General features: G+C 57.4%; 198 protein-coding genes, 2 pseudogenes and 2 riboswitches (2 of these 202 only partly in view). Of the genes and pseudogenes, 88 read left to right on the forward strand and 112 right to left on the reverse strand.

Translation table 11 applies throughout. The annotated features are described in order from the left end of the window. The 5 genes from J8Z22_RS17210 to J8Z22_RS17230 form a co-directional block, all read left to right on the forward strand. Positions 1-1,227 carry the 3' portion of an FMN-binding glutamate synthase family protein gene (locus J8Z22_RS17210; protein WP_252007208.1) on the forward strand. The gene continues 258 nt to the left of window position 1, outside the view, so only the last 1,227 of its 1,485 coding nucleotides appear in the window; the start codon falls outside the window, past its left edge; its stop codon occupies positions 1,225-1,227. A gap of 589 nt (positions 1,228-1,816) precedes the next feature. Next, positions 1,817-4,633 (forward strand): TonB-dependent siderophore receptor, encoded by a 2,817-nt coding sequence (locus J8Z22_RS17215; RefSeq protein ID WP_028112020.1) that lies wholly within the window; start codon positions 1,817-1,819, stop codon positions 4,631-4,633. Between the two features lie 345 nt (positions 4,634-4,978). After that, entirely contained in the window at positions 4,979-5,305 is a 327-nt protein-coding gene (locus J8Z22_RS17220; RefSeq protein WP_252007210.1) for a c-type cytochrome, read from the forward strand. A 34-nt stretch (positions 5,306-5,339) separates the two neighbouring features. Beyond that, positions 5,340-6,920, forward strand: a complete 1,581-nt coding sequence (locus J8Z22_RS17225) for a DUF3373 domain-containing protein (RefSeq protein ID WP_028112022.1) — start codon at positions 5,340-5,342, stop codon at positions 6,918-6,920. Positions 6,921-6,985: 65 nt separating this feature from the next. Beyond that, on the forward strand, positions 6,986-8,368 hold the full coding sequence (locus tag J8Z22_RS17230; protein WP_252007212.1) for a tetrathionate reductase family octaheme c-type cytochrome: 1,383 nt from the start codon (positions 6,986-6,988) through the stop codon (positions 8,366-8,368). Between the two features lie 57 nt (positions 8,369-8,425). On the opposite strand, the gene J8Z22_RS17235 is transcribed toward J8Z22_RS17230, so the two are convergent. Together J8Z22_RS17235 and J8Z22_RS17240 are read right to left on the reverse strand one after the other, a co-directional pair. Then, positions 8,426-9,370, reverse strand: a complete 945-nt coding sequence (locus J8Z22_RS17235) for a GlxA family transcriptional regulator (RefSeq protein WP_028112024.1) — start codon at positions 9,368-9,370, stop codon at positions 8,426-8,428. Continuing rightward, on the reverse strand, positions 9,367-10,254 hold the full coding sequence (locus tag J8Z22_RS17240) for a LysR family transcriptional regulator (RefSeq protein ID WP_028112025.1): 888 nt from the start codon (positions 10,252-10,254) through the stop codon (positions 9,367-9,369). Before J8Z22_RS17240 ends, J8Z22_RS17235 begins: the two co-directional genes overlap by 4 nt. Before the next feature lie 175 nt (positions 10,255-10,429). Here J8Z22_RS17240 and J8Z22_RS17245 point away from each other — a divergent pair, with 175 nt between their 5' ends. Continuing rightward, complete coding sequence (locus J8Z22_RS17245; protein WP_252007214.1) at positions 10,430-10,975, forward strand: NADPH-dependent FMN reductase; 546 nt, start codon at positions 10,430-10,432, stop codon at positions 10,973-10,975. 49 nt (positions 10,976-11,024) lie between these two features. On the opposite strand, the gene J8Z22_RS17250 is transcribed toward J8Z22_RS17245, so the two are convergent. Then, positions 11,025-12,569 (reverse strand): PAS domain-containing methyl-accepting chemotaxis protein, encoded by a 1,545-nt coding sequence (locus tag J8Z22_RS17250; RefSeq protein WP_252007216.1) that lies wholly within the window; start codon positions 12,567-12,569, stop codon positions 11,025-11,027. Positions 12,570-12,705: 136 nt separating this feature from the next. Continuing rightward, entirely contained in the window at positions 12,706-13,635 is a 930-nt protein-coding gene (gene metA, locus J8Z22_RS17255; RefSeq protein ID WP_252007218.1) for a homoserine O-succinyltransferase, read from the reverse strand. A 165-nt stretch (positions 13,636-13,800) separates the two neighbouring features. Here metA and J8Z22_RS17260 point away from each other — a divergent pair, with 165 nt between their 5' ends. Further along, entirely contained in the window at positions 13,801-14,526 is a 726-nt protein-coding gene (locus J8Z22_RS17260; RefSeq protein WP_028112029.1) for an SDR family oxidoreductase, read from the forward strand. Positions 14,527-14,585: 59 nt separating this feature from the next. On the opposite strand, the gene ompW is transcribed toward J8Z22_RS17260, so the two are convergent. The 5 genes from ompW to J8Z22_RS17285 form a co-directional block, all read right to left on the reverse strand. Beyond that, complete coding sequence (gene ompW, locus J8Z22_RS17265; RefSeq protein ID WP_028112030.1) at positions 14,586-15,215, reverse strand: outer membrane protein OmpW; 630 nt, start codon at positions 15,213-15,215, stop codon at positions 14,586-14,588. Between the two features lie 244 nt (positions 15,216-15,459). Beyond that, the gene (locus tag J8Z22_RS17270) at positions 15,460-15,858 is read right to left on the reverse strand and encodes a YbaY family lipoprotein (RefSeq protein ID WP_028112031.1); all 399 of its coding nucleotides are present in this window, start codon (positions 15,856-15,858) and stop codon (positions 15,460-15,462) included. 77 nt (positions 15,859-15,935) lie between these two features. Beyond that, positions 15,936-17,297 carry a sodium:alanine symporter family protein gene (locus J8Z22_RS17275; protein ID WP_252007220.1) on the reverse strand — a complete coding sequence of 454 codons (1,362 nt, stop codon included), beginning with the start codon at positions 17,295-17,297 and terminating at the stop codon, positions 15,936-15,938. Between the two features lie 99 nt (positions 17,298-17,396). After that, a riboswitch (glycine riboswitch) is annotated at positions 17,397-17,505 on the reverse strand. A gap of 175 nt (positions 17,506-17,680) precedes the next feature. Beyond that, a complete protein-coding gene (locus J8Z22_RS17280) occupies positions 17,681-18,550 on the reverse strand; it encodes an acyl-CoA thioesterase domain-containing protein (RefSeq protein ID WP_028112033.1) in 870 nt (289 codons plus the stop codon). Positions 18,551-18,636: 86 nt separating this feature from the next. Further along, entirely contained in the window at positions 18,637-19,524 is an 888-nt protein-coding gene (locus tag J8Z22_RS17285) for an SDR family NAD(P)-dependent oxidoreductase (RefSeq protein WP_051252434.1), read from the reverse strand. 233 nt (positions 19,525-19,757) lie between these two features. Between J8Z22_RS17285 and J8Z22_RS17290 the strand changes: the two genes are divergently transcribed. Next, positions 19,758-20,639: a 1,4-dihydroxy-2-naphthoate polyprenyltransferase gene (locus J8Z22_RS17290; RefSeq protein WP_035415435.1), complete on the forward strand. Its 882-nt coding sequence runs from the start codon at positions 19,758-19,760 to the stop codon at positions 20,637-20,639. A 132-nt stretch (positions 20,640-20,771) separates the two neighbouring features. Continuing rightward, positions 20,772-22,460 (forward strand): NAD-dependent malic enzyme, encoded by a 1,689-nt coding sequence (locus J8Z22_RS17295; RefSeq protein ID WP_028112035.1) that lies wholly within the window; start codon positions 20,772-20,774, stop codon positions 22,458-22,460. Positions 22,461-22,515: 55 nt separating this feature from the next. Here the strand turns inward: J8Z22_RS17295 and J8Z22_RS17300 are convergent, their stop codons facing one another. Next, on the reverse strand, positions 22,516-24,441 hold the full coding sequence (locus tag J8Z22_RS17300; protein WP_252007222.1) for a propionyl-CoA synthetase: 1,926 nt from the start codon (positions 24,439-24,441) through the stop codon (positions 22,516-22,518). A 167-nt stretch (positions 24,442-24,608) separates the two neighbouring features. Here J8Z22_RS17300 and J8Z22_RS17305 point away from each other — a divergent pair, with 167 nt between their 5' ends. The 9 genes and pseudogenes from J8Z22_RS17305 (at position 24,609) to J8Z22_RS17340 (ending at position 34,764) form a co-directional block, all read left to right on the forward strand. Further along, positions 24,609-25,010, forward strand: a complete 402-nt coding sequence (locus tag J8Z22_RS17305) for a MerR family DNA-binding transcriptional regulator (protein ID WP_028112037.1) — start codon at positions 24,609-24,611, stop codon at positions 25,008-25,010. A gap of 70 nt (positions 25,011-25,080) precedes the next feature. Then, a complete protein-coding gene (locus J8Z22_RS17310) occupies positions 25,081-26,250 on the forward strand; it encodes an isovaleryl-CoA dehydrogenase (RefSeq protein WP_252007224.1) in 1,170 nt (389 codons plus the stop codon). A gap of 47 nt (positions 26,251-26,297) precedes the next feature. Beyond that, on the forward strand, positions 26,298-27,905 hold the full coding sequence (locus J8Z22_RS17315) for a carboxyl transferase domain-containing protein (protein WP_028112039.1): 1,608 nt from the start codon (positions 26,298-26,300) through the stop codon (positions 27,903-27,905). A 10-nt stretch (positions 27,906-27,915) separates the two neighbouring features. Next, positions 27,916-28,698, forward strand: coding sequence for an enoyl-CoA hydratase-related protein (locus tag J8Z22_RS17320; protein ID WP_028112040.1), 783 nt, complete (start codon positions 27,916-27,918; stop codon positions 28,696-28,698). Then, the gene (locus J8Z22_RS17325) at positions 28,698-30,653 is read left to right on the forward strand and encodes an acetyl/propionyl/methylcrotonyl-CoA carboxylase subunit alpha (RefSeq protein ID WP_252007226.1); all 1,956 of its coding nucleotides are present in this window, start codon (positions 28,698-28,700) and stop codon (positions 30,651-30,653) included. Before J8Z22_RS17320 ends, J8Z22_RS17325 begins: the two co-directional genes overlap by 1 nt. Continuing rightward, complete coding sequence (locus tag J8Z22_RS17330) at positions 30,650-31,555, forward strand: hydroxymethylglutaryl-CoA lyase (RefSeq protein ID WP_028112042.1); 906 nt, start codon at positions 30,650-30,652, stop codon at positions 31,553-31,555. Before J8Z22_RS17325 ends, J8Z22_RS17330 begins: the two co-directional genes overlap by 4 nt. Continuing rightward, positions 31,552-33,501 (forward strand): acetoacetate--CoA ligase, encoded by a 1,950-nt coding sequence (locus tag J8Z22_RS17335; protein WP_252007228.1) that lies wholly within the window; start codon positions 31,552-31,554, stop codon positions 33,499-33,501. The genes J8Z22_RS17330 and J8Z22_RS17335 overlap by 4 nt, the downstream gene beginning before the upstream one ends. A gap of 345 nt (positions 33,502-33,846) precedes the next feature. Continuing rightward, a pseudogene (locus J8Z22_RS22245) lies at positions 33,847-33,987 on the forward strand (LysR family transcriptional regulator); the annotation flags it as partial. A 60-nt stretch (positions 33,988-34,047) separates the two neighbouring features. Further along, positions 34,048-34,764, forward strand: a complete 717-nt coding sequence (locus J8Z22_RS17340; RefSeq protein ID WP_245595555.1) for a LysR substrate-binding domain-containing protein — start codon at positions 34,048-34,050, stop codon at positions 34,762-34,764. A 220-nt stretch (positions 34,765-34,984) separates the two neighbouring features. Here the strand turns inward: J8Z22_RS17340 and J8Z22_RS17345 are convergent, their stop codons facing one another. The 4 genes from J8Z22_RS17345 to J8Z22_RS17360 all read right to left on the reverse strand — a co-directional run bounded on the left by J8Z22_RS17345 (position 34,985) and on the right by J8Z22_RS17360 (position 39,311). Beyond that, entirely contained in the window at positions 34,985-35,563 is a 579-nt protein-coding gene (locus tag J8Z22_RS17345) for a thymidine kinase (protein WP_028112045.1), read from the reverse strand. A 134-nt stretch (positions 35,564-35,697) separates the two neighbouring features. Continuing rightward, entirely contained in the window at positions 35,698-37,257 is a 1,560-nt protein-coding gene (locus tag J8Z22_RS17350; protein ID WP_252007230.1) for a Na+/H+ antiporter NhaC family protein, read from the reverse strand. 86 nt (positions 37,258-37,343) lie between these two features. After that, positions 37,344-37,542: riboswitch (Lysine riboswitch) on the reverse strand. A gap of 93 nt (positions 37,543-37,635) precedes the next feature. Further along, positions 37,636-38,562, reverse strand: coding sequence for an FAD-binding protein (locus tag J8Z22_RS17355; protein ID WP_252007232.1), 927 nt, complete (start codon positions 38,560-38,562; stop codon positions 37,636-37,638). After that, complete coding sequence (locus tag J8Z22_RS17360; RefSeq protein WP_252007234.1) at positions 38,562-39,311, reverse strand: electron transfer flavoprotein subunit beta/FixA family protein; 750 nt, start codon at positions 39,309-39,311, stop codon at positions 38,562-38,564. Before J8Z22_RS17360 ends, J8Z22_RS17355 begins: the two co-directional genes overlap by 1 nt. 312 nt (positions 39,312-39,623) lie before the next feature. Here J8Z22_RS17360 and J8Z22_RS17365 point away from each other — a divergent pair, with 312 nt between their 5' ends. The 6 genes from J8Z22_RS17365 to J8Z22_RS17390 all read left to right on the forward strand — a co-directional run bounded on the left by J8Z22_RS17365 (position 39,624) and on the right by J8Z22_RS17390 (position 46,229). Then, the gene (locus J8Z22_RS17365; protein WP_028112049.1) at positions 39,624-40,016 is read left to right on the forward strand and encodes an H-NS family nucleoid-associated regulatory protein; all 393 of its coding nucleotides are present in this window, start codon (positions 39,624-39,626) and stop codon (positions 40,014-40,016) included. Positions 40,017-40,157: 141 nt separating this feature from the next. Beyond that, on the forward strand, positions 40,158-43,184 hold the full coding sequence (locus J8Z22_RS17370) for an amidohydrolase family protein (RefSeq protein WP_252007236.1): 3,027 nt from the start codon (positions 40,158-40,160) through the stop codon (positions 43,182-43,184). Between the two features lie 7 nt (positions 43,185-43,191). Continuing rightward, positions 43,192-44,466, forward strand: coding sequence for an amidohydrolase family protein (locus J8Z22_RS17375; RefSeq protein ID WP_371878013.1), 1,275 nt, complete (start codon positions 43,192-43,194; stop codon positions 44,464-44,466). Positions 44,467-44,544: 78 nt separating this feature from the next. Continuing rightward, positions 44,545-44,928, forward strand: coding sequence for an Rcs stress response system protein RcsF (gene rcsF / locus J8Z22_RS17380; RefSeq protein WP_028112052.1), 384 nt, complete (start codon positions 44,545-44,547; stop codon positions 44,926-44,928). Then, on the forward strand, positions 44,918-45,628 hold the full coding sequence (gene tsaA / locus J8Z22_RS17385; RefSeq protein ID WP_252007238.1) for a tRNA (N6-threonylcarbamoyladenosine(37)-N6)-methyltransferase TrmO: 711 nt from the start codon (positions 44,918-44,920) through the stop codon (positions 45,626-45,628). Before rcsF ends, tsaA begins: the two co-directional genes overlap by 11 nt. After that, entirely contained in the window at positions 45,621-46,229 is a 609-nt protein-coding gene (locus J8Z22_RS17390; RefSeq protein WP_252007240.1) for a DapH/DapD/GlmU-related protein, read from the forward strand. The genes tsaA and J8Z22_RS17390 overlap by 8 nt, the downstream gene beginning before the upstream one ends. Positions 46,230-46,302: 73 nt before the next feature. On the opposite strand, the gene J8Z22_RS17395 is transcribed toward J8Z22_RS17390, so the two are convergent. Further along, positions 46,303-47,880 carry a diguanylate cyclase gene (locus J8Z22_RS17395; RefSeq protein WP_084144337.1) on the reverse strand — a complete coding sequence of 526 codons (1,578 nt, stop codon included), beginning with the start codon at positions 47,878-47,880 and terminating at the stop codon, positions 46,303-46,305. Positions 47,881-48,106: 226 nt separating this feature from the next. Between J8Z22_RS17395 and J8Z22_RS17400 the strand changes: the two genes are divergently transcribed. Beyond that, positions 48,107-49,822 carry a proline--tRNA ligase gene (locus J8Z22_RS17400; RefSeq protein WP_028112056.1) on the forward strand — a complete coding sequence of 572 codons (1,716 nt, stop codon included), beginning with the start codon at positions 48,107-48,109 and terminating at the stop codon, positions 49,820-49,822. A 79-nt stretch (positions 49,823-49,901) separates the two neighbouring features. Here J8Z22_RS17400 and J8Z22_RS17405 read toward each other — a convergent pair whose 3' ends face one another. After that, positions 49,902-50,528: a TetR family transcriptional regulator gene (locus J8Z22_RS17405; protein WP_252007242.1), complete on the reverse strand. Its 627-nt coding sequence runs from the start codon at positions 50,526-50,528 to the stop codon at positions 49,902-49,904. 331 nt (positions 50,529-50,859) lie between these two features. Between J8Z22_RS17405 and J8Z22_RS17410 the strand changes: the two genes are divergently transcribed. Beyond that, on the forward strand, positions 50,860-52,023 hold the full coding sequence (locus J8Z22_RS17410) for a patatin-like phospholipase family protein (protein WP_252007244.1): 1,164 nt from the start codon (positions 50,860-50,862) through the stop codon (positions 52,021-52,023). Here the strand turns inward: J8Z22_RS17410 and J8Z22_RS17415 are convergent. From J8Z22_RS17415 to rpsB, 19 genes are all read right to left on the reverse strand, one after another. Then, positions 51,981-53,930 carry a monovalent cation:proton antiporter family protein gene (locus tag J8Z22_RS17415; protein ID WP_028112057.1) on the reverse strand — a complete coding sequence of 650 codons (1,950 nt, stop codon included), beginning with the start codon at positions 53,928-53,930 and terminating at the stop codon, positions 51,981-51,983. The two genes, J8Z22_RS17410 and J8Z22_RS17415, sit on opposite strands and share 43 nt — an antisense overlap. Before the next feature lie 56 nt (positions 53,931-53,986). Next, positions 53,987-55,312, reverse strand: coding sequence for a tRNA lysidine(34) synthetase TilS (gene tilS / locus J8Z22_RS17420; protein WP_252007246.1), 1,326 nt, complete (start codon positions 55,310-55,312; stop codon positions 53,987-53,989). Then, on the reverse strand, positions 55,303-56,262 hold the full coding sequence (gene accA, locus J8Z22_RS17425) for an acetyl-CoA carboxylase carboxyl transferase subunit alpha (protein WP_028112059.1): 960 nt from the start codon (positions 56,260-56,262) through the stop codon (positions 55,303-55,305). Before accA ends, tilS begins: the two co-directional genes overlap by 10 nt. 34 nt (positions 56,263-56,296) lie before the next feature. Continuing rightward, positions 56,297-59,773: a DNA polymerase III subunit alpha gene (dnaE, locus tag J8Z22_RS17430; RefSeq protein ID WP_028112060.1), complete on the reverse strand. Its 3,477-nt coding sequence runs from the start codon at positions 59,771-59,773 to the stop codon at positions 56,297-56,299. Between the two features lie 9 nt (positions 59,774-59,782). Further along, positions 59,783-60,358: a ribonuclease HII gene (gene rnhB, locus J8Z22_RS17435; protein ID WP_035415441.1), complete on the reverse strand. Its 576-nt coding sequence runs from the start codon at positions 60,356-60,358 to the stop codon at positions 59,783-59,785. Then, complete coding sequence (gene lpxB, locus J8Z22_RS17440) at positions 60,351-61,496, reverse strand: lipid-A-disaccharide synthase (RefSeq protein WP_252007247.1); 1,146 nt, start codon at positions 61,494-61,496, stop codon at positions 60,351-60,353. Before lpxB ends, rnhB begins: the two co-directional genes overlap by 8 nt. A 10-nt stretch (positions 61,497-61,506) precedes the next feature. Next, positions 61,507-62,277: an acyl-ACP--UDP-N-acetylglucosamine O-acyltransferase gene (lpxA, locus tag J8Z22_RS17445; RefSeq protein ID WP_028112063.1), complete on the reverse strand. Its 771-nt coding sequence runs from the start codon at positions 62,275-62,277 to the stop codon at positions 61,507-61,509. Positions 62,278-62,281: 4 nt separating this feature from the next. Continuing rightward, positions 62,282-62,731, reverse strand: a complete 450-nt coding sequence (gene fabZ, locus J8Z22_RS17450) for a 3-hydroxyacyl-ACP dehydratase FabZ (protein WP_028112064.1) — start codon at positions 62,729-62,731, stop codon at positions 62,282-62,284. Positions 62,732-62,749: 18 nt separating this feature from the next. Continuing rightward, positions 62,750-63,784, reverse strand: coding sequence for a UDP-3-O-(3-hydroxymyristoyl)glucosamine N-acyltransferase (gene lpxD, locus J8Z22_RS17455; protein WP_028112065.1), 1,035 nt, complete (start codon positions 63,782-63,784; stop codon positions 62,750-62,752). A 4-nt stretch (positions 63,785-63,788) separates the two neighbouring features. Then, a complete protein-coding gene (locus J8Z22_RS17460) occupies positions 63,789-64,274 on the reverse strand; it encodes an OmpH family outer membrane protein (RefSeq protein WP_035415443.1) in 486 nt (161 codons plus the stop codon). A 57-nt stretch (positions 64,275-64,331) separates the two neighbouring features. Continuing rightward, positions 64,332-66,821 (reverse strand): outer membrane protein assembly factor BamA, encoded by a 2,490-nt coding sequence (gene bamA / locus J8Z22_RS17465; RefSeq protein WP_028112067.1) that lies wholly within the window; start codon positions 66,819-66,821, stop codon positions 64,332-64,334. A 28-nt stretch (positions 66,822-66,849) separates the two neighbouring features. Then, positions 66,850-68,205: a sigma E protease regulator RseP gene (rseP, locus tag J8Z22_RS17470; RefSeq protein WP_028112068.1), complete on the reverse strand. Its 1,356-nt coding sequence runs from the start codon at positions 68,203-68,205 to the stop codon at positions 66,850-66,852. After that, positions 68,205-69,395, reverse strand: a complete 1,191-nt coding sequence (ispC, locus tag J8Z22_RS17475) for a 1-deoxy-D-xylulose-5-phosphate reductoisomerase (protein WP_252007249.1) — start codon at positions 69,393-69,395, stop codon at positions 68,205-68,207. The genes rseP and ispC overlap by 1 nt, the downstream gene beginning before the upstream one ends. A gap of 3 nt (positions 69,396-69,398) precedes the next feature. Continuing rightward, positions 69,399-70,256 (reverse strand): phosphatidate cytidylyltransferase, encoded by an 858-nt coding sequence (locus J8Z22_RS17480; protein WP_028112070.1) that lies wholly within the window; start codon positions 70,254-70,256, stop codon positions 69,399-69,401. A 31-nt stretch (positions 70,257-70,287) separates the two neighbouring features. After that, the gene (gene uppS, locus J8Z22_RS17485; protein ID WP_028112071.1) at positions 70,288-71,046 is read right to left on the reverse strand and encodes a polyprenyl diphosphate synthase; all 759 of its coding nucleotides are present in this window, start codon (positions 71,044-71,046) and stop codon (positions 70,288-70,290) included. Positions 71,047-71,134: 88 nt separating this feature from the next. Then, positions 71,135-71,692, reverse strand: a complete 558-nt coding sequence (gene frr, locus J8Z22_RS17490; RefSeq protein WP_028112072.1) for a ribosome recycling factor — start codon at positions 71,690-71,692, stop codon at positions 71,135-71,137. Between the two features lie 36 nt (positions 71,693-71,728). Beyond that, positions 71,729-72,460, reverse strand: a complete 732-nt coding sequence (pyrH, locus tag J8Z22_RS17495) for a UMP kinase (protein WP_028112073.1) — start codon at positions 72,458-72,460, stop codon at positions 71,729-71,731. Between the two features lie 69 nt (positions 72,461-72,529). Continuing rightward, positions 72,530-73,405, reverse strand: coding sequence for a translation elongation factor Ts (gene tsf, locus J8Z22_RS17500; RefSeq protein ID WP_028112074.1), 876 nt, complete (start codon positions 73,403-73,405; stop codon positions 72,530-72,532). A gap of 117 nt (positions 73,406-73,522) precedes the next feature. Then, positions 73,523-74,251, reverse strand: a complete 729-nt coding sequence (rpsB, locus tag J8Z22_RS17505) for a 30S ribosomal protein S2 (RefSeq protein WP_028112075.1) — start codon at positions 74,249-74,251, stop codon at positions 73,523-73,525. A gap of 270 nt (positions 74,252-74,521) precedes the next feature. On the opposite strand from rpsB, the gene map reads away from it, so the two are divergent. The 4 genes from map (at position 74,522) to J8Z22_RS17525 (ending at position 79,438) form a co-directional block, all read left to right on the forward strand. Further along, positions 74,522-75,310, forward strand: a complete 789-nt coding sequence (gene map, locus J8Z22_RS17510; RefSeq protein ID WP_252007251.1) for a type I methionyl aminopeptidase — start codon at positions 74,522-74,524, stop codon at positions 75,308-75,310. A 62-nt stretch (positions 75,311-75,372) separates the two neighbouring features. Beyond that, positions 75,373-77,958 carry a [protein-PII] uridylyltransferase gene (glnD, locus tag J8Z22_RS17515; protein WP_252007253.1) on the forward strand — a complete coding sequence of 862 codons (2,586 nt, stop codon included), beginning with the start codon at positions 75,373-75,375 and terminating at the stop codon, positions 77,956-77,958. An 18-nt stretch (positions 77,959-77,976) separates the two neighbouring features. Beyond that, positions 77,977-78,801 (forward strand): 2,3,4,5-tetrahydropyridine-2,6-dicarboxylate N-succinyltransferase, encoded by an 825-nt coding sequence (gene dapD, locus J8Z22_RS17520; RefSeq protein WP_028112078.1) that lies wholly within the window; start codon positions 77,977-77,979, stop codon positions 78,799-78,801. Positions 78,802-79,084: 283 nt separating this feature from the next. After that, positions 79,085-79,438: a DUF3718 domain-containing protein gene (locus J8Z22_RS17525; protein ID WP_035415447.1), complete on the forward strand. Its 354-nt coding sequence runs from the start codon at positions 79,085-79,087 to the stop codon at positions 79,436-79,438. Positions 79,439-79,489: 51 nt separating this feature from the next. Here J8Z22_RS17525 and J8Z22_RS17530 read toward each other — a convergent pair whose 3' ends face one another. The 3 genes from J8Z22_RS17530 to truC form a co-directional block, all read right to left on the reverse strand. Next, positions 79,490-80,896: a PTS transporter subunit EIIC gene (locus J8Z22_RS17530; RefSeq protein ID WP_028112080.1), complete on the reverse strand. Its 1,407-nt coding sequence runs from the start codon at positions 80,894-80,896 to the stop codon at positions 79,490-79,492. A 10-nt stretch (positions 80,897-80,906) separates the two neighbouring features. Then, positions 80,907-81,377 (reverse strand): flavodoxin, encoded by a 471-nt coding sequence (locus J8Z22_RS17535; RefSeq protein ID WP_028112081.1) that lies wholly within the window; start codon positions 81,375-81,377, stop codon positions 80,907-80,909. A gap of 199 nt (positions 81,378-81,576) precedes the next feature. Next, positions 81,577-82,359: a tRNA pseudouridine(65) synthase TruC gene (truC, locus tag J8Z22_RS17540; protein WP_252010492.1), complete on the reverse strand. Its 783-nt coding sequence runs from the start codon at positions 82,357-82,359 to the stop codon at positions 81,577-81,579. 572 nt (positions 82,360-82,931) lie between these two features. On the opposite strand from truC, the gene J8Z22_RS17545 reads away from it, so the two are divergent. Further along, positions 82,932-83,867: a DUF5692 family protein gene (locus J8Z22_RS17545; protein ID WP_028112082.1), complete on the forward strand. Its 936-nt coding sequence runs from the start codon at positions 82,932-82,934 to the stop codon at positions 83,865-83,867. A gap of 85 nt (positions 83,868-83,952) precedes the next feature. On the opposite strand, the gene J8Z22_RS17550 is transcribed toward J8Z22_RS17545, so the two are convergent. Further along, positions 83,953-84,267, reverse strand: coding sequence for a YqcC family protein (locus tag J8Z22_RS17550; RefSeq protein ID WP_028112083.1), 315 nt, complete (start codon positions 84,265-84,267; stop codon positions 83,953-83,955). Between the two features lie 110 nt (positions 84,268-84,377). Here J8Z22_RS17550 and J8Z22_RS17555 point away from each other — a divergent pair, with 110 nt between their 5' ends. After that, positions 84,378-85,400, forward strand: coding sequence for a DUF3549 family protein (locus J8Z22_RS17555; RefSeq protein ID WP_252007255.1), 1,023 nt, complete (start codon positions 84,378-84,380; stop codon positions 85,398-85,400). A gap of 3 nt (positions 85,401-85,403) precedes the next feature. Next, positions 85,404-85,823, forward strand: a complete 420-nt coding sequence (locus J8Z22_RS17560) for a DUF3301 domain-containing protein (protein WP_028112085.1) — start codon at positions 85,404-85,406, stop codon at positions 85,821-85,823. 747 nt (positions 85,824-86,570) lie between these two features. Here J8Z22_RS17560 and J8Z22_RS17565 read toward each other — a convergent pair. Beyond that, positions 86,571-87,215 carry an N-acetyltransferase gene (locus tag J8Z22_RS17565; RefSeq protein WP_028112086.1) on the reverse strand — a complete coding sequence of 215 codons (645 nt, stop codon included), beginning with the start codon at positions 87,213-87,215 and terminating at the stop codon, positions 86,571-86,573. Between the two features lie 280 nt (positions 87,216-87,495). Between J8Z22_RS17565 and J8Z22_RS17570 the strand changes: the two genes are divergently transcribed. After that, positions 87,496-87,726 (forward strand): DUF2789 domain-containing protein, encoded by a 231-nt coding sequence (locus J8Z22_RS17570; RefSeq protein WP_028112087.1) that lies wholly within the window; start codon positions 87,496-87,498, stop codon positions 87,724-87,726. Between the two features lie 58 nt (positions 87,727-87,784). Here J8Z22_RS17570 and J8Z22_RS17575 read toward each other — a convergent pair whose 3' ends face one another. After that, a complete protein-coding gene (locus tag J8Z22_RS17575) occupies positions 87,785-88,171 on the reverse strand; it encodes a DUF3192 domain-containing protein (protein WP_028112088.1) in 387 nt (128 codons plus the stop codon). Positions 88,172-88,351: 180 nt separating this feature from the next. On the opposite strand from J8Z22_RS17575, the gene J8Z22_RS17580 reads away from it, so the two are divergent. Continuing rightward, positions 88,352-88,633, forward strand: a complete 282-nt coding sequence (locus tag J8Z22_RS17580) for a hypothetical protein (protein WP_028112089.1) — start codon at positions 88,352-88,354, stop codon at positions 88,631-88,633. On the opposite strand, the gene J8Z22_RS17585 is transcribed toward J8Z22_RS17580, so the two are convergent. After that, positions 88,630-90,123, reverse strand: a complete 1,494-nt coding sequence (locus J8Z22_RS17585) for an MFS transporter (protein WP_252007258.1) — start codon at positions 90,121-90,123, stop codon at positions 88,630-88,632. The genes J8Z22_RS17580 and J8Z22_RS17585 overlap by 4 nt on opposite strands. A gap of 120 nt (positions 90,124-90,243) precedes the next feature. On the opposite strand from J8Z22_RS17585, the gene J8Z22_RS17590 reads away from it, so the two are divergent. Beyond that, on the forward strand, positions 90,244-91,020 hold the full coding sequence (locus J8Z22_RS17590) for a Zn-ribbon-containing protein (protein WP_252007260.1): 777 nt from the start codon (positions 90,244-90,246) through the stop codon (positions 91,018-91,020). A 205-nt stretch (positions 91,021-91,225) separates the two neighbouring features. Next, the gene (locus J8Z22_RS17595; protein ID WP_252007262.1) at positions 91,226-92,743 is read left to right on the forward strand and encodes an aldehyde dehydrogenase family protein; all 1,518 of its coding nucleotides are present in this window, start codon (positions 91,226-91,228) and stop codon (positions 92,741-92,743) included. 114 nt (positions 92,744-92,857) lie between these two features. Here the strand turns inward: J8Z22_RS17595 and J8Z22_RS17600 are convergent, their stop codons facing one another. The 5 genes from J8Z22_RS17600 to J8Z22_RS17620 all read right to left on the reverse strand — a co-directional run bounded on the left by J8Z22_RS17600 (position 92,858) and on the right by J8Z22_RS17620 (position 98,374). After that, positions 92,858-93,376, reverse strand: coding sequence for a TetR/AcrR family transcriptional regulator C-terminal domain-containing protein (locus J8Z22_RS17600; RefSeq protein ID WP_245595556.1), 519 nt, complete (start codon positions 93,374-93,376; stop codon positions 92,858-92,860). 324 nt (positions 93,377-93,700) lie between these two features. Beyond that, a complete protein-coding gene (locus tag J8Z22_RS17605) occupies positions 93,701-95,404 on the reverse strand; it encodes a hypothetical protein (RefSeq protein WP_252007264.1) in 1,704 nt (567 codons plus the stop codon). Between the two features lie 357 nt (positions 95,405-95,761). Beyond that, entirely contained in the window at positions 95,762-96,529 is a 768-nt protein-coding gene (locus J8Z22_RS17610) for a response regulator transcription factor (protein WP_252007266.1), read from the reverse strand. A 342-nt stretch (positions 96,530-96,871) separates the two neighbouring features. Next, complete coding sequence (locus J8Z22_RS17615) at positions 96,872-97,774, reverse strand: MBL fold metallo-hydrolase (protein WP_252007268.1); 903 nt, start codon at positions 97,772-97,774, stop codon at positions 96,872-96,874. 78 nt (positions 97,775-97,852) lie between these two features. Continuing rightward, positions 97,853-98,374 (reverse strand): cytochrome b, encoded by a 522-nt coding sequence (locus J8Z22_RS17620; RefSeq protein WP_245595557.1) that lies wholly within the window; start codon positions 98,372-98,374, stop codon positions 97,853-97,855. Positions 98,375-98,549: 175 nt separating this feature from the next. Here J8Z22_RS17620 and J8Z22_RS17625 point away from each other — a divergent pair, with 175 nt between their 5' ends. Continuing rightward, complete coding sequence (locus tag J8Z22_RS17625) at positions 98,550-99,440, forward strand: LysR family transcriptional regulator (RefSeq protein WP_252007270.1); 891 nt, start codon at positions 98,550-98,552, stop codon at positions 99,438-99,440. Between the two features lie 78 nt (positions 99,441-99,518). On the opposite strand, the gene J8Z22_RS17630 is transcribed toward J8Z22_RS17625, so the two are convergent. Beyond that, positions 99,519-100,778 (reverse strand): hypothetical protein, encoded by a 1,260-nt coding sequence (locus tag J8Z22_RS17630; RefSeq protein WP_371878142.1) that lies wholly within the window; start codon positions 100,776-100,778, stop codon positions 99,519-99,521. Between the two features lie 307 nt (positions 100,779-101,085). Between J8Z22_RS17630 and J8Z22_RS17635 the strand changes: the two genes are divergently transcribed. The 3 genes from J8Z22_RS17635 to J8Z22_RS17645 are packed head-to-tail and all read left to right on the forward strand — an operon-like array spanning position 101,086 to position 103,436. Next, positions 101,086-101,466, forward strand: coding sequence for a Rid family detoxifying hydrolase (locus J8Z22_RS17635; RefSeq protein ID WP_028112099.1), 381 nt, complete (start codon positions 101,086-101,088; stop codon positions 101,464-101,466). Between the two features lie 14 nt (positions 101,467-101,480). After that, positions 101,481-102,761 carry a serine dehydratase subunit alpha family protein gene (locus J8Z22_RS17640; RefSeq protein WP_252007273.1) on the forward strand — a complete coding sequence of 427 codons (1,281 nt, stop codon included), beginning with the start codon at positions 101,481-101,483 and terminating at the stop codon, positions 102,759-102,761. A 12-nt stretch (positions 102,762-102,773) separates the two neighbouring features. Continuing rightward, positions 102,774-103,436, forward strand: a complete 663-nt coding sequence (locus J8Z22_RS17645; protein WP_252007275.1) for a transcriptional regulator — start codon at positions 102,774-102,776, stop codon at positions 103,434-103,436. An 83-nt stretch (positions 103,437-103,519) separates the two neighbouring features. Here J8Z22_RS17645 and J8Z22_RS17650 read toward each other — a convergent pair whose 3' ends face one another. Beyond that, positions 103,520-104,239, reverse strand: coding sequence for a hypothetical protein (locus J8Z22_RS17650; protein ID WP_252007277.1), 720 nt, complete (start codon positions 104,237-104,239; stop codon positions 103,520-103,522). 274 nt (positions 104,240-104,513) lie between these two features. On the opposite strand from J8Z22_RS17650, the gene J8Z22_RS17655 reads away from it, so the two are divergent. Further along, a complete protein-coding gene (locus J8Z22_RS17655; RefSeq protein ID WP_252007278.1) occupies positions 104,514-106,592 on the forward strand; it encodes a hypothetical protein in 2,079 nt (692 codons plus the stop codon). A gap of 318 nt (positions 106,593-106,910) precedes the next feature. Here J8Z22_RS17655 and J8Z22_RS17660 read toward each other — a convergent pair whose 3' ends face one another. Together J8Z22_RS17660 and J8Z22_RS17665 are read right to left on the reverse strand one after the other, a co-directional pair. Next, a complete protein-coding gene (locus J8Z22_RS17660; RefSeq protein WP_252007280.1) occupies positions 106,911-110,234 on the reverse strand; it encodes a DEAD/DEAH box helicase in 3,324 nt (1,107 codons plus the stop codon). Positions 110,235-110,236: 2 nt separating this feature from the next. Next, on the reverse strand, positions 110,237-111,067 hold the full coding sequence (locus tag J8Z22_RS17665) for a Hachiman antiphage defense system protein HamA (RefSeq protein WP_252007282.1): 831 nt from the start codon (positions 111,065-111,067) through the stop codon (positions 110,237-110,239). A gap of 614 nt (positions 111,068-111,681) precedes the next feature. Between J8Z22_RS17665 and J8Z22_RS22250 the strand changes: the two genes are divergently transcribed. The 3 genes from J8Z22_RS22250 (at position 111,682) to J8Z22_RS17680 (ending at position 115,191) form a co-directional block, all read left to right on the forward strand. Next, positions 111,682-111,927: a transposase gene (locus J8Z22_RS22250; protein ID WP_371878024.1), complete on the forward strand. Its 246-nt coding sequence runs from the start codon at positions 111,682-111,684 to the stop codon at positions 111,925-111,927. A gap of 953 nt (positions 111,928-112,880) precedes the next feature. Continuing rightward, positions 112,881-113,294: a hypothetical protein gene (locus tag J8Z22_RS17675; RefSeq protein WP_252007284.1), complete on the forward strand. Its 414-nt coding sequence runs from the start codon at positions 112,881-112,883 to the stop codon at positions 113,292-113,294. Positions 113,295-114,270: 976 nt separating this feature from the next. Continuing rightward, a complete protein-coding gene (locus J8Z22_RS17680) occupies positions 114,271-115,191 on the forward strand; it encodes a DUF5692 family protein (RefSeq protein WP_252007286.1) in 921 nt (306 codons plus the stop codon). Between the two features lie 144 nt (positions 115,192-115,335). Here the strand turns inward: J8Z22_RS17680 and syd are convergent, their stop codons facing one another. Further along, positions 115,336-115,959: a SecY-interacting protein gene (syd, locus tag J8Z22_RS17685; RefSeq protein WP_028112107.1), complete on the reverse strand. Its 624-nt coding sequence runs from the start codon at positions 115,957-115,959 to the stop codon at positions 115,336-115,338. A 57-nt stretch (positions 115,960-116,016) separates the two neighbouring features. On the opposite strand from syd, the gene queF reads away from it, so the two are divergent. From queF to J8Z22_RS17700, 3 genes are all read left to right on the forward strand, one after another. Continuing rightward, a complete protein-coding gene (gene queF / locus J8Z22_RS17690) occupies positions 116,017-116,871 on the forward strand; it encodes an NADPH-dependent 7-cyano-7-deazaguanine reductase QueF (protein WP_252007295.1) in 855 nt (284 codons plus the stop codon). Between the two features lie 105 nt (positions 116,872-116,976). Beyond that, complete coding sequence (gene yegQ / locus J8Z22_RS17695) at positions 116,977-118,356, forward strand: tRNA 5-hydroxyuridine modification protein YegQ (RefSeq protein ID WP_252007296.1); 1,380 nt, start codon at positions 116,977-116,979, stop codon at positions 118,354-118,356. Between the two features lie 119 nt (positions 118,357-118,475). Next, positions 118,476-118,727 carry a YfhL family 4Fe-4S dicluster ferredoxin gene (locus J8Z22_RS17700; protein WP_028112110.1) on the forward strand — a complete coding sequence of 84 codons (252 nt, stop codon included), beginning with the start codon at positions 118,476-118,478 and terminating at the stop codon, positions 118,725-118,727. A gap of 4 nt (positions 118,728-118,731) precedes the next feature. Here the strand turns inward: J8Z22_RS17700 and J8Z22_RS17705 are convergent, their stop codons facing one another. Beyond that, the gene (locus J8Z22_RS17705) at positions 118,732-119,169 is read right to left on the reverse strand and encodes an SCP2 domain-containing protein (protein WP_051252449.1); all 438 of its coding nucleotides are present in this window, start codon (positions 119,167-119,169) and stop codon (positions 118,732-118,734) included. 132 nt (positions 119,170-119,301) lie between these two features. Between J8Z22_RS17705 and J8Z22_RS17710 the strand changes: the two genes are divergently transcribed. Further along, the gene (locus J8Z22_RS17710; protein WP_028112111.1) at positions 119,302-120,297 is read left to right on the forward strand and encodes a peptidase U32 family protein; all 996 of its coding nucleotides are present in this window, start codon (positions 119,302-119,304) and stop codon (positions 120,295-120,297) included. A gap of 12 nt (positions 120,298-120,309) precedes the next feature. After that, positions 120,310-121,164 carry a U32 family peptidase gene (locus J8Z22_RS17715; protein ID WP_252007298.1) on the forward strand — a complete coding sequence of 285 codons (855 nt, stop codon included), beginning with the start codon at positions 120,310-120,312 and terminating at the stop codon, positions 121,162-121,164. Here the strand turns inward: J8Z22_RS17715 and J8Z22_RS17720 are convergent. The 5 genes from J8Z22_RS17720 to J8Z22_RS17740 form a co-directional block, all read right to left on the reverse strand. After that, positions 121,085-121,774, reverse strand: a complete 690-nt coding sequence (locus J8Z22_RS17720) for a hypothetical protein (protein ID WP_051252453.1) — start codon at positions 121,772-121,774, stop codon at positions 121,085-121,087. The genes J8Z22_RS17715 and J8Z22_RS17720 overlap by 80 nt on opposite strands. 102 nt (positions 121,775-121,876) lie before the next feature. Beyond that, entirely contained in the window at positions 121,877-123,127 is a 1,251-nt protein-coding gene (locus J8Z22_RS17725; RefSeq protein ID WP_252007300.1) for a glutamate-5-semialdehyde dehydrogenase, read from the reverse strand. After that, complete coding sequence (gene proB / locus J8Z22_RS17730) at positions 123,124-124,242, reverse strand: glutamate 5-kinase (RefSeq protein ID WP_028112113.1); 1,119 nt, start codon at positions 124,240-124,242, stop codon at positions 123,124-123,126. Before proB ends, J8Z22_RS17725 begins: the two co-directional genes overlap by 4 nt. A 128-nt stretch (positions 124,243-124,370) precedes the next feature. After that, the gene (locus J8Z22_RS17735) at positions 124,371-125,660 is read right to left on the reverse strand and encodes an NCS2 family permease (RefSeq protein ID WP_028112114.1); all 1,290 of its coding nucleotides are present in this window, start codon (positions 125,658-125,660) and stop codon (positions 124,371-124,373) included. 1,285 nt (positions 125,661-126,945) lie between these two features. Then, on the reverse strand, positions 126,946-127,845 hold the full coding sequence (locus J8Z22_RS17740) for a LysR family transcriptional regulator (protein WP_252007302.1): 900 nt from the start codon (positions 127,843-127,845) through the stop codon (positions 126,946-126,948). 112 nt (positions 127,846-127,957) lie between these two features. Between J8Z22_RS17740 and J8Z22_RS17745 the strand changes: the two genes are divergently transcribed. After that, positions 127,958-129,094 (forward strand): alcohol dehydrogenase family protein, encoded by a 1,137-nt coding sequence (locus J8Z22_RS17745; RefSeq protein ID WP_252007304.1) that lies wholly within the window; start codon positions 127,958-127,960, stop codon positions 129,092-129,094. Positions 129,095-129,099: 5 nt separating this feature from the next. Here J8Z22_RS17745 and J8Z22_RS17750 read toward each other — a convergent pair whose 3' ends face one another. Continuing rightward, entirely contained in the window at positions 129,100-130,620 is a 1,521-nt protein-coding gene (locus J8Z22_RS17750) for a leucyl aminopeptidase family protein (protein ID WP_252007307.1), read from the reverse strand. A gap of 174 nt (positions 130,621-130,794) precedes the next feature. On the opposite strand from J8Z22_RS17750, the gene J8Z22_RS17755 reads away from it, so the two are divergent. Beyond that, positions 130,795-132,252 (forward strand): aminoacyl-histidine dipeptidase, encoded by a 1,458-nt coding sequence (locus J8Z22_RS17755; RefSeq protein WP_252007309.1) that lies wholly within the window; start codon positions 130,795-130,797, stop codon positions 132,250-132,252. 55 nt (positions 132,253-132,307) lie between these two features. Here J8Z22_RS17755 and J8Z22_RS17760 read toward each other — a convergent pair whose 3' ends face one another. From J8Z22_RS17760 to J8Z22_RS17770, 3 genes are all read right to left on the reverse strand, one after another. Further along, positions 132,308-132,715 (reverse strand): hypothetical protein, encoded by a 408-nt coding sequence (locus tag J8Z22_RS17760; RefSeq protein ID WP_028112118.1) that lies wholly within the window; start codon positions 132,713-132,715, stop codon positions 132,308-132,310. A gap of 260 nt (positions 132,716-132,975) precedes the next feature. Next, positions 132,976-134,025 carry a DNA polymerase IV gene (gene dinB, locus J8Z22_RS17765; protein ID WP_028112119.1) on the reverse strand — a complete coding sequence of 350 codons (1,050 nt, stop codon included), beginning with the start codon at positions 134,023-134,025 and terminating at the stop codon, positions 132,976-132,978. A gap of 65 nt (positions 134,026-134,090) precedes the next feature. Continuing rightward, positions 134,091-134,663: an FMN-dependent NADH-azoreductase gene (locus tag J8Z22_RS17770; protein WP_252007311.1), complete on the reverse strand. Its 573-nt coding sequence runs from the start codon at positions 134,661-134,663 to the stop codon at positions 134,091-134,093. A gap of 136 nt (positions 134,664-134,799) precedes the next feature. On the opposite strand from J8Z22_RS17770, the gene soxR reads away from it, so the two are divergent. Then, positions 134,800-135,288 (forward strand): redox-sensitive transcriptional activator SoxR, encoded by a 489-nt coding sequence (soxR, locus tag J8Z22_RS17775; protein WP_252007312.1) that lies wholly within the window; start codon positions 134,800-134,802, stop codon positions 135,286-135,288. A gap of 27 nt (positions 135,289-135,315) precedes the next feature. On the opposite strand, the gene J8Z22_RS17780 is transcribed toward soxR, so the two are convergent. From J8Z22_RS17780 to J8Z22_RS17825, 10 genes are all read right to left on the reverse strand, one after another. After that, the gene (locus tag J8Z22_RS17780) at positions 135,316-135,999 is read right to left on the reverse strand and encodes a methyl-accepting chemotaxis protein (RefSeq protein WP_252007314.1); all 684 of its coding nucleotides are present in this window, start codon (positions 135,997-135,999) and stop codon (positions 135,316-135,318) included. Next, positions 136,000-137,319, reverse strand: coding sequence for a methyl-accepting chemotaxis protein (locus tag J8Z22_RS17785; RefSeq protein WP_252007316.1), 1,320 nt, complete (start codon positions 137,317-137,319; stop codon positions 136,000-136,002). Between the two features lie 301 nt (positions 137,320-137,620). After that, entirely contained in the window at positions 137,621-137,842 is a 222-nt protein-coding gene (gene nqrM, locus J8Z22_RS17790; RefSeq protein WP_028112123.1) for a (Na+)-NQR maturation NqrM, read from the reverse strand. Next, positions 137,839-138,879 carry an FAD:protein FMN transferase gene (locus tag J8Z22_RS17795; RefSeq protein ID WP_035415469.1) on the reverse strand — a complete coding sequence of 347 codons (1,041 nt, stop codon included), beginning with the start codon at positions 138,877-138,879 and terminating at the stop codon, positions 137,839-137,841. Before J8Z22_RS17795 ends, nqrM begins: the two co-directional genes overlap by 4 nt. A 14-nt stretch (positions 138,880-138,893) precedes the next feature. Continuing rightward, positions 138,894-140,117: an NADH:ubiquinone reductase (Na(+)-transporting) subunit F gene (gene nqrF, locus J8Z22_RS17800; RefSeq protein ID WP_252007318.1), complete on the reverse strand. Its 1,224-nt coding sequence runs from the start codon at positions 140,115-140,117 to the stop codon at positions 138,894-138,896. 35 nt (positions 140,118-140,152) lie between these two features. Further along, the gene (nqrE, locus tag J8Z22_RS17805) at positions 140,153-140,761 is read right to left on the reverse strand and encodes an NADH:ubiquinone reductase (Na(+)-transporting) subunit E (RefSeq protein WP_028112126.1); all 609 of its coding nucleotides are present in this window, start codon (positions 140,759-140,761) and stop codon (positions 140,153-140,155) included. Between the two features lie 9 nt (positions 140,762-140,770). Continuing rightward, on the reverse strand, positions 140,771-141,400 hold the full coding sequence (locus J8Z22_RS17810; protein WP_371878025.1) for an NADH:ubiquinone reductase (Na(+)-transporting) subunit D: 630 nt from the start codon (positions 141,398-141,400) through the stop codon (positions 140,771-140,773). Further along, complete coding sequence (locus J8Z22_RS17815; protein ID WP_028112128.1) at positions 141,400-142,176, reverse strand: Na(+)-translocating NADH-quinone reductase subunit C; 777 nt, start codon at positions 142,174-142,176, stop codon at positions 141,400-141,402. Before J8Z22_RS17815 ends, J8Z22_RS17810 begins: the two co-directional genes overlap by 1 nt. Continuing rightward, on the reverse strand, positions 142,169-143,395 hold the full coding sequence (locus J8Z22_RS17820; RefSeq protein WP_028112129.1) for an NADH:ubiquinone reductase (Na(+)-transporting) subunit B: 1,227 nt from the start codon (positions 143,393-143,395) through the stop codon (positions 142,169-142,171). The genes J8Z22_RS17815 and J8Z22_RS17820 overlap by 8 nt, the downstream gene beginning before the upstream one ends. Beyond that, the gene (locus J8Z22_RS17825) at positions 143,395-144,735 is read right to left on the reverse strand and encodes a Na(+)-translocating NADH-quinone reductase subunit A (protein ID WP_028112130.1); all 1,341 of its coding nucleotides are present in this window, start codon (positions 144,733-144,735) and stop codon (positions 143,395-143,397) included. The genes J8Z22_RS17820 and J8Z22_RS17825 overlap by 1 nt, the downstream gene beginning before the upstream one ends. Positions 144,736-145,185: 450 nt before the next feature. Between J8Z22_RS17825 and J8Z22_RS17830 the strand changes: the two genes are divergently transcribed. After that, positions 145,186-146,721: an MFS transporter gene (locus J8Z22_RS17830; protein ID WP_252007320.1), complete on the forward strand. Its 1,536-nt coding sequence runs from the start codon at positions 145,186-145,188 to the stop codon at positions 146,719-146,721. Between the two features lie 62 nt (positions 146,722-146,783). On the opposite strand, the gene luxS is transcribed toward J8Z22_RS17830, so the two are convergent. The 8 genes from luxS to J8Z22_RS17870 form a co-directional block, all read right to left on the reverse strand. Beyond that, positions 146,784-147,293, reverse strand: coding sequence for an S-ribosylhomocysteine lyase (luxS, locus tag J8Z22_RS17835; protein WP_028112132.1), 510 nt, complete (start codon positions 147,291-147,293; stop codon positions 146,784-146,786). A 65-nt stretch (positions 147,294-147,358) separates the two neighbouring features. Beyond that, on the reverse strand, positions 147,359-148,453 hold the full coding sequence (locus tag J8Z22_RS17840) for a TRAP transporter substrate-binding protein (protein ID WP_035415473.1): 1,095 nt from the start codon (positions 148,451-148,453) through the stop codon (positions 147,359-147,361). Between the two features lie 65 nt (positions 148,454-148,518). After that, positions 148,519-149,877, reverse strand: a complete 1,359-nt coding sequence (locus J8Z22_RS17845) for a TRAP transporter large permease subunit (protein ID WP_252010494.1) — start codon at positions 149,875-149,877, stop codon at positions 148,519-148,521. After that, positions 149,877-150,377, reverse strand: a complete 501-nt coding sequence (locus J8Z22_RS17850; RefSeq protein ID WP_252007322.1) for a TRAP transporter small permease subunit — start codon at positions 150,375-150,377, stop codon at positions 149,877-149,879. The genes J8Z22_RS17845 and J8Z22_RS17850 overlap by 1 nt, the downstream gene beginning before the upstream one ends. Before the next feature lie 196 nt (positions 150,378-150,573). Further along, complete coding sequence (locus J8Z22_RS17855) at positions 150,574-150,882, reverse strand: BolA family transcriptional regulator (protein ID WP_028112136.1); 309 nt, start codon at positions 150,880-150,882, stop codon at positions 150,574-150,576. A gap of 94 nt (positions 150,883-150,976) precedes the next feature. Then, a complete protein-coding gene (locus tag J8Z22_RS17860) occupies positions 150,977-151,588 on the reverse strand; it encodes an alpha-ketoglutarate-dependent dioxygenase AlkB (protein WP_035415477.1) in 612 nt (203 codons plus the stop codon). Between the two features lie 28 nt (positions 151,589-151,616). Then, complete coding sequence (locus J8Z22_RS17865; protein WP_028112138.1) at positions 151,617-152,789, reverse strand: glycerate kinase; 1,173 nt, start codon at positions 152,787-152,789, stop codon at positions 151,617-151,619. A gap of 234 nt (positions 152,790-153,023) precedes the next feature. Continuing rightward, complete coding sequence (locus J8Z22_RS17870) at positions 153,024-154,163, reverse strand: sugar diacid recognition domain-containing protein (RefSeq protein ID WP_028112139.1); 1,140 nt, start codon at positions 154,161-154,163, stop codon at positions 153,024-153,026. 157 nt (positions 154,164-154,320) lie between these two features. Here J8Z22_RS17870 and J8Z22_RS17875 point away from each other — a divergent pair, with 157 nt between their 5' ends. The 5 genes from J8Z22_RS17875 to rhlP all read left to right on the forward strand — a co-directional run bounded on the left by J8Z22_RS17875 (position 154,321) and on the right by rhlP (position 158,927). Next, entirely contained in the window at positions 154,321-155,427 is a 1,107-nt protein-coding gene (locus J8Z22_RS17875) for a methyltransferase (RefSeq protein WP_252007324.1), read from the forward strand. A 24-nt stretch (positions 155,428-155,451) separates the two neighbouring features. Then, positions 155,452-156,006: a YajG family lipoprotein gene (locus tag J8Z22_RS17880; protein WP_028112141.1), complete on the forward strand. Its 555-nt coding sequence runs from the start codon at positions 155,452-155,454 to the stop codon at positions 156,004-156,006. A gap of 13 nt (positions 156,007-156,019) precedes the next feature. After that, entirely contained in the window at positions 156,020-156,601 is a 582-nt protein-coding gene (locus J8Z22_RS17885; protein WP_252007326.1) for a peptidylprolyl isomerase, read from the forward strand. Between the two features lie 4 nt (positions 156,602-156,605). Further along, on the forward strand, positions 156,606-157,991 hold the full coding sequence (locus J8Z22_RS17890; RefSeq protein ID WP_252007328.1) for an MFS transporter: 1,386 nt from the start codon (positions 156,606-156,608) through the stop codon (positions 157,989-157,991). A 108-nt stretch (positions 157,992-158,099) separates the two neighbouring features. Then, positions 158,100-158,927, forward strand: a complete 828-nt coding sequence (gene rhlP, locus J8Z22_RS17895) for a rhombotarget lipoprotein (RefSeq protein ID WP_252007330.1) — start codon at positions 158,100-158,102, stop codon at positions 158,925-158,927. A 70-nt stretch (positions 158,928-158,997) separates the two neighbouring features. Here the strand turns inward: rhlP and J8Z22_RS17900 are convergent, their stop codons facing one another. Further along, positions 158,998-160,068, reverse strand: a complete 1,071-nt coding sequence (locus J8Z22_RS17900; protein ID WP_252007332.1) for a permease — start codon at positions 160,066-160,068, stop codon at positions 158,998-159,000. A 316-nt stretch (positions 160,069-160,384) separates the two neighbouring features. Here J8Z22_RS17900 and J8Z22_RS17905 point away from each other — a divergent pair, with 316 nt between their 5' ends. Beyond that, positions 160,385-160,636 (forward strand): VF530 family DNA-binding protein, encoded by a 252-nt coding sequence (locus tag J8Z22_RS17905; protein WP_028112149.1) that lies wholly within the window; start codon positions 160,385-160,387, stop codon positions 160,634-160,636. A gap of 109 nt (positions 160,637-160,745) precedes the next feature. After that, positions 160,746-161,309 carry a chalcone isomerase family protein gene (locus tag J8Z22_RS17910; protein WP_028112150.1) on the forward strand — a complete coding sequence of 188 codons (564 nt, stop codon included), beginning with the start codon at positions 160,746-160,748 and terminating at the stop codon, positions 161,307-161,309. A gap of 50 nt (positions 161,310-161,359) precedes the next feature. Here the strand turns inward: J8Z22_RS17910 and J8Z22_RS17915 are convergent, their stop codons facing one another. Next, positions 161,360-161,908, reverse strand: a complete 549-nt coding sequence (locus J8Z22_RS17915) for a TetR/AcrR family transcriptional regulator (protein ID WP_252007334.1) — start codon at positions 161,906-161,908, stop codon at positions 161,360-161,362. 174 nt (positions 161,909-162,082) lie between these two features. Here J8Z22_RS17915 and J8Z22_RS17920 point away from each other — a divergent pair, with 174 nt between their 5' ends. Together J8Z22_RS17920 and J8Z22_RS17925 are read left to right on the forward strand one after the other, a co-directional pair. After that, complete coding sequence (locus J8Z22_RS17920) at positions 162,083-163,210, forward strand: efflux RND transporter periplasmic adaptor subunit (protein WP_084144341.1); 1,128 nt, start codon at positions 162,083-162,085, stop codon at positions 163,208-163,210. Continuing rightward, on the forward strand, positions 163,207-166,293 hold the full coding sequence (locus J8Z22_RS17925; RefSeq protein WP_252007336.1) for an efflux RND transporter permease subunit: 3,087 nt from the start codon (positions 163,207-163,209) through the stop codon (positions 166,291-166,293). The genes J8Z22_RS17920 and J8Z22_RS17925 overlap by 4 nt, the downstream gene beginning before the upstream one ends. A gap of 1 nt (position 166,294) precedes the next feature. Here J8Z22_RS17925 and J8Z22_RS17930 read toward each other — a convergent pair whose 3' ends face one another. Continuing rightward, positions 166,295-166,543 (reverse strand): YdcH family protein, encoded by a 249-nt coding sequence (locus J8Z22_RS17930; protein WP_252007338.1) that lies wholly within the window; start codon positions 166,541-166,543, stop codon positions 166,295-166,297. Between the two features lie 119 nt (positions 166,544-166,662). Then, positions 166,663-167,217 (reverse strand): hypothetical protein, encoded by a 555-nt coding sequence (locus J8Z22_RS17935; protein ID WP_028112154.1) that lies wholly within the window; start codon positions 167,215-167,217, stop codon positions 166,663-166,665. Between the two features lie 236 nt (positions 167,218-167,453). On the opposite strand from J8Z22_RS17935, the gene J8Z22_RS17940 reads away from it, so the two are divergent. Then, positions 167,454-169,052 (forward strand): HAMP domain-containing sensor histidine kinase, encoded by a 1,599-nt coding sequence (locus J8Z22_RS17940; protein ID WP_252007340.1) that lies wholly within the window; start codon positions 167,454-167,456, stop codon positions 169,050-169,052. Then, positions 169,049-170,380, forward strand: coding sequence for a sigma-54 dependent transcriptional regulator (locus J8Z22_RS17945; protein WP_252007342.1), 1,332 nt, complete (start codon positions 169,049-169,051; stop codon positions 170,378-170,380). Before J8Z22_RS17940 ends, J8Z22_RS17945 begins: the two co-directional genes overlap by 4 nt. A gap of 11 nt (positions 170,381-170,391) precedes the next feature. Here the strand turns inward: J8Z22_RS17945 and J8Z22_RS17950 are convergent, their stop codons facing one another. Continuing rightward, a complete protein-coding gene (locus tag J8Z22_RS17950) occupies positions 170,392-170,670 on the reverse strand; it encodes an outer membrane protein assembly factor BamE (RefSeq protein WP_252007344.1) in 279 nt (92 codons plus the stop codon). A gap of 187 nt (positions 170,671-170,857) precedes the next feature. On the opposite strand from J8Z22_RS17950, the gene J8Z22_RS17955 reads away from it, so the two are divergent. Beyond that, positions 170,858-172,867, forward strand: a complete 2,010-nt coding sequence (locus J8Z22_RS17955; RefSeq protein WP_028112157.1) for a methyl-accepting chemotaxis protein — start codon at positions 170,858-170,860, stop codon at positions 172,865-172,867. Between the two features lie 415 nt (positions 172,868-173,282). Here the strand turns inward: J8Z22_RS17955 and cydX are convergent, their stop codons facing one another. From cydX to purL, 4 genes are all read right to left on the reverse strand, one after another. Next, positions 173,283-173,402, reverse strand: coding sequence for a cytochrome bd-I oxidase subunit CydX (gene cydX / locus J8Z22_RS17960; RefSeq protein WP_028112158.1), 120 nt, complete (start codon positions 173,400-173,402; stop codon positions 173,283-173,285). Positions 173,403-173,414: 12 nt separating this feature from the next. Next, entirely contained in the window at positions 173,415-174,554 is a 1,140-nt protein-coding gene (gene cydB / locus J8Z22_RS17965; protein WP_028112159.1) for a cytochrome d ubiquinol oxidase subunit II, read from the reverse strand. Then, on the reverse strand, positions 174,547-176,187 hold the full coding sequence (locus J8Z22_RS17970; RefSeq protein ID WP_051252459.1) for a cytochrome ubiquinol oxidase subunit I: 1,641 nt from the start codon (positions 176,185-176,187) through the stop codon (positions 174,547-174,549). Before J8Z22_RS17970 ends, cydB begins: the two co-directional genes overlap by 8 nt. Positions 176,188-177,345: 1,158 nt before the next feature. Then, positions 177,346-181,236, reverse strand: coding sequence for a phosphoribosylformylglycinamidine synthase (gene purL / locus J8Z22_RS17975; RefSeq protein WP_252010495.1), 3,891 nt, complete (start codon positions 181,234-181,236; stop codon positions 177,346-177,348). A gap of 142 nt (positions 181,237-181,378) precedes the next feature. On the opposite strand from purL, the gene mltF reads away from it, so the two are divergent. Beyond that, a complete protein-coding gene (gene mltF / locus J8Z22_RS17980) occupies positions 181,379-182,788 on the forward strand; it encodes a membrane-bound lytic murein transglycosylase MltF (protein ID WP_252007346.1) in 1,410 nt (469 codons plus the stop codon). A 404-nt stretch (positions 182,789-183,192) separates the two neighbouring features. On the opposite strand, the gene tadA is transcribed toward mltF, so the two are convergent. The 9 genes from tadA to hcp all read right to left on the reverse strand — a co-directional run bounded on the left by tadA (position 183,193) and on the right by hcp (position 192,335). Further along, complete coding sequence (tadA, locus tag J8Z22_RS17985; RefSeq protein ID WP_035415522.1) at positions 183,193-183,675, reverse strand: tRNA adenosine(34) deaminase TadA; 483 nt, start codon at positions 183,673-183,675, stop codon at positions 183,193-183,195. Between the two features lie 91 nt (positions 183,676-183,766). Further along, complete coding sequence (locus tag J8Z22_RS17990) at positions 183,767-184,132, reverse strand: VOC family protein (protein WP_252007348.1); 366 nt, start codon at positions 184,130-184,132, stop codon at positions 183,767-183,769. Positions 184,133-184,141: 9 nt separating this feature from the next. Then, positions 184,142-185,125 carry an ABC transporter permease gene (locus J8Z22_RS17995; RefSeq protein WP_028112162.1) on the reverse strand — a complete coding sequence of 328 codons (984 nt, stop codon included), beginning with the start codon at positions 185,123-185,125 and terminating at the stop codon, positions 184,142-184,144. A gap of 1 nt (position 185,126) precedes the next feature. Beyond that, entirely contained in the window at positions 185,127-186,032 is a 906-nt protein-coding gene (locus J8Z22_RS18000) for an ABC transporter ATP-binding protein (RefSeq protein ID WP_252007350.1), read from the reverse strand. Between the two features lie 300 nt (positions 186,033-186,332). Continuing rightward, positions 186,333-186,905, reverse strand: a complete 573-nt coding sequence (locus J8Z22_RS18005) for an LUD domain-containing protein (protein WP_252007352.1) — start codon at positions 186,903-186,905, stop codon at positions 186,333-186,335. Beyond that, positions 186,905-188,290 carry a lactate utilization protein B gene (locus tag J8Z22_RS18010; protein WP_028112165.1) on the reverse strand — a complete coding sequence of 462 codons (1,386 nt, stop codon included), beginning with the start codon at positions 188,288-188,290 and terminating at the stop codon, positions 186,905-186,907. Before J8Z22_RS18010 ends, J8Z22_RS18005 begins: the two co-directional genes overlap by 1 nt. 12 nt (positions 188,291-188,302) lie before the next feature. Next, entirely contained in the window at positions 188,303-189,046 is a 744-nt protein-coding gene (locus J8Z22_RS18015) for a (Fe-S)-binding protein (RefSeq protein WP_028112166.1), read from the reverse strand. A gap of 503 nt (positions 189,047-189,549) precedes the next feature. Next, positions 189,550-190,530, reverse strand: a complete 981-nt coding sequence (locus tag J8Z22_RS18020; RefSeq protein WP_252007354.1) for a hybrid-cluster NAD(P)-dependent oxidoreductase — start codon at positions 190,528-190,530, stop codon at positions 189,550-189,552. A gap of 143 nt (positions 190,531-190,673) precedes the next feature. Then, entirely contained in the window at positions 190,674-192,335 is a 1,662-nt protein-coding gene (hcp, locus tag J8Z22_RS18025) for a hydroxylamine reductase (RefSeq protein WP_028112168.1), read from the reverse strand. A 1,501-nt stretch (positions 192,336-193,836) separates the two neighbouring features. Here hcp and J8Z22_RS18030 point away from each other — a divergent pair. The 11 genes and pseudogenes from J8Z22_RS18030 (at position 193,837) to J8Z22_RS18085 (ending at position 206,721) form a co-directional block, all read left to right on the forward strand. After that, positions 193,837-194,976, forward strand: a complete 1,140-nt coding sequence (locus J8Z22_RS18030; RefSeq protein ID WP_028112169.1) for a hydrogenase small subunit — start codon at positions 193,837-193,839, stop codon at positions 194,974-194,976. After that, positions 194,976-196,679: a nickel-dependent hydrogenase large subunit gene (locus J8Z22_RS18035; RefSeq protein ID WP_028112170.1), complete on the forward strand. Its 1,704-nt coding sequence runs from the start codon at positions 194,976-194,978 to the stop codon at positions 196,677-196,679. Before J8Z22_RS18030 ends, J8Z22_RS18035 begins: the two co-directional genes overlap by 1 nt. 10 nt (positions 196,680-196,689) lie before the next feature. Next, entirely contained in the window at positions 196,690-197,361 is a 672-nt protein-coding gene (gene cybH, locus J8Z22_RS18040) for a Ni/Fe-hydrogenase, b-type cytochrome subunit (protein WP_028112171.1), read from the forward strand. 3 nt (positions 197,362-197,364) lie between these two features. Beyond that, positions 197,365-197,919: a HyaD/HybD family hydrogenase maturation endopeptidase gene (locus J8Z22_RS18045; RefSeq protein WP_028112172.1), complete on the forward strand. Its 555-nt coding sequence runs from the start codon at positions 197,365-197,367 to the stop codon at positions 197,917-197,919. Then, entirely contained in the window at positions 197,916-199,598 is a 1,683-nt protein-coding gene (locus J8Z22_RS18050; protein WP_252007356.1) for a hypothetical protein, read from the forward strand. Before J8Z22_RS18045 ends, J8Z22_RS18050 begins: the two co-directional genes overlap by 4 nt. Continuing rightward, positions 199,595-201,880 carry a carbamoyltransferase HypF gene (hypF, locus tag J8Z22_RS18055; RefSeq protein WP_252007358.1) on the forward strand — a complete coding sequence of 762 codons (2,286 nt, stop codon included), beginning with the start codon at positions 199,595-199,597 and terminating at the stop codon, positions 201,878-201,880. The genes J8Z22_RS18050 and hypF overlap by 4 nt, the downstream gene beginning before the upstream one ends. 230 nt (positions 201,881-202,110) lie before the next feature. Beyond that, the gene (locus J8Z22_RS18060; RefSeq protein WP_028112174.1) at positions 202,111-202,353 is read left to right on the forward strand and encodes a HypC/HybG/HupF family hydrogenase formation chaperone; all 243 of its coding nucleotides are present in this window, start codon (positions 202,111-202,113) and stop codon (positions 202,351-202,353) included. Further along, positions 202,346-203,473, forward strand: a complete 1,128-nt coding sequence (gene hypD / locus J8Z22_RS18065) for a hydrogenase formation protein HypD (protein ID WP_028112175.1) — start codon at positions 202,346-202,348, stop codon at positions 203,471-203,473. Before J8Z22_RS18060 ends, hypD begins: the two co-directional genes overlap by 8 nt. Further along, positions 203,470-204,474 (forward strand): hydrogenase expression/formation protein HypE, encoded by a 1,005-nt coding sequence (gene hypE / locus J8Z22_RS18070; protein ID WP_028112176.1) that lies wholly within the window; start codon positions 203,470-203,472, stop codon positions 204,472-204,474. Before hypD ends, hypE begins: the two co-directional genes overlap by 4 nt. Positions 204,475-204,616: 142 nt before the next feature. Beyond that, a pseudogene (locus tag J8Z22_RS22255) lies at positions 204,617-205,809 on the forward strand (ISL3 family transposase). Positions 205,810-205,875: 66 nt separating this feature from the next. Then, the gene (locus J8Z22_RS18085) at positions 205,876-206,721 is read left to right on the forward strand and encodes a LysR family transcriptional regulator (protein WP_252007364.1); all 846 of its coding nucleotides are present in this window, start codon (positions 205,876-205,878) and stop codon (positions 206,719-206,721) included. Here the strand turns inward: J8Z22_RS18085 and J8Z22_RS18090 are convergent. Then, positions 206,681-207,451 (reverse strand): TSUP family transporter, encoded by a 771-nt coding sequence (locus J8Z22_RS18090; RefSeq protein WP_252007367.1) that lies wholly within the window; start codon positions 207,449-207,451, stop codon positions 206,681-206,683. The genes J8Z22_RS18085 and J8Z22_RS18090 overlap by 41 nt on opposite strands. A gap of 228 nt (positions 207,452-207,679) precedes the next feature. Between J8Z22_RS18090 and J8Z22_RS18095 the strand changes: the two genes are divergently transcribed. Beyond that, complete coding sequence (locus J8Z22_RS18095; protein ID WP_252007369.1) at positions 207,680-208,273, forward strand: alkylphosphonate utilization protein; 594 nt, start codon at positions 207,680-207,682, stop codon at positions 208,271-208,273. A gap of 53 nt (positions 208,274-208,326) precedes the next feature. Here J8Z22_RS18095 and J8Z22_RS18100 read toward each other — a convergent pair whose 3' ends face one another. From J8Z22_RS18100 to guaB, 3 genes are all read right to left on the reverse strand, one after another. Continuing rightward, positions 208,327-208,827: a GNAT family N-acetyltransferase gene (locus tag J8Z22_RS18100; RefSeq protein WP_252007371.1), complete on the reverse strand. Its 501-nt coding sequence runs from the start codon at positions 208,825-208,827 to the stop codon at positions 208,327-208,329. Positions 208,828-208,999: 172 nt separating this feature from the next. Then, positions 209,000-210,574: a glutamine-hydrolyzing GMP synthase gene (gene guaA, locus J8Z22_RS18105; RefSeq protein ID WP_252007373.1), complete on the reverse strand. Its 1,575-nt coding sequence runs from the start codon at positions 210,572-210,574 to the stop codon at positions 209,000-209,002. 79 nt (positions 210,575-210,653) lie between these two features. Continuing rightward, a complete protein-coding gene (gene guaB / locus J8Z22_RS18110; RefSeq protein ID WP_028112183.1) occupies positions 210,654-212,117 on the reverse strand; it encodes an IMP dehydrogenase in 1,464 nt (487 codons plus the stop codon). 129 nt (positions 212,118-212,246) lie between these two features. Here guaB and xseA point away from each other — a divergent pair, with 129 nt between their 5' ends. The 4 genes from xseA (at position 212,247) to J8Z22_RS22260 (ending at position 215,377) form a co-directional block, all read left to right on the forward strand. After that, a complete protein-coding gene (gene xseA, locus J8Z22_RS18115) occupies positions 212,247-213,581 on the forward strand; it encodes an exodeoxyribonuclease VII large subunit (RefSeq protein WP_252007374.1) in 1,335 nt (444 codons plus the stop codon). Positions 213,582-214,214: 633 nt separating this feature from the next. Next, entirely contained in the window at positions 214,215-214,667 is a 453-nt protein-coding gene (locus J8Z22_RS18120) for a DUF6389 family protein (RefSeq protein WP_252007375.1), read from the forward strand. A gap of 72 nt (positions 214,668-214,739) precedes the next feature. Then, the gene (locus J8Z22_RS18125; RefSeq protein ID WP_028113389.1) at positions 214,740-215,075 is read left to right on the forward strand and encodes a transposase; all 336 of its coding nucleotides are present in this window, start codon (positions 214,740-214,742) and stop codon (positions 215,073-215,075) included. 50 nt (positions 215,076-215,125) lie between these two features. After that, positions 215,126-215,377 (forward strand): IS3 family transposase, encoded by a 252-nt coding sequence (locus tag J8Z22_RS22260; RefSeq protein WP_371878143.1) that lies wholly within the window; start codon positions 215,126-215,128, stop codon positions 215,375-215,377. 197 nt (positions 215,378-215,574) lie between these two features. On the opposite strand, the gene J8Z22_RS18130 is transcribed toward J8Z22_RS22260, so the two are convergent. Then, positions 215,575-216,555, reverse strand: a complete 981-nt coding sequence (locus J8Z22_RS18130) for a transposase (protein ID WP_252007377.1) — start codon at positions 216,553-216,555, stop codon at positions 215,575-215,577. Positions 216,556-216,628: 73 nt separating this feature from the next. Further along, entirely contained in the window at positions 216,629-217,603 is a 975-nt protein-coding gene (locus J8Z22_RS18135) for a transposase (RefSeq protein WP_252007379.1), read from the reverse strand. A gap of 391 nt (positions 217,604-217,994) precedes the next feature. On the opposite strand from J8Z22_RS18135, the gene J8Z22_RS18140 reads away from it, so the two are divergent. The 4 genes from J8Z22_RS18140 (at position 217,995) to J8Z22_RS18155 (ending at position 220,454) form a co-directional block, all read left to right on the forward strand. Continuing rightward, on the forward strand, positions 217,995-218,369 hold the full coding sequence (locus tag J8Z22_RS18140; RefSeq protein WP_252007380.1) for a hypothetical protein: 375 nt from the start codon (positions 217,995-217,997) through the stop codon (positions 218,367-218,369). Between the two features lie 155 nt (positions 218,370-218,524). Further along, entirely contained in the window at positions 218,525-219,067 is a 543-nt protein-coding gene (locus tag J8Z22_RS18145; RefSeq protein WP_252007382.1) for a hypothetical protein, read from the forward strand. Between the two features lie 399 nt (positions 219,068-219,466). Beyond that, positions 219,467-219,973, forward strand: a complete 507-nt coding sequence (locus tag J8Z22_RS18150) for a hypothetical protein (protein ID WP_252007384.1) — start codon at positions 219,467-219,469, stop codon at positions 219,971-219,973. 91 nt (positions 219,974-220,064) lie between these two features. Continuing rightward, entirely contained in the window at positions 220,065-220,454 is a 390-nt protein-coding gene (locus J8Z22_RS18155; protein WP_252007386.1) for a hypothetical protein, read from the forward strand. Between the two features lie 340 nt (positions 220,455-220,794). On the opposite strand, the gene der is transcribed toward J8Z22_RS18155, so the two are convergent. The 8 genes from der to J8Z22_RS18195 form a co-directional block, all read right to left on the reverse strand. Beyond that, positions 220,795-222,267 (reverse strand): ribosome biogenesis GTPase Der, encoded by a 1,473-nt coding sequence (gene der, locus J8Z22_RS18160; RefSeq protein ID WP_252007388.1) that lies wholly within the window; start codon positions 222,265-222,267, stop codon positions 220,795-220,797. A gap of 61 nt (positions 222,268-222,328) precedes the next feature. Further along, on the reverse strand, positions 222,329-223,519 hold the full coding sequence (gene bamB, locus J8Z22_RS18165) for an outer membrane protein assembly factor BamB (protein WP_252007390.1): 1,191 nt from the start codon (positions 223,517-223,519) through the stop codon (positions 222,329-222,331). 11 nt (positions 223,520-223,530) lie between these two features. Beyond that, positions 223,531-224,139, reverse strand: a complete 609-nt coding sequence (locus tag J8Z22_RS18170; RefSeq protein ID WP_252007392.1) for a tetratricopeptide repeat protein — start codon at positions 224,137-224,139, stop codon at positions 223,531-223,533. A gap of 13 nt (positions 224,140-224,152) precedes the next feature. After that, entirely contained in the window at positions 224,153-225,430 is a 1,278-nt protein-coding gene (hisS, locus tag J8Z22_RS18175) for a histidine--tRNA ligase (RefSeq protein WP_028114562.1), read from the reverse strand. 84 nt (positions 225,431-225,514) lie between these two features. Further along, on the reverse strand, positions 225,515-226,630 hold the full coding sequence (gene ispG, locus J8Z22_RS18180) for a flavodoxin-dependent (E)-4-hydroxy-3-methylbut-2-enyl-diphosphate synthase (protein ID WP_028114561.1): 1,116 nt from the start codon (positions 226,628-226,630) through the stop codon (positions 225,515-225,517). Between the two features lie 8 nt (positions 226,631-226,638). Beyond that, the gene (locus tag J8Z22_RS18185; protein WP_252007394.1) at positions 226,639-227,598 is read right to left on the reverse strand and encodes a RodZ domain-containing protein; all 960 of its coding nucleotides are present in this window, start codon (positions 227,596-227,598) and stop codon (positions 226,639-226,641) included. After that, positions 227,595-228,368, reverse strand: a complete 774-nt coding sequence (gene pilW / locus J8Z22_RS18190) for a type IV pilus biogenesis/stability protein PilW (RefSeq protein ID WP_028114559.1) — start codon at positions 228,366-228,368, stop codon at positions 227,595-227,597. Before pilW ends, J8Z22_RS18185 begins: the two co-directional genes overlap by 4 nt. A 28-nt stretch (positions 228,369-228,396) precedes the next feature. After that, entirely contained in the window at positions 228,397-229,515 is a 1,119-nt protein-coding gene (locus J8Z22_RS18195; protein WP_028114558.1) for a bifunctional tRNA (adenosine(37)-C2)-methyltransferase TrmG/ribosomal RNA large subunit methyltransferase RlmN, read from the reverse strand. A 158-nt stretch (positions 229,516-229,673) separates the two neighbouring features. Between J8Z22_RS18195 and J8Z22_RS18200 the strand changes: the two genes are divergently transcribed. Continuing rightward, positions 229,674-230,686, forward strand: partial view of a CNNM domain-containing protein gene (locus J8Z22_RS18200; RefSeq protein WP_028114557.1) — the 5' portion only. 46 nt of this gene lie beyond the right edge of the window; the window shows 1,013 of its 1,059 coding nt (coding positions 1-1,013); the start codon lies at positions 229,674-229,676; its stop codon lies off the right edge, out of view.

Genomic DNA, 230,686 nt, shown 5'->3' on the forward strand with positions numbered 1-230,686 from the left:
TACCGGGCCGCCAAGAACGTTGACAGCACCATCGCCTTTGGCTCCACCCGCCCGTTGAATCAACCCGGCGACATCATCTTCCTCAACTGTCTGTTTCCGACTCTGAAAGAGGATGCGGTACCGCCCACCCCGGTTACCATCGGCGAAGGGGTGGCCCGCATTCCCTATACCACCAGCAGCTTTTTCAACGTCTCTGGTATGAGCTTCGGTGCCCTGAGTGTGCCGGCGGTACGGGCGCTGTCCATCGGCGCCAGGGAGGCCGGTATCTGGATGAATACCGGTGAGGGCGGGCTGTCTCCCTACCACCTGGAGGGCGGCTGCGACGTGGTCTTTCAGATAGGCACCGCCAAATACGGCGTCCGTGACGCCGACGGCAACCTCAGTGACGACAAGTTACGGGAGGTGGCCCGCCATGAGCAGGTGCGCATGTTTGAGATCAAGATGAGCCAGGGCGCCAAACCGGGCAAGGGAGGAATTTTACCCGCCGGCAAGGTCACCGCCGAGATCGCCAAAATCCGTGGCATTCCAGAGGGGGAAGATTCCATCAGCCCCAATGGCCACCCGGAGATACGCAGCGTCGACGATCTGCTGACGATGATCGCTCGAGTGCGCGACGTCACCGGCAAACCCTGTGGCTTTAAATCGGTGATCGGCCACACCGCCTGGCTGGAAGATCTGATGAGCGCCATCAAAACCCGAGGGCCGGACTCGGCGCCGGATTTCATCACCGTGGATTCCGCCGATGGCGGCACCGGTGCCGCCCCGCAGTCGCTGATGGACTTCATGGGCCTGCCGCTTAAACGCAGCCTGCCGCTGGTGGTGGACACCCTGGAGCGCCACGGCTTGAAATCGCGCATCAAGGTGATCGCTTCCGGCAAGTTGGTCAACCCATCCGACGTGGCCTGGGCCTTGTGTGTTGGCGCCGATTTTATCAACTCGGCACGGGGATTTATGTTCTCTCTGGGCTGCATTCAGGCGCTGCAATGCAACCGCAACACCTGCCCCACCGGCATCACCACCCACGACCCCAAACTGCAAAAAGGGCTGGTGGTGGAAGACAAGGCTATCAGGGTGGCTCATTACGCCACCAACCTGATGCACGAAGTCGGCGTCATCGCTCACTCCTGTGGCGTACGGGAGCCACGATTGCTGCGCCGGGATCACGCTCAGGTGATCAACGACCACGGTTTACCGGTGTCCCTGCAACAGCACGGCGACAGCCAATAACGAATCAGACCGGCAGAGTGTCGATGGCCGAGATTTTTAATAGCCACATTGGTCTTTAATTTCCCAGAGAGGGTAACCACAAGAGCAAAACCAATACCAAACTCGATTTTGTTGTGCCAATCCGTATCCAGGTCAACCGCACAACTTTATCGATATAGGGAATAATCAAAAATAGTGACACTCTATTTTTGTATTAGTCCGCCACACTATAACAACGCCCGGTTTATAATCCGCCTTACGGCAATTAAACCATCACAATAATTCTCATCTTGAGCCCAACCTTCATTGCTTTTACCTCCATTCGTTACATCGACCACGACAATTCACCGCCAGCGCAGACTAACCGAGCCTTATTTCGCCCCCAATTCAGTGGGTCTCGCTAATTGACAGCCATTTATCACGACAATTAACCAAGCGAGTTCGGAATAAATTAGAATTTTGCTGCGAATTATTCTGCTCACAGTGCATTTGTAAAATCTTCTACTACGCTCAATGTTGTGTCGTATTAACCGACATTTGCGCTCCGATATTGCGGAGCATGCGGATACAACTACACAGATAATAAGTTTCAAGGGATTTGGAGACGAAGATGAAAAACAGTTTACTGTCCACCACGATCCGTTTTTCCATGATCGCTGGTGCCACCACCGCCGCCCTCGCGGTACCCGTTGTTTACGCCGAAGAGGAAGTCGAACGCATTGAGGTCACCGGTTCGCGAATTAAGCGAACCGATGTCGAGACCCCGGTACCGGTCACCGTCATCAGCCGCTCAGACATGGACGCCATCGGCGCCCTCAATGTGGCCGATGTCCTTAACTCCTCACCGGTGGCCATCGCCGGCAGCGACCAGTCCAACTCATCGTTCTCAACCACCACCGTCGGCCTGGCGACCACCGAACTGCGAAACCTGGGAGCGGAACGAACCCTGGTGCTGGTCAACGGCCGTCGCTTTGTCTCCGGTGTGGATCCGTCCACCGGTTATGCGGTGGATCTGAACTCGATCCCCACCTCCATCATCGAGCGGATTGAGATTCTCAAGAGCGCCTCGTCCGCCATCTACGGCTCCGACGCCGTCGCCGGGGTGGTCAACATCATTACCCGCAGCGAAATTGAAGGGGTAGAGGTCAACGCCCAGTACGGCACCTCAGACGAGAGTGACCGCGATACGGTGGAGCTGAACATCACCGCCGGTGGCAGTTGGAGCTCGGGTAACGCCTACGTCACCATGGGCTGGGACGACGACGAGGGCCTTAAGGCCAGCGATCGCGGCTTCTCCGCCCAGGATACTGCCATCTATCTGGATGAAAACGGCAACGAATTTGCCGATGTGCTGTTCTCCTCGTTCCCACCCCAGGGACGGATCACCATTCCCGATGTCGGCAGCTTCAATGCCGATGGCACCCCCTTCACCGCCGACAGTCGCTTCAACCGGGCCGACTACCGTCAGTTGGTGACTCCCATTGAGCGCCGTTACGCCGCCGCCGGATTGAATCAGGAGATCAACGACGACGTACGCTTCTTTGCCGAACTGAACTACAACGGCAGCGAAACCAACGACTCCACCATTGAGCCGACGCCGCTGGATGTGGTCAACGACATCTGGCTGCAAGACCGTAACGGCACCGGCGGCATGGACGTTAACTCGCCGCTGATCCCGGAACTGATGCGCCAGGAACTGATCAACGCCGGCATCACCAACCTCAACGAAGTGGCCTTTGTGCGCCGACTGGTTGAATTCGGCGCTCGCTCCACCGACGTCGAACGAGACACCATCCGCATGGCCACCGGCTTCGACTGGACCATCAATGACGACTGGGAAGCCGAGTTCTACTACACCTGGGGTAAAACCGACCAATGGCAGGACAACGGCGGTCAGATCAACATCGAGCGGGCTGCTCTGGCACTGGATGTGATCGATGACGGCAGCGGCAACCTGGTGTGTCGCGATGAAACCGCCCGCCTGCAAGGCTGTGTGCCGCTGGACCTGTTCGGTGCCGGCACCGTCACCCCGGGCGCGGTGGATTACGTCCGCTCCCCGGCTAAAGCCACCGGCGAAGTCACCCAGGAGGTGTTCGGTGCCAGTGTCGCCGGTGAGATGCCACTGGAACTGCCCGGCGGCCGCATCGGTGCGGTGCTGGGGTATGAATACCGCGATGAGTCCGGTAACTATCAGCCCGGGGATCTGGCCCAAACCGGCTCCTCCAGTACCAACCTGTCTGAACCCACCGACGGCAGCTTCCACACCAACGACATCTTTGGTGAGCTGCAACTGCCGATTCTCGATGAGTTGATTCTGAACCTGGCGGCCCGTTACTCGGATCACTCCATTGTCGGCGGCCAGACCACCTGGAACGCCGGGGTGGAATACTCACCCATCGAATCACTGAAGCTGAGGGCGTCTGCGGCCACGGCGGTACGAACTCCTAACATCGCCGACCTGTTCGGCGGCCGCGGCCAGACCTTTGCCAGCGTCAGTGACCCCTGCTCCGGCCTGATTTCGGAAGGCACCTCCGGCAACATTCTCGACAACTGTCTGTCCATCGACGCCATCGCCCAGCGAGTGGCCGATGACGGCGACTTCGTGCTGACCCAGACCGAGGCTCAGGGTACCGGCGGTTTCGTCGGCGGTAACCCGGACGTGCAGGAGGAAACCGCCGAAACCTTCAGCCTGGGTTTCATCTGGCAGGCCATGGACAACCTGTCGTTCACCGTCGATTACTACGACATCTCCATCGATGATGCCATCACCACCACCACCCGAACCACGGTACTGCGCCGCTGTTTTGAGCAGGACCCGTCTCAGTTTGAAGAGACCTGTGGTGGCAACGCCATCCGTAACGCCGATGGCGCCCTGATTGAGGTCAACTCCGGTACCGCCAACGAAAACCAGATCGACACCTCCGGTTTCGATTTTGAACTGAGCTACAACCAGGAGATGTTTGGCGGCGACTTCAGGGCGGCGCTGATCTACAACTACATTCGAGAGTATGTGGAAACCGGCATCGAGAGTGGCGACAGCATCGATCTGGCTGGAGAAGTACTGAAGCCGGAAAACCGGGCGGTGGCCAACCTCAGCTACGGCTACGACGATTTCGACGTCAGCTGGCGTATCCGCTTCTGGGATGAGGTGGTGGACTCTGTGGAAGGGGCCAACTTCAACTTCACCGACTTCCAGCCACTGGATGAGTTCAACAACGTCGGCACCTACGTGATCCACGATCTGAACTTCGGTTACGCCGTCACCGACAGCGTTCAGACCAACCTGGGTATTCGTAACCTGTTCGACAAAGAGCCACCACTGCTGCCTCAGGGTACGGTGCACGGCGGAACCGGTATCAATACCGCATCGGAAGCCTATGACGTTACCGGGCGTTACTTCTACGTTGGCCTTAACATGAGCTTCTAAGGCCAGCGACGCTCTCCCTAGACGGCCCCCTCCTGGCACTTTACCGAGGGGGCCTTTTTCATTGCCGGCCGCCGACTTCGGTAGGACCCAATCCGGTTCCTGAACCGCAGCTGTCTTGTTCACAATTTCGTAACCCACTTTGAGTCGTTAACCCCATCTGCCAACCCGGTTCTGCCGCCCTGCGCCCCCAGCGGCGTGATCCTGCTCACCCTTTACCCAGTTTCGAGAATCAAGACTTACCCCCTGCCGGTTTTTCTTATACCCCCCACGGTTTTATGCGCTCCGAACAATTAGATTTTTCTAATACAGTTATAACTAAAGAAACAACATTGCTCAGAGGTATCTATGAAAAACCGTTCATTTCAAGCTCTTACCGCAGTTCTACTGCTGACTGTTTCCGCCGGGCTGGCCGCCGCCGACGGGGGGAATCCCAAAAAAGGCAAGCACCTCTATAAGAAACACTGCAAGGCGTGCCACAGCCAGAGCAGCGAAGGCATGGAGTTAACGCCCATGTCCAAGACCATGTCCCAATGGGATCGTTTCTTTGACCGCAATAAACACAAAGCCAAGCCCGAAGCCTTCGAAGGGCTGTCCGAACAGGCTCTGAAAGACATCCAGCAATTCCTGTATGACCACGCCGCCGACTCCGATCAACCGGCGACCTGTGGCTAACCAATAAAAACAAAACCCTGTGTTAAGGAAGATGATGATGAAACCCACACTCGTAGCACTGCTTGTCAGCCAAGCACTTATCCTTCCCCAGGCCCTGGCCTCGGACAGCACCGATCAGAGCATCGAGCAACTCAAACGCCAACTTCAAGAGGTGACCGAGGAGCTGGAATACCTGTCGGACCGCCTCGACAAACCGGAGTCGCACGCCGCCACCGACCGTATCCTGTTTACCGGTGACTTCCGTACCAAGGCCCACACCCTGCACTATCAGGACGTGGTCTGGAGTCCGGGAATGACCATCCAAACCCCGCAAGGGCAGATGATGCGGTCCATGTTCGATCAGGGACAGGGCTACACCCCAAGCCCTAAAGACATCGACAACGACGTCTACTACACCACGCGTCTGCGCCTGAATATGAAAGCCAAGGTGTTCGACAACGTTAACTTTGCCGGCCGCCTGACCATGTTCAAGAACTGGGGCGACTCCACCGGTGTCAACGTGTTCGATTCCTGGAACTCCTTTACCATGGATGGCACCAGCAGCGGTCACCCCAATGGCGATTACGTCCGGGTGGAGCGAGCCTATTTTGACTGGAAAAACATCAACGACAGCCAGTTCTACCTGTCTGTTGGCCGCCGCCCGTCCACCTATGGCTACCCCACCAACTTCCGCGAAAACGAACTGCGTGGCGGCACGCCTTCCGGCCACCTGGTGAACTTCAATTTCGACGGTGCCACCCTGGGTTACCACACCGAACACCTGACCGGCATCGAAGGTCAGGTCGTGCGCTTCTGCTACGGTCAGGGCTATGAGTCCCAGTGGGGCAACGGCGAACTGTTTGGCAACACCTCGGTGGACGATGTTCACCTGGGTGGCTTTAACATCGACCTCCTTAACGACGGCACCAACTTCCTGCAGATGATCCTGTTTGGTGCCAAGGATGTGGCCGATGGCTTCAAGGGCACCATGGCGATGCCCGACGAGATGCTGGGCCTGTTCCAGCAACAGGGCATGGGCAACATCACTCCGGTATTGCGCTATCAGCCCAGCACCAACATCGGTGACATCTACCTGGGCGGCCTGACCTTCGTCCGCGACGAAGACAACGGCATTAAGTGGTTCACCTCCCTGGGCTGGACCCGCACCGACCCCAACGGCAACTTCGGCATGTTCGGCGGCATGAACAGCGACCCGCTGTACCAGATGACCAGCCCAACCGAGGCCACCCCCGTCGGCGTTACCGACGCCGAAGCCCACGACGGCTACTCCCTGTACGCCGGCGTGCAGATCCCGGTGGGCAGCGGCAAATTTGGCCTGGAGTACAACTACGGCTCCAAGTACTGGACCCCCTTTACCCAGGCTCAGGATGATCCCATCGGCAGCAAGCTGGCCACCCGGGGTCACGCCTACGAGGGTTACTACATCTACGACGTCAATCCGAAGATGTTCATCAAACTGGCGGCGCTGTATTACGACTATGACTACAGCGGCTCCGGCTCACCGGTCGGGGCGCCGCAGAACATCGACAGCATTCTCAATGGCACCGCCTTCAGCATGCTGCCGGTGGTGGACACCGCCTACGACGTCAACGCCTCCATCACCGTCAAGTTCTAAGTTTCATCATCTCGGCGGCCCAACCTCAGCACCAGAGGGGACGGCCGCCTCTGCAGGGAAAAGATATGCGCACATTACTGTTAACGACTCTGCTAACCGGCCTGATGTTGCCGGTCAGCGCACACGCGGAGAACCCCCACAAGGAGTTTATCTCCGGTCCCATCAATAACGGCAGCGACGCCACCGCCCAGTGCATCGAGTGCCATGAAGAGCACACCGACGCCTTTATGAAGACCAGCCACTGGACCTGGGCCAAGGAGCAAACCGTCAACGGCAAGACCGTCAAACTGGGCAAGAAAAACGCCATCAACAACTACTGTGTCTCCGTCTCCAGCAACGAGCCCCGCTGCACCAAGTGCCACGCCGGCTACGGCTACGAGGACGCCACGTTTGACTTCAGCGACGCCACCAGGGTGGACTGCCTGGTGTGCCACGACACCACCGGCACCTACCAGAAAGATCTCAGCGGCTATGCCTTCAAGGGGGCTAACCTGCTGAAGATAGCTCAAAATGTCGGTGCTCCGGTGCGCGACAACTGCGGCAGCTGCCACTTCTACGGTGGCGGTGGCGACGGCGTCAAGCACGGCGACATGGACTCCAGCATGGCCTACCCAGACAAGGCACTGGATGTGCACATGGACGCCGACGGCATGGATTTCCAGTGCCAGGATTGCCACAAAGGCGAATCCCACACCATCCAGGGTCAGGCAATGAGTGTCTCCCCCGGCAGCACCGACCACATGGAGTGCAGCAGCTGCCACGACAACACTGTCCACAGCAACGCCAAACTCAACCGCCACACGGAAAAGGTCGCCTGTCAGACCTGCCACATCCCCGAGTTTGCCAAGGTGGAACCCACCAAGCTGTGGTGGGACTGGTCTGAAGCGGGCCAGGAACGGCAAGAGGTCAAGAACCAGTGGGGTCGCAAGGACTACATGAAGAAGAAGGGCAGTTTCCAGTGGGGCCAGAAGGTTCAGCCCGAGTACGCCTGGTATAACGGCACCGCCGAAGCCTACCTGTTTGGTGACACAATGGATCCGGCCACGATCACCGCCCTGAGCAAGCCTGCGGGCGCTAAGGATGACGGCAAGTCCAAGATCTACCCGTTCAAGGTGCACCGCGGCAAGCAGTTGTACGATGCCAAACACAAGGTGTTTATTCCCACCAAGGTGTTTGGCAAGGACGGTTACTGGAAAACCTTTGACTGGGACAAGTCCGCCACTGCGGGCATGAATACCCACCCGGCTATGCAGGCCAAGGGCCTGACCTACAGCGGTCAGAAGGGGTTTGCCGAGACCGAGATGTGGTGGCGCATCAACCACATGGTCTCGCCTAAAGAGCAGGCTCTGGGCTGCATGGACTGCCATGGCAAGAAGGGACGACTGGATTGGAAACAGCTGGGGTATGACCTCGACCCAATGAAAGCCGCAAACAAGAAAAAGCAGTAAGACTCCCGAGCAGTGTCACCTTGGCCCACCGATATGGTGGGCCTTTTTTGGCGCCGGCTAACGCTGAAACCGAAGCCGAAACTCTCTTGGTGCCAGCCCCATTAACCGAATGAACACCTTGCGAAACGCCCCGGCATCTTCATAGCCCACCCGGGCGGCAATCTGCTCCACCGACTCGGTGGTGGACTCCAGCAGATCGCAGGCCTGCTGAATCCTCAGCCGTTGCAGATAGTGCAGCGGCTTCAGGCCGGTGTGTTTGACAAAACGGCGCAAGAAGGTGCGTTCGGTCAGGCTGGACAGACGCGCCAGTTCAACCACACTGATCCCCTGGGCATACTGAGCCTGCATATGGTGCTGCACACGGACGATGGCGGCGTCACCATGATCAAGGCGGGGAGAGAAACGTTGATAGTAACGCTGCTCCCGGGCACCGGTATCCACCAGCAACACCTTGCCCAACTGCCGCATCAGCGCCTCACTGCCAAACCGCGCCACCAGAGCCAAGCCCAGATCCAGCCAGGCCATCAATCCGCCGGCACTGATCACATCGCCATCATCGATCAGGATCTTATCGACATTCAGCACCACATCCTCAAACCGATCGGCAAACTCCGACGCCAACTGCCAGTGAGTGGTCATTGGACGCCGAGCCAGCAAGCCGGTCGCGGCCACGATAAAACTGCCGGCACAGGCACAGGCCAGTGTGGCCCCCTGTCGGTGCTGCCTACGTAACCACCGCAGCAACTGAGGATCCGGTTGCCGGTAAAACTCCCCCTCCAGGCAAGGGGGAACCAGCACCACTTGAAACCCCGACGCCTCAAAGGCGGGCAACTGCTGCAGCGACAACCGCTGCAGCTCAAAACCATAGGGGTAGTGATGCTGGCGGCACAACCGCTCTGCCAAGCCAAACAGGTCGCAAAACCCCAGTACCGATGACGGCATCGCCTCGGGGTAATCGATTACGGCGATTCTCACCGGCGTCACGGTTGCCTGTCGGGTCATTGAATAAACGCCTGCTCAATGCTGGACACCAGAGGCCGGAACCAGGGCTGACTCTGGCTGTCCCAGGACGCCAGCAAGCTGCGATGACACAGATGCTCAAACCCATCCAGTTCAAACGCCATCAAGGCCCCCGAGCGCAGATGGGGTCGTATCAAGGCACTGGAGATAAAGCCGACCCCCTCTCCGGACAACAGGGCATCCACCATCACGTGCAGATCGCCACAGGAGACCTGAAACTTAAAGCTCTCCAGCTCCATGCCGCGACGGCTGAGGTTGTGCATCAACAGTTCGCGGGAGCAACAGCCGGGCTTGGCGACGTACAGGGGGTAGGCCAACAGTGCATTGAGGCTCTGGTAATCGATGCTGCTCAATAACGACGGCGCCGCCACAAAGATCACCTTGTCCGGTGGCAGCGGATGGCGCCAGCAGGTGCTGGTGCTGATGGGCTTAATGTGCTCGGTAATGGCAATGTCATAGCGTCCCTCGTTGAGGGCGGTGACCACCTGGTCGCTGGCCAGGTAGTCAAACTCCACCGAGTGGTGATACTCACGATTGAACTCACTCAGCGCAATGGGAAAATAACTGGCACCAAAGGCCGGCGTGCAGCACAGGCGCAGTGCGTCGTTGCCAGAGCACTGCAATCGCGACAGCAACTGCGCCTCCATCTCCAACACTCGGCGGCCGTGCTCCAGCACCAACTCTCCCATCGCCGTCGGTTGAATCGGCGTCAGTTGCCGATTCAGCAGCGAGGTACCACAGCGCTCCTCCAGGTGCTTCAGCCGCTGGGACGCGGCGGAGTGGGACAGGTTCATCGACGCTGCCGCCTTGGAGATACTGCCCAGCTCCACGGTTTGTACCAGAGTATGCAGATCCTGAGTTTTCATGCTTCTATCCTTGTCCAAAAGGCGATGGCTACCAGGCCTATTAGCAATAAGATAACAATTAGAATTAGCCAATTCTAATATAAACATCGGTTCCGTGACCGGATTCACTGCCCGAATCCTGCCGCCGTACCACTCAGCGGCTACACTGAGTGGATTCCCCTTCAGGAGTGATGATATGGACACCATCAATGTGGTTGCCCTGTGTGGCAGCCTTCGGCAACAATCTTTAAACAAAAAACTGCTGCACCAGGCCATCGAGTTGGCCCCCAAAGAGTTGAGCTTCCGCCATGGCGATCTCAGCGACCTGCCGCTGTTCAATGAGGATCGGCAAAACGCCGGTTTTCCCACCAGTGTCGACCGGCTTCACCAACTGCTGATTGGTGCCGACGCCATCCTGATCGTCACCCCGGAGTACAACTACTCCATTCCCGGAGTCCTGAAAAATGCCATCGACTGGCTGTCACGCTATCAGCCCCATGGTTTTCATAACAAACCCATCGCCATCATGGGCGCCAGTCCGGGACGAATGGGCACCTGTCGCTGCCAGTACCATTTGCGCCAGGTGATGGTGTTCCTCAATGCCTGGGTACTGAACAAACCGGAGATCATGCTCAGTGAGGCCCATCACGCCTTCGACTCCCAGGGGCGCCTCAATGACCCCAAACTGGTAGAGCTGGTGCAGAGCCAGATGCGCAGCCTCAAACAGATGGTTCATACCTGAGCCACAAAAAAAGCGGGGTCGCCCCCGCTGATTTGCCTCGCAGAGCGGGCTATTGATTAAAACTCAAATGCAACGAGCCGATGACCCCCACCTGCTGTTGCAAGGTCTGACTGCACGCCTCCACCTGCTCAGTGGTTTCCAGGTTGCCAAAAGTCAACTCCTGAATCTCCGCCAGGCTGGTGGAGATCTCATTCACCGCCTGGCGCTGCTGCACCGCCGCGGTGGCATTTTGTCCGGCCAGGTTGTAGGCCAGATCGATGTGGCTGTTGATCTGCTCTATTTCGGCGGCACTGGCATCGGCGGCCTGGGCGCAGCGTTCGGCCAACTGATGATTGTGCTGCATCTTTTCCACCCACTGCTTCAGGGTCGAGTGCATCCCGTCGATGTTGTTGGTGATCTGGGTGGTGGCTTGCTGAGTGCGATTGGACAACGCCCGCACCTCATCGGCCACCACCGCAAACCCCCGTCCCTGCTCACCCGCCCGGGCCGCTTCAATGGCCGCATTCAGGGCCAGCAGGTTGGTTTGCTCGGCAATGCCATCGATCTCATTCATGGCGATGGCCACCTTCTCCGCTTCACCGTGCAACACTGAGGCATGGGTTGCCGCCGCTTCCACCTCCCGGGCCAGATCGACGATCTTGTCACGGCTGTCGAGCATACCGGTCCGAGCCGCCCGACAATACTGCCGCGACTGCTCGGTGCTGGCCGCCGACTCCTCGGCACAGGAAGCGATCTCGGTGACCGAGACGTTCATCTGCTCCACCGCAGTGGCAATCTGATCCAGGCGGGTATTTTCCTGCTGAACCCCACCTTTGGCCTGTTCACTCATGGCCACCAGAGTATTGGACATGGCATCCAGTTGCCCGGCGGCATCACGGGTCCGCCCCAGCACGCCGGTCATTCTGGCTTGGGAAAGCTGTAACTGAAAATCGAGAATGCTGCTGCTGCCGTGGCCGGAAAACAGATAACGACTGACGCTGTCGTACTCCTGTTTCAGTGCTTCCAACTGCGCCGGCACTCGAAACGCCTCATCAAAGAACAACGCCAGCATCGACGCCACCATCAGCAGGCCACACAGTACCACCCAGGGCTGGAACAGCCAGGCGACCCCGACAAATCCCAGAGTCAGAATGACACCGCTGAGCCAGCGTTTCTGAGCCAGAGTCAGATGGCGGGACAGGGATTTTCCCGCCGACAGGCGCCGATACAATGCCGTGGCCCGATGCTTGAGATTGGCGCTGGTCGCCCGCCGCACCGATTGGTACCCCACCACCTGACCATGCTCAAAGATCGGCGTTACAAAGGCATCCACCCAGTAGTAACGGCCATCTTTGGTGCGGTTTTTCACGATGCCCCGCCAAGGCTGTTGGGCTTTCAGTTTCTGCCACAATTCGTCGAAGGCCTGCGGTGGCATGTCCGGATGGCGGACCAGATTATGATTGTGGCCGATGAGCTCCTGCTCACTGAAACCGCTGATGTCGATAAACGCCGGATTTGCGTAGGTGATGACACCACGCAAATCGGTAGTGGAGACCAACTCCTGTCCCTGAGGAACCACGACTTCTTCGTTGACGACGGAACGCTCTCGTCTCATGTGACCTACATCCTGTAGTTAATTATCCAATGTCTACTCGGGTCACATTTTACCTATTGCCAAGGGATAGCGCCATCTGTTAGGGGCGGAAATCTTTTTCCGCCCCTAGTTTAAAAAACCATATTTATCAGTGGTTTTATTCGGTTTTTTGATGAAGTGAATTCAGATCGTAGGGGGTTTGCTGATAGACACAATAGTTAAGCCAGTTGCTGATCAACAAGGCGCCATGGGCATGCCAACGGGCGTGGGGCGGCTGGGTTGGATCATCCTTGGGGTAGTAGTTTTTCGGCACCTGAGGACTGCCACCGGCGGCTCTGTCGCGTCGATACTCATCCTGCAATGTGGTGCGGGTGTACTCGGGATGACCGGTGACAAACAGGTTGCGGTTGTCCTCACTGACAACCAGGTAGGCCCCGGCCTCATCGGATTCTGCCAACACCTGCAACTGGTCGTGGGCCTTAAGCCGGTCCAGGCTGACCTGGGCGTAACGGGAGTGCGGTACCCAGAATTCGTCGTCGAACCCCCTCAGCAACGGCACATGGCTGTGCACCCGGCGATGACGAAAGACCCCGGAGATCTTATCGTCCCGCAGGTACCGTTTAATGCCATACAAGTGATACAGAGCCGCATGAGCCGCCCAGCACAAAAACAACACCGAGGTCGCCCGCTGTTGCGACCACTGAATGATTTCACAGATCTCATTCCAATAACTGACCTGCTCGAACTCGATGTTGCCCAGCGGCGCCCCGGTGATGATCAGGCCATCGTAGTTGTTGTCCCGCACCTCATCGAAATCACGATAAAAATCGTCCATGTGGTCAATGGAGGTGTGCTTGGAAGGCTTGCGGTGAATCCGCAGCAACTCGACATCCACCTGTAACGGCGAGTTACCCAACAACCGCAACAACTGAGTTTCCGTTTCAATTTTATTGGGCATCAGGTTGAGGATCAGTAGCTTAAGAGGCCGAATGTCCTGTGATTCGGCCCGCTCATCGGACATGACAAAGATGTTCTCGCTGCGCAAAATTTCCGATGCGGGCAAACGACTGGGTATTCTGACTGGCATGGCACCTCTCCTCACTTGATACCCTGTTATACCAAGACATCTAGACGGCTACAACTCCAGACAGCCAAAAAATCGACATCCTGCCATTGACGACCCGGGTTAGCCGCAGAAGCCAGGCGCAATAACTGCTATCATTCCGCTACTTAGAATGAAATGAAGGTCGATATGAGCCAACTCTCCGCCATTATCGTCGGCGCCAATGCCGGCCTCAGTCAGATGCTGGCCCACAAGCTGGCCAGTGAAGGGGTTCGCCTGGGTCTGCTGGCCGCCGATCTCGATGCCCTGGCCCCGACCCTGGACAAGCTGCCGGACAACACGTTAGCCAGAGAGATTAACATCTTCGACGCCGACGCCAGCCGCGCGGCGCTGCAGAGCCTGTGGCAGCAGTTTGACGGGGTTCAGCTGGTGATCATCAACACCGCCGCCTCCCACCAGGAGCTGGATCTGCCCTGGGCCGCCGATCGACAGGTACTGGAGGTCAACGTCACCGGTTTCACCGCCCTGGCCAACGCCGCCTTTGCCGAATTTCGCGAGCAGAAATACGGCCAACTGGCCGCCATTACCTCCATCGCCGGCGAGCGCGGCGGCGCCAGCAGTGCCTTCCACGCCAGTAAGGCGTTTCAACAAAACTACCTGCAGGGACTGAGACTGCATGCCCAGCGACTGAAACTGCCGATCACCATCAGCGACCTGCGGCTGGGGTTCATGGAAAAGATGCAGGCTCGGGGCAGCAAGGCCTGGGGCTCAAACCTCAACACCATGGCCACCCAGATCCTCAAAGATCTGAAACGAGCCCGCCACACCAGCTACGTCACTCGCCGCTGGCGACTGATCGCCTGGCTGGGTCGTTGGTTGCCTGAGTTCATCTACAACAAGCGCAAATACAAGTAATCTCAGGGCCAAAAAAAAACGCCGGCATACGCCGGCGTTGTTCATTGCTCGAATGGCAATCAGAACTTGTAACCCACAGACACCATGTACACCCAGGGATCGATGTCGGTTTTGATCTTCACATCATCCCCGGCCAGCTTGAATTCCACGTCGGTCTGAATGTCGATGTACCAGATGGAGGCATTCACCAGCCAGTTGCTGTTGATTTCATAATCGATGCCCACCTGACCCGCCAGGCCCCAGGAATCCGATGCTTCCAAATCGGTCAGGGCGCCGCCCAGATCGTTGGTAAACTCCTCATCCCAGAAATAGGTGTAGTTGATACCTGCACCCACATAAGGACGCAAGTTGCCACTGCCGAAGTAGTACTGGGCCATGACCGTCGGCGGCAGATGGGTGACTTCGGCAATTTTGCCGACCTTTTCCAGACCCACATCGTGCTTAAACGGGCTGGCTGCCAGCACCTCAATGGCCCAGGCGTCGGTCAGCATGTAGGTAAAGTTCAGACCCAGTTGGTTGTCTTCATCCACAGTAAAGGAACCTTGACCGGCCACATCCGGGGAGGATTCATCGGGATTCACCTGAGCCCAACCGGCGCGGACAATAAAATCACCGGCTTCGCGGGCGGCAAAGGCTGGGGCAGACAGGGAAGCCAGAACCAGGGCGGCTACGAGGGTTTGTTTCATCATTATTCTCACTCCATGAAAACTCGGAAACCAAATTCATGCGGTTTCCCAACAAGTTGCGAAGGAATGTAACAACTAAGAGGTATTGATTTTTTGATCTAAAACAGGCTTTGATTTGCTAATTGCGCCCTAGCAGCTTTTTTTGATCGTGAAAAGTGACCAGGCTCACTTTCGAACAACAAAAAAGGCACCGAAAGGTGCCTTGGCGCAAAATTTGCGAGTCTCAAGAATCCGCCTCGAACCGCGATCAGCGCAGCACCTCCATGGTCACCGTAGCCACCTCTTCGCCATTGGTGATCACCGGGTAGCGCTGATAGGTCTGCAGTACCAACTTGTCTTTAATTTTTAACATCGCCACCACCACGTAGTCGGCATCATCATCGATGCTCTCCTTAGGCAGCTGAAATTTGAACAACGCCGGCAGCTTGGCGACACTGAAACGTTTTTGCGCCAGGATACTCCCCGGTACCTTGGCATCAATAATGGCCACGGTAATCACCGCCTCCTGAGGCAGGGTGGTCACCCCGTTGGCACCGGCCAGGCCTGCCACACTCACCATATCCTGATGCTCAAGCTCAGGTCCGCTCACGGTAACGCAGCCGGTCAACACCAACAGTAACACCGCAGTCAGCAAGGATTTATACATAGAAAAAGCTCCAGTTATCTGGAGCCTTTATACCAAATCTGCGCTGCGGCGAACAGTCGCCGCAGCGCTCAGCCCCTCTAGCCGGGCTGTTGAACACCGGTCACAGGCTGACGGGCGGCGAAGTAAGCCAGGGTGTCAGCCACCACCTCTTTACGCAGCAACAGCAGCGCAATCAGGTTCGGTACCGCCATCAAACCATTCACCACATCCGCCAGCAGCCAGATCATGTCCAGTTGCAGCAGGCCACCCACGGCCACCAGCGCCACAAAGCACCAGCGGTAAGGCAAGCGGGCGCGTTCGCCCCACAGAAACAGCACGGCCCGCTCGCCGTAGTAGTTCCAGCCCAGGATGGTGGTAAAAGCGAAAAACAACAGCGCCAGGGTAATCACCTGCTGGCCCACTGTCGCCGACAGGCCGGAGGTAAAGGCCGACGACGTCATGGCCGCTCCGGCCAGCTCCCCCTGCCAGGCGCCGGTCACGATCAGCGTCAGGCCGGTAAGGGTGCAGATGACAATGGTATCGAAAAACGTTCCCGTCATGGACACCAGGCCCTGCTCTACCGGAGAGTTGGTACGGGCCGCTGCCGCTGCCATCGGCGCGCTGCCGAGGCCGGATTCATTGGAAAACACCCCGCGGGCAATACCGAACTGAATCGCCATCATCACCGTGGCACCAGCGAAGCCGCCGCCGGCCGCCTGAGGGGTAAAGGCCGCTTCCACCACCAATGCCGCCGCCGCCGGCACCGCCGCCCAGTTCAGTCCCAGCAGCATCACGCAGGCGATCACGTAAAACACCGCCATGGAAGGCACCAGCGCAGTAGCCACCTTGGCAATGCGCTTAACGCCGCCAAGGGTTACCAGGGCCACCAGGATCGCCAGCGCCGCCATGGAGAACCAGTCGGGAATGCTAAAGGCGATGCGGGCGCCGTCGACGATGGCATTGACCTGCGGAAAGGTACCGATGCCGAAAAACGCCACTCCAAGGGTAAAGAAGGCAAACAGCTTCGCCAACCAGGCTTTGCCGGTACCGTGGAGGATGTAATACATGGGTCCGCCCACCTGCTGTCCGCGCTCATCCTGACGACGGTACTTCACCGCCAGCATGCATTCGGCGTACTTGGTGGCCATGCCGGCAAACCCGGCCATCCACATCCAGAACAGGGCGCCCGGGCCCCCAAGCTTGATGGCGGTGGCCACGCCGACGATGTTACCGGTGCCGATGGTGGCCGCCAGGGCGGTGCACAGGGCCGAGAAACTGCTGATGTCGCCCTGGGCCTGATTCGGCCTCAGCATCAGTGAGATCGCCAGTGGCAGTTTTCGCACCTGCATCAGGCGTAACTGGTAGGTAAAGTAGCAGCCGGTGCCCACCAGCAGGATCAGCAACGGCGGTCCCCATACCCAACTGCTTAGGGTGGACAGTGCGTGTTCGATTGTGTTCATTGATTGTCTTCCTCAGTGTGACATCTTAACTACACAGAGGAGAACCATGCCGGACAGACAGATCCGAGGATCCGTCCTTTTGAAAGGAAAAAAATTGAGCAATGTCACCCTGTCCTTTTGCCTGAGCGTTTGACTCGCCACCGCCCTAGGGGGTGTCGAGCTTGCGCCTTCGGCGTCCAAGTCAATGGATCTCTCCAGAGGCCCGTCCAGTAACAGTCCATATCGGCAGAAGCCGACGCCTGAAAGATTTACTTCTTCGGCGGACGCAGTGCGTCACTCTCCTATTACCTTCATCCGGGTTTCCACCCGCCAAGGTGGAACTGCATACGTTAGCAAAAAGCGCGCCGTTTAGGCGCGCTTTTTTGGTGATTATTGTCACATAATCAGGATTTTCGGTGCATCTGTCTAAGCAACCCTTCCTGGGCCGAAGATGCCACCAACTGCCCCTGCTGATTAAAAATCTGGCCCCGAACCAGGCCGCGGGAGTTCATGGCATTGGGGGAATCGACGGCGTACAGCAACCACTGGTCGAACGCCACTGGACGGTGGAACCACATCGAGTGATCGATGGTCGCCATCTTCAATCCCGGCGTCAGGTAAGACACCCCATGGGGTTGTGCCGCGGTCACCAGGAAGTTCAGATCCGACGCGTACGCCAGCAGGTGCTGCTGCAGGGACTGGTTGCTCGGTAACGGGCCATTGGCCTTCATCCATACATAGCGCACCGGCTCACGGGGTTCCGGTTTCAACGGGTTGATGGGGTCCACCAATCGAATCTCGATGGCGGTATTGTTGAGGTAGATGTCTAGTAACTTGTCCGGCACCTTGCCCCGCATCGCCTCGGCCAACTGGAACTGGTTCGCCAGCCCGTCAGGGCCGGCCACGTCCGGCATGGCAGCCTGATGCTCAAATCCGGGTTCGCTGTGGTGAAAGGAGCCGGTCAGGTGAAAAATCGGCCGGCCGTGCTGAATGGCACTGACCCGGCGAGTACTGATGCTGCCGCCATCTCGCATGTTCTCCACTTCATAGATCACCGGCCGCTGCAGATCACCGGCACGCAGAAAATAGGAGTGAAAAGAGTGCACCTGACGATCGTCGGCCACGGTCTGAGTCGCCGCCGCCAGCGCTTGACCCAGTACCTGCCCACCAAACAGGTGACCAAATCCCAGATCCTGACTCTGACCCCGAAACAGGCCCTGCTCTAGCTGCTCGAGAGTCATGATCTCCAGCAGGGTATCCAGTGAATTGGACATTGATGCGTCTCTATTTTACCAATCAGCCGTTCATGGTACCCAAGGCTCACGCCTTGGGCAACGGCGATGCTGAGACGATGTCGCGACTACCAGCTGAACAGATTGCGAATCCGATCCCGGAACGACGAGTAGGGGTTCACCACCGATTCGCTCTTCAGCTCATCCCAGGCCAGGCACAACTCCTCCGGGCGCTGGTTCTCCGGTCTTAGCTTAATGCCATGGGTCTCAACGGTCTTGGCCAGGGTAAAGTGACCGGCGGCCGCCGTCAGCGTTACCCCATTGGGGGCTTGCGGAGACAGCAGATACAGCAGTCCGGGTACCACGGCACTGCTTTGCAGGTACTTCAGTTGCTCGGCGTCGTAGAAAGAAGACACCATGCGGGTGGCGGCGGAAGCGCATAAGGCGTTGCAGCGAATGCCGTACTCGGTTGTCAGGTGCGACAGGGACAACATAAAGCCGCGATTGGCCATCATACTGGCGCCAAAGCCTCCCAGCTCGCGGTCGCCGTAGAGGCCTGAGAAGCCGCAGCCCACCACGATGGCCCCCTGGCTTTTGATCAGCTCGTCGGTGGCAGCATGAATCAGGTTGACGGTGCCGAAGTGATTCACCTCCATCATCCGCCGGTACTCGTCGAGCTGGCATTGAATCGTTTGCTGAATCAGAATCCCGGCATTGGCCACCACCGCATTGACCCGGCCAAAGCGCTTGACCGCCGCCTCGACCACCGCCTCCATGGCCTGGTAGTCGGTGACGTCGGCGCAGATCGGCAACGCCTCGCCATCGAGGCTGTCCACCAGTGCCGCAACCTCCTCCACGTAGCTGGCATCGACGCCACTACCGTCGGCGTCACAGCCGTTGTCCACCAGCACCAGCTTGGCGCCCCGCTCGGCCAGGGCGATGGCAAACGCCCGTCCCAGGCCTCGACCGGCGCCAGAGAGGATCACCACCTGATCATCAAAACGGATTGAATTCATACACTTTCCATCCCTGAATTCCATACCAACCCAAGTAACTTCCCCATCGATTTCTATTCGCCAAAGAAAGCACTCTCCATTTGAAAACAATGAGTTAATCCTAATTTAATTGCCAGTATTAACTCGGCTTCGTTGTCCGATTCTTAACCCGGATCACAACCGAATAGGATGAAAAGTGAAACTCCTCTCTTTCGGGTTACAATAAACGCGTCCTAACCACTTCCAGAGAAACAATGAACCTACAATATTGGATTCTGGCCATTCGGCCCCGTACCCTGCCGGCAGCCATCGGCCCCCTGCTGGTGGGCAATGTCCTGGCGGTGTACCACCAGGATTTTTCCTGGCTGGTGGCCATCGCCTCCATGGCCTGCGCGGTGTTGCTGCAGATTGGCGTCAACCTGGCCAATGACTATTTCGATTTCAAATCCGGTGTCGATACCGACGAACGCCTGGGGCCAACCCGAGTCACCCAGCAAGGGTTGCTGTCGGCCACCTCGGTGCGCAACGGCATGATCCTGTCACTGACGCTGGCCACCCTCATCGGCCAGTACCTGATCTTTGTCGGCGGCTGGCCTATCGCCGGATTGGCGCTGTTCGCCCTGGCCGGCGCCCTGTGCTACTCCGGCGGCCCCTACCCGCTGGCCTCCCATGGGCTGGGAGAAATTGCCGCCTACATCTATTTTGGCCTGGTGGCCGTGGTGGGCAGCTATTTCATTCAGACCGGCACCACCGACTCCAGTGCCTGGCTGCTGGCCAGTGCCGTTGGCCTGCTCAATGCCGCCATCATGCTGGTGAACAACACTCGGGATCGCAGCACCGACATTAAAGCCGGCAAACGTACCCTGGCTGTGCGCCTGGGACTGGAGCGGTCGCAGTTGCTGTACCAGATGCTGATTGCCAGCCCCTACCTGATGGTGACGCTGGGATGGCTGATGGGACTCCTGCCCGGCGCCACCGTGGCCGCCTGCGCCATCTCCATTCCCATGGCCAAGGCCCTGGCGACCGAATTCGCTCATACCCAGGGCGCCGCCCTCAACCCGCTGTTGGGGCGCACAGCCAAACTGACGATGTTTTTCAGTGGCCTGGCATCCGGTGGCTTGCTGATGGCGCTGTAAGCCTGCGTCACTAAAACACCCAAGCGGGCCTCGAGCCCGCTTTTTTATTGCCGAGCCTCAGTGATGAGTGTCACACTCAGGCCAGTTACTGATACACTAGAGGGGTCTAAAACCACAAATAAAAACATGCCGATGGAAGATATTAAACGTCCCCTGTACATCCCCTATGCTGGCCCGGTGCTGCTCGAAACCTCCCTGCTGAACAAAGGCTCCGCTTTCTCCGAAGAGGAAAGAGTGGCATTCAACCTGGCAGGCCTGTTACCTGAAGCGATTGAAAATATTGAAGAACAGGCAGAACGCGCCTACCTTCAGTTTCAAAATTTCAGTAACGACATGGATAAGCACATCTACCTGCGCAACATCCAGGACACCAACGAAACCCTGTTCTATCGACTGGTGAACAACCACATCACCGAGATGATGCCGATCATCTACACCCCCACGGTTGGTGAGGCCTGTGAACAGTTCTCCAACATCTACCGCCGTGCCCGCGGCCTGATGGTCAGTTACCCCAACCGTCACCGCATCGATGACATCCTCAACAACGCCACCCGGCATAACGTGCGAGTCATCGTGATCACCGATGGTGAGCGGATCCTGGGTCTGGGCGACCAGGGCATCGGTGGCATGGGCATTCCCATCGGCAAACTGTCGCTGTACACCTCCTGCGGCGGCATCAGCCCGGCCTACACCCTGCCCATCGTGCTGGATGTGGGCACCGACAACCCCCAGCGCCTCAACGACCACATGTACATGGGCTGGCGCAACAAGCGTATCTCCGGTGACGAATACAATGAGTTTGTCGATGACGTGCTCAGTGCCGTGCAACGCCGCTGGCCCAATGCGCTGGTGCAGTTTGAAGATTTTGCCCAGAAAAATGCCATGCCACTGCTGGAGCGCTACAAAGACCGGCTGTGCTGCTTTAACGACGACATTCAAGGCACCGCGGCGGTCACCGTCGGCTCGCTGCTGGCCGCCTGCAAAGCCGCCGGCACCCAACTCAAACAGCAGACCATCGCCTTTTTGGGCGCCGGCTCTGCCGGTTGCGGCATCGCCGAGGCAATCATCGCCCAGATGGTGGCCGAAGGCCTGGAAGATCACCAGGCTCGAGAGAAGGTGCACATGGTCGATCGCTGGGGTCTGCTGCAGGAAGGGATGCAAAACCTGCTGCCGTTCCAGCAGAAACTGACCCAATGCCTGGACAAGACCCAGTCCTGGAGTGGTGACAACGGCGCCGTGTCGCTGCTGGAGGTGATGGAACACGCCAAACCCACGGTGCTGATCGGCGTCAGCGGGGCACCGGGCCTGTTCACCGAAGAGGTGATCAAGACCATGCACAAGCACTGTCCCCGCCCCATCGTGTTTCCGCTGTCCAACCCCACCAGTCGGGTGGAAGCGATTCCGGAGGACATCCTGCGCTGGACGCAAGGCCAGGCCCTGGTCGCCACCGGCAGCCCCTTCAACCCGGTAGAGCTGGACGGGGAGGTCTTCCCCATCGCCCAGTGCAATAACAGCTACATCTTCCCGGGTATCGGCCTGGGCGTGCTGGCCTGCAACGCCGACCGGGTCACCGATGGCATGCTGATGGCCTCCAGCCGGGCCCTGGCGGAGTGTTCGCCTCTGGCCATCGAAGGGGAAGGCGCGCTGTTGCCCCCCCTGGAGCAGATTCAGGAGGTCAGCAAACAGATCGCCTTTGCCGTGGCCCGGGCCGCCATGACCGACGGCGTCGCCAAGATGATCAAGAACGTCGACCTTAAAGACGCCATCGAGCGGCAGTTCTGGCAACCGGAATACCGCGATTACAAGCGCACCAGTTTCTGATCAGCGCCAACACCAAGGGGCTCCGAAGAGCCCCTTGTTTTAGGCCATCGCCCACTCAGGACAGGTCCAGCACCGGCTGATGGGCGGTGGTCAGCCCCATCTGCGCCAACGCCTGGCCGATGACATTGAGGCTGTCCGGGTCTTCGATGGTGGCCGGTGGCACCACCGTCTCACCGTTGGCCAGCTTACGCATGGTGCCCCGCAGGATCTTACCGGAACGGGTCTTGGGCAACTTTTCCACCACCGCCACCAGTTTAAAGGCCGCCACCGCCCCTACCTCGGCCCGCACCAGCGCCACCAGCTCGGTTTTAATCCGCTCCAGATCGGTGTCCATCCCCTGCTTCAGCACCACCAAGCCCAGCGGCAACTGCCCCTTAAGGGTGTCCTTGACGCCAATGACCGCCGCCTCGGCGACCGCCCCGTGCTGCGCCAACACCTCCTCGAATCGACCGGTAGAAAGCCGGTGCCCGGCCACGTTGATGATGTCGTCCACCCTGCCCATGACATACAGGTAGCCGTCCTCATCCATATAGCCGGCGTCGCCCGTCAGGTAATAACCCGGGTAACGGCTCAAATAGCCATCCCGGTAACGATCGTCGTTGTTCCACAAGGTCATCAAGGTGCCCGGCGGCAGTGGCAGTTTGATGGTGACCGCGCCACTTTGTCCCGCGGCCACCGGCTGACCCAACTCATCCAGCACCTCCACCTGATAGCCGGGCACTGCCAGTGCCGGCGACCCCGGTTTGATCGGCAGCGGCGCCATGCCCAAGGGGTTGGCACAGATGGGCCAGCCAGTCTCGGTTTGCCACCAGTGATCCACCACCGGCACCTGCAGCATGTCCGCGGCCCAGGTCAGGGTATCCGGGTCGCAACGCTCACCGGCCAGGAACAGCGCCTGCAGGCTGCTGATGTCCACCCCCTGCAGCAAACTGGCGGTGGCATCCACCCGCTTGATGGCCCGAATGGCCGTCGGAGCGGTAAAGAAGGTTTTCACCCGGTACTGCTCGATGATCCGCCAGAAGGCACCGGCGTCCGGCGTCCCCACCGGCTTACCTTCGTACAGCAACGTGGTCGCCCGGGCCAACAGCGGCCCATAAACGATGTAGGAGTGGCCCACCACCCAACCCACGTCCGAGGCCGCCCAGAACACATCGCCGGCATCGATGTTGTAGATCTGTTTCATCGACCAGGCCAGCGCCACCGCATGGCCGCCGTTATCACGGACCACCCCTTTGGGCCGCCCTGTGGTGCCAGAGGTATAGAGAATGTAGAGCGGGTCACTGGCCGCCACCTCAACGCAGGGCACCGGCTGTGCCTGCGCCACCAGTTGCTGCCAGTCCCGGTCGCCCTGGCGCTCCAGATCCGCCGGACACTGGGGCCGCTGAAACACCACCGCGTACTCCACCCGGTGCTCACACAGATCCAGCGCTTTATCCAATAGCGGTTTATAGGGAATCACCCCGGACGGCTCGATGCCACAAGAGGCCGACAGCACCAGCTTGGGCTTGGCGTCATCGATGCGACTGGCCAGCTCCGGCGGTGCGAACCCACCGAACACCACCGAATGCACCGCCCCCAGGCGGGCGCAGGCCAGCATGGCATAGGCCGTTTCTGGAATCATCGGCATGTAGATCACCACTCGATCGCCCTTGCCCACCCCCAGATTGGCCATGGCTCCGGCCAGGGTGGCCACCCGCTGCTGCAACTGCTGGTAGCTGATCGCCTCTTCGGTGCCCGTGACCGGGCTAACGTACTGAATCGCTACCTGCTGACCGTGCCCCGCCTCAACGTGGCGGTCGACGGCGTTGTAGCAGGTATTGAGGCTGGCACCGGGGAACCAGCGATAGAAGGGCGCATCACGATCATCCAGCACCTGATCCACCGGTTGCATCCATTCGATTTGAGTGGCGGCGTGACGCCAGAACGCCTGAGGGTTCTGCCACGCCTGCTGCTGCATCTGCTTGACCTTATTTAACGGCATAGGGCCTCCATGGTCGGGATTAACTGGGTCAGGCTTTCAGTTGTAGCAGATGACGGCCGGCGGCCCCATTCGACCATCGGCTAACTTCTGACCAGTCGCAACACAAACTTTACCTTTACGTAAACTTCCTATAAGGTGACTTTAAGCTAGAAGAGACCGATACCAAGATGACAGAAACTACAGACGTGACCTATTCCATCAGCGAGCTGGCTCGTGAATTTGACATCACCACCCGCAGCATTCGTTTCTACGAAGATCAGGGGTTGATCAGCCCCCGGCGCCGTGGCCAGACCCGCATCTACAGCCTGCAGGACAAAGTCCGGCTGAAGCTGATCTTGCGCGGCAAACGTCTGGGTTTCTCCTTGGCGGAAACCGGTCGGTTGTTCGACCTGTACGACGCCGACAAGAGCAGCGGCACTCAGTTGCATACCATGCTGGAGCTGATCGAAACCAAGAAAGCGGATCTTCAACAACAGATGGACGACATTAAGGTGGTGATGATGGAACTCAGCTCCGCCGAACAGCAATGCAAGCAAGCACTGCAAGAGCTCACCGCCGAACTACAATAACAGGCGGGCCCTCTTTTGTGGCCGGAGTGCCACCAGTCTTGCTGCCCAAAAGGAACCAAGGGGAGAAGATATGAGCCTTTACCAATCCAGCTTCAATTATGGCTTGGGAGAAACACTGGAGATGCTGCGGGATTCGGTCCGGGACTTTGCCCAGGCCGAGATCGCGCCGCTGGCGGCAGACATTGACAGCAACAACAGCTTTCCCAATGAACTGTGGTCCAAGATGGGCGACATGGGACTGCTGGGGATCACCGTGGCCGAAGAGTATGGCGGCGTCAACATGGGCTACCTGGCCCACGCCATCGCCATGGAGGAGATCTCCCGGGCCAGCGCCTCGGTGGGCCTCTCTTACGGTGCCCACTCCAACCTGTGCGTGAATCAGATCCATCGTAACGGCAGCCACGAGCAGAAAGCCAAGTACCTGCCGAAACTGGTCAGCGGTGAGCACATCGGCGCCCTGGCCATGAGCGAACCCAATGCCGGTTCCGACGTGGTATCCATGAAGCTCAGCGCTCGCCTCGACGGCGATCACTACATCCTCAATGGCAACAAGATGTGGATCACCAACGGCCCCGACGCCGACACCTACGTGATCTACGCCAAAACCGACACCAGCGCCGGTGCCAAAGGCATGACCGCCTTCATCGTCGAACGCGGCTTTGCCGGCTTCAGCCAGGCACAAAAACTGGACAAGCTGGGAATGCGCGGCTCCAACACCTGCGAACTGGTGTTCCAGGACACCCCGGTACCCGTGGAGAACGTTCTCGGGGGCGTCGGCAACGGTGCCAAGGTACTGATGAGCGGCCTGGATTATGAGCGGGTGGTGCTGGCCGCCGGCCCGCTGGGGATCATGGCCGCCTGCCTGGACCAGGTGGTGCCCTACATCCACCAGCGCGAGCAGTTTGGCCAGGCCATCGGCCAGTTTCAGCTGGTGCAGGGCAAAGTCGCCGACATGTACACCCGCAGCAATGCCGCCCGGGCCTACGTCTACAGTGTCGCCCAGGCCTGCGATCGCGGCGAAACCACCCGCAAAGATGCCGCCGGGGCCATTCTCTACAGTGCCGAACTGGCCACGCAATTGGCCCTGGACGCCATTCAGTTGCTTGGAGGCAACGGCTACATCAACGAGTACGCCACCGGGCGCCTGCTGCGGGACGCCAAGCTGTATGAAATCGGTGCCGGCACTTCCGAGATTCGCCGCTTCCTGATTGGCCGGGAACTGTTTACCGAAACCGCCTAACGCACGCTCTGGCGGGGGTCGCCCCGCCCGTTAAAGGACTGACAACCGTGACCATACTCCGTTCCAGCATTAACCGGCAGGAGCCGGGCTTTATGGCCCGGCGCGATGCCATGGCCGACCTGGTGGCCGATCTGACCGCCACACTCGACGCCATCGTTCCCGGCGGCAATGACCGCGCCCGCAACAAACACCTGGCCCAGGGGAAACTGCTGCCTCGACAACGGGTCGAACTGCTGCTCGATCCTGGCGCCCCGTTCCTGGAGCTCAGCCAGCTGGCCGCCCACGAGTGCTACGACGACAAGGTGCCCGCCGCCGGCGTGATTGCCGGCATTGGCCGGGTCAGCGGCATCGAATGCATGATCGTCGCCAACGACGCCACCGTCAAAGGCGGCACTTACTACCCGTTGACGGTAAAAAAACACCTTCGGGCTCAGGAAATTGCCGAAAAATGCCACCTGCCCTGCATCTATCTGGTGGAATCCGGCGGCGCCTTCCTGCCGCGTCAGGACGAGGTGTTCCCAGACAAGGATCACTTTGGTCGCATCTTTTTCAACCAGGCCAACATGTCTGCCAAGGGGATTCCCCAGATTGCCGTGGTACTGGGCCTGTGCACCGCCGGTGGCGCCTACATGCCGGCGATGGCGGATGAATCGATCATCGTCAAAGAACAGGGCACCATCTTCCTCGGTGGGCCACCACTAGTGAAAGCGGCCACCGGCGAAGAGGTCAGCGCCGAAGAGTTGGGCGGCGGCGCCGTTCACACCCAGATCTCCGGGGTGGCCGACCACCTGGCCGATAACGACGAACACGCGCTGCAATTGGCCCGTCAAGCCGTGGCCCGCCTCAACCACCATCGCGCCCAGCCACTGGCCGACACCGACGTTCGCCCCCCCCGCTACCCCGCCGACGACCTGTATGGCATCGTCGGCAGCAACCTCAAACAGCCGTTCGAGGTACGGGAAGTGATCGCCCGGCTAGTGGACGACTCCGACTTCGACGAATTTAAGGCCGGCTACGGTGCCACTCTGGTGTGCGGCTTTGCCCGCATCTATGGCCAGCCGGTGGGTATCCTGGCCAACAACGGCATCCTGTTCTCGGAATCGGCCCTTAAAGGGGCCCATTTCATTGAGCTGTGCTGCCAGCGCAACATCCCCTTGCTGTTTCTGCAGAACATCACCGGCTTTATGGTGGGCAAGAAGTACGAGCACGAAGGCATCGCCAAGCACGGTGCCAAGCTGGTGACCGCCGTTTCTTGCGCCCGGGTGCCGAAATTCACCGTGGTGATCGGCGGCAGTTATGGCGCCGGCAACTACGGCATGTGCGGCCGCGCCTACGACCCCACCATGATGTGGATGTGGCCCAACTCCCGCATTTCGGTGATGGGGGGCGAGCAGGCCGCCAACGTCCTGGCCCAGGTCAAGACCGACGCCCTGGCCCGCAAAGGCGACAGCTGGAGCGACGATGAACAGCAGGCGTTCAAGCAGCCCATCGTCGAGCAGTACGAACGCCAGGGCCATCCCTATTACGCCAGCGCCCGACTGTGGGACGACGGCATCATCGATCCGGCCCAGACCCGCGACGTGGTCGGCCTGGCCCTGACCGCGGCAATGAATGCGCCCACCGAAGCCACCCGCTTCGGCGTGTTCCGCATGTAAGGAGAGTGAAATGACCTTTCAATTCATTACCCTGACCCAGAGCGACGGCGTTGCCCGCCTGACCTTGAACCGGCCGGACAAGCACAACGCCTTCGGTGACGCCATGATTGCCGAGATCAATCAGGCCTTGACCGGGTTGACCCGCCAACCGCCGACCCTGCTGGTGCTGGCGGCCAACGGCAAGCACTTCTCTGCCGGTGCCGATTTGGCCTGGATGAAAAGCCAGGCGGCCATGGACCAGGCCTCCAACCTCAGCGATGCCCGCGAACTGGCCCGTCTGATGCACACCCTGGATCGGTTTCCGGCGCCGACGCTGGCGCTGGTGGACGGGGCCGCCTTCGGTGGCGCCCTCGGGCTCATCGCCTGTTGTGACATCGCCCTGGCCAGCCCCCGCGCCCGTTTCTGCCTGTCGGAGGTCAAACTCGGACTGATTCCTGCGGTGATCAGCCCATTCGTGGCCCGGGCCATCGGCCAGCGCCAGTCGCGGCGCTACATGCTGTCCGCCGAAACCTTTGATGCCAACACCGCCCATCAGATCGGACTGGTGCATGAGGTGTGCGACGATCTGCACAGCAGCAGCGAGCGCCTGATCACCACCCTGACCGGCAACGGCCCTAAGGCGATGCAGGCGTGTAAATCGCTGCTGCACACCATAGAGCAGCACCCTTTTGATGACGCGTTGCTGGCACTGACCGCCGACGCCATTGCCCACATCCGAGTGTCCCCGGAAGGCCAGGAAGGCCTGCAGGCGTTTTTTGATAAGCGCCCGCCCCTCTGGCAAGGAGAATCCTAATGTTAACCAAGGTCCTGATCGCCAACCGCGGCGAGATCGCCTGTCGCATCATTCGCACCTGTCAGGCTCTGGGCATCCGCACCGTCGCCGTCTACTCCGACGCCGACCGCAACGCTCAGCATGTCAACATGGCCGATGAAGCGTTTCTGCTCGGCCCGGCAGCCGCCACCGAGTCCTACCTGCTGGGCGATAAGATCGTCGCCCTCGCCAGCCTGGCGGGCGTGGATGGCATTCACCCCGGCTATGGCTTCCTGTCGGAGAACCCGGAATTCGCCCGCGCCTGCGCCGACGCTGGCATCGCCTTTATCGGCCCCAATACCGAAGCCATCGAACAGATGGGCTCCAAGAGCGCCGCCAAGGTGATCATGGAGCGGGCCGGCGTGCCGATGCTGCCCGGCTACCATGGTGATGACCAGAGTGACCAGAGGTTGACCGAAGAGGCAACCAAGATCGGCTACCCGCTGCTGGTCAAGGCCGCCTTTGGCGGCGGCGGCAAGGGGATGCGCATCGTCGAGCATGGGGATCAACTGGCCGCCGCTTTGGCCACCGCCCGTCGCGAAGCCCAGAGCGCCTTTGGCAATGACATGCTGTTGCTGGAACGTTTCCTGGCAGCGCCGCGACACGTGGAGGTGCAAGTCTTCGCCGATGCCCATGGACACTGCATTTACTTGTCGGATCGGGACTGTTCCATTCAGCGTCGCCACCAGAAGGTGGTGGAGGAAGCGCCGGCACCGGGTCTGTCCGACACCCTGCGCCAGCAGATGGGCGAAGCCGCCGTCAAGGCCGCCAAAGCCATCGACTACCTGGGCGCCGGCACCGTGGAGTTCCTGCTCGATGATCAGGGCCGCTTCTACTTTATGGAGATGAACACCCGCCTGCAGGTAGAACATCCGGTCACCGAGATGGTGACCGGCCAGGATCTGGTGCACTGGCAGCTGTTGGTGGCATCGGGTCAACCGCTGCCGCTGACCCAGCAGCAAGTTGAGATTCGTGGCCACAGCCTCGAGGTTCGACTCTACGCCGAGGATCCACAGCGAGAGTTTCTGCCGGCCACGGGCACCCTGACCCGCTTTGAGGTCCCCGCATCGCTGCGGCTGGACAGCGGCGTGGTAGAGGGCGACGAGATCAGTCCTCATTACGACCCGATGATCGCCAAGCTGATCACCTTTGGCGACACTCGCACCCAGGCGATTCAACAGATGAGTCGCGGCCTGCAGCAAACCCAGCTGGCCGGAGTCACCAGCAACCTGGCCTTTCTGGGGCGCATCATTAATCACCCACAGTTTCAGGCCGCCGACCTCGATACCCGCTTTATCGACACCCATTACGCCCAGTTGACCGGTGCCGATGACTTGCGCCACGTAGCCGCTATCGCCGCAGCGCTGGTGATCAGTCAACCGGGCTGCCAACGCAGCCCCTGGCACTCGGTCGCCGGTTTCCGTCTCAACCAGAGTCCGGTGATGCACCATCACCTCGAGGACGATCACGGCGAGCGCTACCCGCTGCTGGTCAAAGGCCACTGGCCGGCTCTGACGGTTCAGCTCAACGAGGTGGAGTATCAGGCCGTCATCGGCATCGATGACGATCAGCTGAGCCTGGAGCTGGATGGCCACTTGTGCCACTGGCCGTTCCAGCGCTGTGGAGAATCCGTGACCCTGTTCCTGCCACAAGGCCCACTGCGGTTTGATGCCGTCAGCCATCAGGGCGGTGACGGCGACGACAGCGGCGAAGACGCCCTGAAGGCACCGATGAACGGCACCGTGGTCACCCTGCTGTGCGAACTGGAGCAAACCGTCGAAGCCGGTCAGCCGCTGCTGGTGATGGAAGCGATGAAGATGGAATATACCATCACCGCCCCCTACGCCGGTCAGGTGCTGGCACTGCCCTATGGACCTGGCCAGCAGGTCAATGACGGCACCGCCCTGGTAACGCTGGAAGCCTTGGAGGAGTCATGAGCCACGCCACCATCGTCGAAGTCGGGCCCCGGGATGGGCTGCAGAATGAAGCCGCAGTCACGCTGGCTCAGCGCATCGCCCTGGTCGATGCCCTCTCTGGCACCGGCCTGAGTCAGATTGAAGCCGGCAGCTTTGTCTCGCCGAAATGGGTGCCACAGATGGCCGATGCCGACCAACTGTTCGCCCGGATTCAGCGGCGTCCGGGCGTTCGTTACAGCGCACTGACCCCCAATATCAAAGGCTTTGACGCGGCGCAACAGGCAAAGGTCGACGGCGTCGCAGTGTTCGGCGCCGCCTCGGAAAGCTTCAGCCAACGCAACATCAACTGCTCCATCAGCGAATCGTTGCAACGCTTCGAGCCGGTATTTGCCGCCGCCCGCCGCGCCGGCCTGCCGGTTCGCGGCTACGTCTCCTGCGTGCTGGGCTGCCCCTATGAGGGCGACATCGACGTCGCCAAGGTGGCCGACGTCGCCGAATCGCTGTACCGAATGGGCTGCTACGAGATCTCTCTGGGCGACACCATCGGCGTCGGTACCCCGGCCAAGGCCAAAGCCATGTTGGCGGCCGTGACCGAACGGATACCGGTATCGGCATTGGCGCTGCATTTCCATGACACCTACGGCCAGGCCCTGGCCAATGTGCTCGCCTGTCTGGATCTGGGTGTCACCACCTTCGACAGCGCCGTGGCCGGACTGGGCGGCTGCCCCTATGCCAAGGGGGCCAGCGGCAACCTGGCCACCGAGGATCTCCTGTATATGCTGCATGGGCTGGGCATGGATACCGGCGTCAACCTGGACGCCGTCATTGCCGCCGGCACCACGATCTGCCGTCAACTGAACAAGCCGCCCTCCAGTAAGGTCGCCCAGGCCTGGCTCGCCAACCATAAGGAGCAACCGGCATGAGCACTCACTCCCCAATCTGGCAACCCAGCCAGAGCCGCATCGATGCCAGCCAGATGGAAGCGTTTCGCCACTTCGTCAATGACAAGCTGGCGCTGACGCTGAGCGATTACCAGCAGCTGCATCGCTGGAGTACCGACCATCCGGATCAATTCTGGCAAGCAATCTGGCAGTTCAGCGAGGTGATCGGCACGCCCGGTCAACGGCTGTTGCTGGACGGCGATAAGATGCCTGGTGCTCGCTTCTTCCCGGACGCCCGGCTCAATTTTGCCGAAAACCTGCTGCGCTATCAGGACGACCGCATCGCCCTGGTGTTTCGCGATGAAGCCGCCAACCGGGTCGCCCTGTCCTATAACGAGCTGTATCACGAAGTCGCCCGCCTCGCCCACCATCTGCGTCACCTGGGCGTGGTAGCCGGCGATCGAGTCGCGGCCTTTATGCCCAACCGCATCGAAACTGTGGTCACTATGCTGGCTGCCGCCAGCCTGGGGGCCACGTTCAGCTCCTGTTCGCCGGACTTTGGCTTCAACGGCGTCCTCGACCGCTTCGGCCAGATTCAACCTAAAGTGCTGGTGGCCGCCAATGGCTACCGTTACAACGGCAAAGTCATCGATTGCAGCGACAAGATCGCCCAGATTGCCGACGCCATCGGTTCGCTGCAGCAGGTCATCGTGGTACCGGCCTTCGATGCGGTCGCTCAGGTTCAGCATCCACTGGCCATTGGCTGGCATCAGGCCCTGGATAACCCGGCCCGCAGCGTGTCGTTTACGCCACTGCCGTTTGACCACCCCCTGTACGTGCTGTACTCCTCAGGCACCACCGGGCAACCCAAGTGCATAGTTCATGGCGCCGGCGGCACCCTGTTGCAGCACCTGAAGGAGTTGCGGCTGCATACCGATATTCAGCGTCGAGATGTGCTGTTCTATTTCACCACTTGCGGCTGGATGATGTGGAACTGGCTGATCTCCGGCCTGGCCACCGGTGCCACCCTGGTGCTGTACGACGGCAGTCCGTTTGCCCCAGGCCCGGAAGTGCTGTGGCAGCTGGCCGAACAGGAGGAGGTCTCGGTGTTCGGCACCAGTGCCAAGTACATCGCCGCCCTGGAAAAGGCCGGTTACCGGCCGGCGGAACACCATCGGCTGACTCAGCTCAAAGGGCTGCTGTCCACCGGTTCGCCCCTGGCCCACGAAGGCTTTGATTTTGTGTATCGACACATCCACCCGGATCTGTGTCTGAGCTCCATCTCCGGCGGCACCGACATCGTCTCCTGCTTTGCCCTGGGCAATCCCATCAAGCCGGTCTACCGTGGCCAGTTGCAGAGTCCCGGGTTGGGAATGAAGGTCGAGGTCTATAACGAGCAAGGCCAGCCGCTGCAACAGCAAAAAGGGGAGCTGGTGTGCACCACGCCGTTCGTGTCGATGCCCATCGGCTTCTGGGGCGATGACGATGGCAGCAACTACCACCACGCCTATTTCGACCGTTTCGACAACGTCTGGGCTCACGGCGACTACGCCGAAACCACCGCCGAGGGTGGGCTGATCATCCACGGTCGCAGTGATGCGGTACTCAACCCGGGAGGGGTGCGGATCGGCACCGCCGAGATCTACCGCCAGGTCGAAAAGGTGGACCAGGTACAGGAAAGCCTGGCCATCGGTCAACAGTGGCAGGATGACGTGCGAGTGGTGCTGTTTGTGGTGCTCAAACCCGGCACCAGGTTGACCGATGCATTGCAGCAGCAGATTCGCACCACCATTCGCGCCAACACCACCCCGAGGCACGTGCCGGCGAAAATCATTCAGGTTCAGGATCTGCCAAAAACCTTGTCCGGAAAGTTAGTGGAGTTGGCAGTGAGAAAAGTGGTCCACGGTCAGGCGGTCACCAACACCGACGCGTTGGCCAACCCTGAATCTCTGCAACAATTTAAGCACCTGCCAGATCTTCAGTGTTAACGCAAAGAATCCAGTCACAACTGTATTTTTACATATGTGACTGGATTTTTACCCATCTTTTCAGAAGCTTAGACTTTCCGAAAGCGCCAAATTGCTCGAAAAAAGCGAGCAATCCAACCATTGCTTAAAACACGATATTAATAAAAAAAGCTTATAAAGCTTCTCTTAAATCAAACAGTTAGATCATCAAAGAAAAAGTGTGAACTGCTACCAAACCCCCACTATTGCACCTACTCGCTCATGCATGTTAGATTCCGCGGCCAGATGAATGTCTAAAACTTGACTAAGATTTATTAATATAATGAATTTAGTCAGCGTAAGTTGGAAAGTACTATGCCAGTGTTAATGCGTGACTTTGATTCGATTGATATACGACTGCTCATAGTGTTCCGCGCAGTGGTTTTTACCGGTAGCTTAAGCAAAGCCGCCCGGAAACTGTCCGTAACGCCTAGTGCCGTCAGTCAATCCCTGTCAAAACTAAGTAAATACTTCAGCCACCCACTGTTCACCCGAACCAGCAATGGACTGGAACCCACCGATTTCGCGATGGAGCTGTACGGCTACGTTAACTCGGCCCTGGATCTGCTGCAGGACGGCGTTGAAAGCCTGAGCGACTTCGATCCAGCCAACAGCAAACGTCGCTTTAGAATCTCGGCCAACCACATTCTTGACCTGATCATTCTTCACCCGCTGGCCCGCCACATCGAGTCCTTTAACAGTCAACTCAAGGTGTCGGTCAATAACCTGGTGGAAGAGGAATCGAAGATCATCGACAGCCTGCAGATCGACAACAACGACCTGTGCCTGGTGGCGATGAAGATCGACATGAAGAGCATCATTCAGGAGAAGGTGCTGGACGAAGAGATGGTGGTTCTGGGCTGCAAATCCAACCCGTTGACCAAAGAGGTCATCGACATGGACACCTTCCTGGCTCAGCGTCACTGCCGTTACGCCGTCGGCCAGATTGGCTACAAGATGGGCAACGCCATGAACATGGGTTACGTCGACGAACGGGAAGTGTTCCTGGACACCAACAACCCCTTCAACGCCATGATGATGACTCAGGGCACCGACACCCTGGTGACCATCTCCCGCTGGTTGTGGGAAAAGTACGCCAGCCAATTCGAACTGGCAGAGATTAAGACCAGCTTCGACATTCCAACGGTGCCGCTGTATCTGACCTATCTGAAGAAGATGGAAGACAGCAAGGCCAATCGCTGGTTGCGCGACCAGGTCAAACAGACCCTCGCTTCATTGCGTTAACACCGAATTGCGGGAATGGATTCCTGCCCCTCTCCCCAGCTTCAACCTTCCCTTTCTGCCAGGCAAAAAAAAGCCGGCACATACCGGCAAACCCACACTGCGCTAGCAACTTAAAACTGCTTTAAATTTAGCAGCGGTTTACCAGCTTGCAATATTCGGGCGTATTTTCAGCCGAGAGTGCCCCACCGGTTCGATGCGACACCCCCTGATTCATCGATGCTCAGTCCCAGGCCAACTCTCGATAATGGGTCCGGCACATGGAGACATAACTGTCGTTACCACCGATCTGTACCTGGTCACCGTTGCGCACCGGGTTGCCGGTTTCATCCAGCCGAACCACCATGTTGGCTTTACGGCCACAGTGACAGATGGTCTTGAGTTCAACCAGTTTATCCGCCCAGGCCAACAGGTATTGGGCACCTTCAAACAGCTCCCCCTGGAAATCGGTGCGTAAGCCGTAACAGAGTACGGGAATGTCCATCTTGTCCACCAGGTAGGTCAATTGACGCACCTGACTCTTGGTCAGGAACTGGCACTCATCCACCAGCAGACAATTGACCGCTTGAGCGTCATTCTCCCGCAATACCATCTGGATCAGATCATCCTCTTTGCGGTAGATAAGGGCATCGGACGACAACCCGATTCGCGACGTCACTTTTCCCTGACCGTAACGGTCATCCAGGCCCGCGGTCATCACCAGAACCTGCATGCCCCGTTCGCGGTAGTTGTACGCCGATTGCAGCAGAGAAGTGGATTTTCCGGCATTCATTGCCGAATAGTAAAAGTAGAGTTGAGCCAAAATTGATCCCCCAGTAATCGCTGAGGCAAGTCTACCGAAAAGCCCGGATCTGAACCAGAGTGGTGGGGCAAAAAATGGCGGCGGCAAACGCAAATCGGGCCCCTGGTGGGGCCCGATGTGTTAGCGGATTAACCTCAGCGCCGACACAGGCGTTTCAGCAGCAGAATCACCAGCACCAGCCCCAGGGTGGCGGTGGCAAACCCGGCCATGACCGACCCGGTCATCCCCAGTACCAGGTAACCGGCCAGCGAGATCAGTGCGGTCAGCACCGCATAGGGCAACTGAGTAGTAACATGATCAATGTGGTGGCATCCGGCACCGGTGGAGGACAGGATGGTGGTGTCGGAGATCGGCGAACAGTGATCGCCGAACACCGCACCGGCCAGTACCGAAGACAGCATCGGCAGCATCAGTGCCAGATCCACCGCTTCGGCCATGTTGGCAGCAATGGGCAGCATGATGGCGAAGGTGCCCCAACTGGTGCCGGTGGCAAAGGCGGCAAAGCCACTGAGCAAAAACAGCAACGCCGGCAATCCCCAGGCAGGCAGGTTCCCCTGGGCCAGAGTCGCCATGAATTCGCCGGTCTTCATGTCGCTGATCACCCCGGCAATGGTCCAGGCAAACAGTAGAATGTAGATAGCCGGTAGCATCGATTTGACGCCACTGATCACCGCCTTACTCATGTAAGCCGCCGGCACCCCCTGGCGCAAACCGAACAGCAGGGTAAAGCCGACCCCGGCCAGGCCAGAGTAGAACAGGGACCAGGCGACGTCGGTGTTTTCAAAGGCACCGATAAGGGAGAACGCCTTGTCGTCCGCCGCCAAAACCTGGTTGCCGGAAAACAGCATCAAAGAAACCGTTATCGCAATCAGGAAACCGATGGGGGCCACCAGGCCGGCGACCCGGCCATTGTTGGCCTCGGGCAGGTCCAGCTCTTCACCGGCAGGCACCCCTTTGGCTTCGTCCCACAGTTGACCGCGCTGAGCTCGCTGCTCGGCGTCCGCCATGGCGCCGAAATCCAGGCCGAAATAGACCACCGCCAGCAACAGGGCAAAGGCAAAGATGGCATAGAAGTTCATCGGTACCATCTGCATAAAGGCACTCAGGTAACCGATGTCGGTCATGCCATGGGTGGTGAGCAAGCCCCCGATCAGGGCGATGATGTACGCGCCCCAGGAGGAGATCGGTGAGATCACGCAGATGGGCGCCGAGGTGGAGTCGATGCAGTAGGCCAGCTTTTCCCGCGACACCTGATAGTGATCGGTCACCGGCCTGGCCACCGAGCCCACCACCAGAGTGTTGAAGTAGTCATCGATGAAGATCACCACCCCCAGTGCCATGGTCATCAACTTGGCATCGCGGCCGCAGCGGATGCGGTGACGGGCCCAATCGGCAAAAGCACGGGTCGCCCCGGAGACCGAAATCAGCGCAGTCATCACCCCCAGTAACACCAGAAAACCAAGCGTGTAGAGATTCCAGCTGTTGAGGGCGCCGTCATCCCAAACCAGAGAGACGGCACGGGAACCGAGCTCGGAAGCGCCATCAACCACAGAGAAATCCACCAGCATCAGGATGCCAATGGCAATGCCTAACCCCAGGGACAGCAGAACTTTTCGGCTGGCGATTGCCATGCCAATGGCCACCACGGGGGGCAGCAGGGAGAGTGCCGAATCGGCGTAACTAATTAAAGCCATCGTAATGTTATCGTCATTATTAGCGATGGAGGCAACTGACACGGCCAAAGCCGCGGGGGACTAGCAAAAAGCGAGAGATCCACCTTCCATTCAGTAGCGCTCCATAGTAAATCATCTTCCCAACATCCGGTTGGAATTTACTATGGCAGTGTTACTCCTGTTAGAAGTAACCCCAGCGCGCAGGGATGATGCCCGGCACACTTCGGCATCGACTCCTTTGGGCCGGCGTCGTCGGGTATCAACCTCGACCGGCTTACTGATAGGCGATGCGCCTCTACCTTATCGGTACTCGCATACGAAGATGCGAAGGCGGCATTCTAACTGCAAGTGCCCCTCACTTGACCAGCAGATGCCGCCATATTGTGAGTTATATCACAGTTATAACAGTTCTGTGAGCTTAGGGACAGCGTCAAACAGATCCGCTTCCAGTCCATAATCGGCCACCTGGAAAATCGGCGCATCCGGGTCCTTGTTGATCGCCACGATCACCTTGGACTCCTTCATGCCGGCCAGGTGTTGAATGGCACCGGAGATGCCCACCGCGATGTACAGCTCGGGGGCGACAATTTTACCGGTTTGTCCCACCTGCAAATCGTTGGCTACGTAGCCCGCATCCACCGCCGCCCGAGAGGCACCGATGGCTCCACCGAGCTTGTCGGCCAGGGCTTCGATCAAAGCAAAGTTCTCGCCGCTGCCCAAACCGCGGCCGCCGGAGATCACCACCCGTGCGGCGCCAAGCTCAGGACGCTCAGACTGCACCAGCTCTTCGCCGACAAACTGGCTGAGGCCGCTGTCTTTGACGCTGGACACCGTCTCGATGTCTGCCGCCGCCTGAGTGGCAACGGCATCGAACGCGCTGGTTCGAATGGTCAGCACCTTGATGGCATCCAGGCTTTGTACCGTTGCCAGGGCATTACCGGCATAAATCGGGCGCACAAAGGTGTCTTCTGACTCAATGGCAATAACATCGGAGTGCTGAGCCACGTCCAGCAACGCCGCCGCCCGCGGCAGCACGTCTTTGCCCTTGGCACTGGCTGCGGTCAGGATGTGGCTGTAGCCACCGGCCAGCTCCAGCACCAGGTCGGCGACCGGTTCTGCCAGCTGATGGGCATACCCATCGTGATCCGCCAGCAACACCTTGGTGACGCCAGCCAGTTGTGCCGCCTGATTGGCGGCCTCGGCCACGCCGCTGCCGGCGACCAATACATGAATCTCCTGACCCAGTTGAGTGGCCGCACCCACGACTTTGGCACACTCGGCACCCAGGCCCTGTTTGTCCAGCTCTGCAATAATGAGGATCGCCATTAGACCACCTTCGCTTCGTTTTTCAGCTTCTCAACCAGCTCTTCAACCGAGCCCACCATGATGCCGCCACTGCGTTCCGCCGGGGCCGTTACCTTTATTACCTGTTGGTGGGATTTCAACTGCAACTCGAAATCCGCCACTGTAACGGTGTCCAGTGGTTTGCGCTTGGCCTTCATAATATTCGGCAGCGACGCATAGCGCGGTTCATTCAGGCGCAGATCCGCAGACACAACGGCAGGCAGTTTGACACTCAGGGTTTGAATGCCGCCATCGATCTCCCGGGCAACAGTGACTTGATCGCCTTCGACCTCAATGCTGGAGGCAAAGGTTGCCTGCCCCATGCCTGCCAGTGCCGCCGTCATCTGCGCGGTCTGGTTGTTGTCGCCATCGATGGATTGCTTACCAAACAGCACCAAATCGGGTTGCTCCTTGTCAACAACCGCTTTTAACACCTTGGCAATCGAGATGGGCGCCAACTCTTCATCGTGCTCCACCAGAATCCCGCGATCGGCGCCCAAGGCCATGGCCGTACGCAATTGCTCCTGGGCCACTTTAGGACCGATTGATACCGCAATAATCTCATCGGCCTGGCCTTTTTCCTTTAGCCTTACCGCTTCCTCGACGGCGATCTCGCAGAAGGGGTTGATCGCCATCTTCAGGTTGGCCAGTTCCACCGCTGACTCATCAGCAGCGACTCTCACCTTCACATAGGGATCGACCACCCGCTTGATCGGAACCAGAATCTTCATAGTACGTCCTTTGTTTAGCGCCAGAATCGACTTTGCATAACACTGCCTCCCACTCTAATTACTGTTAACGTAAACGTCAACATTCAAAGGCCGGCAGCAGGGTGAAAATGAACAGAAGCTGAACCAGTGACATCGAAGGACATTTTTTTCAATGACACGGAACTCCTGAATAATGTAAATGTCTGCAAAGATATCGATATATCATCTTAGTAATGAGTAATTAATTGTCTTAATTTACGAGACAACTATAATTGCCCATGCTAATCTAAACACTGTTAAATTTGCACACTTGATAATTAGGTTGAATCCACGATGGCTGATTTCTTAGAAATTTTGACTCACGGTCGCCGCTTAAAGGCTCAAGTTAAAGAGCTAGAGCTGGATGAGCTGAAAGATGTAATCGCTAAACTGCAGAAAATTGCAGACGAGCGCGAAGCTGAAGCAGAGGAAGAAATTGCTGCTCAAGCTGAACGCCTGGCTAAAATTGAAGCAATCCGCAAGCAACTTGCAGAAGATGGAATTAGCGTTGATGAGCTAAATGCACTGGAAAGTGCTTCTCCACGTCGCAAGCGTGCACCACGCCCAGCTAAATACAAGATTGTTGTTGATGGCGAAACCCTGACTTGGACCGGCCAAGGCCGCACTCCAAAAGCCATCAAAGAAAAACTGGATCAAGGTCACTCCCTGGAAGAGTTTCTGATTTAAGATTTAGTTACAAAGTTTCCTAAAACGGCTGCCAATGGCAGCCGTTTTTTTATGCCCGCTTGCCGAAGGCGAATTGCAGCCCCTCGTCGATGCAAGGATAATGGATTCGATTCAGGAATAATAAAACAAAAGGATTTTTGAATGCCTCTGCCCACAACTCATTGGCGTTGGCGGCGGCTGTGTCAGGTGCTCGCCTGCGCCGCCAGCCTGCCGGCATTTGCCAGCCCCACTCAACCCGTCAGCGCCATTGCCAATGCCGATGATCACTACCTGGCCTTTACCCATGCCACCTTAATCCCCACTCCCGGCCAGCGACTCGAGAATGCGACGCTGGTGATAAAAGATGGGAAAATTGTTTCTATTTCAGAAAGTAACAAGGTTCCAGACGGGGCAAGAGAGATCCATTCCAGGGGAAAAACCATCTATCCGGGCTTTATTGACCCCTATACCGACTTTGGCCAACAGTGGCAGTATTCCGACTACCCCGACGGCGGGCCTCACTATAATGCCGAACAAGCCGGCGCCAAGGTAAATAACCGGGCCATCCACGCCGAAATGAACTGGGCGGACCATTTCCAATTTGATCATGAACGCGCTCAAGATTGGCATAATAATGGCTTCACTTCGGTACAAACCGGCAAACTCGACGGCTTATTTCAGGGCATGAGTGCAACGGTCTCCCTCATTGACCTTCATTCTGAAAGCAGTATCTATGCCATCGAAGGCGCTCACCTGATGTCATTTGACAAGGGAAGTTCTGAGCAAGAATACCCAAACTCGCTCATGGGCAGTATTGCGCTTATTCGACAAACGTTAAAAGATGCACAGTGGTATCAACAGCAATCCAGCAAATCAATACCTCAGTTATCGTTAAACCTGAATCAAACCTTTACCAAACTGTTACAGTTTAACAATCAACGAATCATATTTGACCCAGGACAAGGAAACAACGCCTCCCGCGCGCTGCAACTGTTGCAACCATTTCATCCTTCGCCGGTACTCGTGGGCAATGGTTTAGAGTTTGAGCGACTGGAGTCGCTGAAACAAACTCGGCTTATCTTGCCATTAACTCTGGCTGCAAAACCGCCATTGGATGCCGGATTGGATATTAGCCTTAAACAGCTTCGTCATTGGGAGCGCAGTCCCGGCAACCTTGCGGCAGTCGCCGCCGCCAATATTCCCTTTGCCATCACTCAGCATGGAATCGATCCACTCGAGTTTTGGAACCGAATAACCAAAGCGGTGGAATATGGACTGCCCAAATCCACCGCTTTGGCCGCCTTGACCACCGTCGCCGCTGAATATGCCGGCGTCGATGACTTCCTTGGCCAACTGCAACCCGGCTTTCAGGCCGATTTGGTGATCGCCACCGGTGACCTGTTTGCCGGAGCCGAGATTGAAAGCCTGTACCTCAAGGGCCGACCTCTGCCATTGAATCCGCAACTGGGTAGTCGGCTTTCGGGTCAATATCAGTTGTCCATTGATGAGACCGACCTGACGCTGGTTCTGAGCCAGGATCAGGGCGAACTCTCCGCCCAACTTGAAAGCGGCGAACGGCTGATTCTGCTGGACGTCTCCCACAGCGCGGCGGAACAGTTCAGCGCCGTCGCCGATCTGACGGAACTGGGCTTACCCGGATTAACCCGGTTGACCTTGCACCGGGTCCGCCAAGGATTGTTTGGCAACCTGACCCAGCACGACGGTCAACTGCTGCCGCTGGCAGCCAGCTATCTGGGTCCGATAGCCACGAGCACCGAACCGGAGCCAGTGACAACACCGACCTACCTGAGCCGTCTGACTCGACCGAACCGGGCCTTCGGTACCGACGCCCCCCTGCAGCAGGAACGACTGCACATTCGCGGGGCCACCCTGTGGACCGCCGCTGACGACGGCATCATCGCCGATGCCGATCTGCTGATCGACAATGGGGTGATTCGCGCCATCGGCGAGAACCTCACCACCCCAGAAGGCTTCGACGTCCTCGATGCACAGGGCAAACACCTGACCCCCGGCTTTATCGATGAGCACAGCCACATCGCCATTCGAGGCGGTGTCAACGAAGCGTCAGACAGCAACACCGCCGAAGTCCGAATCGGTGACGTTCTCGATGCCGACGACATTCACATCTACCGGTCGTTGGCCGGAGGGGTCACCACCGCTCAATTGCTGCACGGCAGCGCCAACGTTATTGGTGGCCAGGCCCAGGTGATCAAACTGCGTTGGGGCGAATCCGACCATGACCTCAAATTTCAACAGGCCCCAGCCAGCATTAAGTTTGCCCTGGGTGAAAACGTCAAACAGAGCAATTGGGGTGATCGTTACGTCAGTCGCTTTCCCCAAACCCGAATGGGAGTAGAAGCCTACCTGGAGGATCAGTTTGAACAGGCCAGGAAACTGCAACGTCAGCAACAGGCCTACCAAAGCCTGAGTCGTAACCAGAAACGGCGCCAATTGGCCCCGCGCCCCAACGACCGGCTTGAGGCCCTGATCGAGATACTGAACGGCAGCCGCAACATTCACGTTCATTCCTACGTGCAATCGGAAATTCTGATGTTGCTGCGGTTGTCGCAGCGGCTGGGATTCCACGTTCAGACCTTCACCCACATCCTCGAGGGCTACAAGGTGGCCGATGAGATGGCCAGCTATGGCACCAGTGCGTCCACCTTTTCAGACTGGTGGGCCTACAAGTTTGAAGTCTATGATGCCATTCCCCACAACGCCTGCCTGCTGCTGCAGAAAGGCGTCAACACCAGCATCAATTCGGACAGCGCCGACTTGATTCGCAAGCTCAATCAGGAAGCCGCCAAATCGATGATGTACTGCGGCATGAGCGCCGAACAAGCCCTGAAGATGATCACCATCAACCCGGCCCGGCAGCTGAAGATTGATCGCTACACCGGCTCACTGGAAACGGGCAAACAGGCGGATCTGGTGCTGTGGGACCAACCGCCGATGTCGGTGTATGCCCGGGTGGAGTCCACCTGGGTGGATGGCGTGCGTCGTTTCGACCGCCAGCGCGATCGGCAACTGCAGCGTCAAGCCGGAGCCGAACGTCAGGCCTTGATTCAGAAACTGCTGCTCGATGACAGCGATGACGGGGAGGGCGAATCGCTCACCCCGGACGAGGTGCCGCTGTGGCACTGCGACAGCCTCATCCACCAGCATTAAGGAGCCGATGATGAAAACCCTGTATACCTTGCTACTGCTGGCCCTAGGTAGCCCGGCATTGGCCACCGCCCTGATGGTTGCGCCGCCCCAGTCTCAACCGATCCTGATTCAGGGCGGCACCCTGCACACCGTCACCCAGGGCGTATTGCCCAACACCGACCTGCTGGTGGAAGCGGGTCGCATCCGCGCCATCGGTACCGCACTGCCCGTGCCCGCCGATGCCCGCCTTATTGACGCCAGCGGCCAACGAGTGTACCCGGGCCTGATCGCCCTGGCCAACACCCTGGGCCTGGAAGAGATTGAGATGATCCGTTCCACCGTCGACAGCGAAGAGGTGGGCCAACTCAATCCGCAGCTGAGAGCCGCCGTGGCCTACAACCCGGACTCGGAACTGATCCCCACGGTACGCAGCAACGGCATTACCCACATCCAGCTGACGCCCTCCGGGGATCTGCTGGCGGGCACGTCCTCCCTTCTGAACCTCGATGCCTGGAACCTGGATGATGCCCTGGTACCCGGCGGCGAAGGGCTGCACCTGTATTGGCCTGACCTTCATCTCAGTGTCAGCGACGACGAGTTAGCAGAGCGACAACGGCAACGTCAGCAGCGGCAATTGACCCAACTCAACCAGGCGTTTGAGCAGGCCTATGGCTATTACCTGAATCGGCAACTCGCCCAACGCCAGGATCGGCGCTGGCAAGCGATGCTGCCGGTGTTCGAGGGGCAGCGGCCGCTGTTTGTACACGCCGACACTCAACCACAAATCGAGCAAGCGTTACGGCTGGCGGATCGCTATCGGCTGAAGATGGTACTGGTGGGTGGCTACGACAGCTACCGCCTCATCGACCAGTTGCTGGCGCAACAGGTTCCGGTGGTGTACACCCATGCCAACAGCCTGCCGTTGCGGCGCCACGAACCCGTGGATCTGCCGTTTACCATTCCGACCCTGCTGGCCGACGCCGGGGTTGAGCTGGCACTGGCTTATCCCGGCAGTTGGGACAGCCGTAACCTGCCGTTCGCCGCGGGTTACGCCGCCGCCCATGGCCTCGGCGGTGCCCGGGCGCTGAAAGCGATCACCCTGTCCCCGGCCAACATTCTGGGGCTGTCCGACATGGGGGCTCTGGAAGTCGGCTATCGAGCCAACCTGGTGATCAGCGACGGCGACCTGTTGGACATGGGCCAGAGCCGGGTCAGCATGGTGCTGATCGACGGCCGCCAGATCGACCTGAATAATCGCCATAAACAGCTGTACCACAAATACCTGAACAAGCCCGCTCGCTAAGGGCACTGGCCGCCGGTTCACTCACCCGGCGGCCCCTTTGTGGTACACTTCTGTCATCTCTATACTCGGATATCTCCCATGTTTTCATTGACCTCGTGGCACCGATGGGCCCTCGTTCTGCCGCTGCTTAGTGGCTGCAGCAGCCAGTTCCAGTTTTCATCCAACCTCGACAGCGATGCCGTCGATGACTACTTCAAGGCCGGTAAGGTGCAGGTTTATCAGGGCAGCACCCCTCCCGCCGCTGAGCGGGATCTGGGACTGCTGGAAGCCACCAGCTGTCAAGCCGACAGCAACGCCGTGCCCGCCAGCCAGGCCGATGCCCGCACCCAGCTCCGTCGGCTGGCCGCGGATCAAGGGGCCAACGCCATCTGGGTCAGCCAGTGCATCGAACTCAGTGCCGACAAGCACTGCCAGCACTCCATTGTCTGTTACGCCCGCGCCCTGGTGGTTCATGAAGATTGAGATGACACCGGTGGCCCTGTGCCAGTCGCCTTACAAGCAAAAGTTCGCCATTCCCCGGCAGCCACGACTGGTGCCAGCGGCGGTAGGCCGCCTGCTGCTGCAAGGGGAGTGCAACACCGGCGATGTGCTGCGAGGCATTGAGCAGTTTGAGTATCTGTGGCTGATTTTCAGCTTCCATCAGAACCTGCAACAAGGCTGGAAACCGACGGTACGGCCGCCGCGCCTCGGCGGTAACGAACGCATGGGGGTGTTTGCCACCCGGGCCACCTTTCGCCCCAATGGCCTGGGCATGTCGGCAGTTAAACTGCGGGGCATCGGCTGCGAACAGGGCCAGCACTATCTGGAGGTTGAAGGCATCGATCTGCTGGACGGCACCCCGATCTACGACATCAAACCCTATGTGCCCTACTCCGACGCCCTGCCCTACGCCTGTGGCGGGTTTGCCCAACAGCCCCCGGAGCCGATGGCCGTCACCCTCAGTGACGCCGCCCAGCGGCAGATGAACGACGCCGAACGTCGTCAACCCGGCTTTCGTCAGTTGGCAGAGCAGGTGCTGGCCCAGGACCCCCGTCCCGGTTATCACAGAGGCAACAGCGACCGCGAATACGGCGTGCAACTGCACCAATTTGATCTGCGATGGCAAGTGATCGACGGCGTCAATCACATCATCGCGGTAGCCCCGCTGGCCAGCCATGACTGATCGCTACCGCGCACAGCACAAGCAGCGACTGAACTGGATGCCGTGGCTGTATTATCGTCTTAAGGAGAAGCACCTGGCGTGGGCTCGCCCCTGGCAGCAGCAGCTGCAACAGCAGTTGATGGAGCTGGAAACGGTTCGCTTCGGCGCCGACTGCTTTGTGGCAGAGGAGTGTGCCCTGTTTGCCGAACCCGGTCGCGACATCGTCTTCGGCGATCGCTGCATGCTGGCCAGCAACAGCTTTCTCCACGGTCCATTGCAGTTTGGGAATGAAGTCAGCATCAACCATGGCTGCAGTCTCGATGGCGGCCGGGCCGGGATTCGCATCGGCGATCAGACCCGCATCGCCCACGACGTGTCCATCTATGCCTTTAATCACGGCATGGCACTGGATCAACCCCTGTATCAACAAGGCGTCAGCTCCAAAGGGGTGGTGATCGGCAAAGACGTTTGGGTGGGCGCCAGAGTCTGCATCGTCGACGGTGTCACCATCGGCGATCACGCCATCATCGGCATGGGCTCGGTGGTCACCAAGGATGTGCCCGCCTACGCCAAGGTGGCCGGCAGCCCTGCCCGGGTCATTGGCGATCGTCGACAGCCCTAAGCCCCCGAGCCCCCCTTAACGCCATCGGCGGCTCGCCGCCGCCGCACTTTGCCAGGGTAGGCCGGCACCGGGCTCAGCCCAGCATCAGATCTCCGTGCTGTTCGTTGTGGTAGGCGATGCGGTTTCGGCCCTGGCTCTTGGCTTTGTACAGCGCCTTGTCCGCCAACTCGAAGAACTGCTCCGGAGTCTGATCCACCTCGGGCACCAGCGTCGCCACACCAATGCTGATGGTGACATAACTGCCGATGTCGGAGCCCTCGTGAGGGATACCCAGCGCCTCCACCATCGCCCGCAGGCTATCGGCAAATTTCACCGCCTTGCGGCCGGTTTCCGGCAGCACTGCCGCGAACTCCTCGCCACCGTACCGTGCCAGCAGATCTCGTGGTCGATTCAACTGACTGGCCAGCATTCGGGCTATCTTCTTCAGGACCCGATCCCCGGCCAGGTGGCCATAGCGATCGTTATAGGATTTAAACAAGTCCACATCGATGACAAACAAGGTAATCGGCTTGCTGGTTCGCCGGGCACTCTCCCACTCCTGGCTGAGCCAGTTATCAAACTGACGCCGGTTCGCCACCTGAGTCAGGCCATCGGTGAGGCTCTGGCGGGTCAACTGCTGGTTAACCCGGTTCAACTCCTCGGTGCGAGCTCGAACCAACTCCTCCACCTCTCGGTTGCGCCGACGCATCTGCCACATGAACACTCCGGAAGCCAGGGCTGCCAGGGCACCGCCGATGCCGACCAGGTAGGGGGTCAAGCTGCGCTTGCTGGAGAAGAATGCGGGATTGGCCAACGCCTCCAGGCGCCACTGACGCCCAGCCAGGTCGGCGTACACAAAGCGCTTGCTGCGCTCGCCAGCCACGGTCGGGTGCGGTTCGGCCCCCAACAACAAGATGCTGTTGTCGCCGCTGTCGTCCCAGATCTGGTACTCGAGGTGAGCCCGGTGGCCGTCGAGCACCAGGTCATGGAGCATCTCCTCCACCTGAAACACCCCCAGCAAATAGCCTTTCAATAGCTTTTCCCGGCTGGCCACCGTCAGCGGCAGGCTGTGGTAGATGGGCACCACCGCCATCACCACCTTGCCCAGGTCCACATCCAGGTTTACGGCGGTCAGCGCCGGATTGGCACTGTTCATCGCCAGTTCAAAGGCGTCGGTCACCTCGGGTTGGCGTGACATGTCCATGCCGAAGCGGCGCTCGTTGCCAGAAAAGGGGCGCACGTAATAAACCGGGTAGTAACGCTCTCTCTGGCCGGCGGCCACCGGTTGCCCCTGCACCTTGTCGGTAAAGGTAAAAGCCGGATAACGTTGCTGCATCGCGGCCTCAAAGGCGCCACGCTCACTCGCCTTCACCCGGGGAATCCACTCCAGCGCCTTGATCTCACGATGCCGGGCCAGGATGCCATCGGCCACCATGGCGAACTCCTGCTCGGTGACCTCATCAGACCCCTGGTACAGGGTCGACAGGTAATTGAGCACCGACAGCGACGAATCGATGCGCCATTTGATCAGCCGGGCCTGGTTGGCGGCAAAATAATCAAAATCGCGCTCCAGGGATTGCTGCTCGGTCTGATACAGCTTAAACGCCAGCCACGAGGTGGACATCACCCCGACCAGTACCACCGCCACGATGTCCCATCGCCTCTTGCTCATTCGCTGTCGCACTCCCGCCAAAACTTTTAACAATTATTCCATATAAAACAAATAATACTAACCTTAGATTCGCTGACATCACCGAATCCCTTGTCAGTATAAGGTGCTCACGACAGTCGCAGAGGCGAAAATAGGCGGATAATCCGCCCCAACCTCGCCGTGCCATTAGACTTGCGCCACAGGCCTGATAGAATATTGGCTTCATTTTTTTGCACGGATTTTATTGATGAGAACCAGCCGTTACCTGGTCTCCACTCTCAGAGAGACCCCATCAGACGCCGAGATCATCAGCCATCAGCTGATGCTGCGCGCCGGTATGATTCGCAAACTGGCTTCTGGCCTGTACACCTGGTTGCCCACTGGACTGAAGGTCCTGAAGAAAGTGGAGAACATCGTCCGCGAAGAGATGAACCGCGCCGGGGCGGTGGAAACCCTGATGCCGATGGTGCAACCTGCGGATCTGTGGCAGGAAACCGGCCGCTGGGACGACATGGGACCAGAGCTGCTGCGCATCAAGGATCGTCATCACCGCGACTTCGTGCTGGGCCCGACCCACGAAGAGGTGATCACCGACATCGTTCGCAATGAGGTGAAATCCTACAAACAACTGCCGCTGAACCTGTATCAGATTCAGACCAAATTCCGTGACGAAGTCCGCCCCCGTTTCGGCGTAATGCGCTCTCGCGAATTCCTGATGAAAGACGCCTACTCTTTCCATCTGGATCAGGCCACCATGGATGATACCTATCACGCCATGCACAAAGCCTACTGCAACATTCTGGAACGGATGGGACTGGAGTTTCGCCCGGTTCTGGCGGACACCGGCGCCATCGGTGGCGCCCTGAGCCACGAGTTCCAGGTACTGGCCTCCAGCGGCGAAGACGCGGTGGTGTTCTCCACCGACAGCGACTACGCTGCCAATATCGAAAAAGCAGAAGCGCTGGCCCTGGGTGAGCGCGGCGACGCCGGTGCCGAGATGACGCTGGTGGACACCCCCAACGCCAAAACCATCGATGAGTTGGTGGCGCAGTTTGACCTGGCCATCGACAAAACCGTCAAAACCCTGATTGTGCACGCCAGCGACAGCTGTGAGCACGACCTGGTGGCGCTGATGGTTCGAGGCGACCACGAACTCAACGAAGTGAAGGCCGAAAAGCTGGCCGAAGTGGCCACCCCACTGCAGTTTGCCAGCGAAGAAGAGATTCGCAACGCCATCGGCGCTGGCCCAGGCTCCCTGGGCCCCGTTGGCCTGAAACTGCCCCTGATCATCGATCGCTCCGTTGCCACCCTGAATGACTTCGGCGCCGGTGCCAACATCGACGACAAGCACCATTTCAACATCAACTGGGAACGAGACGTGGCCCTGCCACGGGTTGAAGATCTGCGTAACGTAGTGGAAGGCGACGCCAGCCCATGTGGCCAAGGCACCCTGAAGATCGCCCGCGGCATCGAAGTGGGTCACATCTTCCAGCTGGGCACCAAGTACTCCGAGTCCATGAAAGCCACGGTACTGGATGAGAACGGCAAGGCTCAGCCACTGATCATGGGCTGTTACGGCGTTGGGGTATCCCGCATCGTGGCGGCAGCCATCGAGCAAAACCACGACGACCGCGGCATCATCTGGCCGGCGGCCATCGCACCGTTCCAGGTGGTCATTGTGCCAATGAACATGCACAAGTCTCACCGGGTTCAGGAAGCGGCAGCCAAAATCTACGACGACCTGCAGGCCGCCGGAGTGGACGTACTGTTCGACGATCGCAAAGAGCGTCCCGGGGTCATGTTTGCCGACGCCGAACTGATGGGCATCCCCTACAGCATCGTGATCGGCGAGCGCGGTATCGATGCCGGCTGCTTCGAGTTGAAAGTGCGTGCCGACGGCAGCAAAGAGGAAGTTGCCATCGACGCCATCGTCGAGGCCCTCAACACTAAGCTGAACGGCTAAGCACGTCTCTACCGCAGCAAAAAGGGTTGGCCATGGCCAACCCTTTTTTGTGTTTGCTGATATCAGCCAGGCTGAAGCGCTATGACGCCGACTCTGGCGCTCGAACCGCTCGTCCCACCCCGTCGATCAGCTCATCCAGCAACGCATCCAGATCCACCCCTTGCATGCACTGGCGAGGGCTGCAGATCAATCGAGTCAAGCCATCGTGCATGGCATTAAACAGCAGGAACGCGGTGCTGACCGACATGCCCGGATGCAGCTTGCCCTGGTCGTGGGCCATCTGCAATGCTTGCTGCATGTGGGAATCTTCCTGACAATGCAGCTCATCCAGGCTTTCACTCAGCTCGGGCACCATCTCCGCCTGTCGGTACAGCATCATCACCTGGCGCATGTTGGACTCTCGGGTCAGTTCGTGCCAGAAGGAGCGACTGGCCTTAAGCAGGCACTCCAGTGGATCCGCCCCCTCATCGGTAATGCTGCGCCACAACCGTTCCATTTCCGGAGAGATGGAACGCTCAAACAGCGCGTGCAGCATCGCCGCCTTGTCCTCAAAGTGCCAATAGATGGCCCCCCGGGTCATGCCACAGGCCGACGCAATCTGCGCCAGGGTGGTTTTGGCCACGCCGTTCTCACTGAACAGCTTTAACGCCGCATCCAGCAACAGCTGACGGGTCTTCTCGGCTTCGGCTTTGGTCTTTCTGGCCATTGGGTTTCCGCGGTTAATGCCTGTCGCTTGCCAGACAATCTGACAGCCAGGCCAAAAGAAATATTACTCCCGCCCCGATGATCAGGTAGCTGACGGGATTGTAGGCGACGAACGCTGTCATGGTGAACACTCAGTTACATGCAAGGATGTTTGTATAGTCGCTTATTATACATACAGCCAAGTTTGTATCAAGCCGATTCGGCGCTGAACTATACTTATCTCATTGCGCCATCCTGTTAATCCCATTGTCTTTATCAGGTAATAAATGACGGCGATGGTATCGGCGCCCACCGACAACATGGACCCAGTCACAGGGACGAGACGCAAACAGATGACAGCCAAACCGAACCAAGGCCAATGGGCCCTGCAACTCAGCGGCGGCGGCGGACGTGCAGCCTATCAGATAGGGGTACTTAAGGCGATAGCCAACTTCTATCCCCGTAACCACGGCCTGCCGTTTCCCATCCTCTGTGGTACCTCCGCCGGTGCCATCAACGCCACCACCCTGGCCTGCTACGCCGGCGCCTTTCACAAAGGGGTGCGCAAGCTGGAGTGGATCTGGCGCAATTTCACCAGCAGCAAGGTCTACCACGCCCAGACGTGGCCTCTGGGCCGCCACTTGCTGCATCAGGTACTGCACCGAAAAGATCCTCAGCAGCCCCCCAGCCTGCTCAACAACGCCCCGCTGCAAACGCTGCTGCAGCAAGTTCTGCCGCTGGAAAAGATAGATCGCCATATCGATGCCGGCCACCTCAAGGCGCTGACCGTCGCCGCCTCCAGCTATCGCCACCCCTGCTGCGTCAACTTTTTTCAGGGGCAACCGAACCTGAGCCCATGGCAACGATTCCGTCGCCGCGGGGTGCCGGCCAGCATCGACATACATCACCTGATGGCCTCGGCGGCGATTCCTTTGGTGTTTCCCTCGGTCGCCATTGACGGCGAGCATTACGGTGACGGTGCCGTGCACCAGTTGTCGCCGTTGAGCGCACCGATACATCTGGGGGCCGATCGCATCTTCATCATCAACCTCGAAAGCCCGGGCAACCCCGCGCCCCAGCACAACCCGCCCAACAGCGGCCTGATCACCGGTCACCTGCTGGACGCGGTGTTTTCCGATGCCCTCAACTCAGACCTGGAGCGCATCGCCCGCATCAACGCCTCGCTGGCGTTGATTCCACCGGAGCGGCGGGTGATGCAGCCACTGAAAACCGTCGAAACCATGACCATCAAACCGTCACAGAACCTGGACGCCATCGCCCTGCGCCACTACGGTTCTCTGCCCCGAGGCGTGCGTTCGCTGTTAAAGGTGATAGGGGTGGATGATCAGAGTGAGTCCAGCCTGCTGAGCTATCTGATGTTTGAAGCGGCGTATTGCCAGGAGTTGATAGAGCTGGGCTTTAACGATGCCAACGACAAGCAGCGGCAATTGAAGCTGTTCTTCGATCTTGATGATCACGGCCCTTCCAGCAGTGCCCGCTCCGCCAGTTCAACCTGATGAGGGGTCCCCAGCAACAGCAGGGTGTCACCATGAGCCAAGCGGGTCGTGGGCACGAAGGACAACGCTTCACCGTCTCGCTTGATGCCGTCGAGCTTGACCCGCCAATGATTCAGCGGCAACTCCACCACGAAATGGCCCACCGCCCAGGCATTGGGACTGAGGGTCACCGCATGCAACAATTCTCGCCCCGGGGCCAGATCCTCACCACCAAAGAAACCGTGCAGAATTCGATAACGATCCCGCCGTTCCCGTTCGATGCGCAATAAAATCCTCGGCAACGGCACTCCCAATTGATACAGCACCTGACTGACCAGCATCAGGCTGCCCTCCAGGCTCTCTGGAATCACCTGATCGGCGCCAGCCAGTTCCAGCGCCTCCAGGGTGGAGTCGTCCCGGGTTCTCACCAAGGTGCGAATGGAGGGCGCCAGTCCCTTGATGCAATCCAGCAGATTGAAGATGTCGCGGCGGTTATCAAAAGTCACCACCACCAGCCTGGCATGGGGCAGGCCCACGTCTTTGAGAATCGCCTGACGACGGCCATCACCAAACACCACAGGCTCACCGCCAGTACGGGCTTCGCGGACACGAATCGGATCCAGATCCACCGCCACAAAAGGCATCTTTTCCCGCTTCAGGAACCGGGCAATGGTCTGGCCTACCCGGCCATAGCCCAGCAACACCACATGATCACGGGTGACCAGTTCCGGCTGGGGCGGCTCGTCTCCCAGCCATTGTTCCCGCTGACCCAGTACCTGCTTGGCCAGATCCAGGCAACGATCCACCAGCGTCGGGGTCAACGCCATGGAAAAGATGCCAGTCATTACCAGCAGGTTGGCCAGATCCCGCTCCAGCACCTGCCACTTCACCGCCAGGGCAATCAGCACGAAACTGAACTCCCCCACCTGAGCCAGGCAGATGCCGGTGGCCAGGGCGTCTTTGGCTTTTTCACCGGAGAGGCCAGCCAGGGCCCAGATGATGGCGGCTTTGGACAGCATCACGGTCACCACCAACGCCAATAGCAGCGGCAATTGCGCCCATAGCAGTGACAGATCCAGCAACATCCCCACCGACACGAAGAACAGCCCCATCAGCAGATCCCGAAACGGCCGAATGTCCGCCTCCAGTTGCTGACGGTACTGGCTCTCACCCAGCAGCATGCCCGCCAGAAACGCCCCCAGGGTCATGGACAGCCCCAGAGACAGGGTCACAAAGCCGGTGGCCAGGGCCACCGCCAGGGTGGTCAACACAAACAGCTCATCGGAGCGCGAGCGCGCCACCTCATCGAAAATCTTCGGCAGCAGGAAGCCACCCAATCCCAGCAGCAGTACGAAGGCCGCGGCTCCCTTCAGCAGCGCCCAGGACAACTCCATCGCCAGCACCGCACCGCTGCTGTCGGACCCCAGCAGCGGAATCACAATCAACAGCGGAATCACCGCCAGATCCTGGAACAGCAGAATGCTGACCGACAGTTCGCCATGACGACGGTTGATCCAGCCTCGTTCATCCAGCTGCTTCAGCACAATGGCGGTGGAAGAGAGGGCGATGGCGCCGCCGCAGACAAAGGCGGCCCGCACGTCCAGGCCCAGCAGCCAGGACAACAGCGAGGTACACAGCAGGGTAATCAGAACCTGGGCACTGCCCAGGCCAAACACCCGGGCCCGCATGGCCCACAATCGCGGCAGGGAAAACTCCAGCCCCAGTGAGAACATCAGGAACACGATGCCGATCTCCGCCACCAGCGCAATCTGGCCACTCTCCAGCCAGTTAAATCCCTGACTGCCCGCCAGGCCTCCGGTCACCAGCCAGGCCAGAATCACCGGCAGCCGCAGGCGCCGGGTTACCACCAGTGAACCGATGGCCACCAGCGCCAGTAACAGAATGGGGATCAGAGAACCGTGTTCCATCGGCAGTGCGTTTCCTCCTGAAAGCGTACTCGAATCGATTGTGAGACGGCCAGCGCTCAGTCTTGTCGAACTGGCAGCAAGCCTTCGCCGGCAAGCACCAGCGCATCGCGCTCCAGCCAGTATCCCAGTGCCGCCACCAACTGCTCTCCAAAGAACAGCATCGGAATGCGGCTGCGCACCCAGGGGGGCACACCCAGCTCCTGCCACACCTTCTTCAGCGGCCGGGAGCCGCTGCGAAGATGAGGGCGGACTCTCTGGGTGCCGAGCAGGTCGTAACGAATGGTGATCGCCTCCCCCGCTTTCGGCAACCGCAAGCGTTCGCCGCTGCAGGCCGCCTCCAGGCACCAATGTTCGCCATTGGCCATCTGCTGCCGAACCCGGGGAATCATCATCTCGGTGTCCAGCTGCGGCCCGTCGTCCTCGGCCACCAGGTACAAGCCGTCACGATAACGACGCAGCCAACGCAGCCCCACTTTCAGCTGCGGCTGCGCATCCTCGCGTGCCAGCCAGAACTGGGCGATCTGCTGCAGTTGCACCTGTGAGGGCATCATCAGGTTATGCCGTCGTAACCAATACCTTACCAGATTGTTGCGCCGCGGCGCAGACAAAAGACTCAGGCCCTCGATCGCCAATCCATCCGCCGCCAGGCTGAGCCGACTCAGATCCTCGGCGGCCATCTCATCACACAGGCTCTGTTGCTCACCGCACAGCTGGGCGCTGCGGGCGACCGCGTTGTTGAACCCGGGCCAGCGCTCGGTCAGCAGCGGCAGGATTCGGTGACGGAGAAAATTGCGATCGAATCGAACATCGGTGTTGCTGTCGTCCTCGATGTGAGCCAGCCCCAGTTCCTGAGCCGCCAGCTCCACCTCGGCGCGACTGTGGCCGAGCAGGGGCCGCAGCAAGGTGGCACCGGCGAAGGGTTGGCTGGGCAACATCCCTGCCAACCCCAGCGGGCCACTGCCTCGCTTCAGGGCCAGCAACAGCGTCTCGGCCTGATCGTCCTTGTGCTGGGCCGTCAACAGCAGGTCACCGGGCTGCAGCAGCCGATCCAGGGCTTGATAACGGGCGCTGCGCGCGGCTGCCTCCAGGCTGATGCGGCTGCCCTGCTCCACCGTCACCCTGGCCACGGTTAGCGGCAGGCCATACAGTTCGGCCCGGCGCTGACAGTGCTCGGCCCAGGCATCGGCGTGATCCGACAAGCCATGATGGACATGAATCAACAGAAAAGGGCGGGCAGGAAATTGCGGCCTCAGACGGGCCAGGATGCTGGCGAGCAGTTCAGAATCAATGCCGCCGCTGTAGGCGAGGACCACGCGGCGGGCATTGTCCAGCTGGGCCGACAGCGCGGCCCTGACACTGGATTCAAGCTGGTTTAACGACAATAACCGTACTCCATCAACCGGTCGTAACGTTGTTCCAGCAGAGTATCCACATCCAGAGTGTTCAACAAGTTCAAATCGGCAAGAATTTGATCTTTCAGGTTGCGGGCCATACCGTCGATGTCGCGATGGGCACCGCCCTTGGGCTCAGGTACCACCTTGTCCACCAACTCCAGCTCGTGCAAACGCTCGGCGGTGATGCCCATGGCTTCGGCCGCCTTCGGCGCTTCCGCCGCGTCTTTCCACAAAATGGAGGCACAGCCTTCGGGGGAGATCACCGAGTAGGTGGAGTACTGCAGCATGTTAACCCGATCGCCGACGCCGATGGCCAGCGCGCCACCGGAACCGCCCTCACCGACCACGGTGCAGATCACCGGCACCTTGAGGCCGGCCATCACTTTCAGGTTGCGGGCGATGGCTTCACTCTGGCCGCGCTCCTCGGCGCCGACACCCGGGTAGGCCCCCGGAGTATCGATGAAAGTGATGATCGGCATCTTGAAGCGCTCGGCCATCTCCATCAGGCGCAGCGCCTTGCGGTAGCCTTCCGGACGTGGCATGCCGAAGTTGCGGCGCACCTTCTCCTTGGTGTCACGGCCCTTCTGATGGCCGATTACCATCACCGGCATGCCGTCCAGACGGGCGGTACCGCCAACAATGGCCGGATCGTCGGCGTAGGCACGATCACCACACAGCTCATCAAATTCGGTGAAGATGCGGTCGATGTAGTCCTGGGTGTAGGGGCGCTGCGGATGGCGGGCCATCTGCGCGACCTGCCAGGCACCAAGGTCAGAAAACACCTTGGTAATCAGGTTTTCACGCTTCTCTTCCAGCTGTTGAATCTCATCCTGAAGATCCATGTCCAACTGGCTGTTGCGGCTGACGTTCTTCAGCTCGTCAATCTTTGCCTGTAGCTCGGCTATCGGCTGTTCAAAATCCAAAAAATCCAGGCTCATAGTCTGATCACCTAAAGGTGCCTGTTGGCACTCATCAATATGTCATTGTTACTTTATCCGAACCGAACAGCGTTGCCAGTTGCAACAACAGCTCATCGTCCGGGCGTACCTGCCAGTCTTGTCCCAACTGCAGGGTGCCGCTGGCATCGGGTCGGTTAAATCGAATCTGTACCGGGCAACTGCCGGAGCGGTATTCCCCCAGCAGCGCTTTTATCTTGGTCAGTTTAGTGTCATCCAGGCTGTCGGAGTCCAGCTCCAGGCTGACGCCCTTGGCCCATTTCTCCCTCGCCTGACTGATGTCCAGCACCTCTTTGGCAGACATTTTATTGCCACCGCTGAAATCATCAAAGCTGACCTCTCCCTCGACAATCAGGATCTTATCCTTTACCAACAGATCTTGGTACTTTTCTACCCCTTCTGCAAACATCATCACTTCGAGGCGACCGCTCTTGTCATCCAGGGTCAGAATGCCCATCTTGCTGCCGCGCTTGGTGATCATCACTCGGGCGGCGATCACCAACCCGGCCACCCTGGTACTTTTACCGCGACCGGTGGGCACCACATCTTTAAGGCGACCGGAAGTCCAGCCTCTGAGCTCTTTCAGGTACTGATTGATGGGGTGGCCGGTGAGGTACAATCCCAGGGTCTCGCGCTCGCCGTCGAGCCAGATTTTTTCCGGGAAGTGAGGCACCGAGACAAAGGCCTGATCCGCAGCGCCCGGCTCCGGGGTCAGGCTGCCAAACAGGTCATCCATGCCCTGAGCCTGGTTGCGGGCATTCTGGCCCGCCGCTTTCGCCGCCTGGTCCAGGGTCGCCATCATCGCCGCCCGGTGCGGCCCCAGGTTGTCCATGGCGCCGGCCATGATCAGTTTCTCGATGGTGCGCTTGTTGACCTTCTTGAGGTCGACCCGGTTGCAGAAATCAAACAGGTCACGGAACGGTCCGCCACTGTTGCGGGCCGCCAGTATTTCATCCACCGGCCCCTCACCGACCCCTTTGATGGCGCCGATGCCGTACACAATCTCTTCTTTGGCGTTGACGTTGAACTTGAACAGGCCCATGTTGACGTCCGGCGGCAACAGGGTCAGCCCCATGCGCTCGCACTCGTCCACCAGGGTCACCACCTTATCGGTGTTGTCCATATCCGCCGACATCACCGCCGCCATAAAGTAGGACGGGTAGTGGCGCTTCATCCACAGGGTCTGGTAAGACACCAGGGCGTAGGCAGCCGAGTGGGATTTGTTGAAGCCGTACCCGGCGAATTTCTCCACCAGGTCAAAGATCTTCATCGCCAGATCGCCATCAACGCCGTTGTTCTCGGCCCCTTCACGGAAGGTGCCCCGCTGCTTGGCCATCTCCTCGGGCTTCTTCTTACCCATGGCACGACGCAGCATATCCGCGCCACCCAGGGTATAGCCCGCCAGCACCTGAGCGATCTGCATCACCTGTTCCTGATACAGGATGATGCCGTAGGTGGGTTCCAGGATCTCCTTCAGCGATTCGTGCTGATACTCGGCATCCGGATAGGACACCTCTTCGCGACCGTGCTTACGGTCGATGAAGTTGTCCACCATCCCCGACTGCAGCGGCCCGGGGCGGAACAGGGCCACCAGGGCGATCATGTCTTCGAAGCAGTCCGGACGCAGCCGCTTAATCAGATCCTTCATGCCGCGGGATTCCAGCTGGAACACCGCGGTGGTCTCCGACCGTTGCAGCATGTCGAACGACGGCTGATCATCCAGGGGGATGCTCTCGATGCGAATCGGCGCCTGCCCTTTGGCTTCCAGTGCCGGGTTGGCCATATCCAACGCCCACTGGATGATGGTCAGAGTCCGCAGCCCCAGGAAGTCAAACTTCACCAAGCCGGCGGTTTCCACGTCGTTCTTGTCAAACTGGGTCACCGGGTTACCGCCGGTATCATCGCAATACAGCGGCGCGAAATCGGTGATGGTGGTGGGGGCAATGACCACCCCACCGGCGTGCTTACCGGCGTTACGGGTACAGCCTTCCAACTTACGGGCGATGTCGATGAGGTTCTTCACCTCCTCGTCACGATCGTAGATCTCCGGCAGCGCCGGCTCCTCTTTAAACGCCTTAGCCAGGGTCATGCCCGGGTCCGGCGGAATCAGCTTGGAGATGCGATCCACAAAGCCGTAGGGGTGCCCCAGCACCCGACCCACATCCCGAATCACCGCCTTGGCCGCCATGGTACCGAAGGTGATGATCTGCGACACCGCATCTCGACCATACAGCTCGGCGGTGTGATCGATCACCTCGTCGCGACGATCCATGCAGAAGTCGACATCGAAATCGGGCATCGACACCCGCTCCGGGTTCAGGAAGCGTTCGAACAGCAGATCGTATTCCAGCGGATCCAGATCGGTAATCTTCAGCGCGTAGGCCACCAGCGAGCCGGCACCGGAACCCCGTCCCGGCCCCACCGGAATGTTGTTGTCCTTAGACCACTGAATAAACTCCATCACGATCAGGAAGTAACCGGGGAACCCCATGTTATTGATCACTTCCAGTTCGATTTTGAGGCGGTCGTCGTACTCCGGCCGCCGTTGCAGCCGCTCGGCCTCGTCGGGGAACAGGAACTCCAGTCGCTGCTCCAGTCCCTCCTCCGACACCTTAATCAGGAACTCTTCAATCTTCAGATCGCCGGTGGGGAAGTCCGGCAAAAAGTACTCGCCCAGGCGCACGGTGACGTTACAACGCTTGGCAATCTCGACCGTGTTGTCCAGCGCCTCGGGAATGTCCTCGAACAGCGCAGCCATCTCGTCGGCACTGCGCAGGTACTGCTCTCGCGAATACAGCCGCGGCCGGCGACTGTCATCCAGAGTAAAGCCGTCATGGATGCAGACCCGAATCTCGTGTTCATCAAAATCTTCCGGGTCCAGGAACACCACCTCGTTGGTGGCCACCACCGGCAGACCGGTGGCGTCGGCCAGCGCCACCGCCCGGTGCAGATAGGTCTCCTCGCCACTGCGGCCGGTGCGAATCAGCTCCAGGTAGTAACGATCGGCAAAATGCTGCTGATAAAACGCCAACAGGGAATCGACCACCTGCTGGTTGCCCTTGGTCAACGCCTGGCCCACATCGCCGTCTTTGGCGCCGGAAAGCAGGATCAACCCCTTGGCGTGCTCCGCCAGCCAGGCCCGGTCCAGCACCGGCCGGTGATCGACGTGACCACGCAGGTACGCTTTGGAGATCAACAGAGTCAGGTTTTTGTAGCCGTCGTTGTCCATGGCCAGCACCGTCAACCGACACTGCATGTCATCCAGCTCGGGACAGATTTGCCAGAAATCCGCACCGATGATCGGCTTGATGCCGTTTTTATGGCTGCCGCCATAGAACTTCACCAGGCCACAGAGGTTGGTCTGATCCGTCAAGGCCAGTGCCGGCATTTCCATCTCCGCCGCCCGGCTGAGAATGGGACCGACTTTCTGCATGCCGTCGACCATGGAAAAGTCGGAGTGGACCCGCAGGTGAATAAAGCGTGGTTCGGCCATGGTGTTCGTTTACTCCAGACCCAGTGCGCGTCGCACCGGTTTAAAACTGGTTCGGTGAAAAGGCGTGGCCCCCAGGGCGGCCAACTGCTCGAGGTGTACCTTGGTGGGGTACCCCTTGTGCTGGGCAAACCCGTATTGGGGATACTGGCGGTCCAGCGCCAACATTTCGCCGTCTCTGACCACCTTGGCCAGAATCGAAGCGGCACTGATGGCCGGCTCCTTGTCATCGCCCTTGATCAGGGCTTCCGCCGCCAAGCCGCCAAAATCCGGGCAGCGATTGCCATCCACTCGCACCAGCGTCGGCGTCAACGTCAATCCGGCCACCGCACGCTGCATCGCCAGCATGGTGGCATGGAGAATATTCAACTGGTCGATTTCGGCCACGCTGGCACGGCCTACGTGCCACGCCAGTGCCTTCTCCTGAATCTCGATGAACAGCGCGTTGCGTTTTTTTTCGGACAACTTTTTTGAATCCCGCAGCCCGTCGATGGGGTTGTCGGGATCGAGGATCACCGCGGCGGTCACCACGTCCCCCACCAAGGGGCCACGGCCCACTTCATCGACGCCGGCAATGTACTCAATCATGATCGGCTCCAATCAGGGTCAATACCGCCTTCGCTGCCTGCTCGGAGGCATCCAGGCGCAGCTCGGTGTGCATGCGGGTAAAGGTATCCAGCAGCTCGCCATTGTCACCGTCCAGATAACCACGCACCTGTTCGGCCAGCTGCGGGCCGGTGCAATCATGCTGAATCAGCTCCGGCACCAGGTCGCGCCCGGCCAGTAGGTTGGGCAGGCTGAAGCGGTCGATGTTCATCAGCCGCTGGGCAATGCGATAAGTCAGCGGCGCCAGCTTATAGGCCACCACCATTGGTCGCTTCACCAGCATCGCTTCCAGGGTTGCGGTACCGGACGCCAGCAGAATCACGTCACTGGCGGCCATCACGGTACGTGACTGGCCCTCAACCAGGGTCAGCTCCAGTTCCGGGGCCAGTTCCGCCTTCAGGGCTTCGAACTGCAGTCGACGCGCCTCGTTGGCCAGCGGCACCACGATCTGCAACTGCGGATGCGACTGCCGCAGCAAGCGGGCGGCCTCCAGAAACGGCGCACTGAGACGCTTCATCTCACCACCGCGACTGCCCGGCAACAGCGCCAGTACCTGAGCCTCCCCATCCAGTCCCAGCGCCTGCCGGGCCTGGCCCTGATCGCTGACCAGGGGAATCTCGTCCGCCAGGGTATGGCCGACAAAATGGCAGGGAACCTGATACTGGTCGTAAAACGCCTTTTCAAACGGCAGCAGCGACAGCACCAGGTTGGTGGCCTTGGCGATCTTAAAGATTCGCTTTGGCCGCCAGGCCCATACTGACGGGCTGACGTAGTGCACCGTGGCAATGCCGGCGGCCTTCAACGGCGCCTCGATGCGCAGGTTGAAATCCGGCGCATCGACACCGATGTACACGTCGGGACGACGCTCGATCATGGTGTCGATGACGGTCTTCTTGATTCCCATCAGCTTCGGCAGGCTGCCCAGCACCTCCACCAGCCCCATCACCGACAGATCTTCGATGTCCGCCAGGTTTTCGATGCCAATGGCCTGCATCTTGGGGCCGCCGATGCCGACAAACCGGGCATCGGGGTGACGCCGGCGAATGGCTTGCATCAGGCCGGCACCTAAAATATCGCCGGAGAGTTCCCCGGCGACAATGGCTATGGTCAGTTGGCTCAATCAACCATCCTCATCGAACGATGCCACGGCTGGATTGCTCAACGAAGTCGGCCATAAAGGCCACCTCGGGGAAGCTCTCCGCCAGTTCCCGCAACTGAGGCAGGGCCTCGGCGGTGGTCAAGCTGCTGCGGTACAGCAATTTGTAAGCCTTACGAATGGCGGCGATGGCCTCTTTACTAAAGCCACGGCGCTTCAAGCCTTCGCTGTTGATGCCCCGTGGCACCGCGCTCTGGCCGGAAGCCATCACGTAGGGAGGCACGTCCTGCAGCACCAGAGAGCAGCCAGCCGTAAAGGCATGGGCGCCAATCTTAACGAACTGGTGCACGCCGGTCATGCCGCCGAGAATGGCGTTATCACCCACATGCACGTGACCGGCAATGGAGGCGTTGTTGGCCATAATGACGTTATCGCCAACCACACAGTCATGGGCCACGTGGGTATAGGCCATAAACAGGTTGCCGGAACCGATTTTGGTCAGCCCCTGATCCTGAACCGTGCCACGGTGAACGGTACAGCATTCGCGAAACACGTTGTTATCGCCAATCTCCAGACGGGTTTGCTCGCCAGCGAACTTCTTGTCCTGGCACTCTTCACCAATGGACGCAAACTGGAAAATCTTATTGCCCTTACCGATGCTGGTAGGGCCTTTAATCACTACATTGGCGCTCACCCAGGTGTCGTCACCGATGCTAACGCCCGGGCCGATGTAACTGAATGGTCCAATGGTGACATTTTCACCGATGCTGGCATCGGGATGAACAATCGCCTGAGAATCGATCACGATATTAAGCCTCTCGCTTGGCGCACATCAGGTCTGCGGTACAGACAACTTTACCATCCACTTTCGCCTGAGCGGCGTAGAAGCCGATGCCGCGACGATCCTTAATGAACTCGATGTGCAGATCCAGAGTATCCCCTGGCACCACCGGCTTCTTGAAGCGGGCGTTATCGATGCCGGCAAACAGGTACAGTTCGTTCTCTTTCTTGCCGTAGGTCTTAAAGGCCAAAATGGCAGACGCCTGGGCCAGAGCCTCGAGGATCAGCACACCGGGCATAATCGGAGCCGCGGGGAAATGACCCGGGAAAAAGGGTTCGTTGTAGGTCACATTCTTGCGCGCGTGCAGCGATTCACCAGGAACGAAATCCAGCACCCGGTCCACCAGCATAAAGGGGTGGCGATGGGGAAGGTATTGGAGGATTTCATTGACCTCCATGGAGTTTAATTGCTCAGACAAAGTCGTCTCCAAAAACGGTTATTGATCCTGCTCGGAATCCGGCAGCTGTTTTTCCAACTCGCGCAGGCGCTGATGCATATCATCCAGTTGACGCATGCGAACCGAGTTGCGACGCCAGGACTTGTTGTCCTGAATGGGCGAACCGGAGGAGTAGACGCCGGCTTCACGCAGCCCCTTACTCACCCGGGACATCCCGGTAATCTGTACGCCATCGGCCAGTTCAATGTGACCGGCAATGGCGGAGTTGCCACCGATGATGCAGTGACGACCAATCTTGGTGCTGCCGGCAATGACCGAACAACCGGCAATGGCGGTATGGGCGCCAATGATGTCGTTGTGGGCGATCTGACACAGGTTATCGATGATCACCCCATCCTCAATCACGGTGTCGTCGATGGCACCACGGTCGATGGAGGTATTGGAGCCAATCTCAACCCGGTTACCGATGCGCACGCTGCCCACCTGGGGAATCTTGATCCACTGACCGGCTTCATTGGCATAACCAAAGCCGTCGGATCCGATCACCGCACCGGAATGAATGATGCAATCCTGCCCCAGTTCGACGCCATGATACAGAGTGACGTTGGCCCACAGGCGAGTGCCCTGACCAATGTGGGCGCCCCGTCCGACCACCGAACCGGCACCAATCTGAACGTTGTCGCCGATAACCGCGTCGGCTTCAATCACCGCGTTGGCGGCCACCGTCACATTGGTACCGAGGCGGGCGCTGGCATCAATCACCGCCGACGGATGAACGCAATCGGCGGCCATCGGTGTGGTATCCAGAATCTGGGCGATTCGGGCGAAGCAGACATAGGGATTGGCTGCGATCAGCGCATTGCCAGAGTAAGCGTCACTGTCAGCCTCAGACAAAATCACCGCCCCGGCGGCGGTGTGGTCTAACTGCTTGCGATACTTGCTGTTGGCGAGAAAGGAGATGTGATCCGGGCCGGCGTTATCCAAGGTGGCCACGCGGGCCACCTCTTTATTGCCGTCCCCTTTAACGGTAGCGCCGACCAGTGAGGCCAGCTCCGTCAGGGTTTTGCTTGTCATACTGTTAGTTGCCTTTACCTACGGCTTCGACCACTTTGGCAGAGATGTCGGCAGCGTCGTTCACGTAAACCGCGGCGCCGCGCTGAAGAATGATGTCAAACTTTTCCGCTTCGGCAACGCTGTTGATGGCGGTTTGCACCTTCATCAGCAACTTCTGTTGCTCTTCGTTCTGACGCTTTTTCATGTCTTCCTGCAGCGCCTTGCCTTTCAGCTGGTAGTCTGCATTCAGGCTTTCCAGCTGACGGCTCAGTTCGGTCTTCTGCTCATTGGTCATGATCAGGGCATCTTTCTGCTGCTTTTCAGCCAGTGTCTTCAGCTCGGTTTCGATCTTACGTACCGCGGCAACACGCTCGGAGAACTCATTCTGCAGACCCTGCATCATTGCTTCCGCCTGAGGCAATTGCGCCATAATGGCCCGCATGTCCAGCACGCCAATCTTCTCAGCCCAGGCCGAAGGTGCCATTACTGCCATCATCAGGGCAATTGTCATTAACTTCTTCAAGTTTCTATCCTCTGTATTTTATCCCAGTGCCATCGAGCATCGGGTTTAGAAAGTTCGACCAATGTTAAAGGAGAACACTTCGTTGTCATCCCCTTCGTACTCTTTGATCGGCTTGGCCAGACTGAACACCATGGGCCCCATGGGGGACAACCACTGCACCGACAAGCCGGCCGACGCTCGAATGCGCATCGGATCGGAGTAATCCTGAATCTTCTCGAACTCAGACTGGGGCAATGCCCGGTAGCTTTCGTAATCAAATTCGGTGTCCCATACGTTACCGGCATCGACGAAGAAACTGGTTCGCACCGAGTTCTTGTACGACTCATCCAGGAACGGAGTCGGGATAATCAGCTCGGCACTCAACGTGGCGATGCCGTTACCACCGATGGAACGACCGGTATCAACCGCTACGGTATCAGGATCACCCGGCAAATTACAGCCTCCGAAGCCGCCGTTCGGATCCGGAATGCATGGGGTACCGTCACCGGTCAGGTAGAAGGCTCGTGGACCCACGGAGTTGGTCTTAAAGCCTCGCAGAATGGTGGAACCACCGGCGTAGAAGTTTTCCCAGAACGGCAGGATGTTGTCCTGGCCCTTGTATTGGCCGTAGCCGTTACCATAGCCCAGTTTACCCCGGGTCAGGAACACCCAGTCGTGGGTCCGGTTGAGCGGGAAGTAGAAGCTGGTGTCAAAGCTCAACTTGAAGTACTGAATGTCGCTGCCAGGAATCGTGGCCTTGGCAAAGAACTTCTGGTTGTTACCCGAGGTCGGGAAGGTGCCCCGGTTCAGGGTACTGCGAGTCCAGTTGCCGTTCACTTCGTAGTTGTTGAACGCAATCTTGCTGCCGGAGTTACTGGCATCGCCATAGATGTTGTAGAACTTAATCACCTGCTGATACGGCGACACTTCCGACAGTTCGTTGTGGCGATAGAACAGGCCCACACCCAATCGGTTGTATTCGTTCAGCGGCCAGGACAGGTCGAAGCCCCCACCGTAGGAGTTATTCTTATAGGACTCCAGGTAGTACTCATCGGCGTCAAACTCGGACCAGTAGATGCTGCCCCCCAGGCTGACTCCGTCCTTGGTGAAGTACGGGTCGCGGTAGGAGAAGTTAATGTCCTTCTGGTACGAGTTGTTGTTCAGGTTGATGCCGACGCTGTTACCGGTCCCCATGAAGTTACTCTGAGACACACCCAGCTGCAGGCTCAGCTTGCTCTCGGTACCGTAGCCAACACCAAAGTTAAACGAGCCGGAAGGCTGCTCTTTCACCTTAAAGGCGACATCCACCAGGTCATCACTGCCCGGCACCGGCGTGGTTTCGGTCTCCACCGTCTCGAAGAAGCCCAGACGGTTCAGACGCTCCTTGGACAGTTCCACCGAACGGCTGTTGAGCCAGGCGCCTTCCATCTGGCGCATCTCCCGGCGCAGCACTTCGTCTTTGGTGACGTTGTTGCCGGAGAAGCTGACACTGCGAACGTAGATTCGCTTGCCGGGATCGATGTTGATGTTGAGGGTAACTTCTTTGGTCTCCTCATCCACCTCAGGGTAAGTACTCACCCGGGGATAGGCATAGCCGTAACGGCCGAGGAACTTGCCGATCAGCTCCTCGGTAAAGGTCACTTCACCGCCGTTGTACATCTCACCGGTCTCGATGGGCACCAGGGATTTCAGCAGTTCATCCTTACCCAGCAACTCACCGGTCAGGTTGATGTCCTTAACCGTGTACTGCTCCCCCTCTTCCACGTTGATGGTGACGTACAGCCCGGTCTTATCCGGCGTCATCGCCACCTGAGTGGAATCGATCTTGAATTTCAGGTAGCCGCGGTCGTTGTAGTAGGAGGTCAGAGACTCCAGGTCCCCTTCCAGCTTCTGCTTCTGATAGCGACGATCGCCGAAGAAATCCCACCAGGCCACGTAATCGGTCAGCTCCAGCAGGCCGATCAGCTCGTCATCAGGATAAACGGTGTTTCCGACGATGTTGATTTGATGGATGTCGGCGGCGTCGCCCTCGGTGAACTTCAGCTTCAGCTCGACCCGGTTGCGCGGCAGCGTGACGATCTGCGCGTCTACTTTGGCGTTGTATTTACCGACGCTGTAGTAGAAGTCCTGCAGACCGGATTCGATCTCGGTCAGCAAGGTGCGGTCCAAAGGCTCGCCGGTCTTAATGCCCGACCCGTCCAGACTCTCCTGCAGCTGCTCGTCTTTGATGTCTTTGTTGCCTTCAAACACGATGCTGGAGATGGTCGGCCGCTCTTTCACCGCCACCATCAGCACATCGCCGTCCCGCGACACCGAGATGTCCTCAAAGTTATCGGAGGCGTACAACGCCTTGATGGCCCGCTGCAGAGTGACGGAATCAACCTGATCCCCCACTTTGATGGGCAGATTCAGCAACGCAGCACCCAGGGCTACCCGCTGTAGTCCCTCAACCTTAATATCTTCTACCACAAAGGCATCAAAGCCTGCAGCGTGCCCTTGTGCCGTGATGGCCGCACCGATGAATACCATCGATGCCATAATTTTATTCAGTCTCATAGACGAAGATTCTTATTATTCCTTGGGCCTACAGTCGTGCTACGTCGTTGACGATAGCGATAATCATCAGCATCAACACCAGCGCCGAGCCGATGCGATAGCCAAAATCTTGAATTTTTTCCGGTACCGGCTTGCCGGTCAGCACTTCCACTGCGAAATACAGCAGATGGCCACCGTCGAGGACAGGGAGGGGCAACAGGTTGATGATGCCGAGGTTCACACTGATCAATGCCAGAAAACCAAGAAAATACACCAAACCGTATCCCGCCGAGCTGCCGGCGCCCTGGGCAATGGATATCGGGCCACTTAGGTTACTCACCGCAAGGTCGCCCGTAAACAACTTACCAATGGTTTTTACCGTCAGCTCCACCAATTGCCCGGTTCGCTGCAACGCCGGCATCACTGAATCCAGTACGCCGTAGCTCAAATCGATGCGGTATTCCTCTGGCCAGGACTCGGCCCGGGGTGACACGCCAATCTTACCCACCAGCTTGCCATCCGCGCCCGGCTCCCCTCGGGGCACCACGGTGACCTCCAGGCTGTTGAACTCCCGTTGCAGCGTCAGCACCATCGGGGTATCGGCACTGGCCTCCACCAGAGCCACCAGTTGCAGCCAGTCCTGATAGGGTTGCCCATCGATGGCCATTAACTTGTCACCGACGCGGACCCCGGCCGCATAGGCGGCGCCCTCTTCGGTCACCAATGCCAGTTCATTGCTGATGGCCGGGCGCCAAGGCATCATGCCCAGGCTGACAAACAGCGGTTCCTTATCCGGCTGAACCTGCCAGTCGCGCAGGTCGAGGTCGACGGTACGGCTGCGGCCGCTGTTTCCGTCCTCCACAGTCAGGCTCAGTTCATCATTGCCGATGTACTCTACCAGAGCGAGGTTGACCGCTTCCCAGTCAACGGTGTCACGATCCCCGATTCGGGTGACGATGCTGGTCGGCGTGATCTGTGCCTCGGCGGCGATGGAGTGAGGGGCCACCTCTCCGATGACCGGGCGCACCGTCGGCACGCCAATCAGGAACATCAGGTAGAAGGCAAAAATGGCAAAGGCGAAGTTGGCCAACGGTCCGGCGGCGACAATGGCAATGCGCTGCCACACCGTCTTGGTATTGAATGCCTGCGACTGCAACGACGCCGGCACCTCATCGACCCGGCCATCCAGCATCTTGACGTAGCCCCCAAGCGGGATCATCGCCAGGGTGTACTCGGTCCCGTCCTTGCCGACGCGACGCAGCAGGGTTTTACCGAAACCGATAGAAAAGCGTTCCACTTTGACGCCACAGCGCCGAGCGACCCAAAAGTGGCCATATTCATGAACGGTAATCAGAATCCCCAGGGCCACCACAAAGGCCCCAAGACTCCATAAAAACTGCAGCATTACACTCCCCTGGCTATCCAGCCGTTGGCCATGGCCCTGGTTTGAGAATCCAAGGCATTCAACGCGGCCAGATCCGTAAGTGGGCTCAAATCCGCCTGTTCAAGGCAAAACCTGTTGACCCGGGCGATATCCGTAAATTTAATCTGCCCCTGAAGAAAAGCGGCCACCGCCTGTTCGTTGGCGGCGTTGACCACAGTGGTCGCTTCCTGGCCATGATCACAAGCATCCATGGCCAGTTTCAGACAGGGATACCGTTGAAAATCGGGCTCTTCAAAGGTTAATTGTCCGACCTTGAAGAAATCCAAAGGTTCCACACCACTGACAATTCGATTGGGGTAGGACAGGCTGTGGGCAATGGGGGTACGCATATCCGGCTGCCCCATCTGAGCCAGAACCGAGCCATCCTGGTACTGCACCATGGAGTGGATAACGCTTTGAGGGTGAATCACCACCTGAATCTGCGACGGCGAGGCATTGAACAGCCAGCGGGCCTCGATGTACTCCAGGCCTTTGTTCATCATCGACGCCGAGTCCACCGAGATCTTCTGCCCCATACTCCAGTTCGGGTGGGCACAGGCCTCGGCGGGGGTAATGGCATCGAAACGGCTCAGGTCGCGGGTACGGAACGGGCCGCCGGAACCGGTCAACAGCAGGTGGGAGACGCCATTGCCAGCCAGATCGCAATACCCCAGTTGCTGTTGCACCGCTTCGGGCAGGCTCTGGAAGATGGCATTGTGTTCGCTGTCCACCGGCAGCAGGGTCGCCCCATGCTCCCGAACGGCGTCCATAAACAACCGCCCGGATACCACTAGGGCTTCCTTGTTGGCCAGCAGGATACGCTTGCCTTTGCGCACCGCCGCCAGGGTGGAGTTGAGACCGGCCGCGCCGACGATGGCCGCCATCACCACGTCGACGGAATCCAGCTCCGCCACATCAGTAAGCGCTTGCTCACCAGCCAACACTTCGGTGTTCGCCTGGCCCTTGAGGGCCTGGCTCAGCTGTTGCGCCGCCTGTGGGTCCACCATCACCGCCACCGCAGGCTGAAACTCCTGACACAGCGCCAGCATCGACTGCCAGTTGCTGTGGGCGGTCAGTACCTCAACCTGAAATTGTTCGGGGTGACGACGAACCACATCCAGAGTGCTGGAACCAATGGAGCCGGTGGCTCCGAACAGCGCAAGTTTTTGCATTTACTACATCCACCAATACAGGTACAGCAGGGCAAACACCGGCATGGCCGCGGTGATGCTGTCGATACGATCTAGGATACCACCATGACCGGGAAGAAGTCGGCCGCTGTCCTTAATATTGGCGCTGCGCTTAAACATGCTCTCAGACAGGTCTCCCAACGCCGAAGACAGCGCCGTCACCAGCACCACCGCCAGCACCGGCACAAAACCGTTGTTGGGCAACCACTGCCAGCCGGCAATGGCCAGCAGCACACACACCAGCAGGCCGCCCAGCAGCCCCTCGATGGTCTTACCCGGGCTCACGTGGGGAGCCAGCTTGTGCTTTCCAAAAGCGCGGCCAAAGAAATAGGCGCCGGTATCGGCACCCCAGACAATCAAAAATACCGCCAACACCAGGTAGGACCCGAACAGCGGGTCTTCCCCCTGGTTGAGGCTGTGCAGCACCATCATCGCCACAAAGGCCGGAATCAGTGTCAGTTGGCCAAACACCGCCTTGAGCACCATGGAATGGTGCCACATCCGCACCGAACGCACGTAGGTCACCACCAGCCCCAGAGCCACCAGCCACCACAAACCGCCAGCCTGCAGGATGATCTCCGCCAGCGGATGCAACTGCTGTTGATTCCACATCAAATCCACCGGCATGATGAAGGTCAGAGCCGCCAGTAGCACGGCGATAGACAGGGTGAAGCTCACCTGGACCAGACGGTCACCGGGTTGAATGAAGCTGCCCCACTCCTTGGCAGCCAGCAGCATCACCAATGCGATGGCGATGGCAAAGCCACCGACCGGAAGAAGAAAAATTGCGGCCAGCGCTGCAGGAAGCAGCAGGATGGCAGTTAACACTCGTTGCTTAAGCAAAAAACTAACCTCTTAGGGTATTTTAATCTTGTTATTGAGCCTCGACCTGGGCACTGGTCTGCCCAAACCGGCGCTGTCGACCGGCAAACTCGTTGAGGCAATCATCCAGTGCCTGCTCGCCGAAATCGGGCCACAATACCGGGCTGAACACCAGCTCGGCATAGGCCGCCTGCCACAGAATAAAGTTGCTGATGCGATGCTCACCGCCGGTGCGCACCAACAGATCCACCTCCGGCAGATCGGACATGGTCAGTTGCCGGGCGATGGTGTCCTCATCGATCTGCTCCACGTCCAGCTCACCGCGGCTGGCCGCCAGGGCAATTTTCTGGGTTGCCTGCAGCATGTCCCATCGACCGCCATAGTTGGCGGCCACGTTCAGCACCAATCCCTGACAGTCGGCGGTCATCGCCTCCGCCTTACGAATGCGTTGCTGCAACTCTGGACTAAAGGCGTCGGTGTGGCCAACGACTTTAAGGCGTACATCGTTGTTGCGAAGCAACTTTACCTCACGGGACAGCACCGTCATAAACAGCCGCATCAATAATGCGACCTCACGCTCCGGACGACGCCAGTTTTCACTGGAAAACGCGAACAAGGTCAACGCCTTGATACCATGTTTTCGACACACCCGTACCGCTTCTCTGACGGCCTTCACCCCAGCCCGATGTCCGGAGACCCGGGGGCGGCCTTTGGCCTCGGCCCAGCGGCCATTGCCATCCATGATGATAGCAATATGCTGCGGGAGTGGCACACAGGATGCCGGGCTTGTCGAATCACTACTGACGAGCATGGGAAGAAAATCCTGACCATTAAAAACAGAAACGCCGCGTAGTATATCCAAACGCGGCGTCAAATCACTAGCAAACTAAGGCGTCTGCTTAGATCTCCATCAGCTCGGCTTCTTTCTCAGCCAGCACTGCATCGACCATCTTCACGTACTTGTCGGTCAATTTCTGGATTTCATCTTCGCCTTTGCGGGCATCGTCTTCACCGATCTCTTTTTCCTTCTCCAGATCTTTGATGTCGGAGTTGGCGTCACGGCGAATGTTACGGATGGCCACTTTGCCGTTTTCGGCTTCGCCACGAACCACTTTCACCAGGTCTTTACGACGCTCTTCGGTCAGTGGAGGCAGTGGAATGCGAATGGTGGCGCCAGCAGAGTTGGGGTTGAGACCCAAATCGGAGGCCATGATCGCCTTCTCTACCGCCTGAATCATGGTGCGGTCGAATACGGTTACCGCCAGGGTGCGGGAATCTTCAGTGGCCACGTTGGCCACCTGCTTCAGTGGCGTATCGGCACCATAGTAGGAAACTACGATAGTATCCAGCAGGCTAGGGTGAGCGCGGCCAGTACGAACCTTAGCCATCTGGGTACGGCAGGCTTCTACGCTCTTTTCCATACGCACTTCTGCGTCTTTCTTAATGTCGTTAATCACGGTGAACTTCCTTACGGTGTCAACTCAGTGTCAATCTTACAGATTGTTGGTGATCAGGGTGCCGTTGGCTTCCCCCATCACGGCCCGGCGCAGCGCACCTGGCTCGTTCATATTAAAGACCATCAAAGGCAGGTCATGGTCGCGGGCCAGGGTAAAGGCCGACAGGTCCATGACTTTCAGTTCTTTTTCGAGAACTTCGTTGTAGGTGATTTTATCATACTTCACTGCGTCCGGATTAGTAACCGGATCATCGGAGTAAACACCATCTACTTTTGTGCCCTTGAGTACCACATCGGCCTCAATCTCAATGCCACGCAGGCAGCAAGCGGAATCGGTGGTAAAAAATGGGTTACCGGTACCGGCGGAAAAAATCACCACCCGGCCTTGCTTGAGCAGGCTGATGGCCTCGGCCCAGTTGTAGTTATCGCACACGCCGTTAAGAGGAATGGCAGACATCAGTCTGGCGTTCACATACGCACGGTGCAGGGCATCACGCATCGCCAGGCCGTTCATCACGGTCGCCAACATGCCCATGTGATCGCCCACTACCCGGTTCATGCCCGCTTTCGCCAGGCCTTCACCGCGGAACAGGTTACCGCCGCCAATAACCAATCCAACTTGAATACCCAGTTCGACCAACTCTTTGATCTCTTGGGCCATACGGTCTAATACTTTGGCGTCGATGCCAAAGCCTTCTTCGCCTTGGAGTGCTTCGCCACTCAATTTCAACAAAATGCGTCGGAAAGCCGGTTTTGGATTGGTGCTCATTTTCTGTGTCCTGAATGCTAAAAGACCGCGACAATTCGCCGCGGTCTGTATCAAAGGTTATCGCGGGCCTTAGGCCTTTTTGGCTGCTTCGATTTGAGCCGCTACTTCTGCAGCGAAATCTTCTTCAGCTTTCTCGATACCTTCACCTACTTCCAGACGTACGAAAGTGGCTACGTCAGCGCCGGCGTCTTTCAGCAGCTTGCCAACGTTCATGGATGGGTCCTTAACGAAAGGCTGACCAGTCAGAGAGATCTCACCGGTAAACTTCTTCATACGGCCTTCAACCATCTTCTCGGCAATCTCTTGAGGCTTGCCGGAGTTAACCGCGATCTCAACCTGGATGCGGCGCTCGTTGGCGACAACGTCGGCATCAACGTCTTCAGGCTTAACGAACTGTGGGTTGGACGCTGCAACGTGCATTGCAATGTCTTTCGCCAGGGCTTCGTCACCGCCGTTCAGGGCTGCAACTACACCGATCTTACCACCGTGGATGTAAGCACCCAGGTTAGCGCCTTCAACCAGAACAACACGACGTACGTTCATGTTCTCGCCGATTTTAGCAACCAGGTTAGCACGGGTCACTTCAACGGTGTTGCCGTCCAGCTCAGCCGCGTTCAGCGCATCGATGTTGTCGATTTTGCCGGCCAGAGCAACGTCTGCAACCTTGTTAGCGAAAGCCAGGAAGTTTTCGTCACGAGCTACGAAGTCAGTTTCGCAGTTCACTTCAACCATTGCCGCCAGGCCGTCATTGCTCTTAACAATGATCACACCTTCAGCAGCAATACGGCCGGCTTTCTTAGCAGCTTTAGCTTGGCCGGACTTACGCATGTTCTCGATGGCCAGTTCGATGTCGCCGTTGGTTTCTACCAGGGCTTTCTTACAATCCATCATGCCAGCGCCAGTGCGGTCGCGCAGCTCTTTAACCAGGGCAGCGGTAATTGCCATGTCCAATTCCTCTATGACTTGCGTCTTAAATGCGTAAAAAAACAGGGGCCACGAGGGCCCCTGTTAACCAATATCTGTTGGTTAATAAGGGGCGAGTAAACTCACGCCTTATTATGCTTATTCAGCTTCTACGAAACCGTCTTGCTCAGCTTGAACAGCCAGGTCTTGGTTACGACCTTCGGTAACAGCTTCAGCAACAGCGTTAGTGTACAGCTGGATAGCACGGATAGCATCGTCGTTACCAGGAACAACGTAGTCGATGCCGTCTGGGTTGGAGTTGGTATCAACGATAGCAACTACTGGGATGCCCAGGTTGTTGGCTTCTTTGATGGCGATGTGCTCGTGCTCGGCGTCGATCAGGAAGATCGCGTCAGGCAGGCCGCCCATGTTCTTGATACCGCCCAGAGACTTCTCCAGCTTAACCATTTCACGGGTGCGCATCAGCGCTTCCTTCTTGGTCAGCTTTTCGAAGGTACCGTCTTGGCTCTGAGCTTCCAGATCCTTCAGACGTTTGATGGACTGACGAACGGTTTTCCAGTTGGTCAGCATGCCGCCCAGCCAGCGGTGGTCTACGTAGAACTGGTCACACTTCTGTGCAGATTCTTTAACGCTCTGACCTGCAGCGCGCTTGGTACCAACAAACAGGATTTTACCTTTCTTAGAAGCAACGTTGCCCAGGAAAGCCAGAGCTTCGTTCATCATAGGAACGGTAGATTCCAGGTTGATGATGTGAACCTTGTTACGAGCGCCGAAGATGAAAGGCTTCATCTTAGGGTTCCAGTAACGGGTTTGGTGACCGAAGTGCACACCGGCCTTCAGCATGTCGCGCATGGATACAGTTGCCATGATATTCCTCAATAATAGTTCGGGGTTAAGCCTCCACGCATCCCATGACCCGACCCCGAGGGGCACCCCGGACCATGTGCCGATACGTGTGTGGTTTAATAACAAATTAACGATATAATAGACGCCATTGTTCGCGTGGCGACCCGCAGGCCATTCAGCCCGGGTTCCATCACGACTCAACAGAGCCGGCGCGCTTTATACCATACTGAGCAGCAAAGCTCAACTTAAGTGTGTGCCACGCCACCGAGTTTTCGATAGAAGAGTAGACCAATGACCATCGTTATAAAAACCCCGGAAGAGATCGAAAAAATGCGCGTCGCAGGCAAACTGGCGGCCGATGTACTGGAGATGATCACCCCCCATGTGCAAAAGGGCGTCAGCACCGGTGAACTGGATGAGATCTGCCATCAGTACATCACCGACGTGCAAGAGGCGATTCCGGCCCCTCTGGATTATCATGGCTACCCCAAGGCCACCTGCATCTCGGTCAACGAGGTGGTGTGCCACGGCATTCCATCGCATAAGAAGCTGAAAGAGGGTGACATCGTCAACATCGACATCACCGTCATCAAAGACGGCTACCACGGTGACACCTCGAAGATGTTCATCATCGGCCAGACGCCGCTGCGCAACAAAAAGTTGGTCCAGGTCGCTCAGGACTCTCTGTACGCCGCCATTCGCCAGGTACGCCCCGGGCTGTGCATGAGCGAAATTGGCGCCGTGATTCAGCCCATCGCCGAAAAAGAGGGCTTCTCCGTCGTCCGCGATTATTGTGGTCATGGCATCGGCGCCAAATTCCACGAAGAGCCACAGATTCTGCACTACCGCAACCGCACCAAGCTGACCCTGCAGGCCGGCATGTGCTTTACCATTGAGCCGATGGTCAATGCCGGCGATTACCGCTGCAAACTGAACAAGAAAGACGGCTGGACAGTCACCACCAAAGATGGCCAACCGTCCGCCCAGTGGGAACACACCCTGCTGGTGACCGACGACGGCGTCGAAGTACTGACCCTGCGCAGTGACGAAACCCTGGAACGGGTGATCTCACACAGCTAACTGGCCCTCAGCCTGGGCCCGTTCAATGCGGGCCCAGCTCATCATCAGGACACCACACCGGCATGAAGCCCGACAACACCGCCCTCACTCCCATCGACATCCGCCAGCAGCTGCAACAGCAACGTGAACAGCTGCAACAGCAGTTTGCCCAGGGCGACGCCATTGGCGTGCTGTTAGCGGAACGCTCACATCAGATCGACACCCTGCTGCAGCAGCTGTGGCAGCAGCACCAGGTGCCCCCCTGTCAGACGGCACTGGTTGCCGTCGGCGGATACGGCCGCGGCGAGTTGCACCCTCACTCCGACATCGATCTGCTGGTGCTGACCACCGAACAGTGTGAGCAGGCCACCGAGGAGGCCATCGGCACCCTGCTGACCACCCTGTGGGACAGCAAGCTGGATGTGGGTCACTCGGTTCGATCGGTAGAGCAGACCTTTGAACAGGCCTGCGGCGACGTCACCATCGCCACCAACCTGCTGGAGTCCCGTTTCCTGTGTGGCGATATCGCGCTGTATCAGCAGCTGCAACAACGGCTCGCCAGTGCCGATTTCTGGCCCATCTCGGAGTTCTACCTGGCCAAGCGGGATGAACAGCGCAGTCGGCACGCCAAGTCCTCGGGCTTTGACCTGGAGCCCAATATCAAGGCCTGCCCCGGCGGCCTGCGGGACATTCAGACCATCACCTGGGTGGCGATGCGCCACTTCAACGCCTCCTGCATGGCCGACCTGGTGTCTCATGGCTTCCTGGCCCGCGAGGAACTGGAAGAGCTCAACACCTGCCGCAATTTCCTGTGGCGACTGCGCTTCGCCCTGCATTCGGCCGCCGGCCGCCCGGAAGACCGGCTGCTGTTCGATCATCAACCCAAGGTGGCTCAACTGCTGGGCTACACCCAGGGTACCCAGTTGCCGGTCGAGCAGATGATGAAGCGCTATTACCGAACCATTCGAGCGGTGCGAGAACTGAATCAGATGCTGTTGCAGCTGTTCAAGGGCGAAATGTTGCCGCACCTGGCCAACCGCGACGACCCGGTCAACCTGGACCAGGACTTCTGCCGCATGGGCCGCTACATCGCCGTGCGCCATGAGGGCGTGTTCGAGCAACCGGACAAGATTCTGACCCTGTTCAGCCACTGCGCTCGGAATGCCGAGATCGAGGTGGTGGCCGCTCCGACCCTGCGGCTACTGCGCAACGCCCGCCGACGCCAGAAACAGCCCCTGAGTGAGCGCCCGGAATGCCGCAGCCAGTTTATGGCGATCCTGCGGCACGCCAACGGCATCAAGGCACTGTCATTGATGCACCGCCACGGCATCCTCGGCACCTACCTCAAGGCCTGGCAACAGATCGTCGGCCAGATGCAGTTCGACCTGTTCCACGCCTACACCGTCGACGAACACACCCACCGATTGCTGCAGTTCATCGACCGCTTTGCCGACCCGGCCCACAAAGAGATCTTCCCCCTGGGCAGCGTACTCATCGACCAGTTGCCGAAAAAGGGGCTGCTGGTATTGGCGGCAATCTTCCACGATATCGCCAAGGGCCGCGGCGGCGACCACAGTGAGCTGGGCGCCGTCGACACCCTGCAGTTCTGCCAGTTACACAACCTCAATGACCACGACGGTCGCCTGGTGGCCTGGCTGGTACAAAACCACCTGCTGATGTCGGTGACCGCCCAGCGCCGCGACATCAATGATCCCGAGGTGATTCAGACCTTTGCCGAGGCGGTCAGTGATACCACCCGCCTCAGCTACCTGTACTGCCTGACGGTGGCCGACATCTGTGCCACCAACGACAACCTGTGGAACAGCTGGAAGGGCTCGCTGCTCAGGCAGCTGTACCAGAGTACCCGCGGCATGCTGCTCAATGGCCTGGAGAAACCGGTAGACACCCGCGCCCGCATTCGCGAGCATCAGAATAAGGCCCTGTACCAGCTGTCGAAACTGGGGTTTGTCGAAGCGGACGTCACCCCGTTGTGGCACCGGTTCTCCGCCGACTACTTCCTCAGGTTCAGTCCACTGCAGGTGTGCAACCACACCCAGGCCCTGCTGGAACGCAAGGATGAGCAGCCCCTGGTGACCATGGCCGAGCACGAAAGCAGTGCCGGCACCGAGCTGTTTGTCTATTGCCGTGACCGCCCTGGCCTGTTTGCCACCGTGATGGCGGTGCTCGACGGCAAGAACGTCATCGTTCATGACGCGCAGATTTTCACCTCCAAAGATGGCTACGCCCTCGACAGTTTCGTGATTCTTGAGCAGGACGGCAGCCGGGTGGTACACCCATCACGCATCAACAGCATCCGCAATAGCCTGACCCGTATGTTGTTATCACCGACACCGGCAAAAGTGCGGCAACGGCCATTGCCAAGGCGTATGCGACAGTTTAAGGTTCGTACGCAGGTGAATTTTCTTCCCGGCAAGCGCAAACAGGGTTCCATGGTCGAAATCATCACCCTGGACTCCCCCGGCTTGCTGGCTCGAATTGGCCAGGTGGTGGATCAGTGCCGATTCACCATCCACTCGGCCAAAATCACCACCGTTGGGGAGAAAGCCGAAGATCTGTTTATGCTGGCCAATGACGACGGCCTGCCGTTGACACCGGATCAGCAAAATCAGTTCCGGGACTCCCTTACCCAGGCACTAACCACCGAATAAATTCAGAGGATAAGTTTCATGACCGAGTTGCAACAACGTATCGAGGCCGCCTTCGAACAGCGCGCCGACATCACCCCAGCCAATGCCGATGCCGGCCTGGTGAACGATGTCAAAATCGCCCTGGAGATGCTGGATAAAGGCCAGGCACGGGTTGCAGAGAAACGGGACGGTCAGTGGGTGGTCAATGAGTGGCTGAAGAAAGCGGTGCTGCTGTCATTCCGCCTGTTCGACAACCAGGTGATGGAGGGCGGTGAAACCCGCTACTTCGACAAGGTACCGATGAAGTTTGCCGACTACGATGACGCCCGTTTCCGCGAAGAGAGCATTCGTGTGGTGCCGCCGGCCACCGTACGCCAGGGAGCCTTCATCGGCCGCAACACCGTGCTGATGCCCTCCTACGTCAACATCGGCGCCTACGTCGACTCCGGCACCATGGTGGATACCTGGGCCACCGTTGGCTCCTGTGCCCAGATTGGTAAAAACGTGCACCTGTCCGGTGGCGTTGGCATCGGCGGCGTTCTGGAGCCGCTGCAGGCCAGCCCTACCATCATCGAGGACAACTGCTTCATCGGCGCCCGTTCCGAAGTGGTGGAAGGGGTGATTGTCGAGGAAGGTTCGGTGATCTCCATGGGCGTGTACCTGGGGCAGAGCACCCGCATCTACGACCGTGAGACCGGCGAAGTGCATTACGGCCGGGTTCCGGCTGGCTCGGTAGTGGTATCTGGCACCCTGCCCTCCTCCGACGGCTCATGCAACCTGTACGCCGCCATCATCGTCAAGAAGGTGGATGCCAAGACCCGCAGCAAAGTGGGCATCAACGAACTGCTTCGCAGCGCCGAATAACGGCCCTGCGGCGGCGATGCCGTCACCGGGTTCCCGGTCGGCACCCCCGCTAATTAAAAAAGTCCGCTTCGGCGGACTTTTTTGTTTCAGACCGGACACACTTTTTTGAAGGAATAGTGAGTCAAATTAGCCGCCTTTCTATGCAGCCCTTGCCCTCGCCGCTCGCAGACACACCTGTTTACCCTTTGTAACAGTGGGGACACGGTTCAGGCACCATGCTTAAAACGAACTTCCCCCCTCTGTACCGATCGCGTGTGACTGAGTGACACAGGAGAGACTGATAATGAAAGCCCTGACTCTGACCGCAGTAACTCTGGCCGCCAGCCTGGCCATTCCCGCTCAGGCTGCCCAGGCCAACATGACCGCCGCCATGGAGCAGTCCCTGATTGCGACCTGCAAAGCCTCGCTGACCGACAGCAAATATCGCTTCAACAAAACCATGAAGGTGTTCCGGGTCAATCCGTACCGGGTATTGGATAAGTTGGTGTGCAATGGCCAAGACATCGCCACCTTTGCTGAAAATCACGGCGCCCCCAATAACGCTGAGTACATCCGTGATCGCTACCTGCCTGGTCAGGTAACCATTCAGGATATCGCCATGACCAGCAATCGTCTCGAAGTCTGGTTCGAGCAGTAACGCTTCAGAAGCCTGAAACTCACAAGCCACCGTCTCGGTGGCTTGTTGCTATCACAGCAGGTCCTGCATCTCTCCTCGCAGTTTTTCCGCCTTGGGGCCAAACACCACCTGAACCCCGTCGCCGATCACCACCACCCCTTTGGCCCCCAGGCTGCGCAGTACCGCTTCGCGCACCTTACCGGCCTGATGAACACTGACTCGCAGTCGGGTCAGGCAGGCGTCCAGATCGCGAATGTTGTCGCCGCCCCCCAGCGCCGTCAACACCTGTTCGGCCTGAAACCGCTCCATATGCTGCTGAGGCGTCCGCCCCGGGGTTGGAAGATTAAAACGAATAATGGCAAAGCGGAACAACGCGTAATACGTCACCGCGTACAAACAACCCAGCACCCAAAACCAGACGCCATTATGAGACAGGTGATAAAACAGGCTGAAGTCCAGCAGTCCCTGGGAGAACACCAGGCCATGATGGAAGTCCACCGAGATCACCAGTACATAGGCCAGCCCCGTCAACAGCGCATGGATCAGGTACAGCAGCGGCGCCACAAACAGAAACGCAAACTCCACCGGCTCGGTCACCCCGGTGATGGCGCAGGTCAGCGCCGCCGACAGCATCACCCCGGCGGTCTGAGCCCGCTGCTTGCGATCGGCACAGCGCCAAATGGCCAGTGCCGCTGCCGGCAGTCCCCACACCTTGACCAAATAGCCCCCGGCCAGGTGGCCGGCATTAGGGTCACCGGCCAGGAAGCGGCCGACTTCGCCTTGAATCAGATAGCCACCAGGAGTATTGAAACTGCCCACTTCGTAGAAAAACGGCAGATTCCAGATGTGGTGTAACCCCAGCGGAATCAACAATCGTTCCACCAGGCCATAGAGGCTCCAGGCCAGCATCGGCTGCTGATACACCACCCAGTTGGAGAAGTGATCCAGCACCAGGGTCATCCACGGCCACAGGCTGGCCAGCACCAGCCCCAGGCCGATGGCCGCCAGCACATTGGCCAGCGGCACCAGGCGACGACCGGAGAAAAAACCAAGAAATTCTGGAAGTTCAACCCGATAACAACGGCGATAGACCCAGGCGGTCAGGCCGCCACTGAGCACCCCGCCGAGTACCCCGGTATTGAGGGTCGGCAACCCCAATATGGTACTGGTTTCCCAGCCGTAATACTGGGCCAGCGCCGACATGGTGGCCAGCATCACCCCGTAACCAATCACCGCCGACACCGATGCCGAGCCATCCTGATAACAGAAGGACAGGGCGATGGCGATGGCGAACAGCAACGGCAACAGGTTGAAGATGATGGTGCCGGTTTGCAGCAGCAGGCTTTGCACCACCGGGTGGAACCACCCCATGGGACTGGTCCCCAGCCCCAGCAACAGCCCGGCCGCGGGCAACACCGCCACCGGCACCATCAGGGCCTTACCGACCCGCTGCAATCCTCGGAACCAGGAGAAGGTCATAGCGCCCCTCTCAGGCCTGAGACAGCGCCAGCGTCAGCGCCGCCTGCCAAGTGTCCACCCAGGCCACGGCCGCGTGCTCCGGCTCAAAGGTGTCACAAGCATCGATGGTCAACATCTCACCGATGCGCGACGCCGTCAGCTCCTGCAGCAGGGCGTCGAACTGGCGGCCGCCGCCACAGAAGGTGTCACCATAGCTGGAGTCCCCCAGGGCGATGACACCGTAAAAAAGATCAGGGATCAGAGGAAAGCGGTCATTAAGAGAGGTAAACAGCGGCAGAATGTTGTCCGGCAAATCGCCGCTGCCGGTGGTGGAGGTGATCACCAGCCAGGCGTCGCTGCCCTCGGCCAGCAACTCCTCGGCACTCTGGGCACCACTGATGCTGGCGCTGTGTCCCTGGGCCATCAGAACCTGACACACCTGCTCTGCCGTGTACTCGGCACCACCGTATACGGAACCAACCAATACGCTAATCTTAGCCATCCCTAAACATCCTGTTAACGACTTGATAAATTCACATTTCCACCTTACTGTAAGGACCGTAAAGGCGCAACAACCGCTAACTCGGAGGCAGGATGCAGTACCGTCAGCGAACACGCCGGCTCCACCATAAAGTCCACATTAAGCGGCAACGGGTGCGCCGCATTACCTACTTTACCCAGAGCCATATGGAAGGCCAAGTTCAACTCCCCAAGGCAGCGCCGTCACGATCCAACAGCTGATAATCAGACTGTTGCTGTGACCAGCCAAAGGCCTCAAACAACTGCAGCCACTCGGCTTCCAGTTCGGTTTCCAATGCCACCACCGTCTCAGTCACCGGGTGGGTAAACGACAACGTCTTGGCAATCAACCACAGCCGCTGCACACCGAAGTGATCCCGATAGAATTTGTTATGGCGACCATCGCCATGGCTGGTATCACCGATAATGGGATGACGCAGGTGGGCCATATGCCGACGTAACTGGTGCTTGCGCCCGGTCACGGGCTTCATCTCCACCAACGAATAACGACAACTGTCGTAGCGTCCCACCGGGAAGGGCAGTTCGACCTGGTTCAAGGGCCGATAATCGGTGATCGCCTCCTGGGCCTCTTTGTCCTGGCTGGCCCGGGCATCGGCAATCTTGTCCAGCTCCTCTTTCAGCGGATAATCGAGATGCCCCGCCTCATTGACGTAGCCCCGTACCAACGCCAGGTAGCGTTTATCGATGCCACGCTCGGCAAACTGCGGCTGCATCACCCGCGCCACCTCGGCAGATTTGGCAAAAATCAGAATGCCGGAGGTGGGCCGATCCAATCGATGCAGTGGAAACACATGGCAGCCAACCTGATCCCGCACCATCTGCATGGCAAACTCGGTCTCTTTGCGCGCCAGGTAGCTGCGATGCACCAGCAAGCCGGAGGGCTTGTGCACGGCCACGATGTGCTCGTCTTCAAACAAAATGTTAATCATGGGGTTCCGCTGAATCTGCTGTTAAAAACCACGCTCGCCACCGAGCGGCGCTAAAAGGTACCAGATTTTGCCGACTTTGGCCTCTGCGGGTTAGCGCTGACGTCGGTGATGCCTCATCCCGGCACCGATGGTGGTCCCCACCCAACTCAGGCAACCACCGAGAAACAGCAAGTACCGAGCCGACACGCCTCCTCGGTGAGAGCTGAGTCACACTGAGTTACCCTGACCCAACGAAAAAATAGAGTATTTGCTCTATATTTGTTGAAAAATTGATGTAAGACAAGAAATCGGAGTCTATTCAGGCGTAATTTAAATATGAAGCATTGGTGATTTGGTAACTGAAACAGTCGATATAAAGGTTAGCGTAACGAGATTGCATTAGTGATATTTAACCGTTTATTTTTTTAGCCTAGCTAGAAAAAAACACAATAACTAAATTCGATAGGTTGGCCGTCGCAGGTAACTCTGCGCCCACGATTTATTTAATCTAAAAGTATTCAGCACTCTATTCTGAATACCCGGTTGTGGGCGACACTCAGAGTTATTACCAGGCCAGTCGCAATTATTATAAATGGAGATAGTGTATTATGGGTTTCTTTTATGAAGTCCCCGGACTCATGGGCTGGGCCATCGGCCTGGGCGTACTCATCGCCCTGATGGCCTTCAATGAATTCGGTCGTACCACCATGTGGGGCGGCATCCTGCTGTATCTTATCATGCCCATCGGGCTGACCATCTTTGTATGGCCAACCACCGCTGCGCCGGGTAACGAATACGGCACGGGTAACTGGTTCAACTGGGTGAAAACCTATTCTGCACTGGCTGGCTGCCTTGGCTTTATGGCAATACGTTACAGCCCTAAACTAGCCAAGAATAAATATGCACTGGCCTTCCCCGCTTTTATTCTGGCACTGAATATTTTTGAAGCCTGTCTGCGTGATTTCCAAGTTTACAGCTATGGTGCCTGGGATGGACAGGTTATCGATAACCTATGGTTAATGTCCGGTTCATGGAACATCATGAATGGTATCGCTGGCCTGCTTAATATCATTACCATCTGCGGCTGGACCGGTATTATGATCTCCAAGGACAAATCCAAAGATATGGTTTGGCCTGATATGATCTGGCCCTGGATCATTGCCTATGACCTGTGGAACTTTGCCTACACCTACAACTGCATCACCGACCACTCTTTCTACTGTGGCGTGATCTTACTGTTGTCCTGCACCATTCCGGCCTTCTTCATCAAGAAGGGCGCCTGGCTGCAACACCGGGCCGCGACTCTGGCGCTGTGGATCATGTTTGTCATGTCCGTGCCCTCCTTTGCGGATCGCATTGCACCGGTACCGGCTACCCGGGATCCAGATGCCTTCTTCGCCGCCAGCTTCGTCGCCCTGGCCGCCAACGTGGCGCTGTTTGTCTACCAGTTCTACAAGATCCGCAAGCACAAGCTGAACCCGCTGAAAGACGAGATCTTCTCCGATACCGCCCCGTACAAACTGGTGGTTGAAGAGAACAAATAGTTCATCATCCTGCAAGACCCCTAACAGGCACGGTATGGCACCCATACCGTGCCTTTTTTTGTCTCTGACTGCTTCGGCGACCCTCCTAGGCCGAGCAGAGCAGCGCATCCAGATGGGCAATGGCCGCCACCAGCGCGGGCTGCGAGCCCGCAAAGGTCTGTTCGGCCATCGGCGCCACCGCCACCTTGGTCGGCAATGGTTGACCCGCGTCCAGCAGCGCTTGCAGCTTAGGCAGATAGATAAACTGCAACCATTGCGGAAAAGACAGGGTATCAATGGCGAAGGGCTGGGTACTGGCCAGCGCCTCGGCCGACACCGGCGTCTGTTGCCATAACTGCGCTTGCTGCAGGGCCTGTTGCAATCTCAGCAGCCCGTGCTGCACCTCATTCTCGCGGCTCATCTCTCACTCCCAGGGAACAAATGGGGCCAAATCATACCATCGGGCAAGCCTTGGCCCTATAATACGCGGCTAGTTTGCACAGCGATTCGTGCCTCAGATAAGCGATCATCATGACCATGGAAAACATCAATACTCTGCATCAGTTCCTGCAAGCCGCCGGAGTTCAGTATCAGGTCTTCGATATGGGCCGCCGCGTCACGCCCATCGATCCCATCGAATTTGCGCAGATCGAAGCGATGACCACGCCCTACCCCTACCCGAGAAACGGCCACGCCTGGTTGGGGATCCTGTTCTGGAATCCACAGGAATCGCAGCAGCACTTTATCTGGTTTCTGAAGTTACCGGTGGATGAACAGGGCCTGCTCAACCCCGCCGCCCGCAGCCAGTTTCTGCAAACCGTGGTCGACGGTCTGGGTCGGGACCCCACCGCCCCCATGACCGAGGCGCAGCAGGAGGGGCTCAAGAGTAACCCTTTCATCTTTGCACCGGGCCAGGAAAAACTGGCGGTGTTCCATGCCCGGGTCAACCTGCAACTGGCGCGGCCGGCGTCCATCTATTTCGAACACTGCCAAAGTTACCTCAAAGGCCAGATGGGCTGGGACAACTGGCAGCAGGTCGGGTTGCAGGGACTGGCAGACATTCTGGCCCGGCTCACCAAGCAGCAAGCCCGGCATGAGTTACCCACCGCCATCGGCCAGATGCCACCACAACCACTGGCGGCCCTGGCTTCTGTGGCCGAGAACTTTCCATGTGGAGAGGCGATGGCCGACGCCTGGTTACACCTGATGCAGGATGGCAGCAACGACGCCATTAACCAGATGGTCTTGCGTGGCCTGGCGGGGGCCGATCAGGCGCTGGCCAAAGCCATCGACCTGGCCCTGCCCCACGCCAGCGCCGATACCCTGGTGGTGATCGCCGCTCGCTGCTGGGGACCTCTGGCTGAACCCCAACGAATGATGGCCTACCTGGAACGACTGGCGACCGAGGACAAAGAACTGTTCGTTGCCCTTTACTCTGACCTGGTTTCCATGCCAAGTTTACGACAACAGGTATTGACCGCCATTCGCACCCCACAGCGTTCGACGCAGTTGGCGGCCGCCATCGGTCATCTCATGCAATTAGTCAGGGCTTAATCAATGCTAAATCTCACCGATCTCATTCTCGGCCTGCTGGTATGTGGCATTGCCGCCGTATTCTGGCAGCTCAGGCAGATCTCTGAAATTGCGGAGTTCCATGTGAAGCGGGTGTGTCAGAAACGCCGGCTACAGTGGGTCAGCACCGCCCGGGTTCAGGCCCGGCTGGGATTCATCCCTGGCCAGGGGCTGGGCTGGAATACCCGCTATCAATGTGAATTTTCCACCGACGGCATCAACCGACTGCACGCCATCGTGGTGCTCAGTGGCAAGAAACTGAAAGACGTTGAGATGCCCCTGTACCCGGAGCCGGAGTGGCAACAGGCCCCCGAAAGCAAAGGCCGCATCGGCGGCTGCGGTGGTGGCGGCGGTGCCAGCAGCTGCTCTCCCCGTTCCGGCGGTTGCTCCAGCGGCTGCAAGTAGACCCGGGTTGCCACACCAAAAACCACCGCACGCGGTGGTTTTTTTATTGCCTAGCCTACGAGTCAATTGCCCGGGAAAGCGCGGTTGTGGGTGCAGGGTGCAGGGTGCCGACAGGGGCGCACAAAAAAGCCTGGCATTCGAGCCAGGCCGCTTGTTACTTGCCGGTGCCAGCACCCACAAGCAGAAATAGAACGGGGCGCCACGAGTGCGCCCCTAGATATTACACGCTAAGCAATCCTGCTATAATTGGTGCTCCCTGCATCATCCTTGCGTACTGCTGCTTCCTGCGGTCTTCCTTGCGCTGATCCTTCAGCTTCCTTGTACTACTGTACTGTCGTCCTTAACACGATAACATCCTGTTATCGAACTCATCTCCATCCTGGAGGTGTCCTGGTCCATCCATGGGAATCTGCAATCCTGGCAGAGTAAGCGCCCTTCTCAAGTCTCACCATCCTAGTGATGTCTGATCCGTTTGCTTTCACCGAACTCGTGTATGGCAACCTCCTGTCACGCATCACTAATTCAGTTCCTAGCCGTTTCCCTTGGCACAACTAAAGTCTACTCAGATCACAGAACTAAACAAGGCATTTTCGCACCATACTGAAGCCGAAACTCAAGATTTCACATTGCGAAAGTCTGACTGAAATACCACTTAATTCATGAACTTAAATGAAAACACCTGTTCGAATTTCGTCAATCTTCGGCCCTTTATCCTACACGCTTGTAAGAGATCTCGCACAAAGGCGATCAGCAAGACTGGGCCAATTCATCCTCACCCGTCTGGGTGCAGTACATTAATTGGCCGCTTACGTCAGCCACGGTCACTTTCTGAAGTCGCTTGAAGCCTTTTTGTTCAAACAGAGCTTCGTGTTCCTGCTGAGACACAAACACCGCCAAGCCATCCACTTCGTGATCGGCCATCAGTTCGATCAGAGACTGCACCACCTGCGCCCCCAGTCCTTTACGTTGATGCTGCGGGTGTACCGCAATCAACTGCAGCAACCAATAGTTGTCGGTGGGCAGCAACCGCTTCAGTTCATCTTCACGCTCAATCCAGTTGCGAGTTGGCGTCCAGCCGGTACCCAAGGCCATTTTCAGGCGCCAGTACCAGTAGCGGCTCTCGCCCTGGGGATACTCTTTATCCACCACACAGGCGACGCCCACCAGCACATCTTCCAAGTAAAAACCGATCACCTTCTGCTGGTGATGCCACAACTCATTCAACTCTTCGCGCATGGCGGCCCGCAGCTTCTGGCCATAGCTTTGTCGACCGAAAGCCTGCTGAAAAAACAGATCATCGTGGTAGGCGTTGTACAACAGCGACGCCGCCACCCTTAACTCTTCTGCCGTCAGATACACCGCTTTTACGGCACTCACTTGCTCACTCTGCATCCATCCTCTCCCAACAAATGCATCATCGCTCACCTCGGCCTCCACTCCGCATCAGGTCATGCCAGGCCACGCCTCGATTCGTCGCCGTTATGACGGAGTGAAGAGCACCAATGACTCTACTAGTTATAAACCCTCCTTTGATAACACAAGATGAGGGATTGGGATACCCCAACCAAAGCACGAGCGAATCCGAATGACGACAATTTAGCGGGTCGGCGCTCGCCGAAGGCGGTTTTGGCCAACTACACTTCATCACACAACGATTTGGGAGCCGTTAATCATGGACACCACTCAAGCCACCCTGCCCCACCTGTTTGAGCAGTTGGGACTGCCCAGCAGCGAGCAAGCCATCAATCAGTTTATTCAGGCCCACCCCCTGGATAGAGCCACGCCCCTGGAGCAAGCGCCGTTCTGGACCGCAGCCCAATCAAGCTTTCTCAGTGAAGAGCGCAATCGCGATGCCCAGTGGAGCGAAGTTATCGATACCCTGGATACCCTGCTGCATAAATAGGCCAGCACAACGACAAGCGCCGGCACGAGGCCGGCGCATTAATACATACAAGCCGTGCTTAGATGGCGTTGTGGTAGGCCTTATCCCCCCAGCCAACCACCTTGCCCTGCTCCAGCACCACCGCCGTGCACTCCTCTTTGGTGGTCTTGCCATCCCCCTTGGTGCGGTGGGTACGATAGAACAGCACCTGCACGTCCTTATCGTCCTGACGATAAAACTCATTAAATTCGGCCGTCCCCAACAGTGCCACCACCTGGTCAACACTCATGCCCGGGCTCAGCTGTGACAGCTTCTTGCGATTCTCTTTCTCCAGCTTAGCCCAGTGACTGCTGGAATCGCTGTCCCAGCTGTCTGACTCCCAGCCGTCACCGCCAACGGCTACCACACAACCACTCAAACCGAACGCCGCCGCCACGACCATGGGCAACAAAACTTTAGATTGCATCTCTGTCTCCTTGAGGAATGATCAGTACCACCTACTAGGAGCAAGTCCTTTGCCAACTATTTAACCAATTGAAAACAAACGGGTAATCAATTTTAACTTGTGGTGGAGTGATAAAATCCGCCACACTGTTGGCTAAAATCACTAACAGTTAGGCTGACCCAACAGGTTGAGGAGGCCCTTATGGATTCCCAGATACAACAGGCACTTGGCCGCCTGCATCGACAGGGGCAAACGGTGTCTCTGGCCACCCTCAAAGGCCAGTTAAGCGGCAGCTACCCGATGCCGGTGTTGATTCAGGCCATCAAACACTACAAGCAGAATCCGGACTCGGTGCTGCAGCTGTCGCCCGAGGTCACTGATGTGCCCCCCGTTGCCGAGCCGGACGATCGCCTCGCCCGGCTGGAACGCCAGATCCAGGCGTTAACCGCCCGAATCGAACAGCTGGAGGCCGAGCGGCGCTAACTCAGCGGATGGCGCTGGAGCCAGCGACCGTAATGAATCAGGCCAGCGGTGGTCACCAAGCCCACCGCGGCCATCAGATACCACACCAGCCCCACCTGACCGGATTGATACAGCTGCTCGGTCAGCACCGAGGCGCTGAATCCGGTCTGCTGCTGCAGATGCTGAAAATACTCCCCCTGAGGAATACCACTGAGCTGCGCCGCCGTCATGCCATGCTGAGCCAGTGCCTCCCTTGCCAGCGTCTCCTTGGCCCCCCAGGCATCGTAAACCCGTGGCCCGATGATCGACTCCGCCACCCAGCCAATACCATAGGGCAGCTCTTTAAACCCCAGATACATCGCCTTTTTGTCATCGGGCGCCAGATTGCCGATGAACTTGGAGGAGGTGGGGCTGGCCAGCATCTCGCCGGAGGAGAACACCAGCACCGCCAGCACGATGATCCAGGCGTAGGTGGACAGCCCCAGGGTCAGCAGTCCCAACGAACATAACAGGGTGCCAGTTACCAGCGACGGCACCGTGCCGATGCGGCCGGCCACCGCCGCATACAGGAAGCACACCAGCATGATCATGCCAAAGTTGATGTTCATGATCCCCTCCGGCAACACCGCCAGGGTATCGGGGTCGATGGCCAGAATGGCCTGCATCAGCGCTCCTGGCTCGGCCCCACCAAACAGGCTGCTCACCAGGGTGCGGGTGTCGACCCAATCTCGAATGTACACCGGCAGCACGTCAAACAGGGCCATGAACATAAACCAGAAGCCGGAGAACAGCAGGGTGTACCTCAGCAGGTGGGGTTGTCGAATCTCCCGCCAGGCGCTGCGCCACATGCCGCTCTGATGCGACACCGCCCGTCGCTGCGCCTTACCCGGTTCCCGGTAGGTCAGCAGCAACAGGAAATTAAGGCTGATGATGGCCGCACAGGCAAAGAACAATTTATCCCAGGCCAGGATTCGCATCTGAGCCGCTAAAATCGGCCCCAACCAGCCGCCAATGTTGACCATCTGGTAAAACAGGCCCCAGGCCATGGCCGAGTTCTCCCGGGTCGAGCACTTAACCAGGGTGCCCTGAATGCCGGGTTTAAAGATGCCGGTGCCAAACGCCAGGGTCGCCGCCCCCAGCAAAAAGCCCCAGAACGACGGGAACAACGCCATGAGCAGATAAGCCGCAATCTTAATCACCGTCGACAGGGCGATGGTTTCCTTGTAGCCGATGCGATCGGCGGTGGCACCGAAGAACACCGGCACAAAGGACTGAAACAGGGCCCAGGCCAGCAAAATCCAGCTGAAGTCGGTCATGGTCAGGCCAAGGCCGCCGGCGGATTGCGCATCGGTGGCATAGATACTGGCGGTGGTTTTGACGCCATAGAAGGCCAGTCGCTCCACCAGTTCCATGCCACCGACCACCCAGAATACGTAACCGAGACTGGCGATGGCGGCACCGATCCCCAGTTTACTGGCGTCGTTCCAGCCACCTGAAGCGGGTTGGGTCATCCTTGAACTCTCATATTTTAGAATAAAGTATACAACCTAGCGATTGCGGCCCCCAGGTACAAGCTTGCCGTCACCGCCAACGCCGTTATAATGGCCGCCCCAACCCAACCGGAGTCCCTCATGTACTTGGTAGAACTGCGTTTCGAATGCTTTGATGACACCACCCTGTCTCAGGTGGAGTACGCCATCAATCAGCTGGTGGAAGCCTGGCGCGCCAATGGCCAGATCCTGGGAAAAGAGTTCCCGGTGATGCAGAACCAGGCCGAGTTTCGACTGCGGGCCCTGTGCCCGGAAGAGGACAGCCTGCATCCGAGGTTTCACTCCGACTGGGTCAAACAACGGCTGGATAAGTTGGCCGATGCCAGCCTGACCCGCCCCCGCCTCAAAGTGCTGGGGCGCGACATCAACAGCGAAGCCAGCTCACCGGTGCTGCCCACTAATTGGCAACTGCTGTACACCACCTACGTGCACACCTGCTCACCGCTGCGGGATGGTGAAACCATGATGCCGGTGCCCCTTTACCGGTTGCCGGCAACCTTTAACGGCGACCATAAGGCACTGATTAAATGGCAGAGTGAATGGCAAGCCTGCGATGAGTTGCAGATGGCTGGCAGTGGCGCGGTCGAGTTTGCCGCCCTGGACGAGATCACCCAGGTGGACAGCGCCCTGTTCCGCCGCGGCTGGGATCTCCGCGGTCGCATCGAGTACCTGACCCAGGTCCCCACCTATTACTACCTGTACCGGGTCGGCGGTGCCAACCTGGAGCAGGAGAAGGCACGCCCCTGCCCCCGCTGCGGCAATCCGGACTGGTACCTGGGCGAAACCATCCACGATCTGTTTCACTTCGTCTGCCACGACTGTCGACTGGTGTCCAACCTGTCCTGGGACCTGATTTGAGCCGGCATTAGACTAAAGTCTAAAGGCGAAACGCCTCAATCCTTTCATACTGGCGATTCGGCTTCGATAAACGAAGCCTTTCAACTCCCAATCAAAGAGCTTTCGGCGCGGCCGAAGCCCGAGCCATTTTCTGGGCTCCAACGTCTTTGTGCTGTGTCGTCTCCCGCGCCGTCACTCTCGCCACTCGAAGCGAAGGAGACGCACCATGATCTATGCCAAACCCGGCAGCACCGATGCCCTGTTCAACTTTAAGCCACGCTACGCCAACTTCATCGGCGGCCAGTGGGTCGAACCCAGCCAGGGCCGCTATTTTGCCAACACCAGCCCGGTGGACGGCTCCACCATCTGCGACATCCCCCAGTCCTGCGCCGCCGACATTGAACTGGCGCTGGACGCCGCCCATCAGGCACAACCGCTGTGGGGTGCCACCCCGGCTGCCGAGCGGGCCAACCTGCTGCTGAAAATTGCCGATCGCATCGAGGCCTACAGCCAGACCCTGGCGTTGGTGGAAACCTGGGACAACGGCAAACCGATTCGCGAAACCCTGGCCGCCGATCTGCCGCTGTGCGCCGATCACTTTCGCTACTTCGCCGGCGCCCTGCGCGCTCAGGAAGGCAGCATCGGTCAGTTGGACGCCAATACCAACGCCTATCACTACCACGAGCCCATCGGCGTGGTCGGCCAGATCATCCCCTGGAACTTCCCGCTGCTGATGGCGGCCTGGAAACTGGCACCGGCGCTGGCCGCCGGCTGCTGCGTGGTGCTCAAGCCCGCCGAGCAAACCCCGGCCAGCATCCTGGTGCTGATGGAAACCCTGCAGGACCTGCTGCCCGCCGGCATCATCAACGTGGTTAATGGCTACGGCCACGAAGCCGGTCAGGCCCTGGCCAGCTCCAAGCGGATTCGAAAACTGGCCTTTACCGGCTCCACCGAGGTCGGCCGCCACATCATGCACCAGGGCGCCGACAACCTGATTCCAGTAACCCTGGAGTTGGGCGGCAAGTCCCCCAACATCTACTTCGAAGACATTCTGGATCAGGACGACGCCTACATCGACAAGTGCGTCGAAGGGCTGCTGCTGGGCTTTTTCAATCAGGGCGAGGTCTGCACCTGCCCTTCACGGGCACTGGTGCACGAGGCCATCTACGACCGCTTCATTGAACGGGTGATCGCGCGTGCCAAGACCATCAAGCAGGGCAACCCGCTGGACACCGAAACCCAGGTCGGGGCCCAGGCCTCTCAGGAGCAGTTTGATAAGATCATGAGTTATATGGAGGTGGCCCGGGCCGAGGGTGCCGAGTTCCTCATCGGAGGACAAGCCAGCCAACCTGCAGGCGTGGAATCCGGCTTCTACGTGCAGCCGACCCTGCTTAAGGGTCACAACAACATGCGGGTATTCCAGGAGGAGATCTTCGGCCCGACCCTGGGGATCACCACCTTCAAAGACGAAGCCGAAGCACTGGCCATTGCCAACGACACCAGTTACGGCCTGGGCGCCGGCATCTGGACCATGAATCAGAACCGAGCCTTTCGAGTCGGTCGTGCCATCGAGGCCGGGCGGGTGTGGGTCAACTGCTACCACCTCTATCCCGCCCACGCCGCCTTCGGCGGCTATAAGCAATCGGGCATGGGCCGGGAAACCCACAAGATGGCCCTTGGCAACTACCAGCAAACCAAAAACCTGCTAGTGAGTTACGATCCCAACCCGCTGGGCTTCTTCTAAGCCCTGCCACACAAACGGCCTCCTTCGAGGCCGTTGGTACAACCTTGTTGGTTCCATGCCGCCCGGTCCCCCATCATCAATGCCTGTTGATGGCCCAACCGGTATCGCCTGCCGCTACTGTCCGGCTCTTTGCGGGCACAAAAACAACGCCACCGATTGTTGAACGTAGTCAGCAATGACCGCCTGAGATGGTGGCGCCGTTCCCAGCAAGGCTTCATGAAAGAAATTGGCCCGCATCAAGCCCAAAAACTGTGCGGCTGCAATGTCTGAATCGGCAATGTCGATATGCCCTCTCTCGGCATAATCATTAAGAAACTCACCCAGTTGGCTGTGCAAACGCCGAGGTCCCTGGGCCATAAACAGCTCGGCCAGTTCGACATCCTCTCTGGACGCATCACTCATCACCCGATACATGTTGATGAAGTCCTGACGGTAAAACATGTTGATGTAGTCTTTACCAAATTGAATCAGCTTTGGCTCTAAGCTCTCTGCGGACCCAGCCTCAAACTGAAACAGCACCCCGGTCATTTCAACTTGCTGTTGAATCACCTGCTGCAGCAACCCTTTCTTATTACCAAAGTAGCGATAGAGGGTTTCTTTAGACCCTCCGCACAACTCCAATATCTGGCTCATGCTGGTCTGACTAAACCCTTGTTTAAAAAATAGCTCTCTGGCAATAGTCAGAATCTTATCTCGCTTCTCTTTTGAGGATGGTCGCATCTATTGGGGCCTTCAGGACTGGGAGAACAGAGCCTAAACACAAGGTAGGCGTTGCCATTCTAAGGACAAGCCCCCGCACCATCAAGGCATTCTCCGCAAGCCAGCGTTGAAGCGTTCAATCCCTGCCGCAACCCGAAAAATGCCGACATGCCAGCCCTGGAACAAACAACCGATGCCGCAGGGCATCGGTTGTTTCCATCAGGCACTCACGCACTCCTCTCTTAATCTCGTCTCTGATTAAGGGGTGGTGTGGCAACTGACGCAGGCGTACGGCTCAGGGAACTGCTCATCGGTATGCCACAGGGAGTTGGATGAGGTCAGCTGCTCATCCGCATAGCCCTCGCCATTACCCGCAGCATCATGAGGTTTCACTAGCAATGCCGCCGCGTTCGCACAAGGCCCGGCTTCGCCGTCAGGGCAGGTCAATTGAGACAACCGGTATTTGTTACTGGCGGTTCCGTGATTGATCATCGCCTTGTCTTGAGAATGGCACCAGCTGCAACGGGCGGTTTCACCATGGCCAGGAGTCGCACCGTTACTGCCATGGCACGACGCACAGTAATGGGGCTGAAGGTTGGCTGGCAGAATCGGGGAGTCTCCCTGCAGGTGGGTTCGTTCCAGGGCGTGACATTGAGAGCAGTCGGCAATTTTCCAGCCAAAGTGGCTGTCTGTCAGCGGCTTGATGGCATCGCGAGAATCGTACACCTCCTGTTTGCCATCGCCCACGACATTGGGCTGCGGCGTTCCCCACAGTCCGGGCATGATGTTGTGCCACTGCAGCTGCACCATCTCAGGCGTGGCATTCAACACCCAATGATCCGACATCTGGTGAATTTTGTTGCCGCCAAATACGTCGTTCCAGTCCGCCTGACAGATCTTGGCCTTATCAAGATCCATCTCCCCTAACCAGGGGCAGAATGTTCCGTCTTTATTCTCCAGAATCGTCTCTAATGGCACTTCCACTTTACCGATGGAGCCGAAGAAAAAGTCCCGCTCTGAGGCAATTTCACCCACTTGATAGGCCCAGCCATACAGGGCATTGGCAGCGCGACCCTCAAACTGAGTGACCGCAAACGCATTCACCCTGGCATTGGTCGACAATGTCGGCCAATAAGTAAATTCCAGATTAAAACCGTAGTCATAGTGCAGGGTCATGAAAAAGTCAGCCAGCGTGTATACGTCTTTTTGGAACAGATCATCACGAATGTTGAAGTGCCTGACTTTAATATCTTTGGCCAGAGTCACATAGCCACGGCCATCCTTGAGATTGACCTGAAATTCAGGAATGACCAACGCACCGCCATCCCGGGCACGGCGCGCTACCTGCTGCCGCTGCAACTGTTCCCGCCGCTGAGTCATGGCACTGGAATGAGGCTCGAATCGAATCTCCGTGCCATACGCCACAATCAACTCATCCGCCGGCCGGTAATGAGCCTCCAGTTCCACCGGGCCAATCTCTCGCTTCAATTCACTGGCGTAGCCCCATCTTGGATACCAGTCCGGGCTGCGATAGTTGTCTGCCCCATCACCTTCGGCACTGAACTGACCATCACCATTCACATCCCAAGACACCAGGAATTTGTGAGTGCCGATGGACTCATCAAATCCAGTCAGCTCAATCTGAAAGTCATCACGAATATCACTGACGTACATCATCACGTCCAGCAGTGAATAATTTCCTGCGACAAAAATATCCGGCCTCAACGGCTGTGGCCGAGCTTGTTTTAATTTTTCCGCCGCCACGGTAACAATGTATTTGCGGTCATCCAACGTCGAGCTGGACTTATTGTCTGCAGTACAAAACTCAGGGTGCGCTTCTCCACAGGGAAACCACGATCCCAAATACACAGTGACCTCACCCTCCAGGCTGGATTGGTTATTGACCTGCAGTTGAAGGTTGTCGTATTGAACCTCTGGTGGTTCAGTTGGGGGTACGGTCACAGTCTCATCGTCTGAGTCACACCCGCTTATCAGTGCTCCAAGCAGCAACATTGGCAGCCACTTGAAAGGTTTTAATATTGTCATCGGTACCCTACCTCTTCATTTCATCTCTGCCTTTTCAGGTCACTCTGAAAAGCCATCATTTCCCTGTGGCATTTATCACCAGCACGGTAAATAAATGCTCCTATAACTCCCGGTCGAGAATCTGTGTCGAAATGTATAGAGATTTAGCGCAAGCCTAAAAAGGGTGATCGGCATTGGAATTCAAAGCCGACAAAACCGGCTTGACAGCATCGTAATTCGCCACGCGATATAGATTCGATGCCCTAAGGTTCGAGCATCACTCTGCCATCAACCTCAAAAAATCAATCTGTTCCGGTATAGATGAGAAACGAGATGAACCCGGTTTTTCGCACCAATTTTGTCTTTCAATGTATCGATGTGGTACATCACGCCCCTTTCGGTCATAAAGAGAGAATCGGATATCGACTTCGTGGTTTCTCCCTTTGAAAGCAGCTCAATGATTTTTAAAGACTTAGCGCCTATTACTGAAAAATTAATATAGGGATTTATCTCATCGGCATGACATCGGAACAGATCCTCACTGCAGGCTTTTAATTGATGCGATACTTCTGGCAATCCAAGTCGTCTCTGCAATTCAGACTGCTGGTAACTCGAATACAGTGTAAACACGGCGACCCAGTGAGGCATGACGTCCAACTCCATGACCACCAACACCTTGGCGCCGACGCCGAACTGCCCCCAATAGCTGGTGCACGACTGGCGCTTCACACATTGAAAGGCGGAGCAGCCCACGACTCGGTCACCGGCCTCGCTGCGTGAGGTAAACGGCAGCAAGTGCTGACATCGCTTCCTGAACCTCAGGGTATAATCTGAATTGCAGATGCTCCTTGCAGGTTGTCTTATGCAAGACTCTTTCGGGCGACGCCCCAGTTCCCCTCCGACTTCCAGCCACTCCTTGTCATAGAGGTAATAATCAATAAAGCGCAGCCCGAGCTGTGGCAGTGCTTTGGCCAACCTCTCAAGCCGCTCCTTGCCTTCCAAGACTGCCACCTCTCCAGAAAGTGCCATCGACACACGGCCAATGCCTATCCCAGTATTCATATCCCCTCCTTTACCGCGGAGCTCTTCTCTCCCTCGCCAATGACAAAGCCCTCATCACCTGAAGTGAAGAAATTTTGAGTCTGGTTGCACGGCCATTAACGAACCGTACCGTACGGCACGATAAATGGAGAATCATAAGCAACGATCGCCAAGATCCTGGGCCCTCATTTGCGATCAACATCAACTTTGTCTCAGTAAAGCCAGGACAGCAGAGTAACTCCTATCCGGTATCAGCCCCGTTCCCGGGCCAGCAGTCCCGGGCCCGCCCCTGTCGCCACCAAACGAATCGGCCCGGAGGAATCCCCCGGGCCGAACCTGAATACCGCCAATCCAATACAGCCGTTACCAGCCCATATGATAATAGGCCCAGATTCGCTCAACATTCATAGGCAACCACTGTTCGTAGTATTGCCATTGTTGGTACTTAGGCAGTTTGATGTGCTGCCTTAACGCATCAGGACTATGCACACCGGAGTCCATGGCTTGCTTCACCGCAGCCATCAAGTCTTCGATGTAGACTCGCTGATCCTTAATCACCGAAGCCGGATCTATGGCGGGCTGATCCTGAGGCCCGTGAGCCGAAATCACATAGGCTAAATCCATGCGTTCAATCTCCTTCAGGGAACGCACCCACTCATCGGGCCAGAAATCCGGCATTCCCCGGAATGCCACTCTTCTGGGGGTGACAATATCGACGATAAACGCAATATTCTCTTCGGGAAAATGAGTCACAATCAGGCTATTACCATGATTAGGTCCGAAATACCTCAGTTCCAGCGTCCGGCCTCCCAGGGTCAGTGTGTAGCTGTCTTCAAAGGTGATATCAGGCAGTGGCAACACCGGACTTGGGTGGTCCGCTAACTCAGCCAACACATTTTTATGCCCGATAAATTGGGCGCCTTGATCCTTGAAGATGGTGCCACCGGAAATGTGATCATGGTGATTGTGGCTGTAAATGACGTACTTCACCGGCTTGGTGGTGACCTTACGAATTTCAGACTGCAGCAACTGTGCCGCCTTGGGGTTCAGTGGATCCGACACAATTACCCCCTCGTCGGTCACCAGAAAGAAGTTTCGATACACCCACCAGCGAAACACATACAAGCCATTACCGATATGCTTAACACTGTGACCGAACTCTTTTCCTCCCATGGGTTCCTGAGTCGGGAAGGTGGCTGTGGCCATCGCCGTAGTGGACAGCAACAGGCCAAAACAGATAAGGGCCGCTTGCGCTATTGATTTCATAACAGAGTTCTCCTTTAACTGAGGTATTTGCAACGCTCCTGCTGACGAGCGGTAACCAGGCAAATGGATGACAGGGATTTACGAGCGAGGTTTTACCGGCAACATTCGCGGCAACACATCCGCTTCCGGGGCATCGAAAACACGGTGCTTGATGGCGCCAGCAATGTGAGCCAACAGAGCCCCCATCAATCCCGATACCAGAATCAGGTGAGCTTGCTTCGCGACCTCAACCAGAGCAGGGTCTTTATCAACCAACAGTGGCAGTTTCACCAGCCCAAACACAATGACTGGAAAACCCGCGTAATTAGTCATCAGATAACCACTGAACGGTATGGCCAGCATAAAGAAATACAACGCCAGGGTAATGGTCTGGGAAAGTCGACGCTCCCAGGCCGCCAACACCTGAGGCAATTTCGGAGGACGTGAAATTCGGTGCCAAATCACTCGAGCTATGGCCAGTTGCATAAACACCACCCCAAGGGATTTATGCAGTCCCATCAGCGGCAAACGATTCGGATCACCACTCTCCAGGCTGACCATGTAGTTCCCTATGGCGACGAGCGCAATCAGCATCAGGGCCATGACCCAATGTAATCCCATCGCCAGAACGCCATACCTTTGTTTATCTATACGATTCGTCTTCATAAGCCACCTCTGCCTCAAATGGAACTGACACCGGTCCCCCGGTAACCATCACTAGCCCCAGCTTATTGTATCCATGAGGGTGGATATATAAGCTAAGATTCACATCATTGTTCACCTATTGGAAACAAACATGCATACATTGGCGTTAATGGAGACTTTTACGGTGGTGGTGGAGTCCGGCAGTTTTACCGCCGCTGCTGAAAAGCTGAAACTGTCAAAGTCCTTTGTCAGTAAACAGGTGTCTCTATTGGAACAGGATCTGGGAACCCGGTTGCTGCATCGAACCACCCGAACCCTGAGCTTGTCTGATGAGGGGAGCCAATTTTACCGCCACTGCCAACGGATCATGAAAGAAGCGGAGCTTGCCAGGGCGGAGATACTGGACAGCCAAAACGCCCCCAGAGGAAAAATCCGCATGACAATTCCTCAAAGTCTGATTATCTCCGGATTCAGTCAGCTACTGATTGCATTTCAACGCCAATACTCCGACATCGACCTCGACGTTATCGCCAGCGGCCGGGTAGAGAACCTGATCGAAGAAGGCATTGATCTGGCCATCAGAGTCGGGCAACTGGAAGACTCTAGCTTGGTATCGCGGCGGCTAGGCGAGTGTCGGTTTCAGGTTGTCGCCTCGCCAAGCTACCTTCAGACTTGGGGGGAGCCCACGCACCCATCGGACTTAATGAAACACAACTGCCTGCTCTACGGTGATTCGAAATCGAGCAGAGGCTGGCAGTTTCGCAAACCCGATGGAGAGGCGTTAACAGTAAAGGTAACAGGGAAGCTAACCAGTAATGATGGAAACCTAATCGTGGAGGGCATGAGGCAGGGGCTGGGCATTGGATTTGGCCCCAGCTTCCTGTTTAAAGACCACATCGATAGCGGTGAGTTATGCCCGCTTCTGGGCGACTACTGTCAGCCCCCCAGCTCCATATCGGCTCTGTATCCACTCAACCGCACTCTGCCACGAAGGGTGAGAATTCTTATTGAGTATCTGGCCGCTCACCTCGCACTGGAGTAAACCCAAGGCTATCGGTATGGATTCTGCCACACAAACGGCCTCCTTCGAGGCCGTTTGTGGTGTCGCTCCTTTCCCCGATTACAGGAACGCCAGCACCGGCGAAATGCACAGCAAGATGCCGGTGCCGATAATCAGGTTGGTGCCCAGGCCCTTGTACTTGTGCAGATCCGGCACCCGGTGCACCAGGTACGCCGGGATCAGGCATCCCACCAGGCCGAAGATCGGGCTGCAGATGGAAGTAAAGGAGAGAATTGGCGCATTCAACGCGATGGCACTCCAGGCCATCAGAATAATGAACACCACCACCACTTTATCCACCAACTGCTGATTCACCTGCTCTACGCTTCTGCTGCGCAGCAGCAGGTTCATCACCAGCCCCTTACAGGCTTCACGAAACGCCAGGAACACCCCAAAGAAAGAGGTAACGATGGCGAAGATGTTGATCACCACGCCGGTGATGGTCGCCCAGCTGCCGGGGAAGTAATGAGCAATGATCGCCAGCGCCGACACGTTGCGGTTCATGGCATCCACCGCCTGCTCCTGGCTGATGGCCAGGGTGAACGACACCGCGAAGAAAAACACCACCACAAACAATATCGCAAAGGCGATGGTCATCGCCCGCGACGCCTTGTACCGCGCCACCTCGATGGACTTTTCATGGGCGCGATAGGAGATCACCATCGGGCTCAGGGACTGAATAAACAAGATCGAGGTCAGGGTGAACGGCAGGGTAATGATGGCGTCTTTGAGCATCGGTACCATGTCGCCCACCGCAGGAATATTGGCCAGGTCCCAGCGTGAGATCAGCAGCACGCCCATCACCGCCACCAACGACAACACGGTGACCGCCATGAAGCCGGACAATTTAAACAGCAGCTTTTCCCCTTTGCTGCCGAGGTAAGACAACACACAAATCAGCCCCAGACCGTAAAACAGGTTGTCACTCAACAACCCTTCGGTCACCCCGAACGACTGCAGGTAGGAGGCGCTGTCATTGGTCACCGCCAGTGAATACACCAGCACCCAGATCACCAGCATCAGGAAATACAGTACCCCCAGGGCCACGCCCCAGTTCTTGCTGAGATACCCCGAGATCACCCCGGGGTAATCGGTGCATTGTTTGGATTCCGCCAAGGTATTGATGAACAGTTTCTGAAACAGGTACATGGCCGGATAGCCAATCACCGACGACAGCAGGAACACCCACAGCCCCATGATCCCCACCTGCACCGGCAGAAACACGATGCCGGCGCCGATGGCCATGCCGATACTCATGACGATCCAGCCAATATCCACGCTGTCGAACCGCGTGGCCCGCCGCCAATCCGATTCAGACATCCCTGCCTGTTCGTGGGCAGGCAGTCTCCCCTGCCCCAGTGTTGCCGTGTTTGTATTCATCAGTTGTGTCTCGTTGTTTTTGGATTTTATTCAAATTTATTTGAGAGATGTCATTTTCTCAACAATTTTTGCACGCTCGTTAACAAGGCTGAGACGAAACGCAGCAAAACCGCCATCAAACGGGACGGCGATCACGCTATTTGTGTGAAACCCCAGTCAAAACTCAAATTTATTTGATTTAATTGAGTGCTGAATTTACAGTTAACCGCAACAGTCACACTGATTTACTCAATTATTAAGGAAAGTCATGAAAACCCTTATTGATGCCGCCCAAGCCCCGAAAGCGATTGGCCCATACTCCCACGGTACCCGTTTCGAAAACTTGATCTTCACCTCAGGTCAGCTTCCGGTTGATCCACAAACCAACGCCGTGGTTTCCGGTGGTATCTCGGCACAGAGCCTGCAATCCCTGACCAACCTGAAAACCGTGCTGGAAACCGGCGGCGGCAGCATCGACACCGTGCTCAAGACCACCTGTTACCTGGCCAACATCGAAGACTTCCCGGCCTTCAATGCCGTCTACGCCGAAGTCTTCAACCGTGATTGCCCGGCTCGCAGCTGTTTCGCGGTCAAGGATCTGCCTCTGGGCGTACTGGTGGAAGTCGAAGCCATCGCCCACACAGCCTAAGCCGGGGAAACTCCATGCGTCCTGATTCACAGCCACATCCGTACATCGACATCATCAACAAGGTGGTGAAACCCGCCGTTGGCTGCACCGAACCCATTGCCGCCGCCTACGCGGCTGCCGTGGCCTGTCGGGCCCTGAACGCGGTACCGGACACCCTGCAGGTGTGGGTATCGGACAACCTCTACAAGAACGCCATGGGCGTGTTTGTGCCCGGTACCGGCAAAACCGGTCTGGCCATCGCCGCCGCCGCCGGTGCCGTCGCCGGCAACCCGGACAAAGAGCTGGAGGTACTGGGAGAGGTCTCAAGCGAGGATGTGACCGTGGCTCAGGCGCTGATCGATGCCGGCAAGGTGACGGTCGAACGAGCGGTTACCGAAGAGTTTATCTACTGCAAGGTGATCGCCACTCAAGGCAACACAGTGTCCCTGGTGGAGATCAGCGGTGGTCACACCAACGTCATCCACACCTCTTTGAACGGCCACACCCAGTTTCAGCAGGCCAGTGCCGAAGCCACCAATACCGCTTCGGTGTGCGACGGCATCGACATCAGCATCGAAGCCATATACGACTTTGCCCTGCATGCGGAGTTTGAGTCGATTCGGTTCATCCTCGATGCCGCCGAGATGAATGACCGGCTGTCGCAGGAGGGGCTGGCCAACAACTATGGCCTCGAAGTGGGACGCACCCTCCAGGACAACATCGAAGACGGTCTGCTGTGCGACGACCTGTCCACCCGGATTCAGATGCGCACCTCCGCCGCGTCCGATGCCCGTATGGGCGGTGCCAGCCTGCCGGCCATGAGCAACTACGGCAGTGGCAACCAGGGCATCGCCGCCACCCTGCCGGTGGTGGTGACCGCCGAGCAACTGGGCAGCAGTGACGAACAGCTGGCGCGGGCGCTGATCATGAGCCACCTGGGTGCAATCTACATCAAATCCCATTATCCTCCTCTGTCGGCATTCTGTGGCAACACCGTTACCAGTGCCGCCGCGGCGATGGCGATGGTGTACCTCAGTGGCGGCAGCTTCGAACAGAGCTGCTACGCCATCCAGAATGTCCTCAGCGACAGCTCCGGCATGGTGTGCGACGGCGCCAAATCGTCTTGCGCCATGAAGGTATGTACCTCCTCCACGGCGGCAGTACGTGCCTTCTTAATGGCCCGCCGCAACAAGGTGGTCAGCAATCAGGGCATCGTCGCGGAAGAGGTGGAAGCCACCATTGCCAACGTCGGCTGTGTGGTTAACAGCGGCATGCAGGCCACCGATTCGGTTATCATAGACATCATGTCGCAATAGGAAAGGACGAGAGTGCACACCGTGGAACTGAAGCAGCTGACCCCCAGTGATTACGAGATCCTCGATGCCCTGGCCACCGTGGTCGAAGGCATCGCCGCCAGCTTTGGTGAGCACACCGAAGTGGCGCTGCACAGCCTGGACAAGGACTCGGCCGGGATCTACCGGATTGCCAACGGTCACGTCACCGGCCGCAGCCCGGGGGCGCCCATTACCAACCTGGCGTTAATGAAGCTGAAAGAGGGCAAGGACGTCTCTGACTCCTACTTTGCCCGCACCGAGACCAACCGCGAGCTCAAGTCGACCACCACCATCGTGCGCAACGGCGCCGGCGATCCCATCGGCCTGCTGTGCATCAACGTGGATCTGGGGGCACCGATTCAGTCCTTCCTCAAGGCCATGGTGCCCATGGACTGCACCCTGCCCGGCGCCAGCGGCACCCCGGAAACCTTTGCCCGCAACCAGGAGGAGTCGGTGAGCAGCACCGTGGAGCTGGTGAAAACTCAGGTGTTGAGCGACGACCAGATCACCCCCTCCAAACGCAATCGCGAGGTGGTCACCCGCCTGCACGGCCTGGGCATCTTCAACTACAAAGGCAGCATTCCACTGACGGCCAGCCTGCTGGATATCTCCAAAGACACCGTCTACCTCTACCTCAGAGGGCTGGAGAAGAAGTAAGCCCCTCCACCGCGGTCTTTCTATTGCCGCGGTGGGATTTCCATCGCCGTCTCGATGCCAGCGAGGACTCTCAAACCGCCCACTTAAATCAACAATAAACTGTGAGATTTATGCACCAGGTTATGGGTGTTTTTCGCCCCTAATAAACACTTAGCCCGTTCGAGATGGTAATCAATGCCTCGTGGGGTCATATGGTGAACCTCAGACAATTCGGTCCGTGAGCAGCCCTGAGATAAATGCCGGATAATCGAGATGGTGGCCGACTTCAACATTCCGTAATCTTCCAGCGGGCTGGTAATTAAATGGGAGGCACTCACGGCAGTTTGATAAACAATCATTTCATTGAGGCTATTCTCAATACTGCGGCGAATCTCAAACTCACTCTGCTCACTGACACCGTCATAAAAATACAGAAACCGGCCGCGAAGATCGCTGCAGGTCGCCAGTGGAATCGACACGGAAACCACCCGCTCATAGCCCCCTTCCCGAATTCGCTTTGCCGCATGGCTGTTTACAGACGACCAGCTATAGAGATCTTTCCTGACGCTCTTAGATAGCTCAATGTCCATAGATTTCAGTCGTTTCCTATAGCCCTCAAAGGTCTCTTCCAACCTGGATGAAGAAAACAGGATCGACTGCCTCTGTTTCAGGCATTTCAACCAGGACTTGCCGAGCCAAACTTCCGGCTTATTGAGGTCTATATGAAACAATGCATCCACCGCCCCCACAGAAGTAACCAGTGATTTCAGCATGGCCGACAACGCCTCTTGCTGATTATTAAGATCTTCAAACTGGATTTTCATAAAGGCGCACCATCACTGACTGAATAGCAATTAGTGTACCGATAACTTGCCCCTACCAGATAAGACCCACCTCAAAAAAACTCCCCTGGTTTGGGGCCGTGTTTCTAAGCTGTGAACCCTGCCCTGCGCCCCTGCTGAATCGCGGAAATTCAGTGTGATTTTACGAAGTCGAAATCCGGCCATTCCGATGCAGTATGGAGTAACGCTTTCTTTAGAAATGAATTTAATTGACCAGGTTCTTCAGAAAGGGCAAAAACAGATAAGGAAACACGAGATGATGAAAAGAAATATCGGGGTGCTGTTGGCCTCATCACTATTACTGAGTGCCTGCGGCGACAGTGACAGTAATGAGGTTTCGGTACCCACTCAGCCCCCAGAGCAGGAAACCCCTGCGACCGGCACCGGTGCGTTTGAGAAAGTATGGGGCCCGGACGTTAAGTATCAACTCAACACCACGGTGTACGCCTACCTCAATGGCAACATCGATCGCCAGGACATGATCGACCAGTTCGAGCGCAAAACGCCCGAGCACGGCATTGCCGTCGATCCTGAAAAGCTGCGGGCCGCCAAGGCGGCCTCCTATAAAAAGGGTGATGGCCTCTACATTGCCAGTAACATCTTCAACGACAATCAGATTACCTTTGCCGATGTACTGATGTACCTGTCACAGACCCGGGACGATTTCCACGTCGAATACCAGTGGAGTGATGAGATACAGTCGTACCGTTACACCGTCTGGCACGATAAAAATGGCGATGGTGACTTCGACGATGAGGGCGACGTCAACGCCGATCCCAACTGGTACGCCACCTACATGATCGATTTCGGTCGCTTCAAGCGGGAACTGTATTACACCGAGTCGGGAGAAGCGCTGTACCTTCGCCTGGAAGAGGTGTTGGTGCAGCCCAACTCCGGGCTTCACTTCCGCTCCTACAGCCCGATGATGACCAAACGCCGGGAGTCGGTTCAGCACTACCAGGCGGAACTGAAAGACCGCAGTACTCCCTCCTATTACAGCCAGGATACCCACGTGATCGTGGTGCCCACGGTGGCCCTGACCCCCATCGAAACCATCGGCACCGCCGGCGGCAAACAGTTGCTGTTTCACAACGTCGAAGCCCGAAGCCACAACCTGCGCCCCGATGTGTTTAAGAAGGATCAGGCCATTACCATGGCCGACGTGCTGCTCAGCATGAAGGAACAAGGACTGATCGAATCGGTAGGCTTCACCTTCTGGGGCAAACTGGCGTCCGACGTCGACGTGCAGCACTTTGTTATCAACGAGATTAACGGTGCCCGCTCGTCCGGCTTTCACAACTACGTTATCAACACCGGCGTTAGCTGGGCCATGGAAGACTTTGCCGCCAAGTACATGGTCAGCCAGCAAACCAATCTGGACTCCACCGCCATTGGTGCCTCCTCATCGACCATGCCCACCTACTGTGACCGCAAAGGCCAGTCCAACCCCTTCGATCCCAGCGACACCAGCCTGGATCATGCCGATGGCATTATCGATGCTGTCGGTGATCCTTTGAGGCTGGAGGAGTGCGATCCGGACACCACCGACATCAGCGATTGGTACAACGATCAGGAGTTTCATTTCTTCAGCGACACCTGGGTCATGAACCACCCCGGCGACCTGATGACGGTCATTAACTTCACCATGTACGATTTCTATCCTGAAGAGGAATCCAAACGGCTGGTGGGCGATGAAAAGTGGCCGGTGGCCGACATTGAGGACGCCATTGCACCGCTGGATCAACAGCACTTCGGCTGGGGCGTCGCCGACTGCGGCACCTGCCACTCTCTGGATGGCATTCACGCCGACGGCGATGTGGGCGTCAGCCTCGGGGTCAATCCCAAGCCCATCTCCATCTACGACGAAGGCGTGCGCAGCTACCCGGTCGACGACGCCTCACAGCTGGTGGTGGCACCGTACCAATGTGCCGCCTGTCACGGCAGCAACGGCGCCCCCAAAGGCCACGGCGAAACCGGCACCTGCTTCTGGTGTCACTCGGAGGACTACATTCCGCCCAACCACGGCACCGCCTCCAGCTACATCTCCAAGATGTACCAGGGCGGGAATACGCCAGACATTCCTAACCGTACCTTCGACGCCATCGATGTCGACAGCACCGATGCGGCCGCCGTATCACGGCTGGAAGCGGAGTTGCAGGAGTCGCTGACCCCAATCATGAATCTTGGCATCTACCCTGCAAAACAGGACGTTACCTGGCAAGGGTACTGGGGCCGTTATAGCGATGACATGAAGGTGAGAACCAACAGCAGCTGGACCACGGACCCCGTGTACCCGGACCCCTATGCCTGTGTCACCTGCCACCCCAAAGGCTAACAACACAGTAATCTAACCATCCCCAAACAGGGCAGAGAGCCGCTGCCCTGTCTTCTTCTGCGCAATCATCATCGGCCGAACCGAATACTTGTTCCAGATACCACTCAGGCACTGAACAAGGCGCCCCTTGTACGACTGAGGTAGCCCCAAACAACCGCCTAATACCCTCAGCGCAATAGCCACAACTCAATAGTCCGAGCCGAACTGTGACTGTCTCAGTGTCTTCTTTGGCGCCAAAAGCGGACATTTGTTCCAACTCATTTGAGATACATAGCCGAAAGCACCTTTAGACGTCAAATGTTTGTAGTACTATATTGTTTAGTTTCGGCTAGCTCTGACCCTCATAGCCCAGTGCAAAGCTTCTTTTTCAAAGTAGACTTTAGGATCGTCAGCGATAGACTCAAAAGGAAATTCATCACTAGAAATTATCGATATTTTCTCAGTCAACTCTGGGTTGCACAAATATAAGCTCCCTTTGAAGCTACGAACATTTAGCTGATGGCTTTCTGGCTCCACATTGTTTAAGATAAAGTTACTAATTTTAGTCAGTTCATCTTCACTTTTGCTTTTTTGCTCCCTAGTAAATAACTCTACCCACTTATTCGTCACTTCATCGCAGAGAAATTCAATGGTTAGTGAATTATCTTTAAGCAGCTTAATTAACTTTGATTTGTTTAAGTTGGTAAATTTTCCTACTAGCACACTCGAAAGCGCGTATGCTGTCACGCGTGACTTCAATCCCGCTAAATATATTTTCACCGAATCCATATTAGGAACGCCTATTTCACAATAAAGTGCTAATTCTTCTAGCAATTCAGCTTCGTCATCTAGTTCTAAATCAACAAGCTTTCTTATAATTGCATTAAGAGCCCAAGGTAACGTCATCGAAATATAGGAAACACATATCTCGTGGCCATTTTCATGAACAGCCATTTCTGACAATGGTTTTGCACTAAACCACTTCAATCGGACTTCATCCAATTCTGCTTCTTCATAATCATGCTTAAAAGTAACTGTTGGGAGTTGTTGAATTAACTCTTCTATGCTTTTTGACAATTCTGCTAGATCAGCAGCACTACCTTCTGACTCTTTGTAAATTCTTACGCTCTCTTTGATAGGGTCAATGTAATCGTCCAATGCTTTGGACGAGCTTAATGGAATGCCAGACTTAACCATGCTTTCCCAATTTACATAATCGCCAGCCATTTTGATCACTGCTCTATTTCTGCTTTTTAGAAAATTAATAATATCTTCTTGAGACACCACATCATCTTCTACTGCTTGAATATAAGCCAATGAATTTCTAAAAACTGTGTCAATCCAGCTCGAAGGATCTTGCAATTCGTTTGCTTTATTTTTGTAGCTTAATGATAATAACGTATCATCAACCCAGTCGAATATTTGCCTATATATATCTGAGTAATCTGCCCCATCAGATTTCAACTGAGAAAAATCATTACTAGCAACTAGTTGCAACAACAAGTCAAAGTCAACTTTACATTGTGTGGAAACTTTCTTTAGATATTTTACTAGTGCTAGCAACCCACTCTCTGCACGTTCCATTTTCGATGAATCAAAGTACTCATGGCAAAAACCAAGATCCCTTGTACTACTCCAATTAGTCTCATCAATACAGTACAAGACTTTTCCTTCAATATCTGTAAAGGCTCTTCCTGCTCGCCCAGCAATATTCCAAAAATCTTTTGAATCAATTTTTCTTTCGTCCTGATGGTTCATAAATACATCAGCGAAAATTACTGTTGATATACCTATATTAACTCCTTGACCTAAGCTTGATGTCGAAACTATAACCTTCAAATTTTCGGATCGCATTAGTTGCTCAGTAAAAATCCGTACATCGGTCGGTAATTTCCCGAAATGACATAGAATTCCGTACCGAGCTAGCTCATATATTTCACTAACACCAGCTTCATCACAAGCGAGCCTAAATGACTCAAAAAGCTCTTCATTTTTATAGTTGTGTAATTCAGGAGTGCCTCCCATTGCCTTTAGTACCCTTTTAGCTGAAGATACAACATATCTAGCTTGGGCAATAAACATCAAAACAGTCCCAAGTTGCGATAGTTTTAGTGCAGTAGCAGCAATACCTTCATTTTTATCATTGGGAAAATATTTAGTTCTTGCGCGAGGAGGTAAGAATTTTTCGACAAAATTTCTGTTAAATGAAGTTGGCTCCCCAATCCATTCTATTGTTATATTTTTAGCGTGAGTCCATTTAATAATGCCAAAGCGCTTGTTCGCAATTGTCTTATCAGTTTCGTAAACACTACTGCTATCTTTTGCGACCCATTGGGCAATATCATTTGTATTAGGTAGAACAGCGGAAAGAAGCATGATCTTGCCATCATTTTTATTGACGTGATGCTTTAGCTCTTCGATAAATAACTCAATTTTAATTAATCTTTCTTCCGCTCCAAGTAGATGACCCTCATCAATAATAAGCAAACTAATTTCGTTGGCGATATCTTCGTCTGCCCTAACTATTGCTTTTGCTTTTTCGGGGGTTGCAATAATCACACTTGAGTTTTCAATTAGTGTCTTATCTAATTTACTAAACTGTCCTCCACCATATAAGAATGTAGTAGAAAAACCCAAAGGAGATAGTGCCTTTTCCATAGATTCTTCTACTTCATAGGATAATGAACGAAACGGGGCAAGATATAATACTTTAGAAAATGGATTAGCAATTAAAGCTTCCAAAATGGCAATTTCAGCTATTCGAGTTTTTCCACTACTAGTTGGTAAGCTCAAGACAATATCGCTTTTATTTCGCATAGCCTGCAGTGCATTATATTGAGCAAAGAATAACTCTGTAATTGGGGGTGTTCGTAATGCTAGTTGTTCTACATAAACTTCTGCAATATCACTCTTAATCAATTTTGGTATAACATTCCAAAATGAGTATTCTTTAAAGACTTCAAGCAATATTATTAACAGCCTCGACAGCCACCAAATAGCAGGTTCTTCATCAATTGAAGCCAATTCTTTCAAGTCAATTAAAGACTCTTTCCCGAGATAAAGATATTCTTCTTTTCCAGAGAAAATGTACTCCAACACTAAATTTAGGGATTTAGACAATATAATTGCATAATGTTTGCTGTTTTGTTCCAGTTCGTCCTCAGAAGCTTCATGATATTCATCATCCAACTGAATGTTGCTAATTCCATGAATAAGCATTTGAATATCTTTTCTTAAAAAGCTACTAATTAGCGTAATTAGTGGCGATTCAGACTTAACATTTTTAATCGCTATAAATGATTTTGAATATTGAGAAGCCAGGTAAAAAGATAAACTACTAACAACCAAGTAAAAGCTACTTTTCTTGTTGAGCTCATTATTAGGGGAGTGAATGTAATGTATGATATCGCCTGCTTTCTCAAATGCTTTCAGAGCAATATCATCAACTTTACTTTTTTCAGCTATGGCACAACCTATAGACAAATATGCGAAGCCAATACTATTAATTCTTTCAGTTAAGCCATCTGTAAAATTAGGAAAGTTAGTTTCATCTTCTTTGACAGCTAAAAGGATATTCTTCGCGTTGGATTGCGCAATTAAGTTTTGAGCGAAATCATCGTTTTCGAGTTTATCAAATAGCTCTTGAGCCTTTACGGTATCCATTTTTACTCCATCACCATTTTTAGTGCTTCGTCAAAGCTACTCTTAACAAGCTGGGCTGGGTTATCTTCACCATACGATACTATGACAAGGTTTTTATTATTTGAGTTTAGGTTTTTCTCTATGGTCTTATATATAGAAGATTCACTGTGATAAAAGCCCACATATGTGACTGGAGTTTTTTGGGTATGAAGGCTTGTGATCAAATCATCAATTTCGTTTGCTAAAAATTCATCTCCCATTTCTTCCAGTCTATCGCTTACAAAGGTCAAAGATATGGGTAAGTTCTTATTCGATAACGATTCAATAATATCATCTAAAGCTTTTTTGCTTTTAGTTGCTCTGAATTTTGCCTCACCCATTATCACTCTATTTTGAATGTTATTTTTTTCAAAAAGTAATAAATCATCACCTTTCATAGACTGCTCTACATTTGGGTTGTACCTCAATTTGTACACAAGGACTTCCAAACCTGATGTTTCAGTAAGATATTCTGCAAGGATTATTTCGCCTAAATTTCCTTTTTGCGTAATTTCAGACTTAATAGGAAAAGGAACTTTTCCTTCCATATACTGAGCAAAACCATGTTTATCTAGAATTTTCTTTTTCTTTTCTATTCTAGCGATACGAGCTTCGCTTGCATGATGTTTAATTATCCATTGAGATAGGTGATCAGCCAAAGTCATGCTGCTGATTCCTTTATTTGTAAGCTTTCTATGTTTTTTATTAGCTGTTGCAAGTGTATCTTCACACTCAAACCAATCAAAAAACAATCCCGAACCAGGGTGTTCACCGATTAACTTACTTTGAGCTGTTGTTTGTTTTTTCACGCTCATAATTAACCTATATTTTTCAGATTTATACGTTGCAAGTCACTAATCATCAAATTCAAATCAGTTTAGTGTATCATCTTTACCTTCTGCTCATCAGATAATAATGTAGAAAATCAGACGCTTACAGCGAATCTTGGTCAATTGCAAAGGTCAATAAATCATTGTCAATGTGGCTGTAGCAAGCTTTGGGGCATCCGGTGTTGAAGCTCAATGACCGTTTTGTGCTGTGGAGACGTCACTCCTAGAACCTAACCGGAAGACCCCTTCGTGGCGGCAGGAGTCCCTGAATCTGAGTCAGTCAGGCCTACCTGGTGCCCAACGCTCGGTTCGGCACAAATTCCGGTCATTCATGGTCGATGTCTTACAGCATAGTGTGACTTCTTCATCATACGTTCTCCCTTTGGCTCAGTGTAAGCCGGAAAACTCTGATGTGGAATGCCCTGAGTTTAGCGGTTGTTTACAGATGCCTCACAGCTATAGTGTGACTAACCCCCTATAAAACATCCGCTAGAGGGTTTATCTTAATCACCTATGAAAAATCCGTTAGTTACAGCTATGGACTGCCCACGGTTGATTAGACACCTTCAGACTATTCTTTGAGCACTGGAGGAACCAGGATGAGCAACAAACGATACGTGCCAGAATTCAAAGACGAAGTCGTCAAGCAAGTTGTTGAGCTGGGTCATTCCGTTCAGGAAGTATCAGAGCGGTTGGGTGTTTCGGCCCATAGTGCCTATAAGTGGGTCAAGGCGGTTAAGCAAGACAAGTCTGATACTGATCAGGCAGAGTTACCCACAAGGCCATCAAGGAGCAGTGAACGACTTCGATACGTTAACCCAATGAAACCAGGAGATTTTGGGTAGTAGTTGGCGTATGTTTAGAGTGGTGAAATACTGACGATGTTAACCTATCAGTTGTTGTACTTAAGGTTGTACGAATACTTTAGAAACACTGGGGACGGCTTACCCCGCTACCTTTTAGAACTAAAGACAAATGTTGTTTTTTGTTTGATAGAGGTGGCTATTTTTGCTGGGAGCTTAACTCACTTTCTCTTATGGCAAGATTTTAGCTTGGGTGAAGAGGGTAAGTTTATTTATGTGTTCTTAGTTGTGCTTGTTGTTCTGGTTAACTTGTATTTGTTTTCTGGAGCCAGAATGCAGAGAGCTATAAGTAAGTATGAAGAGCTGTGTTCATCCGAAAAATCACGATTGACTCTAGGTATCTTAGTTTTTCTATTCGGTGGGTTTGGGTTATCGTTTGCTGTTCTGTTGAGTTTTGGATAAAAGTAGTTGTCCGCAAATTCAACTCTGAAATGCGACAGCCGAGAAGGTGTTTTTTGAACAGGGTTAGTTCAGGTTCCACCTGACATATAGGCCTGAAAGCGTATAGTTACCAGATTTGCTTGTGATGAAAAATTGAATAAATCAGCGGTAATTCTTGCAGTTTATGTGTAGCCAAACGTATGGCTGATGGGTCCTCGCCCCAAAAGCGTTTTACCTTATGTCTGAATGACTCCTATGTGGCGTGCGCTGCCTGTCAACCAGGCTGCTCCTCCAACCCCAGAGGCATGATCCCGTGATAGCTCGCTTCAGGCGCCACAACCGTTCATTGAGCCTGTACGCAGATGACTGTGGACATGAACTCTAAGTTTCACTATAGGAACAGCGAAAATGCCGAGTTAAGTTATTGATTAAGTGAGATTAGCTTGCTAACGTGTTCTCATGTTCGCCAGTGTTAGTACGAATTTTCACTTTCACCAAGCTATGCGGAATTCACACTAATATACTTTTATCCATCGTATGAGGAATCGCGGTACATGAAGAAGATAATTAGCCGTTTCCTTGTAAACTTTGGAGCTGCGATATTTTACCTTTGGCTAACCATAAAGGTATGCGGACTTGCTATTTCTTACTTGGAAGTTGATCTACCCGATTTGTGTGTATACGAAGAAATCAATAAAGTTATATCTCCAAATGGCAAATTGATAGCAAAGTACGGCTCATCAGATTGTGGTGCTTTCTCATCCACAGAAAGTGGTGTGTTGATTGAGAATATAGAAACTGGTGAAGTGTATCGCGGATTGCTAGGAATAAGAGATACCCCAAATGAATTTAGAATCGAATGGGAATCAAATAAACGGCTCGTTTTCCATAATGTACCCATAGATAAGTTGATTTGGTTTAATCAAAAGTACGAATCTGGTGTTTCACTAGTTATAGAAAATGACTGATAACAAGCCACTGCAAACGGGTCAGGATCAGTCAGGATCAAAGCAACGGGTTTGGCTGGATGTTGTATAACCAACCGCTATGCCCCACAGAGTTGTGGCGTTATATTTATCGAATGCAAGGAGTGAGTTAATGTTACCGCGCTGCCAAAAATGTTCAAAAAAACTGTCTTTACGTTGGTTTTTGACTTCATTTGTCGAAACAAAGTGTAGATGCACCAAGTGTAATACCTTACATGAATTCACACGCCGCCGCGGATTTGTCAGTTTTTATTGTGCTGTAATGATAATTTTTTGCATGCAATTATTTGATGAGACTATTCAAGATGGCGAACTTAGATTTTTACTCTTTACTGCCGTAATACTTGCTATTGGTTCACTCGTTCCTGGTCAGTATAGATTAAGTAGTCACCAGAGTAGTAAATAAATGAAACAAGGTGCGCAGATAGTGGATGAAGCTGCCCCATTTTACATTACGCCAAAGCCAATGACCGCAATGTGGCGAGAGCAGCCACTCAACCAGGCAACGTGCCGCAGCGCGAAGGCCGGGCTGTTGCCTACGTGCTAATAAGGCATCTTTCTTTGGGTTTCCACCGACTCAAGAAGAGATCTGCAGAGCCTCTTGGAATACATTTCAAGCCGAGCTTATGCTCCTTACCGTCGATATTATTGATGGCAATACCGAGTCAATTAGGTAAACACGGTGATATTTAACCAATGAAAATAGTTTAAAGGCTGTTCAAATTCGGTTTGAATTACATTAAGAAGAGTATTTACCTTATCCTGTCTAGAGTGGTGATCATGGTAACAAAAGTTTGCACTGGTTATAATTCACACAGCCTGAATTGATCCATATCAGTTCTAATAAAAATCACCAGCGCATCATTTGAAGGGATACGTACTTTACTGATAAACGATTTTTTGGATGGGGGAGTTCCGAAAATCAAATTCGCTTTTACTGTGAATAGGATTTAACGCTATGCTCTTATTTGAAACTATCTCTATTGAGGCTGCCCTGGCCTGGTTTGCCATTCTCATGGCACTTATCCTCCTGAACGAAGTAACTCGTTACAACAAGCAAATGGGGATTCTCTTCTTCGTGTTATTACCCATTGCATTAACGCTATTCGTGTGGCCAACGACATCAGGAACCGACAGCGGTGCGCAAACCGCAAACTGGTTTGCCTGGATAAAAACCTATTCTGCGCTAATCGGCTGCTACATTGGTTTAGGCTTGCGATTCTCTAAACGCCTGCAAGCAAATAAATGGTGGTTGTTATTGGCGCCAGGCATCTTAGCCATCAACATTCTTGAAGCCGTGATTCGCGAAGTTGAGGTGGTTGGAATGCAAGGGATCACCGAAGGCATGTTTTATATGGGTGGCCCCTGGAACTACGTCAACGCACTCGCCGGAATTATCAATATCCTGTGTATCAGCGGCTGGTTTGGCATCATCATATCGAAAGACAAACACCATGATCTCGTTTGGCCGGATATGCTGTGGTTCTGGATCATTGCGTATGATTTGTGGAACTTCGCCTATGTCTACAATTGCCTGACTGACCGAGCCTTCTTTAGCGCGGCCTTGCTAATCTCCTGCACAATTCCAGCATTTACCACCAAACGTGGAGCATGGGCGCAACACCGGGTTCATACCTTAGCCTTATATATGATGGCCATGATGACCTTCCCAAGCTTCTTTATCGAAAGCAGTATGGCAGTACCCTCCACTCACGATCCTGTCGCCTACTGGTCGGTGAGCATAATTGCTCTTGCATTTAACGTGTGCGTACTCGTATACCAAGTTAACACCATCATTAAGCGTAAGAAGAATCCCCTTACTGAAGACATCTACGATCACTTTGCAGAACACCAAGCTATCGTAAGAGCGAATCGTTGATTTGAGCGAAGGCCGGGTTAGCCGGCCTTCTTTTTAACCTGCTGCATTACACATTTGTACTCGTGTGATGTTCGCTTATTTTCAGGCTCGGCCGCCTCTCATTAAAAAGACGAGCCCCACCAGCGCGCGAATCTCTACGCCGCACTAACGGCCCCGCAGATGGCCCCACATCACCTTGAGTCGCTCCACAAACCCCGGCCTTGGTGCCATTTCAACGGGGGTCGGTTCCGGCATGATCACCCTGGGAGCGATCTGGCTCAGCAGTTCAGACAGGTTGTCCGCCAGCTTCTGATGCGGCTCCTGCCCGGGAATCTCCAGCCACAGGCTGCCATCGGCATTGTCCATCACCACCATGGCATCAGACTGTTCCATCAGCCCCACAAACCAGGTCGCCGGTTGCTTGAGGCGTTTTTTCATCAGCGCGTGCCCCACCAGGTTCTCCTGCAGGAAGGCAAAATCATCCTGGTTCCAGGGCTGCAACAGCTCACCACTGCCAAACTCGGCGTCAAACTGCAGGTTGCCGGCAAAGAAGTGACCGTAGAACGCCTGCAGATCCGGGTGTACCGGCAACTCCAGCGCCGGCTCCAGGTTGGTAAACGCCCCCAGCGGCTGCTGAGCCACCGCCTGCCAGTGCTGGCCCAGCTCATGCTCCGACACCGCCGCCGGTCCGGCTTCGTCGCGGTCGGTTACCGGCAACTGGCCGTGGGTAGACTGCCAAGCGTGGCGAAAACGGTCGAAAAACTGCTCTAATGCGGCACTGTGGTTCATAGATTCCGGGTCACTGGGGTAGAATAGAGGATTATTGTGCCACGAATCGGAAACGTTATGACAGATCATCACGATCCCTACCATGGGGCCGACGCCCTGTCGGGATTAACTCTGGGTCAGCAAACCCAGTATCAGGACCAGTACGCCCCAGAGCTGTTGCAAGGGGTGCCACGGCAACTGAACCGTGATGCCATCGGTCTCGGCGATGCCCTGCCCTTCACTGGCGCCGACATCTGGACCGGCTTCGAGCTGTCCTGGCTCAATGCCAAGGGCAAGCCCATGGTGGCCATTGCCCATTTTGCCCTGCCGGTCAGCTCCGCCAACCTGGTAGAGTCCAAGTCGTTCAAGTTGTACCTCAACAGCTTTAACCAGACCCGTTTCGACAGCGTCGACGCGGTGCGCGAGGCTCTGGCCAAGGATCTGAGCCAGTGTGCCCAGGGCGAGGTGTCGGTGCGCATTGTCCTGCCGGATGCCTTTGGCGCCGAGCCTCTGGTGGAGCTTGAAGGGGAGCTGATCGACGACCTGGACATCAGCATCGACGACTACCAGTTCAACCCGGATTACCTCAGCGGCGCCGCCGCTGGCGAGGTGGTGGAAGAGACCCTGCGCTCCAACCTGCTCAAATCCAACTGCCTGATCACCTCGCAGCCGGATTGGGGCAGCGTCCAGATCCGCTATAAAGGTGGCCGCATCGACCGGGAAAAGCTGCTGCGTTACCTGATCAGCTTCCGTCGCCACAACGAGTTTCACGAACAGTGTGTGGAGCGGATCTTCATGGACCTGAAACGCTACTGCGGTTGCCAACGGCTGACGGTGTACGCGCGCTACACCCGTCGCGGCGGCCTCGACATCAACCCGTTCCGCAGCGACTTTGAAGCCCTGCCAGCCAACCACCGTCTGGCCCGCCAGTAAGCGGCAATAGCCACAAGTTGGCAATGGTTATTTTATAATCAAATTTGCATCCGCAGGCGGGCATTCTGTAGAATGCCCGCCGCCCTGAAGAGCTATAGGAATACCATGTTTAAGCCAGAACTGCTGTCCCCTGCGGGAACCCTGAAGAATATGCGCTACGCGTTTGCCTACGGTGCCGACGCGGTGTACGCCGGTCAGCCCCGCTACAGCCTGCGAGTGCGCAACAACGATTTCAACCTGGACAATCTGGCGACCGGCATCGACGAAGCCCACGCCCAGGGCAAGAAGCTGTACGTGGTTTCCAACATCGCTCCTCATAACAGCAAGCTCAAGACCTACCTGCGCGACATCGATCCGGTGATGCAGATGAAGCCAGACGCGCTGATCATGTCCGATCCCGGGCTGATCATGATGGTCAAAGACGCCTACCCGGATCAGCCTATCCACCTGTCGGTGCAGGCCAACGCCATCAACTGGGCCAGCGTCAAATTCTGGCAGCGCCAGGGCATTGAGCGGGTGATTCTGTCACGGGAACTGTCTCTGGACGAGATCGAAGAGATTCGCATGCAGTGCCCGGAGATGGAACTGGAAGTGTTTGTGCACGGCGCCCTGTGCATGGCCTACTCCGGCCGTTGCCTGCTGTCCGGTTACATCAACAAGCGCGACCCCAACCAGGGCACCTGCACCAATGCCTGTCGCTGGAACTACAACGTTCACGAAGCCAAAGAGAACGAAGCCGGTGACGTGGTCGCCGTCAACCCGCAAACCGACGCCGGCCAGCCACAAATCGTGCAGCCGACCCTGGGCGCCGGTGCCCCCAGCGACCAGATCGTGCTGCTGCAAGAGGGCAACCGCCCCGGCGAGTACATGCCCGCCTTTGAAGACGAGCACGGCACCTACATCATGAACTCCAAGGATCTGCGTGCCATTCAGCACGTGGAGCGCCTGAGCAAGATGGGCGTGCACTCGCTGAAGATCGAAGGCCGTACCAAGAGCTTCTACTACGTTGCCCGTACCGCGCAGCTGTACCGCAAGGCCATCGATGATGCCGCCGCCGGTCGACCGTTCGATCCCAATCTGATGCTGTCGCTGGAATCCCTGGCCCACCGTGGCTACACCGAGGGCTTCCTGCGTCGCCACACCCACGACGAGTACCAGAATTACGACTACGGCTACTCGGTGTCCGAGAAACAGCAGTTTGTCGGCGAATTCACCGGCGAGCGCAACGCGCAGGGCCTGGCGGAAGTGCTGGTGAAAAACCGCTTTGAGATTGGCAACAGCGTCGAGTTGATGACCCCACAGGGCAACCTCAACCTTAACCTGGAGCACATCGAAAACCGCAAAGGTGAAACCATGGAAGTGGCGCCGGGCAACGGCCACACCGTGTACCTGCCGCTGCCGGAAGAGATCAATCTCGGCCACGCCATCCTGATGCGCAACCTGGACGAGGGGCAGACCACCCGTAACCCCATCAAACCAGCCTAGCGCCGCACCGAACAGGCAACCAAAAGGGCACCCTCGGGTGCCCTTTTTGCTCTGTGCTGACTCGCAACTAAACTTATGGTAAAGTCGCCGCCCTCTCTCGCAATCGAACCGGAACGATAATGGCGTTAATCATCCTCGACAGCTGCATCAACTGCGACATGTGTGAACCTGAGTGTCCCAACCAGGCCATCAGCATGGGTGAGGAGATCTATGAGATTGATCCGGACCGCTGCACCGAGTGCGTGGGCCACTACGACAAGGCCACCTGCGTCAGCGTCTGCCCCATCGATTGCATCGACCCGGATCCTGAGCACCAGGAAGACGACGCCACCCTGATGGCCAAATACCTGATCCTCACCGGCAAGGCCTGAGCGCCTAGCCGAACGGCCCTTTCAGCAACCGCTGACACCAAGGCAATAGCGACTGCGGCAACGGCGGCAGCAGGCTGACCCGCCCCAGCAGGGCTTTCAGTTCCATCGCCAACTCAGTCTCACCGCTCATCTCCAGCTGACGCTGAAAAAACAGCCCATCGGCATCCCCCTGGCCAAAAGCCAGGAAGGTGAAGGCGCTGAGGCTGCCATCGAGCAGGGCGTCTTCGCTGCCATCGGCCCAGTCAATCTGCCAGGCGCCGTCTTTCAACCCCAGCGACACCGCCATCGGCATCCCCCTCAGTTGAATGGCGATCCGTTTGCCTTGCAGAAAATCAAGGTCTCCCTGGCGCCGCAAATCATCGAAGCGCAGCTTCAAAACCTGCTGTAAAACCAAGGCGATGGGAGTAAGCGGTGGGGTAAAATGGGGCAGAGTATGGGTCACCTAAACGTCCATTATTAGGTCAAAAAACGCATTGTAAATAAGATCTTCGTCACAATCAGTGTTCAGGATCAAAGTCTGGTTTTCTGTTTCCGGTAAATTGGCCAAATCCACAAATTCAGTCGAGTTTAAGACATGGAACTTCTGGCTCCGGTTGCCAACCTGGCGGCCCTGGACAACGCCCTGGACGCGGGCGCCGACGCGGTCTACGTCGGCCTGAAAAACGACACCAATGCCCGCAGTTTCGCCGGCATCAACTTCACCGCCGAGGAACTGCAACAGGCCAGTGAACGCTGCCACCAGCGCGGCAAGGTGCTGATGGTGGCCATCAACACCTTTCCCCAACCCGGTCAGGAGCAGCGCTGGCAACAGGCGGTGTGCACCGCCGCCGAAGCCGGTGCCGACGCCCTGATCATGGCCGACCCCGGCCTGCTGGCCTTCGCCGCCTGCCACTACCCGGACACCGAGCGCCACCTGTCGGTACAGGCCAGCGCCGCCAACCTGCCGACCCTGAAACTGTTTCACGAGCAGTTTGGCATCACCCGGGCGGTGTTGCCCCGAGTGCTGGACATCGACACCGTCGAGGCCATTTGCGCCGACAGCCCGGTGGAGATCGAGGTGTTTGCCGGCGGCAGCCTGTGCGTGATGGCCGAAGGCCGATGCCAACTGTCGCATTACGCCTGCGGCCACTCCCCCAACTCCGGCGGCGCCTGTTCCCCCGGCGCGCTGGTGAGCTGGGAGACGCAGAACCACAGCCGCGACGTGCGCCTCAATGGCCACCTGCTGGATCGGGTCGCCCCCAACGAGCCCGGCGGCTACCCGACGGTGTGTAAGGGCCAGTTTGTGGTCGAAGGCAAAGCCCTCTACCCCATCTCCCGCCCCTGCTCCCTGTCCACCTTGCCACTGCTGCCCCGCTTTGGCCGTGCCGGCGTCGCCGCCCTGAAACTGGAAGGACGCCAGCGCAGCCCCTACTACACCCGCCAAGTCACCCAGATCTGGCGCCAGGCCATCGACCGCTGGCGCCAGGATCCGGATGGCTATCGCAGCGATCCCCACTGGCAGGGACAACTGAAACAATTGGCAGAGGGCAGCCTGATCACCACCGGCGCCTATCTGGGCAGCTGGCACTGATAAGGAACCTCGATGAAACTGTCATTAACCCTGAACAGCTGGCCCCTGAGCCGCCAACAGCAGCAACAACAGCTGCAGCAACTGAGCCAGTTGAGCGTCGACCGGGTCTATCTCGGCGAAACCGTGTGTGAAAAGCGCGACCGACCGGCGCTGCGCACCCTGCTGGAGTACGCCGAAACGGCCAGCCACAGTGGCAAGCAGGTGGTGCTGTCGACCCTGAACCTGGTTAACGGCCCACGGGAATTGAAACTGGTGGAGAACGTCTGTCGCCAGTCGGAGTTTCTGGTAGAAGCCAGCGACCTGACGGCGGTGCAGCTGATGGCGGAGCAAAAACGGCCGTTCTGGGCCAGTGCCAACCTCAACCTGTACAACCTCGACAGCCTTCGCTGGATGCAGAGCCTGGGTGCCATCGGCTTTACCCCGCCCATCGACATCAGCGATGACAATGCCGTCCGCTTAATCGCCGAGTCCAGAGAGTCGCTGATTGCGCCGTTGTCGGCGGAGATGATTGGCTTCGGGTGGCCGGTGTTGGCGGTGTCCGCCCGCTGTGCCACCGCCCGGATTCAGGGGCGCAACAAGCAGCACTGCGACAAAATCTGCCAGCAGAGGAGCGTGCCGCTGGCCTCCACTCTCGAGGGCCAGAATCTGCTGCACATCAACGGGCCACAGTCACACGGTGCCCGCCCGGTAGACCGCCTCGACGCCGTCCATTACTGGCAACAACAAGGGGTAGAATGGATGCGGCTGGTGCCCGGCCCCAGCCTGGATGCCGACTGGTTAAGCCACCTTAGTGAGGATCTGGCCGCTGCGGCTCCGTTTCGCCGTCACGAAATACCAGCACCAACGCATAAAACAGCCATAGGGTAACCGACACCAGCAACAGCCACCCCAATAACGCCGGCCACCAAATCAGTGGCCGTTCGGCCCCAAACAGGCCAAAGGGGTAGCGGTCCTGCAGCACCAGCAGGGCGTCATCCCGAAACAGCAGGTTGGAAGCAAACAGCGCCGCCGCCACCGCCGGAACCACCCCCCAACGCGGCGGCTTATCCACCAGGATCGAGCGGCAGTAAAACAGGGCGCAGATAATGGTCATGGCATAGAAAGCCATCATCGCCTTGGAATGCAGGGTACCGACGTTGACCGGAAACAGACCGCAACCGGACAAACACAGGCTCAGCAGCACTCCACACACCAACAGGGGCGAACGAAAGCTCCTGTTGATCAACCAGTTACTGAAGATAAACGACAGGGTCAGCGCCAAACCGCCGAAAAACAGGCCGCCGTTCACCAGCACCGCCAGCGGCGAGGTGCCGTAGCGTCCCAGCTCCGACAGGCTGTGGTTCAGAAAACTGAACGACTCGCCGCTCTCCCCCTGATACACCAGTGCGGCAATCAAAGAGGGCAACAGCAACAAAGCCAGGGCGGCAATGCCGATACGGTTGGTCAGTCGAACCAGAGGACGGTGCTGAAATTTCATACTTTTTCCGCTTTGGGCAATGCTGCACAGTGTACCCGCTCAGGGAGATTGAGCAAACTGCGGCGGCGCGGCCGAATGCAGCGCCGCCGAGAAAGGAAGGGCTTATTGACGCACGGTGTAGTCGCCGACGCCCAGCCACTTGTAGGTGGTCAATGCCTCCAGCCCCATGGGGCCGCGGGCATGCAGTTTCTGAGTGCTGACCGCCACCTCGGCGCCCAAACCAAATTGGCTGCCATCGGTAAAGCGGGTGCTGGCGTTGATGTACACCGCTGCCGAATTGATGCTGGCGGCAAAATAGTGCGCCACCGCCATGTCCGCGGTCAGGATCGACTCAGAGTGATCGCTGGAGTGGGCCCGAATGTGGTCAATGGCCTGCTCGACGTCATCCACCACCTTGATGCCCAGGGTCAGAGACAACCACTCACGGTCGAAATCACCGTCACCGGCGGGCGCCACCTCGATCAACCCACGGCTGCGCTCACAGCCCAGCAGCGTCACCTGCTGAGGGGCCAGTCGCGCCTGCAGCGCCGGCAGCAGGGCATCGGCCACCTCGGCGTTCACCAGCAGGGTGTCCAGGGCGTTGCACACCGTCGGCCGCTGCACCTTGGCGTTTTCGATCACCGCCAGTGCCTTATCCAGATCGGCGCTGGCATCCACATACAGGTGGCAGATGCCGATGCCGCCGGTGATCACCGGAATGGTGGCCTGCTCCTTACACAGCTGATGCAGACCGGCGCCGCCACGGGGAATGATCATATCCACGTAGCGATCCAGCTTCAGCAGCTGGGTCACCAAAGCTCGGTCCGGGTTGTCGATCAGGCCGATGGCGGCCTCGGGTAAGCCGTGCTCCGCCAGGGCCCGGTGAATCACCGCCACCAGCGCCAGATTACTGCGGCGGGTCTCCTTGCCACCCCGCAAAATGGCGGCGTTGCCGGTTTTCAGCGCCAGCACCGCGATGTCGATGGTGACATTGGGCCGCGCTTCGTAGATCACTCCGACCACCCCCAGGGGGATGCGGCGACGACTCAGGCGCATGCCGTTGTCCAGCAGCTTGCTGTCGATGTCCTCGCCCACCGGATCGGCCAAGCCGATGACGGTCTGAATGTCGGCGCAGATCGCCGCCAGTCGCTGCGGCGTCAGCAGCAACCGATCCAGCATGGCGTCATCCAGGCCGGCGTCGCGGGCATCGGCCAGATCCTGACCATTGGCCGCCAGAATCTCCGCCTCGGCGGCACCGATGCCGTTAATGATGCTGGTCAGCAAGGCGTCTTTCTGGGGGCGACGCAGTGACATCAGCGCAAAGCTGGCCTTGCGGGCCGCCTGGCCCAGAGTACTTAATTCGTTGTTAGTCATAGAATCACCAAATCGTTGCGATGCACCGCCACGGTGCCGTAACTGAAGCCCAGGTGCTGCTCAATCTGATCCGAATGGCAGCCCAGAATTTTGGCCAGGCTGGCACCGTCATAACGGGCGATGCCACGACCGATGATGCGGCCATTCTGGTTGCAGATGTCGATGGTAGCGCCGCGCTGGAACCGCCCGTGCAGCGCCACGATGCCCTTGGGCAACAGGCTGGACCCCTTATTCACCAAGGCGCGTACCGCCCCTTCGTCGACGGTCACCGAACCGGCACTGGAAGGCGCCGCCAGCAACCACTGCTTGCGGGCATCCAGGGGCTGGGCATCGGCGCAAAAACGGGTACCGACCGACTCGCCCAGCACCAACCGCTCGATCACCCCTTCGCTGTGACCGGCGGCGATCGCCACCGGAATTCCGGCCCGCTGGGCCACGTCGGCGGCTTGCAGCTTGGTGGCCATGCCGCCGGTGCCCAGGTTGGTGCCACTGCCGCCGGCCAGTTTGCGCAGCTCATCGGTGATGCGGTTCACCTCGGAGATCAACTCGGCCTCGGGGTTGGAGCGGGGATCGGCGGTAAACAGCCCCTGCTGGTCGGTCAGCAGAATCAGCTTGTCGGCGTCCGCCAGCATCGCCACCAGCGCCGACAGGTTGTCGTTATCGCCGACCTTGATTTCTGCGGTGGCCACGGCGTCGTTTTCGTTGACGATGGGCACGATGCCAAAGTTCAGCAGCGCGTGCAGGGTGTCCTTGGCGTTGAGGTAGCGCTCGCGATCGTCGAGATCGGCCCGGGTCAGCAACATCTGCCCCACGTGCATGCCGTACAGATTAAACAGGTGCTCCCACTGCTGAATCAGATGGCTCTGCCCCACCGCCGCCAGCATCTGTTTGCTGGCCACGTTGTTGGGCAGGCTCGGTTGTCCCAGATGCTCCCGTCCTGCGGCGATGGCACCGGACGTGACCAGAATCACCTCGCAGCCGCCGCGTTTCAGGCGAGCCATCTGGCGCACCAATTCAACCATGTGGGCCCGATCCAGGCACTCTCCCCCAGAGGTGAGAACACTGGTTCCAAGCTTAACCACCACGCGTTTATAGGACGTTGATAAAGAAGACATCGTACTGACAGTTAGAGACACATCCCTCCTTTATAACTCAGGCCATCTCAAAGCACATCTTAAAAACGCAAAAAGGCGCCCCTAAAAGGGACGCCCATCACGACTCGTTGCTTTTTTATACGACTTGCTTATAGGAAGGCGTATTTCAGGATAAAGGCCACCGCCAGAATGGCCACCGCCGGGTTCAGATCCCGGAACCGGCCGGTCATCAGCTTCAGTGCCGCGTAGCTGATGAAGCCCACGGCGATGCCGTGAGAGATGGAGTAGCTGAGCAGCATCACCAGGGTGGTCAGTACTACTGGCGCCGCTTCGGTCAGATCTTCCCAGTCCACGCCCACCAGGCCAGACATCATCAGGATGGCGACGTACAACAGCGCCCCGGTGGTGGCGTAAGCAGGCACCATCCCCGCCAGTGGCGAGAACAGCAGACAGGCACAGAACAGCAGGCCAACCACCACCGCGGTCAGGCCGGTCCGGCCGCCGGAGGCAACACCGGCGGTGCTTTCCACGTAACTGGTGGTGGTGGAGGTTCCCAGCATGGCACCGGCGATGGTAGCACTGGAGTCGGCAAACAACGCCTTGCTCAGACGAGGCAATTTGCCCTGGTCGTCGAGCATGTTACCGCGCTGGGCCACTGCAATCAGGGTACCTGAGGTATCGAACAGATCCACAAACAGGAAGGCGAACACCACCGACAACATGCCCACTTCCATGGCACCGGCCAGGTCCATCTGCATCAGGGTCGGCATGATCGACGGCGGCGTCGACATGATGCCGGTAAACTCCTGCTTACCGAACACTAGTGCCAGCACGGTTACCACCAGGATGCTGATCAGCACCGCCGCTTTGAGGCGGAAATGCACCAGGGTAATCACCATCAGGAAGCTGAGCATCGCCATGATGCTTTCGAAACGGGTCACGTCGCCCAAAGACACCAGGGTCGCCGGGTTATCGACGATGATCCCGGCACTTTGCAGGCCGATGAACGCCAGAAACAGGCCGATGCCTGCAGCAATGCCCAGTCGCAGCGACATGGGAATGGCGTTGACGATCCACTCGCGAATCTTAATTACCGACAGCAGCAGGAAGCACAGACCGGACAGGAATACCGCTCCCAGTGCCGTCTGCCAGGAGTAGCCCATCTGACCGACGACCACAAAGGTGAAGAATGCGTTCAGGCCCATCCCGGGTGCCAGAGCGATGGGGTAGTTGGCCACAAAGCCCATAATGAAACAACCGATGGCAGCCGCCAGACAGGTGGCCACAAACACGGCCCCTTGGTCCATTCCGGCAATGGCCAGCATCGATGGGTTTACGAAGATGATATAAGCCATCGCCAGGAAGGTCGTCAGTCCGGCGATCACCTCTTGGCGCGCGCTGGTACCGTTGGCCTTCAGCTTGAAGAGCTTTTCCAACATAGGATGTCCTAATTTTTTTGTATTTTAATAATTTGAGTACAGAGTCGCACTGCCTGGGGCAGTTGCGGCGCAATTATGCGGATTTCGCCTCATTTCAGCAAGCAAAAGGCCAAAATGATGGCAAAAGTGTTATGAAAATGCGCAGGAATGTGATCGGGATTAACCGACAGGTTAAACTCGGTTCAGACTCTGTTTCGACGTTCCCCTTAGCCTAGGCATACGCCAATGGGTACCAGGATGCCGGCGAAAACAGATAAAAAAACGCCGGCAACAAGGTTGCCGGCGTCAAGGATGACAAAGTTGGACCGTACAACCATCGGCGAATCCCGCCAATGGCACAGATGGGGTCTAAAACAAGTAACTGATGAAATTACAAAGGGTAAAGCTTAGCGAACGTAATAAATTGCGGTCGCGTTCCAGCCGGCGGATGACCAGCTGCCATACAGGTTAACGGTGTAACCAAATGGGGTATTCATAATGTATGCTCCGATAGTTGCTAACACTGATTCGATAGTGGTGCGGTTCCCTGGCACAGCGACTCGGTTCCTTGGAGATACGGTTGCCTCAACGGAGTGAGGCGGGGTAACGGCGACGCCGTTACGGTTTCTCTTAGCGAGCGAAGTAGATCGCGGTGGCGTTCCAGCTCATGTGAGACCAGCTGCCGTGAAGAGAAACGTTGTAAGCGAATGGGTAGTTCATTGTGTATGCTCCGATAAATTGCTAACACTGATTAAAATAGTGGTGCGGTTCCTTGGCACAGCGACTCGGTTCCCTGGAGATACTGTTGCCTCACCGAAGTGAGGCTGAGTAACGGTGTCCGTTACCGTCCTTCTTAGCGAGCGAAGTAAATCGCAGTCGCGTTCCAGCTCATGTTTGACCAGCTGCCGTGAAGGGAAACGTTGTAAGCGAATTGGTAGTTCATAATTGTTCTCCGATAAAAATGCTAACACCTAGTGAAAGTGGTGCGGTTCCTTGGCACAGCTCGCTCAGTTCCTTGGAGAAACTTTTGCCTCAACCCTTTGAGGCAAGAAAACCAATCTGGCTTTACTAGGGGGAGTTGCCTCCCGACAGTTGCTATAATACCTTTTTGTAATTTTATTACAAGCTTTTCTGTGAATTAATTTAAAAAAACCGCCATTTCTGAAAGTTTATTACATGATAACCAATGTAAATGAACCCTCCCGGCGCGACCAGCGTCACAAAACGCCTTTAAAATGACAAGCCCACCCCGAAGCAGCCCAACAACGGTGGCGTTGATCACACTTTCAGACCCACTTTCTGCCATTTATTCATCCTCAGCCCGGATTGCCCGGGACGCCCTCAGGATGCAGGCCTGTATTCGACTGACCCGTTGCCGTTCCAACTCGGGCTGGTGTAACAGGCTAATGGTCAATCGCCGTTTACGGGACAGATAGTCAGGTAAAGCAGGACGCGACTCCGCGGCCAACACCGACTCTGGCACCAGGGCCAGCGCCACGTCGGCATTGACGGCTGCCAGCACGTTATCCATCACCGCCGTCGACAGCACCACCTTATGTCCAGCCCCACCGGACTTAAGATCCGCCAACGCCCAATCCCGAACCAGGCAGTCCTCGCTGAACAGGGCCACCGCCAATGGCTGTTCCGGGGTCATCAACAGCCGCGGCGCGCCGTGCCAAACCCAGGTTTCCTGCCATAACACGGTGGCACGCTCGTCGGCGTTGTCGGTAGCCACAATGGCCATATCCAATGCGCCCAGCGCCATCAAGCGCTGCAACTCCCGGCTGCGTTGGCATACGATACGAGCGTCTAACCCGGGAAACTCCATCGACAACGCCGGCATCATTTTTTGCAGCAGCGCCGGCAGGTACTCACTGGGCACACCGATACGAAGTTGACCGGTGATCAGAGGCTGACTGACCGCCGACACCGTCGCGGCATTCAGTGCCACCAGCCGTTCCGCATACTGTTTCAATGTCTGCCCGGCCTGGGTCAACTGAATGCCCCGATTGGAGCGACTCATCAGGCTGGTTCCCAGTTGCGCCTCCAGCTTTTTCAGTTGCATGCTGACCGCCGCCTGGGAACGATACACCTCGGTCGCAGCGGGTTTGAGACCACCGTGTTTCACCACCGCCAAAAACGTGTTCAGCAACTCGATGTCGAGCAATGGGCGGGTATCGGTATTCTGCGGCAGCGTAGGGGGCATCGGCGGCTCCAGTGATTCAGGTTTACTAAATCATACTCCAATTTTATTCGTTTGCCTGAATAACAGCGTGCCCCTACCCTGCCCTTATTGATTCTCAGATCGGAGCTGCGCCATGACTCACCCTTCTCTCCCCACCACCATGAGTGGCGTCCAACTCAGCGGCCATGGAGGGCTGGAGACACTGAACTACCGAACCGATCTAAAGGTGCCCAGCCCAGGTCCGAATCAGGTGTTGATTCGAGTCGGGGCCGCCGCCATCAACAATACCGACATCAATACCCGCATCGGCTGGTACTCCAAGTCCGTGACTCAGGCAACCGATGCCGGCGGCCGTCACGGCTTTGAGGCCCTCGCCAGTCAGGATGCCTCCTGGGCCGGCCAGCCGCTGTCCTTTCCCCGCATTCAGGGGGCCGATTGCTGCGGGCGTATTGTCGCCGTCGGCGAAGGCGTGGCGCCACAACGGCTGGGCCAGCGGGTATTGGTGCGACCGCTGCAGTCACCGCTGCACGCCGTTACCGACGATCATCCCGACTGCATTACCTGGGGCTCAGAGTGCGACGGTGCCTTCGCTCAGTTTGCCCTGTGCCGGGCCTCGGAGGCGTATCGGGTTAACAGTCGCCTCAGCGATGCCGAACTGGCTGCCATTCCCTGCGCCTACTCCACCGCGGAAAACATGTTGCATCGCGCCAACCTTGGCGCCGGCGAACGGGTGCTGATCACTGGCGCTTCCGGCGGCGTCGGCAGTGCCGCCATCGAGTTGGCCCGGCGCCGCAATGCCAGAGTCTGGGCGGTATCGCAGCCCAACAAGCACGCGTCGCTGTTGGCCATGGGGGTAGAGCGGGTCTTCAGTCGAGACAGTGATCTGCTGGCCGAGGTGGGGCCGGAGTCGGTGCAGGTGGTGATCGATCTGGTGGCCGGCAATCACACCGCCACCTTAATGGAGCTGCTCTGTCGCGGCGGACGCTACGCCATCGCCGGCGCCATTGCCGGCCCGCTGGTACAGCTGGACATGCGCACCCTGTACCTGAAAGATCTCAGTCTGCTGGGCTGCACGGTTCAGCCACGAGTAGTGTTTGAAAACCTGCTGGATTACCTCGAACGGGACGAGTTGTCCCCCCAAATAGCGGGCCGCTTTCCGTTGTCGCAGATACGCCAGGCCCAGCAGGTCTTTTTACAGAAACGCCACGTCGGCAAGTTGATTCTAGAGCCCCACGGGCCTCAGGCAGGGAGCGGGCCCCTGCCTGAGTAACGGCATTACAGCTCGGCCATCATCGCCAGCAGGGTGGCCACCGGCCGCGCGGTCGGTTTGCCGTACAGCGGGTTGCTGGCTTCCACCGCGCTGGAGGCGATGTCCACATGCAGATAGGGAATGGGCTTGTCGCTGCCGAGGTGATACCGGTCCAGGCCAGACGCTTTAAGCAGGAAGGCCAGTGGAAACTGGTGACCACGGCTGATGTTGACCGATGCCCCGTTGTTGGAGGACAACAGATCTTCCGACTCACTGCGCGGCGCCACCTGAGCGAAGTCTTCCCGTCGCAGCGTCGACAACTCCACCGGCTCTGCCCAGCGCTCCCCCACTTGCTGCATCACCCGGCCCAGCTGGCCACTGCGGGCCACGCTGTTTTCCACCACGCCGGTATAGGGCCCATAGGCCCGGCCCACGTGACCGGTAAGAGTCGCCAGGGAAAAGACCCTGGGGTTCACGGCCTGGTCGGCCTGCTGGCGCAGGTGCGACAGCAGGTCCGCCAGCACCAGTCGCCCTTCGGCATCGGTGTTGCCGATGCGGACTTTGGCACCGGCATGGCCGGTAATGATTTCGTCAGGCACAAAGGCATCGCTGCCGATGCTGTTGCGCACCAGCCCCAACTCGGCGATGATTCGTATCCCTTTGGGCTGCAGCATCGCCACCGCCTTCATCAATCCCGCCGCCGCCGCCGCGCCACCTTTATCCCGGCTCATGCCCGCCATGGAGCCGCCGACTTTCAAATCGGCGCCGCCGGTATCGAAGGTCACGCCTTTGCCGGCAATCAACCAGGTCTGGTGAATCTCTCCTTCGGGGCAATACTCCACCCGCACTACCCGGGCGCTGTGGCGGGCTACGGCGAAACTGCTGCGGGCCACGGCACTCAGCAGCGGGTACTCCCGCACCAGTTGCTCGGCATCATCGATGATGGAGACGTCCAGCGGCTCCTCCTCAAACAGCGCCAGACAATAATCCGCAAACGCCGGTGGCGCCATCTGTTCCGGATCGCCGCCACACAGGTCCCGGGCTGCAACCCGCCCATGCTCGAGCGCATTGAGCCTATCGGCATCCTGACCATCCAACACCCCAACCCGAACTTGGGTACTGTCCTCCACATCCGGATTCAGATACAGACCCTGACCACAGCCCAGGGCCGCCACATCGGCGCCATACAGGTAACGGGCATCGGTTTTCGGACCATCGACCAGCAACAGCACATTGCGGGCACCGGCGCGATACGCCATCTTGATGCCGGTCTCTGCCGCTTCATAAAAGCGGCGGGCGTCTTCATAGTCGCTGCCCAGATCACCGGTGGGAGCCAAGATCAAACGGCCACCAGCCAGCCCTGGCGCCAACAACAGAGTGGCTTCGCTGCCGATGCGCTGATCCACCGATGCCGCATGCTGAATCAACTGCGACACCTCCGGCCATTGAGCCAGCTCGAATCGATCGCTGACCACCAACACCGCGTCCCAGGGGGACTGACCAAACAGCGCATCCCGCTGCTGTGAACTGAAGGTTACCTGTGCCATAACGTTGTCTTTCCTCTATAAATCCCTTGTGAGCCATGATAGCAACTCCCCGGCCCCTTCGCTCCCCTTGCGCGCCCCCTGTCAACCTGAGCTTCCAGTTGACCACAGCGGTCTGCGGTGGATGTGGTACACTGCCCCGACCCTTTTTTTCGGCGAATACAGGAGTAATTGCTTGTGCAGTCACTGAGTTCCTTGAGCCCACAGCCATTGTGGCGCTGGTTTGAAACCATCTGCTCCATCCCACACCCTTCCAAGCATGAGATTGCCTTGCGTGATCACATTGAGCGCTGGGCAAAACAAAAGGGGCTCAGCACCCAGATCGATAACGTGGGTAACCTGATCATCTCCAAGGCCGCCACCGCTGGCATGGAGAACCGCAAAGGGGTGATTCTGCAAGCGCACCTGGACATGGTGCCGCAAAAGAACGCCGACACCGATCACGACTTTACCCGTGACCCGATTCAGGCGCGCATCGACGGCGACTGGGTGACGGCCACCGGCACCACCCTGGGCGCCGACAACGGCATCGGCATGGCATCGGCGCTGGCGGTTCTGGAAGCCGACGATCTGCAGCACGGGCCACTGGAAGTGCTGTTGACCATCGATGAAGAAGCAGGCATGACCGGCGCCTTTGGCCTGGAAGCCGGGGTATTGAACGGCGACATCCTGATCAACACCGACTCCGAGGAAGAAGGCGAGGTGTACATGGGGTGTGCCGGTGGCGTCGATGCCGCCCTGACCGTGGCCATCTCCCGCGAAACCGCTCCGGCGGATCTGCACAGCTTTGACATCGCCCTGACCGGTCTCAAAGGCGGCCATTCCGGCTGCGACATCCACCTGGGACGAGGCAATGCCAACAAACTGCTGGCCCGGTTCCTGTTTGGCCACGCCGACGAACTGGGCTTGCGTCTGTCCAGCTTCAACGGTGGCACTCTGCGCAACGCCATTACTCGAGAAGCCTGGATGTCGGTGCAACTGCCGGCGGCTAAGGTCGATCTGCTGGAGCAGCGCATCAGCCAGTACCGAGCCATTTTGCAAAACGAACTGGCCGCCACCGAGCCCGGCCTGGCTCTGACCCTGCAGCCTTCCGACAAGGCCGCACAGGTGTTCAATGCCGACGCCCAAAGCAAGCTGATAGCCCTGATGCACGCCGCCCCTAACGGCGTCATCCGCATGAGCGACGAGTTTGACGGTGTGGTGGAAACCTCATTGAACATGGGAGTGGTCACCACCAGCGACGATCAGGTCGAGATTCTGTGCCTGATTCGCTCCACCATCGACAGTGGCCGAAGCATGGTAGAAAACATGCTCAAGGCCCTGGGCCAGCTGGCCGGCGCCGAGCTGTCCTTGTCTGGTGCCTACCCTGGCTGGAAGCCCGATGCCAGCTCGCCCATCATGGCGGTGGTACGGGAAACCTATCAGGCTAAGTTCGGTACCCTGCCCAACATCATGGTGATTCACGCCGGTCTGGAGTGTGGCCTGTTCAAGAAGCCTTATCCGAATCTGGATATGGTCTCCATCGGCCCCACCATCCGATTCCCGCACTCGCCAGACGAAAAAGTGGAGATCGCCACGGTCGACAAATACTGGCAGTTACTGACCGAAGTGCTGCAGGCGATTCCAGCCAAGTAAGCCCCATCAATCAAAAAAGCCGTCCAGCTGGACGGCTTTTTTATGCCCGACGGGGTCAGATCAAACCTTTCTTTTTCACCGCGGGCTTGTTGTGCTCCAGCACCAGCATCTCCACCAGATCGCCGGGGGCCTCGCGGCAACTCTGCAGCAACGCCTCATGACGCTGAGTCTCGCACGCTTTAACTATCTCGATGCCTTTGTCCTTACCAAACCGGCGCATCAGATAGCCCATGGCGTTGTCTTCGGCGTAGCCGAGCAGCACCTTCACCTTGTCGGTATTGCCCTGATCCTGATAATAGGTCACCGTGCGACAAAAGGTTTTGTCGCCCACATACTGGGTGAAGTAATCGGAATCCCGCATTGGCTTTTGTTGGTAGAAGCCATACCCAAGGCCGTAACAGACCCCCATCACCAGCGTCAGCAGACCCGCCGACACCAGCAGTTGTTTCGCTAAGGTTCTCATCCTTAACCTCCTTCCTGTCGCCGGTGGATTGCTGGTCACCGACTGATGGTAGGCGCTGTATTGCCAGCTGGCAGAAAGGACGCAACGCCGTACCCGAAACCAGGCAAAGATGTGTAATGTGGGGATACTGCTTGTAACACGCCTGGTGTTCCCGCTTCACCAACACCTCTGGCTCTATGGCATCATGCGGGTGTTTTCAGGAAGCTCACTACCAGATTAGGCTGTTGTTTAATTGAGCGTTTTGACGAGGATCAAAAAAATTAAAGCGGCAGGGTCAACTGTTTCAGCGCCTTGGCATCCGCCAGCTCCACCTGAATCCCCACCAAGCGCACCGCCCGGCCGCCGCCACGGTTGAAAGCGATGGTCAACAGGGCTTCAAACAACTGTGGACTCAACTGCTGACTCTGTTGAGACACCGTGGTCAGTTCGAAATCGGAGAACTTCAGTTTCACCGTCTGTCCCTTGATGCTGCGCCGACTCTTGGCCAGGCGTCGCTGCAGCTCCGGCACCAGCGTCTGCAACTGGTTCAGACAGGCATCCACGCTGGGCAGATCTTTAGCCAGTGTGGTCTCCACCCCCACCGACTTGCGGATGCGGCTAGGCTCAACCGGGCGTTCGTCCAGCCCCTGGCACCGTTGCCACAACACCGGGCCAAACTTGCCCAGCATCTGTTCCAACTCCACCGCCGTCAATGCCAGCACATCCTTGCCGCTACTGAGCCCCATCCTCTGCAAGCGCTCGCTGGTCTTAGGGCCGACACCGGGAATTCGCTTCAACGGCAGCCGGGCGGCAAACTCGGCCGCCTGTTCCGGGGCCACCACCATTTGACCATTGGGCTTATTTTCATCCGAGGCCACCTTGGCGAGGAATTTATTCGGCGCCACGCCGGCGGAAGCGGTTAAGCCGGTTGCCGCGTAAATGTCGGCCCGAATCGCTTCCGCCATGCGGGTAGCACTGCCCTGACAATGGGGTTTGCCAGTCACATCCAGGAAGGCTTCATCCAGTGACAGCGGCTCCACCAGCTCGGTGTATTGTCGAAAGATGGCGTGAATTTGCTGAGAGACGGCCTTATAAACCTCCATTCGATGAGGCACCAACACCAGATCCGGACAGAGTTGTTGTGCCTTATGGGTCGGCATTGCCGAGCGCACCCCAAAGGCGCGGGCCTGGTAATTGCAGGTGGCAATCACCCCCCGCCCCGACGCCTGACCACCCACGGCAATGGGCTTGTCCCGCAATGACGGGTTGTCCCGCATCTCCACGGCAGCATAGAAACAATCCATGTCGATGTGAATGATCTTACGCTGCATCCAGCCAACACCTGTATATAAAACCAGTATCAGAATATCAGCTTGTTACTGCAATGCCAATGACCTTAGGCCACGCTGTGCAACCGGGTGCGAATCCTGGCCAACGCCTGCTGACGCAGGTAGGTATCCAGCTGATTGGCATGAATCACGGTCAGATCCGTGATGCCCATCTGGGCCAGTGGCCCCCGCAACTGCAACTCGGCGCCTCCGGTGTCGCTGCCGCCGCAGGCCAGCACCAGGTAAGCACGTTTGCCGGACAACATGCCTTGAATGCCGCCATCATGGTAACGAAAGGTTCGTCGTGGCCGCATCACATGATCCAGCCAGCTCTTGAGGGTAGAGGGCAACGCACTGTTGTAAACAGGCGCACCAATCACCACCACATCGGCGGCCTTTAACTCATCGATAAGCCGATTCGACAGTCGATCGGCAGCGTCGATCTCCGGGCTGCTCTGTTCACCATAGAAGGCTTCCAATGTGTGGCCACTGAAATGGGGCAGCGGATCGGCGGCCAGATCCCGCTCCGTCAATGTGATTGACTGAGCCTGGCTTAAGCTGGCGACCAGCTCACGGCACAGGCCTCGAGACTGGGATTCTTGCTCACGGGCGCTGCTGTGCAGCAGCAACAGATTGGTCATTGGGACTCCGATTCCAGAAAGGGTCTGACGGCCCCTGTCTGGGGCCGGTTCGTTAAGGCTGAAACGGAGTCTAAAACTTAAACATTACTTTAAGTCAAGTTATACTTCAGGCCTGAACCATAAACCGATTTGGGCCATGAAACGAAAAGACAATTACCTCAGCGTCAGCGAGGCCGCCGACCGAGCCGGAGTGGCGGCCTCGGCGCTGCGCTTCTACGAAAGCCGGGGGCTGATTCGGGCCAGCCGCACCGCCGGCAATCAACGACGTTTTCACCCGTCGGTGCTACGCACCATCTCGGTGATTCGGGTGGCGCAGAAGCTGGGCCTGACTCTGGAAGAGATCGGTCAGGCGCTGGCCAGCCTGCCCGATGAGCGACCGCCGAATAAGCGCGATTGGGAGCGGCTATCGGCCCGCTGGAAAAACCAACTGGACCAACGGATTGAAAACCTGCAACGACTGAGGGACAACCTCAGCGGCTGCATCGGCTGTGGCTGTCTGTCGATGCGCTCCTGCGCCCTGTTCAACCCCGACGATGAAGTGGTTGCTCGAGGCAGTGGTCCCCGGTTCCTGCTGGAAGACGCCATTCAAGGTGGCGAAAGCGGCCATCAAAAAGGCCACCCCTAGGGGTGGCCTGATTGTTCCTGGCTTCTGTCAGACCCGGTAGCGGTCCAGGCCGCTGGCCAACTGATGGCCCCCTTCCGACAACTCCTCCAGATTGCGCTCCAGCTGATCGCCCCGCGCCACCGCGTCGTCGGACAACTCATGCACCCGGGACACCGTGGTAGCAATCTCCTCCGCTACCCGCGCCTGCTGAGAGATGGCCTGAGTCATCTCCTGCACCTGATGCTCAATCCGCCCCACCTCGGCACCGGCCTCGGCCAGGGTATCGACAATCTGTTGATTGCTGACCTGACTCTGATCCACCTGGGCGCAACTGGTCTGCATGGCACGTTCCGCCTCAATGCTGGATTGCTGCAAGGTGGCGATAATGGCCTGAATGTTGGCGGTGGAATCCTGAGTCTTCGACGCCAGCGTGCGTACCTCATCCGCCACCACCGCAAAGCCCCTTCCCTGCTCTCCGGCCCGAGCTGCCTCGATGGCGGCATTAAGCGCCAGCAGGTTGGTCTGCTCGGCGATGGTGCGAATCACATCCAGCACTTCGCCGATCTGGTCGGCATTCTGACGCAACCGTGATACCACCCCGCTGGCATCGCCGACCTGGGCCGACAGTTGTGCCAGCGCCTGTTTGCCCTGCTCCACCGCATCACCGGCCTGGCGCATCTGTGCCGTCACTTGCTGCGCATGCTCGGTAACGGTATCGGCACTGCGGGCCATCTAGGCGCTGGTCTGCGCCATCTCGTTGGTGGCTGCCGATGCCTGTTCCACTTCGCCTTTTTGCGCCGACATCGAGGCCAACGTCTGTTCCCAGATGTCGGTGGCCACCTGGCTGCTTCGGGACACCGACTGAGTCAGCTCTTTGCTCTGGTTCACCAACTGATGCACCCGCTCTGCGAACAGATTAAACGCCCTTCCCAATTGGCCCAGCTCATCGGCGCGACTGACCTCGATGCGGCTGCTGAGATCCCCGTCTCCCTGAGCGATCTCCTCCATCGCCCTCACCAACTGCCGAATCTGGGCTTTCAGCGGCAGCAACAACAACCACACCACAGCGGACACCAACAGAGTCAGCAGCACCGATGCCAGTCCGGTCGACCAGGCTTCGCTGGCGACATGGGCATCCACCACCTGCTCCGGCAACAGGAATCCCAGTCGCCAGTGCATTAACGGATAGTCACTGTCTACCGGTTGCCACTGCACTCGCTGCGTTTGCCCCTGCCACTGTACCGTGGCGGTGCCAGTGGGCTGGTTGATCAACTGGCTCGCCAAAGCGGCAAAACCGCTGCTGTCGGCAAACTGATTGTCCACTTCGCCCAACAACGAACCAGGGGGAAAACGGTCAGAAAACGCCGGGAAAAATACCAGCTTGCCCTGTTCAGTCATCAGGAACGCTTGCCCCTGCTGCTGGTACTTAATGTTCGACAGCAGCGACTCACCGATGGTGGTGATCAAAATGTCCATGCCACCGATCCCCAGCAGCTGGCCATCGTGGTCATAGACGGTGCGCTTTACCGTCGCCGAGACCGAGCCGTCATTGGCGTCCACCGCCGGATCGGTGACGTAGAGGCGATCTTTGCCGATGGCCTCACCCCACCAGGGGCGTTTATTGGTGTAGTAGTTGGGATCGTCGGAGTAGCGACCATTGAGATCAAAATACTCATAGGTGTGATTGCTGCCGAAAAACAAGCTCTTAATCGCCGGGTCCTGGTCGGAAAAGAAGCGAAAATAATCGGTCACGTCGTGGTAGTCAGCGTTGCCCTGCAATGAGCCGCCGCGTTGATCGTATTCACGAAAGAAGCGCTTCACCTGCGGGCTGGAAAACGCCGCGTGAATCACCTGGCCCTTAGCCTCGAAAAACGCCGCAATGGCGCTGGCCTGTTCCGACACCAGTTGCGCCACCTCGCGCCCCACCTGTTCCCGGGTTTGCTGCCGACTCTGGCTGACCTGATACACGGTCACCAGCGTCAGAATGATAAACAGCGACCCACCGATGGAAGCCACCAGTTGCCGAGTAAGCGATGCCCTAAACCAATTCATCCTTGATCCCCAATTCATCCATTTCTTATCGTTATCGGCCAAAATTACCGTTGCTAAACATCATACCGGAAGCAGGCGGCAATGGACGGCTGAAGAGGCAAACACGATATTGCTCTGCCACTGGCCGACAACTCAATATAAACGTCGCAAAATCAAAGACTCATCATTTTTTCGAATCCGAATTAGCAGTCGCAAAGGCGATATCCGTCGGCCATTGCTGGCAACATCCTGGCCATTGACCAGGCAAAAAAACGGGCCTGGTGTCACCACCAGGCCCGCCATTGAATCGGAAGGATCAGCCTCAGATGATGCGCTGTTCCATCAACTGCTGACGGCGGCTCTCCTGTGCCATCTTGGCTTTGCGCTTGTCGCAGGGCTCAGGACAATCACAGGCCTTGTCGACGCCAACGCCGCCCAGTCCGCCACAGGAGCCGCTGATGGTCTTACGCTTAAATACATAGCCCACCGCCATGATGGCCACAACGCCCAACATAATCACAAAGGTGGCAATAAAGGTGTTCATGATGCTTGCTCCTTAGACTCCAGATAGGCGTTGAACGCCTTGCTGTAATGCACCTGATACTGGCCATCAGCCCGTTCTATCAACATTACCGCTAACCCGGTGCGCTCAGCAAGGGCCAGGCCCTTTTCCACGCCCATCACCATCAGCGCCGTCGCCAGACCATCGGCGGTCATGCAGCTGTTGGTGATCACCGTGGCGGACACCAGGTGGTGAGCCACCGGCCGACCGGTAGCCGGATCGATCAGATGGGAAAACTGCACCCCGTCCTGCTCGAAGAAATTGCGATAATCGCCGGAGGTGGCCACCGACATGTTGCCCGGTTCAATCACCGTGAACACATCCCGACCGGCGGGATCCGGACGCTCAATGGCCACGCGCCAGGGTTGCCCCTGAACCTTATGACCCTTGACCCGCAGTTCCCCGCCCACCTCGACCAGGTAGTTGTGAATGCCCCGGCTTTCCAGCACTTCGGCCACCACATCGACCCCATAGCCTTTGGCAATGGAGGAGAGATCCACCTTCAGCGTCGGTTCGGTCTTAAACAACCAGCGCCCTTTCATGGACAGCTTGTCATGACCGATGGTGGCTTTGACTCTGGCGATCTGTTCGTCAGAGGGGGCCGTCTCAATATGGCCGTCGGGACCAAAGCCCCACAGGTTGACCAGCGGCCCCACGGTCACATCCAACGCGCCGTCGGTGAGATCGGTAAGCCGTTTGGCTTCGGTCAGCACCTTGGCGAACTCAGAACTGATCTCCATGCCGCCTACCCGCTGCATGCGGTTAAAGCGACTGACCTCGGAACTGCGCTTCCAGGTGGACATGGACCGGTTGACCTGGCCCAGCCTCAGGTCGATCTCGCCCTGCAACAGCAGCGGATCCACCGGCGAGTCGGTGTCGACCCAGCTGATGTGATAGGTGGTGCCCATGGTGTGTCCGGAAACGGACTCCACCTCCGGCGTTGTCGGGGAGCATCCAGAAAGAAAGATGGCCAGCCCGACGAGGGCCAGCCATAGATGCTTATAGGCTCGATACAACATGAAGCCTCGCAAGTTTAGCCACCGAAATCATCCAACAGGATGTTTTCGTCTTCGACGCCCAGATCTTTGAGCATGTTGATCACCGCGGCGTTCATCACCGGAGGACCACACATGTAGAACTCGCAATCTTCGGGGGCGTCATGGTTCTTCAGATAGTGTTCAAACAGCACGTTGTGAATGAAACCAGTGTAGCCGTCCCAGTTGTCCTCAGGCTGAGGATCGGACAGGGCCACGTGCCACTCGAAGTTGTCATTCTCGGCCGCCAGACCATCGAAATCTTCGGTATAGAACATCTCACGCTTGGAGCGGGCACCATACCAGAAGCTGATTTTACGATCGCTGCTCAGGCGCTTCAACTGGTCAAAGATGTGCGAGCGCATCGGTGCCATACCGGCACCACCGCCGATGAAGACCATCTCGTTCTTGGTCTCTTTGGCGAAGAACTCCCCAAACGGTCCGGAAATGGTCACCTTATCGCCGGCCTTCAGGCTCCAGATGTAGGACGACATCTTACCGCAAGGCAGGCTCAGGTTGTTTGGCGGCGGCGTCGCAATCCGCACGTTCAACATGATGATGCCTTCCTCTTCCGGGTAGTTGGCCATGGAGTAGGCGCGAATGGTCTCATCCTCAACCTTGGATTCCAGGTTGAAGAAACCAAAACGCTCCCAGTCGGCCCGGTACTCTTCCGGAATGTCGAAGTCGGCGTATTTCACGTGATGCGCCGGCGCTTCGATCTGAATGTAACCACCGGCGCGGAACGGCACCGATTCGCCGTGAGGGATCTTCAGCTTCAGCTCTTTAATGAAGGTGGCCTTGTTATCGTTGGAGATAACTTCGCATTCCCACTTCTTGATGCCGAACACCTCTTCCGGCAACTCGATGTCCATGTCGTTCTTGACTGCCACCTGGCAAGCCAGACGACACCCTTCACGGGCCTCGCGCTTGGAGATGTGGTCCAGCTCAGTAGGCAGGATCTCGCCGCCGCCTTCATGTACCTTCACCCGGCACTGGCCGCAGGAGCCACCGCCACCACAGGCTGAGGAAACAAAAATACCGTTACCTGCCAGCGCGCCCAGCAGTTTGTCGCCGGCTCCGGTGGTAATGGTCTTATCTTCATCGTCATTGATCTTAATGCTGATGTTACCGGAAGAAACCAGCTTGGATTTGGCAAACATAATCACCAGTACCAGCACGGTTACAATTGCGGTAAACATCGTTACGCCGAGTACAATTTCCATCGACACGTCCTTTTACTTCTTATTCTCGGCGCCGCTTACAGCGACACTCCGGAAAATGACATAAAGCCCAGAGCCATCAGGCCCGCGGTCACGAAGGTGATGCCCAGCCCACGCAGCCCTTCCGGCACGTCGGAGTACTTCATCTTTTCGCGGATGCCTGCCAACAGAACCAGCGCCATGGCCCAGCCCACACCGGCACCCAGACCAAAGACCACGGATTCAATGTGACCGTACTCGCGGTTAGCCATGAAGGACACGGCCCCGAAGATGGCGCAGTTCACCGTAATCAGCGGCAGGAAGATGCCCAGCGCGTTGTACAGAGGCGGGAAGAACTTATCCAGAATCATCTCCAGAATCTGCACCAGAGCCGCAATCACACCGATGAAGGTAATGAAGTTCAAAAAGCTCAGATCCGAATTTTCCATCCCCGCCCAGGACAGCGCGCCCGGCTTAAGGATGTACTGAAAGATCAACTGGTTAAACGGCACCGCCAGGGTCAGTACCACAATCACGGCCACACCCAGGCCCATGGCGGTTTTGACTTTCTTGGACACCGCCAGGAAGGTACACATCCCCAGGAAGAAGGACAGCGCCATGTTTTCAATAAAGATCGCCCGAACCAACAGGCTGATGTAATGTTCCATATCTTGTCCTTAGTCCTTAGGTTCGACCTGCTCCGGACGCGCAGTCCGAATGCCCCAGATAATGAAGCCAATCAGGAAGAACGCGCTCGGAGGCAGCAACAGCAGACCATTAGGCACGTACCAACCGCCGTCGGTTACCTTAGACAGTACTTCAACCCCAAACAGGGAACCGTTACCAAACAGCTCTCGCACGAAACCGATGGACATCAGTACCGCCGAGTAACCCAGGCCGTTACCGATACCGTCGAGGAAGCTCGGCAGCGGCGGGCTCTTCATGGCGAACGCTTCGGCGCGTCCCATCACGATGCAGTTGGTAATGATCAAGCCAACGAATACCGTCAGCTGCTTGGCGACTTCGTAGGCGTAAGCTTTCAACACCTGGTCCACCACAATCACCAACGAGGCGATGACGGTCATCTGGACGATGATGCGCACACTGTTGGGAATGTGATTGCGAATCATGGAGATGAACAAGTTGGAGAAGGCACACACCATTGTCAGGGCGATGGACATCACCAACGCCGTTTCCAGCTTGGAGGTGATCGCCAGGGCAGAACAGATACCCAGTACGTTAAGTGCAATGGGGTTACTGGCTAGCACCGGTCCCAGGACAATGTCCTTCATGGATTTCTCAGACATCAGAGAATGCCTCCTTTACGAGCGTTGGCAATAAAGGGACCAAAGCCCTCCTCACCCAGCCAGAAGTCCAGGGTGTACTGAACGCCGTTGGCGGTCAGCGTGGCTCCGGACAGAGCGTCAATGTCGTGTTGTTTGTCGGTGGGCATCTTGGTGACACGAATCTTGAGATCGCCCTGCGAATCAAACAGCTTTTTGCCAGGCCACAGCGCCTTCCATTTCGGGTTCTGGACCTCACCGCCCAGACCGGGAGTTTCGCCGCTGTCGCTGAAGTCGTAGTAGACCATGGCTTTGACGGTGTTCATGTCCGGTTCCAATGCCAGGAAGGCGTACATGGTGGACCACAAGCCGTAGCCGTGCACCGGCAGAATCACGCTGTCCAGCTCGCCATTGTCGTCTTTCACCAGATACACCAGCGCCTGATTGGCACGACGCTTGATGGACGCCACGTCGTTGACCGGCACCATGGAGGTGGCGGTATCTCGGGCAGCCTGGCGCTGGTTAAATCCGGCGGCGTCGACATTGGTATCGAACTCACCGCTGTTTAGGTCAACCACCTTGGCTTCGATGTACTGGTTGTACACCGCTGCCACATCGCCGTTGACCTTATCCAGCAGACTGGCGGCTTCCAGGATGTACTTCTGGGTGTCCTGGGCCTTGTTCTTCTCCTGCAGCGGCTTCAGGGCCACGGCGGCCGTAGACACCACCAGGGAACACACCAGACACAGGCCGATAACCACGCCCAGGGTCTTGCCAAAACTTTCGTTGTTGTTAGCCATTGCGCGCCAGCCTCCGCTTGATGTTGGATTGAACCACGAAGTGGTCGAACAAAGGTGCCCACAAGTTGGCAAACAGAATCGCCAGCATCATGCCTTCGGGGAAGGCCGGGTTCACCACGCGGATAAGCACCACCATCACCCCAATCAGGATGCCGTAGGCCCACTTGCCCTTCTCGGTAAAGGAGGCGGACACCGGGTCGGTAGCCATAAAGAACATACCGAAGGCGAAACCACCCAGAACCAGGTGCCAGGTCCAGGGAACGTTGAACATCGGGTTGGCGTCGGAGCCAATCAGGTTAAACAGCGACGACATGGCAATCATGCCCACCATGGTACCCATGACGATGCGCCAGGAGGCGATGCGGGCGTAGATGATCACCAGTCCACCCAGGGCCAGGGCCAGGGTCGAGGTCTCACCAACACTGCCGCCAATGAAGCCGTAGAAGGAGTCCCACCAGGCGGCATCGCTGAAGGCATCGAACCAGCCGTAATCGGCAAAGCTCTTGGCGCCGGACGCGGCCTGACTCAAGTAGGTGGCCCCGGTGTAGCCGTCAACCGCACGCCAGATGGAGTCACCGGACATGTTGAGTGGGTAAGCGAAGAACAGGAAAGCCCGCCCCGCCAGCGCCGGGTTCATGAAGTTACGACCGGTGCCGCCAAACAGCTCTTTGGCAACGACCACGCCGAAGGTGATCCCCAGCGCCACCTGCCACAACGGAATGGTGGCCGGCAGAATCAGTGCGTACAACACCGAGGTCACGAAGAAACCTTCGTTAACTTCGTGTTTGCGCACGCTGGCAAACAGCACTTCCCAGAAGCCCCCCACCGCGAAGGTGGTCAGGTAGATGGGCAGGAAGAAACAGGCGCCGTACAGCATCAGGCCACCGATGCCGGTAGCGGCGTTGAGCTGCCCTCCCAGCATCTCAAACAGGCCAACCTGCCACATGGCTGGCAGTCCAAAGCCTTCAGCCATGGCCAGTTGCGCCTGCAAACCGACGTTGTACATACCAAAAAACATGGCCGGGAAGGTACACAGCCACACGGTAATCATGATCCGCTTCAGATCGATGTTGTCACGGACGTGGGTGCCACCCTTGGTGGTGTGTCCCGGAGTGTACAGAATGGTCGCCGCCGCTTCATACAGGGCATACCACTTCTCGTACTTGCCGCCTTTTTCAAAATGCGGCTCAATTTGCTCGATAAAATTCTTCAGACCCATCAGCCTTCCCTCTCGATGATCTCAAGACAGCGACGCAGTTCGACCCCGTAGTCGTACTTGCCCGGACACACGAAAGTGCACAGGGCCAGATCTTCTTCGTCCAGTTCCAGACAGCCCAGCGATTGGGCGTTGTCGGTGTCTTTGGCGATCAGATCACGCAGCAAAATGGTGGGCAGAATGTCCAGAGGCATCACCCGCTCGTAGTTGCCCAGCGGCACCATGGCACGCTTGGAACCACCGGTACTGGTGCTCATGTTGAACAGCTTGCCCTTGCTCAGGTGAGCCAGGAAGGTGCGGGTCAGGGAGAACTTGTCACCGCCGGGCATCAGCCAGCCGAACAGGTCTTTGCTATCGCCCTCTTCCAGCACGGTCACCTGCTGGTGGAAACGCCCGAGGAAGCCATGGGAACCGCTGCCGGTATGACCGGACAACACCGAACCGGAGATCACCCGGTGATGAGGGTTGGACAGCGCACCGTCGGTCAACTGCGCCAGGTCGGCGCCCAGCAGAGTCTTGAGCAGACGCGGCTGGTTGACCACCGGACCGGCCAGGGACACGACCCGTCGGCAATCCAGCTCACCGGTGGTGAACAGGGTGCCGATGGCAATCACATCCTGATAGCCGATATGCCATACGCTGCGAGCCATACTGGCCGGCAACAGATGATGGATGTGGGTGCCTGCCAAGCCTGCCGGGTGGGGCCCTTTGAACTGGGTCATCTGCAGATGATCGTTGTCACCCACATCCAACGCGGTTTCGCCGGTATTGAGGTACACCTTACCGTCGGTCAGCTTACCCAGCACCGTCAGGCCGTGACAAAACGCATCGTAGGCTTCGGCAATCACCACCATGGGATCCGCAGCCAACGGATTGGTGTCGATGGCCGTCACAAAGATGCCGGCGGGGGCACTGTCCAATGCAGGAGTTTTGCTGAACGGGCGAGTACGAAGGGCGGTCCACAAGCCACTGTCCACCAGGTTGCTTTGCACCCGGTCGCGACTCAACTGACTCAGCTCTTCGACGGTGTAGTGGGGGAAGCGAATGCCTTCGTCGCCATCAATGTCGATGACTACGGATTGCAATACGCGTTTGGCACCCCGGTTGATGGCACTGATGGTGCCACAGGCAGGAGAGGTAAACTTGACGCCCGGGTTCTTTTTGTCTTCAAAAAGTACCTGGCCGCGCTTCACCCGCTCACCCTCTTTGATATGCATGGTGGGGCGCATACCGTGATATTCTTCTCCAAGGAGCGCGACCCGAGTGACCGATGGGCCCTCAAAAATCTTTTGCTCCGGACTCCCTTCAATGGGGAGGTCCAATCCTTTCTTTATTGTAATCATACTCATTTGCACTGCTGTCTGGGACTTCGTCTCTTCGCCCACGAATGGTGGAAAAGAGGAATTCATGTTGACGTCGTTAGCAATTCACCAACCAGACATGAACCGCCGCATAAAAATGACTATTAGTGAGATCCATGTCACGCTGACTCGGGCGAATCATACCCCAACCGTGCCTATACTGCTACGAAAATCACCAAAGAATGGATCGATTGCTGCGATTACTGCCGTTTTATTAACAAAAAGCGCTTAAACGTGCGAAAAGCAGGTGAAATATATTACTAACTCGGTTCACCTCTCATGATTAGCGTGATATTTCCACCCCCAATTTCGATCGAATTTCAGTCATATATTTTTCCGATTTTATTGCATAAAAGTCCCGACTTGAGTTGCAGGGGCAGATTCGAGTAGAGTCGGCACACCGCAATTACATCGATAACACAGGGACAACAGGTGCAACAGCTGGATAAATACAAAGACAACGACCTGACCGAGGTTAAGCAGCTGGGGTTATGGGCCTCCATCGCCGGGCTGGGCTACATCTTCTGGTTGGTCGGAGGCATGGAGATCATCGAACGCCTGGCCTACTACGGGGTCAAGGCCACCGCCGGCATCTACGCCAGCGACCCGGTCTCCAAAGGCGGACTGGGGATCACCATGACCGATTACGGGGTGATCATGTTCATCTTCGCCCTGACTCAGACCACGGTGCCCATCGTCACCGGCGGCCTGTCGGATCGCCTCGGCTATAAAGAAACCATCGCCCTATCGACGCTGATAAAGATCGCCGCCTACCTGATCATGGCGTTTTTCCCCAGTTTTCTGGGCTTTACCCTGGGAGCCATGACCCTGGCCTTTGGTACCGGCATCTTTAAACCGGGCATTCAGGGCACCATGGTGAAGGCGGTGCCCAGAGAGTCCACCACCATGGCCTGGGGCATCTTCTACCAACTGGTGAACATCGGCGGCTTCCTGGGTCCACTGGTGGCGGTGCAACTGCGCCAGCTGTCCTGGGATCACCTGTTTTTCGCCTGTGCCGCCATTATCTCGCTGAACTTCCTGTTTCTGCTGATGTACACCGAACCGGACAAGGACGAGCGCCTGGCCCGAAAGCAGGCGGTGAAGGCCGGCGAAATCAAGCAACAGGCATTGTGGAAAGAGTCTCTGAGAGAGATCCGCAAACCGTTGGTGTTTGGCTACATGTTTGCCTTTTCCGGTTTCTGGTTCATGTTCAACGCCATGTTTGATGTACTGCCGGTACACATCAAAGAGTGGGTGGATACCAGCACCATCGTTACCGACCTGTTTGGCGCCGGCGGCACCCAGAATCCGTTCTGGATCGGCCTGCTGGGACTGAACCACGAAGGCACCCGGGTGATGCCGGACTTCCTGATGAGCGTCAACTCAGTCATGATCGCCACCTGCTGCTTCCTGGTGGCCGCAGGCACCGCCAGGTTCCGCATCATGAGCTCCATGCTGGCCGGTGCCCTGTTCTGTACCGGCGCCATGCTGGTGGTGGGCTTCACCCCCGGCGCCTGGTTTATGATCATGGCCATTGTGGTCTTCAGCCTCGGCGAAATGCTGCTCAGCCCCAAAAAGGGCGAATTCATGGGCAACATCGCCCCGGCCGACAAGAAGGCGATGTACCTGGGCTTCGTCATGCTGCCCCAGGGAATCGGCTGGACTCTGGAGGGCTTTATCGCTCCCTGGCTGTACGACATGTTTGCCTCCAAGGATCGGTTGTCCCGCGACTACCTGGGTGAGCTGGGAATGGCCACCGACCGGATTCAGGGCATTCCTCAAGGGGAGGCGTTCGATCGGCTGGTGAGTTTTGCCAACACCACTCCGGAGCTGATGACCCAGACCCTGTATCAGGCCAACAACATCGGCCTGGCCTGGTACATCATCGCCACCGTAGGCGCCATCTCGGCGGTGGGCATCTACATCTACGCCAAGATGGTGTTCCGCATTCAGAAAGCGGCCAACTAACGCTAAAAAAGCGCATCAAAAAGGGGAGCCTGAGGCTCCCCTTTTTCGCATTCAAATGCCAGTTACAGCTTGGCCAGCTGCTCTTCACTGAGGGTGATGTCACTGTTGCGGTTGACCCCAACACCGCGGGCAATAATATCATTGGCAATGGCCTTGGCCTGCTCCAGCGAGTGCATCTCATAGGTCCCGCATTGGTACTCATTCAGCTCCGGAATCTGCGACTGCGACTGCACCGCCAACACATCCTTCATGCTCGCCAGCCAGGCGTCGGCCACCTGCGACTCCGCCGGCGTCCCCACCAGGCTCATGTAGAAACCGGTGCGACAACCCATGGGGGAGATATCGATGATCTCCACCCCGTCGCCGTTAAGGTGATCCCGCATAAACCCGGCAAACAGGTGCTCCAGCGTGTGAATGCCCCGCTCCGACAGAATTTCGGCGTTCGGCAGGCAAAATCGCAAATCGAACACCGTGATGGTGTCGCCCTTGGGGGTCGCCATGGTTTTCGCCACCCGCACCGCGGGCGCTTCCATACGAGTATGATCAACGGTAAAACTGTCTAGCAGTGGCATTGGACCATTTCCTTCTATACGTCTAAACGGCTATACGTAAACCATACTCTGACGCCGTGCCGAGATCAATCCTGCTCAATCGGCCCGCGAGCTTGGTTATACGCCTCTTCACTGATTTTATGATAGCGCCGTACCCCCTGATAGAAATTGCGGTAGCTGTCATAGACCTTTTTCATCTGAGGGTCGGACGCCGCCTGCTCGGCCACCACCTGAGCTGACGCCTGGCGCAGGGCGTCCAACACGTCGTCGGGAAAACGGCGCAGCTGCACGCCGTGGTCCTGCACCAAAGCCTGCAGGGCATCGATGTTACGCATGGTGTACTCATCCAGCATGTCCTGGTTCACCGCCTGGGAGGCGCTGACCACGATGGCCTGCAGATCCACCGGCAGGGCATCGTAGGCCTGCTGATTGACGATAAACTCCAGCGTGGTGCCCGGCTCATGCCAGCCCGGGTAGTAGTAATAAGTGGCGGCCTTATGCAGGCCAAAGGCCAGGTCGTTATAGGGCCCCACCCACTCGGTGGCATCGATGGCTCCGGTCTGCAGGGCGGTAAACAACTCCCGCCCCGGCAGCGTCACCGGCACACCACCGAGACGGGCCAGCACTTCGCCGCCCAGGCCCGGCAGTCGCATCTTCAAGCCTTTAAAGTCCTCAAGAGAGTTGATCTCCTTATTGAACCAGCCCCCCATCTGCACCCCGGTGTTGCCCCCCGCCAACGGCTTAATGCCAAAGGGGGCGTAGACTTCATGCCACAGCGCCATGCCACCACCGTAGCGCAGCCAGCTGTTCATCTCCTGGGCATTCATGCCAAACGGCAATGAAGAGAAAAACTGCGCCGCCGGCACCTTGCCCTTCCAGTAGTAGGCGGCACTGTGCCCCATCTCGGCCGTGCCCTGACTGACCGCATCAAACACTTCGAAAGCCGGCAGCAGATCGCCGGCCCCATAGACGGTGATGGTCAGGCGGCCATTGGACATCTGATTGACCCGCTCGGCAAAGCGTTCTGGCGCCATCCCCAGGCCGGGAAAGTTCTTCGGCCAGGAAGTCACCAGCTTCCATTGATGAAGCTGTTGCGGTTGAGTGGCCGCCACCTCCTGATCCTGAGGTTTGGAACAGCCCAGCAGGGCCAGAGTGAGCAGTGCAGTAACCATGACGCGCATTGAGATCCTCCCCGAACGACTTCGCCGCAGGCGGTCGATATGTTGTTGTTGATTGTGTTTAATTATTAACCATATATTTGAGACGGCAACCAGGTAGCCAGAGAGGGCCACAGTGCCAACGCCAACATCATCAGCAGTTGCAGCGCAATAAAGGGCATCACCCCGCGATACAGAGTGAGGCTGTCCAGCCCCGGCGGCGCCACCCCACGCAGATAAAACAGCGCAAATCCAAACGGGGGGGTCAGGAACGAGGTCTGCAGATTCAGTGCCAGCATGATCCCCAACCACACCGGATCCAGCCCCATCAACATCAGGGTCGGCGCCACCAGCGGCACCACCACAAAGGTGATCTCGATAAAGTCGAGGATGAACCCCAGCAGGAACACCAGCAGCATCACCACCAGGGTGGCGCCGATCACTCCCCCGGGCAAATTGGACAACAGCTCATGAATCAGGCTCTCTCCTCCCAGGCCGCGGAACACCAGTGAGAACATCGACGCCCCGATCAGAATCAGGAACACCATTGCGGTAATGCGAACCGTCTCCTGCAGCGCCGCCGCCAGCACCGTAAGGTTGAGATTGCCCCGTAACCTGGCCAGCACCAGGGCACCAAACGCCCCGACCGCCGCCGCTTCGGTGGGGGTGGCCAGCCCCAGTAAAATCGATCCCAGCACCAATACGATCAGCACCAGTGGCGGCAGCAGGGCCAACAACACCTGCCTCAGGGCTCCGGACTGCGCCGCCTGATGATCGGCAGCAAAGTGCTCGGGCTGACGCCACGATAGCCACAGGGTGTAGAGGATGTAGAGGGCCACCAACAACAAGCCGGGGATCAACGCCCCGGCAAACAGATCCCCCACCGACACCGTTCGAGGGCTGAACACGCCGGCCTTGAGTTGCGCCTGCTGAAACGCCGACGACAACACGTCACCCAACAACACCAGGGCAATGGAGGGGGGAATGATCTGCCCCAGGGTACCGGTGGCACAGATGGCACCGGCGCTGAACGCCGGATCGTAGCCCCGCCTCAGCATGGCCGGCAGCGACATCAGCCCCATGGTCACCACGGTGGCGCCGACAATGCCGGTACTGGCCGCCAGCAGCGCCCCCACCAGCATCACCGAGATGGCCAGCCCGGCCCGAACCCGTCCAAACAGCTGCGCCATGGCCCCCAGCAGTTGCTCTGCCAAGCGTGAGCGCTCCAGGATCACCCCCATCAGCACAAACAGCGGCACCGCCAGTAGCGTTTGGTTGTTGATGATGCCAAACAGGCGATTGGGCATGGCGGTGATAAACGCCCAGTCAAACACCCCGGCGGCACTGCCGATAAGGGCAAACCACAGCGCGGTGCCCGCCAGGGCAAAGGCCACCGGTATGCCGGTCATCAGCACCAGACACACCACGACAAACAACGCCAGCGCCATCATGACGACCGCCTCAATTGCCTGAGATTACGCGCCACCTCCACCAGCGCCTGCAGCCCCAGCGTCAGACACAACATCAGCAACAACGATTTCTGCAGATAGACGCCGGGCAGGCCGCCCGCTTCGCCGGAGCCCTCCAGGCGAGACCAGGAGGCGCTGACGTAGGGCCAGCTCAGTATCCAGATGGCCACCAGAGCCGGCAGCAGAAACAGCAATAGGCCGGCCAGATCCACCCAAGCCTGACCACGGGGAGAGAAGTTGCGGTAGAAGATATCGACCCGAACATGGCCCTGATGCTTCAGGGTAAACGCGGCTCCCAGGGTAAAGGCGGCGCCGTGCAGGTAGAGCACCGTCTCCTGCAGGGCAATGGAGCCCACTTCAAGGCCATAGCGCAGCGCCACCACGGCCATGGCACACAACAGCATCACCAGAATCATCCAGCCACACAGCCGCCCCAGGCGTTCACTGAAGGCATCCCCCCACTCGATCCATCTCTGCACCCTGCCCTCCCTTTGCGTTATGACCGGACAGCACCGGACCTCAAGAGTTAACACCTTGATAACAAAAAATACAGAGGATAGCGAATAAACGGGGAAACGACGGCTTCGGGCAGCGAAGTGTCAACCTAGCTGCTCGCCGCGACAGACAGTCAATCAGGCTGCCAGCGACGGCAGCCTCTGTTTCGCTCAGATGGGATCAGCTCAGCGAGCCGGTGCAGCCCGGTGTGCGCGGGGCTTGTTGCTGCTGCTGCCACTCATCCGGCGTATAGGTGTGCAGGGCCAGGGCATGCAGGCCGGCATCAAACTGGGGCTGCAGCAGGCCATTGATGGTGCGATGACGGGCCAGCAATCGCTGCCCCTCAAACTGAGCACTGACCACGATCAGCTTAAAGTGGGTTTCACTGTCTTTGGGGGTACGGTGCATGTAGCTTTCGTTGATCACCTCGAGGTGAACCGGTGCCAGCGCCTCGTTTACTGTGGTTTCGATGGCCTGTTGAATCGACATTGGGGGACTCCATGGCGTCTGAATGTGTGCCTTGGGCCACTTATACCCTGCCGAGTGGGGGAACTCAACCGCACCGCCAGCAGGGGCATTGGCATCAGTGCCAGAATCCGGGAATGATGTGGCGGAAGGTCAGGCTGATGCGCTCCTGGTCCACCCGCTTTCGAGCCGGTAACTGATGCTTACACTGACGCTGGGCCAGAGGCAACAGCTGCAGCAAGCTGCCGTGAGGCATGGTGAAATCCTGCTGCTGATGATCCTGGCTGCGCAACTGCAGCGGCCGCCCGGCGCCAAGGGAGACGATGGCCACTTGCGGCTGCTGCCCCATCTCGGGCTCGTTATCGCTGTGCCAGCCCATCTTGTCATCCCCGCTGCGATAGCGGTTGGCCAACACGGCATTGAAGCGGGTGCCACAATGCTGCGAGACATTGAACATCAGGGCATTCAGCCAAGGGGGCAGAGGTTGAGGTTTCAGCAGGGTACCGGAATAGCGGTAATCGCACTGGTGTTCGCCCAACCAGCACTGCATGCGCGGGATCTGGTGTCGACGTCCAAACACCTGCACGCTGGGTTGCTCCCAGGGCAGGGCCAGGCATCGCTCAAACAGCTGATCGCTTTGATCCCGAGTCAAAAATTGTGGCCAGTAGCGGGCCAGTTCACTGTCTTTCAGGTACAGCCGCTGCGGCACCTGGGCCTGATCAAGTATCATCTGTCACCGTATTCCTTTACCGGTCTGGCTAGGCTGCCGACGAACGAGCCCGCGTATAGAGGTTCATCTCCTGAGCCAGCACCAGGCTCATGGCCAGGTTTCTGGCGGTGCGTTCCACGTTGGTCTGTGCCTGGGCCAGCGCCTGCTGCAGAGGCACCGACGCCGGTACCACAGGGAATACCGCATCGATGCCATGCTCCAGCACCACATCGCTGTCGTCGGAGACGCAGCCGGCAATGGCGATCACCGGAATGTTCTGTGCCTTGGCGGCCCGGGCGACGCCAATGGGGGTTTTGCCATGAATGGTCTGGCTGTCGATGCGGCCTTCACCGGTAATCACCAGATCGGCGCCTTTGAGCTGCTCCGGCAGCGCCACGGCCTCCATGACGATATCGATGCCCGGCCGCAGTGAGGCGTTCAGCAGCCCCAACAGGGCAGCCCCCAGTCCTCCGGCGGCTCCGGCCCCGGCGGCGTGCTTGATGTCCCGCCCCAGTTGAGTCTTAATCAGATCCGCGTAATGACTGAGGTTGGCATCCAACTGCAGAATCATGTCTTCGCTGGCGCCCTTTTGCGGACCGAACACCCGTGACGCTCCACGAGGGCCGCACAACGGATTATTCACATCGCAGGCCACTTGCAAGGTAACCTGGGCCAGACGAGGATCCAGCCCCGACAGATCGATCTCGGTCAGTCCGGCCAGGGCACCACCGCCAAAGCCGGCGTCATTGCCACACACGTCCAGCATGCGCGCCCCCAGGGCCTGCACCATGCCCATACCGCCGTCGTTGGTGGCGCTGCCGCCAATGCCGACAATCAGGTGGCGAACCCCCAAATCCAGCGCCGCTCGAATCAATTCGCCGGTGCCAAAACTGGTGGTGATAAGGGGGTTTCTCTGCGCCGCCGGCACCAGATGCAGGCCGGAGGCCGCTGCCATCTCGATGACCGCAGTCTGTCCGTCTCCCAGAACGCCAAAGAAGGCATCGACCGGTTGGCCCAGCGGGCCGGTCACCTGTTGATGAACCAGGCGTCCACCGGTGGCATCCACCAGGGACTGCACCGTTCCTTCGCCGCCGTCGGCCATCGGCAACTTGTGAATGTCGGCGTCGGGCATCGCCTGCCGCAGGCCGGTTTCAATGGCACAGGCCACTTCCATGGCATTGAGGCTCTCTTTGTAAGAGTCCGGGGCGATGACAATTTTCATGGCGTGCAATCCTCACAGTCGGCCGACGATTCCCCCGAGAATCCCTGAGGGTAACCATAAGACGGGCCTTCGGCCCTTCCACAGCCGCGAAGCTGCGTCAATTACTATGGCACAGGCGGGAACCTTGTTCTTTGTACGGATGACTGAATATGAGGCGAAAAAATTTCCCCTTTTTTGTGCATTCGCACAATCCAAGTGGGGATTTTGCGCAAAATCAGGCCGATTTTACCCGGGTTAACGGTTCAACATCGCCAGATACAACCGGGTGCGATCGCTAAGGGTGTGGATATCCAGGCCGGTAATGCTGGACACCTTATCGAGGCGGTATCTCAGGGTGTTGCGGTGAATGTGCAAGGTGTCGCAGGTGCGGCTGAGGTCGCAATCCTGATCGAAGTAGTGATGCAGCGTTCGCAACAGACTGCCATTGCCATCGGCGGCTTGCAGCAGTTGCAAAGGCTGTTGCAGTTGCTGCTGGCGCCAGCTGTCCGCATTGAGGCCACTGAGCAACACCGGCAGGATATGATCCTGATAGAAAAGAACCTCACCATGATCACCGGCGGCATCCAGGGTGGCTTTGGCGGTCTGGTAGGAGCGGGCCAGCCCTCTCAGGCCGGGGAAAAACTCCCCCAGGGCGATGCGGATTCGAAACTGATCTTCGCCGCTGATCCGTTTCATCAGCTTATCCACTCGCTTGCGTTCGTTCTCCACCGACCAGCCTTCATCGGTCAACTCCACCGGCTTGAGCACCACCACTTCGTTGTCGGACACCGACGAGATCGCCACCAGATTGTCTCGCTGTGGGTACTCCAGCAACTGCACCAACCGCTGCAGGTGATGGTGGGACTGGCCATCGCGGTTATAGGGAAACACTTTGACGATGGCGGCGATACGAGGCTGAGTCAGGTCCAGCTGCAACCGGTCGGCCACCGACAACAACTGCGACTCATTGAGGCTCTGACCATGGGTCAGGCTGAGCACCAGCTCCTCACGATGGCGCTTACTCCACTGAATCTGATCCATCAGCGCCGCCTGCTCCACCACCAACTCGGCGGTCATCTTTACCAACTCACCGTAGTTGCTGACCTGCTCCGGCTTACCGGAGATGCCCACCACGCCGATGGGCTTACCCTGGAACAAGATCGGCAGGTTAATGCCCGGCAGCACCCCTTTTAGGCTGGCCGCCATGGCATCATCGATCTCCAACACCCGGTTGTCTCCCATCGCCAGGATGGCCCCTTCGTGGCGCTGATTGAGCCGGCGCGGATCACCGGAACCGATGATCCAGCCATTTTCGTCCATCACCACCACCGAAAACTTGATGATCTTCATGGTGCGTTCGACGATCTGTCGGGCAATGGTTTTGGTCAGTTGCATAGTGATTTTGAGTTGTTGAAGGACCCGGCCAGTGTGCCATGAGCGCCGGTCAGCGGCAATCGCTTCCCGGTCGAGCGCCAATTAAGCGCAGTTTGCCGTTTGGCGCCCCGGCCGACTTCTGCGACAATAGCGCCACCTACACTCTTTCCACGCCGCCATGTCCGAGACCCTGACCCTGGAGTCCCTCAGCCTGAGACTCCGCCGCTTCCCCGACACCCAGCACAGCGACTTGCTCGCCTGGGATGCCGCCGATGAACTGTTGATGCTCAATGCCCTGCCCGACGTCAGTGGCCAGTTGCTGATCATCAATGACCACTTCGGCGCCCTGGGCTGCGCCACTGCGGCACTCAATCCACTGTGGGTCAACGACTCATTCGTTGCCCATCAGGCACTGAAGCAGAACCTGGATCTCAATGCCCTGCCCCGGCCCAGCCATTGCCTGGCGGATCTGCAGCCACCACAGGCTGCCATCGAGCAGGTGTGGCTGAAACTGCCACGCAATTTGCGCTACCTGGAGTACATTCTGGACTGGCTCAATGGCCACCTGCCCGAGGGCACCAAGGTGATCATCGCTGCCCGGCTGAAAGAGATGCCTACCACCCTAAAAGGGCTTACCGAAGCCTACCTGGACGAGATTCAACCGTCTCGAATTCGCAAGAAAGCCCGTCTGCTGACGGGGCGGACCAGTGGCCGCCGAGCCACCAAGACGCTAAAGCAACGCTGGAGCGCCGACGATACCGGCTGGCAACTGGACAACTACCCCAATGTCTTTTCCGGCAACCGTCTGGATCTTGCCGCCCACCTGATGCTGCAACACATTCCCGGCGGTCATCGGCAGATCATCGACCTGGGCTGCGGTAACGGCGTGCTGTCTCTGGCGGCGGCCCGGGCCAACCCGGACGCGGTGGTACACGCGGTGGACGAATCCTGGCATGCGGTTAAAAGCTGTGGCGACAACCTGGGCCGCTACCTCGAACAGGGACAATTCCAGACCCATTGGGACGACTGCCTGACCCACTTCGATGGCGACAGCGTCGACCTGATCCTGTGCAATCCGCCGTTCCACCAACAGCAGGCCATCACCGATCACATCGCCTGGCAGATGTTTCGCGACGCCAAACGCACCCTGGCGCCCGGCGGCCGCTTAAGAGTCATCGGCAATCGCCATCTGGGCTACCACATCAAACTGATGCGGTTGTTTGGCAAGGTGGAAACCGTGGCAGCCAACGCCAAATTTGTTATTCTCGATGCCGTTAAACACTAACCATCTCACCAGTTAGGGACCCCTATGAACAAAATTCTGCTCATCGCCGCCGCCCTCCTGCTCGGCGGCTGTGCCTCGACCCCCAACACTCTGATTCTGTCTCCGGATGCCCCCATGGTCGCCAGCCACAGCCCCCAAGGCCAACTGCGGATGGAAACCGTCGATCATCGCAGCGAACAGTACCTGGTGGAGATTCGCAGTGGCGACGGCGCCGCTCAACTGCTGAGCCCGGCCGAGCCCCCCAGACAATTGCTGGACAACGGTGTGCGCAACGCCCTGACCCGAATGGGCTTTGACATTAACCCCGCCGCCAATACTCGAATGACCCTGTCGCTGGACCGACTGGTGATGGAGGTGAATCAGACCACCTTCAAGCACGACGCCAACAGCCAGTTGGACGCCACCGTGTTCATCGACAACAACGGCCGCCAGCTGACCAAACGCTTTACCGTGCGCAGCAACTTCAACGGTCCGCTGAAGCCGGACATGGCCCGCATCGAGCGCGAAATGAACGACCGCCTGACTCAGTTGATGACCGACATCGTCACCGACGCCGAAGTCCAACAGTACCTGCAATAAGGAGATGGCAAGGATGCGAACCCTGATCCCCCTGCTGCTGTCACTGTTCATCGGATCGGCCTGGGCCGATGCCATACAGAGTGACAACCTGTTCCCTCGGGTACAGATGCAGACCAGCAAAGGCACCCTGATCGTGGAACTGGATCGTACCCGGGCACCACTGACGGTGGACAACTTCCTCACCTACGTGGTCAACGGCGACTACGACAACACCGACTTTCACCGGGTGGTGGCCGGGTTTGTGGTTCAGGGCGGAGGCTACCGCGCCAATGGTGACGCCATCGCCGAACGGGCCACCATCTTCAATGAATCCGGTAACGGCCTGTCCAATGAGTACGGCAGCATCGCCATGGCACGGGAAAATGCGCCCCATACCGCCAGCAACCAGTTCTTCTTCAACCTGGACGACAACAGTCGCCTCGACCCGTCGCGGCGCCGCTGGGGATACGCGGTATTTGGCTCGGTCAGCGAAGGACTGGAGGTGCTCGACGCCATGGGCGAAGTGACCACCGAGTACGATCCGGACATGGGGGCCGACAGCAAGCCAGTCGAACCCCTGCTGTTGATCAAAGCCACCCTGTTACCGGAACAATAAGCCGATGATCGATCGCCTGCAGCAGCGCTTCGGCGCCTTTTCCGTCTACCTGCACAAGCGGGTATTGGTGCTGCTGGCGCTGGGGTTCTCTTCCGGCCTGCCACTGATGCTGGTGTTCGGCTCACTGTCTTTCTGGCTGCGGGAAGCGGGCATCGACCGCACCACCATCGGCTTCCTCAGCTGGGTGGCTATGGCCTACACCGTCAAGTTTCTGTGGGCACCGGTGGTGGACCGAATGCCGCTGCCGTTGGCAACCCGGCTGTTTGGCCGTCGCCGCAGCTGGATGCTGCTGTCGCAGTTGGGACTGGTCCTTGGCCTGGTCGGCATGGCCAGTTCCGATCCGACCCAGAACCTGACGGCACTGGTGGGCTTTGCCCTGATGGTGGCGCTGTGCTCGGCCACTCAGGACATCGTCATCGATGCCTTTCGCATCGAAACCGCGCCCGAAGAGATGCAGGGCGCACTGGCCGCCGCCTATCAAACTGGCTACCGCCTCGGCATGATGCTGGCCACCGCCGGCGCCCTGGCCATCGCCGCCTGGGCCGGCGGTGATGATGGGTACAATCCGGTGGGCTGGCAAACGGCCTACCTGGCGATGGCCGCCGCCATGAGCGTCGGCATCATCGCCACCTTGTTGGCCAAAGAGCCTCAGATCAACCCACAGCGATTGCAACTGGAGTCCCTGGACACGCTGGAGCGGCTGCTGCACCTGCCGCCACGGCTGCAGCGGTTACTGATGTGGGGCTACACCGCCGTCGTCTGCCCGTTTAAGGACTTCTTCCAACGCTTTGGCCGCCAGGCACTGCTGATCCTGCTGCTGATCGCCTGCTACCGCATCTCCGACGTGGTCATGGGGGTAATGGCCAACGTGTTTTACGTCGACATGGGCTTCTCCAAGGCCGAGATTGCCACCATCTCCAAGGTGTATGGGGTGATCATGACCATGGTCGGCGCCGCCGTCGGCGGCGTGCTCATCGCCCGATTCGGGACCCTGAAGATTCTGTTCGCCGGGGCCCTGGCCGTGGCCCTGACCAACCTGCTGTTTTCCCTTCAGGCGCTGGTGGGCTACAACACCACCTTACTGACGGTGGTGATTGCCGCCGACAGCTTCAGCGCTGGCATTGCCACCGCCGCCTTCATTACCTACCTGTCCAGCCTGACCAATGTGGCGTTTTCGGCCACCCAGTACGCGCTGCTGTCTTCGATGATGCTGCTGCTGCCCAAATTCCTGGCGGGCTTCTCCGGGGCCCTGGTGGACGCGGTCGGCTATCCGAGCTTCTTCCTGCTGTGCTGCTTGCTGGGGCTGCCGGTGCTGGTGCTGATTGCCCTCACCGCTCGCCATGGCAGCACCGATCCGGCGCCGGAGGCCGACGCTCCCCAGCAACAGTAATACCGTCACAGGGCTTTCCTTTATTGGCCAAATCGGATTAAATTCATCCAATAAATTCATAAGATTAGGTGTCTTAGCGCCTAGTCCCACCATCACCCTGGAGTCGTAATGAATCGTCAGTCCCTGGGAATCGCATTCATGGTACTGTTATTGAGTGCCTGCTCCCTCGTCGAATACAACACCAATGACAAAACCGTCTCCAGCAGCCTGGTCAGTTTCCTCTACCCGGATGAGCAGAGCCGGGTCGAGCATCAGCCGGCGTTGCCCAGGTTAACCCTGCCGGTAAAAGTCGGCTTAAGCTTCGTCCCCTCCAGCAGCTGGCACGACCAGGCCCTGAGCGATGCTGAGCAAATGGCGTTATTGGAACAGATCAAGGACGCGTTTACCCAGTACGACTACATCGATCGGATTGAGGTGATTCCCAGCACCTACCTGAAGGCCGGCAAAGGCTTCGAGACCCTGGACCAGCTATCACGGCTGTATGACATCGATGTCATGGCACTTGTGTCCTACGACCAGATCACCAAGAGCCAGGAGAACACCGCCTCACTGCTGTATTGGACCATTGTCGGCATGTACCTGATCGAAGGCAACGACCACTCCAGCCAGACCTTCGTCGACACCGCCGTGTTTGATATTCGCAGCCGTACCCTACTGTTTCGGGCACCGGGCCTGAGCAAGCTGGACGCCAGCTCCAGCGCTGTGCACCGCAAAGGCGAACTGGACAAGCTGTCCATGGAGGGCTTCACCCAGGCCGTGGCACAGATGACCGTCAACCTGGACCAGGAACTGCACCGCTTTGAAACTCGGGTGAAGGAGGAAAAGATTGCTCAGGTAGAGACGAAACCGGGCTACAGCGGTGGCGGCCTGGGCGGGGTCGTGCTGCTGGCCGGAACCCTGCTGGTTGGCTGGCGACGCCACTGCCTGATCCCCTGATCGGCACCACGACTGGCAATCGGCCTGGATCACACCACGCCGGCATTGCGCCGGCGTGGTGCCTGTTGCCTTAAGCGAACAGGAAGGAGTACAGGAACCCGGCGCCGATGGCCATGGTCAGAATCACGGTGACAAAAGCTACAATCATTTGATTCTTAAAGATCGATTTCAGCAGAATCACCTCGGTCAGGCTGGCTCCGGCACTGCCGATGATCAACGCCATCACCGAACCCAGCGCCATCCCTTTGGCCACCAGTGCCGAACTCAGCGGAATCACCGCCTCGGCCCGAATGTACAGCGGAATACCGATGACGGCGGCAACCGGAATCGCGTACCAGTTACCGGCACCGGCGTACTTGGCAATCAGATCGGTGGGAATGAACCCATAGATCAACGCCCCCAACGAGATGCCCAGCATCAGGTAAGGAAACACCTGTTTGAAGTCTTTCCAAGTCGCATGCCACAGACGCAGCCAGCGATTTTCCTTAACCACCTCGACACTGCCACAGGCGGTCGCCGTGCCGCAGCCGTCGGCAGCCACCGTCACCTGTGGCTCGGCAGACGCGCAGCAACTGCTGGTCGCCTGAGGTACCGGGGCACTGTCACAGCAGCCCCCGCTGGTTGTCTTGGCGGCCGTTTCGCCACAGCCACCGCTGGTGCCGCAACTGCTGCCACTGCCGGCGGCTTCATAGGCTTCCGGCTTCACATAACGTTCAAAGCCCAGTTTCTCTAACAGGATCCCGGCAGTGACCGACACTGCCATGGCCACCACAAAGTAGAACGCCGCCACCTTGATGCCAAAAGTCACCACAAACAGGCCGATGATCACCGGATTCAGCAGCGGGCTGGAGAACAGAAACACCATCATGGGTCCAAAACCCGCCCTGGCCCGAAGCAACCCTTTGAGGAACGGGATGGTGGAGCAGGAGCAAAACGGGGTAATGGAACCCAGCAGCGCCGCCACGATGTACCCCTTGCCCTTACGGGAACTCAGAATCGACTGAATCTTTTCCGGAGTCAAAAACTCCTGCAGCACGCCGACCAGATAGCTGATCACCAGGAACAGGATGATCAACTCGGTAGCAAGAAAGGCAAACATGTTGGCCGCCTCTTTGGCCATGGTCATAAATTCGGGACTCATAACAAGCTCTCAATCATTTCGAAGAATGTCGAAATATTAGACCTCCCTAAATATCGCCGTCAAGCTATTATTTCCACTATTTTGGAATTGTGGAATATCACATTGAAAGTAATGATTAAAAAAGAGGTGATCGTGGCAGCCACATGGTCGATACCAGTGACAACAGAGAACCGGTCGCATCTTGGTTCACTAGGCTTCGACGATAAGCGCTGTCCCCAACAAAAATCTCCGCTCAGATCCTAACTGACGGCAAAACTCCATCGTCAATTTTGCGCCTATGCTAAACTGGCGCCTTGTCATCCAGCAAGGCGCCACCATGAGCCACTCCCAACCCAATAACCCCCTGCACGGCGTTAAGCTGCAAACCATCGTCGAAGATCTGGCCGAATATTATGGCTGGACCGAGCTCGGTCGCCGCATTCCAGTCAACTGCTTCAACAGCAACCCGTCGGTGAAATCCAGCCTCAAATTTCTGCGCCGCACTCCCTGGGCAAGAGACAAAGTCGAACAGCTGTATCTGGACTCGCAACAGGACATCAACGACTGGCGCCAACAGCACCCAAGCTGAAACAACTGGTATAACCAGTTGAGTTGCCAGAGATCGACACTTGTTCGCATCGAGCTGACCTGTTATCACTGCTGGCAATCCTTACTCAACTCATAAGAAGTCGTTGTTTATGAAGAAACTCACCCTGATTGCCGCCCTCACTGCCGGCCTGTCACTCTCGGCCGTCGCCGCCACCGACATCGCCGGTGTCAAGGTCAACGACCAGATCCAGCTGCAGGGTAAGCCCCTGACCCTCAGCGGCGCAGGCATCCGCTCTAAGTTCTTCATGGATCTTTACGTCGGCTCCCTCTACAGCGCCGCGACTGGGGTGGACGCCGACAGCGTCATTCACGGCGAGCACGCCAGTGCCATTCGCCTCAACATCGTTTCCGGGCTGATCACTTCCGATAAGATGATCGACACCATCGAAGAAGGCTTTGAAAATGCCGCTGGCGACGACTTCGACGCCCTCAAGCCGCAGATCGACCGCTTTATTGCCGTCTTCAATGACAAGATCGTCGAGGGTGACCAGTTCACCCTGCTGTCGCTGCCCGGTGTCGGGGTCGAAGCCTATAAGAACGGACAATTGCTGACTCTGGTAGAAGGCGAACGCTTCCGTCAGGCGCTACTGGGAATCTGGCTGGGCAATAAACCGGCCGACAAAGACCTCAAGCAGGAGATGTTGGGCCAATAACTCCGTGGCACCTTGATGATCAGAAACGGACGCCGACGCGTCCGTTTTTTTTATCGACCAGGAGGCCGGTAGCCCGCCAGAAACAGACTCACCGTCTGCCGCAGGTAGTCATCGCGTTGACGAGCGTCCATCACCTGCTCCAATCCCAACTCACCGCGCATCTTATCCATGGTCTGCAACATCAACAGCAACTGCTGTGCCGCAAACAGGCAGTTGGGGATCGCCAGGATTCCGCGCTGATTCAACTGGGTCAGATAGCCCAGCATCAACGCCTGCATGCGGCTGGGGCCGGCGCCATAGTAAAGCTCGGATAACTCCGGGTGAGTTTCGGCACTGCGAACGCAGGAACAATAGATATGACGCGCTTCGTGACTGAGCACCATGTCGCTGAACCTGTGAGCAAAATCCAGCAGCACTTCGGCCGGTTCGGCGTCGAGATCAAAGCCTTCCGGGGTCATCTGATGGCTGCTGCAGCGGCTCTCGATGCAGTGGACAAACAGGTCGTTTTTGTTACCAAAATGAGAATACACCGTCTGCTTAGAGACCCCGGCCCGTTCAGCCACCTCGTCCATGGAGGTGGTTTCCAGCCCGTTCTGCATAAAGAGTTCGGTGGCAGCTTCCAATATCTGGCAGCGTTTTTTGCTCTTCCTGTCGCAACCTGCTGATCCCATAAGCCCTCACAATAAAGTTACAACTAATTTACAAATCATACTGGACAGTCTAGTTTGATTCTACCAAACTAGACTCACTAGTCTAATTGTAAAGTGGTTGTTATGACAAGATTCCCATGGCTGACGGCCACAATGCTGGCCCTGACACTAAGCGGCTGCCAGCAGCCCGCTCCTCAGGCGGTGGATAAGGCACCCGCCGAGGTGTATGCCCGGTCGATTCAGATGCAAACCAGTTACCCGATCACCCATCGCTTTGTCGGCCGGGTCTACCATCCGCTCACCAGTGAGATCGGCTTTGAACCCTCAGGCACCGTCGATCGAATCGCCGTCGATCTGGGGCAAACGGTGAGACAGGGGCAAACCCTGGCCACTCTGGATACGCGACTGTTGCACAGCGAGGCGGATCAGCTTCGAGCCTCTCTGGCGCAGAATCAGGCCGATCTGTCCCTGACCCAAGCCACCCTCAAGCGGCAGTTATCCCTGTCCAAACAAGGCTACCAGTCAGAACAGCAGCTGGATGAACTTCGCAGCCAGCAGGCCCAACTGCAGGCCCGACGCCAGCAACTGCAAGCCAACCTGCAATCGGTGGACATTCGGTTGCAAAAAAGCACCCTCACTGCGCCCTACGCCGGCACCATAGTCCAACGTCATCTGACTCAAGGTCAGGTCACCGGCAATGGCCAGCCCGCCTTTACCCTGGTGCCCGACGGCGCCGCCGAAGCCCGGGTCGGACTGCCGGTACGGCTGCTGTCGCGGCTGCCATTGGATCACCCGTGGCGCGCCAGCATTGATGGCCAACCTCTGGCACTGGACTACATCGGCCGCAGCGTCGAAGTGGATCCCACCACCCGCACCGTTACCCTCAGGTTTGCCTTAAGTCCAGAACAGAAATTACTCAATGGTCAGCTGATGTACCTGGAGGTGGAAGAGCAGATCACCGCCGTCACCGCTCAAGTGCCGCTAACCGCCCTGACGGCCGGACTACGAGGGCTGTGGAATCTGTACGTGCTGGAGGACCTGGGCGACGACAGCTATCAGATCAGTCGCCGCGACGTTCGAGTGCTGCATGCCGATCAGCACCACGCCTGGGTCGAAGGGGCCATCAGCAATGACGATCGACTGATCACCACCGGCCTGCAGCGACTGGTCAGTGGCCAGCGGGTCAGAGTCATCGACGATCAGTCCCAGTTGGTGGTCAGTCAGACCACGGTGCTGGAGGGCACGTTGTGATTCGGGCCCTGGTTCAAAACCCCAGAGTCGCCGCCCTGCTGACGGCCTTGCTGCTGGTCAGTGGTCTCAGTGCTCTCTCCAATCTGCCCCGCACCGAAGACCCTAACCTCACCAATCGAGTGGCCGCCGTCATCACCCCCTACCCCGGCGCCACCGCAGAGCGGGTCGAAGCCCTGGTCACCGAGCCGCTGGAAGCGTCATTGCGACAACTGGATGAGATCAAAAACCTCACTTCGACCTCTCGTCCCGGCATCTCGGTGGTCACCATTGAACTGCAGGATCGGGTTATGGACGCCGACCCGGTCTGGTCCCGGGCCCGGGATCTGATCGCCGATACCGCACCGACGCTGCCCCAGGGCACCGCGTCACCGACCCTGGACGATCAACTGGCCTATGCCTTTACCCGCATCTTTGCTTTCACCTGGCAGGGACAAGGCCTGGCGGACGCCACCATATTGGGCCGCTATGCCGACGAACTGGCCAGCCGCTTGCGGTTGGTGCCGGGCACCGATTTCGTTAAGGTGCTGGGCAAGATGGAGGAGGAGATACTGGTCAGTATCGACGACGCCGAGTTGTATGCCCTGGGACTTTCCATCGACGATCTTGCCGCCCAGATTCGGGCCGCCGACAGCAAAACCGCCTCCGGTAACCTCGAGGGTAACCGCATCAGGGCTCAGTTAGAGGTCTCCGGCGAGCTGGTGTCTCTCAACCGCATTCGTCAGGTTCCGCTGCGACCGGGTGATCAATTGCAGACCCTGAGGGTGATGGACGTGGCCAGTGTCAGTCGCAGCGCCAAGTGGCCACCTCAGGAGCTGGTTCTCAGCCAGGGACAACAAGGGGTGCTGGTGGCGGTACGCATGCTGCCGGACACTCGCATCGACCGCTGGAACGATCAGGTGGAACAGACGCTGGCGCAGCTGACACCGCTGCTCTCAGGCAACGTCAGCCTGGACACCCTGTTTAATCAGCAAGGTTACACCGAGGTTCGCCTCAGCGAATTGGTGGGCAACCTGGGGCTGGGCTTCATGCTGATCCTGGCGGTGCTGCTGGTGACCCTGGGCTGGCGCAGTGCCCTGCTGGTGGCCTTTGCCCTGCCGGTCACCGTGCTGTTTACCCTGTTCTGCATGCAGCTGTACGGACTGCCAATACACCAGATGTCGGTCACCGGTCTGGTGGTGGCCTTGGGGATCATGGTGGACAACGCCATTGTGGTGGTCGATGCCATCGGTCAACGCCGCAGTCGCGGCATGAGTGGCGTCGAAGCGGTGACGGCCACGGTGCGCCAGTTCTGGCTGCCACTGCTCAGCTCCACCCTGACCACGGTGCTGGCGTTTGCCCCCATCTTCCTGATGCCCGGCCCGGCTGGCGAGTTTGTCGGCGGCATTGCCCTGGCGGTGAGCTTTGCCCTGGTGGGATCCTACCTGGTTTCCCTGACCCTTATCGCCGGCCTCGGCGGCCGCTTTATCGGTCCCCGGCAAGGCAACCACTGGTGGCAGCAAGGCATAACCCTACCCTGGCTGGGGCAGGCGCTGCGCCGCACCCTGGCCATCGCCCTCGCCTGGCCAAAACTGACGCTGTTGGCGATGCTGATGATGCCGGCGACCGGCTTCTGGGCTGCGGGCCAGATGACGGAACAGTTCTTTCCCGCGGCCGACCGCGACATGTTTTATATCGAGGTGTTCATGCCTCAGCAAGCCAGCCTGCCCAACACCGTCGAAGCGGTCAGCGAGCTGGACAACTGGCTGCGCCAGCAAGCGGGGATTGAACAAACCAGCTGGACCTTTGGCCGCAACAGCCCGTCGTTCTACTACAACCTGTTGCAGCGTCGTCGCGGTGCCGCCAACTACGCCCAGGGGATGATCACCGCCACCGACTTCGAAGTGGCTAACCGGCTGATTCCACAGTTACAAAAGCAGTTAGATAGCCGCCATCCACAGATGCAGATTCTGGTCCGCAAGCTGGAGCAGGGCCCGCCATTCAACGCCCCCATCGAACTGCGGGTCTATGGTCCGGAGCTGGATCAGCTGACTCAACTGGGGGATCAACTGAGGCTACTGCTGAACCGGCAGCCGGACATTACCCAGACCCGCGCCACCCTCACCAGCGGCGCCGCCCGGGTCAAACTGGCCATCGACGAGGAAGCCAGCCTGGCCAACGGCCTGACCCTGTCTCAGGTCGCCGGGCAACTGCGGGCCTCCATGGACGGTGTGGTGGGCGGCACGGTTCTCGAAGGAGTCGAAAACCTGCCGGTACGGGTGCGACTCAATGCCCGGGATCGTAATCAGGCGGCGGATCTGGGGTCAGTACAGCTGATCAGCGCGTCGGCCAACCCCACCATGCTGCCGCTGTCGGCGGTATCACAGATGAGCATCGAGTCCGGCCGGGCCGCCATTCCCCGGCGCAATGGCCAGCGCATCAACAGTATCGAAGGCTATCTGGTGGCCGGTGTTCTGCCCTCCAAGGTGTTGGATGAGATCGATGCCGAGCTGGCCCAGTTTCGCCAGTCACTGCCGGCGGGATACCGGCTGGAGATTGGTGGCGAAAGCGCCAAGCGGGATCAGGCGGTGGCCAAGCTGATGTCGTCGGTCACCATCATCATGGTGCTGCTGATCAGCGTGGTGGTGCTCAGTTTCAACTCGTTCAGGCTGACCACGGTGATTCTGGCCAGTGCCGGTCAGTCTGCCGGTCTGGGGCTGCTGTCGGTATACCTGATGGGCTTTCCCTTTGGATTTAACGTCATCAACGCCCTGATGGGCTTGGCGGGTCTGGCCATCAACGCGGCCATTGTGATTCTGGCGGAGCTGGAGGAGAACCCGAAGGCCAGTGATGGCGATCCCCAGGCGATCATCGATACCGTGGTAGGCTGTGGCCGCCACATCGGCTCCACCACCATCACTACCTTTGGCGGCTTCCTGCCGCTGATACTGGCCGGAGGCGGCTTTTGGCCGCCGTTCGCGGTGGCCATCGCAGGAGGAACCCTGCTGACCACCTTCCTGTCCTTTGTGTTTGTGCCGGCCTGTTACCTGCTGATTCGGGGACGACGACGCCCCCAACCCCGGCCAGCGCTGGCGGCAACGGCCTGATTCAGCGGCCGCTGCCATTGATGATGCGGTTGTAGAGCTGATCTTTCAGCTCTACCCGCCGACTCTTCATGCGATTAAATTCGGTGTCACTGGTGGGGACGTCGTTCATCTCCAGGCCGCGAATGCGGTGATCCAGGTTGTGGTACTCTCTGGCCATGGACGCAAATTCGTCATCCTGATGCTTCAAGGTGTGGATCCGATCCTTATAATCCGGAAATTCATCCAGCAGGCTGTGGCTTTCTCCAAGCATGGCGGGCTCCTTTGTGTGAGCGTGAACGGTGCTATAAAGTTAGTCAAGGATCGTCGTCACTACCAGAGCCCATAGGCCCCGGCGCCCCCACCACACCAACACAAAGAAGCTAACTGTCTCTATTTCACCGCCTTATCATCCAAAGCCCGACGCAAACGTTGCACCTCCTCCTCGCTGAACGTCTGCTCGCGGATCAGCGATTCCACCATGGCCGCCTTGTGCTGGTGCCAGTGCTGCAATTGCTGGTGCCCCTGCCTCTCCAACTCCGCCACCAAGGCCTGGGCCTGGGCCGCCATCCGCTCCCCCTCCAGGGCCAGAGTTTGTTGCAGCTGCTGCAGTTGCGCCCGCTCGGGCAACTCCGGCAGCTCAATCACCCGCACCCGCGCCGAGCGTGCATCGTCACTGAGCCACAGAGACCACTGCCCCGGCTGCGCCGCCATTGCCTGCAAGCGATGCAACCAGCTATCCCGGATTGACGGCTCCAACGTCGCCAGCAAGGCCTCCACCCGGCGCCAGTCCGGGGACGCCGAATCCAGGCTGAGATGACTGCGTTCGCCGACATCTTCAAAGGCCAGTGACAACCCGCCCTCGGCCTGTCGGGCGGTCAGCGACGCGGCCCCGGCTGCGGCCGACACCGACAGTACTGCCACAATGGCCAGATATCTTAATGTCATGAAGTGCTCCTTGTTCGAGGTAAACCCAACCTCAGCTAAGAAAGAAGCGTGCCAAGGTCGCCGGGGCCCGTATGTGCGCATCTGGGGCGCCATCGGCAGGCCTTCGCTCCCCATATGGGTCGCCCCTCTCCTCATATGAGCACCTACCGGCCTTGCCAGTGGTTCCTCGCGCCCAGCCGTGCTAACGTCGGCTTTGGCACGAGTCTTGATGGGCAATCCTTACGGAGGAGGAACCGATGTCCCTGAAACGTTACCTGATGATCGCCTTTGGCTCGCTCATATTGCTGTTTACCCTGATGCAGTGGCTGCTGATCCAGCAGCTCACCGGCGAATTTCGCGCCCAGCTGGCCAACCGCTCCGAAACCGTGGCTCAGCAGGTCGCCGAAGTCACCATCGACACCCTGCTGCCCACCGAATCACTGACGCTGCCAACCATGGCTCCCCTTGCGGCGACGGCCCCGCGGCCATCGGAGCCACTTCAGCCCGAGGCGGTGCCGAATCAACCGATCCAATTGAATGCCGACATTGAGGCGGAGCTGCAGCGGGCGCGAGCCCAACTGGCCGAAGAGGAACAACGACAGCAGCAACGATTACAACAGCAACAACAGCAGATTGCCGACATCGAACAACGACTGGAGCGGGTTCACTCCCAACTGGAGCTGGAAGCCCACGAAAACGAGCTGCAACATCGCTTGCATCGGCTGCAGCAAACCGAGATGACCATCGACGCTCTCAGCGACGCCGGCGACTTTCTGTCCCAGCAGCAGGTGGAGGAGATTCGCGCCGCCGCCGAACGTGCCCGCGACGCATTGAAACAGCAAGCCAAGCAGATCCAGGTGGTGTTTCCGGATCAACAAGACCAGTTAATCATTAAAGGCCTGGGGGCTAACCTGGCGGTGCCGCTGGATTGGCAACCGCAGCAACAGATGCTGAACCGCTTCGTCGAACGGGTGCTATTGGTGCTGCTCATCGGTGCATTGTTGAGCCTGATCGGCGTGGTGCTGCTGTCACGCAAACTGGCGCAGCCACTGGAGCAACTGGATGAGGGCTGCCAGCGCCTGTCCCGGGGCGAACTGGGATTGCAGCTGCGCCGCAGCGGTACCCAGGAAACCCGCCGCGCCATCGACACCTTTAACCACATGAGCACCGAGCTCAAACGCAGTCAGGACCAACAGCAGCAGTTTCAGCAACGCCGGCACCTGGCCGAACTCGGCGAGATCACCCGGGGCATCGCCCACGCGCTGCGAAACCCTCTGCACACCATCGGCCTTCTGCTCGACGGCCTGCCCTCGGAGCAGGAACGGCTGAAAGGACAGATTGCCGCCAAACTGGAACACCTGGACACCAGCCTGTCGGCACTGTTAACCCTGTCCAGCAATGGCCTTGACCGTACCCAGACGGTGAAGCTGTTCCCCCTGGTGGAAGAGGTGAGGCTGGAGCTAAGCCAGGCCCAACACCCGGTTCACTTTGACAATCAGCTGCCCGAACAACTGACCGTGGCCGGAGCAGAGATCGAACTGCGAACCATACTGCATACCCTGATGGCCAACGCCCAGCAGGCCTCGCAACCGGATCAATGGGTGCGCATCCACAGCAGTCACAGCCAGGGACACCACTACATCTGGGTAGAGGACCAGGGCTGCGGACTCAGTGACGAGATTCGTCCACACCTGTTTGAGCCCCACCAGACCACCAAGCCCGAAGGCGCCGGCATGGGGCTGTACATCGCCCGCCGCATCGCCCGACTGTGGTATCAGGGCGACATCCTAATCGAAGAGCAACCGCAGGGATTGCGGGTCGGATTGGCCCTGCCACAACAGAGAGACACTCCATGAGCACCAATAGCGGACAGCGCATTTTACTGTTAGAAGACGATGCCACCCAGAGGGCATTATTGCAGCAGATGCTGCAACAGGCCGGACACCAGGTGGCGGCAGTGGCCGACGCCGACAGCGCCTGGCAGCAGCTGACTCAGGGTGAGTGGCAGATCCTGTTCAGCGACTGGAAGCTGGCCAGGGGGGATGCCGGCGCCGTCATCGCCCGGGCCCGGCGCCAATTCCCCACTCTGGGGATCATTGTCGCCACCGCCTACGGCTCCATCGACCATGCGGTGGAAGCGATCAAGATCGGTGCCGACGATTACCTGCCCAAGCCGTTTCAAAAACCGGCCATGCTGCTGGCCATCGACAAAGTCGCCCGCCAGCATCAATTAAAAGAGGCCAACCAGCGACTCAACAACCAATTGCAGCGGCACAATCAACTGCTGGATATGGTAGGCGGCAGCGCGGTAATGACCCGGCTGTATCAGCGCATCGAGCGCATCAGTGCCATCAATACCACGGTGCTGATTCAGGGGGAAAGCGGCACCGGCAAGGAGTTGGTGGCCCAGGCGATTCATCGTCTGTCACAACGAAGTGGTGCCTTTATCGCCCTGAACTGCGGTGCCATTCCCGAAAGCCTGGCGGAATCCGAGCTGTTTGGCCATGAAAAAGGGGCCTTTACCGGGGCCTTCGGCGCCAAAGCCGGCAAACTGGAAGCGGCTCAGGGCGGCACCCTGTTTCTGGATGAGATTGGCGAGTTGCCACTGACCCTGCAGACCCGGCTGTTGCGGGTGTTGCAGGAGGGCCGGGTCACCCGCATCGGCAGCCATAAAGAGATTGAGCTGGACATTCGGGTAGTGGCAGCCACCAACCGGGATCTGCTGGAGGAGGTTCAGGCACAGCGGTTTCGCCAGGATCTGTACTACCGCCTTAACGTCATTCCGGTCAGCCTGCCGCCGTTGCAGCAACGCCGGGAAGACATCCCGTCACTGGCCGAGCACTTTTTGTGTCATTTCAGCGACAAGTATCAGCAGCCGAAGCCCCAGTTGTCGGCGGCCGAACTGACGGCATTGGAGAACCACGACTGGCCCGGCAATGTGCGTGAATTGAGTAATTGTATGGAGCGGTTTGTGTTGCTGCAGGAGTTGGATCTGCAGCCAATTCGCTGCCAGGGCAGCATCGAACTGCCCGAGGCCGGCCTCAACTGGGAGAGCGTCGAAAAAGCCTACCTGCAGGCGGCGCTGGATCGTTCCGGAGGCAACCGAACCGAGGCGGCACGACTGCTGGGACTGGGTTACAAGGCCTTTTTGTACCGTTCCGAGAAATACGGATTAGGCCAGTAACCCGATGCTGTCTACAGGCCTTTATGGGTAAACAACATGGCGCGATCGGCCGCAAATCCCACCTTGATCTGCCGTTGATCGGTGCCCCAGACGCAGGTTTCGGTGCCCATGGAGCCAGAGCAGTCATCGGCCCGGCCAATCACCGCTTCCACATCGGCCTTGGACATTCCCAGTTCCAGCTTATCGTAATTTTCTTGCGTAATACGGCTGCAGCCACTGAGCAGCAGCACGGCGGCGACGGTCATTCCCATCCAGCGCATGTTCGATTCCCACAGTGAGTCTTTGCCCATCAATGTAACTTTTACCACTTGAAAAACCAACCAAAGAGTACCGGTTCACTTTGCAGGATGAATCCCATTATGCCGTTAGGTGCATGTGACCCCGATCAACCCTTTCGCAGACGAATTAATTTACTCTGTGCTGCACCAACTCCCGCGCCTGAACGACGCTTAAAAATAAAAATTAACAGGGGACAACATGGATTTCCGCTTCTGGAACATTGGCCGTCAAATCGGCGTTTCTGCTTTGCTGCTGACTATCCTCACCTTTTCCATGACCGGCTTCTTCGGCTACCGGGTCGCCGCCGACAGCCTTATCGAAACACTGCAGGAGTCCGAGGCCGAGATGGCCCGAACCCTGTCCGACACTCTGGATTTGCAATACAAACTGCTGATCAAACAAGTGCGCACCAATGCCGACCTGTTTGACAAGATGTTCTCCAATACCTTCACCCTGATGGACCGTCGAATCAACATCGCCGGCGCCAACGCTCCGGGACTGCGCCACGGTCGCAGCCTGGTCAACAGCGCCGTCGCCCACGTGGATCGCTTTGCCAACATGACCGGCGGCAATGCCACCGTATTCGTTAAAGACGGCGATGACTTTACCCGCATCTCATCGTCACTGCGCAAACAAGACGGTAAGCGGGCCACCGGCACCAAGCTGGGCAAGAACCATCCGGCCTACTCGCTGATCATGGCCGGCAAGTCCTACGAAGGTTACGCGACCCTGTTTGGTAAGCGCTACGCCACCAGCTACCGTCCCATCCGCGACGAAGCCGGTCAGGTGATCGGCATCCTCTACATCGGTCAGGACGTCACCGAGATGATGCAGTCCATGGGCGACGCCCTGGCGGCAATCACCATCGGCCAGACCGGCTACGTATCGCTGCTGCGCTACGAAGACGGCGGTTTCATGTACCACCCGGAGTATACCGGCCAGAATCAAAGCCAGTTCACCGATGACCAGGGCCAGTCCATCTATGGCCCGGCCCTGGCCCAGAAACAGCGGACCGAGTCCAACTTCACCCGCAACGGCGACAGCTGGTACATGCTGGCGATGCCGGTGCCAGACGCTAACTGGATGGTGACCCTGCAGGTACCGGAGAAAGAGCTGAAACACGCCCTGCTGCCGCTGGCCCAGACCAACATCGGCCTGTCGCTGTTTGGTTGTGTGCTGATCACCGTCCTGCTGTGGATCATGCTGGCCCGCAACCTGAAGCCACTGACAGTGCTGTGCAAGCAGGTCGAAGCCATCGGCCAGGGTGAACTGAACATCGCCCTCAACAATGCCAGTGACCAGAGCAACAACGAGGTGCACCGCATCACCAACAGCGTCGCCTTTATGACCGCCAACCTGAGGGAGCTGATTGGCACCCTGCAGCAGTCCACCTCCAAACTGGAACAGTCTGCCGCCGACATGCAGAACGTCGCCGAGGTTAACGGCAGTGGCGCCCAGCAGATGATGCAGCAAACGGATCAGATTGCCGCCGCCGTCGAAGAGTTAACCACCTCGGTGCAGGAAGTGGCCCGTCACGCCACCAGCTCGGCCGAACAGACCGTGGCCGTCGACCAGGCCGCCAAAGATGGCGATCAACAGGTGGATAAAGTGATTGAGCAGATGCAGGCCCTGGGCAATGCCCTGGAGGGCGGCAATCAGGCCATCGGTCGAGTCGAAGAGGGCAGCCACGCCATCACCAAGGTGATTCAGGTGATTAACGAGATCGCCGAGCAAACCAACTTGCTGGCGCTGAACGCCGCCATCGAAGCCGCCCGGGCCGGCGAGCAGGGACGTGGCTTCGCGGTGGTAGCCGACGAGGTACGCACCCTGGCACAGCGAACCCAGAACTCCATCAGTGAGATCACCACCACCATCGAGCAGCTGCAGCAGCGCACCCAGGACGCGGTTGGACAGATGCACGAAAGCCGCAAACTGGGCGAGACCTCGTCGCAGCTGAGCGTTCAGGCCGGTGACTCGCTGACCGAGATCTCTCACAGCGTCACCGACCTGTCTCAGAACGCCACCTCCATCGCTACCGCCACCGAACAGCAGGGGTCCGTAGCCGAGGAGATTGCCCGCAACATCAACGGCATTACCGAGCTGGCTCGGGAATCGGAGCAAACCGCCGGTCAGACCGTCGATGCGTCCGAGCAGTTGACCTCCCTGGCGGCCGAGCTGAGAAATCAGCTGTCGCACTTCAAGGCCTAAGCCGGCTTCACCACATAACAATCCCGCCACCAGGCGGGATTTTTTTGGCCCCGAATCAGCCCCTTTGAGCAAAGATAAGCGGGTCGTTCCGGACACAACCCTGGCGCAAACGCAAGACAGTCGCTGGCGCCTTATCCACAGTTACCCGCATCCACCGCGTTCAGCATGCTCAGCACAGTGAGGTTGGTACCACCGGCGCTGCCGCATGCCCCTGTGGCATCAATGCACTCAAGCGCACGCTGAGTCAGGGTTTGGCCGGGCCTCACCAGCGCTTAGCCTCTACGCTGCTGCAGTGGCTGCTCTTCGCCTGCGGTTGTCCTACGGCAATCAAAGCCGATGTTAGGCACAACATGCGCCGGGTCATGCGGACACAAAAAAGCCGCCCTAGGGGCGGCTTAGTCGGAATCAAATAGGTTTAGTCTTGATTCTTCTCGGCTTTTTTAGCCATCTCGTCTGAGTGCTCGTACCATAAGGCATTGATGATGCCAAATGCACAGGCCAACAGCACGCCGAGAATCCAGGTGAAATACCACATAGTGTCGGCTCCTTAATACAGAGAGTGCTTGTTGGATTCAATAAAGTCGTTGTTCAATCGACCGTACATCTTGATGTAACACCAGGTGGTGTAACACAGGATGAGCGGCACGAAGATGCACGCCACCACAAACATGATGGTCAGGGTCATCTCAGAACTGGTGGCATCCCACATGGTGAGGGAGTGGCTTGGGTTCAGAGACGATGGCATCACGAACGGGAACAACGAAATCGCCGCCGTCACAATCACCGCCACCAGGTTCAGTGAACTGGTGACAAAGGCCAGGCCATTGCGGTTAGCGGCAGTCAGCACCGCCGTCAGCAGTGGCATGACCACCGCCAGCAATGGCAACAAATACAGCACCGGCATGGCGTTGTAGTTGTTAAACCAGGCCCCTGCCGCCGCTTCCGCGGTCTTCAGGGTCGGGTTTGACGGGCCATTGTGGTCCAGGGCAGAGGTAATGACGTAGCCATCGATGCCGCTGTACAGCCACAGACCTGCCAGCACGAACAGTACCGCGCCGGACAGACCAATCACCTGAGTGGCCTTGCGAACGCGCTGATACAGAGCACCGTCGGTCTTCATTCCCAGCCAGGTGCAACCTTGCAGCAGGAACATCGACACACACAGCAGTCCCACCAGCAACGCAAAGCCATTCAGCAGGCCGAAGAAGCTGCCGCGGTAGAACACCCGCAGGTACTCGTCGTATTCAAACGGTACGCCTTGCAACAGGTTACCGAAGGCCACGCCGATGATCAGCGGCGGAACCAGGCCGCCGATGAACAGGCCCCAGTCCCAGGCATCACGCCAGCGTTTGTCTTCGATCTTTGACCGGTAGTCAAAGCCGATAGGCCGGAAGAACAAGGCAAACAACACCAGCACCATGGCGATGTAGAAGCCAGAGAATGCCGCGGCGTAAACCAGAGGCCAGGCCGCAAAGATGGCTCCGGCGGCGGTCAGCAGCCACACCTGGTTGCCGTCCCAGTGAGGGGCGATGGAGTTGATCATCACCCGACGCTCGTTGTCGTTTTTACCCAGGAAGGGCAGCAGGGCGCCCACTCCCATGTCGAAGCCATCGGTGACGGAGAAACCGATCATCAGAACGATAACCAGCAGCCACCAGATAGCGCGTAGAGTTTCATAATCAAGCATGGCTAGTGGCCTCCTTGGCGTCTTCACGAGACTGTCGAGCTTTAGTCAGTTTCGCCAGCAAACGGGCGTCTTCGGCGGCGTTATCCGCAGATTCGAAGTGGTAGCGGCCGGTCTTGAGGCTGCTTGGACCCAGACGGGCAAAGCGGAACATCAGGAACATCTCGACCACCAGCGCCAGAGTGTAGAAGCCGCAGATCAGCGCAATGCTGAAGATCAGCTCACTGGCACTGAGGCTGGAGGTGGACATGGCGGTTGGCAGAATCTCGGCAATGGTCCATGGCTGACGACCGTATTCGGCCACAAACCAACCACACTGAATCGCCAGCCAAGGGGCAGGCAGAATCACAATCGCCAGTTTCAGCAACCAAGGCTTATCCAGTACCCGTTGCTTGGCGCTCTGCAGGAAGGCCAGGCCGATAACAATCAGCATCACCACACCCAGACCCACCATCACCCGGAAGGACCAGAACATCGGGCCTACATTAGGAATGGAGTCGTCCACGGCCGCCTGAATCTGGGCTTCGCTGGCCTGATCGATCTCATCCAGGTAACGCTTCAGCAGGAAGCCATAACCCAGATCGACCTTACGTTCCTGGAACTGGGCAATCTCGTCGTCGTTGGCCGAGCCGTCACGCACTTTCTGCAGCAGGGTGTAGGCCACCATGCCGCTGCGAATGCGGGCTTCGTGCTCCACTTTGATGTCTTTGATGCCCATCACCTCCTCGTCCAGAGAACGGGTGGCGATGATGCCCATCAGGTAGGGAATCTTAACCGCGTAGTTGGTTTCCATGTTCTCGCTGTCGGGGATGCCGATGGCGGTAAACGACGCCGGTGCCGGGTGGGTATCCCACTCCGCTTCCACCGCCGCCAGTTTCACCTTCTGTACGTCACCCATCTCATAGCCAGATTCGTCACCTAGGACGATGACCGACAGAATGGATGCCAGACCAAAGGCGGAGGCGATGTAGAAGGAGCGCTTGGCAAAGGCGATGTCACGCCCTTTCAGCAGGTAGTAGGAGCTGATGGCCAGCACGAACACCGAACCGGTGACGTAACCGGAGGCGACGGTGTGGACAAATTTCACCTGAGCCACCGGGTTGAAGATCAGCTCGGCAAAGCTGGCCATCTCCATCCGCATGGTGACGTAGTTGAATTCGGCGCCGATGGGGTTCTGCATCCAGCCGTTGGCGATCAGAATCCACAGCGCCGACATGTTGGAGCCCAGGGCAACCAGCCAGGTTACTGCCAGGTGCTGACGCTTGGAGAGGCGATCCCACCCGAAGAAGAACAGACCGATGAGCGTCGACTCCAGGAAGAAGGCCATCAGCGCTTCGATGGCCAGCGGGGCCCCGAAGATGTCGCCGACGTAGTGGGAGTAGTAAGCCCAGTTGGTACCGAACTGGAACTCCATGGTAATGCCTGTGGTCACCCCCAGGGCAAAGTTAATGGCAAAGAGCTTGCCCCAGAACTTGGTCATGTCCTTATACACTTGCTTATCGGTCATCACATACAGTGATTCCATGATGGCAAGCAGGAACGCCATACCCAGGGTGAGTGGAACAAACAGGAAGTGATACATCGCCGTCAGTGCAAATTGCAACCGCGATAGATCGACTACTTCATCGACAATCATTGGAGTCTCCTTACGCCTGCCGCGCCGCCGAAGCGGCGCCGGAATTCAGGAATAGGTTATGGGGTACAGAAAAAAATAAAGACAAAAAGCCTGAACAAATTGGGGCATCACAACCACACCGGGCTGCTGGAGTTTGGCGCGGGCTCAGTCTCGGGCCTGCGACAGAGAGGGACGCAAAGAAGCAGGGGTTCACCGCTACATCCATGACAGGCCTCCAAGCACTTACTGCAACCATCCGTTAACACTCCTTGCCTCTCTGTGACTCTGCCGTGCTCTCCTGCACCGGAAAGTTAAGCAGAGAATCAGCTAGCAATTCAGCCAATTTTATATCATTCCCTCTGCCCACCCCTCAATCCCTGCCAGAATACTCTGATCACTTTTGGGAGCTGACTCACAATTATTGAGAGATAACAAAAAAGGGTTAGATATCAATCAAATGTTAATAAATTCAAGGTGAGTTTTATTCACCCTCGCAGTACTCAGATTCATGCAGTGCCAGCTAACGAGTTTGGCCAAATATAAGTACGGCTACAAAATAAACGATCAGACAACAAATAGCTGTAAATTACTAAAAAATATAGAAATTAAATAAATGTTAAAAAACAACAATCGCATCACAAGGGATATTTAATAAGAAAAACTAATCCGAAAATAGAGTTTTTCTAGTTTGCCAACCACCGCAGTCGAATCTACTATAGCCCCATCGAAACGAGATGATGGATTAATCAACACATCGCTTCGATTCTGAACACAATCAACTCATTCATGTTAAGGGGAGGCTCTTATGACTCAACTACTGCATCGCTTGGTTAAGCTGTACCAACGTAGCTTTTCCGAACTGTACCGCCAACAGGTTCAGTGATCGCCTGGCCTGTTGAGTGTCGACAGGCAAGTATCACCTTCTTTGCGAAATGCTAGCGCATTCTTTGGCCGCTCCCTCCCCGGGATGCGGCCTTTTTTTTGTCGCCGCTTCTGTCCCAGAATACGCCTCAAAGCAGCCCAAATATTGCGCCAAGACAACATCCACGGGTAAGCTGATTCAGTGTCAGATTCGGTGCCGATCCCGGCAACGGTGCTGCGCAGCCGACACCGCCCCCCTCGGCCCTGAGGACACAAAAAAGCCCGGCAGTGCCGGGCTTTGTCGTGCTGATGTCGAGGTTAACCCAGGGCCACCCGAGCGTTGCGGAACATCCGCATCCACGGGCTGTCTTCTCCCCACTCATCCGGGTGCCAGGAGTTGGCTACGGTGCGGAACACCCGCTCCGGATGCGGCATCATGATGGTCACTTTGCCGTCGGTGGTGGTCAGGCCGGTAATCCCGGCCGGAGAGCCATTGGGGTTCGCCGGATAAGCGCTGGCGATCAACCCTTGGTGGTTCAGGTAACGCAAGGCCACCGTTCCGGACGCATCCGCCGCTTTAAACGCCTGCTGGCTGGCAAACTCGGCCCGCCCCTCACCGTGGGACACGGCAATGGGCATTCTGGAACCGGCCATGCCATCAAAGAACAGGCTCGGGCTTTGCTGAACCTCCACCAGGGAGAAGCGAGCCTCAAAGCGTTCAGAGCGATTGCGGACGAAGTGCGGCCAGTGTTCAGAGCCGGGAATGATCCCCTTCAGGTTGGACAGCATCTGGCAGCCATTACACACCCCCAGAGCCAGGGAGTCACTGCGCTCAAAGAACCCCTGGAACTGCTCACGGGCTCGATCGTTGAATAGGATCGATTTGGCCCAGCCCTCACCGGCGCCGAGAACGTCGCCGTAGGAGAAGCCGCCACAGGCCACCAGCCCCTGGAACTGTTCCAGCGTCAGGCGTCCCTCGAGAATGTCACTCATGTGCACATCCACCGCGTCGAAGCCGGCCCGATCAAACGCCGCCGCCATCTCCACGTGGGAGTTCACCCCCTGCTCACGCAAGATGGCCATTTTCGGCGCACTGCCCTTGAGGATATAGGGCGCCGCCACGTCTTCGGCCGGATCAAAGCCGAGGCTGACCGACAAACCCGGATCGTCGGCGTTGAGTTTGCCCTGGTGCTCCTCTTCGGCGCACTGGGGGTTGTCCCGCAGCGACTGCATCGCCAGGGTGGTTTCCGCCCAGATGCCTCTGAGCTCGGTACGGCTCTCGTCCAGCACGGTGTCACCGCCATCGGTGATCACCAGCCGCTCACCGTCGTTGGCACTGCCGATGACATGGCTGCACTGAGCCAGTCCGTGCTCTGCCAGCGTCTGCTGAACCTGCGCCAACTGCTCGGTGGTCACCTGCAACACCACGCCCAGCTCTTCGTTAAACAACTTAGCCAATCGGTCACCGGCCAGGGCGGTCAGATCCGCCTCGAGGCCGGCTTTGCCGGCAAAGGCCATTTCGGCCAGGGTCACCAGCACACCGCCGTCACCCTTATCGTGATAGGCCAGCAAGCGCTGCTCGGCGATCAGCGACTGCAGGGCGTTGAAGAAGCCCTTCAGCAACTCCGGCTGATCCACATCCGGGGCCTGGTTGCCCAACTGATTGTACACCTGAGCCAGCGCCGAGCCGCCAAGGCGACTTTGGCCATCACCGAGATCGATGTACAGCAACTGCGTATCGCCCTTATCCAGCCGCAGCTGAGGCGTCAGGGTATGGCGAACGTCGTTTACTCGACCAAAAGCGGTGATCACCAATGACAGCGGCGAAGTGACACTCTTATCCTGGCCGTCATCGGTCCAGGCGGTCTTCATGGACATGGAGTCCTTACCCACAGGAATGGTCAACCCCAGGGCCGGACACAACTCCTCACCCACGGCCTTAACCGCCTCATACAGGCCGGCATCTTCACCCGGATGACCGGCGGCGGCCATCCAGTTGGCAGACAATTTAATGTGCTTCAGTGAGCCGATGTCGGCGCAGGCGATATTGGTCAGCGCTTCACCGACGGCCATGCGGGCAGACGCACCGTAGTTGATCAGTGCCAGGGGGGTACGCTCACCCATGGACATCGCTTCACCGTGATAGCTGTCCAGTGAGGCCGCGGTAACCGCACAGTTGGCCACCGGCACCTGCCAAGGCCCCACCATCTGATCGCGGGCCACAAGACCGGTCACCGAGCGGTCACCGATGGTGATCAGGAAGGTCTTCTCCGCCACTGCCGGCAGGCGCAGAACCCGGCGCACCGCGTCGGCGGCTTTGATGCCCGACAGGTCCAGTGCCGGCGCCTGGCAACGTTCGGAGGTCACATCCCGGTGCATCTTCGGTGCCTTACCCAACAGCACCTCCATCGGCATATCGATAGGAGTGTTGTCAAAATGGCTGTCTTCCAGGCTCAGGTGGCGAGCCTCGGTGGCTTCACCAATCACCGCATACGGGGCACGTTCCCGGCGACAGATGGCATCGAAACGGGGCAGATCCTCGGCCGCCACCGCCATCACGTAGCGCTCCTGAGATTCGTTGCACCAGATCTCCAGTGGCGACATGCCAGGCTCATCGTTAGGCACGTCCCGTAACTGGAAGCGGCCGCCACGACCACCGTCGTCCACCAGTTCGGGCATGGCATTGGACAGACCGCCGGCGCCGACATCGTGAATAAAGGCGATGGGGTTGTCGTCCCCCAGTTGCCAGCAGCGATCGATCACCTCCTGGCAGCGACGTTCAATCTCCGGGTTCTCCCGCTGCACCGAGGCAAAATCCAGATCTTCGGACGATTGGCCAGAAGCCATGGAAGAGGCCGCGCCACCGCCCAGGCCGATGTTCATTGCCGGGCCGCCCAGTACAATCAACTTGGCGCCGACGGGAATCTCACCTTTTTGGACGTGTTCTTCGCGAATGTTACCCAGGCCACCCGCCAACATGATCGGCTTGTGATAGCCGCGCACTTCGGTGCCATTAAAGCTGGCCACTTCCTGCTCGTAGGTACGGAAATACCCCAGCAGCGCCGGACGACCAAATTCGTTGTTAAACGCGGCGCCCCCCAGGGGCCCTTCGGTCATGATCTCCAGGGGAGTCACGATGCGATCCGGTTTGCCGTAGGCCTGCTCCCAGGGCTGTTCGAAGCCGGGAATATTGAGGTTGGATACCGTAAAGCCAGTCAGACCGGCCTTCGGCTTTGAGCCTCGTCCGGTAGCACCTTCATCGCGAATCTCACCACCGGAGCCGGTGGCCGCGCCCGGATAGGGGCTAATGGCGGTCGGGTGGTTGTGGGTTTCCACCTTCATCAGGATGTGAACCGGTTCCTGATGGTATTGATAACTGCCGTCTTCATTAGGGAAGAAACGCCCGGCGGTAGAGCCGGTCATCACCGCGGCGTTGTCCTTGTAGGCCGACAACACGTATTCCGGTGTCTGTTCAAAGGTATTCTTGATCATCTTGAACAGCGATTTAGGCTGTGCCTCGCCGTCAATGGTCCAGTCCGCGTTGAAGATTTTATGCCGACAGTGCTCGGAGTTGGCCTGGGCAAACATGCACAGCTCAATGTCGTTGGGATTGCGTTCCAGGCGGGAGAAGTTCTCCACCAGGTAGTCAATCTCATCGTCGGCCAGTGCCAGCCCCATGCTGGTATTGGCGGCCACCAGTGCCTGACGGCCACCGCCGAGGATGTCCACCGACTTCAGCTCACCGGGCTCGGCGGTCACGAACAGCGACTCGGCCTGTTCAAAGTCGGTCAGCACCGCTTCAACCATGCGATCATGGAGCAAGTTCAACAGCTGACGCTGCTGCTCATCACTCAACTCACCCTCAAGCTTGACGTACCAGGCGACGCCGCGCTCCAATCGCTGTACCGAGCTAAGGCCGCAGTTATGGGCGATGTCAGTGGCTTTGGAGGACCAGGGGGAGATGGTGCCGGGGCGTGGTACAACCAGAAGCAATTTTCCTTGAGGATCATGCTGTTCCAGTCGAGGGCCGTAGGTTAATATCTGTTCGAGGTGAGTCGTTTGCTCGGAGTCGAGCGGCGCGGAGAGGTGGGCAAAATGGCAGTATTCAGCGTAAAGATCAGAGACCGGGAGAGTCGCGTTTTGGCAAGCCGTAAGCAGCTTGTGGACCCGAAACGCGGACAGCGCCGGCGCGCCGCGGAGGATCTTAATCACGGTATTTTTACCTTATATAGTTATGTGTAGGGCTCAATTCCGTTAACCGTGCTCCGACCTGGATCACAGTTTCCGGAAACCAAGGTGGCGCCATTATAGTGGAAAGGGCGGTCGCAAAACAGTCTACAATGAACGGAAGATGGGGCTGATTTTAAATAAGTTAATAACATCAAGAAGCTTGCTTATCTGCCTGTGCCTGACACTGGGCGGCTGCATGCGGCTGGAGATCGAGACCCCGGCGGCCCCCAAGCCTGAACCGGATAAGCCACTGCGCGTCGGCACCCTGTACGGCCCGACTACCTATGTGGTGGGAGCGGCGGGCCCACAGGGACTGGATTATGAGCTGGCCGAGGGTTTTGCCAATCACCTGCAGCGCGAGCTCACCATCATTCCCTACGCCTCACTGCCTGAGCTGTACAATGACATGAGCAATGGCAAACTGGATCTGATCGCCTCCAGCCTTGCCGATACCCACCTGAACCGCAGCTTCTGGCGCTTTGGTCCCCCGCTTTATCAGACCCGCCTGCAGGTCGTCTACAACCGCAACCAACCCCGCCCTGACGCCATCGATGCCCTGCCCCAGCCACTGGTGGTGATGGCCGGCTCCAACCACGCCGAGCTGCTGGCCAATCTGGCCCTGGCGGGCACTCAGGTGCAATGGCAGGAAACCGACTCCCAGGCCGCCCATGAACTGCTGGCCCAGGTGGCCAGTGGCGAAGTGGCGTTTACCCTGGCCGATGACAAAACCCTGGCCGCCAGTCGTCGCATCCACCCGGAGCTGGCCACGGCTTTTGACATCGGCCCGGAGTTTGACGTCGGCTGGGCCCTGCATGCCAGAGGCAGCGACGCCCTGTTCAGCGAGTTGCTGGATTACTGGCACCTGCTCAAGCAGGCCGGACGCATTGCCCAATTGGAGGAGAAGTACTTCGGCCATGTGGAGCGATTCGATTACGTCGACACTCGGGCCTTCATTCGAGCAGTCGAGCAGAAGCTGGCCCGTTATGAACCCTGGTTCAAAGCCTATGCCGGCGAGCTGGACTGGCGTCAACTGGCCGCCATCAGCTACCAGGAGTCACACTGGAACCCCAAAGCCCGTTCTCCCACCGGCGTTCGAGGCATGATGATGCTCACCCGTTCCACCGCCCGCCGGGTCGGCGTCGACGATCGCCTGGATCCTCAGCAAAGCATACGCGGCGGCAGTGACTACCTGCACGACCTGATTCGGCGCCTGCCCGCCTCCATCCCCGAGCCCGAGCGGTTCTGGTTTGCCCTGGCTGCCTACAACATCGGCTTGGGGCACGTCGAAGATGCCCGCGTGCTGGCCCAGCGCCAGGGCCTGAACCCCAGCAGTTGGCGGGACGTAAAAACCGTGCTGCCAAAGCTGACTCAAAAGCGCTACTACCAGCGCACCCGTTACGGCTTCGCTCAGGGCGGGGTCGCAGCCCACTACGTCGACAACATTAAACGTTACTACGACACTCTGGTGCTGCTGGAAACCCGACTGCCGCCGATGCTGGCACCGTTGAAGGTCGCGATAAACCAAGAGTGATCGGGACAGAACTTTCCACCGAAATAGCCAATAAGATCCCAGATTTGATAGAGATAGCACCTTAAAGGGGTTGAAAAATGGCGCCATCGTCGCTATCTCTAATGGCAAGATAAAAATCGGCGCCGGCTCCACAATCTGAGCCCGTCGTAGCGGCATCCGTCGCACTCACGGCCAACACTGTGAACTGGGCCCCAGCGGCCACGGTCAGCGTGATTTTGCCAACCTACCCAATGTCATCGAACTGCAAAGAGACGGGGATACCATAAATAAAAAGAGTACCAGTAAGGAGATTCTATGAAGAGTCCAGCACGCCGCCGCAAGGCACTTAGCAGCTTATCAGAGCGCCGCCGGGCCCTGCGAAAACGCGGCCATATGAAAGTCCTGCAACGGAGCAAGTCGTTCGTTCAAGACGCGTCGTTCGACGACGCCTTCTGAGCTTGCTTTAAGGCTTTCTTTTCCGCCCTGCGCCGTTTAAAGAAATCACTCAACTGAGTCGCGCAGGGCTCAGCCAACACCCCTCCACACACCTCAGCCTGATGATTCATTGCGGGATGTTGCAGCAGATCCATGACACTGCCTGCGGCGCCGGTTTTGGGGTCGCTGGCGCCAAACACCACTCGTCCGACCCGAGCGTGCACCAGGGCACCGGCACACATGGGACAGGGTTCCAGCGTCACGTACAGAGTGGTATCCAACTGCCGGTAATTCTGCAGCGCCAGTCCGGCCTGCCTCAGGCACTGCATCTCGGCGTGGGCACTGGGATCGTGATCGGTGATGCTGCGGTTATAACCTTCGGCGATCTTAACGCCCGCTTTCACCAGCACCGCGCCAACGGGCACCTCTCCCAAGGCCTCGGCCTTAGCCGCCAACGCCATGGCCTGCTGCATCCAGTATTGGTCCTGCTCCACCTGTGCCCCTTCTCATGTTCCTGCCGGTTTCAACGGCGCACATTGTAATCAGCCACGGGGAGCGATGCCACTACATCGGCTGCCACAACTCCACTTTGTTGCCTTCGGGATCCAGAAACCAGCCAAAGTGACCGTAACTCTCTTTGACGATCTCCCCCACTTGCTGACCGCCGCCGGCCACCACCTGCTTCAAGGCTTCGGCCAGATCGTCCACCACCAGGTTGAACATAAAGTCCTTTTCTGACGGACTGAAATACTGCGTATCCTCGGCAAAGGGACACCACACCGTCATCCCCTTGTCCGGCATGGTGGCCGGTACAAAATCGGCCCCGTACTCACCCACCGCCATTCCCAGGTGGTCTCGGTACCATTGCCCCAGTGCCGTGGGGTTGCCACTCTTGAAAAACACCCCACCTACGCCCAAGACCTTTGCCATTCGCGCCTCCTAGTTCCAGCGGAATCCTTTGGCACCGATGGCAATCGCCACCACGGAGATTGTCGTCAACGCCAGCCAGTGCGGCCAGAGTGTCGCCACTCCAGCTCCGTCAATAATAATGGCACGGGATGCGGCATTGAGATGAGAAAGTGGCAACAGCTTCGCCACCGCCTGGATCCACTCGGCGGTCCCCTCCAGTGAGAACCATACGCCAGACAGGAACATCATCGGCCAGGCAATCAGGTTCAGCACCCCGTTGCCAAACTCCTCCGAACGAGTGCGGCAGGCCACCAGTAAGCCAACACTTACTAACGCCAGCGCCCCCAGCAGTGCGGTGATCAGCAGCAGCAGCAAGTTACCGATGATGGGGATGGAGAACATCCACGCACAGGCCACAAACACCAAGGTGGCGGTGGCCATCATCATCAGCATGCGACTGCAAATTTGCGACAGAATGAAAATCCACGGCTTCATGGGCGTGGCCTGATAGCGTTTCAGCACGCCGTTCTTGCGGTAGCGAATGATCACATACCCGACGCCATAGAGGCCGGAAAACATCATGTTCATGCCGATGATGCCTGGCATTAACCAGTCGATGTAACGTACCGCCTGCCCCTGCTCCTGAGTCGCCGTCAACGGCCCCACCACCCCCAGCACAATCCGTTCCGCCAGGTAGCCCTTGGCCGAGTCCGGGTTAACCACGTAACCGCGTTCGGTCAACAGCAGGTCCAACTGGTGCCGTCCGACCTTACTGCGGGCCAGCGCCTCATTGTCGTAGGGAATCAACTGCAGATAACGGGTCTGTTGCAGGGCCGCCAGGTAAGGCGGCGACCCCAGCACCCCGAGTTTGTACTCCGGCCGATCGGTATCGCTGAAAGCCACCCCGAAACCGATGATCAGCATCAGGGGAAACATCAGGCTCCAACCCAGGGCCGACCGGTCCCGCACAAACTCCAGGTTACGAGCATGGATCAGTGCCAACAGACTTTTCATCTCAGCTCCTCAGTTGGTGACCGGTCAGGGTCAAAAACAGGTCTTCCAGGTTGGGACGGCGAATATTGAGGCTGGTGACATCGACCTGATGCTGCTGCAACAGCGCCAGCACCTGATTGACGTCGTCGGTCTGGAACTCCAGCAGGCCGTTGCGCTGCTGAACCGGCAGTGGCCAATCCGGCCCCAGGCCGGCACTGGCTGGCAGGCTGACAATCCGGGACAAAAACGCCTCGGCAATCAGCGCCGCCGGCGTATCCTGACGCAACACCCGGCCGTGATCCATGATGGCGATGCGATCGCACAACTGCTCCGCTTCATCCATGTAATGGGTGGTCAGCAAGATGGTGGTACCAGTGGCTTGCACATCCCGAATCAACTGCCAGAAGTTGTGCCTGGCCTGGGGATCCAGGCCGGTGGTGGGCTCATCCAGGAACAGCAGTTGCGGGCGATTGATCAGTGCCAGGGCCAGCAGCAGTCGTTGTCGCTGGCCACCGGACAGCGTCTGATGTTGCTGGTCCATGAGGCTGTCGAGGCGGCACTGCTGTGCCAACTCTGGCAGCGGCACCGTGGTGCGATACAGGCTGGCAAACAGCGTCAGGCAATCTCTCACCGACAGGTGCTCCGGTAGCGCCGTCGCCTGAAACTGAATGCCGATATGGTGGCGATAATCGTCTAAAAGGGGCTGTTCTTTAAATAGAACCCGCCCGGAGGTGGGCTTGAGAATGCCCTCGAGCATCTCCAGGGTGGTGGATTTTCCGGCGCCATTGGGGCCCAATAAGCCAAAGCACTCCCCAGACATTAATGCCAGATTCAGATGGTCGACTGCGGCCAGGTCGCCAAAGTGCTTACTCAGATCCTGCGCTCGTAACAAAACCTGGGCATTGTGTGCGTTGCTCCGCTCAGCCACCTCTCGCTCCTTGACAAACAATTTCCCTAAAGCATTAAATGCCAAAAACCGGTCGGGTTGCAATCACCCATTTGGCGTGTTCGCGCCCTAGTTGCTCCGCCATTGAGCCGGAAAAACAGACTTGGCCATCAGCCAGGCACGTGTGCTGACTTCGCCACTAGGGCGCCCCGTTGTGCCGCCGGCGAAACAAAAAAGGCCCACCTAAAGTGGGCCAAGCGTGTGTGCTAACTACACGTGAAATCGTTGTACGAACAAATAGGCCCCGCTTTCGAGCAGGGCCTTTTTGTTACAGTCGGTCGATTAGCCGATCATGTATACGGTCATGGAGCAGGCGCCGTGGGCACCAATCACCAGGGCCTGTTCGATGTCGGCGGTCTTGGACGGACCGGCAATGAACGCACCGTGCTGGCCGGATTCCAACTTAACCACTTTCACCGCTTCGTGCATGTTGGCAACGGTGGTATCGCGCTTCACCACGACCGCCAGGTTCTCGGTAATGTAAGGCAATACGCGGTGGCCACTGGCGGTTTCCCGTACAAACACCGCACCGTTTTCTGCAACGGCCAGTTCGGCATCGAGGATAGCCAGGTCGACGTTGTGCAGATCGTGAGGCTTGGCATCCAGTTCACGGTTGCCAGTTAATCCCTCTACACGACTGATAACTTGTTGGTTATCTGCCATGGCTGCGTTCAGTTGCGCCTGAACCTCTTCCAGAGAGCTCACCTGAACCAGGGTGCCGCCGACCTTGGCCAGGTTGGCTTCGTACTGGCCGATCAGGTCGGTGTTATTTGGCTCAACGGTGATGGTTGGCATCGGTGCATCTGGCAGGCTGCAGCTGTCCAATGCGGCAAAAATTGCGTCACGGCTAGACATTATTTGTTCTCCCGGTTTTTGTTGAACCACGCTTCGAAAGAGCCGGTCTTTGGTGCTTTAGGCAGTTCGCGGTACTTAGTCCAGTCCATGCCAAATGGCTTCATCAGCGCATCCGGCAGGATACGCAGGGCAGTACGAGCACCGGCCATGGAGGTGTTCAACATGGTTTCGCTGGCCATGAAACGACCCACCCACGGCATGTAGCTGCCCTTACCGTATGGCAATTCACCCTTCTCGGCGGTAATGCGACGCCATTTAAAGATGATCTTGTCCAGCGGTACCTTGGTCGGACACACCTGAGTACAGGAGCCACACAGGGAGCAGGCCCAGGCCAGGGAACGGGTTTCGTCGTCACCGGCGGCAACCGCGATACCGATAGGACCAGGAATCAGCGAGTTGTAGCTGAAGCCACTGGAACGGCGGTATACCGGGCAGGTGTTCAAACAGCCACCACAACGAATACACTTGTAGGCTTCCGCCAGCAACTCGTCCTGGAACAGCTTGGTTCGACCGTTATCCACCAGCACCACGTGCATCTCACCGCCCTGCTTAGGGCCTTTGTAGAAGGTGGTGTAGGAGGTGATCGGCTGACCGGTCGCGTTACGTGCCAGGGTGCGGGACAGCACGCTGGCCGCTTCCATGTTAGGCACGATCTTATCGATACCCATACAGTGAATCTGCACGTTTGGCAGGTTCACACCCATGTCGGCGTTACCTTCGTTGGTAGCAACCGCAACCGCGCCTTCACTGGCAATCGCCATGTTGACACCGGTCAGGGCCGCGTCCGCTTGCAGGAATTTCTCACGCAAGTGAGCACGTGCCTGTTTGGTCAGGTAGGTCGGGCAGGAAGCGCCTTTCTCGGAACCGATCTTGCGGTGGAACAGCTCGCCCACCTCCTCTTTCTTGAGGTGGATGGCCGGCACTACGATGTGGCTTGGTGGCTGTTCATTCAGCTGAATGATGCGCTCACCCAAGTCGGTATCGATCACGTCGATGCCGCGCTCAATCAGGTACGGGTTCAGGTGACATTCTTCGGTCAGCATCGACTTGGATTTCACCAGGTTCTTAACGTTATGCTTGCTCAGAATGCCGTGCACAATCTCGTTGTGCTCTTTGCCATCTTTGGCCCAGTGAACCTGAATGCCGTTTTTCTTACAGTTGGCTTCAAACTCGGTCAGGTAGTGCTTCAGGTTAGACAGCGTGTGCAGTTTGTAATCGGAGCCCAACTGTTTCAGCTCTTCCCACTCTGGCAGGGATTCTGCTGCCAGGTCACGCTTGTGACGCAGGGTCCACAGCGCTTTGTCGTGCCAGTTTACCCGGTCTTCGTCTTTGTTGAACTTCGCTGCCGCACTGGCATGAGATTCAATTTCACCAATTAGTGCCATGAGAGTATCTCCTTACAGTGCCTGATTCAGCAGTTCAGCGATGTGCAGGGTTTCAATGCTGTGACCTTCGCGACGAATCACGCCGTCCAGGTGCAGCAAACAGGAAGGATCGAAGCCCACGGCGTATTTGGCGCCGGTGTCGGCGTGTGCCTTGGCCTTGTCTTTGCCCATCTTGCCGGACACAGAGCCTTCATCCAGGGCGAAGGTACCGCCGAAGCCACAACATTCGTCTTTGCGTTCTGGGTAGACGATGTCGATGCCTTCGATGCGGGACAGCAGCGCTTCCACCTTGTTGTAGCCTTCACCTTTGATCTCTGACGGGGTCGCCAGATCCAGCATGCGAATGCCGTGACAGGACATCTGCAGGCTGATCTTGTGGTTGAACGGCTTGTTGAAACGCTCCAGGCCATGGATGTCGTGCAGAAACTCGGTCAGCTCTTTCAGCTTGCCGATCACAGCGGTGGCTTCCGGGCTGCAGTCAAACTCGTGGAAGTTCTCTTTGGCCGCAATCATGCAGGAAGCCGCAGGGCAAACGATGTAGTCGCAGTCAATGCCCTTAAAGGCATTCAGCAGCTTCAGCGTGGTTTTTTTAGCATCATCGAAACAACCCGAGTTAGTCATGGGCTGACCGCAGCAGGTCTGCCCTTTCGGCAGAATGACCTGATGCCCCAGCTTCTCGAGAAGCTCTACCGTGGCGATACCCACATTTGGTGTCATGTGGTTCACCAGGCAAGGGATGAACAAGGCGATTTTCATTATATTCTCCGCTGTGTTTGTGTCGGCAGTTTCGGCGGAGTCTATAGAGGGCACTCACCCCAGACTGTGATTCAGGTATCACTTATCGGCGGGCTGAATTTGGTTACTAACTTGTAAAATGCAGTTACCAGAAAGCAAACAATGCATAAAAAGCAACATTTAAAGATCATTAAAACACAATGCATTTAACAAATGCGCTACCTGCCGGGAATTGGTATTACCAAGATCCAGCCCAAATCAACCTAACAACAACCACCCGTTAACAATTGAGCAACAGCAAATCGAGCATTTTTCGGCCAAGCGTGCGATCTGGATCACACAATAATAGCAGATTGGTGACTGGTTTTATCGAACCCGATTTTCCACCGGTTTTGCAGGGGGACATTTTGACTCACCTGTGACCACGATCACCGCCGCGCGGGCGTAACCGGCCGTTGGCGATGGGACAAAATGCACAAAAAAAGCCTCCCGAAGGAGGCTTTTCATTCGCCGGTTACCCAGGCTCAGGGCAGCGTCACCGCCATGTCGCCGGTGGCCTTTGAGGCACACGCCAGGAAAAACCCTTGCTCGAGCTCTTCCGCCGTCAGGGTGCTCACCGAGCTGCGCTCCAGCTTATCCCCCTCGCCCTGGCATTTACAGCTGCCACAGACACCGGATCGACAAGCGGCGAAAATCGGCAACCCTTCCTTCTCTAACGCCTCCAGAATGCTCTGATCGGCGTCAATGGCCACCTGTTTGTCTCCGACAGTCAGAGTATGGCCTTCACCACCAACGGCCTCAGAATCGCTCTGGGGCGCAGCAAAGGCCTCCTGGAACACCTGTTCCGGATCGACGCCCAGGCTATCAAACCAGCCATGGGCAGCTTCCATGTAGCCCTGGGGGCCACACATCAGCACGCGACGCTCACGAATGTCGGTTGCCAGGGACAGCAACATGCGTGCGTCCAACATGCCCTGAGACTGCCCCTGCTCGGCGTCTTGTGACACCACCCAGCGCAGCTTCAAGTTAGGGTAGTCGTCCGCCAGATGCTCCAGCTCTTTGACAAAGATGCGGTCCTGCGGGGTGCGAGCACTGTGAATGAACACAATGTCAGCCTGCGGATCCGCCAGCAAACGGGCGCGCAACATGGAGTACACCGGGGTGATGCCACAGCCGGCACTGAGCATCAGCAACTTACCGGACTCGGCATGCTGATAATGAAACTCACCTGCCGCCGGCATCACTGAGAACTTGTCGCCCACTTTGGTGTTGTCGGCCAGGAAGTTGGACACCAGACCGTTATCAACCCGTTTAATGGTCAGGGCGTAATGAGCATCTCCAGGAATCGACGCCAGACTGTAACAACGGCTGTGCGACGCACCGTCCACCTCCACCTGCAATGGCAGAAACTGGCCGGGAATAAACTCGATGGGTTGACTGGCGGTAAACAGGTAGGTGTTAACGTCACGGGTTTCCGCTCGAATTTCGGTGCAGGTCAGCTGCATCAGTGATACTCCTTAGAATTGCTATCCCACCCAACGCAAAAACGGCCCAGACCCTCGGTTGTACCCACACAATCCCGATGGCAGAGCCGCTGACGCGCGTTGAACTTCGAGGGGGCCAAAGCCCCCTGAATGGTTGCGCTTGCTTAGCCCAGAATGTCGGCCATGTCCTGCTCGACCGTGGTGGTCAGGCGCAGGCCAGTGGCTTCGTGCAGATGGTTGATCAGGTTTTCGGTCAGGAAGGCCGGAACCGTCGGACCGACGCGAATGTCTTTGATACCCAGCGCCAGCAGCGTCAACAGAATGGCAATGGCTTTCTGCTCAAACCAGGACAGAATCAGCGACAGAGGCAGTTCGTTCACCCCGCACTCAAAGGTCTCGGCCAGGGCCAACGCCAACTGAATGGCGGAGTAGGCATCGTTACACTGACCCACATCCAGCAGACGAGGGATGCCGTTGATGTCACCAAACTCCAGATCGTTGAACTTGAACTTACCGCAGGCCAGGGTCAACAGCAGAGTATCGTCTGGCGCAGACTTGGCAAACTCGGTGAAGTAGTTACGCTCCTGCTTGTCGCCGTCACAGCCACCGACCAGGAAGAAGTGACGAATGTTGCCAGCCTTCACCTGTTCAATCACCGCCGGGGCCGCCGCCATCAGGGCATTGCGGGCAAAACCGGTCATGGTGTAATGAGGAATCTCGTCGTACTTGAAGCCTTCACACGCCAGCGCCTTCTCGATAACGGCGCTGTAGTCGTCACCGGTGTGGTGTACCACACCCGGCCAGCCCACGATGTTACGGGTAAACAGGCGGTCAGCGTAGGAACCCGGGTTTGGATCGATCAGACAGTTGGAGGTCATCACGATGGCACCAGGGAAGTTGGCAAACTCTTTCTGCTGGTTCTGCCAGGCGCTGCCGTAGTTACCCACCAGGTGCGGGTACTTGCCACCCAGCTCTGGGTAAGCCATGGCCGGCAGCATCTCACCGTGGGTGTAGACGTTGATGCCTTTGTCCTTGGTCTGCTCCAGAATGTGTTGCAGATCGATGAGATCGTGACCGGAAACCAGGATTGCCTTACCGGCCACTGGCTTCATGTTCACCTTGGTTGGCACCGGATGACCAAAGGCCTCGGTCTCACCGGCGTCCAGCATCTCCATCACTTTATAGTTCAGGTGGCCACAGGCCATGGCCAGCTCCAGCAACTCGTTCAGATCGCTTGGATCTTCACCCAGGCGGGCCATGATGCGGTGGAACTCACCGTACACGTCATCATCCTGTTTGCCGAGGATGCGGGCGTGCTCCATGTAGGCTGCAACCCCTTTCAGGCCATACAGCACCAGCAGGCGCAGACCGACGATGTCTTCACCAACATCGTTGAGGCCACGGTTCACCGCGGTGGCCGGAGCCTGGCTGATCATCGCCGCTTTCTCGGCGGTGATCTCGAATTGCGCCGCACCGGCCAGCTGTTTTGGCTCCACACCCTGAACGGTGCAGGCCGCCAGGTAGGCGTCTTTAAGGCGGGTCTTGGTGGCCACCGCTTCGGCGGTGTAGGCCACCAGACGTTCGGCGTCGAAGTTCACGTTGGTCAGGGTGGAGAAGAACGCCTGCGGCAGGTAAGCATCAGCGGCGGCATCGACAACCCCCAGCTCACGACCGGCGTGAGCGTAGGCACTTACGCCTTGCAGCATGTACACCAGTACATCCTGAAGGTCTGAAATTTCTGAAGTTTTACCACACATGCCCATGGCATACTGACAACCATTCCCTACTGGGGTCTGCATGGTTTGCTCACACTGAATACAAAACACGGCGCGCTCCTTTAAAAGGTGTATATATTATGTATGTTTTAGTGAGCACAGCTTAAAATAACCCCGCCCCCCAATAAAGGCATTTTGGATGCAAGTTTACAAAGCCTTGATTAGGATCAAGTTTTCGCCGGCCAAGAGTTATTCGAATTAAGCTAATGTTAAAGCGAATCTAACTTTACCCGGGCTTTTTTTATCTTCCGCAAATGCCTTTCCCGAACTGTTGGCGCCGCATCGTCGGCACCCGTCGCCGGTTTCCTTCGACAGCGGTTGCCGCTTTGAGGGTGGACCCAAAGAGCAGGACAAATGAATATGTCGCCTGCTGTTGCTGGCGCCGCTGTCAGACTGCTCAGCCTGGAAACTGGCTGGCAACGGCGGCATGACGTCAACCTGAGGTTGCCGTCGAGAGGCTGGCCTCTGAGAACGGTTGTTGCCAACCAAGGTGATAACCTCAATGCCGAAGACACCGCCCTACTGAGGTGCCATGGCCCTACCTCTTCAACGAAACCCAACCGACGGCCTTAGATAAGCTGATGCTCAACCGCCCTCAACCTCTGGCTGCCCTCCTTATACTGGCAGTCCCTCCTTATATAGCCGCAACAGCCTGCCAGCGACGGCTGTCACTTCTTATATAGCGGCAACAACCTGTCGGCGACGGCAGTCACTCCTTATATAGAAGAGGTACCTGTCGGCGACGGCATCGACTCATCCGTGCCGCCTCAGCAACGACCACTCTCTGTTCTGGGGGCCTGAGCAGCCATGAGGGGGTACCACCGACACTTCCATACAGCCCTGAGCACCGAAAACACGATTGCAGCACGGCGATCCCCCCTGAGTGTCAGAAGCGAACTGGCCCAACAAGAACGCTGGAACCTTTAGCCTTGAAGGGGCACCAAACTGAGCGCAGATTAAAAACTCACTTTGAACAGAAATTGGTCTGAGATCCCGATTCTGAACAAAAAACGATGCATTGAGGCGACGAGACAATGAGAAAAATTCTTATTTAGATCCCTGTCTTTGTCGCCGAAAAGTATTACGAATTAATAAATCTTAAGAACCCGGTAATATTATTTTCTCCAGCCAATTATTTATTTTAATTGGCTCTTTTTTGTTTCTTTTTAATAAACCGAAAAACGCGATCAAAAAAGATTGAGGAAAATCAAAATTGGACAAATATCCCCAAAAAGGAGCAAAAGTGACAACAGTCACAGACAAATTGTCGCACATATTGATCCGTGAAAGGGTCGATTTCAGAAGTAGAAATACACATTGAACGCGATTCTTACTAACAAAAAAATTTCACTCTCCGCCCCAAAAATTAGACAAAAAAGCCATTTCAGAGCAAGAAACAGAAAAAACCATGACCCAAGTCACGACAAGCCCAGTCATTCCGCCGGATAAATGAAGTTCTTGGCGCAACATTGATCTCGGTCATTATGTCCTATTCCGAATCCCATACACTTTGCTGGCAATCTCGTTGTACCCAATGCAAGGATTAAAAAATATGGGACAGTACGATGCTTTATTTTCGCGGGGAAAAAAGCGACTAACCGAGTTAAAGAATATTGACGCGGTCAAGTCCACTCCGCTGATGAAACGCTTAGAAAGCCAAGGCATCTCCCGTCGGGAGTTCATGACTTGGTCCGCTCAGGTTACCGCCATGCTGTCGCTGCCACTCTCCTTTAGCCCTCTGGTGGCTGAAGCGGCAGAGATCGCAGACCGTGTGCCTCTCATCTGGCTGCACCTGGCCGAATGTACCGGCTGCTCCGAATCCCTGATTCGTGCCGATACCCCTACCATTGACAGTGTCATCTTCGACCACATCTCAGTTGAGTATCACGAAACTCTGATGGCGGCTGCCGGTTGGCAGGCGGAAGAGAACCTGGAGCACGCACTGGAAGCCTATAAAGGCGGCTACGTGCTGGCAGTAGAGGGTGCGGTACCGACCGCCAACGACGGCCACTACCTGACTGTGGGCTGTAAAGGCCACACCGGCATGGAGATCGTTCACCATGCTGCAGAAGGTGCGGCGGCCATCGTCTCCGTTGGTACCTGTGCCGCCTTCGGTGGTGTTCAGGCGGCAGCGCCGAACCCAACCGAAGCCAAGGGTGTCGACCAGGTGGTTCACAAGCCTGTCGTCAACCTGGGTGGCTGTCCTCCAAGCGAAAAGAACATTGTCGGTACCCTGATGTACTTCGTCATGTTCGGTAAGCTGCCACCACTAGACATGTACGGCCGTCCTAAGTGGGCCTACGGTGCTCGCGTTCACGATAACTGCGAACGTCGCGGTCGTTTCGACGCCGGTGAATTCGTAGAGACCTTCGGTGACGAAGGCGCCAAGCAGGGTTACTGCCTGTACAAGGTGGGTTGTAAAGGTCCATACACCTACAACAACTGCCCTACCGAGCGCTTTAACCACCACACCAGCTGGCCGGTTCTGGCAGGTCACGGCTGCATCGGCTGTTCCGAGCCAAACTTCTGGGACGCCATGGCCGATTTCGAAAAACCCCTTGGTCGTCGCGACATCCATAGCCTGGATATGACCGCCGACTACATCGGTACCGCCATCCTGGGTGTTGCCGCTGTCGGTGTCGGTGCCCACGCCGTTGCTGGCGTGTTCGCTAAAGACGTGGAGGAGAAGTGATGAGCAAACGTGTTGTAGTCGATCCAATCACCCGTATTGAAGGTCACCTTCGTGTCGAGGTTGAGGTCGATGAGAATAATGTCATCACCAACGCCTGGTCTGGCTCCACCCTGTGGCGCGGCATCGAAACCATCCTGAAGGGCCGTAGCCCAATGGATGCCGGTCTGCTGGTTCAGCGTATCTGTGGTGTGTGTACCTACTCCCACTACCGCTGCTCCATCGAAGCCGTGGAAGACGCTCTGGACCTGAAAATTCCGGAAAACGCCAAGCTGCTGCGCAGCCTGATGCAGTCTTCCCTGTACATGCATGACCACGTGGTGCACTTCTACCACCTGCATGCGCTGGACTGGGTAGACATCGTCTCCGCGCTGAGCGCCGATCCTGCCAAGGCAGCCAAAGTCGCCATGCAGTACAGCGACAAGCCTATCAACGCCGGTGAAGGTGACCTGCGTGCCGTTCAGGAGCGGGTTCAGGGACTGGTTAACACCGGTAAACTGGGTCCATTCGCCAACGCCTACTGGGGCAACGGCACCTACAAGTTCACCCCTGAGCAGAACCTGATTGCGGTTTCTCACTACCTGAAGGCACTGGAAGTTCAGCGTGTTGCCGCTGAAATGCTGGCCATCTTCGGTGGTAAGCAGCCTCACCCTCAGTCTCTGGTTGTGGGCGGCGTGACCTCCGTTCGCGACATGCTGAGCCCAGCCCGTCTGCAGGAATGGAAAGACAAGCACGCCATGGTGACCGACTTCATCAACCGTGCTTACCTGCCTGACGTGGTCATGGCGGCCGACGCCTATAAGGGCGAAGCCTCCGTACTGGGTGGCGTTGGCGTGAAGAACTTCATGGCGTCCAAGGACTTCTACCTGGGCAACGGCGAGTTCCTGTTCGACGAAGGCGTGATCATGAACGGTGATCTGGCTAACGTACAGCCGGTTGACCTGACCCTGATCGAAGAAGACGTGACCCACTCCTGGTACCAAGACGGTGCGGCCCGTCATCCATACGACGGCGTTACCGAGCCGAACTACACCGGCCTGATTGACCGTGAAACCGTGTACGGCACCCTGCCGACCTTCGACAACGACGGCAAGTACTCCTGGGTGAAATCCCCACGTTACGCCGGCGAGCCGATCGAAGTGGGCCCACTGTCCTGTCTGTTGGTGAGCTACGCCAAGGGCAACGAGCAGGTGGTCAATGCCGTCAACGGTCTGCTGAAGGCCACCGGGCTGCCAATCGAAGCGCTGTTTACCACTCTGGGCCGTACCGCTGCCCGTCTGGTACAGACCATGCTTGTGGCTGAAAACAGCCTCAAGACCTTCGATGCCCTGGTTAGCAACATTGTGGTAGACCAGTCTACTTACATTGAACCTAACATCGATCCAGACAAAGAGTACAAGGGTGTGGGCGTTATCGAAGCGCCGCGCGGCCTGCTCAGCCACTGGATTCGCATCAAGGGTGGCAAGATCGAGAACTACCAGGCTGTGGTACCTACCACCTGGAACTCCGGTCCTGTTGACGCCAACGGCAAAGTCGGTCCATTTGAGCAGTCATTGGTTGGCATGAAGCTGGAAGATCCTACCAAGCCATTGGAGATCATCCGCGTCATCCACTCCTTCGACCCCTGTATGGCCTGTGCCGTACACGTGATGGATTACAAAGGCCAGGATTTGGGGCAGTTCCAAGTAGCACCAAACGCCGGCTAAAGGAGGAGCTATGTCTAACAAGGTTCCACACTCAAGGGATTACATCTTCAGTCCAGTGATTCGTATCTGTCACTGGCTGAGGGCGCTGTCCATCGTGTTGCTGGTGATTTCCGGATTCTACATCTCCTGGCCGTTCTTGGTTCAGTACGGTGGTCCGGACAATCTGATGCAGGGCTGGGTGCGCTTCGGCCACCTGATCGCCGGCTTCCTGCTGGTGGCCATCACCCTGGGCCGCGCCTATCTGTATTTCTTCAGTCGAAGCGATATTGAACGGCGCTCCTTCCGTGATGTGATCAGTCCCAAAGCCTGGATTGAGAACCTGAAAGCCTATGGTTACATGGGCAACATGCACAAATCCGGCGTGTACGGACCGCTGCAATACATGACCTACCTGGCGCTAACCCTGGTAATCGTGGTGATGTGTGTAACGGGTCTGATTCTGCATGCCCATGTGTATCACGAAGGACTCGGCGGTGCCTTTATGCCCGTGGCCGAAGCCCTGATACCGATGTTCGGTACTCTGGCCTTTGTCCGTGAGCTGCACCACTTCCTGACCTGGGTGTTCGTCATATTCATGCTGGTGCATGTGTATATGGCCGTATTCAGCGGTATCCGCTTCAAGCACAACTCTGTGGATTCCATTGTCTCCGGTTACGATTACCACCCCATGAAGGACAAGTAATTCATGCCACAAAAGATCCTCTTACTGGGGATTGGCAATGTACTGTACGCCGATGAAGGCATCGGCGTACATTTTGCCAACTACATCCAGCACTGCTACACCTTTGAGGGGCAAGCTCAGCTCGAATTTATGGACGGCGGCACTCTGGCCAACGCCCTGATTCCTCTGATTGCCCCTTATGACCATCTGATTGTGGTCGATACCATCAACGCCGCCAGCGCCAACTACGGCGACGTGTTTTTCTTTGATTTCGACCAGGCCCCCGCCGAGGTGGACTGGCAAGGCAGCGCCCACGAAGTGGAGATGCTGCAAACCCTGAATATGATGGACATGGTCGGCGATCGCCCCAAGACCCATGTCCTGGGCGTGGTACCTACGGTGCTTGAGTCCATGAGCTTCGAGCTCACGCCTCAGGTCCAGGGTGCCGTTGCCACCATGGAAAAAGCGTTACTCGCTCACTTGCAACAGCTGGGCATTACCGCCACCAAAGTCCGCGACGCGGACATTCAGGAGCTGGCATACCAGTCCTGTGAAACCCAAGGGGAACCGCAGCCATGAAGCTGAAATTTAACTTCCATTGTGATCGACCCGTCCCCTACTACGCCCATCGCTGTAATCAACTGCTCTCCCATCCCCAGGTCCTCGCCACCGGCCTAGAAGACAATGTCTACTTCTTTGAAGCCGAAGGGGATCAGGCCCAGTTGTCCGCCTTGGCAGAGCAAGTTGGCCAGGAGTGGGCCATGTCCTGCTGGCTGACCCACAGCGATCTGCACGCCGTCGAGACCCTCTCCGGCCACCAGCATGCCCTGGCCCATGGCCCGGTCAGCAACCCCTATTGCAGTCATTGCCGTGACCATCAGGATGCCTGTCCGCAATGCGGCAGCGCCGCCGTTCCGGCCATCGACGATGCCACCCTGAGCCTGGCCATCGACGCCCTGAAGCAGGACGGACAATGCACCCTGGAAACCGGCAACGGCCTGCGTCGCTTCTCTCTGCTGAGCCAAGCGCCGGCCGCGATCAACCAGCTGCTGTTCTGTCAGCCCCAGGCCCTTAACGAAGCGCTGCACGTCTCCAACCAGGGCGTGAAACTGCTCAGCAGCTTGGAAAAACCGATGCTGCAGCTGTTGCCTAAAACCGCCTTTGCCGAGGCCAACCAGTTGGCCTCCAAGCTGCACCTATGTCACCTGGCCGACGACCGGGTAACCCTGATGTTGGGCCAGCGACTGGCACAACTGGGCATCGACGTGGTCGCGGTAGAAGCGCTGGATCATCAGCCGCGACTGGTGCTGACCTTCATCGAAGACAAGCCGGTCGCCCTGAGCCACCGCCAGCTGCCCAGCCTGCCCCTGGATGGCAGCGAGCCCCTGTGGGACGACGCCGCCATTGCCGGTTTCGCCAGTCAGGTGAACGATCAGCGTCTGTCGGTCAGCACCGGCGCCAATGTCTCGAGCATCAACGACCGTTGGGCCGCCGCCTGTGCCCTGCACAGTGCCCAGTTGCAGGCACCGAAGGAACACACCATCGCGGTGCTGTACCTGAGCCGCAACCGCCCCTCCGGCCTGCTGTATCAGGATGACAACGGCGACTACCAGTGGCTGGTGAAGCTGGCTGAACAGAGCATCGCTCCGGCGCAGATTCTGGACACCATCGCCCAGTGCCCGGACTCCGGCGACAAACTGGTGACCCGCTTTAAGGAGCGCTACCCAGAGCACGCTCAGGCCCTGGCCAAGCTGTCGGCACAACCGGCTTCCGGTAACCTGTCGCAGTTGTACGCCCAGGCGGCATGGCTGCTGAATCTGGCCGACGCCAATGACAGTGCCGACGTGGCAGCGCAGAAGTTTACCGCCCTGGCCCTGGGCCACGACGGCAAGAACAGCCCGCGCATTGACTTTAAACTGCAACGTCAGGACGAGGTGCTGACCCTGCAGAGTCAAAAAGCGCTGCAAGCCTGCCTCAGCTACCGCATGGCCGATGAAAACAGCGCCCAGGGCGTCTGCTATGGCCTGGTCGACTCCTTTGCCGACTTTGTCGCCAACTGGGTGGAACAACTGGACGCCGATATCGGCATCGACCAGCTGGCACTGGCGGGAGACGAGTTCGAGTCGCCGGTATTGCTGGATCGCATCTACCGCCGTCTGGGCAACAACTTCAACCTGCTGTTGCCGCAACAGGCAGACTTTGATGGCTCCAACCTGGCATTGGGCGGAGTGTTCCTCAAACGCAGGAATCGTGCATGAGTCTGATCCGTCGCCACTATCAGATCCTGGGGACGGTGCAGGGGGTCGGTTTCCGGCCCTTTGTGTACCGCCATGCCACCGACAACGATCTGACCGGCAGCGTGCTCAACGACGCCAACGGCGTCAGCATCGAGGTTCAGGGCACCGAGGCCCAACTGGCGCCGTTTGACCATGCCATGCACCATCAACTGCCGCCACTGGCCCGGGTCGATCACCTGCAGGTGACGCCCCAGCCAACGGTTGACGGCGAGTCGGCGTTCATCATCCTTGAAAGCAGCGGCAAAGCCGACGCCCAGGTGGCGCTGGCCACCGACAAGGCCAGCTGCCCCGACTGTCTGGCCGACATCGCCGACCCCGGTAGCCGCTACTACCGTTACCCGTTTACCAACTGCACCAACTGCGGCCCCCGCTACACCATCATTCGCGATCTGCCCTACGATCGCCCCAATACCGCCATGGCCGGCTTCAAGATGTGCCCGGCCTGCGCCAAAGAGTACCAAGACCCTCTTAACCGTCGTTATCACGCCCAGCCGGTCAGCTGCCCCCACTGCGGGCCGCAACTGAGCTGGCGTCGACCGGGCGGGCAGCTTGAAGCGGTGGAATCGCCGCTGCAGCACTGCGCCCGCCAATTGCTGGACGGCCAGATCATCGCCATCAAAGGCCTCGGCGGCTATCACCTGATGTGTGACGCCACCAACGCCGAGGCCGTCGACACCCTGAGACGACGCAAACAACGGCCCGCCAAGCCGCTGGCGGTGATGGTTAAAGATCGCGCCAGCGCCGAAAGGCTGGTGCAGGGTGATGCCGCCGAATGGGAGACCCTGTGTTCCCTCGAGCGCCCCATCACCCTGATGCGCACCACCGCCAGCACCGAACTGGCCGACGGCGTGGCCCCGGGCATCGACCGACTGGGGCTGTTTCTGCCCTACACCCCGATTCACCAGCTATTGCTGGAGCAGCTGGACCGGCCATTGGTGGCCACCAGCGCCAACCTGTCCGGCGAGCCGGTGATCACCGAACTCAGCCAACTGGTGGACAAACTGGGCCATGTGGCTGACGGCATCCTCGATCACGACCGCCCGATACTCAACCCCTGCGACGACTCGGTGGTTCAGGTGGTTCAGGGCCGTCGCCAATGGTGGCGGCTGGCTCGGGGCATCGCCCCTCAAACCGAACGCCTGCCCGAGGCCTGCGATCGCACCATTTTGGCGGTGGGTGCCCAGCAGAAAAATCGACTGGCACTGGCCTTTGGTCAGCGCAGCATCGTCAGCCCCCACATCGGCGACCTGGACAACCTGGCCACCGAAGGTTACTTCGAGCATACCCTGGCACAACTGCAGCGCATCTACGGCTTGCACATCGACCAGTTGGTCGGTGACCTGCACCAGGGCTACGGCAGCAGTCAGTGGGCCAGCCACTACGCCGAGCAGCACCGTTTGCCACAGCTGCAGGTGCAGCACCACTACGCCCACGTGCTGGCGGTGATGGCAGAGCATCAGCATCTCGGCCCGGTACTGGGCTTTGCCTTTGACGGCACCGGCCTGGGCGACGACGGTCAACTGTGGGGCGGGGAAGTGCTGCTAGCAGACACTCAAGGTTATCAGCGCCTGCACCACGTCAAACCGTTTCGCCTCATTGGCGGCGAGCAGGCGATCAAACACCCGGCGCGGGTGGCCCTGTCTCTGCTGTTCCAGCATGCAGATCTGGACTGCATCCAGGCCAGTGGTTGGCCACAGCGGCTGGGCATCGATGCCGCCACCCTGAGCAATCTGCACCTGATGTGGTCCAAAGGGATTAACTCCCCTTACAGCAGTTCCATGGGGCGATTGTTTGATGCCATGGCCAGCTTCCTGCAGCTGTGTCAGCACACCGATTTCGACGGCCAGGCGGGCATGTTGCTCGAAGCCAGTGCCGAGCCGGTGGCCCAGGCCGATCTGCAGCTGCCGTTGTCGCTCAATGACCAGGGTCAGATCGACACCGCCGGCCTGATCCAGTACCTGTTGCCCCGGGGCGATCAGGCCCTGGATACCGCCCACTGTGCCCGCGCCTTCATCGACGGCATCGCCGAGATGATGGTCGCCCTGATGGATCGTTACCCTCAGCACCCCATCGTGCTGTGCGGCGGCGTGATGCAGAACCGCTGTCTGCTGGAGAACTTACTGCAGCGCATGGGGTCTCACCATCAGCGGCTGATGTGGCCAGAACGCACTCCGGTCAACGACAGCGGCATCGCCCAGGGACAGCTATGGTACGCCCTCAACCACCCGGGTTCCGGGGAGTAACTGGCGATGGAAACCGGACTGCAATGCTTACCGCTAGCCCGCCAGCACACCGCCAATTGGGGGGCGTATACGCCGGCGGCCTGCCGGCAACCGCCGGATTGTTATTGATCGGCACCTGATTCATACCAAATGTTGGCAGAAAAACCCCGGCGAACATGATGTACATCATGAAAGTCGCCGGTCTGTTGACGAATAATGTTCGAAATGTAAAAAAGGGACGTACTCAGACCATGTGTTTATCCATTCCCTCTCAGATTGTGCAGTTGCACCCTGAAGACACCACCGCCACCGTCGATACCATGGGCGTAACCCGCCGTGTCAGCACCCACCTGATCAGCGAAGAGCTGGCCGTGGGCGACTATGTGCTCATCCACGTTGGCTTTGCCATGAATAAAATCGACGCCGCCGCCGCTCAGGAAAGCCTGGATCTGTACAAGGAGATCGTCGAGAAGATGGAGGCCGAGCATGTCTGAGCTGGTCCTGTCCGATCTGTATCAGGGCTTTCGGGATCCGGAAACCATTAAGGCGCTGCTGAAACGCATCGCCGAACTGGCGCCGCAACTGGACGAACCGCTGCGCATCATGGAGGTCTGTGGTGGCCATACCCACAGCATCATGAAGTACGGCATCCACCAGTCCCTGCCCGACAACATCGAATTTATCCACGGCCCCGGCTGCCCGGTGTGCGTGATGCCGAAAGAGCGCATCGACCAGGCCATCGCCCTGGCCAATCAGCCCAACGTCATCCTGACCACCCTGGGTGACATGATTCGAGTCCCGGGTTCCAACTCCAGCTTGGCCCAGGCCCGAGCCCAGGGCTGTGACGTTCGCGCCCTGTACGACCCCATGGACGCGGTGCGACTGGCTCAGGAGAACCCCGACAAGATTGTGGTGTTCTTTGCCATCGGTTTTGAAACCACCACGCCGATGACCGCGGTACTGGTGCAACAGATTGAACAGCACAACCTTCATAACCTGCTGCTGCACGTCAACCACGTGCTGGTACCACCGGCGGTGCACGCCGTCATGGCCGATGGCCAGGCGAAAGTGAACGCCTTCATTGGCCCGTCTCACGTCAGTGTCATCACCGGCGCCAAGGTGTACCAACCCATCGTCGACGCCTACCAGACCCCGGTGGTCGTCTCCGGCTTCGAACCGGTGGACGTGTTGCAGAGCGTATTGATGCTGCTGGAGCAGATGCTGGCTGGCGAAGCCCGACTGGAGATCCAGTACGATCGCGCCGTGACCCTGGAGGGCAACCACCACGCCCAGGCGTTGATCGAACAGTACCTGACCCTGCGACAGGATTTCCGCTGGCGCGGCCTGGGCAACATCCCCTACTCGGCCCTGGAGCTGGCACCGGCCTATCAGCACCTTAATGCCGAAAGTCATTTCGCCGACGTGCTGCCGACCGACGAGATCAACGATCACAAAGCCTGCCAGTGTGGCGACATCCTTAAAGGCCTGGCCAAACCCAGTGACTGCAAGGTGTTTGGCCGCGGCTGCACCCCGGAAACCCCCATGGGCAGCTGCATGGTCAGCTCAGAGGGCGCCTGTCACGCTCATTATAAGTACGCCGGAGTAATTCTATGACCCGCGACACCAAACGACGCATTCAGCTCAGCCACGGTGGTGGTGGCGTCGAAATGAACCAGTTGATTCGCAAACTGTTCTTTAAATACTTCAGCAATGAGATTCTGATTCGCGACGAAGACGCGGCCCGACTGGACATCAGCGGCCCTCTGGCGTTTACCACCGACAGCTTCACCGTCTCGCCACGCACCTTCAAGGGCGGCGATCTGGGTAAGATCGCCGTGGCGGGCACGGTCAACGACCTGGCCATGGCCGGTGCCATTCCTCAGTACCTGAGCTGTGGCTTCATCATCGAAGAGGGCCTGGCCTTCAGCGAGCTGGAACAGCTGGTGCAATCGATGGCCACCGAACTGGAAAAGAGCGGTGCCCGCATCGTCTGCGGCGACACCAAAGTCGTGCCCAAGGGCACCGCCGACGGCATCTTCATCAACACCTCCGGCGTTGGCCAGTGCATTGCCGCCCCGTCCTGGACCAAGCTGCAGCCCGGTGACTGCGTGCTGGTGTCCCGGGACGTCGGCCGCCACGGTGCCTGCATCCTCGCCAGCCGTGAAGGCCTGGCCCTGCAAGGCGATCTGGCCAGCGACTGTGCCACCCTGTGGCCCGATGTGAAACGACTGCTGGACGCCGGCATCGACATCAAGGCGATGCGCGACGCCACTCGCGGCGGCTTGTCGGCGGTGCTCAACGAGTGGGCCGCCAGCCGTGAGCTGGGCATCGAGGTGCAACAGCAGCAGGTTCCCATCGCCCAGGAGGTTCAGGGGCTGTGTGAACTGTTCGGCTTTGAGCCCATGGAGCTGGCCAACGAGGGCACCTTTGTACTGGCGGTGTCCGCCGACCAGGCCGAGCAGGCTCAGGCGCTGCTGCAACAAAGCCAGCCCACTGCCGCCATCATCGGCACCGTGGTCGATGCCCACGTCGGCAAAGTGGTACTGACCACCCCCTGGGGCAGCCAGCGCTACCTGGAGCTGCCCAAGGGCGAGCTGCTGCCGCGGATCTGCTGAGCAGACATCGATTCAACCGCAAGGGTGCTCCGGCACCCTTTTCTTTGGTTCTTCGCAGATTAGCGGGAACTAGATACGAGAACGGCTGGAAAGGTTATTGTGTAGTCGCCAAACAAACCCAATAACCAACCAGCCGTTCTCGATGCCGAAGCTTACCTTGCCTGTCTCACTGTGGGAAGGGTTTTCCCCCACTCATACTGAGCTCCACCACGACACTCTTACCATCCATTTGACCCCTACGAGCCCCGGTCGATGTCACTGTGGCCAGCCAGTCACTCAGGTCCATGATGTTTCCTCGCGTACTGTCCAGGAGCGAGACATTCTTGGCTATCGCACCCTGCTATCGCTGCCGCTACGCCGACTTCGCTGCTCTGGTTGTGGAGTAACTACCGAGAGCCTCTCCTGGCTTGAACCCCATGCGCGGCAGACCAATCTGCTGATTCATTACATCGAACACTTGCTTAAGCTGATGCCCATCAAGCACGTTAACGAGCTGACAGGTTTGCACTGGCACACCCTCAAGCGCCTGGATATGCAGCGCCTGACCCGAGAGGTGATGGAACCTGACTGGAGCCAGGTGCGGCGTTTGGTCATGGACGAGTTTGCCCTGTTCAAGGGCCACCGCTACGCCACGGTCATCGCTGATGCCGATACCCATCAGGTGCTGTGGGTCGGCGAGGGTCGTAGTCGAGAAGCGATACGGCCGTTCTTCCTACAGTTGGGGGAGCACTGCCAGTACATCGAAGCGGTGGCCATGGATATGAATACCGCCTTCGACCTGGAGGTAGCGATGCACTGCCCAAACGCCGAAGTGGTCTATGACCTGTTCCATGTGGTGGCCAAGTATGGCCGGGAAGGGTGGACCGGGTTCGGGTAGACCGAGCCAACGAGCTGAAGCAGGACAAACCGGCCAGAAGAAGGGTGAAGCGAGGTCGTTGGGTGTTGCTGAAGAATCGGGAGAACATGACCGGCAAGCAACATGCCTATCTGGAGGAGTTGCTAGCCGAGAACCGGTCGCTGATGGTGGTATATCTGATGCGAGAGCAACTGAAGGAGTTGTGGTATGCCGACAGTCCCGATGTTGCTCTGAACCAGTGGCAGCTGTGGTGGCAGCAGGTCACCGAGAGCGGCATAGAGCCGCTAATCCGCTTCGCCAGGAAGCTCAAACCTTACCTCAAGGGCATCGTCGCCTCGGCCACTTATCGTCTGCATACCTGCAAGCTGGAGGGGATGAACAACAAGATAAAGGTCATCAAACGCATGGCCTACGGATACCGGGACAGCGACTACTTCTTCTTGAAGATACGAGCCGCTTTTCCCGGTAATGCGCGATGAACCTTTTCTTTTGCCTGCGCCAACATGACTGTATAATTATTCCCAAATTTCACCATTGAGATTGCCATGCTGCTGGAGGGAATCGAGACCCTGCTGACCCTGTCTCAGGAACGAACCATGACGCGCACCGCCACCCGCCTGTATCTAACCCAAAGCGCGGTGAGCAAGCGCATCGCCAAGTTAGAACGTCTGGTTGGCAAAAAACTGGTGGAACCCGACGGCCGTCAGATTCGACTGACTGAGGCGGCTCAGGAATTGGTGGCCAGCATTGGCCCGAGTTACATCGAAATTCGAGGTTTGGTCTTCGATCAACAAACCCGGCCGGAGCGGTCCGCCATGGATGTCGCCTGCTCGGAAACCTTGCTGGCTGGATACCTCAAGCCCATCGCCGCTGAGTTGCTCAACCAAGACCCTCATATCCGCTTCTCCACCCACCATACGCCGATGATTCTCGAGAAAGTACAATCCGGAGAAGCGGTACTTGGCTATTGCGCGGGGCAACTGCCCGGTCAACATGGCCTGGTGACCCGTCATCTGTTTGATGAGCCCTTCATGGTCATCAGTCATGCCCCGGCAACCGGCTTACCCCCTTCAATGCTGGTTAACGACCTCTCCAACCCCGCCAACAGCATGCAAGTCGCCACGCTTCACCGCTTGGGCATTACTCCGATGATGCAGATGGACTCTTACACCGCTGCAGCCCAACTGGCCCTGGCGGGTGTCGGGCCGGCATTGGTGCCAATGGCAACCGTACAGACCCTGGGTATCGCCCCAAAATACTGTTTCAATTTCGAGGAACTGAGGGCACTGACCCGGCCAGTCCACCTCTGTTATCGTCAACGCAGTGGCCGCTTACCGAGGGTCGCCCGACTCATTGAAGCCATTGCCCGTGCTGTTCCCACAACAACTTAACGGCCATCAGCACCGACACGCCGATGACCATGGGGCGCACCAGTTTTGCACCGCGACACACCACCAGGCCAGCGCCCATGCGCGCTCCGATCAAGCCGCCTAAGGCCATTAACAAACCCAGTTGCCAGACAATCAGCCCGGCAGACAGAAACGACATCAAGGCCGCCAGGTTGGAAGCGAAATTAAACACCTTTGCATTGGCCGTGGCTCGAACCAGCCCGAAGCCAACGAGGGCAGAAAACCCCGCGGTATAAAGAGCGCCCGCCCCCGGCCCAAAGAAACCATCGTAGAAGCCAACCATTACACCAACCACAGGCATCAACCACAGCCTGGGCTCTGCCCGCTCCTGGTTTGCCATCGTGCCACCTGGAGCCAGCAGAAAGTACACGCCCAACATCAGCAACAACCCGGGAATCACGCCCATCAGCTGAGTCGCATCGACGCGCGTCACCACCGCGGCCCCCGCCCAGGCACCAACCGCGGTGCCGATGCCCGGTAATAGCACCGCTCGAGGGCTGATCAGCCGGCTTCGAACGAAATAGAGGGAGGCCGAACCACTGGCAAAACACCCCTGTAGTTTGTTGGTCGCCAGCGCCTGTACCGGCGGCACGCCGACCGCCAGCAGCGCCGGCACTGTTAACATTCCGCCTCCACCAGCAATGGCATCGACAAACCCCGCTATCATGGCGACCAGCGCCAGGCCCAGCATCAGCTCCAAAGACAGGTCCACACGTCACTCCAGCCCAACAAAAGGAAAGCTAAGATACCGCTGCCAACCCCATTGGATAAGTGAACTCTCGGACTACAACTCATTCCAATTGGGAATCAGTAAGCTCCATCAGAGAACAAATTGTGGTGGCACACCGACAGTTTTGTTGCCGATCCTGATCCCGGTCTCTGACAGAACCGCTTGTGGATTGCTATAATCCCGCCTTAACACTCGTGAGGACGAATTTAGATGAGCATTGAAAACACCCTGATGCAGCGTGGCGACTCCAAATGTGAGTTGTGTGGTACCAACGACCAGCTGAGCGTGTATGACGTCCCACCGGTAGACAAGAGCAGCGAAGACAAGGCGGTGCTGACCTGCATCACTTGCAAAACCCAGCTGAACGACGCCGCCAGCGTCGACGTCAATCACTGGCGCTGCCTGAACGACGCCATGTGGAGCCAGGTTCCTGCGGTACAGGTGGTGGCTTACCGCATGTTGCACCAACTGAACGCCCAGGGCGAAACCTGGTGCCAGGACCTGCTGGACATGATGTACATGGAAGAGGACACCAGGGCCTGGGCCGATCTGGGTCTGCCGGAAGAGGAAGATCCCGATGCCATTGTTCACCGCGACAGCAACGGTGACGTCATCGTTGCCGGTGACACTGTTCACCTGATCAAAGACCTGGTGGTTAAAGGCGGCAACTTCACCGCCAAGCGCGGCACCCCGGTGCGCAACATCGGTGTGACCAACAACCCGCTGCACATCGAAGGACGGGTTAACGGCCAGCGTATCGTGATCCTGACCGAGTTTGTGAAGAAGTCCAAACACGGCGAATAACCGCGCCGCCCGCATAAAAAAACCGCCGTTCGGCGGTTTTTTTGTTTTCAGGCTCAGCTCAGGGGGTCACAGTCCAGCCACTTGTACATCACTAGGGCATCGACGTACCCCTGAGTGGGGTGGCAAAACGCCATCGGCAGGCGACCGACGGTCTGAAAATCCAACTTGCTCCACAGCTTCACCGCCGTGGTGTTGGTTACCGCCACGAAGTTAAACTGCATCGCCCGGTAACCCAGCGACACCGCCAGTCGCTGCGAATGGCGACACAGGTCTGACGCCAACCCCTTACCACGGGCGGCTGGCGCCACCATGTAGCCACAGTTGCAGACGTGATTGCCCGGTCCGGCCTGGTTGGTTTTCAGGTAGTAGGTGCCCAGCACCTCCCCTTCCCGCTCCGCCACGTAGGTGACCCTGGGGCCACTCATCCACAGGTCGTAAGCCTGGTCGCGACTGATGTCCCGATCGTAGCCATAGGTTTCCCCGGCAACGGCGATGGGTTGAAAGATGGCCCAGATGGCCTCGAAATCCGCATCGGTGGCGGGACGGATCTGCATAGTGGTGCTCCTGGAGCAGGAAAACGAAGCGGCATTGAGGCCAAGGCGGACTCAGGCGCCGGCTTAATGCCGTAACAGCCATTATCTCACTCAACGGCGCCGCCGTCATGGATTGCATGGGGGATTGATAAAAAAAGGGGCCTACTGGCCCCTCTTGTCTACCTCTGCGGGATCATTCCCACTCGATGGTGGCCGGCGGCTTACCGGAGATGTCGTACACCACTCGAGAGATGCCGTCGATCTCGTTGATGATGCGGTTGGACACCCGACCGAGGAAGTCGTACGGCAAGTGGGCCCAGTGGGCGGTCATAAAGTCGATGGTCTCCACCGCACGCAGGCTCACCACCCAGTCGTACTTGCGGCCATCGCCCATGACGCCCACAGACTTCACCGGCAGGAACACGGTAAAGGCCTGGGACACCTTGTTGTACAGATCCGCCTTGTGCAACTCGTCGATAAAGATGGCATCGGCGCGGCGCAGCAGATCGCAGTACTCTTTCTTGACCTCGCCCAGTACCCGCACGCCCAGGCCCGGCCCCGGGAAGGGGTGACGGTACAGCATGTCGTACGGCAGGCCCAGCTCCAGGCCGATCTTGCGAACTTCATCTTTGAACAGTTCGGTCAGCGGCTCGACCAGCCCCAGCTCCATGTCTTCCGGCAGACCGCCGACGTTGTGGTGAGACTTGATCACGTGAGCCTTACCGGTGGCGGCACCGGCGGACTCGATCACATCCGGATAGATGGTGCCCTGTGCCAGCCATTTCACATCCTGAATGCTCGAAGCCTGCTCATCGAACACCTCGATGAAGGTGTGGCCGATGGCCTTACGCTTCACTTCCGGATCGTCGATCCCTTCCAGGGCCGCCAGGAAGCGCTGCTCGGCATCGACACGGACGATGTTGAGACCGAAGTGATCGCCAAACATCTCCATCACCTGGTCGCCCTCGTTCAGACGCAGCAGACCGTTATCGACAAACACGCAGGTCAGCTGGCTGCCGATGGCACGGTGCAGCAGCATCGCCACCACCGAGGAATCGACGCCACCGGACAGGCCCAGAATCACCTTGTCGGAGCCCACCTTGGCTTTGATGCGCTCGATGGCATCTTCGATGATGGTGGCGGAAGTCCAGCGAGTGTCACAGCCACAGATGCCGGTGACGAAGTGCTCGATCATCCGTTTGCCCTGGCGGGTGTGGGTCACCTCAGGGTGGAACTGCACACCATAGAACTGGCGGCTCTCGTCAGCCATGGCCGCGAACGGACAGGTGTCGGTCTCGGCGGACTTAACGAAGCCCTCTGGAATGGCGGTAACCTTATCGCCGTGGCTCATCCACACGTCCAGCAGTGGTTTGCCGTCGTCGGTCAGGGCATCCTCGATTTTGTCGAACAGCGGGTTGCTGTCCACCACTCGAACCTGGGCGTAGCCAAATTCTCGCTTATCGGAGCAAGAGACCTTGCCGCCCAGCTGTTCGGACATGGTTTGCATGCCGTAGCACACACCCAGTACCGGCACGCCGGCCTGGAACACGTACTCAGGGGCCCGTGGCGAGTTGGCTTCGGCCACACTTTCCGGACCGCCGGAGAGGATGATGCCGTTGGGGTTAAAGTCGCGAATCTTCTCTTCGCTGACGTCCCAGCCCCACAGTTCACAGTACACGCCGATCTCACGAATGCGGCGGGCAATCAGTTGGGTGTACTGAGAACCGAAGTCCAGAATAAGGATACGATGGTCGTGGATGTTGCTCATCTTAGATCAATCTCATTGTTGTATAGGGTAGGCCACGGAAACGCTGCAAAAAGGGCAGACCTCAGTCTGCCCTTCGGGATTAACCCATGCGGTAGTTCGGCGCTTCCTTGGTGATGGTCACGTCGTGCACGTGGCTCTCTTTGATGCCGGCGCCGCTAATGCGGACGAATTCCGCCTTGGTGCGCAGCTCTTCGATGGTGCCACAGCCGGTCAGGCCCATGCAGGAACGCAGGCCACCCAGTTGCTGGTGAACGATCTCTTTCAGCTTACCTTTGTAAGGAATGCGCCCTTCGATCCCTTCCGGAACCAGTTTGTCGGCGGCATTGTCACTCTGGAAGTAACGGTCGGACGAGCCCTTGGTCATGGCACCCAGAGAGCCCATGCCACGGTAGGACTTGAAAGAGCGGCCCTGGTACAGCTCGATTTCACCCGGCGCTTCTTCGGTACCCGCGAACAGGGAACCGGCCATGATCAGGCTGGCGCCGGCGGCGATGGCCTTGGCGATGTCACCGGAGAAACGGATGCCACCATCGGCAATCACCGGAATGCCGTATTCGTTGGCGACGCTGGCCGCTTCCGATACGGCGGTGATCTGCGGCACACCGACACCGGTAACAATGCGGGTGGTACAGATGGAGCCCGGGCCGATGCCGACCTTGACGGCATTGACACCGGCGTCGATCAGCGCCTTGGCACCGGCGGCAGTGGCGACGTTACCACCGATGATCTGAACCTCAGGGAAGGCGGCGCGGGTTTCACGAATCCGCTGCAGTACCCCTTCGGAGTGACCGTGGGAAGAGTCGATCAGCAGCACGTCGACACCGGCTTCCACCAGTGCCGCCACCCGCTCTTCGTTGCCTTCACCGGCACCGACGGCGGCGCCGACGCGCAGGCTGCCCTTGTCATCTTTACAGGCGTTAGGTTTACGCTCGGCTTTCTCAAAATCTTTCACTGTGATCAGACCGCACAGCTGGAAGGAGGCATTGACCACCAGCACTTTTTCAATGCGGTGCTTCTGCATCACTTGCTGGGCCTGCTCCAGTGGCGTGCCCTCGACCACAGTCACCAGACGGGCTTTCGGCGTCATCACGTCGGCCACTTTCTTGGACAGGTCTTTGACAAAACGAACGTCACGGCCAGTGATAATGCCCACCAGCTCGTTGCCTTCGGTGACCACGGGGTAACCGGCAAAGCCATTCTGTTCGGTCAGTACCTTCAGCTCGGCGATGGTCAGTTCCGGAGTCACGGTCAGCGGATCGGCAACGATGCCGGCTTCGTATTTCTTCACCATACGAACCTGAGCCGCTTGCTTCTCGATGCTCATGTTTTTATGGATAAAGCCAATGCCACCTTCCTGAGCCATGGCGATGGCCAGACGACCTTCGGTCACGGTATCCATGGCGGCGGAGACCAGGGGAATGTTCAGGCGGATGCTTTGGGTCAGTTGGGTGCCAAGCTCGGCGGTGTTCGGAAGAACAGTAGAGTGGGCAGGGACGAGTAGGACATCGTCAAAGGTAAGCGCTTCTTGTTTAATTCTTAGCATGGCAACATTTCACCGGTAGGGTTTTTGTGGGTGTAAAATATTGCCGGGGAATTATAGGGATCAAGGCTTGCCTCTGCAATCATTTATTGATATTAATTGTCGATCCAACTATTTAACACCGGGCCAACAGTGGCAAATCAAGTCCTTACCGTCTCCGCTCTGAACCGCCAACTGAAAGCCGCCGTCGAACAGCAATGGAACCGAATCTGGCTCTCCGGCGAGATCTCCAACCTGGCGACGCCCTCTTCCGGCCACTGGTATTTCACCCTCAAAGACGATCGCAGTCAGCTGCGCTGTGCCATGTTCCGTGGCCGCAATAACCGGGTAACCTTCCGGCCGGAAAACGGCATGCAGGTGCTGGTGCGCGCCAGCGTCACCCTGTACGAGCCCCGAGGCGATCTGCAGCTGCTGGTGGATGCCATGCAGCCCGCCGGCGACGGCCTGCTTAAGCAACAGTTCGAGCAACTGAAAATGCGCCTGGCCGCCGAAGGCCTGTTTGCCTCCAGCGCCAAGCAACCGATACCGGATCCCATCGAACGGCTCGGGATCATCACCAGCCCCAGCGGCGCCGCCATTCACGACGTGCTGACGGTGCTCAAGCGACGCAACCCGTCGCTGCAGGTGATCCTCTACCCCAGCCTGGTGCAGGGTGCCGAGGCCAGCGCCAGCCTGTGCCGGGCCATTGAAACCGCCAACCAGCGAGACGAAGTCGACTGCCTGCTGCTGACCCGCGGCGGCGGTTCACTGGAGGATTTGTGGTGTTTCAACGAAGAGGCGGTGGCCAGAGCCATCTTTGATTCCTACCTGCCGGTGGTCAGCGCCGTCGGCCACGAAGTGGACGTCAGCATCGCCGATTTTGTGGCAGATCTGCGGGCGCCGACGCCATCGGCGGCGGCCGAACTGCTCAGCGGTGACAACCAACATCAGTTTAAGGAACTGGCTAACCTGCGAGCCCGGCTGCAACGAGCCACCAGTCAGCAGCTGCAGGGGCAAGGCAACCGGCTGGCACTGCTGGAATCGCGGCTGCATGCCAGCCACCCGCAGCGGCAACTGGACACCCTCAACCAGAGATTGGATGAGGTCCAGCTCAGGTTGCATCACCAGATGGAGCGACGCCTGACCCAGGGACACCAGAGCCTGGCTCAGCTGCAGACCCGGCTTCAAAGCTGGCAGCCACAGCGGCAACTGCAGCAGCGGCGCCAGACCGTCAGCGCGCTGCAACAACGACTGAGCCAGGGCATGAGCCATCTGCAGCAGCAAAAGCAGCAGCAACTGGCCGGGCAGGCGCAAGCGCTCAACGCCATCAGTCCACTGGCCGTTCTGGGCCGGGGCTACAGCATCCTGCAAAACGCCGAGGGCGTGGCCCTGACCTCTGCCGAGCAGACTCAGGTCGGAGAGCAGTTGAAGGCGCGCCTCAATCAGGGCCAACTGACCCTCGAGGTAACTGCACGAGACAGCGATTAAGCCTCCAACCTCTATCGCCCCCGCAAACGCGGGGGCCCGTGTCCTCGACTTTTTCGGCGCCTACCCCACCAGTCACCAATCACTAGGCATCACCCCATCCCCCTTTATCTGACACCACGATGAGTGTAGGATTTTCTTCAATTGAATCCGTTAGTTATTGATTTGGGGTGGCACATCACGGCGGAGCTCGGCCAAAATACGTCGTCTCGAATATAGTTACGGTTACAATTCAATCTCTTATGGGTTTGTGGTTACTAACCCACTGCCATTAACGCCATTCAGTGGCCCAGCGGCGCCATCGAGTATGAGCGGTAACTGCCACTCTATCGCAGGCTAAAGCACAGGGTTTACGGGAACCGATGCCTGACTCAAGACCACAAAAAAATCAGTAACTCTTCACTTCGACACCGGATCAAACACAGCCCGTGGGCGGCGCCACTTTTGGGCAGGCAGTATCCGCCTTACGTGCCAAAAAGCCGAGGTCAAAAGCCCATTTTGGGGACTGTTGTGGTTAAAAATGAGCACTTTAGTTACAACGAGAAAAACCTAGTTGCGGCGGATAGGCGGCTAGATTTTGTGGAATGATAGGCGGCAAACCGCCGCATAATAAGCTGTTAGCTTCAAGGAAAGATCGTGAGAAAACAGAAATCGCTACCTAATGGATTGCCAGAGAAAGTAATAAAAGATACATATGGCAAGGAATTGAGCCGCCATTCTAATCAACTAATTCAAGAAATTAGAGATTTCATTAAAGAACCTATTTCTCCAGAAGTTAAGGATGCTACAGTAGAAATATTTCCAGATGAATATGGAGATGGGCACGCGTCGATCGGTTTGTATTTAAATGGAGTAACTACTAAGCATATCGAATTTGCAAGCTATGCCAAAGATCTCCCTTTAATCGATATCCAGTCATATAACGAGAATGATATTTATGTGGCAGATTTGGTAGTAGATTTAGTTAAGTATTGGTTTGCAGAGTGTTGGTACAAAGCGTGTGGCTGGGACTATCCTCTAGCAATTAGTGTTTATGGGCATGAAGGTTTCGGAGACGGAAATGTTATCGATATCACGAGCAGAAGCTAACAAGGCGCTGCAACCGACCTTGAAGTTGACCCGCTTTAGTGGACACCAAAATCGTTAGATTGAGGTGTCAAAATGCCTGCCTACAAGACAGGAAAACGAACCCAGCAGTACAGTGTGGAGTTCAAGGTTAAAGCAGTAACCTGGTCACATCTTCCTCACCGGTCAGTGAAGGAAGTAGCTCAAGCACTGGACATTCATCCGTTCATGTTGTCTCGTTGGCGCAAAGAGTATCGAGATGGCAAATGGGGCATGTCCAAAAAGAACAAAAATCAATCGGAGCCGCTCTCAAAGAGCGATGAGATCAACCAGCTAAAAAGGCGACTCGCAGAACTGGAACTGGAGAATGACCTCCTAAAAAAGTGGCAACGGTTTCAAGCCGAGGAAAGGAGGAATCCTTCCGGTTCATAGCGCGCTACCAGGGGAAAATTCGATTGTCGCGGCTGTGCCAGTTTGTAGGTGTGTCACGATCAGGTTTTTACGCTTGGAAGAAGCGTCAACCAAGCCAACGGGCACAAAGCGACAAAACGTTGAGCCAAGAAATTCAACGTCTTTTCCGGTTGTCTAAAGAGCGCTATGGCAGTCCCAGAATTCATGCTCAACTTAAGCTGCAAGGCATTTGTGTAGCACGGAAGCGGGTGGCAAGGTTAATGCGCGAACTTGGCCTTAAAGCCCGCTCTGTTCGGGTTTACCGGCAAATAACAATAAAATAGACACCCATTTTAAAATCCCTCACTAAGCGCCAGTGCCTGCAGCCCTCGCTTAATCAATGAGGCCTCAATGAAATCCAGTACCAATTCCCCAAAAGGCGGGTCCTGGAACCTTCAATAAAAAAATTTCCAAAAAGCGGACAGCAGTGAGCCTCTTTGAAGGTAAGATTCGTTAAATGAGATAGTGGAATGCGTACCGACTAAGCACCAAGCAAACGCTTAGCGTTTCCTGAGCCTCGAATTCGGTGCATACCATCGGTTTGTCGGCAATGCTGCAGGCTGTGCAGTCGTCCCGTCAGATGACAGAACTGGTACTCAAAACCCTCGGTGAGCTCCATCCAGCTGTCTAAGTCAATATCGAGTCGTTGCAGCAGCGTGCCGCAGGTGGCTGGGATGGCCCCGGTTTTGTCGCCCCTGATGGCACGACCGGTAAACTCCACCAGTTCCAGATAATCATTGAGATGACAGGGCAATGCATGCAAGCCTAAATTGTTGGCATCAAAAGGTTTTAGCGGCTCTGGCTGTTTGCCTTGGAGGGCTGCGCGGATGCGCATCTGAATGCTGGTAAAGTCCGATTGCTCCGGGGTTTTGGCGATGCCTCCCCTAATAGGATTAAGGTCAACGTAAGCCATACACGCCAGCAGTGCCTGCTCATCGAGCAACGCCTGAGATTTGAAACGGCCCTCCCAGAATCGCCCGGTGCACTCGTCTTCTTTGTTGGCTTCGCGAGCAATGTACTCGTTGAGGGAGCGCATAAACCAACTTAAATCGACCAGGCGAGTGCGGTAGAGCTCCGCTTTGCGTTCAACCTGGTGGCGCTCAACACTGGCTAGGTTGTCACGCTGCTCGTCGTCACAATAACGGCGGGTAACTTCAGTCCCGGCAAACAGTTGGTGCCAGCGATTGAGTACCTCCAAGGTGCTCCAGTCCTTGGCCTGTTGGGCATCAACATGCAATACCACATGAGTATGGTTACTCATCACCGCAAAGGCACAGACTTCGATGGCAAACGCCTGACTTAATTCGAGTAACCGTTTTTCGACCCAGTCGCGGCGGTGTTCGTAACTGATGCCGGTGTAGGCATCAATGCCACAAAGGAAACTGCGGCGAACACAACGACTGACGCAGTGATAGAACGGGGTATCTTGCAACGATACCTGTTGGCTTCTGGCTGTAGGCATAGTCTCATCCTTGAAACTAACAAAACTACAGTATAGATGGTGGCTTCCAGACTCTCTTGGTATGGGTGTCTAGTTAAGTTGAACGCTTAGCGTTTCCTGAGCCTCGAATTCGGTGCATACCATCGGTTTGACGGCAGTGCTGCAGGCTGTGCAGTCGTCCTGCCAGATGACAGAACTGGTACTCAAAACCCTCGGTGAGCTCCATCCAGCTGTCTAAGTCAATATCGAGTCGTTGCAGCAGCGTGCCGCAGGTGGCTGGGATGGCCCCGGTTTTGTCGCCCCTGATGGCACGACCGGTAAACTCCACCAGTTCCAGATAATCATTGAGATGACAGGGCAATGCATGCAAGCCCAAACTGTTGGCATCAAACGGCTTTAGCGGCTCTGGCTGTTTGCCGTGAAGGGCCGCGCGGATGCGCATTTGAATGCTGGTAAAGTCCGATTGCTCCGGGGTCTTGGCGATGCCTGCCCGAATAGGGTTGAGGTCAACGTAAGCCATACACGCCAGCAGTGCCTGCTCATCGAGCAAGGCCTGAGATTTGAAACGGCCCTCCCAGAACCGCCCGGTGCACTCATCCTCTTTGTTGGCTTCGCGAGCAATGTACTCGTTGAGGGAGCGCATAAACCAACTTAAATCGACCAGGCGAGTGCGGTAGAGCTCCGCTTTGCGTTCAACCTGGTGGCGCTCAACACTGGCTAGATTGTCACGCTGCTCGTCGTCACAATAACGGCGAGTAACTTCAGTCCCGGCAAACAGTCGGTGCCAGCGATTGAGTACCTCCAAGGTGCTCCAGTCGTTGGCCTGTTGGGCATCGACATGCAGTACCACGTGGGTATGGTTACTCATCACCGCATAGGCACAAACTTCGATGGCAAACGCCTGACTTAATTCGAGTAACCGTTTTTCAACCCAGTCGCGGCGGTGTTCGTAACTGATGCCGGTGTAGGTATCGATGCCACATAGGAAACTGCGGCGAACACAACGACTGACGCAGTGATAGAACGGGGTATCTTGCAACGATACCTGTTGGCTTCTGGCTGTAGGCATAGTCTCATCCTTGAAACTAACAAAACTACAGTATAGATGGTGGCTTCCAGACTCTCTTGGTATGGGTGTCTAGTTAAGTTTATCTAGTTAAGTTCTTACTAAATATTTGCGATGCTATTGTTAGCCTTGAGGGTTGGCATAATCATGCAACTCCTAATGTTCACTATGTCGAGAAGTTTGAATTGCTTATCGAGCGTCACTCCGAACTTCTGAAAATAATCGACAAAGTTAACGGCAAGTCTGCACAATTCACTAATGATTAAGTTCAGCTTATAACAAGACACTGTAGGCGGATTTCAGCCAGCCCGGCTGCACTCTTGCCTCGCGGAGTATAGCCGGGCAGTCTGCTCCCGCTAAGTGGAGCGTTTTACGTAATTCGTTGGAAATAGTGATGGCTTTAAAATCTCATTTTGGATTCATAAGTGAAGGTTCGCACCGTTTGTCGTGGAAGTTAAATGGAAATCTTCAAAGTGTGCTGCTTGGAGACAAGGTTACTTGTACCGCTTATAGTGAGACACATGATCTAGTCTTGGTTCTGACTAGTTCAGATGGTTCAAGCGCAGGTGATAAATTAATTGTCTATCGAGGGAGCGGTCAGTTGCTATTCGAAGTTAATGAGCCACTAGACTATTCATTTTATTATTTATCGTCTCATATACATCATGAAACAGCAGTAGTGTGTATTTCCAAATGTCATAGGTATGACTGGTTTTATGCGATAAATCCAGAAACTGGTCAGTTAGAAAACTTGAACAGAGCATATTAAAAATACGTATAACAAAGCGTTTAAGGCAGATTCGCAACGCTCGGGATTTTCGGTTTGATTCAGTTTTAGTGTTTACGGCACAATAGTTTAGGTTTGGTGGTTTGCGTCGCTCACTACTTAACGCGGCGTTATGGTTCATAAGGAAGCGTATAAATATGTTAGACAATTCTATAGATTTCACAGCTAAGCAGCTTGAGTACCACCAGAAGAAAACGAGAGGCTTTTTACGCTGGGTGTGGGGGTTAGCTATTGGGATATTAGTCGTCATCTTTATTTTTGCTACTTATACCAATCTCCAATTGCAGACTGTGGCAAGTGCCTTTGTACAATTGACTGAGCGAGTAGGTTACTTGGTAGCTGACAAACCTAAAATGCCCGATTTCGTTAAATTGATTAATGAAAATTACTTTGGATATTGGGCTGTCTCAGGGCTTTTATTGGCAATTATGGCTTCACTGGGAATGTTAAAATACCACTCTAGTCGTACAGCATTTTTTGAGGGAGAATTACTTTTGCTTTACAAGTATCAAGGGCTTTTAGTCGCCAAAGAGTCTAGTGAAGAAGCAACGACTAAGATTATTGAACTTTATTTAAATCAAGCTAACTCTGATGAGCCGAAGGTCTCAATTAATCCTGTATTAGACTCAATATCACAAAGCACGGATAAGATACTGGAGCACTTTAAAAATAGACCATAACAAAGCATTTAAGAGTAATAAAATAGACACCCATTTTAAAATCCCTCACTAAGCGCCAGTGCCTGCAGCCCTCGCTTAGTCAATGAGACCTCGATGAAATCCAGTGCCAATTCCCCAAAAGGCGGGTCTTGGAGCATTCAATAAGAAAAATTCCAAGAATCGGACAACAGTGAGCCTCTTGGAAGGCAAGATTCGTTAAATGAGATAGTGAAATGCGTACCGACTAAGCACCAAGCAAACGCTTAGCGTTTCCTGAGTAATAAAATAGACACCCATTTTAAAATCCATCACTAAGCGCTAGTGCCTGCAGCCCTCGCTTAATCAATGAGGCCTCAATGAAATCCAGTACCAATTCCCCAAAAGGCGGGTCTTGGAGCATTCAATAACAGGTGGTAGAAGTTGAGAAACAGACAGCCTACATCGTCTTATAACAAGGCAACTCAAATCGGACCAAAACTCGTTGTCAAATTTATTGCAAACGGCGTAATAAATGCGCCATCACATTTTGGCCGTTGGTTGCGGCGTCAAGCGCCTATGGAAATCATCAACAAATTCATATTTTTCGTTCTAATCTTTTGTGGAGCTGTAGCGGCAGAGGAACAAGGAATGAGTAAGCAAGACGCACAGAAGACCTGGGGCGAGTATCATGAACGGATAAAGAATCGCCGCCTTACTCAGGCTAGATTAATCAACTTGGAGTTGGATAAAAACAATATAACTAGCGAAATAGATCTAATTCTAGACTTTAGTTTTTTCACACAGAATGAAGCTGGTGCAAATGGCCTTAAAAACCAACTCAGTGAAAACTACGAAATGACTATCAGTAAAAAAGGTGAGTATTGGCATATTAATGGCACTTCGCGGCCGTATGCTGTGAACCTAACCACTGAGCAACACTTGGGCTAGGTAGAGTTCATGTGTGATGTAGCTCTATCTTACGGCAGTATCTTTAGTACTTGGTCTATTACCGAACAAAAAGGGAATCGTGTTTGGTCTAATGAGAACATTGAAACGGAGTTCGACTAATACAGTACTTAACAATCACAGGAAAGCAGACGCAAAAAGCCGCGCGCCTGCTGTAATCGTTATATTTCTCAAAGAGAAGGGAGTTTTTGTGAAGAATTTTGGTTTGGTACTTTTATCAGTCATTTTAATTGGCTGTAGTAGCACAGGCGTCATTCCTATGGATGAAGGCAGATATATGATTGCCCAGCGCAGCGCACAAGTAGGGCTTGGTCCACCAGACGGCGTTAAAGCAGAAGTTTACCAAGAGGCTAATGAATTCTGCGCCCAGCAAGGAAAGCGCGTAAAGACTGAAGACTTGCAAATGACCAATTCTGGCTTTGGGCGCCCTGGCAACGTCTCCCTTGAGTTCAGTTGCCAATAGAAACATAACACCTATGCTCCTTCTCCGAGTCAAAGACCAAGTCCCCCCAACCAAGCTGTCAGAGCGCGCTCAGTATGTCGAGATTGCCAAGCTATGCAGCTTCGTCTGTCTGAGACAGCGCTGGCTGCAAACGCACACAGAGTCGTTGTTACGCGATTCTCTGTCGCTACCATCGGCGCCCTCCCCCTAGCCAAGTTCGAGCGGATTCAACGCCGCACAGCGCCCCGTCACCACCACGACTTATCGTCGGTTGTCTGTAACTAACCCGAACCCAGCCGGTGCCGGCCGGGCAACAAAAAAGGCCGCCTGGGCGACCTTTTTGCTGCTACGGAAGCAACCGTTAGCGACGATTGCGCAGATGGGCTACCACCCGCTTACGCTTCTTCAGATCATCACCGCTGAGCTTCTTACGGCGACCGTCGAAGGGGTTGGCCCCTTCCTGGAACTGAATCCGAATCGGGCTGCCCATGATCTTCAACGACTTGCGGTAGTAGTTCATCAGGTAGCGCTTGTAGGAGTCCGGCAGATCCTTCACCTGGTTGCCGTGCACCACCACAATCGGCGGGTTGTAACCACCGGCGTGGGCGTACTTAAGCTTGATGCGACGGCCGTGGGACATCGGTGGCTGGTGATCGTCCACCGCCATCTTCATCACCTTGGTCAGAACCGAGGTGTTATGACGCTGAGTGGCACTGGCATAGGCTTCCTGCACCGACTCAAACAGGTGGCCGACACCGGTACCGTGCAGCGCCGAAATAAAGTGCAAACGGGCAAAATCGATAAAGCCGAGACGACGATCCAGCTCGCGCTTGATCTCTTCGCGGACATCATTGCTAAGGCCGTCCCACTTGTTCACCGCAATCACCAACGCTCGGCCGGCATTCAGGGTGAAGCCCAGCAGCGACAAGTCCTGATCCGAGATGCCGTCACGGGCATCGATGGTCAGCAACACCACGTTGGCTTCTTCGATGGCCTTCAGGGTCTTGATGACCGAGAACTTCTCCACCGCTTCATGCACCTTACCGCGACGACGAACACCGGCGGTGTCGATCAGCACGTATTCGCGGCCATCACGCTCCATGGGAATGAATACCGAGTCCCGGGTGGTGCCCGGCATGTCGTACACCACCACCCGCTCCTCACCGAGGATGCGGTTGGTCAGGGTCGACTTGCCGACGTTGGGGCGACCGATAATGGCCAGCTTAATCGGCTGGTCCTGCAGGCGCTTTGCCTGGGCTTCGGCGTCCTCTTCGGTGTACAGGGTCACGTCGTCGTCCTGTTCACCCAGCTCTTCTGACTCTGGGTTGTCGGCGACAAACTGCTCCACGAACGGCTCGAGGGCACGCAGTATCAGGCCACTGATGCCACGGTTCTGAGCGGCGGCAATCTGATGCACCTCGCCCATGCCCAGGGCGTAGAATTCGCCACAGGCGGAATCGGCATCAATGCCATCGGTTTTGTTGGCCACCAGGAACACCGACTTCTGCTGGCTACGCAGGTGGGCGGCAATGGCCTCATCGGCCACGGTCAGGCCGGCGCGCGCGTCCACCAGGAACAGCACCACATCGGCCTCGTCGATGGCCGCCAGCGACTGCTCGGCCATCTTGGTTTCGATGCCCTCTTCGGTGCCATCGATACCACCGGTGTCCACCACGATGAACTCATGCTCACCCAGCTTGGACTGGCCGTATTTACGGTCTCGGGTCAAACCGGGAAAGTCTGCCACCAGGGCATCCCGCGTGCGGGTCAGGCGGTTAAACAGGGTCGATTTGCCCACATTCGGACGCCCAACCAGGGCTACCACTGGCATCATGGTGAAAACCTCTTTAATAAAAAACGCCCCCAATATGGGGGCGCAGTATTCTAGCAGTGCCTTAGCCTATTGTCACCACGGCAATGCGCCCGTCCCGGGTCTGAAGGTAGATTTTATCATCCACCACCAAGGGTTGAGTATAGAGCCCGGAGCCGTCAATCTGCAGCCGACCAACCAGGGTGCCGCTGTCGCGGTCCATGATGTGCAGGTAACCTTCGAAGTCGCCCACCACCAGATAGTTGCCGATCACGGCCGGGCCGGTGACCATGCGACCGGTCAGGCTGCTGTTGGCCCACGTCTCCAGGCCATTCTGACGATTCACCGAATAGACGGTGCCGCTGCTGTCGGTCAGGTACAGCGCATTGCCCTGCAGATCCATCGGCGCGTAGCTGGAGTATTGACGCTGCCACTTGATCTGGCCGCTGCGCAGTTCCACCGCCGCCAGGTTGCCGTTATAGGCGGTGCCGTATACGGTTTGCCCCAGCACCAGTGGCTTGCTGTCGACATCAACCACCCGCTCCAGTTCGTTGGAGCCGCTGGCCTCGGCCAGGCGTGCTTCCCAGATGGGCGCTCCCTGCTGAGAGAACACCGCCACCAGTTTACCGTCCGGGGTGCCGGTCAGGGCCGCGCCCTGGCTGGAGGCCACCCCACTGGTGCCGCGCAGCACCAACGACGGCATGGTCAGTTCGTAAGTCCACAGCAACTCGCCGCTGTCCACATCAAACGCCTGCACCTTACCGGAGCCGGTATTGACCACCACCTTGCCATCGACAATGGCAGGATCCGACAACAACTCACCTCGAGTATTGGCTTGCCAGTCAACCTCACCGGTTTCCTGATTCAGGGCGAACAGCACCCCGTTCTCGCTACCGATAAAGATGCGGTTAAAGCCGTGGCTGATGCCGGCGGACAGGCGCGCGCCATTGTTCTTCTTCAGAGCCCCCAGAGCAAATTCACGGCGCAGATTCTGAGTCCAGATCTCCTTACCGGTCTGTTGGTCGTAGGCGGTGATCAGCCCAAAACGCTCGGCAGCAAATACCTTGCCATACGCCACCTCGGGCGACAGGCTGGACCAATACTCGTCAATGCCGTCGCCACTGCTGGCACGCCAAACCACGTCTGCGGTTACCGTGGCTTCGATCTCCGGGAGGGGGGAGACCTGAATACCGATCTCTTCCTCATCGCTGGAGGCACAGCCCATCAGGGCCAATACCATCAGCCCGGCCAGCCATCCTTTTCCTGCCTTCGCCATCAAATTCGTCCTCAAATCGCCAGATCGTCGAGCTTCATCTGCAGCTCCTGGCTGCTGCTGCCGGCGGTCTGGGCAGCCAGGTAGGCCTCCCGGGCACCCTGCAGATCACCTTGCTGCTTCAGGGCGTCGCCCTTAAGCTCATCGCGCTGAGCGACGAACGCTTCGTTGCTGATGCCAGCCAGCGTCGCCAGGGCGCCATCGAGATCACTCTGAGCCATCTGCACTCGAGCCAGTCGCAACTGCACCAGCGGTTTGAAATCCGCATCGATGCTGGCCAGAACCTCGGTCAGACGCTGATTGGCCTGAGTCAGATCGCCACTGTCTGCGGCAGCCTTGGCCAGCATCAGGTTGGCCAGATCGGCGTAAGCGCTGTCGCTGTGGCTCAGGGTCAGCTCATCCACCGCCGCGGTCAGGGCCTCGGTGGCGCCGGCCTGAGCGATGGTGGCTTCAAACGCCACCGATGCGGCTTCCGCCTGCTCACGCTGATAGTCCTGATAGGTGTTCCAGCCAAACAAGCCCGCCAGGCCGATGACCGCACCACCAATGATGGAGTTTCCGTACTCTTTCCAAAACGATTTAATCGCTTCGACTTGTTGTTCTTCGGTGCTGTAGATTTCCACGTGGACTATCCCCTTAAGCGTTTACAAGAGAAGGCAGCAGTTGGCTGAGCTCTTCACGGCTCACCTGACGCTGCTCTCCTTCGCCGCGCAGTGGCTTAACCGTCACTACGCCTTGTTGCAATTCATCTTCACCGATGATCAGTGCCACCGCGGCACCGCTCTTATCGGCGCGTTTCATCTGTTTCTTAAAGTTGCCGCCACCACAGTGGGACATCACTTTGAGTGTGGTGTCACTGCGCAACTGCTCGGCCAGCGCCATGGCACTGCTCATGGTGCCGGAGCCCATGGCGCAGACGTAACAGTCTACCGCCGCCGGCAGGGCATCAAATTTACCCAGGGTATCCAGCAGCAACACCAAGCGTTCAATGCCGGAGGCAAACCCAACCGCTGGCGTGTCCTTGCCCCCCAGTTGGCCCACCAGGCCATCGTAGCGACCACCGGCCAGCACCGTGCCCTGAGAGCCGAGGCTGTCGGTGATCCACTCGAATACGGTGTGGTTATAGTAATCCAGACCGCGAACCAAACGGGGGTTAACGGTGTATTGGATGCCAGCAGCGTCCAGCAGTTCACACAAAAGATCAAAATGTTGCCTGGATTCCTCACCCAGATGATCTTTCAGGGCCGGGGCATCGCCCAGCAACGCCTGAACCTGAGGGTCTTTGCTGTCCAGTACCCGCAGTGGGTTAGTGTACATGCGACGCTGGCTGTCTTCATCCAGAGCCTCTTTGTGCTGCTCCAGGAAGGCCACCAGCGCATCGCGGTAGGCGGCACGCTCGTCACTGCTGCCCAGGGTGTTCAGCTCCAGGCGAACCTGGCTGTCGATGCCCAGGCGTTTCCACAACTGGGCAGACATCATCAGCACTTCGGCGTCGGCGTCGGCGCTGCCGATGCCGTACACCTCAACACCGAACTGATGGAACTGGCGGTAACGTCCTTTCTGCGGGCGTTCATGGCGGAACATGGGGCCCATGTACCACAACCGCTGCTCCTGGTTGTACAGCAAGCCATGCTGGTTGCCGGCACGAACGGTGGAGGCGGTGCCTTCAGGGCGCAGGGTCAGCGAGTCGCCATTGCGGTCCTCGAAGGTGTACATCTCCTTCTCGACAATGTCGGTTACCTCACCGATGGCCCGCTTAAACAGACCGGTCATCTCCACGATAGGGGTGCGGATCTCCTGGTACCCGTAACTGGCCACGGTTTCCCGCAGCGCCGCTTCCACCCATTGCCACTTGGCGGTCTCGCCCGGCAGGCAATCGTTCATGCCTCGAATCGCTTGAATCTGTTTACTCACGTTACTCTCTTTTATACGTAAAAATTCCCCGTGTCCGCTGCCCGGCCACACCGGCGGGCACACGGAACCCACGGGGAGTTCAAATTAGTCCTGGATCTCTTTAACGTCGATCTGCTGCTGCTTGATCGCCACCTGGCGGCGAATGCGTTCTTCCAGCAAGGTCACCAGTTGTTCGTTGTCCAAACGCTCTTTCTGACGTTCGCCATCCACATAGAAACCACTCTTGCGGTTGCTGCCCGCCAGCCCCAGATCCGACACCAGTGCCTCACCTGGGCCATTGACCACACAGCCAATGATGGAGACGTCCAGCGGCGTGGTCACGTCTTCCAGACGCTGCTCCAGCTCGTTGACGGTGTTGATCACATCAAACTCCTGCCGAGAGCAGGAGGGGCAGGCGATAAAGTTGATGCCTCGGGAACGGATGCGCAGACTCTTGAGAATATCAAAGCCCACCTTAACCTCTTCCACCGGATCCGCCGCCAGTGACACCCGCAGGGTATCGCCGATGCCTTCGTTCAGCAGCAGTCCCAGGCCGATGGCCGACTTAACCGCCCCGGCCCGCTGACCACCGGCTTCGGTGATCCCCAGATGGATTGGCTGTTCAATCTCGTCGGCCAGCAAACGGTAGGCGTCCACCGCCAGGAACACATCCGACGCCTTAACGCTGACCTTGAAGTTATCAAACTCAAAGTCGCGCAGAATCTGTACGTGACGCATGGCCGATTCCACCAGCGCCGCCGGTGTCGGCTCGCCGTACTTCTCCTGGATGTCTTTTTCCAGCGAACCGGCGTTGACGCCGATGCGGATCGGAATGTTGCGCTCGCGAGCGGCATCCACCACCGCCTTGATGCGTTCCTGGTTACCGATGTTGCCCGGATTGATGCGCAGGCAATCGGCACCGTACTCCGCCACTTTCAGGGCGATGCGGTAATCGAAATGGATGTCGGCCACCAGAGGAATGCTGGTTTGCTGCTTGATCGCCTTGAACGATTCAGCCGCTTCCATGGTTGGTACCGACACGCGAACGATGTCGGCACCGGCACGCTCGATGGCCTGAATCTGGGCCACGGTCGCCGCCACATCGGTGGTTCGGGTATTGGTCATGGACTGAACCGCGATAGGGGCACCGCCGCCAACAGGCACATTGCCCACCATTACCTGGCGAGTGTGACGACGCTTGATCGGGGATTCGTGTTGCATGGGATACCTTAATTGGCCAGGGTGATGACCGCCACCTTACCGGGGCGATAGCCTGACATGTCTATCGACTTGCCATTAAATTCCAGCGCCACCACTTCCGGGGCACCGATACGAAGTTTAAAGGGGGCTTTTCCGGACAACTGCTGCTCATAGCCTTCGCGCTTAAGCCCCTCCAGCAGGGTGTTGCCGTCGGCGTCCTTCAGCAGCATCCAGCAATCGCCCAGAAGGCGGATGGACACCTGCTCCTGTACCACTGCTGGCGCTGGCGTCGCCTCGGTTTCCGCCGCCGGTGCCTCGGTGGACGCAGTGGTGGCGGAAGCCGGTTGAAGCTCAGGGGTCACAATCGGCTCAATGGCGCCACTCTCGGCTGGCTCAGGAGTCTGGGCCGACATTTCAGTGGCCACCTCAAGCGCCTCGGCAGGGGTCGTTTCGGCGGCAGTGTTTGTTGTGGCCTCGTCACTCGCGGCGATCAGGGCCGGAGTCTCGGGCTCAGGCTGAGTCACTTGCTGGACCACCGCTGGCACGGTCACCACGTTGCTGGTTTCCAGCAGCGACTGAGGTTTAGTGACCCACCACCACACCAGCAGCCCCACCAGGCCCAGGGCGATGATCCAGGTCAACAGCATCCAGCGGCTGTCGCGCTGCTGCTTGGAGGTACGACGGGAGAAACTCTGCATGGCAGTCTGCTCTTGAGAGTGAGGCAGCGCCATCAGAGCCTGGGCAATCTGTTGTTCGCTAACGCCAACCAGGCGAGCGTAGTTGCGGACATAGCCGCGAAGATAGGTAGTGGTAGTGCCGGACTCGTAGTCGTCGTTCTCAATCCCCTCCACCACAGAGCGGCGCAGGCTGAGACGCTGAGCAACCTGCTGGGTTGTCAGTCCGTTTGCTTCCCTGGCCGCCTTAAGCAGCGGACCTGGTGTGATCACCGTTTGTTCTTGTTGTTCTTGGTGTTGCTGATTTTCACTCATTGGTAATTCTTTGCCCGATATGCCTTAGCTTGTTCCGACTCGGGGTAATTCACCAGCAACTGCGCTCCAAAACGCTGCGCAGCTTTCTTGTGGTTTGCCCGGCTCTCTATCTCGACACCCAACCATAACGTCACTGCCGAGGCCGCATTCGTCGCGTGGTACTGGGACAACGCCAACCTGGCTTGCGGGTAGTCCTGTTGGCGAAACGCTAATTCTGCCAGTTCCAACCATAAGTCGGTGCGACCAGGATCATACTTTAATGCCATCTGAAAGTATTGCTGTGCCGGCTCCGCTAAGCCAGCTTTCAGGGCACATCGCGCCAGATTTTCGTAACTTTTTCCCTGTTTGGCGTAATCCGGTAACTCGATGGCAGCCAACAACTGCCGTTCGGATTGGGGCCACTGCCCCTGGCGACATAAGAAGACGCCGTAGTTATTGCGGGCATCTGCGCTGTTCGGATGGGCCTCGATGACCCGGCGGTACACCGCCCCGGCCTGCTCCGTCTCCTGCACCTGCTCGAAGTAGTACGCCAGGGTCAGCAGTGCCGATTCCGACTGCGGTTGGTGCTCCAGGGCCCGATCCAGGTTGCGTTTGGCGGCTTCCAGGTCTCCTCTCTCCAGATACCCCAGTGCCAGTGCCACCCGTTCCCGGGCGGCCTGTTCCGCCTCAACCGCCGCATCGGCCTGGGTCAGCTCCCGCCCATCCAGGGTGGTTTGACTGACGCAACCCCACAATACCACAGTAATGCCAATGGCTATCCATGCCTTCATACTGAACGAATTCCCGTCGAACAGGTAATTAGTTCATTTTTACCGAAATTTGTTCACCGTGCATGCGTTTTTTCAGCATTCGTTTGGTGCGGTCTCTCACATCCCCCACCAATTGACCGCAAGCGGCGTCAATATCGTCGCCGCGGGTCTTGCGTACAATAACGGTATAACCCTTTTCCATCAACACCTTGGCAAAGCGGTCGATGCGGGAATTCGAGCTCTTGCCATAGGGGCTGCCCGGGTAAGGGTTAAAGGGAATCAAATTGATCTTACACGGAGTGTCTTTCATCACCTGGGCCAATTCATGGGCCTGATCGGTGCTGTCGTTGATGTGATCCAACATCACGTACTCCACCGTCACCCGCCCTTTATTGGCAAAGGATTTACCCAAATAGCCCCGAACCGACTCCAGGAACATCTGAATGTTGTATTTCTTGTTGACCGGAACCAACTGGTCCCGCAACTCATCATTGGCGGCGTGCAGGCTAATGGCCAAGGCAACGTCAATCTGGTCCCCCAGCTTGTCCAGCGCCGGTACCACACCGGAGGTAGACAGGGTGACCCGCCGCTTGGACAGGCAGAAACCGAAATCATCCAGCATGATGTCCAGGGCCGGAATCACGTTGGTCATGTTCAGCAGTGGCTCACCCATGCCCATCATCACCACGTTGGTAATGGGTCGATCTTTGGTGTTTCGAGACAAGCCGAGATAGGTGGCGACCCGCCACACCTGACCGATGATCTCCGCCACCGTCAGGTTGCGGTTGAAGCCTTGCTGGGCCGTAGAGCAGAAACTGCATTCCAGGGCACAGCCTACCTGAGAGGAGACGCACAGGGTGGCGCGGTCGTCCTCGGGGATGTAGACGGTCTCCACTTCCTGGCCGTTGCCAACGTCGATGGCAAACTTGATGGTGCCGTCGGATGAGTGCTGGCTGTCGGCAATCTGCGGCGCTTCAATGCAGGCCAACTCGCTCAACTTGGCACGCAAGCCCTTGTTGAAGTTGGTCATTTCATCAAAGTTATCCTGACCAAAGTGATAGATCCATTTCATCATCTGATCGGCACGAAACGACTTCTCGCCCAACTCGGCGAAAAATTCCCGCATCGCTTTACGGTTCAGGTTTAATAAATTGACCTTCTCAGTCATCTGAAATGCTCCTCGACTCTGGCCCAAAATGGCGCGCAATTGTACAGGGTAAGCCAGTGTAAAGTCTACCACAGCCCACGTCAGGCGGGATTCAGGTGCGTCGGCCGCCGTTCATGCTAAACTAGCGGCACACTTCTTATATTGTCTGAATTTACTCAATGTTTCTGTTAGTCACATACATTCTGGCTGCCATCGGCGTTTCCTTTGTCTGTAGCGTCTTTGAAGCCGCGTTGTTGAGTGTCACCCCCAGTTACATCGCCAACCTGAAAAACTCCAACCCCAAGGCGGCCGCCCGCCTTGAGGCCCAGAAAGAGGATGTCGAGGCGCCACTGGTGGCGATTCTGACCCTCAACACCATCGCCCACACCGCCGGAGCCGCCGGGGCCGGCGCCCAGGCCGCCAAGGTGTTTGGCGATAACATGCTGGGGCTGTTTTCGGCGGTCCTGACCCTGGCGATTCTGTTCTTTTCCGAGATCATCCCCAAGACCCTGGGTGCCAACTACTGGCGCTCGCTGGCGCCCTCAGTCTCGTTGGCGCTGAACTGGATGGTAACTCTGACCAAGCCACTGGTGTGGATCTCACTCAAGGTCACTCGCCTGATGGGCAAGGGCGAACAGGGCCACTACATTCGAGCAGAGATGTCGGCCATGGCCGACGTAGGCCACCAATCCGGTGAACTGGATGAAAAAGAATCCAGTATTATGAAGCAGTTGCTTAACGCCCGAAATGTGCCGGTCACCGCGGTAATGACGCCGCGAACCGTGATTCACTCCGCCAGCCAGCACACCACCCTGCACGAGTTTGTCAGCAGCGAGGGCGGCATGCACTTTACCCGGATTCCGGTGCACGATGAGGATCGCGACGACATCGTCGGCTACGTTCACCGTGCCGAGGTACTGTTGGCAGAAAAGAGCAGCCCGGACAAGCCGTTGCGCTCACTGAAAAAGCCCATCCTGGTGTTGCCGGAAGGCACTAAACTGATGGCGGTGTTTGAGCAACTGCTGAAGCGCCACACCCAAATTGCCATCGTGGTGGATGAATATGGCAGCGTGCTGGGTATCGTCACCATGGAGGACATCATCGAGTCACTGCTGGGGCTGGAGATCGTCGACATGACCGATCCCGCTGCCGACATGCAGGTGGTGGCACGCATGCTGTGGGAACAGCGCAA

It is taken from the genome of Ferrimonas sp. SCSIO 43195 (assembly GCF_023716685.1).
GTDB classification, from domain to species: Bacteria; Pseudomonadota; Gammaproteobacteria; order Enterobacterales; family Shewanellaceae; genus Ferrimonas; species Ferrimonas kyonanensis.

What these genes read in the sequence shown, in the direction of transcription:
- J8Z22_RS17215 (WP_028112020.1), top strand. Translation starts at nt 1,817, where the DNA reads ATGAAAAACAGTTTACTGTCCACCACGATCCGTTTTTCCATGATCGCT.
- J8Z22_RS17220 (WP_252007210.1), top strand. Translation starts at nt 4,979, where the DNA reads ATGAAAAACCGTTCATTTCAAGCTCTTACCGCAGTTCTACTGCTGACT.
- J8Z22_RS17225 (WP_028112022.1), top strand. Translation starts at nt 5,340, where the DNA reads ATGATGAAACCCACACTCGTAGCACTGCTTGTCAGCCAAGCACTTATC.
- J8Z22_RS17230 (WP_252007212.1), top strand. Translation starts at nt 6,986, where the DNA reads ATGCGCACATTACTGTTAACGACTCTGCTAACCGGCCTGATGTTGCCG.
- J8Z22_RS17235 (WP_028112024.1), bottom strand. Translation starts at nt 9,370, where the DNA reads ATGACCCGACAGGCAACCGTGACGCCGGTGAGAATCGCCGTAATCGAT.
- J8Z22_RS17240 (WP_028112025.1), bottom strand. Translation starts at nt 10,254, where the DNA reads ATGAAAACTCAGGATCTGCATACTCTGGTACAAACCGTGGAGCTGGGC.
- J8Z22_RS17245 (WP_252007214.1), top strand. Translation starts at nt 10,430, where the DNA reads ATGGACACCATCAATGTGGTTGCCCTGTGTGGCAGCCTTCGGCAACAA.
- J8Z22_RS17250 (WP_252007216.1), bottom strand. Translation starts at nt 12,569, where the DNA reads ATGAGACGAGAGCGTTCCGTCGTCAACGAAGAAGTCGTGGTTCCTCAG.
- metA (WP_252007218.1), bottom strand. Translation starts at nt 13,635, where the DNA reads ATGCCAGTCAGAATACCCAGTCGTTTGCCCGCATCGGAAATTTTGCGC.
- J8Z22_RS17260 (WP_028112029.1), top strand. Translation starts at nt 13,801, where the DNA reads ATGAGCCAACTCTCCGCCATTATCGTCGGCGCCAATGCCGGCCTCAGT.
- ompW (WP_028112030.1), bottom strand. Translation starts at nt 15,215, where the DNA reads ATGATGAAACAAACCCTCGTAGCCGCCCTGGTTCTGGCTTCCCTGTCT.
- J8Z22_RS17270 (WP_028112031.1), bottom strand. Translation starts at nt 15,858, where the DNA reads ATGTATAAATCCTTGCTGACTGCGGTGTTACTGTTGGTGTTGACCGGC.
- J8Z22_RS17275 (WP_252007220.1), bottom strand. Translation starts at nt 17,297, where the DNA reads ATGAACACAATCGAACACGCACTGTCCACCCTAAGCAGTTGGGTATGG.
- J8Z22_RS17280 (WP_028112033.1), bottom strand. Translation starts at nt 18,550, where the DNA reads ATGTCCAATTCACTGGATACCCTGCTGGAGATCATGACTCTCGAGCAG.
- J8Z22_RS17285 (WP_051252434.1), bottom strand. Translation starts at nt 19,524, where the DNA reads ATGAATTCAATCCGTTTTGATGATCAGGTGGTGATCCTCTCTGGCGCC.
- J8Z22_RS17290 (WP_035415435.1), top strand. Translation starts at nt 19,758, where the DNA reads ATGAACCTACAATATTGGATTCTGGCCATTCGGCCCCGTACCCTGCCG.
- J8Z22_RS17295 (WP_028112035.1), top strand. Translation starts at nt 20,772, where the DNA reads ATGGAAGATATTAAACGTCCCCTGTACATCCCCTATGCTGGCCCGGTG.
- J8Z22_RS17300 (WP_252007222.1), bottom strand. Translation starts at nt 24,441, where the DNA reads ATGCCGTTAAATAAGGTCAAGCAGATGCAGCAGCAGGCGTGGCAGAAC.
- J8Z22_RS17305 (WP_028112037.1), top strand. Translation starts at nt 24,609, where the DNA reads ATGACAGAAACTACAGACGTGACCTATTCCATCAGCGAGCTGGCTCGT.
- J8Z22_RS17310 (WP_252007224.1), top strand. Translation starts at nt 25,081, where the DNA reads ATGAGCCTTTACCAATCCAGCTTCAATTATGGCTTGGGAGAAACACTG.
- J8Z22_RS17320 (WP_028112040.1), top strand. Translation starts at nt 27,916, where the DNA reads ATGACCTTTCAATTCATTACCCTGACCCAGAGCGACGGCGTTGCCCGC.
- J8Z22_RS17325 (WP_252007226.1), top strand. Translation starts at nt 28,698, where the DNA reads ATGTTAACCAAGGTCCTGATCGCCAACCGCGGCGAGATCGCCTGTCGC.
- J8Z22_RS17330 (WP_028112042.1), top strand. Translation starts at nt 30,650, where the DNA reads ATGAGCCACGCCACCATCGTCGAAGTCGGGCCCCGGGATGGGCTGCAG.
- J8Z22_RS17335 (WP_252007228.1), top strand. Translation starts at nt 31,552, where the DNA reads ATGAGCACTCACTCCCCAATCTGGCAACCCAGCCAGAGCCGCATCGAT.
- J8Z22_RS17340 (WP_245595555.1), top strand. Translation starts at nt 34,048, where the DNA reads ATGGAGCTGTACGGCTACGTTAACTCGGCCCTGGATCTGCTGCAGGAC.
- J8Z22_RS17350 (WP_252007230.1), bottom strand. Translation starts at nt 37,257, where the DNA reads ATGGCTTTAATTAGTTACGCCGATTCGGCACTCTCCCTGCTGCCCCCC.
- J8Z22_RS17355 (WP_252007232.1), bottom strand. Translation starts at nt 38,562, where the DNA reads ATGGCGATCCTCATTATTGCAGAGCTGGACAAACAGGGCCTGGGTGCC.
- J8Z22_RS17360 (WP_252007234.1), bottom strand. Translation starts at nt 39,311, where the DNA reads ATGAAGATTCTGGTTCCGATCAAGCGGGTGGTCGATCCCTATGTGAAG.
- J8Z22_RS17365 (WP_028112049.1), top strand. Translation starts at nt 39,624, where the DNA reads ATGGCTGATTTCTTAGAAATTTTGACTCACGGTCGCCGCTTAAAGGCT.
- J8Z22_RS17370 (WP_252007236.1), top strand. Translation starts at nt 40,158, where the DNA reads ATGCCTCTGCCCACAACTCATTGGCGTTGGCGGCGGCTGTGTCAGGTG.
- J8Z22_RS17375 (WP_371878013.1), top strand. Translation starts at nt 43,192, where the DNA reads ATGATGAAAACCCTGTATACCTTGCTACTGCTGGCCCTAGGTAGCCCG.
- rcsF (WP_028112052.1), top strand. Translation starts at nt 44,545, where the DNA reads ATGTTTTCATTGACCTCGTGGCACCGATGGGCCCTCGTTCTGCCGCTG.
- tsaA (WP_252007238.1), top strand. Translation starts at nt 44,918, where the DNA reads ATGAAGATTGAGATGACACCGGTGGCCCTGTGCCAGTCGCCTTACAAG.
- J8Z22_RS17390 (WP_252007240.1), top strand. Translation starts at nt 45,621, where the DNA reads ATGACTGATCGCTACCGCGCACAGCACAAGCAGCGACTGAACTGGATG.
- J8Z22_RS17395 (WP_084144337.1), bottom strand. Translation starts at nt 47,880, where the DNA reads ATGAGCAAGAGGCGATGGGACATCGTGGCGGTGGTACTGGTCGGGGTG.
- J8Z22_RS17400 (WP_028112056.1), top strand. Translation starts at nt 48,107, where the DNA reads ATGAGAACCAGCCGTTACCTGGTCTCCACTCTCAGAGAGACCCCATCA.
- J8Z22_RS17405 (WP_252007242.1), bottom strand. Translation starts at nt 50,528, where the DNA reads ATGGCCAGAAAGACCAAAGCCGAAGCCGAGAAGACCCGTCAGCTGTTG.
- J8Z22_RS17410 (WP_252007244.1), top strand. Translation starts at nt 50,860, where the DNA reads ATGACAGCCAAACCGAACCAAGGCCAATGGGCCCTGCAACTCAGCGGC.
- J8Z22_RS17415 (WP_028112057.1), bottom strand. Translation starts at nt 53,930, where the DNA reads ATGGAACACGGTTCTCTGATCCCCATTCTGTTACTGGCGCTGGTGGCC.
- accA (WP_028112059.1), bottom strand. Translation starts at nt 56,262, where the DNA reads ATGAGCCTGGATTTTTTGGATTTTGAACAGCCGATAGCCGAGCTACAG.
- dnaE (WP_028112060.1), bottom strand. Translation starts at nt 59,773, where the DNA reads ATGGCCGAACCACGCTTTATTCACCTGCGGGTCCACTCCGACTTTTCC.
- rnhB (WP_035415441.1), bottom strand. Translation starts at nt 60,358, where the DNA reads ATGATTGAGTACATTGCCGGCGTCGATGAAGTGGGCCGTGGCCCCTTG.
- lpxD (WP_028112065.1), bottom strand. Translation starts at nt 63,784, where the DNA reads ATGACAAGCAAAACCCTGACGGAGCTGGCCTCACTGGTCGGCGCTACC.
- J8Z22_RS17460 (WP_035415443.1), bottom strand. Translation starts at nt 64,274, where the DNA reads ATGACAATTGCCCTGATGATGGCAGTAATGGCACCTTCGGCCTGGGCT.
- bamA (WP_028112067.1), bottom strand. Translation starts at nt 66,821, where the DNA reads ATGAGACTGAATAAAATTATGGCATCGATGGTATTCATCGGTGCGGCC.
- rseP (WP_028112068.1), bottom strand. Translation starts at nt 68,205, where the DNA reads ATGCTGCAGTTTTTATGGAGTCTTGGGGCCTTTGTGGTGGCCCTGGGG.
- ispC (WP_252007249.1), bottom strand. Translation starts at nt 69,395, where the DNA reads ATGCAAAAACTTGCGCTGTTCGGAGCCACCGGCTCCATTGGTTCCAGC.
- uppS (WP_028112071.1), bottom strand. Translation starts at nt 71,046, where the DNA reads ATGCTCGTCAGTAGTGATTCGACAAGCCCGGCATCCTGTGTGCCACTC.
- pyrH (WP_028112073.1), bottom strand. Translation starts at nt 72,460, where the DNA reads ATGAGCACCAATCCAAAACCGGCTTTCCGACGCATTTTGTTGAAATTG.
- tsf (WP_028112074.1), bottom strand. Translation starts at nt 73,405, where the DNA reads ATGGCAATTACCGCTGCCCTGGTTAAAGAGCTGCGCGACCGCACTGGC.
- rpsB (WP_028112075.1), bottom strand. Translation starts at nt 74,251, where the DNA reads ATGGCAACTGTATCCATGCGCGACATGCTGAAGGCCGGTGTGCACTTC.
- map (WP_252007251.1), top strand. Translation starts at nt 74,522, where the DNA reads ATGACCATCGTTATAAAAACCCCGGAAGAGATCGAAAAAATGCGCGTC.
- glnD (WP_252007253.1), top strand. Translation starts at nt 75,373, where the DNA reads ATGAAGCCCGACAACACCGCCCTCACTCCCATCGACATCCGCCAGCAG.
- dapD (WP_028112078.1), top strand. Translation starts at nt 77,977, where the DNA reads ATGACCGAGTTGCAACAACGTATCGAGGCCGCCTTCGAACAGCGCGCC.
- J8Z22_RS17525 (WP_035415447.1), top strand. Translation starts at nt 79,085, where the DNA reads ATGAAAGCCCTGACTCTGACCGCAGTAACTCTGGCCGCCAGCCTGGCC.
- J8Z22_RS17530 (WP_028112080.1), bottom strand. Translation starts at nt 80,896, where the DNA reads ATGACCTTCTCCTGGTTCCGAGGATTGCAGCGGGTCGGTAAGGCCCTG.
- J8Z22_RS17535 (WP_028112081.1), bottom strand. Translation starts at nt 81,377, where the DNA reads ATGGCTAAGATTAGCGTATTGGTTGGTTCCGTATACGGTGGTGCCGAG.
- J8Z22_RS17545 (WP_028112082.1), top strand. Translation starts at nt 82,932, where the DNA reads ATGGGTTTCTTTTATGAAGTCCCCGGACTCATGGGCTGGGCCATCGGC.
- J8Z22_RS17550 (WP_028112083.1), bottom strand. Translation starts at nt 84,267, where the DNA reads ATGAGCCGCGAGAATGAGGTGCAGCACGGGCTGCTGAGATTGCAACAG.
- J8Z22_RS17555 (WP_252007255.1), top strand. Translation starts at nt 84,378, where the DNA reads ATGACCATGGAAAACATCAATACTCTGCATCAGTTCCTGCAAGCCGCC.
- J8Z22_RS17560 (WP_028112085.1), top strand. Translation starts at nt 85,404, where the DNA reads ATGCTAAATCTCACCGATCTCATTCTCGGCCTGCTGGTATGTGGCATT.
- J8Z22_RS17565 (WP_028112086.1), bottom strand. Translation starts at nt 87,215, where the DNA reads ATGCAGAGTGAGCAAGTGAGTGCCGTAAAAGCGGTGTATCTGACGGCA.
- J8Z22_RS17570 (WP_028112087.1), top strand. Translation starts at nt 87,496, where the DNA reads ATGGACACCACTCAAGCCACCCTGCCCCACCTGTTTGAGCAGTTGGGA.
- J8Z22_RS17575 (WP_028112088.1), bottom strand. Translation starts at nt 88,171, where the DNA reads ATGCAATCTAAAGTTTTGTTGCCCATGGTCGTGGCGGCGGCGTTCGGT.
- J8Z22_RS17580 (WP_028112089.1), top strand. Translation starts at nt 88,352, where the DNA reads ATGGATTCCCAGATACAACAGGCACTTGGCCGCCTGCATCGACAGGGG.
- J8Z22_RS17585 (WP_252007258.1), bottom strand. Translation starts at nt 90,123, where the DNA reads ATGACCCAACCCGCTTCAGGTGGCTGGAACGACGCCAGTAAACTGGGG.
- J8Z22_RS17590 (WP_252007260.1), top strand. Translation starts at nt 90,244, where the DNA reads ATGTACTTGGTAGAACTGCGTTTCGAATGCTTTGATGACACCACCCTG.
- J8Z22_RS17595 (WP_252007262.1), top strand. Translation starts at nt 91,226, where the DNA reads ATGATCTATGCCAAACCCGGCAGCACCGATGCCCTGTTCAACTTTAAG.
- J8Z22_RS17600 (WP_245595556.1), bottom strand. Translation starts at nt 93,376, where the DNA reads ATGAGCCAGATATTGGAGTTGTGCGGAGGGTCTAAAGAAACCCTCTAT.
- J8Z22_RS17610 (WP_252007266.1), bottom strand. Translation starts at nt 96,529, where the DNA reads ATGAATACTGGGATAGGCATTGGCCGTGTGTCGATGGCACTTTCTGGA.
- J8Z22_RS17615 (WP_252007268.1), bottom strand. Translation starts at nt 97,774, where the DNA reads ATGAAATCAATAGCGCAAGCGGCCCTTATCTGTTTTGGCCTGTTGCTG.
- J8Z22_RS17620 (WP_245595557.1), bottom strand. Translation starts at nt 98,374, where the DNA reads ATGGGATTACATTGGGTCATGGCCCTGATGCTGATTGCGCTCGTCGCC.
- J8Z22_RS17625 (WP_252007270.1), top strand. Translation starts at nt 98,550, where the DNA reads ATGCATACATTGGCGTTAATGGAGACTTTTACGGTGGTGGTGGAGTCC.
- J8Z22_RS17630 (WP_371878142.1), bottom strand. Translation starts at nt 100,778, where the DNA reads ATGTCTGAATCGGATTGGCGGCGGGCCACGCGGTTCGACAGCGTGGAT.
- J8Z22_RS17635 (WP_028112099.1), top strand. Translation starts at nt 101,086, where the DNA reads ATGAAAACCCTTATTGATGCCGCCCAAGCCCCGAAAGCGATTGGCCCA.
- J8Z22_RS17640 (WP_252007273.1), top strand. Translation starts at nt 101,481, where the DNA reads ATGCGTCCTGATTCACAGCCACATCCGTACATCGACATCATCAACAAG.
- J8Z22_RS17650 (WP_252007277.1), bottom strand. Translation starts at nt 104,239, where the DNA reads ATGAAAATCCAGTTTGAAGATCTTAATAATCAGCAAGAGGCGTTGTCG.
- J8Z22_RS17655 (WP_252007278.1), top strand. Translation starts at nt 104,514, where the DNA reads ATGATGAAAAGAAATATCGGGGTGCTGTTGGCCTCATCACTATTACTG.
- J8Z22_RS17660 (WP_252007280.1), bottom strand. Translation starts at nt 110,234, where the DNA reads ATGGATACCGTAAAGGCTCAAGAGCTATTTGATAAACTCGAAAACGAT.
- J8Z22_RS17665 (WP_252007282.1), bottom strand. Translation starts at nt 111,067, where the DNA reads ATGAGCGTGAAAAAACAAACAACAGCTCAAAGTAAGTTAATCGGTGAA.
- J8Z22_RS22250 (WP_371878024.1), top strand. Translation starts at nt 111,682, where the DNA reads ATGAGCAACAAACGATACGTGCCAGAATTCAAAGACGAAGTCGTCAAG.
- J8Z22_RS17675 (WP_252007284.1), top strand. Translation starts at nt 112,881, where the DNA reads ATGAAGAAGATAATTAGCCGTTTCCTTGTAAACTTTGGAGCTGCGATA.
- J8Z22_RS17680 (WP_252007286.1), top strand. Translation starts at nt 114,271, where the DNA reads ATGCTCTTATTTGAAACTATCTCTATTGAGGCTGCCCTGGCCTGGTTT.
- syd (WP_028112107.1), bottom strand. Translation starts at nt 115,959, where the DNA reads ATGAACCACAGTGCCGCATTAGAGCAGTTTTTCGACCGTTTTCGCCAC.
- queF (WP_252007295.1), top strand. Translation starts at nt 116,017, where the DNA reads ATGACAGATCATCACGATCCCTACCATGGGGCCGACGCCCTGTCGGGA.
- yegQ (WP_252007296.1), top strand. Translation starts at nt 116,977, where the DNA reads ATGTTTAAGCCAGAACTGCTGTCCCCTGCGGGAACCCTGAAGAATATG.
- J8Z22_RS17700 (WP_028112110.1), top strand. Translation starts at nt 118,476, where the DNA reads ATGGCGTTAATCATCCTCGACAGCTGCATCAACTGCGACATGTGTGAA.
- J8Z22_RS17710 (WP_028112111.1), top strand. Translation starts at nt 119,302, where the DNA reads ATGGAACTTCTGGCTCCGGTTGCCAACCTGGCGGCCCTGGACAACGCC.
- J8Z22_RS17715 (WP_252007298.1), top strand. Translation starts at nt 120,310, where the DNA reads ATGAAACTGTCATTAACCCTGAACAGCTGGCCCCTGAGCCGCCAACAG.
- J8Z22_RS17720 (WP_051252453.1), bottom strand. Translation starts at nt 121,774, where the DNA reads ATGAAATTTCAGCACCGTCCTCTGGTTCGACTGACCAACCGTATCGGC.
- J8Z22_RS17725 (WP_252007300.1), bottom strand. Translation starts at nt 123,127, where the DNA reads ATGACTAACAACGAATTAAGTACTCTGGGCCAGGCGGCCCGCAAGGCC.
- proB (WP_028112113.1), bottom strand. Translation starts at nt 124,242, where the DNA reads ATGTCTTCTTTATCAACGTCCTATAAACGCGTGGTGGTTAAGCTTGGA.
- J8Z22_RS17735 (WP_028112114.1), bottom strand. Translation starts at nt 125,660, where the DNA reads ATGTTGGAAAAGCTCTTCAAGCTGAAGGCCAACGGTACCAGCGCGCGC.
- J8Z22_RS17740 (WP_252007302.1), bottom strand. Translation starts at nt 127,845, where the DNA reads ATGCCCCCTACGCTGCCGCAGAATACCGATACCCGCCCATTGCTCGAC.
- J8Z22_RS17745 (WP_252007304.1), top strand. Translation starts at nt 127,958, where the DNA reads ATGACTCACCCTTCTCTCCCCACCACCATGAGTGGCGTCCAACTCAGC.
- J8Z22_RS17750 (WP_252007307.1), bottom strand. Translation starts at nt 130,620, where the DNA reads ATGGCACAGGTAACCTTCAGTTCACAGCAGCGGGATGCGCTGTTTGGT.
- J8Z22_RS17760 (WP_028112118.1), bottom strand. Translation starts at nt 132,715, where the DNA reads ATGAGAACCTTAGCGAAACAACTGCTGGTGTCGGCGGGTCTGCTGACG.
- dinB (WP_028112119.1), bottom strand. Translation starts at nt 134,025, where the DNA reads ATGCAGCGTAAGATCATTCACATCGACATGGATTGTTTCTATGCTGCC.
- J8Z22_RS17770 (WP_252007311.1), bottom strand. Translation starts at nt 134,663, where the DNA reads ATGACCAATCTGTTGCTGCTGCACAGCAGCGCCCGTGAGCAAGAATCC.
- soxR (WP_252007312.1), top strand. Translation starts at nt 134,800, where the DNA reads ATGAAACGAAAAGACAATTACCTCAGCGTCAGCGAGGCCGCCGACCGA.
- J8Z22_RS17780 (WP_252007314.1), bottom strand. Translation starts at nt 135,999, where the DNA reads ATGGCCCGCAGTGCCGATACCGTTACCGAGCATGCGCAGCAAGTGACG.
- J8Z22_RS17785 (WP_252007316.1), bottom strand. Translation starts at nt 137,319, where the DNA reads ATGAATTGGTTTAGGGCATCGCTTACTCGGCAACTGGTGGCTTCCATC.
- nqrM (WP_028112123.1), bottom strand. Translation starts at nt 137,842, where the DNA reads ATGAACACCTTTATTGCCACCTTTGTGATTATGTTGGGCGTTGTGGCC.
- J8Z22_RS17795 (WP_035415469.1), bottom strand. Translation starts at nt 138,879, where the DNA reads ATGTTGTATCGAGCCTATAAGCATCTATGGCTGGCCCTCGTCGGGCTG.
- nqrF (WP_252007318.1), bottom strand. Translation starts at nt 140,117, where the DNA reads ATGGAAATTGTACTCGGCGTAACGATGTTTACCGCAATTGTAACCGTG.
- nqrE (WP_028112126.1), bottom strand. Translation starts at nt 140,761, where the DNA reads ATGGAACATTACATCAGCCTGTTGGTTCGGGCGATCTTTATTGAAAAC.
- J8Z22_RS17810 (WP_371878025.1), bottom strand. Translation starts at nt 141,400, where the DNA reads ATGTCTGAGAAATCCATGAAGGACATTGTCCTGGGACCGGTGCTAGCC.
- J8Z22_RS17815 (WP_028112128.1), bottom strand. Translation starts at nt 142,176, where the DNA reads ATGGCTAACAACAACGAAAGTTTTGGCAAGACCCTGGGCGTGGTTATC.
- J8Z22_RS17820 (WP_028112129.1), bottom strand. Translation starts at nt 143,395, where the DNA reads ATGGGTCTGAAGAATTTTATCGAGCAAATTGAGCCGCATTTTGAAAAA.
- J8Z22_RS17825 (WP_028112130.1), bottom strand. Translation starts at nt 144,735, where the DNA reads ATGATTACAATAAAGAAAGGATTGGACCTCCCCATTGAAGGGAGTCCG.
- luxS (WP_028112132.1), bottom strand. Translation starts at nt 147,293, where the DNA reads ATGCCACTGCTAGACAGTTTTACCGTTGATCATACTCGTATGGAAGCG.
- J8Z22_RS17840 (WP_035415473.1), bottom strand. Translation starts at nt 148,453, where the DNA reads ATGCGCGTCATGGTTACTGCACTGCTCACTCTGGCCCTGCTGGGCTGT.
- J8Z22_RS17845 (WP_252010494.1), bottom strand. Translation starts at nt 149,877, where the DNA reads ATGGCGCTGGCGTTGTTTGTCGTGGTGTGTCTGGTGCTGATGACCGGC.
- J8Z22_RS17855 (WP_028112136.1), bottom strand. Translation starts at nt 150,882, where the DNA reads ATGTCGATTCAACAGGCCATCGAAACCACAGTAAACGAGGCGCTGGCA.
- J8Z22_RS17860 (WP_035415477.1), bottom strand. Translation starts at nt 151,588, where the DNA reads ATGATACTTGATCAGGCCCAGGTGCCGCAGCGGCTGTACCTGAAAGAC.
- J8Z22_RS17865 (WP_028112138.1), bottom strand. Translation starts at nt 152,789, where the DNA reads ATGAAAATTGTCATCGCCCCGGACTCTTACAAAGAGAGCCTCAATGCC.
- J8Z22_RS17870 (WP_028112139.1), bottom strand. Translation starts at nt 154,163, where the DNA reads ATGCAACTGACCAAAACCATTGCCCGACAGATCGTCGAACGCACCATG.
- J8Z22_RS17875 (WP_252007324.1), top strand. Translation starts at nt 154,321, where the DNA reads ATGTCCGAGACCCTGACCCTGGAGTCCCTCAGCCTGAGACTCCGCCGC.
- J8Z22_RS17880 (WP_028112141.1), top strand. Translation starts at nt 155,452, where the DNA reads ATGAACAAAATTCTGCTCATCGCCGCCGCCCTCCTGCTCGGCGGCTGT.
- J8Z22_RS17885 (WP_252007326.1), top strand. Translation starts at nt 156,020, where the DNA reads ATGCGAACCCTGATCCCCCTGCTGCTGTCACTGTTCATCGGATCGGCC.
- J8Z22_RS17890 (WP_252007328.1), top strand. Translation starts at nt 156,606, where the DNA reads ATGATCGATCGCCTGCAGCAGCGCTTCGGCGCCTTTTCCGTCTACCTG.
- rhlP (WP_252007330.1), top strand. Translation starts at nt 158,100, where the DNA reads ATGAATCGTCAGTCCCTGGGAATCGCATTCATGGTACTGTTATTGAGT.
- J8Z22_RS17900 (WP_252007332.1), bottom strand. Translation starts at nt 160,068, where the DNA reads ATGAGTCCCGAATTTATGACCATGGCCAAAGAGGCGGCCAACATGTTT.
- J8Z22_RS17905 (WP_028112149.1), top strand. Translation starts at nt 160,385, where the DNA reads ATGAGCCACTCCCAACCCAATAACCCCCTGCACGGCGTTAAGCTGCAA.
- J8Z22_RS17910 (WP_028112150.1), top strand. Translation starts at nt 160,746, where the DNA reads ATGAAGAAACTCACCCTGATTGCCGCCCTCACTGCCGGCCTGTCACTC.
- J8Z22_RS17915 (WP_252007334.1), bottom strand. Translation starts at nt 161,908, where the DNA reads ATGCAGAACGGGCTGGAAACCACCTCCATGGACGAGGTGGCTGAACGG.
- J8Z22_RS17920 (WP_084144341.1), top strand. Translation starts at nt 162,083, where the DNA reads ATGACAAGATTCCCATGGCTGACGGCCACAATGCTGGCCCTGACACTA.
- J8Z22_RS17930 (WP_252007338.1), bottom strand. Translation starts at nt 166,543, where the DNA reads ATGCTTGGAGAAAGCCACAGCCTGCTGGATGAATTTCCGGATTATAAG.
- J8Z22_RS17935 (WP_028112154.1), bottom strand. Translation starts at nt 167,217, where the DNA reads ATGACATTAAGATATCTGGCCATTGTGGCAGTACTGTCGGTGTCGGCC.
- J8Z22_RS17940 (WP_252007340.1), top strand. Translation starts at nt 167,454, where the DNA reads ATGTCCCTGAAACGTTACCTGATGATCGCCTTTGGCTCGCTCATATTG.
- J8Z22_RS17945 (WP_252007342.1), top strand. Translation starts at nt 169,049, where the DNA reads ATGAGCACCAATAGCGGACAGCGCATTTTACTGTTAGAAGACGATGCC.
- J8Z22_RS17950 (WP_252007344.1), bottom strand. Translation starts at nt 170,670, where the DNA reads ATGGGCAAAGACTCACTGTGGGAATCGAACATGCGCTGGATGGGAATG.
- J8Z22_RS17955 (WP_028112157.1), top strand. Translation starts at nt 170,858, where the DNA reads ATGGATTTCCGCTTCTGGAACATTGGCCGTCAAATCGGCGTTTCTGCT.
- cydX (WP_028112158.1), bottom strand. Translation starts at nt 173,402, where the DNA reads ATGTGGTATTTCACCTGGATTCTCGGCGTGCTGTTGGCCTGTGCATTT.
- cydB (WP_028112159.1), bottom strand. Translation starts at nt 174,554, where the DNA reads ATGCTTGATTATGAAACTCTACGCGCTATCTGGTGGCTGCTGGTTATC.
- J8Z22_RS17970 (WP_051252459.1), bottom strand. Translation starts at nt 176,187, where the DNA reads ATGATTGTCGATGAAGTAGTCGATCTATCGCGGTTGCAATTTGCACTG.
- mltF (WP_252007346.1), top strand. Translation starts at nt 181,379, where the DNA reads ATGGGGCTGATTTTAAATAAGTTAATAACATCAAGAAGCTTGCTTATC.
- tadA (WP_035415522.1), bottom strand. Translation starts at nt 183,675, where the DNA reads ATGCAGCAGGCCATGGCGTTGGCGGCTAAGGCCGAGGCCTTGGGAGAG.
- J8Z22_RS17990 (WP_252007348.1), bottom strand. Translation starts at nt 184,132, where the DNA reads ATGGCAAAGGTCTTGGGCGTAGGTGGGGTGTTTTTCAAGAGTGGCAAC.
- J8Z22_RS17995 (WP_028112162.1), bottom strand. Translation starts at nt 185,125, where the DNA reads ATGAAAAGTCTGTTGGCACTGATCCATGCTCGTAACCTGGAGTTTGTG.
- J8Z22_RS18005 (WP_252007352.1), bottom strand. Translation starts at nt 186,905, where the DNA reads ATGTCTAGCCGTGACGCAATTTTTGCCGCATTGGACAGCTGCAGCCTG.
- J8Z22_RS18010 (WP_028112165.1), bottom strand. Translation starts at nt 188,290, where the DNA reads ATGGCACTAATTGGTGAAATTGAATCTCATGCCAGTGCGGCAGCGAAG.
- J8Z22_RS18015 (WP_028112166.1), bottom strand. Translation starts at nt 189,046, where the DNA reads ATGAAAATCGCCTTGTTCATCCCTTGCCTGGTGAACCACATGACACCA.
- J8Z22_RS18020 (WP_252007354.1), bottom strand. Translation starts at nt 190,530, where the DNA reads ATGCAGCTGACCTGCACCGAAATTCGAGCGGAAACCCGTGACGTTAAC.
- J8Z22_RS18030 (WP_028112169.1), top strand. Translation starts at nt 193,837, where the DNA reads ATGGGACAGTACGATGCTTTATTTTCGCGGGGAAAAAAGCGACTAACC.
- J8Z22_RS18035 (WP_028112170.1), top strand. Translation starts at nt 194,976, where the DNA reads ATGAGCAAACGTGTTGTAGTCGATCCAATCACCCGTATTGAAGGTCAC.
- cybH (WP_028112171.1), top strand. Translation starts at nt 196,690, where the DNA reads ATGTCTAACAAGGTTCCACACTCAAGGGATTACATCTTCAGTCCAGTG.
- J8Z22_RS18045 (WP_028112172.1), top strand. Translation starts at nt 197,365, where the DNA reads ATGCCACAAAAGATCCTCTTACTGGGGATTGGCAATGTACTGTACGCC.
- J8Z22_RS18050 (WP_252007356.1), top strand. Translation starts at nt 197,916, where the DNA reads ATGAAGCTGAAATTTAACTTCCATTGTGATCGACCCGTCCCCTACTAC.
- hypF (WP_252007358.1), top strand. Translation starts at nt 199,595, where the DNA reads ATGAGTCTGATCCGTCGCCACTATCAGATCCTGGGGACGGTGCAGGGG.
- J8Z22_RS18060 (WP_028112174.1), top strand. Translation starts at nt 202,111, where the DNA reads ATGTGTTTATCCATTCCCTCTCAGATTGTGCAGTTGCACCCTGAAGAC.
- hypD (WP_028112175.1), top strand. Translation starts at nt 202,346, where the DNA reads ATGTCTGAGCTGGTCCTGTCCGATCTGTATCAGGGCTTTCGGGATCCG.
- hypE (WP_028112176.1), top strand. Translation starts at nt 203,470, where the DNA reads ATGACCCGCGACACCAAACGACGCATTCAGCTCAGCCACGGTGGTGGT.
- J8Z22_RS18085 (WP_252007364.1), top strand. Translation starts at nt 205,876, where the DNA reads ATGCTGCTGGAGGGAATCGAGACCCTGCTGACCCTGTCTCAGGAACGA.
- J8Z22_RS18095 (WP_252007369.1), top strand. Translation starts at nt 207,680, where the DNA reads ATGAGCATTGAAAACACCCTGATGCAGCGTGGCGACTCCAAATGTGAG.
- J8Z22_RS18100 (WP_252007371.1), bottom strand. Translation starts at nt 208,827, where the DNA reads ATGCAGATCCGTCCCGCCACCGATGCGGATTTCGAGGCCATCTGGGCC.
- guaA (WP_252007373.1), bottom strand. Translation starts at nt 210,574, where the DNA reads ATGAGCAACATCCACGACCATCGTATCCTTATTCTGGACTTCGGTTCT.
- guaB (WP_028112183.1), bottom strand. Translation starts at nt 212,117, where the DNA reads ATGCTAAGAATTAAACAAGAAGCGCTTACCTTTGACGATGTCCTACTC.
- J8Z22_RS18125 (WP_028113389.1), top strand. Translation starts at nt 214,740, where the DNA reads ATGCCTGCCTACAAGACAGGAAAACGAACCCAGCAGTACAGTGTGGAG.
- J8Z22_RS18130 (WP_252007377.1), bottom strand. Translation starts at nt 216,555, where the DNA reads ATGCCTACAGCCAGAAGCCAACAGGTATCGTTGCAAGATACCCCGTTC.
- J8Z22_RS18135 (WP_252007379.1), bottom strand. Translation starts at nt 217,603, where the DNA reads ATGCCTACAGCCAGAAGCCAACAGGTATCGTTGCAAGATACCCCGTTC.
- J8Z22_RS18140 (WP_252007380.1), top strand. Translation starts at nt 217,995, where the DNA reads ATGGCTTTAAAATCTCATTTTGGATTCATAAGTGAAGGTTCGCACCGT.
- J8Z22_RS18145 (WP_252007382.1), top strand. Translation starts at nt 218,525, where the DNA reads ATGTTAGACAATTCTATAGATTTCACAGCTAAGCAGCTTGAGTACCAC.
- J8Z22_RS18155 (WP_252007386.1), top strand. Translation starts at nt 220,065, where the DNA reads ATGAGAACATTGAAACGGAGTTCGACTAATACAGTACTTAACAATCAC.
- der (WP_252007388.1), bottom strand. Translation starts at nt 222,267, where the DNA reads ATGATGCCAGTGGTAGCCCTGGTTGGGCGTCCGAATGTGGGCAAATCG.
- bamB (WP_252007390.1), bottom strand. Translation starts at nt 223,519, where the DNA reads ATGGCGAAGGCAGGAAAAGGATGGCTGGCCGGGCTGATGGTATTGGCC.
- ispG (WP_028114561.1), bottom strand. Translation starts at nt 226,630, where the DNA reads ATGCAACACGAATCCCCGATCAAGCGTCGTCACACTCGCCAGGTAATG.
- J8Z22_RS18185 (WP_252007394.1), bottom strand. Translation starts at nt 227,598, where the DNA reads ATGAGTGAAAATCAGCAACACCAAGAACAACAAGAACAAACGGTGATC.
- pilW (WP_028114559.1), bottom strand. Translation starts at nt 228,368, where the DNA reads ATGAAGGCATGGATAGCCATTGGCATTACTGTGGTATTGTGGGGTTGC.
- J8Z22_RS18195 (WP_028114558.1), bottom strand. Translation starts at nt 229,515, where the DNA reads ATGACTGAGAAGGTCAATTTATTAAACCTGAACCGTAAAGCGATGCGG.